Raw genomic sequence first — 230,686 nt, forward strand, 5'->3', positions numbered from 1 at the left:
CACCACCGAACCGGGCGTTCGCTTGTTGGCGTTCTTCGCGATACGTGGAACGTTGCGCGTTTCACGTCGGGTCCAAGTTGGCTCGAGGTGGGACTTGTCGCTGCGCTAGTAGTCGCCATCCAGGTGATCATGTTCTCGGGCTACTACCGAGGCACCACTTCGCCGAGTGGCGACTTCCTCGCGTCTTACAATACCGAGGCGTTCGCCTGGTGGCGTGACGGTGGGATTTTCAATCCGCCGAGCTGGATGCCATACACCTGGGGCGGGTTCCCCGCATCTGCCCAGGTGCAGAACAGCTCGTGGTACCTACCGACCGGCCTCACCGCATGGCTGACGCCCTACGACATCCACGCCGCCGCGACGCTGCAGGCACTGCACGTAGCCTTCGGAGGCGTCGGAGTCTATGTCCTCGGTAGACGGGCGGGCTTCGGACGTCTGGTTGCGTCGTTCGGCCTGGTCGCGTATTCATTTACCTCAGGGTTCTTTGTTGAGGCGCCATATGTCGATATCGTCCGGGGATTCGCACTTGCGCCCTGGATCTTCTTGTGCCTGTCCCCTCTGTGGCCGTGGCGTCGCCGCTGGTCAGTCCCCATTGCTGCGCTCCTGCTTTGGCAGGCGGCCGTGGGGGTCTATCCGGGCGCACTCGTAGCGATCGGATACTGCGGCATCGCGTGGCTGGCGGTCTGGCTGATAGTGAGCAAGCGCGCATCGATGACCTTTTTAGTTCCTCTCGCGCTCGCTGGGGTCATTGCCCTGCTGCTCACCATGCCGAAATTCCTTCCGCAGCTCGGCCTGGGCACTATCGCGCGAGGACGAGTGCAGGACCTCACGGTGCTCACCCCCTCCACACTTGCCACGCTCGTTCTTCCCGGGTACCCAGGACTGGCAGGCGTGTTCTCCTTGAATATCTTGTTCGTGCCCGCCGCTGTGATCCTGTTGGCCTCACTTGTGTCACTTAGGCGCCCGATCGTCCGTGCAGCAGTGATCACGCTGGCAGTCGCTCTGGTTCTCGCCGTCCCGCAGAGTCCAGTTCGGGCACTTGATAGCCTTCTGCCGGGGATTGCGTCAAGTCGGTTCCGGCTGAACGACTATCTTCCGGTCTTGTTCTTGGCGGCCGTCATCGGCGCCATGTCGGGTCTCGAACGCATCCACGGAGCTCGCAGACGCGATGCGGGGACCCGTCGCACGCTCGCCAGAGTCGGCATTCTGTGGATTCCTCTCGCCCTGGCGATAGCAATGCTGAAGCGCGGTCGATTCACAACCGGCGATTGGGTGCACACGTTTGTCGTCCTTGCTGTGACGACAGTCTGCATCACGATTCTCGCGGTCGCGGCTCACCGTCTCGCCGGGACACACGTCTGGCGCGTGACCGTCTCCGTCGTGGTGATAGCTCTCTCGGCCGCCTCGGGGTATGCGTATGCGAGCACGGTGCGGGACCTCTGGAGCGTCGACACCATGACCGCGCAGCGGAGTCTCTGGGGTGTGACGTCAGGGGAACTGATTGCTCAACGGGGGCCGACCTCCACCGTTGAACGCCCAGCTCGGGTTGGTTTGGCAGGCGGGGGGGCCGATGACTACGGCTCTCGGCGGTACCTTGCGGGCTTCTACACGGGGCGCTCAGCGGTCGGTGGCTACTTCAGCGTGCATCAGTCGGCTTCGTACGTCGCTGCGAGCCAGTCGTTCTCCAGCCCTACCTCGGCGCCTGACGCGATCGCCTTCTGGTCGGCTCCGGGCATAGTGATTCCCACACCGGACCTCGCTGGTTCCCGGCTCCCGAGCTCTGGCCTCGTTGCGTCGTGCGTCGCGTCTCGGCGGTGTGGGGACATCAGTGTCACCCCTGTCGCGTACTCGGCCGGGCATCTCGTCTACTCCGTCGTAGCCGAACGGGCGAGCACTATCGTCGCCAACGAGGCGTACTACCGGGGCTGGAGGATCCTGCTGACAGGTTCGGACGCCGTGTCACGTACCGTTGCCGCTCGGCTGGGACCTTCCGGAGCGATCGAGTTCGATCTGCCTGCGGGGTCTTGGCAGCTCTCGATGACCTACGTGACTCCGCTCGAGGCGCCGTCCAGGGGCGCGTTCACGCTCGGCCTGCTTGGACTCATGGCATCTGTCGCACCCTATAAGCGCTTACGGATTGCCCAGCGTCGCGTACATCACACGCATTAACGTCGGACGCTGTTCGCGCATTTCTTCGGGCGGGAGTCCCATGACCAGCTGTCGGCAGCAACCGATGCACGTGCCGCGCTGTTCGGAGTGCGGCTGCGGTCCGGTGTCTCTGCGCGGCTCGCAGCGACGCGTTTTCGTGACGCTCTCGCGATGCGGCGCGCAGGGCGCCTCGGGCTCGGCGGGAGCGACGGTCAAGTCCTCGGGAGTGGTGTAGCGGTTCGGCGTGACCCTTGTGTTGTTCAGGCGGTCAGTGCCAGGGGCGTGTTGGTCACCTCCTGGTCGTCGGGGACCAGGGCCAGGCGGGCCTTGGCGAGGAGCTCGAGGCCGAGGTAGCGGCGGCCTTCGGCCCATTCGTCGTGCTGCTCGGCGAGCACGGCGCCGACCAGGCGGATGACTGAGTTGCGGTCGGGGAAGATGCCCACGACGTCGGTGCGCCGGCGGATCTCGCGGTTCAGGCGCTCGTTTAACCGGCTCTCGTGGGCGGGGCAAGGGCTGGGGGGTTCTCGGTGCGTGGGCGGAGCCGGTCGAGGTGGTGCTCGATGGCGGTCGCGGCGCGGTCGTGGCGGGCTGCTTCGGAGGCCCATCCTCGGGCTTCGGCGTCGGTCTGCAGGGCGCGGATGTCGGCGACCTGGTCGGTCAACGCTGCGGTGAACTCGGCGGCTGGGGTGAAGTGGTCGCAGGTCTCGCAGATGTTGGCGTAGGGGCAGGCGCCCTGGGCCTGGTGGCGCGAGCAGTACCCGTTCCCGAGCCGGGTCTTGAGCATCTCGGTGCCGAGCCAGGCGATCTTGTCGGGCACGATCGGGCGTCCGACGGGGGTCAAGGTGAGCTGGCGTCGGAGCTTGCCGATCGACTCGTCGTAGGCGGCGCGCAGGGTCGGGGAGGCCAGGGTGGCGTAGCGGATCGTCATCTCGGGGGTCACGTGCCCGAGCAGCGCCATGAGGGCTTGCAGCGACATGCCGGCGTTGGCAAGGGCAGTCGCGTAGGTGTGGCGCAGCTGGTGGGGGGTCACGACCAGCACCTGTGCGCCGGGGCCGTGCAACTGGGCGTCGCGGGCGGCGGTCAGCAGCCCGTTGCGCAGCCTCGTGGCGCCGAGCCGGTGGCCGTGCTCGGTGAAGAAGAAGTCGGTCGGTGCGCCGGTCCGCGGATGGGGCACGGGTCGGTGCTGCCCGCGGGTCGCGGCCCATTGGTCCAGAGCGGTGAGCGTGTCGTGGTCCAGGGGGACCATGCGTTCGGTGGCGAGCTTGCCGAGCGGGACACGCAGCCAGGTCCCGGCAGCGGCGTAGTCGACGACGGCGTCGAGCTCGAGGTCGAGCAGTTCCCCGATGCGCAGGCCCGCGCCGCGCAGCACGGTCAGCCCGGTGCGGGCGAACGGGTCGTCCAGTTGGGCAACGGCGCTCATCAGTGCGGCGTCGATGTCGGGTGCGAGGGCGCGGGGCAGGGGACGGTCGAGCTTGGGGATGTCGGCGGCGAAGACGAGTCGGCGGGCCGGTGCCTGGTCCCAGCCCCAGGCGGTGATGTCGTCCAGGAGGTTGCGTAGGGTCAGGACGGTGGAGGCGGCCACGGACCGGGAGATGGTGCGTCCGGTGCCGGCGGCGGCTCGTTGCCCTCGCCAGCCTCGGGTCTGGTTCCAGGCCAGGAAACCCTCGACGTGCTCACGGCGCAGGTCGGCGAAGGTTCGCAGGTCGCGGTGGTGGGTGGTGAGGTATTCCGCGACCGGCAGGAGGTCGTTGACCAGGGACTCGACTGACTTCGGGCGTAGCACGGTGGCGCGCGTGCGCACGTAGCGCCCGATCACCTCGCGGATCGGTTCGGCCATGGCGACGGCGTCCAGACGCTGCTCGAGGCTGCGGGCCCAGGGCCGTCGTCTGGGTGGGTCGTTCACGATGTGGGCCTGGAACAGGATCTGACGCAGGCTGGCCAGTCGGCACCGGTAGGCCTTCTTCGTCGAGGCTGGGATCGTCACGCTCGAGTGGAGTGCAGCGTCGAAGTCGTCGATCACCGCGCTCGTGACCTGGCTGACGGCGCCCCCGTGCCAGGCGAGGATCACCGCGAGGCACTCACCCAGCACGGTCTGGACCCATGTCTGGGTCCAGCCCAGTGTCGCGCCGCCCGTCCGGGCGGCGGTGAAGCCGCCCGGGTCTCGGGCTTCGATCGTGGCAGCGAGGCCGGTGAGGTTCTTCGCCCCGGCCAGGTCCAGGTCCAGGCGCACGAGCCCAGCGCCGATGGCGTGGACGAGGAAAGGCCATGCCCCGGTCCGGCGCAGGTCCTGCACCCGGACGCCGGTAGGCAGATCCATCCAGGCGGTCAGGTCGCCCGCGGTGGTCAGGAACGTGCGGGCGGCGCGCAGCCGGTCGCGTCGGGCCCGGTCGGACAGCTCGAGGGTATCCAGGTGATCGACGTAGTCCCCGAGAAGATCGTGGTCGCCAGCGGTCGCGATGCGCGCGACGGCGGCGCTCATGACCGTGCCCCGCTCATCACGGCCCGGGCGGCGGCGTACTCGGCCGCCAGGTGCTCGATCGACAGGTGCACGTAGGCGGCGGTGGTCTGCGGGCTGACGTGGCCCATCAGGTCCCGCAGCGCGAGCAGGTCGATCCCCGCTGCGGCGAGCTCGGTGCCGTAGGTGTGCCGCAACCTGTGGGGGCGAACCCGGATCGCACCGGAGGACGCCCGGTGGCGGCGGAACAGACTTCGCAGCGCCGCCTCACCCATCGGGCGCCCGGCGCCCGGGCCCCGCAGGACGACGAAGGCTTCCGGGGTGGCCAGACCGAGGGGCCGCTCGGGACTGCCCCGGGTCTGGTTGACACCTGATCTGTGAGGATCTGGTCCTCGCTGGAAGGATGTCCCCGTGGCAAAGCCCTATCCTCAGGAGTTCCGCAACGACGTCGTGGCCGTGGCCCGCAAGGGCCAGGCACCGCTGTCTCAGATCGCGAAGGACTTCGGCGTCTCCGAAGGCTCGCTGGCGAACTGGATGAAGCAGGCCGATGTCGAGGACGGCAAGCGTCCCGGTCTGAGCGAAGACGAGCGCAAGCAGTTGCGTGAGGCGAACAAGAGGATCCGCCTGCTCGAGCAGGAGAACGAGGTCCTACGGCGCGCTGCTGCCTACCTGTCGCAGGCCAACTTGCCGGGAAAATAGTCTTCCCTCTCGTCCGTGAGATGGCCGCGGCCGGCGCCCGCATCAGGGTGCCGGTCGCGGTGGCGTGCAGGGTCCTGGGTCTGACGACGCAGGGGTACTACAAGTGGCTCAAGAACCCCGTGTCCCAACGGGACTGGGACGACGCCCACCTCATCGACGTCCTTTACGAGATCCATCAGGACGATGCGACGCTGGGCTACAGGTTCCTCACCGACGAGCTGGCCGACGAGCACGGCATCGTCGTGGGCGAGAACCGCGTGCACCGGCTGTGTGGCATCGCCGGCATCTACGCCTCTCATGCGAAGAAGAAGACCAGCAAGCCAGGTGCCACCGGCCCCGCTCCGCATGACGACCTCCTCGCGGTGGTTGACGAGCACGGCGTGGTCCGTCACGAGTTCGTCGCCGAGGCTCCCAACAAGGTCTGGTTGTGGGATATCTCCGAGCACCCCACGCGCGAGGGCAAGCTCTACATCTGCGCGATCAAGGACCTGTACTCCAACAAGATCGTGGGCTACTCCATCGACTCGCGGATGAAGGCGTCGCTGGCGGTCTCAGCGATGCGGAACGCGATCGCCCTGCGCTCACCGGTGAGAACGATCTGTCACTCGGACAGGGGCGGTCAATTTCGCGCCAAGAAGACCCAGCGCCTGCTCGCGAACAACGGCCTGGTCGGTTCGATGGGCCGCTCATACGGAGCCGGCGACAACGCCAGCATGGAGAGCTTCTTCTCCCTGCTCCAGAAGAACGTCCTGGACACCCGCCGCTGGGACACCCGCCAGGAGCTCCGGCTGGCGATGGTGACCTGGATCGAGACCAAGTACAACCGTCGCCGCCGACAGCGCGCCCTGGGCAAGCTCACCCCCGTCGAGTTTGAGATGATCTACGCAGCCGCAGACGCGGCCTGAGAACCATCAACCCCGAGTGTCAACCAGACCGGGGGCAGTCCCCTCCAGGCGAAGATAGGCGCCGAACTCGGTGAAGAAAGCCGCATCGATAGGGACGACGCGTTCCTTGGCGCCCTTGCCGACCACCCGCAGGCGCCGTCGGCCAGTATCGATGCTTTCCAGGAGCAGCCCGCGGACCTCGGCCGAACGCAGTCCGCCGAGCAGCATCGCGAGCACCATCGCCCGGTCCCGGTGAGTGCGCAAGCTCCCCAGGAACTCCTGGACCTGATCCATCGGCAGGGACTCAGGCAACTGGCGCGGTTGACGCACCAAGCGACCACCACCACGGGCACGTCCAGACCCGAGATGGCCGAGCAAACCCCCAGGTGCTGGCCTGGCTCCGGCGCCCCGCCGCGGCGTCGGGACCGGGTTCTGCGCCCGGGCCCCCGTCATCACCTGATACTCGAAGAACGCGCGGACCGCTGCGACACGCCGGTTCACCGAGGACGGCGCCGCGCCCGGGCGCCGCAACGCCACGACGCCGCCGGCCTGGCCCGGTCGGCGCACCCCTTGGACGTCGATCCACTCGAAGATGTCCGTCGGGCCCACGTCCGCCACCAACAGGTCCCGCCCACCGATGAACCGAGCGAAGTTCAACAGGTCGTAGGCGTAGGCCCGCACCGTCGCAGGCGAGAAGCCCCTGCCGGCCAGGTGCCCCAGGAACGCGTTCACCTCCCCGACGCCAACCCAGCCACCGCTCAACTCGTGCCCGCCGTCAGTACGTCGCACCCGCAATTCCATGACCCCTCCCCTCGCCAGCTCCCCGCAGGATCCGCCCGCCCCGACCCGAGCCCGGGCAGCCTCACGCCGCCAGCGCCAACGTGTCGCCCGAGAACCGGTTAACAGATATGGGGTTGTTGGACCAGACCTGACGCCACAGGTCCTTGGGGAACGCGGTGAAGGCCAGGACGTCGGCCCGGGCGGCATCCAGGTGCTCAGCGACCGCGGGGAGCTTGTCGGTGACGGCGTCCAGGAGCTTGTCGAACTGGGCGGCCACGTCCTTGGCAGTCGGCTGGTCATAGACCGAGTGCAGCATCGCCTTGACCGCCGGCCAGGAGCTCTTCGGGCAGGTGGACATCAAGTTCGCCGCGTAGTGGGTGCGGCAGCGTTGCCAGGTCGCTCCGGGCAGGGTCGCCCCGATCGCCGCGACCAGCCCGGCGTGCGCGTCAGAGGTCACCAGCTTGACGCCGTTCAGGCCGCGGGCGACCAGGTCCTGGAAGAACGTGAGCCACGCCGGGCCGGTCTCCGAGGTGGTGACCTGGACCCCGAGGATCTCGCGGTGCCCGTCGGCGTTGACGCCGGTCGCGACCAGGACCGCGGCGTTGACCACTCGCCCGGCCTCACGGACCTTCATCGTCAACGCGTCGGCGGCGACGAACGTGTAGGGCCCGGCGTCCAACGGGCGGGTGCGGAACGCCGCGACCTGGGCGTCCAGGTCCTTGGACATCTCCGAGACCTGCGACCGAGACAGGCCCGTGATGCCCAACGACTGCACGAGCTTGTCCATCCGCCGGGTGCTCACCCCGAGCAGGTAGCAGGTCGCGACCACCGACGTCAGGGCCGCCTCTGCCCGCCGGCGCCGGGTGAGCAACCACTCCGGGAAGTACGAGCCCGAGCGCAGCTTGGGGACCGCGACGTCGATCGTGCCAACTCGGGTGTCCAGGTCGCGGTGGCGGTAGCCGTTGCGCCGGTTGACCCGCTCGGGGCTGGCCTGGCCCCACCCGGCGCCGCAGACCGCGTCCGCCTCGGCCGACAACAACGCGTCGATGAACGTGGACAACAGGTCGCGCATCAGGTCCGGAGAGGCCTGGTCCAGCTGCTCGTGCAGGAACCGGGCAGGGTCGATACTCGTGGGTGCGGTCATCGTGGGGCTCCACTTCGAGGGTGCTGTGAGAGGTTCACTCGAAGGGTCACGCGGTGACCGCGCCGCCGTCTACGACGACACGATCACCGAGCTACCGATACACCACCTTGGCGGACTCCACTGGAGCGACGAGAGTGTGCTCGGTAGGCTAGTCAGATCCGTCTGTGAAGGGTGAGGTCTTGCTGCAGCTCGCGTTGGTGACCGCATCCGGCGTCATGGTCAAGGCGCGCGAAACCGTACGATCGGCCCACAGACACGCCACTGGCTGCTCAGTCGTTGTGCTCGATCTCGACGGGACCTACGTGAACGTTGCGGGTGAGCAGGTGGTCACGCCAGCCGATCTTGGCGTCGACCTCCGCGAGCTGCACGTCCGGGCAGCACTGCTGGAGCCTGGCGACTTGGTGCGTTGGGCGCAACCGATACTCCTTCGTCATATCCTTCGTCTGGCGCCAGTCGCACTCGCCGTCGACGCAGGTGTGATTCTTCTCGCCGATCCAACCTGGCTGGTACCGCACGCAACCGCAGGGGGAGCATGCTTCTTCGCCCGTAGCGCGGCAGATCTCCCCGATGATGGCCTCTGGCCGACCAGCCTCGACTTGCTGACCGTCGGTTCGTACTCGCCGCGCATCATTGCGATCAGTCGTGACGCACCGTTGATCCTTGACTTCTGGGAGCAGTGGGCAGCAGATCCGCAGACAGCATCCGATCGGTGGCTCGACGTAGCCGCAAGCAGGTTCCCTCACCACGTCCTGCGTCCGGCCAATCTACTCATCTCGGCATGGACAGACCCGGGTGCCCGCATACACGAGACTGCAGACGCGGCCCTTGAGGTGGATGGCTCACCGGCCATCGGCGTCGACCTGACGGGCCTTGACCTGGACGCCCCCTGGCTGCTTGACGCAGCAGCGCTTCGTCCGCCACGGGTGCGCCTCAGCGACCATCCGCCGCTTGCCCGACTGTGCCAGCGCTGCGCGGAGGGTGTGAGCGACGACGACATCCCGCCTCTACACATGGACCCATTTGCGGTGACCGCAGTGCGGGTGCCCATCCACGATCAGCTCCGTATCGTGTTCCGTTCAGCACTGGACGAGATCCCCTCACGATCCGTCGACTCGCTGCCGGATCCGTTCGACCCTGATCGTGCTGACGAGTTCGGGGCCTGGCTCGTCGAACCAGCATCTGACGGCGCCGATCTCGGCCTGGGACGGTACCTCGCCAGCATCTACCGCTCGCGTCCCGACCTCCGGCTGATGTTCCCCGGCGTTCCCGGCGCTCATGTCGATGCTCTGCTCGAGTGGGCCGACAAGCACGGCCGCCATGAGGACGCATACTCGGCGATAGCGATCGACCTGACACTCGGGGCCCAGCGCTGGGGGGCCACGCGGCCGGCCACGCGAGCCGTCGGCCGGAGTCGTCCCGGAGTCAACGTCGTCGGCCACCTACGCGCCGAGCTCGGAGTGGGCGAGTCCGCGCGCCTCATGATCGATGCGTTGACCGCAGGAGACATCCCACACGCCACCGCCTCGGTGGACAAGCACATGCAGAGCCGCCAAGGTGCCACATTCTCGGCCTCGAGCTCCACCGCACCGTTCGACACGACCCTGCTCTGCGTCAATGCCGACATGACCGCGACGGTATCCGCGACCATCCCGGCGTTGCTCTCCCGGAGCTATCGGATCGGGATGTGGTACTGGGAGGTCGAGGACTTCCCGATCGCCCAGCACGATGCGTTCAACTATGTGGACGAGGTGTGGGTGGCCACCGACTTCATCAGGAAGGCGATCGAACCGCACTCCCCCGTGCCTGTCCGCACGATCACTCCCCCACTGCCCAAGCCGAGGACCTCGGCGCGCACACGAACGCAGATCGGGCTGCCGGAACGGCCGTACTTCCTCTTCTCCTTCGACTTCCTGAGCACCGCCGAACGCAAGAATCCTTGGGGGCTCGTCGACGCGTTCGAGGAAGCATTCGCACCGGACGAGGGTCCTCTCCTGGTGATCAAGTCGATCAACGCCGACCGGCGTCCGAGCGACGCCGAACGGCTCCGGCTTCGCGTCGCCGGCCGCCCCGACGTCATCCTGCTGGAGGACTACCTGGACGCCGAGGACCGCGACGCCCTGGTGGGGCTCTGCACCTGCTACGTGTCGCTGCACCGCGCGGAGGGACTCGGGCTGACCATGGCTGAGGCGATGGCGCTCGGCAAACCCGTCATCGCGACCGGCTACAGCGGGAATCTGGAGTTCATGACGCAGGCCAACAGCTTCCTCGTCCCGTGGAACCCGACCGCCATCCCCACGGGCTGCGAGCCGTATCCTCCGGGGGGCACCTGGGCCGAACCCGACACGACGGCCGCGGCCGCGCTCATGCGCACCGTGTACACCGATCCGGAGCTCGCCCAGGAGCGCGGTCGACAAGCGGCTGAGGACATCCGGAGACTCCACTCACCCGAGGTCACCGCGCGTCAGATCGCAGCGCGGCTGCACGAGCTGAGACCAGCTCGTCGGGCACGACGACGCGCGGTGGCGCGGGACGAGCTCCTCGCGATGGCACGGCGCGCGATCCGTCGCTGACGGCCTAGCCCTCGGGTGGGGTCCCCGACCGAACCAAGCGACGAACCCGGCCGACTGCGCGACGACCCACCTCACGCACTCCCCCCGCGCGCAGGTAGTCGCGCGCCAGCGCCAGGTCCGCGCGTACGCTCGGCCGTCGCGCACCCGGCGATCTCCTCCGACTCGCCGGCTGCGGTGCGGCTGTCGCCAGATCCGGCGCACGACGCGGCGTCCGGCAGAACTCGACGAGGGGCCGCAACGCACGGGACCAGATGTACCCGGCGGAGAAGGCCCGCACGTTCTCGCGCACCGCCGCCACGGCGTCCTCGTCGAAGAGCATCTCCTCGAGAGCGCTGACCAGAGCATCGACGTCCTGGGGAGGCACCACGCGGCCCAGCCCGTGCGACCGGATCAGGGCTCCGAAGGTGTCACCGTCGGTCGCGACGATCGGGAGTGAGGCCCACAGGTAGTCGAGGATGCGCGTGCGGAAGCTGAAGGCGGTCTCGACATGCTGGAAGTGGGTCGACACCCCGAGGTCCGCATCCAGCAGGTAGTCGGACCGCTGGTCGTAGGGCACCCAACCCTCGTTGAAGAACACGTGGTGGTCCGTCAGGCCGAGCTCCCGGGACAGCTCGCGCGTGTCCCAGGCGACCTGCATGTCGGGAACTCCCGGGTTCGGGTGCTTGAGCCCCAGGAAGAAGAGGCGGATCTCCGGGTGGTCGTCCTTGAGTCGATCCACCGCGCGGATCAACGTGAGTGGATCGAACCAGTTGTAGATCCCACCCCCCCAGATGATCACCTTGTCGTGCGGCCCGATCCCAGGCACCGTCCCCTTGATCGCGTGACGACGTTGGACGGGAGGCGTGTCGTCGATACCGAAGGGCACGACCGCGATCAGGTTGTCGAGATTCGCGTCCTCGTCGTACACCGCCGGGTTGATCCGGCCCTGACCGGCGAGCTGCCCCAACCAGAAGTCGCGCTGCTTGTCCGAGGCGCAGAGCAGGAAGTCGGCGCGGCGCAGCTGCTCGTTGAGCGCGTGCGTGGTGACCGTGAGCGCGTTCTGGCGGCCCTCTGGTCCGAGGTCCTTGGCCTGCTCGAGCTGTTCAAGGTGCATCGGGTCGTAGATGTCGGCGACGATGATCGCCGAGCTGGTCTTGACCCACGGGGCGGTCTCCAGGAGGAAGCCCTGGAAGATGATGACATCGGCCCAACCAGTAGGCTCGCGCAGCCCGGTCCCGGCGGCGTACTCGACCGAGAATCCGATCCCCGCACGCTTCGCACCGGCCGTCGAGACGAGGCGCACGTCGTGCTCCGGGGCGAGCGCCTTCGCGATCTCCCACGCACGGATGGCGGGACCGGCCAGGCGGTCCGTGATCGGTTCACCGGTGACGATCAGGATCCGGTGACGAGCAGTGAAGTGGTCGACGATCCCGAACGCCTCGAGGAGGACCTCGTGCGCCGCCAGGTAGCTGGGAATGCCGTAGGCAGGTTCGATCGACTCACGGAAGAGTGGGAACAGGTCCCGATCGCTTCGTCGCCGGGTGGCCTGGAGCTCGCGTCTGCTCTCCAAGAGGCTCGGGAGCTGCTCGACGAAGTAGTCGATCGCAAGCGGCCCGGTGAGTGCCATCTTCGGGACCTCGACGCTCCCGACGTCGTCCCCCCCGGGTGAGCGCTGCAGGTCCAGCAGCGTGGCGTCCAGACCGGTCCGTGCCACCGAGCGTCGGACGGCGAGCGCCATCGCCGCAGGCAGCGCCCGCGCGAGCGACGCGTCGTCGTAGTTCTTGTACATGGCCAGGAGCGCATTGCGCTCGAGCAGGTAGCTCTCGCGGAAGTTCCCGAACTTCTTCATCGTCACGTGGTGCTTGTGGTACGCCACTGACGTCGGCACATACCGCACGCGATGCCCGAGCAGGTTCAGTCGCCACCCGAGGTCCACATCCTCGTAGAACATGAAGAACCGCTCGTCGAAACCGCCGACCTCGCGGTAGAGCGCGGTGCGCACGAACATCGCCGCGCCCGTACCGAAGAGGACGTCCTTGGGCACGTCGAACGCCGGCGAGTCGGGCTTCTCGACCTCACGCTTGTACCCCATGCCGAACCATGTCAACGAGCCGTCGACGTAGTCGATCAGCTTCCCGTCCCAATCGAGCACCTTCGAGGCGACCGATCCGACGGAGCGGTCCGCCACGAAGGCATCGACAGCTGCAGAGATCCACAGCGGGTGGGGCCGCGCGTCGTTGTTGATGAAGCCGACGTACTCGCCGGTCGAGTGCGCGACGCCCAGGTTGCAGCCCGCCGCGAAGCCACCGTTCGTCCCGGCATCGATCACGACGGCCGACGGCACCGCCGCGCGGATCCTCTCGACGCTCCCGTCGCCCGAGTCGTTGTCGATCACGATGAGCTCGAGCTGATCGAGCGGCCAGTCGATGTCGTCGAAGGCCCGGAGGCAGGTGATCGTGTCCTCCGCGCCCCGGTAGTTGACGAGCACGACCGAGACACGGCCCGGACGGGTCTCCGGGGGGCGCGCGGGGCCCGGCCGTCCGCTCACTGTGGTCCCAGCTGCAGGAGCTCTCGATCGTGATCGACCATCCGCCCGACGATCTCCGCGAACCGAACGCTCGGCTCCCATCCGAGCTCACGACGCGCCTTGCTCGCGTCCCCGACCATCGTCGGCGTCTCGACCGGTCTCATGAGCTCGGGATCGATGACGACATGATCGCGCCACGCGTCCCCCAAACCCACCCTCCGAAGTGCTACCTCCGCGAACTCGGCCACGGTATGGGTCTCACCCGTCGCCACGATGTAGTCGTCCGCAACCGAGTGCCGAGCGGCTCGCACCATCGCGTCGACGTAGTCGGGTGCCCAGCCCCAGTCGCGTCGAACGTCGAGGTCGCCGAGGGTGATGACCCCGGCACCCTCGAGTCCGATCCGCGCGGCGGCGCTCGTGATCTTGCGGGTGACGAACGTCAAGGGACGCCGGGGGGACTCGTGGTTGAACAGGATGCACGCCGCCACGTGCAGGCCTCGGCCTCGGTAGACGTTCGCCATCTGGTGCGCGTACGCCTTCGCCGCACCGTAGGGCGACACCGGTCGCACCGGCGTCGCCTCGTCCTGCGGCGCGTGAGCGGCATGCCCGAAGATCTCCGAACTGGACGCCTGCACGCACCTGACGGGCCGTCCGACCTGCTCTTGGAGCCTCCATGCGGCCTCCAGCACAACGGCTGCCGCCACCCCGCTCAGCTGCGCCGTGAGAATCGGCTCGTGCCACGAGTATGCGACGGAACTGATGCCGGCGAGGTTGTAGATCTCGTCGGGCTGCACCTCAGCGATGAGCCCGGCCAGGAGATCTGTGTCGCCAAGGTCACCCACGTGCAGGATCGCACCTGGCACCCGCGCGCGAAGCTCACCGGCCGCGGCCTCGTCGCCGGCACGGACCAACCCGTGCACCTCGAGACCCTCATCCAGCAACCTCTCGGCGAGATAGCCACCGTCCTGTCCCGTGATTCCCGTGACGAACGCCAGGGTCACCGGCTACCGACTCCCCTGTGCGCGCTGCAACTCGAGGTCGTTGTCGACCATCATCTCGACCAGCTCCGCGAAGCCCACCTTCGGCTCCCAACCCAGCTTGTCCTTCGCCTTGGTTGAGTCGCCGATGAGGAGCTCGACCTCCGCCGGACGCATGAACCGCGGGTCCTGCGTGACGAATCGCTCCCAGTCGTCGATGCCGACCCGGGCGAACGCCACCTCGAGCAGGTCCCGGATCGAGTGCGTCACCCCCGTGGAGATCACGTAGTCGTCGGCCTCGTCCTGCTGCAGCATGAGCCACATCGCCTCGACGTAGTCACCGGCGAAGCCCCAGTCACGCTTGGCATCGAGGTTGCCCATCGTGATGCCGTCCTGCAGGCCGAGCGAGATGCGGGCCACGGCGTTGCTGACCTTGCGGGTCACGAACTCGAACCCGCGACGCGGTGACTCGTGGTTGAACAAGATGCCCGAAGAGGCGTGCATCCCGTACGACTCGCGGTAGTTGATCGTCATGTAGTGCCCGAACACCTTGGCGACCCCGTACGGCGATCGCGGCCACAGCAGCGTGCTCTCGCGCTGAGGAACCTCCTGCACCTTGCCGAACATCTCCGAGCTCGATGCCTGGTAGAACCGCACCCGGCTCGGGTCGTCCCCCGAGTACAGGCGAACAGCCTCGAGGATGTTCAGCACACCCTTGCCCGTCACGTCGGACGTCAGCATGGCGTTCTCCCACGAGTACGCCACGAACGAGATCGCACCCAGGTTGTACACCTCATCCGGCTGAGCGACCTCAAGCGCACGGATCAGGCTCGAGAGGTCCGTGAGGTCGCCGGTCAAGAGCTTCACACCCGGCACGGTCTCCCGGACCAGGTCGAACTTCGGGTTGTTCTGGCCGCGGATCAGGCCGAACACCTCGTAGCCCTTCGACAGCAGCAGTTCAGAGAGGTAGAGGCCGTCCTGGCCTGTGATTCCGGTGATGAGTGCGCGCGGCATGATCTCAGTTCTGGGGTCGGGAGCGGGACAGGTGCGATGACCGCCGCCAGCATAGACCTCACGGGCATCTCCGATCGAGGCGACGGGGCCGACCACTATGCTCGATCGGTGACTTCCACACCCTTCGTGTCGTACGGCCAGAACGCGGAAGACGTCGTGCTCTACCGAGCGCTCGGCGACCTGCCGACGGGGAGATACCTCGAGATCGGGGCCAACGACCCGACAGAGGACTCGATCTCACGCCCGTTCTACGACCGCGGATGGGCCGGCATCACAGTCGAGCCCGTCCGGAGCCTGATCGATGCCCACCGCCGTGAGCGCCCGAGGGACACCCAGGTACACGCGGTTGCCGGACGACCGGGCGTGGACCACGCGACCCTGCACGAGATCCCGGGGACCGGCTTGTCCACGACGATCGACCATCTCCGGGATGCACACCGCGCGGCCGGCCTCACGGCGATGGATGTCGACGTCCGCTCGCTCACGGTGGACCAGATCCTCGAAGAGCAGGGCCCCGGCGAGCTGCATTTCGCGGTGATCGACACCGAGGGGGCTGAGGCGGACGTCCTCGCAGGCTTCGACCTGCGGCGTTGGCGCCCGTGGGTGCTCGTGGTCGAGGCGACCGTGCCGAACAGCAGTACTCCGTCGCACGGTGAGTGGGAGTCGCGCGTGATCGACAGCGGCTACCGGTTCTGCCTGTTCGATGGGCTCTCGCGGTTCTACGTGGCCGAGGAGCACGCCGATGATCTTCAGGAGCTGCTCTCGACCCCCGCCAACGCCGTCGACAACTTCGTCCGATTCCGCGAGGTCGAGGCGCGAGAGCTCGCCAACACACTGACCGACGACGTCGTGCGTTGGCGAGCGGCAGCACTCTCCCGCTGGGCGGAGGTGGTGAGCGAGGGCGACCAGGAGCGAGAGACCGCGAAGACGCTCGCCCTCCGGGAGGAGCTCGACCGGACCCATCGGACACTGTCGTGGCGCGTGACGGCCCCCCTTCGCGCCTTCCGTCGGATGGTCGCTCGGTGAAGAACCCGCGGCGCCCGAAGGCCACCCTCCCCACCCGAGAGCAGATCGAGCACGCGACCGCACTTCGGATCCTCGCCACCGCGACAGCTGTGCTCGGCTACACCCGAGCCGACAAGGGTGACATCCTGCCCGACGCATCAGTTCAGCTCGACCTCCTGGTCAAGCAGCTGATCGGCACGGCCGACCCGGCCCTCGCGTGGTTGCTGCTCACCGCGGTGGCGGGCGCCTACCCGCACAGCGCCGATGTCCGCTCGCTCCTCCGGTTCGCCCGACTGGGATCGCCACGTGAGGTCACGCTCGATCTCCTTGACCGCGCACTCCCGATCGCGGCGAAGCACGGCACGGCCGACCGACCGATGAGGATCGTCCCCGGCGTGATGGTGGACCTCGACGCCAGCGCGCGCTCGGACTTCCACAACGGGATCCAGCGCGTCGCACGCGAGACGGTGAAGATCTGGGGAGTCGAGCACGACCTCACACTCGTCGCCTGGACCGATACCGCCGGGATCACCCGGTCCCTCTCCCCGAGCGAGGAGCTCCGTGCCGCGCACTGGGGTCGCTCGCAGTCGGAGATCGAACCCCTGATCGAGCGCTCCGGCGGTCGGCTCGGCAGCCAGGACGCGTCGCACGACATCACCCTGGTGGTGCCGTGGCAAGCGACCGTCGTCCTCGTCGAGGTGCCGCTGGCTGACCGTTGCCCTCCACTTGCAGCACTTGCGGAGTTCTCGGGGAACACCGTGGTCGCGATCGGCTACGACGCCATCCCGGTCGTGAGCGCAGACCTGCGCCCTGCGGGCGAGGCCAACGCCTTCACGAGCTACCTCACGGTCATCAAGCACAGTGCTCGGGTTGCTGGGATCAGCACGTCGGCCGCGGTCGAGTTCGCCGGATTCGCTCACGCGCTGTCAAGCCAGGGCCTCGCGGGGCCATCCGTGAGCGAGGTGCTGCTGCCGTCCGACGTGCCCCCGGTGCCGCCCGACTACCATCGGAGAGCACCCGCGCGCCCCCGCGTGCTCTCCGTCGGGCGGATCGAACCCCACAAGAACCACGCCGCCCTGCTCCACGCATCGGAGGTCCTCTGGCGCGAGGGCCTCGACTTCGAGCTCGAGCTCATCGGCCTGCCCGGTTGGTCGACGCGCGTGGTCGACGCACAGCTCGACGCGCTGCGGCGCGCGCGCCGACCGATCCGGTATCGCGGAGCGGTCTCAGATGCCGATCTGTGGCGAGCCATCCGTGATGCCAGCTTCACGGTCTTCGTCTCCCTGCACGAGGGCTTCGGCCTCCCCGTGTCGGAGTCTCTCGCATGCGGTACCCCCGTCATCACGACGCGGTACGGGAGCCAGGGCCAGATCGCCGAACAAGGGGGCTGCCTCACGGTTGATCCCCGGTCGGACGAGGAGCTGATCAGCGCGATGCGCACCATGCTGGCCGATCCGGAAACGGAACGCAGGCTACGGGCAGAGGCCGCCGCGCGCCCGCCCCGATCCTGGAGGGACTACGCGGACGAGCTGTGGTCCGTCCTGGTGACCGGAGAGGCAGCATGAGAACGCGCACCGCGCCGACGTCCCGCGCGACCAAGACGCTCCGCCGCGTCCAGCGGCGTACCCACGCGGACATCCCGGGTCGGCTGGGTCTGCTCCTCGCCACCCTCGACGCACCCCAGCCCTCGGGACCAGTCGCACTACCGGAACTCGTCGAGGCTGCGGTCGCCGCCCTGGGAGACGCCACCACCGACGTCATCTGGTTGGCGCTCGCAGTCGTCTCTGGTGCGCTTCCCGACTCCGATGCGGTCACGAGCGCGCGACGGGCAGTGGCGCTCGACGGACCATCCGAGGTCTTGACCGCAGCGGCCCGGATGATCACAACCGAGTCAGCAGGTCGAACAGTCCGCGTACTGCGTGACACGACTCTCGTAGACCTCGGCGATCTGCTGACGTCCCCGCTAGGAACCGGGATCCAGCGTGTCGCCCGCGAGGTCTCCATCGAGTGGGTGTCTCGGTACGACGCCACCGTCCTCGGATGGACGGACGACTTCGGTGCGCTGCGGGTCGCCGGCCACTCGGAGGTCCAGGCAGCACTCGATGGTTCACGGTCCGCGCCCGAGAGCTCGGAGCCACTGACGACACGGTCGACCCCGCCCGGCGACGTGGTCGTCCCATGGGGCTGCACCTACGTCGTGCCCGAGCTGGCGATCCAGCCGGCACGTTGCGCGGCGATGAAGGCCCTCGCCCAGTACAGCCGGAACCACTCTGGTGTGATCGGGTTCGACTGCGTGCCGATCACAAGCTCCGAGACCTCGGCACAAGGGTTCGCCGGTGTGTTCGCACTCAATCTCGCCGCGGTCGCCCACTTCGACGTCGTGGCTGCGATCTCGCGCGCCGCCGCGGTCGAGTACGAGGGGTGGCGCATGATGCTCGAGGGCGCCGGCCTCGCAGGCCCCTCGATCACCACCGTCGGGCTGCCAGGCCACGCACCGGAGCCCGAGGCGGACGCATTGCGCGAGGCGGAGGCCCGGCTCGTGATCCCCGGGGTGCCACTGGTCCTCGTCGTCGGTAGTCACGAACCGCGCAAGAACCACCTCGCCGTCCTGCATGCAGCTGAGGTCCTGTGGCGCCGCGGGCACCGCTTCAGTCTGACGTTCATCGGCGGGAACTCGTGGGGCGGCGGCGAGTTCACCGCCCGCCTGATGGCGCTGCGCGGTGCGGGCCGTCCGGTCGAGTCCATCAGCAAGTTCCCTGACCGCTTGCTCTGGGCCGCCTACAGGCTGGCCCGGTGCACCGTCTTCCCATCGGTCAATGAGGGCTTCGGCCTACCGGTGGCAGAGTCCCTCTCTGCGGGGACCCCCGCCATCACGTCGGGGTTCGGGAGCATGCGGGAGATCGCCCAGGCCGGCGGCGCGGTGATGATCGATCCGCGCAACGACGACGAGCTCGCCACGGCACTCGAGCAGTTGCTCACTGACGACGGTCTCGTCGCCACGCTGAGCGGCGAGGCGCTCTCGCGCCCTCGCACCACCTGGGTCCAGTATGCCGACCAGCTCTGGGAGGCCTTCCACCGCTGAGGGCCGCGACCGCACGCGGCCCTCAGCGGTGTACGGATCAGGTGGGGGGGAAGCGGGTCTGGGCCCGGTTCCAGTACTCCAGGCTCCCGACCAGCTGACCGCGCAGCTCACCCTCACCACGCGCCAGCAGCACCGGCGCCCACGTCGACAACCCACCGGGATCAGCCGAACGCCCCAGATACACCTGGTACGCCGCGTTCACCCGCTGCAGCGCCGACTCCCACGATCTCCAGAACCCCAACGTCACCGAGAACGTGCCCTGAGACGTCACCGTCCCCGACCACCACGAGACCTCCGACGGACCCGGATCACGCCCCAGCACCCCCCGGTACAACGCCGTCACGAACGACTCGGCCGTCCCCCCCCGACTTCGCGACGAACTCCGGGCTGGAGAACAGCATCACCTTCAGGTCCTCCGAACGGACCGCGCCATTCATCAGCGCCGCCGTCCACGTACTCATCCCACCAGGATCCGGCGCACGCCCCAGCACCTGCTGGTAGTCACGCACCACCGTCTCCTGCGCGTACTCACGACTCGTCGCCAGCACGGTCGCCAGCTGCGGCGTACTCATCCCCCCCGCGAGCGTCGAGGTCCACGTCGACAGACCACCCGGATCCACCCCACGACCCAGCACATCCTGGTACAACGCCTTCACCACGGCTTCGAGCTTGATCGAGGTCGGCATCGGTGCGGCGCCCGTGCGTTGGCTGTTCGCCTTGAACGTCGGCCACGGTGCCGCTCCGAGCGCGGAGTTCGAGCGCCACACCGTGACGACGAGCTGATCGGCGCCGCTCGAGCTGATCCCGCGAACGGGCTGGATGATCCAGGTCTGACCGCCGATCTGCGCGATCGTCGGGGTGTTGCCCGGGGCCAGGATCGTGCCCGAGTACGAGGACCGCAGCGTCTGCTTGAGCGTGCCCGTCGCGGCGTCGTAGATCCGCAGGTGCTGCTCACCCTGGGTGATGGCCTCGATCCGACCGTCGCCATCGACATCCGCGAGGGCGACCCCGGACTTGGTGCCGATCGCCGGATTGGTGCAGCCGCCGCTGTCCGTCAGGCACTTCGCCGGCCACAGCTGCGAGCCGTTCGAGCCGTCGAAGCCCATGAGATACCCGCCGTACGTCACCACGAAGACGTCGGGCCGACCGTCACCGGTCACGTCCGCCAGAGACGGGGAGCCCACGACCCGGCCAGGTGTCGGGGCGGTCCACAGCGCCTTCCCGGTGCGTCCGTTGATCGCCGTCACCACGCGCCCGGCCGGCTCCGGCCAGTACCCGCCACTGCCGACGACGACGTCCTGCGCTCCGTCACCGTTCAGGTCGTCGAGCGCGGGTGACGACCAGATCGTCTGGCCCGGCAGGAAGTAGCGCCACTTCTCGCTGCCATCGGTGTTGAAGGCCCAGACGAACCCGCCACCCTGCGTGCCGCACGGCTGCGTGCCGATGGTGTTCCCCTCGCAGTCGGCGCCGACAACGACGTCGTTCACGCCGTTGCCGTCGATGTCACCGATCGCAGGGGATGACCAGATCGTGTCCATCAGCCACTTGGGCCAACCCTGAAGCTCGCCCCCGCCCGCACCGGAACGCGCGTCCAGCAGCTGGCCCAGGCTCGCGGTCACCACGTCAGGGGTCGCGTCGCCATTGAGGTTGCCGAGCGCCGGCGTGGCGATCATCCCGACCGGGCCGGGCGAGACACGCGGCGGATCCTGCCACTTGAGCAGCTGCGTCACCGCCCCGCCCTTGAACGAGTATGCGGCGACGGTGTTCGACGTCGTCGCGACCGTCACGTCGAGCACTCCGTCGCCATTGATGTCGGCGAGTGCCGGTGACGCCTCGATCTCCCCGGACCCGTAGGCCGTGCTCGGGCTGTCGACGTCCACCTGGGCCTCGAGCGCACCGCTCGTGCTGTAGACGCGGAGCGTCTTGCTCAGCCCGCCACCGATGATGATGTCCGGGTTGCCGTCCCCGGTGACGTCGCCGACCGCAGCGGACGACCACACCTCGCCGTTGGGGAGGGGAAGCCCGGGGGTGAACAGTGGGGCCACCGCAAACGGGGAGCCTACCTCCGTGAACCCGGAGGTCACCGCTTGCACCGGTGCTGCCGTCCCGACAGCGGCCACCATCGGCGCCGCCAGACCGAGGACCGCGACGAGACCGATCCGTGAACGTCGTGCGTGCCGACTCGGCGGTCGAACTCTCATGTCCTGACTCCCTGCTCCACACGTGTCAGATGGGTTCCCCTGTCCACCCCGGTTATCGACACAATGGAAACACGTCTTGACCACCGATCATCTGGCGCCGACGCCCACATCCACGGAGAAACTGGGCAATACCCCAGAAATGGGACGGCACAATCCACCGCGCGATTTCTCTCGAGGATTCTCGACCCGGCGGCGATCGAGGTGTCCGTCAGGGGAAGCGGGTCTGGGCCCGGTTCCAGTACTCCAGGCTCCCGACCAGCGCGCTACGCAGCTGACCCTCACCCTGCGCCAGCAGCACCGGCGCCCACGACGACAACCCACTGGGATCAGCCGAACGCCCCAGATACACCTGATACGCCGCATTCACCCGCTGCAACGCCGACTCCCACGACCTCCAGAACCCCAACGTCACCGAGAACGTGCCCTGAGACGTCACCGTCCCCGACCACCACGAGACCTCCGACGGACCCGGATCACGCCCCAGCACCCCCCGGTACAACGCCGTCACGAACGACTCGGCCGTCCCCCCCCGACTTCGCGACGAACTCCGGGCTGGAGAACAACATCACCTTCAGATCCTCCGAACGCACCGCACCATTCATGATCGCCGCCGTCCACGTACTCATCCCACCAGGATCCGGCGCACGCCCCAACACCTGCTGGTAGTCACGCACCACCGTCGCATCCGCGTACTCACGACTCGTCGCCAGCACCGTCGCCAGCTGCGACACCGTCATCCCCCCGACGATCGCCTCCGACCACGTCGACAGACCACCCGGATCCACCCCACGACCCAGCACATCCTGATACAACGACTTCACGATCGACTGGGCCTCACCGAGCGTCGTACCCGAGGTGATGAACCAGTCGCTCTTGAGCCCGAGCGCTGCCCGAACGGCGTTGCCGGTGAAGGTCGAGGTCTGCCCAGCGAGGGTCGTCACGGCGACCGAGGTTGCCCGTCCGCCATCGGCTCCGAGCCCGTTACGAGCTGTGACGATGACCGACTTGACCGGTCCGGTCCCGAGCGCCGACGCGATGGTCGTGAGCGGGATGGTCACGGTCCAGGTGTGGTTCGGGTTCAGCGAGACCGCGTCGCCTGCGTCCTCGACCGCCGGGAACGCTCCACCCGCCGTGTAGCCGCCTGTCGACGAGCTGAACTCGGTGCGGACGACGTTCTGGGTTCCTGCCTGCCACCGCACGATGCCCGCGGTGGCGCTGATGGCGGCGTCGGTCAGCGAGTTCTCCAGCACGGTCCAGGACGAGGTCCAGATGCCGGCTCCGCCGTAGACCTGGCAGGACGTCGTGTCGCACGTGTGCGCGCCGCTCGGGCGCGTGCTCGCCAGCGCGTAGCTGCGCGCAGCGACGGCCTGGGCCTTCAGCGCCTCCATCCCCCTCCCGTTGCCGAGCAAGCCCCACGAGGCCGGGGACTCGCGCGGCACGACCCCCGCAGGTACGACTCGGTCGGGAGGTGGTTGATCGTCATCTGCGTGCCGCCGCTGTCGACCACCGAGAGCTCACCGCGGTAGGCGCGCTCATCGGTCGCCTCGCACACGCGCAGCAGGTCGCCAAGAGACGACGAGTCGGGCGAAGGCGTCTGCACCCGGGTGTTGTTGGCCGGGAACGTCCCGATCGGTGTCCATCCCCCGGGCGAGGCGCACCCGGTCCCCGTTTCCGCGAGCACGTTCGTCGTACCGGCCTGGAGTGTCAGCCTGACTGCGGGCGCGTTGATCGCCTGCCCGTTCACGGTGATGCTCGGTCCGGTCACCACGAGCGGCTTGCCCGTCAATCCGAGGAGCTCGACCGTCATCTCGGGGTTGCCGACGTTCCCCGCGACCGTCCCGCCGTAGTAGTGGTCGAGGATCTGCGCTGAGGTCCAGCCCTGGTCCACCGCGTAACCGAGCGCCCCGTACTGCCCCATCCCGCGACCGTGGCCCCATCCGTGACCGAGGAAGGTCACGGAGTCACCTGCGGCCTGCGCGGGGGCGGACGGGAGGACCACCCCGACACTCGTCACGAGCAGGAGGGTCGCCGCGAGCACAGGTCTACTCGCATACCGACGGAAGAGCGTTGACATCAGTCCCACCTTCAGATCTCGCGCAGTGCGGTGTCGCCAGTGTCTCACCCTCGGTATCGGCGACGATGGGCCTCGCATGAGGACAAGCGCGTAGTCTTACGGCGCCGATTGTGCTCGGCGTGCCGACGATCCGCCGAGAACGGGAGAACGATGGACCACCAGCGCGAGGTGCGTACCCGCGAGCTTGCCGCGGAGCCCATGCGCCCCGCAGGCCCGAGACAAGGGTTCTTCGTCGGGTCGCTCGAGTCGATCCGCGATGTCTGGGCCCGGCGCGAGCTGCTCGGACAGCTGACCCGCCGGGAGATCAAGGCCCGCTACAAGGACAGTGCGCTCGGATTCTTCTGGAGTCTCGCGAAGCCGCTGACGATGCTCCTGGTGTACTACGTCGCCATCGGCAAGTTCCTCGGCGCAGCGCGTTCCGTGCCGGACTTCGCGATCTTCATCTTCGCGGGCCTGACGGCGTGGCAGCTCTTCAGCGACATCGTCATCATCGGCACCGGGTCGATCGTCGGGAACGCCGGCCTCATCAAGAAGGTCTACGTGCCACGGGAGTTGTTCCCGCTCTCCGTCATCGGCTCGGCGCTCTTCAACTTCGCGATCCAGCTCGGCGTCCTCATCGGCGCGACCGCGGTGCTGGGACGCTTCCCGACCGGCGAGCGATGGCTGTTCTTCGTCCTCTCGATGGCCGTCGTGCTGCCCTTCGCCGCGGCCCTCGCGCTCCTGCTCTCTGCCCTGAACGTCTACCTCCGGGACATCGCCTACCTCGTCGAGATCATGCTCATGATCCTCATGTGGGCGTCACCGATCGTCTACTCGTGGGCGCAGGTGTCCAAGCAGATCGGCGGCACCTGGCTCGAGACCGTCTACCTCGCCAATCCGATGACCCAGGTGAGCCTGGGGTTCCAGAAGGCGTTCTGGGTATCCGGTGACGGGCAGCCGTTCCCCGCGGATCTCGGGAGAACCCTGGCCCTCACCTTCGTCGTCTCGATCGTCCTGCTCTGGTTCAGCCAGCGAGTGTTCGCGCGACTGCAGAGCAACTTCGCCCAGGAGCTGTGATGAGCACGCCCGTCGTCGAGGTCGCCGACCTCTCCAAGCGCTTCGTCATCCGCAAGGACAAGTCGCTCAAGGAGCGGATCGTCAACGCACGGCGTTCTGCGCTGCACAAGGACGAGTTCTGGGCCCTCCGCGACGTCAACATCACGATCGACGCCGGAAGCACGATCGGCCTCATCGGTCCCAACGGGTCCGGCAAGAGCACACTGCTCAAGATGATCGGGGGAATCCTCCAGCCGACCTCCGGCTCCGTGCGACTGCGTGGCCGCGTCGCCGCGCTTCTCGAGCTGGGCGCAGGCTTCCACCCGGACCTCACCGGCCGCGAGAACGTCTACCTGAACGCCTCGCTCCAAGGCCTGACGCGGAAGCAGACAGACTCGTTCTTCGATGCGATCGTCGACTTCTCCGGTATCGAGCGGTTCATCGACACACAGGTCAAGTTCTACTCGTCCGGCATGTATGTGAGGCTGGCGTTCGCCGTCGCGGTGCACGTCGACCCCGACATCCTGCTCGTCGACGAGGTCCTCGCCGTCGGAGACGAGCCGTTCCAGCGCAAGTGCATGGACCGCATCCGTGGCTTCCAGGATGAAGGGCGCACGATCGTCCTCGTCACCCATGCGCTGGACACCGTCGCCGAGATCTGCGACCGCGCCGTCGTGCTCGAGAGCGGCCGGGTGATCGCGGACGGCTCACCGCGGGATGCCCTGCGCGTCCTTCGGTCCGAGTTCGAGCATTCACGCCACGAGGAGATCGAGCGCCAGCAGGCGGCCGAGGTGAGCTCCCTGCCAGAGGTTCCTCGCGCCCAGATCGAGGGTATCGAGGTGCTGAGTGACGGCACGGCGGTCCGGGAGCTCGCGGTCGGCTCTCCGATGTCCGTTCGCGTCCATGTACGAGCCGACCAGACGCTCGACGACTGGATCCTCGGCTTCGGGATCGAGAACTCCGCCGGCCAGACCATCTACGGCACCAACAGCAAGCTGCTGAATACTCCCCTGCCGACCTTGCGCGGCAGCGCCACCTACGACTTCGCGATCCCTGCGATCAACGTAGGAGAGGGCTCCTACACGTTCCACGGTGCTGTCGCGACCCGAACGGGGGCCGAGGTTCACCGACTCCTCGAGGGTGCAACCCTGACCCTGACCGGCGACGGTCAGGAGACCGGCTTCGTGCACCTGCGGACGAGCCTGACACCGTCAGATAGATGACTGGCTCGCGTGTCACGGCCCGTGCCATCCACCGGGCCGCGCGAGTCACCTCGACCGAGGGCTTCGGTACAGCGAGTCGAAGAGCGCCACATGGCGCTCGATGATGGCAGGCGCCCAGTAGCGTTCCCTCGCCACCCGAGCGCACTCTGCCTGGTCGAAGCTCTCGTCTGAGAGTTCAAGGAGCGCAGCCGTGATCGCCGCCGGGTCTCGAGGGGGCACGATCCGGCCGAAACCGGTGTCCAGCACCGGCATCCGAACCCCCGGGAGATCGGAGGACAACGCCGGAACGCCCTGCATCATCGCCTCAACCTGCACGATGCCGTAGGCCTCGAGCGAGTTGACCGACGGAAGCGCGAACACGTCGAGCGACGCGTAGAAGTCCGGGAGGTCCTCGGTCGCAAGGAATCCCAGCATCGAGATCCTCGAGTCATCACCGATCCGGGCCCGAACCTTGTCCACGACGCTTCCCCCGGCGACCGACGTGTAGTCGCCGCCGATGAGCAGCCGCGCTTCGGGATCGGGGATCGCCCTGAAGCCGTCGACCAGGTACTCGAGCCCTTTCTCCTCGACGATCCGGCCGAGAAAACCGACGTGCAGTCCGCTCCCCCGACGGAAGGACGGTGTGCCGCCGGCACGGTCGACAGCCGGAGCGGGAACGGAGTGGACCCGACCTGCCATCGCCTTCCAGAGCCGACTGGACCGCGCATAGTCCTCGCTCGTCACGACTACGGCATCTGCGCGGCGGAGTGCGACCGCGTGCGAGCGGTCCAGGGTCCAGGTCTGCACTGCGTTGAAGGCCCCCGACGGAAGCGTGACATCGCACTGGTAGGTGACGACGATCGGGGTGCGCCGGACCGCCGCCGCGATGAGCCCGGCCTCCAGCATGGGCAGGTGCAGGTGCAGCAATCGGGCGCGGCGCGCGTGCGCAACGACCGTCGGGACGAATCCTGGGCTGACGATCCCCTTTCCGATCCTGAGCGCAACTGGCGTCCGTAGGACGTCGACACCGTTGAGGTGCTCGCGACGGGGAGTCGACGGGTCGTGGTGCCCGGCGATGACCAGGACGCGCTTGCCGGTCGCAGCGAGACCCTCAGCCGTCACGCGCGCGGCCTCGGTCACTCCCGAGACATAGGGCGCGTAGTAGTTCAGGGCGACGACGACGTCGTACTCGGGATCACGCGGCATGTGAGACTCCGATCAGAGAGAGCGGGTACGACTGCGGGTCGAGCGAGACCGTGAGGGTCGCCGTACGACTCGCAGGAAGAGTCACCATGACCGGCGCCGCGCCGGGGCCCGCATCGCCGGTGAACTCCTGGCCTGTCTCCTTCACGACCACGTGCACCGGCACCGGCCCTGTGGCACCTCGTGCCGAGAACGTGAACCCCACACGCGTGCCGGCGGACGGGGAGCGCTCCACGCTGAAGTGCGCGACCGAGGGCCCGGTCAGAACACCCTGGCTGTCCGTGTGCGGACCCCACTCCGCGAGGTCGAGCGGGCTGACGGCGATCACCGATCCAGCCTGGGTGTCCAGCAGCTTGAGGGTCGCGTTGGAGTCCACCACGGTTCGCGGAGCCGCGTCGATCACCGCACCAGGGCCGACGAGCAGGTACCGGTCGGCTTCCCCGGCCCAGTAGCTCGTCAGTCCCGAGTAGTCAGGGCGCAGGCTCACGTACGAGACGAGCTCGTCATTCCGGAGCGCGTACGTCGTCCAGAGCTGGGCGAACATCTCCGGCACCATGACGGTGACGTCCGTCCCTTCGCGACCGCCCAGCGCGTTGACCCACTTGTCGGCCTGCGCGTAGTCGGCGGTCACGTGCCGCCGTTCGATCAGCGCCGGGTCGAGCCCGCCGACGGCGGAACGGATGTTGAGCCCTGCCCACATCGCCACCATCGCGAGACCTGCACCCACCAGTCCGAGACGGACGATCGGGGCCCGGGGAGGCAGCCGCCGCAAGAGCGAACGGACCAGAGCGCTCCAACCGACGACCGAGGTGAGCAGCACGAGCGGCATGAGGAGCATGACGGCGCGGAACTGCGTGTAGCCACGCCCCTCCACGGTGAGGAAGACCACGTACCCGACCCCGACCCCGAGAAGAGCCAGCCATCCGCCGCGATGCCGGTCGAGAATCACGGCAGACAGACAGCCGAGCGCGATGAGCGCAGCGAACAGCAACGTGGCACGGCCCGCGCCGGGCGGTCCCTGGATGGGCGCCGTCCCGACCACCCGTGCCAACGCCGTGTAGTTCCCGTCGCTGAAGAACGGTGAACCCCACGAGTCCCCGCTGCGGTTGACGAGGAGCGCACCGACCCCGCGGTACCAGATCGTCGGGGAGAGGAGCACCGCGAGCCCCATCACCTTCAGAGCGCGCAGTCCGGCCGCGCGGTACGCGCCTCGCCGTCGGACGACCACACCCATCAGGATGAGAGGGGCGACGTAGAGCGCGTACTCGGTGTACACGCCGGCCAGCCCGACGAGGAGGAGCGCCGCCGGCCAGATCGGGATCCTCGCCTCGACGGCCGCAAGACACGCCGCTCCTGCGAGGAGGGCCAGGGACACACCCAGCAGCGAGTCCATGTTCTGCTGGAACGCCTGCTGGATCAGTACCGCCGAGGTCGTCGAGACCGCCGCGAAGCCGAGGCTCATCGCCAGCGGCACGCGGAGGAGCCGCGCGGCGACGAAGGCCGCGGCAGCGACCGCCGCCACCCACAGCCCCATCACCGGCATCGTCGAATGCAGCTCGTCGACCCGCAAGATGGTGCCGAGTGCGGCGTGGACGAGGGGTTGGCCGATCCGCAGCGGGCTGCTCAGTGCGGAGAGCATCGGACCGAAGGCCGGACCTCCGATGCCGGCACCGGGAACCGCACCGGGGGTCGGCACCGGTGAGAACGGGTGTCCGGTGAGCCACGACGCCTCGGAGAGGTAGAAGAACGCATCGTTGTTCTCGTTGGGCAGGACCACACTGGCGTCCCCGACCCACCGGTTCGGTGTCAGCGCCACGAACGCGCCGATGGCTCCGATCCCCGCGACGGCAGCGCTCAACGCGAGCGCACGGACCGAGACGTCCCACGGGCGCCGACCGCGCCGGACCGACACGGCCACCAGCACGATCGAGAGGACGGCCACGACCGCCAGCCCCTGGGGCACGTCGAGCCGCCACGAGGTGGTGGACAGGACGACCACCAGAAGCGCAGCGCCGAGCACCGGGGCTGCAGGCAGCAGAACGTCTCGGTGCACGCGCCGCAGCGGAGCGAGCACCACGAGGCCGATGACCCAGAGGACCAGCCAGGCAGCGACGACGACCAGCACGAGTTGGGTCAAGGCTCTACCTTCCAGCGGACGCTGCGGATGACAGGCGACGCGAGAACGGCCCCGGCAACCGCTGCACCCACTACCAGCGGCAGTGTCGAGCGCAGGAGCAGGTCATCCACGCTCGCGACCACGACAGCGGCGGCCGCTACCCCGGCGAACCACGCGCCACGCACGTGCGAGTGCGCGCCGATGGCCACGGCCACGTCATTGGCGACCGCTGCAGCAAGATATACGCAGACACCGAGCGCAACCAAGACCACCCCGACGCGACTGAACTCGTACGACGGGCCGTAGATCAGCCGGATCACCTGCGGGCCCACTGCTGCGGCGCCGACGATCGTCAGGACTGTGATACCGCCCACTGCGGTCGCCAGAGCGAGAAGCACGCGACGGAGTCCGGCGATGTCTCGCCGGTGCGAGCGGAGCGCGATCTTGCTCAGGTACGACGCCTGCACCGACTGGAACACGAAGACCGGCACGCGTGCGATCGTCAGCACCGCAACCAGATGGCCGGCGAATGCCGACTCGCTCGCCGTGCTCACGGAGACCGCAATCAGCACACCGCTGTTGAGAAGGAGCTGCATGGACACGGCCGCGGAGATCAGTCGCCCGGCCTCGCGGCCGAGTCCGACGGGGTCCTCCACCACAGGGGCGCGTCCCAGCGACCGGCTCCCGAGCACGCGCGCGAGGACGCCGCACGTGAGCGCCGACAGTCCGACGGCGGCGGCGAACGGCGCTGCCGACCGTACGCCGGCGCCCCAGAGAAGCATCACGATCACCAGTCGCAGACCGGCATCGACAGAGACCACAGCTGCGTACCCTCGGAAGTTCGAGGATGCGGCGAGCGCCCCGCGCCCCGGGAACTGGATGACGAAGCCGATGACACCGAGTCCGAGTGCGCCGAGAAGAAGGAGCTCGCTGGAGGACCACCCTCGCTGGCTGACCCAGAACACCGATACGACCGCGCTGCTCACGACCGCGACGACGAGAGCCGTACGCACGCCTCGGTTCAGGATCGGTCGCCCCCCGACGCCAGGTGCGTCCAACCGCGACAACCGCCGGGCAACGACCTGCTCGATCGGGAGGAAGAGTCCGAGCGACACGACCACGATCACGGCCCAGAAGTACGAGAAGTCCCCGTACCGAGCGGGACCGAGCGCGCGAGCCGTCATCACCAACAGCACATAAGATGCCGCACCGGAGAACGCGGTCCCGATCGCCACCCAGAGCGGTGACGATCGCGGCGGCGTGGCGACTCTCAACCGACGACGACGCTGGCGGTGAATGTCAACAGCCACAAGGCTCCCAGGACCTGAAGAACACGATCGCCGAGGACGATCGACTCGGGCTCCCCTGCGCCCCCCCTGTCGATGTCCACCGCGTACCTCATCAGGGCAATCACGAACGGCGCAATCGACACCTGAGGGATGAACTCGACCGTCCGGACCAGGCTGAACGCCCACAGAGAGTAGAAGACGATCGTCGCGGAGCCGGCCATTCCCCAGACGAAGCGCAGGTAGCTCGCAGAGTAGGCCTCGAGACTCTTCCGCGTCAGGCTCTGCCCCTCCCCCAGCAACTTGATCTCCGAGTAGCGCTTGCCCGCCACCATGAAGAGCGAGCCGAAAGCCGCGACGAGCATGAACCACATGGAGAGCGGCACGCCGACAGCGACGCCACCGGCGACTGCCCGCAGGAGGAACCCTGACGAGACGACGGCGAGATCGATCACGGCCTGGTGCTTGAGCCAGAGGCAGTAGCTCAGCTGGAGCAGCGAGTACACGCCGAGGACGACTCCGAGCGTCCCGTGCCCCAGGAGGACGGCGAGCAAGGGCGACACGATCAGCAGGGCAGTTCCGACGCCCAGGGCGACGGGCACGCTCACCGCACCGGAGGCGATGGGGCGGTTCCGCTTCACCGGATGGAGACGATCAGCCTCTCGATCGATCACATCGTTGATCAGGTAGATCCCCGCGCTCGCAAGACAGAACGTCACGAAGGCGAGAAGGATCGCCGTCCACGTGCTCGCCATGCCGAGCATCCCACCAGCGAGGGGACCGGCGAGCACGAGGACGTTCTTGACCCACTGGCGCGGACGCATCGCCTTGATCAAGGCTCGAGGAGAGTTCATCGTGCCGCTACCACTCTCGTCCGCGCAGGTGTCTGCGCACCCGCACGGTGATCAGTCCCAGCGCAGCGCCTGCGACGACGTCCGTCGGGTAGTGGACGCCCAGGAGAACCCTCGCGAGGCCCATCGTCGCCGCCGTCGCCACCGCAGCCGGGCGCCCGACCAGAGGGACGAGGGCGAGAGCCGCCGCGGTGGTCGATGCTGCGTGGGCGGACGGAAAGCTCAGATCGGACGGGGTCGGCGTCAGCACCTGGACCCGCGGGTCGCTCGGACGCCGACGTCTGACGACTCTCTTGAGCACGACCGCACTCGCGTGCGCTCCGAACGCCGAGATGCCCACGTCGACCCACGTCGTGCGGTGTCGGCGGTCGACGATCGCGCCGACGACCCCGAGAGCGACCCATCCCAGGGAGTGCTCGCCGAACGCCGACAACCCGCGGGCGACCTGAGGCCATGGGGCTCGGCCCGCAACGCGCTGCCACCGAACCATCGCGCTCGTCTCCGCGTGCGTCACAGCCACCTGCTCGTGCTCCTCACGATCGCCGACGCCCAGGTCCGGGCGCGCTAGAGCACCCTATCTGTGAAACCCGGTCCGGCTGCGGTGGTCGGGGGGCGTTCGGGTCAGGGGAAGCGGGTCTGGGCCCGGTTCCAGTACTCCAGGCTCCCGACCAGCGCGCTACGCAGCTGACCCTCACCCTGCGCCAGCAGCACCGGCGCCCACGACGACAACCCACTGGGATCAGCCGAACGCCCCAGATACACCTGATACGCCGCATTCACCCGCTGCAACGCCGACTCCCACGATCTCCAGAACCCCAACGTCACCGAGAACGTGCCCTGAGACGTCACCGTCCCCGACCACCACGAGACCTCCGACGGACCCGGATCACGCCCCAGCACCCCCCCGGTACAACGCCGTCACGAACGACTGCGCCGTCCCCCCCGACTTCGCGACGAACTCCGGGCTGGAGAACAACATCACCTTCAGATCCTCCGAACGGACCGCACCATTCATCAGCGCCGCCGTCCACGTACTCATCCCACCAGGATCCGGCGCACGCCCCAGCACCTGCTGGTAGTCACGCACCACCGTCTCATCCGCGTACTCACGACTCGTCGCCAGCACCGTCGCCAGCTGCGGCACCGTCATCCCCCCGGCAAGCGCCGACGTCCACGTCGACAGACCACCCGGATCCACCCCACGACCCAGCACGTCCTGGTACAACGACTTCACCACAGCCTGAGACTCGACGTAGCGCTGGGCGTAGGCGAAGCCCTTCGCCGCCAAGGTCCTGATGGTCGGCAGGACCGCGTACCCGGCATCCCCGGGGCACGCCGTGCGGTAGACGTCTCGGTGCCCCGAGATGACCTGCAACGTCACGGTCGTCCCCGCCGCGTACTTGTCGCTGCCACCGGCTGTCGTATAGCTCATCGACCCGGACGGGTCGACGCCGTACGCCGCGAGCCGCCACGCGATCACCTCAGCGACCGCAGCCTGGGTCGCAGTGCTGGGCGTCAGCGTCGAGTAGTTCCCGAGCATCGCCACCCCGACGGTGCCGGTGTTGAACCCGGCGGCATGTGCACCGACGACAGGCTCCACCATGCTGTTCGCACGGCCCTCGTAGATGTTTCCCCATTTGTCGACGAGGAAGTTGTAGCCGATGTCGCACCACCCCAACGTATTGATGTGGTACGCCTGGTCGTTGCGAATCTGCTGCTCCGCCTGTGCGACCGTCGAGTAATTGTTGGAGTCCGCTGTGTGATGCACCACAGCGCCGACCAACCGTGTCGCCACGTCGGGGGTGCAGGCCTGAGGGGCAGCACCCCACTCGGCGCGGGTGATGATCGTCGGCGCGAGCGCGGTGGCCGGTGAGGTCGCCGGCACGGGCGTGGTCACCGCCGTCGGAGGCGTCGTGATGGGTGTGGTGGTCGGCGAGGCCGTCGGTTGCGGCGTGACCACCGCCGTCGGCGCGGTGGACGTGGAGTACACGGCGTTGCTGAACGACGCGGGTCCACTTGCCGCCGCCGTCTGAGTGGTGCTGACCTCGGGCGAGCTGACGAGTGCCAGCTTCAGTCCCGAGGGTCCACCCTGTGCCGCGTCCGCGAAGGAGAGCTGGACGGCGTCCGCTTCTCCGACCCACACCGGATCGGTGCCGGAGCGGGCGTGCGCGCGTTCCGCTGTCCCGGAATCAGGTTCGGAGTCTGCCGGTGCGAGGGCCTGCCAGCCGGACCAGACACCACCGGCTCTGGTCCGTACCTCGGCGTCGAGATGCGCCACCGATTCTCCGGCGGGCCAGGTCAGACCGATCGTCTGGAAGGCGCCGGTCTCCACGACGGCGCTCTCCACCCGGCCGGTGCCACCCTCCTCGTCGGTCACGATCCGGCCGTCGTCGGCTTGCGCGGCGACGTCGCCTGGCGTCGCAGCCGCGCTCGCCGCGGGGATGACGACGTCCCGCTCGTCGATCGTCGGCTTGAGGGTGGCTGCGGTGGACGAGTCGACGACCGCGCGCGTCGAGACGCCCGAGGTAGCGACGACTCCGGTACCGACTCGCGGGGGGATCGCGGCGTCGACGCCGCCGCTGGCGGGAAGTCCCGCGAACAGCACCGCGATCGCGACAACGAGCCTAAACAACATGAGAATTTCCAGACCCTGGAGGAAGACGTTTCATTTGAGTCTCGGTTGGAGATCTGCGGCGGTCAAGTTCTTGGGGGCGAGTCAAGTCGATTACCTCGACGGCTGTACCTTTTGTTCCGGTTCATCCCGCTGTCTCCGGTGCGACGATCCGGGCCGGACGACTACGCTCGTCCGCGACACGTCCCCAGCCCAGGAGGCCTCCCGTGCGTCTGCTCGTCACCGGCGGAGCCGGTTTCATCGGCTCGAACTTCGTCCAGCTGACGGTGCGCGAGCGCCCCGACGTCCAGGTCACCGTGCTCGACGCGCTGACCTACGCCGGCGACCGCGCCTCGCTGGCCCCGGTGGCCGACGCGATCACGTTCGTCGAGGGCGACGTGACCGACGCCCCGCTCGTCGACAGGTTGGTCGGGGCCGCGGACGTCGTCGTGCACTTCGCCGCCGAGTCGCACAACGACAACTCCCTGCACGACCCCTGGCCGTTCGTGCGGACGAACGTCATCGGGACGTACACGCTGCTCGAGGCCGTGCGCAAGCACGGGGTCCGGTACCACCACATCTCCACCGACGAGGTGTACGGCGACCTCGAGCTCGACGACCCGGAGCGGTTCACCGCGTCGACCCCGTACAACCCGTCGAGCCCGTACTCGTCGACCAAGGCGTCGAGCGACCTCCTCGTCCGTGCCTGGGCCAGGTCCTTCGGCATCCAGGCGACGATCTCCAACTGCTCGAACAACTACGGCCCGTACCAGCACGTCGAGAAGTTCATCCCGCGCCAGGTCACGAACGTGATAGACGGTGTCCGGCCCAAGCTCTACGGACAGGGTCTCAACGTCCGTGACTGGATCCACGTCGAGGACCACAACACCGCCGTCTGGGCGATCATCGACCGGGGTCGTGCCGGCGAGACCTACCTCATCGGCGCCGACGGGGAGATGAACAACCGCGACGTCGTCGAGCTCATCCTCGAGCTCTCGGGGCTCCCGACGGACGCGTACGACCTCGTCGCCGACCGACCGGGCCACGACATGCGCTACGCGATCGACTCGAGCATGCTGCGCACCGAGCTCGGCTGGGAGCCGCGCTACCGCAGCTTCCGTGACGGGCTGGCGGCGACGGTCGCGTGGTACCGCGACAACGAGGCGTGGTGGCGGCCGCGCAAGGAGGCCACCGAGGCGAAGTACGCGCAGCTGGGCCGCTGACCCGCTCGCCGTTCTCCACACGTCCTCCACGGCTTCATCGACGTGGCACCGTCTTTCCTGTGTGCCGCCGACATAAGATCCCGAGGTGCCCACCCGTCATGCGACAGCAGCCGGCCGGAGCACGGTGCGTCACGCAAGGAACCTTCGCGGTCACCACGTGCTGAGGTCGGTCGCACTGACACTCACCGCCGTGCTCGCGTTCGGTGCGGGCGGATTCGCGACCGCGTACTCGCGGTTCCAGGGGAACATCGACTCGGCGGACGTGACCGGCCTCCTCGGCGCCGACCGGCCGACGTCGAGCGCGGCGCCGGACCCGAACGACCCGAGCAGCGGCTCGCCGGTCACGCTCCTGCTGATGGGGTCGGACGAGCGCGACGGCGCGAACGGCGCGATCGGTGGCTCGGTCGAGGGCATGCGCAGCGACACGACGATCGTGCTGCACATCTCCGCCAACCGGAAGCGGGTCGAGGCGGTGTCGATCCCCCGGGACTCGCACGTGCAGATCCCCGCGTGCACCATGACGAACGGCAAGACCAGCAAGCCCCAGAGCGCGCGGTTCAACGCAGCGTTCGCCATCGGTGCCGACACCGGTGGAGACACCGCATCGGCTGCTGCGTGCGCGATCAAGACCGTCGAGTCGCTGACCGGCGTGCGCATCGACGGGTTCGTGGTCGTCGACTTCGTCGGGTTCATCCGCATGGTGGATGCCCTGGGCGGCGTCCCGATCTGCATCCCGAACGCGATGGACTCTCCCAAGGCCGGCCTGAAGCTGAGCGCCGGCTACCAGACCCTCGACGGGAAGACGGCGCTCGCGTACGCCCGCGCCCGCACCGGGACGGGCGTCGGTGACGGCTCTGACACCAATCGCATCGGGCGCCAGCAGCAGCTCCTGGCCGCGACGGCCCGCGAGGTCTTCTCGAAGAACCTCCTCACGGACGTCGGCCAGCTCCTCCGGTTCCTCGACGCAGCGACCAGCTCGGTCACCGCCAACCCGGAGCTCGCGTCGATCACGAACATGGCCGGCCTCGCGTTCAGCCTCAAGGACATCCCGAGCGGGAACATCACGTTCATGACCGTGCCGTTCACGAGCTACCGGCCGGACCCGAACCAGGTCGTCTGGACGTCTGCCGCAGCGACCATCTGGGCCAACATGGCGTCGGACCGGTCGATCGTCACCGCCGCCGCACAGACCGACTCGACGAGTTCCGGGACCGCAGCGGACGCGCCCGAAGGCACGTCCGCGGGCACGGTCAGCGACACCCCGACTACCGCGGAGACCAAGGTTGCCGGCAAAGAAGCGTTCACCCCTGACGACGTCACCGCCGTGTGCGGCTGAGCCACGATGAGCGACAGCCCTCGTCCGGACGGCACATCCGGGAGCCACGCCCGACCGGGCGGGTCGGCACAGCCGGCCCCGAGACGTGCCGGCTCGCCGCAGCCGGACCCCCGATCCGGTCCTCGTCCAGCCGGCCATCCGTGCCACGCCCGGACGGCAGCCGGTCGACCCCACCACCGAGCTTCTCCCCCCAGGCGTCCCCTGCCGCGCGGCCCGTCCCCGGTGAGGACGCGATCGTGGTGGGGCGGCCCACCCGTCCGGCTCCGCCGGCCCGCCAGACCGCCACGCCGCCCGCGGTCCGCGCACGCGACGGCGAACCGGCTGCGACATCAGCGCGGCCGGCGACGCGGGTCCCTCCGGGGAGGTCCTCGGGCGCCCGCCAGGGTCTCGGCACACCTCCGACCGGGACCCGGTCAGGGGCATCGGGCCCGGTTCGAGGCGCGTCACGCAGCCGGCGACGCCGCCGGATCGTGCTCGTCGCCGCGGTCGTGCTCGTCCTCCTCCTGGCCTGGCCGATCGGGCTGACCGCCTGGGCGAACGGCAAGATCCAGCACATCGACGCCCTCTCGGGCGCCGGTCCGACGCCCGGGACGACCTACCTGCTGGCAGGCTCGGACTCGCGCGCCGACGGGACGATCGGGAACGACGGCACCGTCGGAGCCCGGACCGACACGATCATGCTGCTCCAGGTCCCGGCGAGCGGGCCGGCAGCGCTCATCAGCCTGCCGCGGGACTCCTACGTCGACATCCCCGGCAAGGGGAAGAACAAGCTCAACGCCGCGTTCGCCTGGGGCGGTGCCCCGCTGCTCGTCAAGACGGTCGAGAAGCTCACCGGGATCACGATCGACCACTACGTCGAGGTCGGCTTCGCGGGGATCGAGAAGGTGGTCGACGCCGTCGACGGCGTTCCCCTCTGCCTGGACTACGACGTCGCCGACAAGAACAGCGGACTCATGTGGACCGCCGGGTGCCACGTCGCGAACGGGGTCACGGCACTCGCGTTCGTCCGGATGCGGTACGCCGACCCTCGCGGTGACATCGGCCGTGCCGACCGGCAGCGACAGCTGATCGCCGCGATCACCCACAAGGTCGAGTCGCCGGCGCTGCTCTTCCAGCCCGGCAAGCAGGTCGCTCTGATCTCGGCCGGTACCGGGGCACTCGCCGTCGACCGGAGCACCGGGATCGTCGACCTGGCGCGTCTCGCTCTCGACTTCCGGCGAGCCACCGGACCGTCCGGCATCACCGGGACGCCCTGGATCAAGAACATGGACTACCGCCCTGGCAACGTCGGGTCGACCGTCGAGCTCGACGCGGAGAGGAACGCGACGTTGTTCAGCGCGATCCTCGACGGAACCCAACCGGCAGGCCCCGTCGGCGGCGTCCCCACGTCATGAGGGCTGCGTGACCGCCCCGAGCGCGGCACGGGGCCGGGCGGACACCCTGACCCGTCAGGCTCTGCTCTCGTCCGTCAGACGCTGAACCCCGTCGTCTGCGCACGGTGGCCGACGCCGGTCTGTGCCTGCAAGCGCTCCCCCTTGGCAGCGGCCTGGTCCCGCAACCCGTCCTGGAAGTCCGCCATCGCGGATCGCAGGCGCGCGGACTCCGGGTCGGTGCCGGAGGCCAGGATCCGCACCGCGAGCAGGCCGGCGTTCCGCGCGCCGCCGACGGACACGGTCGCGACCGGCACTCCGGCGGGCATCTGCACGATCGACAGCAGCGAGTCCATCCCGTCGAGGTAGGCGAGCGGAACCGGGACCCCGATCACCGGGAGCGTGGTCACGGACGCGAGCATCCCGGGCAGGTGCGCCGCCCCGCCCGCGCCCGCGATGACGACCCGCAGGCCCCGCGAGGCGGCGGAGCGCCCGTACGCGATCATCTTGTCCGGCTGCCGGTGCGCGGAGACCACGTCGACCTCGACCGGGACGTCGAACTCCGCGAGCGCCTCGGCGGCTGCCCGCATGACGGGCCAGTCCGAGTCCGAGCCCATCACGATGCCGACGACCGGCTGTCCTGGCTGCACATCCGTCATGAGTCTTCCCCCTCGGTGTCGGTGACCGTCGAGTCTGGCACGGTCGACGTCTCGCCCTGGATGATCGCGGCGGCTGCCTCGGCCCGTCGCCGGACGTCGGTGAGGTCGTCGCCCGTGGCCGTGGCGTGGCCGAGCTTGCGGCCCGGCCGCACGCCCTTGCCGTACAGGTGGACCTTGACCGACGGGTCCGCGAGGCTCACCTCGGCGAGCGCATCCGTCAGCTCGGACCTCGTGGAACCGAGCACGTTCGCCATCACGGTCCAGCGCGCCCGCGCCGACGTGTCCCCGAGCGGGAGGTCGAGCACCGACCGCAGGTGCTGCTCGAACTGGCTGGTCACCGAGCCGTCGATCGTCCAGTGACCGGAGTTGTGCGGGCGCATCGCCAGCTCGTTGACGACGACCGAGCCCTCGCCCCCTCCCGCCCCGGGGACCTCGAAGAGCTCGACCGCCAGCACGCCGGTGACGCCGAGCCCCTCGGCGACGGCGGTCGCGACCTGCCTCGCCTGCTCCTCGACCGCCGGGTGGAGGTCCGGGGCCGGCGCGACGACCACGGAGCACACGCCGTCCTCCTGGATCGACTCGACGACCGGCCAGGTGCGGATCTCCCCGGACGGGGACCGGGCGACGAGCACCGCGAGCTCCCTGCTGAACGCCACCTTCTCCTCGGCGAGGAGCGCCGGCCCGTCCAACGCCGCCTCGAACCAGTCGGCGACGTCCTCGACCGAGTGCACGACGCGCACACCCTTGCCGTCGTAGCCACCGCGTGAGGTCTTGACGACGGCCGTGCCGCCGACCTCGACGAGGAAGTGGTCGAGGGACGCGGCATCGGGGATCTCGGCCCAGCGCGGGCACGGCAGGCCGAGCTCCGTGAGCCGTCGGCGCATGACGATCTTGTCCTGCGCGTGCACGAGCGCCTCCGGGCCGGGGTGTACCGGGATCCCGTGCCCCCGCAGGTCCAGGAGCAGGGCGTTCGGGACGTGCTCGTGCTCGAAGGTGAGGACGTCCGCTCCCTCGACCAGCGAGCGGATGGCCACGTCGTCGCTCGCGGCGCCGACCGGGGAGTCCGGGACGACCTGTGCCGCGGACGAGTCGGTCGCCTCGACGAGCACGCGCAGGTGCACTCCCAGGGCCACCGCCGCGGGTGCCATCATCCTGGCGAGCTGACCGCCGCCCACCACCGCCACCACCGGAGCCGCCACAACCTGTGAGCGTAGTCGAGTCGGAGCACAGGTCCTGGCGCTACCCTGAATCGGTGACGACGATCGAGCCGCCCAGCCCTGCGCCGACCTCACCGGAGGCCACCCTCACGATGGAGCCCCTCGTGCGGCCCGGTCTGCGAGCACGGTTGCTGACGGGAAAGTACGGGGCGCTCACCGCGCGGATCATCGAGCTGGCCCGGTTCGGCTCGGTCGGTGCCGTGGCCTACGTGGTCGACCTCGGGGTGTTCAACCTGCTGCGCTTCGGGCCGGGCGGGCTCATGGCGGACAAGCCGCTGACCGCCAAGGTGGTCTCGGTGTCGCTCGCGACGATCGTCGCCTGGATCGGCAACCGGTACTGGACGTTCCAGGGCCGTCGCACCGACACCAAGACGCGGGAGCTGATGGGCTTCGCCGTGGTCAACATCGGCGGCCTGCTGATCGGCGTCGGCTGCCTGGCCTTCTCGCACTACGTCCTGGACCTGCGCTCGGCCCTGGCGGACAACATCTCGGCGAACGGTGTCGGTCTCCTGCTCGGGACGGCGTTCCGCTACGTCGCCTACCGACGGTTCGTGTTCGTCGGCGGGTCCTCCACCAGCGCACCCGTCTGAGCTGACGGCAGCCTGCGCCTGCTCGTCGGCACGGGCCTCGACCGGTCGCCTCAGTCCGTCGCCTCAGTCCGTCAACGCGCGGAGGTCCCGGACACCCTCAGCCATGCCGACGCCGGCCGAACAGCCCTCGCCGGCGCCGCGGCTCGCCGTCCTCGGGCACGGCGTCGTCGTCCGTCACGGTGCGCGGGGCGACGAGCTCCGGATCGAGCAGGTGGGGCGCACCCGCCAGGAACACCGCGAACACAGCCGGTCTGCGCTGGGCGAGCTCGAGGCGCCCTCCGTCGGCCGCGACGAGGTCCCGGGCGAGAGAAAGCCCGAGCCCGGTGCCCTTGCCCGAGGTGACCTCGCGCTCGAAGATCCGCGGAGCGAGCTCGTCGGGCACGCCCGCGCCCTGGTCCCCGACCTCCAGGACGAGACCACCGCCGGGCCCGCTGGGCCGCGAACGCACCGTCGTGACCCCGTCGCCGTGCACCAGGGAGTTCTCGAGCAGCGTCGCGAGCACCTGCGCGAGGGCGCCCGGTGTCGCGAGCACCTGGGCCTGAGGGTCCACGTCGATCTGCAGGTCGCGACCCGCCGCGACGAACGACGGCGTCCACTCCTCCTGCTGCTGGTGGACGACGTCCAGGACGTACAGCGGCTCCGTGGTCCCACCCTGGGCACGACGGGATCTCATCAGGAGGTCGTCGACGACGGTCACCAGTCGCTCGACCTGCTCGAGGGAGATCCGCGCCTCGTCGCGGACGAGCTCGTTGTCGCTCGCGGCCGAGATCTCCTCGAGCCGCATCGACAGGGCCGTCAGGGGCGTCCGGAGCTGGTGCGACGCGTCCGACGCGAACTGCCGCTCGGCGGACAGCCGCTCCGCCATGCGGTCCGAGCTCCGTCCGAGCTCGGCCGCGACGAGGTCGATCTCCTCGACCCCGGAGGCCTCGAGATGAGGTCGTACCTGCCCCGAGCCGAGCTGCTCGGCGGACGCGGCCAGGTACACGAGCGGCGCGGTGAGCCGGTTGGCCTGCCAGATCGCCATCGCGATGCCGGCCGCGAACGCGACGATCGCGGCCGCGACGACCAGGGCGACCACGCGCGAGCTCAACCAGAACAGGTCCCACCACGGCACGGTGAGGATGACGATCGCGCCCGAGTCGGAGGTGTAGCTGGCGGACACCGTCCGGCCGGAGAAGTTCGGACCCGCGTCGAGGATCGTTCCCTGGGCCACGACCCGGACGTGGGCCACGAGGGACCCGCCACCACCGACGTACGGCTTGAGCCACGAGTCGCGCGGGTCGATGCCCTGCTCCAGCCGGAAGTCCACGATGCTCGCGACCGTCTGGGCACGCGCGTCGAGCTCCTGGAGGTCGTTCTCCCGCACGAACTGCGCGCCGAAGAACGCGAGCGGGAAGCCGAGCAGGATGACCGCGACCGTGACGGCCGCGATCGTCGCCTGAAGGATGCGGCGACGCACCCGTCAGCTCCCTTCGTGCTCGCCGGTCTCGAAGCGGAAGCCCATGCCGCGGACGGTGCTGACGTAGCGAGGCGCGTTCGCGTCGTCGCCGAGCTTGCGACGCAGCCACGAGACGTGCATGTCGAGGGTCTTGGTCGACCCGTTCGGGTCCGACCCCCAGACCTCGCGCATGAGGGTCTCGCGGGCGACGACCGTGCCGGCTGCTGCGACGAGGACACGCAGCAGCTCGAACTCCTTGGCGGTGAGGTGGAGCTCGCGGTCCGCCTGGAACGCGCGGTGCGCGGCGACGTCGACGCGGACGTCCTGGGCCTCGACCTCGTCCTCGTCGTCCAGCTCGCTGGCCGTGCGGCGGAGGAGCGCACGCACGCGCGCCAGCAGCTCGGCCAGGCGGAACGGCTTGGTCACGTAGTCGTCGGCGCCGGCGTCGAGCCCGACGACGAGGTCGACCTCGTCGGCGCGCGCCGTCAGGACGAGCACCGGAGTGGTCAGCCCCTGGCTCCGGATCGCCCGCGCGACGTCGAGCCCGTCCATGTCCGGCAGCCCGAGGTCGAGGACGATGAGGTCGGCGTGCCCCGCGTGGTCGATCGCGCCTTGACCCGTTCCTTGCACCTGCACGTCATATCCTTCACGCCCGAAGGCGCGCGCCAAAGGTTCGGCAATGGCTGGATCATCTTCGGCCAGCAGCACGTGGGTCATTTGCTCATGCTAGGTCACGAACTGCCCTGAGACACGCCCGGAGACCCGGAGAGTTGCGTGGTGTGCGCCACGGACGCGCCACGTCGTCCCCCTCAGGTCGCACCCACCTGTGCGACCAGGGCCCGATGCCGGCGCCGTCTCCGGTCCCTAGGCTGGTGCGATGCAGTGGTGGGAGCGGGCGAGCCGGTGGGGCGAGGCGCACCGCTTCCCGATCGACGCCGTCGGTACCGCCGCGCTGCTCCTGCTGATGCTCCCCGTCGCCAGCGCGATCCAGGGCGATTCGCGATCGGTCGCCCGGTTGTGGACGATCGCGATCGTCGTCCCCCTCGCGTGGCGTCGTTCGCGCCCCGTCGCGTCGGTCGTCGCCGTGTACGCGGTCGGTCTCCTCCACCTCCTCCTCGGCATCCCGCTCATCCTCCCGACCGACCTCGTGGTGCTCGTCGCGCTGTACTCGGTGACCGTGCACGGACCGCGCTGGGCGCACCGCACCGCGATCGGGTCGGCGCTTCTCGGCGCCTGGGTGCTCGGGCTCGCTCTCGTCGTGGACTCGACCATGAGCGGCCTGGCGGCCGCGGCGTTCACCGCGGTGCTCACCGGGACCGCGGCTCTCGCCGCCTGGGCGTTCGGCCTCGTCCGTCGCTCGAGACGCGAGATGATCGGCGCCCTGAGGGACCGCGCCGAGCGCCTCGAGGTCGAGCGCGACCAGCAGGGCCGGATCGCCACGGCGGCCGAGCGCAGCCGGATCGCCCGCGAGATGCACGACATCGTCGCGCACTCGCTCTCGGTGATCATCGCCCAGTCCGACGGGGGCAGGTACGCCGCCGAGACGGACCCCGGTGCCGCGGTCCGCTCCCTCACGACGATCGGCGAGACCGGACGGGCCGCCCTCGCGGACATGCGCCGCCTGCTGGGCGTCCTGCGCAGCGACGACGCCCCCCACCGCCGTCGGGGTCGGCTCCCCCGGACCGCAACCCGCCGTCGAGGACCTCGACGCGCTCGTTGACCAGGTGCGTGCCAGCGGCCTGCGAGTCTCCGTCGTGAAGATGGGCTCGCCCCGGATCCTGCCCCCGGGCGCCGGGCTGAGCGCGTACCGCATCTGCCAGGAGGCCCTCACGAACGTGCTCAAGCACGCCGGTCCCGACCCGCAGGTGACGGTCCTGGTCCAGTGGCTGCCCACCACCCTCGTCCTCGACGTGAGCGACGACGGGCGAGGAGCTGCGGTCGAGTCCGACGGAGCCGGCAAGGGGCTGCTCGGCATGCGCGAGCGCGCGGCGATGTTCCGCGGCACCCTGACGGCGGGGCCGCGTCCTGGCGGCGGGTTCCGCGTCCACGCCGAGCTCCCGCTCCCTCCGTCCCCCACCACGGTCGGCAGCGACCGACCCGATCACCCAGATGAGGCACCATGACCGCCGAGCACACCGCCCCGGGACCGATCCGCGTCGCCCTCGTGGACGATCAGCAGCTGGTCCGCGCGGGCTTCCGGATGGTGATCGACTCCCAGCCCGACCTCACCGTCGTCCTCGAGGCCGGTGACGGGGCCGAGGCCGTCCGTGCCCTCACCCGCCCCCTGACCACCGATCCGGCCGGGATGGCGGACGTCGTCCTCATGGACGTCCGGATGCCGACGATGGACGGACTGAGCGCGACCGCGGCGATCACCGAGGCGTTCGGCAGCCGGGATGCCGGGCATCCCGGACCGCGCATCATCGTCCTGACGACCTTCGACCTCGACGAGTACGTGCTCGAGGCGATCCGCGCCGGTGCGAGCGGGTTCCTCCTGAAGGATGCGCCACCGGAGGAGATGCTCGCCGCGATCCGGACGGTGCACGCCGGCGACGCCGTGATCGCGCCGTCGAGCACCCGACGGCTCCTCGAGCACCTCGTGACGGTCCTTCCCGCGGTGCCGGAGCCCGCCGCCTCCGGCTCCATGGCGGCGCTCGCCACCCTGACCGACCGCGAGCGCGAGGTCCTCGTCCTCATGGCCCGGGGGCGCTCGAACACGGAGATCGGTCAGGACCTGTTCGTCGCCGAGGCGACCGTCAAGACGCACGTCGGCCGCATCCTCGCGAAGCTCGGGGCACGCGACCGGGTCCAGGCCGTGGTCGTCGCCTACGAGACGGGTCTCGTCCGACCGGGGACGTGAGACGCCGCCGCCAGGTCAGACCACGGGATGACGCGGGCGCGCGACGGACCCCCCTCCGGCGCGATGCCCCTCTCCACAGCGGACGCCTAGCGTCGAGGTGACACCGCGGGGGGCTCGTCCGCCCCTCGCGCACGACCCGCCACCGACTCCCGGGAGACCTCCGTGGACACGACCGTGTACCAACCGCTCACGACCCGCACTGCCGCGCATCCGACCGAGGCCGTGCGCGCCCACGCCTTGAGCAAGGTCTACGGGACCGGCGCAGCAGCGGTGCGCGCGGTGGACGCCGTCGACGTCACGTTCGCCGCGGGCGCGTTCACCGCGATCATGGGGCCGTCCGGATCGGGTAAGTCGACGCTCATGCACCTGCTCGCAGGTCTCGACACCGCGACGTCGGGGCAGGCGTTCCTCGGCGAGACCGAGATCACGTCCCTCGGCGACAAGGAGCTCACCCAGCTCCGCCGGGACCGCATCGGATTCGTCTTCCAGTCGTTCAACCTGCTGCCGATGTTCACCGCCGAGCAGAACATCGTGCTGCCGCTCGAGCTCGCCGGCACCCGGCTGGACGCGGACACCCGCGCCTGGAAGGACACGCTGGTCGCGACCCTCGCCCTCGGCGACCGACTCGAGCACCGGCCCAGCGAGCTCTCGGGTGGCCAGCAGCAGCGCGTCGCGATCGCACGGGCGCTGATCGCCCGGCCCGACGTCGTCTTCGCCGACGAGCCGACCGGGAACCTCGACTCACGGTCCGGGGCCGAGGTGCTGAGCTTCCTCCGTCGCTCGGTCCGGGAGCTCGGTCGCACGATCATCATGGTCACGCACGACCCGGCGGCCGCGGCGTACGCGGATCGCGTGGTCCTCCTCGCCGACGGGCGGATCGCCGGCGACATCGCCGACCCCACACCCGAGTCGGTCCTCGCGGGGCTGGACGCGCTCCGCTCCCTCGAGGTCGAACCGGGGCTCGACGCGCACGCGAACCAGACCGCCACGGCGGTGCGCGACTGATGCTGCGCCTCACTCTCGCCCAGATGCGCCGCAGCATCGGGCGTCTCGTCTCTGCCGGGATCGCGATCGCGATCGGCACCGCCTTCGTCGCCGCGACGTTGATCGTGGGCGACGTCATCACCCGCACGACCTACGACGCGATCGCCGCGGCCTACGCCCAGTCGGACCTCGTCGTCACGGGGCGGGTGTCACCTGAGGTCGTGGCCACGGTGCGTTCCGCCGCGGGCGTGGCAGCCGTGAACGTCCAGCCGCAGGTGGGTCTTCAGCTGTCGGCCGGGAGCCACCGGGCGTACGTGCTCGTGACGGAGGCGACGAGCGAGCCCCGCCTCGAAGCCCAGAAGCTGACCACGGGGACCTTCCCGTCAGCCGCCGGGGAGATCGCTCTGCCTCGGAAGGTTGCCGAGCGACTCGGCCTCCGGGTCGGGGACCAGGTCGATGCCTCGCACTCCATCGGCACACCATCGAGCGAGCCCAGCACCTCGACCGCGGCACCGTCCGGCACCCCGGCTGCGGCAGGCACCGCGACGGCAGCCAGCACCGACGGCGCCACGGGGGCTGCCGGATCGACCGACACCACTCCACCGACCGCCGTCACCTGGACCGAGAAGCATGATCGTCTGACCGTCGTCGGCCTGGTCGACGATCCCGCCGGCGCGTTCTCCGTCTCAGGTGGAGCGGCTGTCCTCTCACCGTCCCAGGCAGAACAGTTCGCCCGTGACCAGGCGGGCCCCGATCCGGTGGCCTACAACGACGTGACCCTCACCGTCCACGGTCCTGCGGAGGTCGCCACCGTCCAGCACCAGCTCGTCTCGGCGCTGCCCGACAACGTCCATGTCCGCACCAAGGACGAGCAGGCGCAGGCGAGCGTCAAGAGCGCGTCAGGTGACACGCAGTCGGTCCTGTACGTCGTGCTCGGATTCGCCGCCGTCGCGCTGGTCGTCGCTGCACTCGTGATCTCGAACACGTTCCAGGTGATCGTCGCGCAGCGGACCCGCACTCTCGCGCTGCTCCGATGCGTCGGCGCCGACAAGGGCCAGCTGCGGCGATCGGTCATGACCGAGGCGACGATTCTCGGCTTCGCCTCCTCGGTCGTCGGAGTCCTGACCGGGGTCACGGTCGTCCAGCTGACACTCCAGATCCTCCAACGGACCAGCGCCGACGCCCACCTGCCGTCGTCGGCGCCACTGAGCGCGACCGCCCTCGTGCTCCCGGTCGTGATCGGGATCGTCGTCACTCTCGGCGCAGGCCTCGCCCCGGCCCGCGCGGCGACCCGCGTCGCACCGCTGGCCGCACTCAGGCCGGCCGAGGCACCGAACCTCACCGGCCGGCCCGGGCGTGCCCGACTCGTCCTGGCCGGCTTGCTGACGGTGGGCGGCGCCCTCCTGCTCACCGCCGCCGTGGTGCTCGCGGCTCACACGGATCCGCTCGCGGTGCTCGGACTCGGTGTCCTGGGCGGGGCGGCCTCGTTCGTCGGAGTGCTGGTCGGTGCGGTGCTGTGGATACCTCAGGTCGTTGCCGTCGCCGGACGCCTGGTGGCGCGCACAGGCACGAGCGCACGGCTGGCAGTGGCGAACACCGTGCGCAACCCGCGTCGGACTGCCGCGACGAGCACGGCGCTGCTGATCGGCGTCACGCTCGTGACGATGATGAGCGCAGGGGCCGTGAGCGCGCAGGCGACGCTCGTCTCGAAGCTCGACGCGACCTACCCGGTGGATGTCGAGGTTCGTGCAGCCCCGAGCGCCAACGGACGGACCGCGGGACTATCTCCGGGGGTGGCGTCGACCGTGGCACGCGTCGACGGTGTCCGCACGGTCGTCGCTCTGACCGAGGCGATCGTCCTGATCACGCCCGAGACCGGAACCAACGCCCCTGCCACGATGGAGACACTGCACGGGATCAGCGCCACGGACGCCGCGACGGTCGTCCGGGACCGTGCGTTGATCGCCCCGCTCGACGACCACGCCCTGGTGCTGTCCTCGTCGCTCGCGGAGTCGCTCGCGGTGCGAACCGGCGACGTCGTCACCGTGGCGGCGACGGACGCGACGGGTGGTGCACGCACAGATGTCCCGCCGGTGACGCTGACCGTGGCCGTGACGGCACTGCGCGGTTGGGAGGCGCTCGTCACACCGACCACCATGACAGCCGTGGAACCTGGCGCCGCGTCGCCGCTGCTGTGGGCAGAGCTCACCGCGACCGACAGCGCACCCGACGTCGTGCCGTCGATCCAGGACGCCCTCACCGACCAGGAGGTCGATGTCTCCGGAGGTGCCGTCGAGCGCGCCTCGCTCCAGCGCGTGATCGACACCCTCCTCGCCGTCGTGGTCGGACTGCTCGGTGTGGCGGTCGTGATCGCCTTGGTGGGCGTCGCGAACACGCTCTCGCTCTCGGTGATCGAACGGAGACGGGAGTCGGCGACCCTGCGGGCCATCGGCCTCGCGCGAGGCCAGCTCCGGGTGATGCTCGCGATCGAGGGGATGCTCATCGCCGGTGTCGGCGCTGTCCTCGGGATCGGGCTCGGTCTCGTCTACGGGTGGGCAGGCGCGGCGACGATGCTCGGTTCGATCGGTGACGTGCAGCTCGCCGTGCCGTGGCGCGATCTTGCGCTCGTCCTGCTCGTGGCGCTGATCGCCGGCCTCGTCGCCTCGGTCGTCCCCGGTCGGGCCGCCGCACGGACGTCGCCGGTCGCGGCCTTGGCGGTCGACTGAGCGTCGCCTGCGACTCGGGAGTCGACCGGGCGGCCCTCCGCGCCGCCCGGTCGGCCCCGGACGAGGACCCAGACGAGGACGACGTGCCCTGCTGGGAACCGGGTCCTCGCCGTCGAGCCGACGACACACCCTGTGGACCCGGCACGGCCCCCCAACCTGCGTCCCGTGCGCCGGGGCAGCGTCCCGGCCACCGGCGACGCTGTCCCGGTGCGGATCACGGTCGAGTGGCGTCCCGGCGGAGACCAGTGCCCGGGTGCGGTCGTCGGCGTGGTGCCCGAGCTGTCGCCCGGTCCGGCGCCGTGCCGGGTCGACGTCGACGTCTCCGAGGGGAGCCGGCTCGGAGTCCTGCGCGCGTCGCTGGCCGCGCTCACCGGGATCGGCGAGATCGCGGCGCCAGGAGCACGGTTCTCCGTCGGTGCCCGGGCCGTCGGCGACGACCAGCTCTGCGGCCTGGCACCGCTCGAGGCCGGGAGCGTCCTCACCGTCGGCCCGCCGAGGCCGGACCCGGCGGCCGACGCCCTGCGCTCCGTCTGGCACCTCGCCGTCCTCTCCGGCCCCGATGCGGGTGGCCTCCGCGGGGTCGATGACGCCACCGTCGTGGGGCGCGGTCCGGGCGTGGATCTCCAGGTCGACGACCCGCAGGTCTCCCGGCGCCACCTCACGGTGCGACGGCGTGGCGACCGACTCCAGGTACGCGACGACGGCTCGCACAACGGCACCGTGCGACGGCGTCGTGGGCGCACCCGTCCATTGTCCCGGCAGGTCGGGAGCCTGCGCGCGGTGGGACGCTGGCACCGCCTGCGCGACGGCGATCGGCTGGTCCTCGGCTCGACGTCGATCGAGGTGCGGCACCGTGACGGTACCTCCGCCCGAGCGTCCGCTCCCGGAGCGGCGGGCGCGTCCGCGCCACCCGGGCCGCACACCACCACGGTCACGTCGCCGGTGGCGCTCTCGACGTGGTTCACACCCGTCGTGTCCGCCGTCGTGCTGGCGATGGGCACGGGCAACCCGCGGATGCTCCTGCTCGCGGCGACCGGGCCGGTGCTGGCTCTCGTCCAGCTCGTCGCCGGGCTCCGATCACGACGGCGCGTCCGACACGCGTCGCCGTCCTCCGACCGCGGGGCGCCACATCCGGCAGCACCGTCGGGACGCGTCGCCGACGTCGCGGCGCGTGACGCCGTCGTCGTGCCGAGCCCTGCTGACGTGGTGACCGGCACGCTCCGGCTCCACGAACGACACCCGGGCGCTCCCGGGATCCGCCCGCTGCACCTCGCGGACCTCACCCCCGATGCCTGCCTCGCCGTGGTCGGCCCTCGAGAGCACGCCCTCGCCGTCGCACGGGGCCTGGTGACCGCAGCGACCGCATCGGGGGGCGCCGACGACGCGCCACCCGTGGTCGTCCGCCATCCCCCGGGTGCCTCACCGCAGTGGTCGTGGTGCCGTTGGATCGGCACGGCCGCGCTCCTGGCGGCCGACGACGCCGCCGGTACCGCGGCGACCCGGGCCCCACGCCCCAGCGTCCCGGTCGCGGGACACGGTCCGCACGCCGCTGCGCTGACGGTGATCGATCCGTCAGGTGGCCCCTGGCCGGCCTCGGCGTCGTCGCTGTGGCGAGATGCGCCTGCCGGGAGTCAGCTGATCCTCGTCGGCGGCAGCCTCGCCGACGTCCCGCCGTGGTGCCACACCGTCCTGGAGGTCGAGGCGGGTCGCGCCGACGCGCTGTTGCGCTGCTCGGACGGACGCACCTACCCGGTGCCCCTGCCGGCCGTCTCGATCCGCACCGCGGAGCACCAGTCGCGTCGCGCGGCCGCGCTGCGGGCCCGCACGCGCGGCACGAACGAGCCGGACGGGCTTCCCGCGAGCGTCCCGTGGAACCGGCTCCCCGGTACTCCTGATCTCCGGGACGGTCCCGCGTCGGACGAGATCACCGCGCGGTGGTCGGGCTCGTCGACCGATCCCGGCCTGGCGGTGCCGATCGGGATCGGCGTCGGTGGCGCGGTCGTCTCGCTCGACCTCGTGGCCGACGGTCCGCACGCGCTCGTCGCCGGGACCACCGGGGCCGGGAAGTCGGCGCTGCTGCAGACCCTCGTGCTCGGCCTCGCGTCGACGAGGTCGCCCGCCGACCTCGCGATCGCCCTGATCGACTACAAGGGTGGCGCGAGCCTGGGCGACTGCGCCCGGCTCCCCCACGTCGTCGGGCAGGTCACCGACCTCGACCCGGCCCTTGCGATGCGCGCGCTCGCCGGGTTGCGTCACGAGCTGCGCCTGCGCGAGCGGCTCGTCGCCGCGCACGGAGTCAGCGATCTCGACCAGCTCCGCAGTGCCTGGGCGGCACGCGCGTCCGGTCCCGCACCGTCACCGACCGAGCTCGTGGAACCGCCGCCCCGCCTGCTCGTGGTCGTCGACGAGTTCCGCGCACTGGCCGACGACCTCCCGGGTTTCCTCCCCGACCTGCTGCGGATCGCCGCGCAAGGGCGGTCGCTCGGCATGCACCTGGTCCTCGCGACCCAACGCCCCGGCGGGGCGGTGAGCGCCGACATGCGCGCCAACATCTCCCTGCGGATCGCCCTTCGTGTCACCGACGAGGCAGACTCCCTGGACATCGTCGGTGTGCCGGACGCCGCGCGGACCCCGGCAGGCGTGCCGGGTCGCGCCGTCGTGCGGCGCGGCACGGCACCCGCAGAGCTGGTCCAGGTGGCGCACGCCGACGTGCGGGGCGACGGGTCAGGCGGGGACGTCGGTGTGCGTCCCGCTGCCGCGTGGGGCGACCTCGGCCCGGCCGCGGGAACCACACCCTCCCCCTCCAGGGACGCGGCGGAGGACGCCCGCGCCGTCGTCGGCCTCTCCCGACATGTCGACGCCGTCGTCGCGGCAGCCGTCGCGGCCGGCGCCCGTGCGCCCCGCGCGCCGTGGCTCCCGGAGCTCCCCACATCCCTGCCGCTCGACGCCCTCGCGGACGACGGCTCCCCTGGCCTCCCGTTCGCCCTCGCGGACGTCCCCGAGTCGCAGGCCCGGGCTGTTGCGCGTCTCGCCGTCGGGCAACACCTGCTGGTCGTCGGCGGCGCCGGCTCCGGTCGCACCACCACGCTCCGCACACTGGCCGTGTCGGGACTCTCCGCCGGCTGGCACGTCCACGCGGTCGGCCTCGACGGCCAGCTCGCCGACCTCCGCGCGCATCCGGGCCTGGGGACGGTGGTCGGTCACGGTGACGGTCGCCTGCTCGGTCGTCTCCTCGACCTCCTGGTGCGACGCGACAGCGGCGGTGTCCCGGCCCTGCTGGTCATCGACGGTCTCGAACCGCTGCTGGACGTGCTCGACCAGCTCGACAGGTCCGGAGCGGCCCGTGGACGCACGACGCTCGCGAGTCTGCTGCGCGACGCGCGGTCGCGCGAGGTCTCGGTGGCGGTCACCGCCGCACCGGCGACCGGGATCCGCAGCGAGTTCCCGGAGATCGTCGTGCTCCCGGGCACCGACCCGGTGACACGGACGATGCTCGGCGTTCCTGCCTCCCTCGGGGAGCCGACCGCGTCGGGACGTGCGATCCATCTCGGGGGTGCCGGGACGGATTCCGCCCGGGTGTGCCAGATCGCCGTCGCCGAGCAGCCTCCGGGCACCACACAGCTGCGCACCACTCCGCCGGGCACCACACCAACGGGCACCACACCACCGGGCACCACACCAACGGGCACCACACCACCGGGCAGCGACCCTCTCCGCCTGGCCCCGATCCCGCTCGAGGCCCCGGTCGTCTCGCCGCGGACGCGCAGCCGCGCGGCCACCTGGGTCGATGTCGGCCTCGGTGGCGACGACGCGACCGAGACGGGTCTCGACCTGTCGCGCGGTGCGCTCGTCGTCGGCCCGCCCGGCTCGGGCCGGTCCACGACGCTCGGTGTGCTCGCCGGGCAGCTCGGGTGCACGACGGCCCTCCACGTCGTCACCGCCGACGGTCGACCGCTCCCGGGCCTCCCTGACACTGCACTCACGACGGCGACCTGGTCGTTCGATGCGGCAGCGCTCCGCCGGCTCGTGGGCGCGATCGCGGCGGCCGAACGTCCTCTCGTCGTCGTGGTGGACGACCTCGACGACCTCGAGCGCCTGCGCCCGCAGGAGTGCGGGGAGCTCGTCGACGTGCTCACCGTGCCCTCCACCGGCAGCGGCCCGCGGGCACTGGTGGCCTCGGCACGCACCGCACGTGTCTGCGTCGCGTACCGCGAGCCCTGGACGAGTCTGCGGGCGACGCGGCGCGGGATCGTCCTGTCGCCCGGTGAGTCCGGTTCCGACGAGGTGTTCGGCACACCGCTCGACCGGTACCGCGACCACGATCACCCTCACCTCCCGGGTCGAGGTGTCGTCCAGGCCGGGTCTGTCGTCACCCCGGTCCAGGTCTATCGCGGCGTCGAGCCGCCCGGGCTCCCGGAGGCGTGAGCAGAGCCGGTCGTGAACGCGACGACCGGGGGAGGAGGAGAGCAGCAGTCACCGCCACGGCCACCACCAGCGCCGCGGTCGCAGCGGCCGTGACCTCGACGCCGAGCCAGCCGACGGCCATGACGCCGAGGAGGACCTGCCAGGTGATCACCGGTGACCTGGCCCAGCGTCGGCCGGCCAGCAGGGCGCGCGCCGCCTGGAGGAGCACCGCGGCGACAAGGAGGCAGAACACCGCGAAGAACACCATCGCTCCCGGGAGCGCTGCGTCGCCCCGGACGAGCGAGACCACCGAGACTCCCGTCACCACGACCAGGGCCACGGCCTCCAGCAGGATCAGGCCGACCGCCACGATCAACGCCGCCGGCCGGTGCGACCACGTGGCGTCACGGCCCGTCGAGCCCGTGCGACCGCTCCCGTCCCGGGAGGCGCCCCGACCAGGGGCGGCAGCTCCTCGGCGGGCGCGCGGATCGAGGTCTCGGACCGGGTCGTCGGAAGGCACGCCACGACTCTAGGGGCTGCCTGCGCCGCACCGCGTGCGGGGCCGGGGTCCGTCCCGACGGTGCTGCGCCCTCGCGGCGATGACGGCGATCGGCACACGGACCCAACAACCGTCGCACACAATCGCGCCGGAATGTGATGAAGGCCTCATCTGTTATACGGCTGAAACCTTCTCGTAACCCCTTGTGTGTTGCCCGGACAGGTGTGACGCTTGTCCTTAGCAGATTCCCCCTTCCGAACCAAACCGCCTCTGATCGAGGCTGCCCTGTCATGGGCTGCGGTTCGCCTTGCGCCTAGGAGAAGTCATGGACTGGCGTCACAACGCTGCCTGCCTCGAAGAGGACCCGGAGCTCTTCTTCCCGATCGGGAACACGGGCCCGGCCCTCCTCCAGATCGAGGAGGCGAAGGCTGTGTGCCGTCGCTGCCCGGTGATGGACACGTGCCTCAAGTGGGCCCTCGAGTCGGGTCAGGACGCCGGCGTCTGGGGCGGCCTGTCCGAGGACGAGCGTCGCGCGCTCAAGCGCCGCACCGCTCGTCAGCGCCGCGCCAGCTGAGCACTGCACCAGCTGAGCACCGCGCCGACTGAGGACCCCCTCAGCTGAGCACCGCGCCCCTGGGCGACCGCGCCGACGTCGCACGCGACCGGCGCACGGTGTCGTCGGTCGTGCTCAGGCCGTCAACGGTCTGAGCACGACCTCGACCGCTACCTCGGTCCCGCCACCCTCGCGGGACCGCCACTCGATCGTCCCGCGCAGCTCGTTCGTCACGAGCGTCGACACGATCTGCGTGCCCAGACCTGACATCGCCCCGCCGGTGTCAGGCAGCCCGACCCCGTCGTCGGCGACCACGACGCTGAGCTTGTCGCCGTCCCGGACCGCCGTGATCTCGACGGTCCCTCCCTCGGCTGCGGAGAGCCCGTGCTCGACCGCGTTCGTGACGAGCTCCGTCAGCACGAGGGCCAGCGCCGTCGCGTCCTGCGCGGGCACCAGACCGAACGTCCCTGACGTCACCGTCCGCACCTGACGACCTGCCGACGCGACGTCGGCGGCCAGCCGCAGGCTCCTCCCGACGAGGACGTCGAACGGCACGGTCTCGTCGAGGGTCTGGGACAGCGTCTCGTGCACGAGGGCGATCGTGGACACCCGCCGCATCGCCTCTCCGAGCGCCTCACGCGCCTCGGGCGAGCTCATCCGACGGGACTGCAGGCGCAGCAGTGCCGCGACGGTCTGCAGGTTGTTCTTGACGCGATGATGGATCTCCCGGATCGTCGCGTCCTTCGTGATCAGCTCCCGCTCACGGCGACGCACCTCGGAGACGTCGCGGCAGAGCAGCACGGCGCCGTCCCGGTGCCCGTTCTCGGTCAACGGGATCGCGCGGAGCGACAGCGCCACTCCCCTGGCCTCGATGTCCGTCCGCCACGGGGCGCGACCCATGATGACCAGCGGCATCGACTCGTCGACGGGTGAGTTCTGCTCGATCAGGTCGGTCGTCACCTCGACCAGGGAACGACCCACCAGGTCGCCCATCACGCCGAGCCGGTGGAAGCAGCTCAGGGCGTTCGGGCTCGCGTAGAGGACCTCGCCCTCGGAGTTCATCCGGATCAGGCCGTCGACCACGCGCGGCGCACCCCGGCGCGGCCCCGTCGGCGCGTTCGGCGCCGGGAACTCCCCACGGCTCACCATGCCCATGAGCTCGTCGGCGGCCTCGACGTAGTTGAGCTCGAGCCTGCTCGGTGTGCGCGCACCACCCAGGTTCGTCTGCCGGGCCAGGACCGCGATCGCGCGTCCACCCCGCACGACGGGGATCGCCTCCTCGCGGACGGCGTACGACCCGAACCACCGTGGCTCGCGCGACCGTTGGGCGCGAAGCTCGGTGAGAGCGGTCTGGAGCTGGACACGCTGTCCCTCGGGGGCATGGGTGCCGACGATGTCGTCGTAGTGGACGGTCGCGCCCGTGCTCGGTCGGCACTGCGCGATCGCCACGAAGTCGCCGTCGTCGGTGGGCAGCCACAGCACGAGATCCGCGAACGCCAGGTCCGAGATCAGCTGCCAGTCGCCGACGAGGAGGTGCAGCCACTCCACGTCCACCGGGGCGAGGTCGGAGTGCCGGAGAACGAGATCGTTGAGGGTGGGCACGTGACCAGCGTAGAGCGAAGACCGTGCGGGCCCGCGTCTGCCCATCCGCGCCGCGTGCCTGCTACGCGTCTGCCAGGTGCTCGCTCATGCGCGCCCGGCGCGCAGCCACGCGCGCTAGCCTCCTGGTAGTGGCCGGGCGGATCCCGCGGAGCCCGTGAAACGTCCTCAGGAGGTCAACGATGCGCCTGCACGTCCGGATCCCGTTCCCGGCGGACGTCTCGGCCGCCGCGGCGATGCTCGCCGATCCCGAGTACATCCACGCCAAGATCCGGGCGACCGGAGCGCTCGACCATCAGGTCACGGTGTCCTCCGACCCCGGTGGCGCGTTCACGGTGACGACCCGTCGGTCGATGCCGACGTCGGACATCCCGGCGAACCTCCGTGGCTTCATCGGGTCGAGCCTCGACGTCCGCCAGGTCGAGGCCTGGGAGCCCGAGCGCGCCGGTGCTCGTCGCGGGACCGTCGTGGTCGAGATCGCCGGTGCTCCTGTCCGGCTGACCGGGACCGCGCTGCTCGCACCCACGCCGGGCGGTTGCGAGCTCGCCTACGAGGGAGAGGTCAAGGCCGCCATCCCGTTGTTCGGGAACGCGGTGGAGGGCGCCGCAGCGCAGGCCATCCGGTCGGCGCTCGCCGCCGAGGAGGACGTCGCCCGACGCTGGATCGCGGACTCGGGGGCTGCCCCCGCGGTGTGACGGCGGGCATGGGCGACGACGCCGGCAGCCGCCGTCAGGTCGAGTCGCGCTCGACGAGCGACGGGGTCAGGATCACCGGCTCGCCGGGAACGACGTCGCCCGACATCCGGCCGAGGAGAAGGGTCCCGGCGGCCCGCGCCATCGCGACCACGGGGCTCGCGACCGTCGTGAGCGCGGGTGCCGTCGACGCGGCCACGCCGAGGTCGTCGTAGCCGACGACCGCCACCTGTCCGGGAACGGCGATCCCACGCGCAGCCAGGTACCCGAGCGCGCCCGACGCCATGAGGTCCGAGGCGACGAAGATCGCGTCGACGTCCGGGTGCACCGCGAGCAGACGCTCGACCGCGGCAGCGCCACCCGCCGGGGTGAAGTCCCCCTGCTCGACCGCGTCGTCCGCCACCCCGGCGGCAGCGAGCGCCTGCCGCCACCCCCGGAGCCGGTCGACGCCCGCGGACATGTCGGCGGGCCCGGCGAGGGTACCGATACGACGATGCCCGCGCGCGAGCAGGTGGGCGGCGGCGAGCCGCCCGCCCTCGACGTTGTCGACGTCCACGTACTGCACCCCGGCGACGCCGGCCGCCGGCCTCCCGATGAAGACCAGCGGCAGCTGCGACGCGAGCATCGGGTTGTCGACGACGTCGCGACGGCGGTGCGACGCCACCACAGCGCCGTCCACGTGCCCGCCACGCACGTAGTCCACCGCCCGACGGGCCGCCTCGCCCGGTCGCACCAGCATGAGGACGAGCTGGACGTCGGTGTCGGCGAGTGCTGCGCTCAGGCCGCGCAGGGTCCCGGCGAAGAACGGGTCGCTGAGCACGCGCTCGTCGGGCTCAGGGACGATCAGCGCCACCGAGTCCGTCCGGCCGGTCGCGAGGGCGCGCGCGGCGCGGTTGGGACGGTAGCCGAGCCTGGACACCGCACGCTCGACCACGGAGCGCGTCGCCGCGCTCACGTGCGCCTCGCCGTTGACCACGCGCGACACCGTGGCGCGCGAGACACCCGCGGCGCGGGCGACCTGGTCGAGGGTCGGCGTGTCCCGGCCCGCCGTCCTGCCGGGAGGTCCCGGATCGATCGACATCTGGGAGGCTCCTTCCCCGGCGACGTCGGCGCGGATGGTGATCGGACGGCGGATCGGGTGGCGCACGCGGACGTGCGCCACCCACGGGTGCGCCGCGGACGGCGCCCCGCCTCGGTACGCGGCCGGCGTCAGCCCTTGACCGCCCCCCTGCATGATCCCGCCGACGATCTGACGACCGAGGAACAGGAAGATCACGATCAGCGGGAGGGTGCACAGCAGGGTCCCGGCCATGATGATCGAGTGGTCCGGGACGTAGCCACCGCCGAGGTTGTTCAGCGCGACCTGGACGGTGGGGTTGTTCGAGGTCAGGGCGATGATCGGCCAGAAGAAGTCGTTCCACGACGTCATGAACGTGAGCATCGCGAGCACCGCCATCGCCGGTCGTGCGATCGGCAGGACGATCGACCAGAAGATCCGGAACGCCGACGCGCCGTCGACCCGCCCGGCCTCGACCAGCTCGTCCGGCAGCGCCTCCACCAGGGCCTGTCGCATGAAGAACACACCGAATGCGGTAACCACGGTCGGAAGGATCACCGACTGCAGCTGGTCGGTCCAGTGCAGGTTGGCCATCAGGATGTAGAGCGGAATGACCCCGAGGGTCGGCGGAATCATCATCGTGCCGATCGTGAACCCGAAGAGAGCATTCCGCCCGGTGAATCGGAGCTTGGCGAACGCAAACCCGGCCAGGGTCCCGAAGAACACCGTCCCGACCGTCACCGTCGTCGAGACCAGGAGCGAGTTCACCAAGGCCTTCGGGATGTTCGCCTGCGGTGTGTTCCAGGCCGCGGTGACGTTGTTCCAGAGGTCTCCACCAGGAAACAACGGCGGCGGCACCTGGTTCATCTGGGCATTGCTTCTGCTGGCGATCACGACCGTGTAGTAGAACGGCGCAATGAAGGCGATCGCCGTCAGGATCAGCACGACGTAGGACGGCCAGCGTGCTGCGAGCTGGCTGCCTGCGCCGGACTTCTTCCTCGGCTCCCGGTTGCCGCGCGTCGCGTGCTGCGCGGACGTTCCGGTGCGGACGGTGGACGTGGTCATCGGGAGGTCCCCTCGACGTCGGCGGTGCTCGGGAGCTTCGGCGTGCGATCGCGCATCCGGGCGATCGTGAGGTTGAGCACGACGAAGATGACGACGAGGAGCAACGTCGCCCATGCGACGGCCGCCGCACGACCGAGCTGCAGGTACTGCCACCCCTGCTGGTACATGTACAGGCTGAGGGTCTGGTACTGGTGCGAGGCGCCGCCGTTGTACGCCTGCTGCCCTCCGCCGCTGAACAGGTACGGCTCGCCGAAGAGCTGCGTCGCACCGATCGTGGAGACCACGATCGTGAAGAGGATGGTGGGCCGGAGGCCGGGCAACGTCACGTTGGTGAACTGCCGCCACCTGCTCGCGCCGTCGATCGCCGCGGCCTCGTAGAGGTCCTTCGAGATCGACTGCATCCCGGCCAGGTAGATGAGCGCGTTGTAGCCGGTCCAGCGCCACGTGACGATGACCGCGATGGCCACCTGACCGGACCAGGACCCGTTCTGCCAGTCGATGTGCTCGACGCCGAAGAGCCCGAGCATCCAGTTGATCAGCCCGTAGTCACGGCCGAAGAGCTGGGAGAACACCAGCGTCGCTGCCGCCACCGACGTGGCGTACGGCATGAGCATCGTCACCCGGTAGAAGTTGCGGGCCCGGAGCTGGTAGTTGAGCACGTGCGCGAGGCCCAGTGCGATCAGCAGCTGCGGGACGGTCGAGATCACCCCGAGGGTCACGGTGTTCTTCAGGGCGTTCCAGAAGAACTTGTCCTGGAACAGCCAGGTGAAGTTCCCGAGACCCGCCCAGGTCTTGGTCCCGCCGAGCCGGTAGTTGTACAGGCTCATGTAGGCGGTGTAGACGAGCGGGAAGATCCCGAAACCCACGAAGAGCAGCAGGAACGGCGAGACGAACGCGTACGGCGAGGCCTTGGTGTCCCAGCGGGACAGCCGTTGACGCCAGGCGCTTCGCTCCGGTCGAGCGGCTGGGCCCAACCGGTCGGACGGCGGCTGCTGTGCGAGTCGGTGGGTGGACGAAGACGTGGTCACGGGTGCCCGCTCCCCTTGAGTCGATGACGGTGACGGTGATGCGAACCCGGGGGCGGCCGATGTGACGGCCGCCCCCGACTTCGCGCTGACGTGGTGTTGCAGGTCAGCCGACCTGCGACTTCACCGCCGCCTGGACGTCCGACCACGCGGTGGCCGGGGCGACGCCCTGTGCCTCGACCTGGGTGAGGCCGTTGGTGATCTGGGTCTTGACGTCACCGTCGTGCAGGCCGAGCGTCTGCACCGGTGCCGACTTCGCGGCGTCGCCGAAGATCTTGCCGATCGGCGCGTCGCTGAAGTACGGGTCCGTGACCGTCGCGACAGCAGCGATCGCCTCGGTGTTCGACGGGAAGTTGCCGACCTTCTGGAACACCTTCTGCTGCTGGGCCGACGCGGTCAGCCACGCGATGAGGTCAGCGGCCTCGGCCTGGTGCTTCGACGCCTTGGGGATCGCGAGGTACGAGCCGCCCCAGTTGCCACCCTCGCCGCCCGGGAGCGCTGCCACGTCCCACTTGCCGCTGCCGGAGTCGCCGGCCTGACCCTTGATGTAGCCGATCATCCACGACGGGCACGCGAGCGTCGCGAACGATCCGGTCGAGAACGCCTGGTTCCACTGGTCGCTGAACTGGGCGAGCTTGGCGGTCAAGCCGTCCTGCGCAGCCTTCACCGAGAGGTCCCAGGCGTTCTTGATCGCGGGGTTGGTGTCGTAGATGAGCTTGCCGCTCGCGTCGTAGTACTGCTCCTTCGACTGCGAGAGGATCGCGTTGTAGAGCCCACCGGTGGAGTCGGTCCAGGCGCTGTTCGCCGGGGCCTTCGCCTTGTACTGCTCACCCAGGGCCAGGTAGTCCTTCCAGGTGCTCATCTTGGCCGCGAGCTCGGTGGGGTCGGTCGGCAGGCCCGCCTCCTTGAGGAGGTCGGTCCGGTAGCAGATCGCCATCGGGCCGATGTCGGTGCCGAGGCCGATGACCGCGCCGGAGGAGGTCGTTGCCGCCTTCTCCTTCCAGTCCACGAACTTGCTGATGCCGTCCTTGGCGGACGTCGTCTTCAGGTCGACGAACTTGTCGCCGAGCTCGCTGGTCGCCTGGGCGATGCGCCCGACCTCGATGCCCTGCACGTCGCCGACGCCGCTGCCGGCGTTGAGGTGCGTCAGGAATGCGGGCCAGTAGTCGCCCTCCTGCTCGACGGAGGTGTAATTGATCGTGATGTTCGGGTGCAGCTTCTGGTACTCGTCGAAGAGGCCGGCCTCCTTGTACCCGAATGTACCGAAGAGGTTCACGTCGAGCGTGACCTTCGCTCCATCCCCCCCTGCCGTGGTAGCGCTCCCACCGCTACCGCTCGACGAGCACGCGGTCATGAGAAGTGCGCTCGCGCTCAGCACAGCGGTCAGCGCGATTGCCCTGCTTCTTGTCTTGCGCATGAATTCCTCCTGTGGCCTCAGCATTGAGGCCCTCGGGCCCGGGAGACCGCCCTGGTCGCCGGGAGAGACAGAAAGCGCGCCGCGTTGTGTGGGAGCGCTCTCACTTCGTCGTCACGATTATGTGTGCGGCCCACGGATGCGTCAACTCCCCGTGATCCAATCGTTACCGGCACTGCGCTTCTTCGGCGGTTCGCGACGCCGTTCCACGCCCCTGGCCCGCAGGCTTCTCGCCCCGGTACGCGCGCTGCTCGGGGTCAGCACCGCCCGAGTGGGGCATCATGCTGAGGGGGGACGGGCCAGTGCCGGCCCGCTACGCACCAACGCTTGGAGGAACGACCATGACGGTCGGAACGTCCGCCGCCCGGTCCCAGTCCCGCCCGGCCCCCACGCTGGAAGAGGTCGCCGAGCGCGCCGGCGTGTCCCGGTCGACCGCGTCGCGCGCGATCAACGGGGGCCTGCGCGTCTCACCGGAGGCGCTCGCCTCCGTCGAGGCCGCCGTCAGCGAGCTGGGCTACACGCCGAACCGCGCGGCACGGTCCCTGGTGACCAGGCGGACGGACTCGATCGCACTCGTCATCCCCGAACCCGACGAGCGTGTCCTGTCCGACCCGTTCTTCGCCGGCACGCTCAGTGGCCTCAGCGCAGCCCTCCAGTCCTCGGACCTCCAGCTGGTCCTCCTGATCGCTCGTCCCGGCGACAACGCCCGGACGCTGCGGTACCTGCGCAACGGGCACGTGGACGGCGCCGTCGTCGTCTCCCACCACCGGGACGACTCGGTCGCCACCGCCCTCCTCGAGGCGCGTGTCCCGTACGTGTTCATCGGCCGTCCGCTCTCGGGTGACCACACGATCCAGTACGTCGACGTCGACAACGTCCGAGGTGCCCGGATCGCGACCGAGCACCTGATCGCACGTGGACGTCGACGGATCGCCACGATCGCCGGCCCCGAGGACATGGCCGCCGGGATCGACCGCCTCGAGGGCTGGCGCACCGCGATGACCACCGCCGGGCTCGCCGACGACGCGGTCACGTATGGCGACTTCACGCTCGAGGGAGGTGCTGCTGCCGTCCGCCCGCTCCTCGCCGAGCACCCCGACCTCGACGCGATCTTCGTGGCCTCGGACCTCATGGCCGTCGGGGCGATGCGCCACCTCGCCGAGCTCGGCATCCGGGTCCCTGACGACGTGGCGATCGTCGGCTACGACAACCTCGCGCTCGCCTCGACGATGCGGCCTCCGCTCACGACCGTCGTCAACCCCGTGGTCGCGATGGCCAAGGCCGCAGGCACGTTCCTGCTCGACCAGCTCTCGGGGCCCAGCACGGTCGCCCGCACGACGATCTTCTCCCCGGAGCTGATCGTCCGCGCGTCCTCCTGACCCCACGGCGGGTGTGGAGCGCAGCCGCATCCGCCGACGACCACGACACCACGGCACGCCCGCGCGCTCTGCACAGTCCTGCGTGGCAGTCTGTGTCTCCGAGAGCAGCCTCGACGACCGGCAGCGTGGCCGGTGCAGGCGCCCCGACGAGGCCAGGAGGCTGAACAGCATGACCCAGTCCGAACCGGATCTCTCCGCACCGCTCGCGACCGCCAAGGCGCAGCTCGCCACAGCGGTCGGCATCCTCGGGTACGACGACGGACTGCACGCGATGCTCGCGACGCCGCGGCGGGAGATCAACGTCGCGATCCCGCTCCGCCGTGACGACGGCTCGACGACGCTCTTCACGGGCTACCGCGTGCAGCACAACATCTCCCGGGGTCCGGGCAAGGGTGGCGTCCGGTACGCACCGTCCGTGGACATCGACGAGGTGCGTGCCCTCGCGATGCTCATGACGTGGAAGTGTGCCGTCGTCGAGCTGCCCTACGGCGGCGCCAAGGGCGGGATCGCGATCGACCCGCGCGAGTTCTCCAGCCGCGAGCTCGAGCGCGTCACCCGGCGGTACACGAGCGAGATCATGCCGATGATCGGCCCCGAGCGCGACATCCTCGCACCGGACATCGGCACGAACGAGCAGACGATGGCCTGGGTCATGGACACGTACTCGGTCAACCGCGGCTTCACAATCCCGGGCGTCGCGACGGGCAAACCACTCGCCGTCGGCGGGTCCCTGGGCCGCGCCACCGCGACGTCCCGCGGCGTCGTGCACGCGACCCGCGCCGCCCTCGCCGATGCCGGTGCGACGCTCGCCGAGGTGAGCGTCGCCATCCAGGGGTTCGGCAAGGTCGGGTCGCACGCCGCACGCTTCTTCGCGGAGGCAGGTGCGACGGTCCGGGCGGTGACGGACCAGTACGGCGGCGTCCAGGCGGACGGTGGCCTCGACATGCCGGCGCTGCTCGACCACGTCGCCACCACCGGTTCCGTCGTCGACTTCCCCGGCGGCGACCCGATCACCAACGAGGCCCTGCTGGCCCTCGACGTCGACGTCCTCGTCCCGGCCGCAGTCGAAGGCGTCCTCGATGCCGACACGGCCGCACAGGTCAAGGCCCGCTGGGTGGTCGAGGGCGCCAACGGCCCGACGACGATCGAGGGCGACCGTGTGCTCGCGGAACGGGGGATCGTCGTCGTCCCGGACATCCTCGCGAACGCCGGTGGCGTCGTCGTCTCGTACTTCGAATGGGTCCAGGCGAACCAGGCGTACTGGTGGACCGAGCAGGAGATCGAGGAGCGGCTCGAGCACCGGATGATGACGTCCTACGCGAGCGTCGCGGAGGTGGCCCGTGCGGACGGCCTGTCGCTCCGCGACGCCGCGCTGGTGATCAGCGTCCGCCGCGTCGCCCAGGCGCACCAGATCCGCGGGCTGTACCCCTGACGGGTACCGCACCGTCCGTCACCCCGGGATCGTCCGTCCTCCCGGGGTGACGGACGGGGAAGCATCGCGCGACGTCGTGCGTTGACCCGCCGTGACCACACCACGCGTACCGCTGTCCGTCCTGGACCTCTCCACCGTCAGCGACGGCGGCACGAGTCGAGACGCGCTCGCGGCGACGACCGCCCTCGCCCGACGTGCGGACGAGCTCGGCTACACGCGGTTCTGGGTCGCGGAGCACCACTCGATGCCCGCGGTGGCGTCGACGGCACCCGCGGTCCTGATCGCGCACCTGGCGGCGCACACGGGGCGGATCCGCATCGGATCCGGCGGCGTGATGCTCCCGAACCACCCGGCACTCGTGGTCGGCGAGCAGTTCGCGATGCTCGAGGCCCTGTACCCGGACCGCATCGACCTCGGCATCGGCCGTGCACCCGGCGCCGACCCGGTGACCGCCGCCGCCCTGCGCCGGAGCGCCAACGGCGACCCGGTCGAGCAGTTCCCCGTGGACCTCGCCGACACCCTCGCGCTGCTCGGTCGGCCCGCACCCGGTCGTGCGCTCTCCGCCGTCGCGCAGCGCCTGCGCGCGACACCGGCAGCGATCTCGAGCCCGCCGGTCTGGCTGCTCGGGTCGAGCACCTACAGCGCGCGGCTCGCCGGTGAGCTCGGGCTGCCCTTCGCCTACGCGCACCACTTCTCGACGGGGCAGACCGACGCCGCCGTCGCGACGTACCGCGAGTCGTTCCGCCCGTCGGAGGCTCTCGCCTCGTCGCGCCTGGTCCTCACGACGTCGGTGCTCGTCGCGCCGACCGTGGCCGAGGCCCGGTTTCTCGCCGGTCCGAGCCGCGTGATGGCGCTCAGCCTGCGCACCGGACGGCTCGGCCCGGTCGTCTCCCCCGACGACGCGGCCGCCGCCCTCGCCGAGCTCGAGCGGACCGCACCCGCCCAGCTCAGCGCCCTCCTCGCGGAGCTTCCCGGCACCCAGGTCGTCGGCACCGTCACGGATGCGGTCGCCGCGCTCGAGGCCCTCGTCGACCGCACCGGGGCGGACGAGCTGATGATCACCGGGACGGCCTACGACGTGCAGACCCGGATCGAGACCCTCGAGCACCTCGCGGCGGGCTGGGGACTGCACGCACCCGACGCGGGCGAACGAGGGTCCGCGGCCGGCTCCGCTCAGGTCAGCGGCTGACGGTCCGCCCACTCGGCGAGCGCGACGCGCGGGCCCGTGAAGAACGGGATCTCCTCACGGACGTGGCGCCGCGCCTCGGTGGCCCGCAGGTCGCGCATGAGGTCCACGATCCGGTGCAGCTCGTCTGCCTCGAACGCGAGCAGCCACTCGTAGTCGCCGAGAGCGAACGCCGACACCGTGTTCGCCCGGACGTCCGCGTACCCCCGTGCCGCGCGACCGTGCTCGGCGAGCATCTCGCGACGCTCGGCATCCGGCAGCACGTACCACTCGTAGGACCGCACGAACGGGTACAGGCACAGGTAGGCCCGCGGCTCCTCCCCGGCCAGGAACGCCGGGATGTGCCCCTTGTTGAACTCGGCCGGCCGGTGCAGCCCGACGTTCGACCACACGGGCTCGAGGAACGCGCCGAGCTCGCTGGCGCGGAGACGGTGGTAGGCGCCCTGGACCTCCTCGATCGTCTCGGCGTGCCACCACACCATGAGGTCGGCGTCGGCCCGCAGGCCGCCGACGTCGTACCAGCCCCGGACGACGAGCCCGTCGGACGCGACCGCCTCCTCGGCGAGGGCGACGATCTCGGCCCGTGCCTCTGGATCGGCCGGCAGCGCGGAGGACGTCATGAAGACCGACCACATCGTGTACCGGATCGTCGCGTTGACGACGTCAGCGGAGACGGTCTCGGCCGGTCCCGAGGTGTCACGGTCGGCAGCGGTGCTCATGAGCGGGTTCCTCCTGGTGCTGGGTGGTACGGGATGAGTGACGTGGGACGGGTGGACGCGGTGCGAGTCAGTCCCGACCGCACAACGCGGGGACGCCGGAGTCCACACCGGCGCGCTGCCGGCAGCACCCAGGCAGGCAGACGTCGGCGACCGCGCCGAGCCGACCGACCACCGCGCGCTCCGGGGTCTCGCCCCGCTCGGCGGCGGCACGCTCGAGGACGAGGTCGACGATCCCGGCGACGAACGCCGGGTGGGTGCCCACCGTCGCGGCACGCACGGCGGTGAGGCCGAGCTCGCGCGCGGTCTCCAGCGCCTCGGTGTCGAGGTCGTAGACGACCTCCATGTGGTCGGAGACGAAGCCGATCGGGGCCAGGACGACCCCGGAGGTCCCCGCGACCGACAGCTCCCGCAACGCGTCGTTGACGTCGGGCTCGAGCCACGGCTGGCTCGGCGGGCCCGACCGCGAGCAGTAGGCGAGCGACCAGGTGAGCTCGACGCCGAGCCGCGCCCCCGCCTGCTCCGCGACCACAGCCGCGACGTCCAGGTGCTGCTCCCGGTACGACGGCCGTGCGGCGCCGGAGGCCTCCTCCATCGTGTCCGGGATCGAGTGCGTGACGAACACGAGCGGGGTGGCCGAGAGATCGGCGCCCGAGGCGCGCAGCTGCTCGAACGCCGCGACGACCGCGTCGGTGTTCCCCTCGACGAACCCCGGGTGGTTGAAGTACGACCGGACCTTGTCGAACCGGATCCCGAGCTCGCGGTCGAGCTCCTCTTCGAGCGCGCCGACCGTCAGAGCGAGGTCCTCGCGGTACTGCCGGCAGCCCGAGTAGGACGAGTAGGCGCTCGTGACGACGGCGAGCACGCGAGTCGCGCCCAGCTCGCCGAGCTCGACCAGCGCGTCGCGCGTGTACGGCGCCCAGTTGCGGTTGCCCCAGACGACCGGCAGGTCGATGCCTCGGCGGGCAAGCTCTGCGCGCAGGGCGGCCAGGAGTGCCAGGTTCTGCCCGTTGATCGGGCTCCGCCCGCCGACGTGCTCGTAGTGCTCGGCGACCTGAGCGAGCCGCGCGTCCGGGATCCCCTTGCCCGCGGTGACGTTGCGGAGGAACGGCATGATGTCGTCGGGCTCGTCGGGTCCACCGAACGAGAAGAGCAGGAGCGCGTCGTAGGGCGCGGCACCGGCCGCGACGGGCGAGGCCGATCCGGTCGTCGGAGAAGTCACCCGTGCATCTTCGCACCGTCACCTTGGTGCAGGGGACCTGACGGGCGTGCTCCGATCCTTGCCGGGGCAGTCGCTAGAACGATGCGTGGGCTGCGACCTCGGCACCGAGCTCCTGAGCGATCGACTCACCCCACGCGCGAACCGCCACGAGATCGCGATGATCGCCCTCGCGCCCCCGTGCGGCCGCAATGATCGTCCGCTCGGCGAAGGACAGGACACTGCGGTCCAGTCGACCGGCAAAGCTCCGGTGCGCCCGCGCGGCGACCCGTTCACGGAGGTCTCGCATCTCGGTCGGTGAGTTCGCCATCGATGCGGGCTGGGTCGCGAGGCCGGACGAGAAGAGCCAGACCGGTCGGTGCGAGAGTGGTGTCGCGGCACGCTCGGCGAGCTCACGGGCCTCGGGCAGCCACCGTCCGTTGTAGACCGCGGAGCCGAGCACGACGGCGTCGTACGGGTCGATCAGTGCGACGTCCGCCGGGTCGAGCTCGTCGACGTCGTGACCCGCGTCCGCGAGCGCCGCCGCGATGACAGAACCGATCTCACGCGTCCCTCCGTGGCGCGAAGCCACGGCCACAAGAACTCGCATGCTGCCGCCCCTTCTCGTCGCGCTCTGGATTGCCGATCAGCTTCTATCGTTGCCCGGCCTGCCATCGGCCGCGTGGGCCGGAGGTCCCTGCGCGCGGCATGCTGGTGCCTGCCCGGACGTACCGACCTCGAGGAGTACCGTGCGCCGACCTGCTGCCGTCCTCGTCGGGACGTTCGTCGCCGTCCTGACCTTCGCCGGCTGCACGCTGACCTCCACAGGTGACCTCGCGACGCCGCGCCCGTCGGGGGACGCCACCCTGCCCGAGGTGATCGGTGCACCCGGCACCGCACCCACGCTGAGGTTCCCGTCCACCCCTCCCCCGTCCTCGCTCGCGAGCGAGGTGCTCGTCGAGGGCGACGGCCCGACAGTCCAGGCCAACGACCTCATCGTGGCCGACTACCTCGGACAGGTCTGGGACGGGCCGGTGTTCGACAGCTCGTACGCGCGCGGGCAGGTGCTCGTCGAGCGTCTGCGCTCTCTGGTGCCCGGTTGGGCGGACGGCCTCACCGGCAGGACCGTCGGCAGCCGCGTCCTGCTGTCGGTGCCTCCGTCGGAGGGCTACGGGACGGTCGGCAAGCCGGGCACGGCGATCGGCGGCGGCGACACGATCGTCTTCGTCGTGGACCTCATCGGCTCGTTCGGCACCACGGCGTGCGGCGACCCGCACGCGACCGCGGCCGGGTCCCCGCCCGACGGCGTCGTCGTCTCCGGGCTCCCCGGCGCACCGCCGTCGATCCGCGTCGTAGCGGGCACCCCGGCACCGACGGCGGCGAGCGCGACGGTCCTCGCCCGAGGGACGGGCGAGCGGCTGGTCGCCGGTACCGCCCTGGTGCAGATCGCCGCGACGGACTGGGCGGGCAAGGACCCGGGGTCGACCTGGGACGACTCCGGACCGATCCAGGTGTCGACCCGTGACGGCGCCCCGTACGCCGGACTCGCCGCGGTGCCGGTCGGCAGCCGGGTGCTGGTGATCCTGCCGTCGTCCGGTGACGTCCCCGCAGTCGCCAGCGTGGTGGACGTCCTCGCACAGACCTGACCGCGTCGGTGGTCCGCGCGATCGGCCCGGTCACTGCCGGCGCCCCGGGCGTCAGCGACCGGTACCGCGGGCCCGTGCCGTCAGTCGGTGCCGACGCCGCCGGCCGGCCCGTCCCCCTCCTGGTCCGGGAGGTCGGCCTGCGCCAGCCGCAGCGTCTCGGTCAGCCGGGTCAGCGTCTCCAGGTCGCTCGCGCTCAGCGCACCCGCCACGTAGCGGTGGATGGTCCGGACGTGTCGACGCCCCAGCTCGCGCTGCCGGGCCGCGCCTGCGTCCGTCAGCTGGACCGTGATGCCGCGGGCGTCGTCGGCCGAGGCTCGTCGCTCGACCAGCCCGGCGCGCTCCAGACGGTCGACCAGCCGGCTCAGGCTGGGCTGGCTGAGGAGGATGCTCCGGTTGAGGTCTCGCAGGCGCAGCCGCCCGCCGGGTGCACGCGAGAGCGTGAAGAGGACGTCGTACTCCCGCATCGAGAGGTCCTCCCAGATGTGGTCGGCCTGCAGCCGCCGCATGACCGCGACCTGGGCGCGGAACAGCGACTCCCATGCCTCGCTCGCGGTGCGCGCATCCGCTCGGTCCCGCTCCGGTATCGCCACCACCGCCGCCTCCTGGTCTTCGGCATCGCCGCCCACGTCCATGCATCTGCATGATCCTCCTGGAGAACCCCGTCGGCGCGCGTGCCACTCCGTGCCTGCCGCGTCGGGGTGCCGTCCGCACCGCCGTGCACGGACAATGGCGCGATGACGACCGTCATCGTGCTGCTGCGTGGCATCAACGTCTCGACCGGCACCCGGGTCCCGATGGCCGAGCTGAGACGGATCGCGACGGCCGCGGGCTACGCGGGCGTGGCCACGCTCCTGAACAGCGGGAACCTCGTGCTCGACACCACCGAGGACGCCGCGACCGTCGCCGCCCGGGTCCGGGCCGGGCTGCACACCTCCCTCGGGCGCGACGTCGACACGATCGCGATCACCGCGGACGAGCTCGACGTGGCGACAGTCGCCAACCCGTTCCCCGACGAGGCCGCCGACGACCCGGCGCACCTTCTCGTCACGTGGTACCTCGAGCCGCCCGACGCCGACCGGGTCGCCGCGTTCGACCCCTCCCGGTACGGCCCCGAGCGCATGCGGTGGCACGACGGCGTCAGCTACACCTGGTACCCGGCCGGCATCGGTCGCTCGGCGCTGACGCCGGCGGTCCTCACCCGCGCCCTCGGACCGGGGACGGCGCGGAACTGGTCCACGGTCCTCAAGCTCGCCGCATCCGTCCGGGCGCGTCGGTGACCGGTTCACCCAGTGGTTAACTGGCACCGTGCAGACCACTGAGCAGGCCTCCGACGCGAGGACGACCTACGTCCTCGTCGACGGCGAGAACATCGACGCCACCCTGGGCTCGTCGATCCTCAACGGTCGCCCGTCGCCCGAGCAGCGACCCCGCTGGGAACGTGTGCTCGACTTCGCCGCGCGCGCCTGGGACCAGCCGGTCAAGGGCCTGTTCTTCCTCAACGCGTCGTCCGGGACGATGCCCATGGCGTTCGTCCAGGCGCTGATCGCGATCGGGTTCCAGCCGATCCCGCTCGCCGGCGAGTCGTACGAGAAGGTCGTCGACATCGGCATCAAGCGGATGCTGACCGCCCTCGTGGACCACCCGGGTGACGTCCTGCTCGCGAGTCACGACGGCGACTTCGTCCCCGAGATGGAGCAGCTGCTCGAGAGCGACGACCGCCGCGTCGGGCTCCTCGCGTTCCGCGAGTTCACGAGCTCGGCCCTCAACCAGCTCACCGCGAACGGTCTGCAGACGTTCGACCTCGAGCACGACGTCCAGGCGTTCAACGTCCAGCTCCCCCGGCTGCGGATCATCCCGCTGGCCGAGTTCGACCCGTTGCGGTACCTGTAGGGACCCGTCGGGGCCTGTCGGGACGCGTCAGAACCGGTCGCACGCACGGTCGCTGCCGGCGGTACGGCTCACGCCCCGGCGCCGCCGCGGTGCCGGTCGTGCACCGGGGTGGCCGCTGTCGCGCGGCCTGCCTCGTCGTCGCTCGTGCGTGCCAGGTGCAGCACGCAGTGGCGAGGACCGACGAACGCGTCGAGCTGGGCCGCGGTGAGCGGGCCACCGACGTGCGCGAGCACCCCGCGGGACACCCCGAGGAGGACGCTGCACACGACCTCGGGGCTCTCCTGCGCGAGCTCGTAGAACGGGCAGCCGTGCATGTGCACCTCGAGCGTCTCCGGGTCGGCCTCCGGCTCGAAACCGAGCGCGTCGAGCCGGGCCTCGAGAGCGGCGAGCTGCGCGAGCGACGACGGGTCGGCGGCGTCGGCCGGTGCGCGGGCAGGCGTCCGGCTCGGTGGCGGCGCGGTGGAGTCGTCGGCCTCGGACGAGAGCCGATCCCCCCATGCGAACCCGGCGTGCTCGGCCGCGACCGTCGGCGACTCCACCGCCTGCCCGTAGCCCGCGACGAGGATCCGCGCCATCTCCTCGCGCACCCGGTTGCTGCTCGTCTCGGCGTCGACGCGCTCGACCGCGCTGTAGAGCATCCGCGGGCGACCGCGCGTGCACCGGACCTCAGGGTGCCGTGCGACGAGACCCGCACCGATCAAGCAGTCCAGGTGCTCCCGGGTCGTGTTGACGTGGAGGTCGATCGCCTCCGCGAGCGCATCGACGCTCATCGGCGCGCCCTCCTGCTGAAGCAGGCGCAGCAGGGTGACCCTGCTCTCGGACGCGAGGGCACGGTATGCGCTGACTCGGCGGGCCGCCATGACTCCAGCATTCATGGATTTACACGCCCGCACCTAGGACCTTCGAACGCACTTTGATCGGTAGCGTGACCGGATGAGCAGACCCCGGGCCTTCGTCCTCACGGTGTCGGACCGGTGCGCCCGCGGCGAGACCGTGGACCGGTCCGGCCCCCGCGCGGTCGCCCTGCTGGCCGCGGCAGGATTCGAGACAGGCCCTGCTCACGTGGTCGCGGACGGCGAGGACTCCGTGTCCGTCGCGCTGCACGCGGCGGTGCATGACGGCGCGCGCGTCGTCGTGACGACCGGGGGGACGGGGGTCGGCCCGCGTGACCGGACGCCCGAGGGGACGCGCGGGATCCTGGTGCGCGAGCTCCCGGGTCTCGCCGAGGCGCTGCGGCGCGAGGGGGCTCGTCACGTGGCGACGGCCGTGCTGTCGCGCGGGCTCGCCGGGATCACCGCCGAGGGCGCGGTCGTGGTCAACCTCCCCGGCTCGACGGCCGCGGTCGAGCAGGGGCTCGCGGTCCTGCTCCCGGTGCTCGGGCACCTCCTCGACCAGCTCGCCGGCGGAGACCACTCGTGAGCGCCGGGACCACGGCCGGGCTCGTCGGTCTCGGCCCGGCGCCGCTCGACGTCGGCGCGCACCTCGCCGCGGTCGAGGACCCGGGGGCCGGCGCGGTGTCGGTGTTCGTCGGGCAGGTGCGTGACCACGACCCCGCGGTGACCGGGCCGGTCGTCGCCCTCGAGTACACCGCACACCCGGACGCCCTGTCCGTCCTGCGCGGGATCGCCGACAGGTGCGCGGCCCGGACCGGCGTCCTCGGTGTCGCGATCAGTCACCGGACGGGTCTGCTGGAGGTCGGGGAGGCCGCCCTGGTCGCCGTGGTCGCCACCGCGCACCGAGGGACGGCGTTCGACGTCTGCGCGCAGCTGGTCGACGAGGTCAAGGCCGAGCTGCCGGTGTGGAAGCGCGAGGTGCTCGCCGACGGCTCGCACGTCTGGGTGGGCGCGGAGTGAGCGCGGAGCCCCAGGCCCTCGCGTCGCACCGCGACCTCGACCGGCACGCCCGGCCGCAGGACGACGTGCCGCCGGCGGCCGACGCCCCACTGCTCGTCGACCGGCACGGCCGTGTGCACCGTGACCTGCGCATCTCCCTGACCGACCGGTGCTCGCTGCGGTGCACGTACTGCATGCCCGCCGCCGGGGTCCCGTGGATCCCCGCGCACGACGCACTCACCACGGACGAGCTCGTGCGGATCGCCGCGGTCGCCGTGGCCCAGGGCATCACCGAGATCCGCCTGACCGGGGGCGAGCCGCTCCTGCGGACCGACGTCGTGGACGTCGTCTCCCGGCTGGCGGCCCTGACGGGGCCGTCCGGACGTCCGGAGGTCTCCCTGACGACGAACGGCCTCCGCCTCCCCGAGCTCGCCGGACCGTTGGCCGCCGCCGGGCTGGCCCGCGTGAACATCAGCATCGACACCCTGAGGCGTGACAGGTTCCGGACGCTCACGCGCCGTGACCGCCTCGACGACGTGCTGGCGGGCATCGCCGCGGCACGCGCCGTCGGACTCTCACCGATCAAGCTCAACGTCGTCGCGATGCGCGGGGTGAACGACGACGAGATCGTCGACCTCGTGCGCTTCGCCGTCGAGGGGGGCTACGAGGTGCGGTTCATCGAGCAGATGCCCCTCGACGCCGGCCACGTGTGGTCCCGCGTCCAGATGGTCACGGGGGCGGAGGTCCTGGCCGCGCTGCGGAGCGCCTTCGACCTGGTCGAGGCTCCCGGCCGCGGTTCCGCCCCCGCCGAGCGCTGGGTCGTCGACGGCGGTCCGGCGACCGTCGGCGTGATCGCGTCCGTCACCGCCCCGTTCTGCGGCGCGTGCGACCGCGTGCGGCTGACCGCGGACGGTCAGCTCCGCTCGTGCCTCTTCGCACGGACCGAGACCGACCTGCGCACCGTGCTGCGGACCGGCGGCGACGACGCCGCAGTCGCCCACGCGATCCGCCGCTGCCTCGCCGGGAAGCGGCCGGGGCACGACATCGACGCCCCGGGCTTCCTGCAGCCGGACCGACCGATGAACGCGATCGGCGGGTAGCCGGGTCAGCCGCCGGCGAACGGCGGCAGGACGTCGACCAGGGCGTCGGGCGCGAGGAGGTCGTCGTCGGAGTCCAGCCGGGCACCGTCCGACAGCACGGCGCAGCGGGCGAGGACGCGCTCGAGGGCGGGCCCGTGGCGCTCGACCATCACGGCGTGGAGCTCACCCGCGGTCGAGGCCACGACCGACTCCGCCGTCGTCCCGGCCGCCTCCGCCGCAGCGGCGAAGTAGCGGATCGTCACCATGCGCACCGCCTCCCGTGAACCGACCACGCCCGTCGACGTGCCCGGTCATGGTGCCATGCCCCGGGGCGGGTCGCCGCCCGCCGGTCAGCGGTTGACGAGCATGACCGGGACGGTGTCGCCGGGAACGACCTCGACGACGTCGGCGGGTACCACCGCGAGAGCCTGGGCGCCGCCGAGGCTGGCGACGAGGTGCGAGCCCGATCCCCCACGGACGACCCGGTGGACCGTCCAGCCGTCCCCGAACCAGGCCGGGGCGAACCAGCCGTCGTCGGCGCGGGCGTCGTCGGCACGGCCGAGCACGACCGGCATGTACTGCGCACGTCCCGCCGGTGACCGCCAGCCGTCCACCACGACGGCCGTCAGCCGCGGGCGCCGGACGGACGCGAACCCGCGCATCTTCAGGATCGCCGGTCGCACGAACACCTCGAACGACACGAACGCGCTCACCGGGTTCCCCGGCAGGCAGAACACCGGGGTGCCGTCGTCGAGCGTGCCGAGCCCCTGCGGCTTGCCGGGCTGCATCGCCACGGTGACGAACTCCATGCCGGGCTCGTCGCGCAGGACCTCCTTCACGACGTCGAACGCCCCCACGCTCACGCCCCCGGACGTCACGACGACGTCCACCTGGCCGCGCAACCCCGCGACGACCTCACGGAACGTCGTCGGGTCGTCGGCCACGGCAGCGTGTCGGGTCGGCACCCCACCGGCCTCGCGGACCGCGGCCGCCAGCAGGTGGGCGTTGGAGTCCGGGACCTGACCGCGCCGGAGCGGGGCCCCGGTCGCGACGAGCTCGCTCCCGGTCGAGACGACGGCGACCCGTGGGCGCGGGCGGACGTGCACGCGCCCGGCACCGATCGCCGCCGCGGCACCGATCTGCTGCGCGTTGAGCTGGGTTCCCGCCGCGAGCACCACGTCGCCGGCGCGGGTGTCCTCGCCGGTCCGCCGGATGAAGTCGCCGGCCGTCGCGGTGGCGTGCACGCGGACCACGTCGACCCCGGCGTCGGTGGACTCGACGGGGACGACCGCATCGGCCTCGCGGGGCAGCGGCGCCCCGGTCATGATGCGCGCAGCCGTCCCGGGGGCGACGACCGGGTCGTCCTCCGCGCCGGCGGCGAGGTCGGCCACGACCGTCAACGCACGGGGTGTCTCGGCCGAGGCCCCGACGGTGTCCGCGGCGCGGACCGCGTAGCCGTCCATCGACGAGCTGTCCCACCTCGGCAAGGGGTCCGGCGCCACCAGCGACCGGGTCAGGACGCATCCCAGGGCGTCGTCGAGGGCGACCTCGACCTCGGGCAGGGGTCCGACGAGGGCGAGCGCCGCGGCGAGGTGCTCCTCGGTGGTGCGCATGGGACGTCCTCTCCGTCGGTCCGGGGCGACGCCGGGGCACGCCGGCCCGGCGTCAGTAGCGGGTCAACGTCGGGTCGACGTCGTCCACCCAGGCCAGGATGCCACCGTCGAGGTGGGCGACATCGGTGAATCCCGCCTCGAGAACGGCACGGAGCGCCTGGGCGGAGCGCGCACCGGTGCGGCAGTGCAGGACGATCTGCCGGTCGCGCGGGAACGCCTCGAACGCGCTGCCGTCGAGGATCTGGCCGAGCGGGACGAGCCGGGAGCCGGGGATCGCCACGATCGCGTGCTCGGTCGGTTCCCGGACGTCCACGACGAACGGCCGTCCGGCCGGTGGTCCGGCGAGCAGCGCGGCGAGCTCACGGGCAGTCACGGTCGACGACGCCCGCGCAGGAGCCGGTCCTACCTCGCGCGTCGAGCCGGCCGCCTGCGCGAACGTGACCTCGGTCCACCGGGACGCGAGCGCGTCGATCACGAGCACCCGACCGAGCAGGGGCTCACCGGCGCCGGTGACGAGCTTGACGACCTCCGTCGCCATCACCGACCCGGCCTGCCCGCACAGTGCGCCGAGCACGCCGGCCTCGGCGCACGACGGCACCTCGTCCGCGGCGGGGGGCTCGGGGAAGAGATCCCTCAGCTGCACCGCAGCGACGCCGGGCGCGGTCGGTCGGCCCCAGAAGACGGAGACCTGGGCGTCGAAGCGCAGCACCGACCCCCACACCTCCGGCAGCCCGAGGGCGACGCACGCATCGTTGACCAGGTACCGGGTCGGGAAGTTGTCGCTGGCGTCCACGACGACGTCGTAGCCGGAGAGGACGTCCTCGACGTCCTGCTCCGTCAGCGTCCCTCGGTGCACGACCACGGCGACGTCGGGATCGAGGGCGAGCACGGCCTCGCGGGCGCTGTCGACCTTCGGGCGTCCGACGTCGCCCCGGCCGTGCACCACCTGGCGTTGCAGGTTGGTCTCGTCGACGTCGTCCTGGTCGACGATGCCGAGGGTCCCGACGCCGGCGGCGGCGAGGTAGAGCAGCACCGGTGAGCCCAGTCCCCCGGCGCCGACCACGCAGACCCGGGCGTTCCTGAGGCGGCGCTGCCCGTCGGGGCCGATGCCGGGCAGGAGCAGGTGGCGGTCGTACCGACGCCGCTGCTCGGCGGTGAGAGCCGGACCCGGCTCGACCACGGGAGGGATCGGCATGCGGGTCACCTTAGCGCCGTCCTGGCGCGGCACCGCGGTGCGCTGCCGGACGACCACCGACAGAAACGCACGACCGTGCTATTTTCGCCCGGTGACGACAGCGACCGCCTCACCGCACACCAAGGGCGAACGGACCCGCCAGACGATCGTCGACCACGGCGTCGCGACCGCCTACCGGATCGGGCTCGGTCGACTGACGATCGGTGAGCTGGCGACGAGCACCGGGCTCTCGAAGAGCGGCCTCTACGCCCACTTCGGGTCCAAGGAGACGCTCCAGCTCGCAGTGCTCGACGAGGCGGCGACCCGGTTCACGGACGCCGTGATCCGCCCGGCGCTGCAGGCCCCCCGTGGCGAACCTCGGCTCCGCGCCCTGTTCGACCGGTGGGTCCGGAGCGGCACCGCCCGCGAGCCCGGCGTCTGCCTCTTCGTGAAGGCCGCCACCGAGCTCGACGAGCAGCCCGGTCCGGTCCGCGACCGGCTCGCCGCGCACCACCGCGCGCTGATCGCGACCATCGAGACCGTCGTGCGCACCAGCGACGGCGGGTTCCGCGCCGACGCGGACGGCCGCCAGGTCGCCGCCGACCTCTACGGCGTCATGCTGTCGTTCTACCTCTCCCACCGGCTCCTGCGGGACTCCGCCGCCGAGCACCACGCCCGGACCACGTTCGAGGCCCTGCTCGCAGCCCTCGCCCCTGCCCCGTCGCCCACCTGTCCCGACCACGCCACCGGGAACCGCCCATGACGATGCCGACCACCCTCGCCCAGCACCCCGTCGCGCGCCTGCGCGCCCGGGCGCAGCTCCTGGCGCTGCGCGCCTCGTTCGCCGTGCAGGACCTCGTCTCCCCCGCCCGCGCCAGCGCCCGGGCCCTCGACCTGTGGTGCACCGTGCCCAGCGGCGCCGGTCGCCGGAAGGACTACCGACCGTTCCCCGGCGAGGTCGCCTCGACCAGGACGAGCGCCGGGCACGAGGTCGTCACGGAGTCGTGGGGCTCAGGACCCGTCGTGTACCTCGTGCACGGCTGGGGCGGGTGGCGCGGCCAGCTCGGGGCGTTCGTCGAGCCGCTCGTCGCCGCCGGGCACCGGGTGGTGGGCTTCGACGCCCCCGGTCACGGTGAGTCCGCCCCCGGGGAGCTCGGGGCGGGCAAGGGCCACATCATGGAGCTGCTGGCGGCGTTCGAGGCCGTCTCGACCGAGCACGGCCCGGCGGCCGGAGTGGTCGCCCACTCCCTCGGCTGCACGATCGCCTCCCTCGTCGTCCACGACCGCCTCGCCGCACGACGCCTCGTGCTCGTCGGACCGCCGGCCGACTTCAGCGCGAGGACCCACGAGTTCGCCGAGGCCGTCGGCTTCACCGAGCGCACCCGCAGCCGGCTCGAGACCACGATGGAGCAGGAGTGCGGACGCCCGCTCTCCGCGTTCGACCTCGCCCCGCTCGCCGTTGGCGACCGGTTGCCCGCGACCCTCCTGATCCACGACCAGTTCGACAAGGAGGCTCCCTACCGCGTCAGCGAGGAGCTCGCCGCGGTGTGGCCGACCGCGACGTTGCTGACGACGCTCGGGCTCGGCCACCAGCGCATCCTCACCGACCCCGAGGTCGTCGCCGCAGCCGTCGGTCACCTGACGTCGACGACGGGCGCCTGACCGTCACCGCGTGCGCGACAAGGCGTCGAGGGCAGCGGAGCGCAGCAGGGTCAGGTCCGTGACCGCGGTGAGCATCCGCACACCCCGACCCGCCCACTCGACGGCCATCTCGGGCGAGTTCGTGCAGTGCAGCCCGCTCACGACGCCCGCCTGCCGGCACGCGTCCACGACCGAGGCCAACAGGGCGTCGACCCCCGGGTCCTCGCGGTAGGTGCGTTGGCCGAACCCGCAGCTCAGCGCGAGGTCGTACGGCCCGATGTACACTGCATCGACCCCCGGGACGGCCAGGATCTCGTCGAGGGAGTCGAGCGCGCGCCGGGTCTCCACCATCACGACGCAGAGCACGTCCTCGTTGGCGCCGTCCGGCGTCCAGGCCGCCTGCGGTCGCGTGTCCGCCCACGTCGGGCCCCAGCTCCGCTCGCCGAGCGGCGCGTAGCGGCATGCCGCCACGGCACGCTCCGCATCCGCCGCGCTGTTCACCATCGGCACGATCACCCCGGCCGCCCCCAGGTCCAGCGCACGCATGATCGCCGCCGGCTCGTTCCAGGGCACGCGCACCAACGGGGCGGCGCCACCCTGCCGTAGGCCGCCGAGCACACCAGGCAGGTCCACGGCGGTCGCGAACCCGTGCTGCAGGTCCACGCACACGTAGTCGAAGCCGATCGACCCGAGGAGCTCGTTGACGACCGGGTCGGCCGTGTTGCTCCAGACCCCGTAGGCCGGCGAGTCTGCGCCCCACAGCTCGCGCAGGTGGCGTGATCCGCGGCTGATGCGTTCGTCCATGGTGGTGCTCCCTCCGGTCCTGGCGGCCGTCGTCGGGCGCCATCGCGCCATCGTCTCAGCACGTCGCACGCCGACGACGCACGTAGGCTCGTCCCGAGGAGCGGTGCCCTCCCGAGGCGGGGCCCGCGCAGGACGTCGGAGCGGGCCACGGGTCCGTCGAGCACCCGGAGGTGGGCACGTGGACGGCCACCAGCACGGCGCTGTCGGTGCTGTCGGCACAATCGGCGCAGTCGACACCCACCGGACCCGGCTCGCGATCGCCCTCGCCATCTCCATGACGATCCTCGTCGCCCAGGTCGTCGGGGCGATCTGGACGGGCAGCCTCGCCCTGCTCGTCGACACCGCCCACGTGCTGACCGACACCGGTGGTCTGGCGATCGCCCTCCTGGCGGCCCGGCTGGCAGCCCGTCCCGCCACCCCGCGTCGGACCTGGGGACTGCGCCGCACCGAGGTGCTCGCCGCGACCGCCCAGGCGAGCGTGCTGCTCGCCGTCGGGCTCTACGTGCTGGTCGAAGGCGTCCACCGGCTCGTCCAGCCGCCCGAGGTGGCCTCGGCCGAGATGGTCGTCTTCGGGGTGATCGGCCTGACCGGGAACATCGCCGCCGTCGCGGTGCTCGCAGGCAGCCGTGGCGCCACGTTCACCACCCGCGCCGCGTTCCTCGAGGTCGTCAACGACGCCCTCGGCTCCCTCGCGGTGATCGTCGCCGCGGTCGTGATGACCCTCACCGGCTGGGCGCGCGCCGATGCGGTCGTCGCGCTCCTCATCGGGGCGCTCATCCTGCCGCGCACCGTGAGCCTGCTCCGGGACACCGTGAACGTGCTGCTCGAGTCCACGCCACGAGGCCTCGACCTCGACGCGGTGCGCGGGCACATCCTCGCCCTGCCGCACGTGCGGGCCGTGCACGACCTGCACGCGAGCCAGATCGCGACCGGGCTGCCCGTCCTGACGGCCCACGTCGTGCTCGACGACGACTGCTTCCGCGACGGCCACGCCCTCGACCTGCTCGACCAGCTCCAGGCGTGCGTGGCGAAGCACTTCGACGTGAGCGTCGAGCACTCGACCTTCCAGCTCGAGCCCCGCAAGCACCGCGACCACGAGTACTCACCCCACGACTGACCCGTCCGGCGCGCGCCGTCGCCGACGTCGCCCTAGAGTCGAGAGTGGTGGCGTCGGTTGCAGGGTCGCGACCGGGCGCCGTTGCCCTCGACGAGGAGGTCAGCCATGCAGCGCACAGCCGAGTTCGACGCCTTCGGTCCCTGGGTGGACGAGGTCACCGACGCCGAGGGCGTCCCCCGGCTCTTCCGCAGCTACCCGATCGACGTCACGACCGCGCTGATGGCGGTCAAGGTCCCCCGCAACATCTCACGACGTGACGCCGACCCGTCGATGGACCTCTACGACCACCTCGTCGTCGTGGACGAGGCCGGCCTGACGGTCCTGAGCCGGATCGAGACCCCTCGGGTCGGCGCGAGCGCGATCACGGCACCGCCCTACACGACGCGGGTGCTGCCGTGGGCCGAGCTCACCGGGGTCACGGTCAGCAACGAGTTCGTCGACGGGCGGCTCACCCTGCTCACCGCAGGGCCCTCTGTGACGGTGGCCTTCAACGGGTCGTCCCTCCCGGTCGTCGAGCGCCTCGTGACCCTGGTGCGGTCCCACTACGGCGCAGGAGCCGGTGCCGAGCGGGTCGACGGTAACCGTCACGACGGGGCGACCGACGAGGTGCCCGACGTCGAACGCGAGCTGCAGGGCGTGCACCGGCGTCTCCTCGCCGACGAGCCGCGGATGCGGCACCTCACGACGCAGCAACGGACGCCCGTGCGCTGGACGCACCCGCGGGCCCTGGTGCGACTGGTCAAGAACCTGTGGCCGACGACGGTCCAGACGTCGATGACGTACACGGACGGCCGCGAGCTCCTCGTGATCCACCGCCGCCAGGCGGTCGTGCGCGGCTACAAGCCCGTCTACTCGATCGCGCGGACCGCGCTGCGCCTCGACGCCATCACCGGCACGGACATCACCGACAGCCCCGACCTCGTCGGTGTCCGGGTGCTCGCCATCCACCTCGGTGACACGAGGGTCGAGCTCCTGTTCCCGGCAGGCTCCGTCTCTCCCGAGCGGCTCGCCGCCCTGCTCGACCGCCCGGCGCACGCGATCTGACGGCTCCGCAGGTCACACCGGACGGCGCGACCGGACCAGTCACGCCCCGGACGCACCACGGTGCACCGACCTCGCCCTGAGGCGGGGGAGAATGGTGCCCTGTGACGCGCCCCTCGGACTCCGGCCCCATCGACCGGGTGTCCCCCCGAGCGCTCGCCGTGTGGGGTGTGGCGCTGGTCGCGTACGTCGTCGCCGTCTTCGCGCGGACGTCGTTGTCGGCGACCGGGGTCGAGGCCGCGGTGCGGTTCCACGCCAGCTCGGCGGTGCTGTCCCTGTTCACCGTGCTCCAGCTCGCGGTGTACGCCGCGATGCAGATCCCCGCCGGGGCGACGGTCGACCGCATCGGCCCGCGCAAGGCCATCGCGATCGGCACCGGTCTGATCGGGCTCGGCCAGCTCGCGATCGCGTTCGCGTCCGCCGTGCCCACCGCGATCGCGGCGCGCGTCCTCGTCGGCTCGGGCGACGCCTTCATCTTCCTGAGCGTCGTGCGGCTCCTTCCGGCGTGGTTCCCCGGGCGGCACGTCGCCCTCGTCACCCAGCTGACGGGCATGGTCGGCCAGCTCGGACAGCTGCTGAGCCTCGGGCCCCTCGTCGGCGTCCTCGCCGTCCGGGGCTGGCAGGCCGCCTTCGTCGCCGCCGGGTCGATGACGCTGCTCGTCGGCGCGCTGGTGATGGTCGCGGTCCGGGACGGGCGTCCGCACCAGACCCGCGCGGTCAGCACCGGCTCCGCCGTCGCCGCGTCGTCCGCGATCTCCACGACGGAGGCGACGGCCCTGCCACCGGCCGGGTCCGAACCGCTCACGTTCGACGAAGGCGGTGGCGCCCTGCGCAGGACGTGGCGGAACCCGGGTACGCGCGCGGGATTCTGGGTGCACTTCACGACGCCGTTCTCGGCGAACGCATTCGTCCTGCTCTGGGGCTTCGCGTACATGACCAAGGCCGAGCACGTGAGCGACCCCGTCGCCCTCGCGGTGCTGAGCACGTACGTCGCCGGGACACTCATGTTCAGCCCGTTGCTCGGCGTGCTCACGAGCCGCCTCCCCACGCACCGCGTCCACATCGTGGCCGTGATCGTGATGTCCCAGGTCATCGCCTGGACCGTCGTGCTCGCGTGGCCGGGCGACGCCCCGCCCGCGACGCTGTTCCTCCTCGCCGTCACGCTCGCCTCCGGAGGACCGGGTTCGCTGATCGGGTTCGACTTCTCCCGGACCACGAACCCGCTGGCGACGCTCGGGCTGGCCACCGGGATGGTCAACGCCGCCGGGTTCATCTCCTCGCTGACCGCCGTGCTGGCCGTGGGGGTCGTGCTCGACCTCCTCGGCGAGGGGACGCCCGGACGGTTCACCGATCACGGCTTCCTCGTGGCCTGGTTGGTCCAGGTGCCGATCTGGGTCCTCGGCCTGACGATGCTGCGGCGCAGCAACCGCGCCTTCCGCGCGCACCTCGCCGCTCGTCCGTCCTGACGTCCCCGCCCTGCCGCGCGGACGCCGTGCAGGCGGTCAGGCGATCAGGCGATCAGGCGATCCGCTGCACGGTCCCGGTCTGGGCGGACGTGCGCGCGGCCGCGAGCACGTCGAGAACGGCCGCGGTGTCCGCCACACGCACCGGCATCTCGCTCCCGGTGCGCACCGCACGCTCGACCGCGGCGTAGAAAGCCGGGTAGTCGCCCGGGAGCAACGGGATGTCCTCGACCGTCTCCCCTCGCGTGAGCCGACCGACCCGCGGGGGCTCCGCCAGGCCCCACGGCCGGCCGTCACCCGGTGCGCGGCCGGCGACCAGCGCGTCCTCCTGCGGGTCGAGACCGTCGCTCGTGTAGGCACCGGCGCTCCCGAGCACCCGGAACCGGTGCCCCTGGTCGGCGGCGACCGCGCTCATCCACAGGTGCGAGCGCACCCCGGAGGCGTGCTGGAGCGCGACGAACGCGTCGTCCTCCGCACCGGTCCCCGCACGGCGGACGTCGGTCTCGGCCCGGACCTCGGCGACCGGCCCGAACAGCTCGACGGCCTGGTCGACGAGGTGGGCCCCGAGGTCGTAGAGCACGCCCCCGAGGGCCGCCGGGTCGCCCGACTCGCGCCAGTTGCCGGTAGCGACCGGGCGCCAGAACTCGAACCGCGACTCGAAGCGGTGCACCTCGCCGATCGCGCCCGAACCCAGGAGGGTCCGCAGCGTGAGGAAGTCCCCGTCCCAGCGCCTGTTCTGGAACACGGTCAGCGGCACTCCCCGGTCCTCGGCGAGCGCAGCCAGGTCGCGCGCCTCGCGAGCAGTCGGGGCGACCGGCTTGTCGACGACCACGGCGAGGCCGACCTCGATCGCCCGGCGCGCGAGCGGGACGTGCGAGTCGTTGGTCGTCGCGACCACGACGACGTCGAGGCCACCGGTCGCGAACAGCTCGTCGACGGTCGGGGCGACCGACGTGCCCGGGTACCGCCGCACCACCTCCGCGGCGGCGTCGGCGCGGCTCGTCACGACGGTCGCGAGGTCCAGACCGGGGGTCGTCGCGATGATCGGCGCGTGGAACGCCGCTCCTGCCAACCCGTAGCCGATCAGCCCCACCCGCAGCGGCCGGTCCTCACCCAGGGACGTCGTCTCGGTCATCGTGCGGTCCTCTCGTCAGCGAGTCGTCGCCCGGCAGCAGCAGCCGGCGCCGTCGTCGCGCTGCGGCAGCATCCCCTGGGGCAGCGTCGCGCACCATTCTGCCCGCTCCGCCCCGGCCCGGGCGGCAGCGCCCCTGGGACCAAGGTCACTGGGTGTCCCGCGAGCATCCGGAAGCCTGGGAGGAGACCCCAGGTCCGGCCCCGCCGCGACGCAGCCGGCAGCCCGAGGCCCCGCGGCACGGGTCGTGACCGACGAGGAGCGAGACATGGTCACCAGGATGGTGTTCAACCAGACCGTCCACTTCGGCCGCGGCGCGATCCGGGAGCTCCCGGCGGAGATCGTCGACCGCGACCTCCACCACGCGCTCGTCGTGACCGATGCCGGCCTCGTGTCCGCCGGGGTCGTCGCCCCGGTGACGAACCTCCTGGTCGCGGCCGGCGTGACCTGCACGGTGTTCGACGACGTCCGCCCGAACCCCACGACCGACGTCGTGACGTCCGGGGTCGAGGCCTTCCGGGCGAGCGGCGCCGACTGCCTCGTCGCGATCGGCGGCGGATCCTCGCAGGACACCGCGAAGGCCATCGGTCTCGTCCTCGCCGCGCCTGGGCACACCGACCTCCGCGCCGTCGCGAGTGCGCCCGTGACGGGTCTCGTCTCCGTCCCCGTCTTCGCCGTCCCGACCACGGGTGGCGCCGGCGCGGAGGCCAGCACGTCGTCGGTCCTGCTCGATCCCCGGAGCCAGCGCGTGGTCGTGTGCACCCACCCGCGCGACATCCCGCTCGTCGCGATCGTCGACGCCGACCTCATGCGCGGCATGCCGCCCGCCCTCAAGGTCACCACGGGCATCGACGCACTCGCGCACGCGATCGAGGGCTACACGACGCGTGCGGCCTGGGAGGTCTCGGACCTCGTGAACCTGCGGGCGATCGAGATCATCGGGAGGAACCTCGCCGGCTCGGTCGCCGGGGACGAGGCCGCGTGCGAACAGGTCGCGCTCGGTCAGTACCTCGCGGGCCTCGGCGCCTCGAACGTCGGCCTCGGCCTGGCGCACGCGATGACGCACCCGTTGAGCGCCCGGTACGACACGCCCCACGGACTGGCGGCGGGCGTCCTGCTCCCGCACGTGATGGCGTTCAACGCTCCGAGCATCGACCAGAAGCTGCGCGACGTCGCCGGCGCGCTGGGCGTCCCGGACGCGGGCACCCTGGGACGCGAGGAGGCGAGCGAGGCGGCCGTCGTCGCCGTCGTCCAGCTCGCGACGGACCTCGGGGTACCTGCTCGGCTGCGGACGATCGGCGTCCTGGAACGGGATCTCCCCGAGCTCGCGTCGGCGGCCCTCGACGACGCGTGCGCCGCGCAGAACCCGCGCGACGTCGGGTTCGACGACGTCCTCGGCCTGTACATCGCCGTCTTCTGACGACGGCGCACGGCGTCGGCGTGCTCCTAGCGGGTCACCCACATCGTCGCGACACCGAGGGCCGCCGCGGCGACCGCGAGGACCAGGGAGCCGACCGCGTTCACGACGGCACGCCGCACCTGCCCCGACTGGATCATGCGCACCGTCTCGACCATCGCGGTGGAGAACGTCGTGTACCCCCCGCAGAAACCGGTCGCTGCCGCGGCGTGCAGGTCCGACCCGAGGCCGTGGTAGAGACCTGCCCCCGCGAGCAGGCCGATCGCGAGCGACCCGGTGACGTTGATGAGGACCGTCGCGACGGGGAACGTGTGGCTCCAGCGGCCCCGGATGAGCCCGTCCACGACGAACCGTGTCGCCGCACCGAGGCCTCCGAAGGCGGCGATGACGAGGATCATGACTGCTCCTCGCCCACGCGTGCGCCTGCGTCGGCGCCGTCCGGGTCACGCGGCAGCCACTCGTGCCGCCACCGGTGCTGCCGGGCCGCGACGACGACGCCGAGGAGGCAGGCCCCCAGCCCGAGGACGAGCGTCGCGACCGCGTACGCGAGCGCGACGGCGACCGAGCCATGGGCGAGGAGCCGCTCGATGTCGAGGGCCAGGCTGCTGAACGTCGTGAACCCGCCGAGCAGGCCGGTACCCAGCGCCAGCCGGAGACGCCGACCGCCGGGGCTCTCGTTCCCCCGACGGAGGAGCGCCTCGAGCAGGGCTCCGAGGAGGAACGAGCCGACGAGGTTCGCCGTGAAGGTGCCCGTGGGCCACCCCCCGTCCGACGGGAGGGCACGGCCGAGCAGGTAGCGCCCGGTGGTCCCGACCATGCCGCCGGCGAAGACGAGCCCGACGAGTGCCGGCTCGAGGTGGTGCGGCCTGCTCACACCTGCTCCTGTCGCTCGGTCGGCACGATCACGGTGGCGTCGTGGTCGGTGGCGACGACGGACGTTGACGGACGACGACGACCGACCGGCGCTGCCGATGACGTCGCAGATCGACCTGCGGGCATGGTTCTCCTGTCCTTCGGGACAGGAACCATCAGCCGTCGTGGCGGTTCGGGCCAGCAGGCCCCGGCGGGATCCATCGCCCGACCGACCCTACCGTGTCGGCCCGGCCCACCCCAGCCGCGAGCGGCCGTGTGCCGGTGCGACGGTCAGGAACGCACCTCGCCGCCGAGCTCGATCGGCAGCCTCCCGGGCGTGTGCGGTCCGCGCTGGACGGGCACGACCGGTCCGTCCAGGGCCGGCCACCTCGCGGCGATGTCCAGCACGAGGGCAGGGAGGTCGTCCGCCGGCACCGGCTTGCCGAGCCCGAACCCTTGCAGCGCGAAGCAGGCCATCTGCTGGAGGACCACCATCGTGGCGTGGTCCTCGACGCCCTCGGCGATCACGTCGAGGCCCAGGTTGCGGGCGAGGTCGATGGTCGACCGCACGATCACCGCGCTCGCGTCGTTGCGGACCACGTCGGTGACGAACGACCGGTCGATCTTGAGCCGCCCGACCGGGAGCTGCTGCAGGTAGGCGAGGGACGAGTGCCCGGTGCCGTAGTCGTCGACGGAGAGCTGGACACCGAGCTCGGCGAGACCGGACAGCACCTCGATCGAGCTCACCGGGTCCACCATCGCGATCGTCTCGGTGACCTCGAGCTCGAGGCGCCCCGCGGCGACTCCGTGCCGCTCGAGCGCGGTGCGGACGTCGTCCACCAGGTTCGTGTCGAGGAGGTCCCGCACCGACAGGTTCACCGAGACGTTCAGCTCGAGACCCTCGCGCTCCCACCGGGCGCACTGGTCGAGGCTGCGGTCGAGGACGAACAGCGTGACCGATCGGATGAGCCCGGTGCTCTCCGCGGCGGGGATGAATGCCGCCGGCCCGAGGAGCCCGTGCTCCGGGTGCTGCCACCGCACGAGCGCCTCGACACCGATCACACGGCCCGTCGTCGCCTCCACCTGAGGCTGGTAGTGCACCACCAGCTCGCCGTCGTCCAGGGCTTGTGGGAGCGCGGCCATGAGGACGGGGGCGAGCGCACCCTCGCTCTCCATCGACGACGCGTACCGCGCCACCCGACCGGGACGCGTGCGCGCGAACGTCAGTGCGAGGTCCGCACGGCGCAGCACGTCCGCGACGGTCGCCCCGTCCTCCCCCACGACCACGAACCCGACGCTGCAGTCGATCGTCAGGAGCACGTCGGACACCCGGAACGACTGGTCGACGAGCTGACGCAGCTCGACCGCGAGCGCCGACGGGACGACGCCCGCCTCTCCCGGGACCAGCACGCCGAAGACGTCTCCGCCGAGCCGCGCGACGCAGCCACCGGACGCGACCGCGTCGCCGAGGCGGGTCGCGACCGCGCGGAGGAGCTCGTCACCGGTCCGGTGCCCGAGGGTGTCGTTGAGCTCGCCGAACCGCTCGATCCCGACGTACAGGACCACCGGCTGAGCTGCGTCCGCGGGGTCGAGGTCGTCGACCACGTCCGTGAGCCGCCCGACGAAGTGGTGGGAGTTGTCGGCCCCGGTGAGGAAGTCGGTCGACGCCAGCCGCGCGAGGCGGACGGACTGGCTCCGCATGGTGCTGAGGAGCCCGCCTGCGCGAATGGCCACGAGCGCCGTGAGGGTGACCCGGAACGGTGCGATGCGCTCGAGGTGCAGGCTGAGGTGGAGCACGTCGGCGAGCGCGCTGCTCAGGGGCAGCACGAGGATCGCCGCGCCGACCGCCATGACCCGCGTGTACGGGATCGCGGACACCGGGCCGGCAGCAGGCGTCCGGATCCTCGCCATCGACGGGTGCAGTGCTGCGGCGGCCAGCAGCGCGTGACCGACGATCCACACCCCGTCGAGCAGCTGCTCCCGCGCGGCGATCTCCATGAGGTACGGCGCAGCAGGCACGGCGAGGTCGGCGACCAGGAACATCGCGCCGGCCGCGATCAGCAGCCGGGTGGCCGCGTTGCGCACCCGCACCGCCCGGCTCACCCGGAGCAGCTGGAGGACGAGCACGAGGTCCCCGACGGGGTAGGCGGTGCTGACGAGTCGCGCGGCCATCGTCCCGTGGGGCACGGTCCAGGTCGGGTCGATCACGAACACCCACAGCACCATCGAGGCCGCGGTGCCGACGATCAGGGCGTCGAGGACGGCATCGATCCGGGGCCGCCACCGGCCACCGGAGACCGCCAGGAAGAGTGCCGCGAAGAGCAGCGGATAGGCCGAGAGGAAGAAGACGTCACCGATCGACGGGTACGTGTCGGTTCCGCGCGACGAGGCCGCGAGGACCAGCTGACCGGTGGCGCTCAGGCTGAGCCCGGCGGCCAGCAGGTACCACGCCGCCGGCACCGGGGGCTTGTTGACCCGCACCCCGACCACCGTCGCGGCGGCCGACCCTGCGACGAGCACGATCACCGCGACGGCACGCCAGACCCCGTCCAGGGCGACGGCGACCAGGGTCGCCGCTGCCACGGACGCGATCAGGTACGTACGCCACGGCGTCGTCACGCTCTCTCCACCGTGGACGTATCGGCGCCGACACCGCATGCCTTGAGCAGCCACGCATCTCGCGCTGCGTCCTGAACCGGAACGGAGCCGCAGGTCAGCAGCGCCGCGACGGGCACGAGGGCCCAGACGAACCGGCCGGGACCGGTCGGGGCAGGTTCTGACCGGTTCTGACCGGTCAGGAGCGGGCAGGCTCCGCGAACCGGCTCCGCCACACCACGACCGAGCCGAGCCACGTCAGCACGAACACGCCGACGGTGACCAACCCGATCCGGTTCATGTCCAGCGACCCCAGCGCCGCCCACGGCTCCCGGTCGCCCCAACCGATCCTGTCGGCGACCATCTGGACGATCTCGACCGTCGCGATCACCCCGGCGAGCAGCACCGAGAGCCCCGTCAGGGTGATGTTGTAGAAGATGCGACGCAACGGGTTCTCCGTCGCCCACCCGTACGCGCGGGTCATCACGATCCCGTCCGTCGTGTCCCACAGGGTCATGCCCGCGGCGAACATCAGCGGCAGGGCCAGGATCGCCCACGGCGAGAGCCCTCCACCGGCGGCCGACCCGGCGGCGAGCCCGATCGCGCCGATCTGCGTCGCGGTGTCGAAGCCGAGCCCGAACAGCAGACCGACGGCATACACCTGCCACGGGTGCGCGATCATGCGGTCGTAGCGACCGCGGAAGAGCCGGTTGAGCAGCCCGCGACGCGCGAGCAGCTCGGCGAGCTCGGCCTCGTCGTGGGCTCCGGCGCGCGCGGACCGCCAGGTGCGCACGAGCCCGACCAGCACGGCCCCGTTGAGCGCCGCGAGCACGTACAGGAACGTCGCCGACACCACGACGCCGATCACCCCGCCGAGGTCGGCGAAGCCCGCCTGGATGCGGACCGCGGCCTGGGCCGCGAACGCCACGACGAGGGACAGCGCGAGCACGACGGTCGAGTGCCCGAGGGAGAACGCGAGACCGACCCCGTGGGAGTGACGGCCCTTCTGCATGAGGTAGCGGGTCGTGTCGTCGATGGCCGCGACGTGGTCCGCGTCGAACGCGTGCCGGACCCCGAGCAGGTACGCGGTCAGTCCCGCACCGGCGTAGATGGCCGTGGTCCCGGCCGACGAGCCGAGCTGCAGGCGCCCGCCGTAGTGGAAGAAGAGTCCGAACCCGACGACGTGCAGCACGAGGACGACGCCGTACAGGGGCACCAGCCGGGCGACACCCGCGCCCCGACCGACCAGTGTCCCTGTGCCGGTACTCGCCACCGCGTGGTCCTCCTCGTTCTCGTCATGACAGCACGCTCGCGGGCGCCGGGTACGCCTGCGCGTTGACGGCGGCGAGCTGACGGGCCGACCGGCTCCGCAGCTCCGCGACCCGTCGGGCGTCCAAGCGCTCGCACACCCAGTCCCAGTGCATCGAACACCACGACCCTGGCCGCAGATTCCCGGCGAGCCCGAGCCCGCCCGCCGCGGTGACCACCTGCTCCACCCTCGGTGCGCCCTCGCGGAGCACCCGACCGTCCCACTCGAGCGGCCGTGACAGCACGAGCGCGTGGTCGTCCATGACCTCGACGACCTTCCCCCATCGCACCCGGCACCGGTCGAGCACGCGCAGCGGCTCGTCGTGGCGCCCCTCGCGCAGCAGCCCGAGCCACGGGTAGACGCCGAACACGTGGAAGCTGTGGTGCGGCTGGGCGTCGGGGACCTCCGCCGCCAGCCGCGACCACGACGCCCCGGCACGTCGACGGAACCGCTCGTCGAGCGACCGGCCCGTCATGCCCATCGGCACCCGGTCGAGCAGGGCGTTGCCCACCCAGTACGCCTCGACGACGCGCGCGTCGAGCGGGTCACCGATCCCGTTCGCCTCGGCGATCAGCTCGAGATACGGCCACGCACCCTCGAACCCGCGCGCCAGCCGACGCAGGTCGCCGTCGTCCCGGCCGGCGCTGGCCTGCTCGAGCAGCTGCTGCGGGGCGTCCGGCCCGCAGTACCCCAGGGCGTTGGGCGGGTACGCGTACCGGGCGAACAGCAGGGCCCCACCGACCGCCGGATCCGTTCGCACGGCACGACACCTACGCCGACGTGGCGCCCGTGACGAGGTCGCGCGACCGCCACACGTGCCACGAGAGCACCGCCCCGCCGGCCACCAGCAGGGTCAGCCACCCCAGCTGCGGCCCGAGCGCTGCTCCCTTGACCGTCGCGCCGAGAACAGCCGTCACGATCGCCCCGAGCACGAGCACGGCGGTGACGTCGACCGCCTGCGCACGGGCCAGCGCCGAGAACCATGTCCCGACGTACGCGGCGAGGATCACCCCGGTCAGCAGCACCCACGCCCACTGCGTCCCGGTCATCGACACGAGGGCACCGGCCTGCCCGCGGAGCGCGGCCCAGGCCAGCAGGACCACCGACCCGACCGACATCCGGGCGACCCCGACCGTCCAGGACGAGACCCCGCGCAGCAGCCGCTTGGCGATCACGACCTCGACGGCCCACATCAGCGTGGCACCGAGGATCATGAGCTCTCCCGAGCCCAGAGCCGTCGTGACGCCACCGACGAGGCCGACCTGGCCCACCACGAGGAGCACGATCGCGGCCACGTGCGCCGCCGAGAGCCGCTCCCCGAGCAGCGGGACCGCGAGGGCGGCGACCCAGACCACGAGGGTCTTGTGGATGAACGCCGACTGCCCGGACGACGCACGGGCCAGCCCCTCGAAGAAGAGCAGGAAGGGCACGCTGCCGCCGATCACGCCGATCAGTCCGAGCGTGAGCCACTGCCGTGCACCTTCGGGTCGGGTCAACCGGGCACCGGCGCGGCTGCCGAGGCCGACGACCGTGAGCAGCACGACGGCCGCGACGACGTTCTTGGCGGTGGTGTACACGGAGGCGTTGCCGAAGGCCCGCACGCCGTAGCTGTTGAGGAACACCGCGAAACCGCTGATCACGGCGGTGCTGAGCGCCAGGAGGAGTCCTGTGCGGCGGTTGCTGGTCATGCGGATCCCTTCATCGGTGGGTCAGCGGCGACGCTCGACGACGCGTCGCGCAGCTCGAGGGCCTCGCGGGCCTCCTCGGGGTCGAGCCGGGACAGGGCGAAACCGGAGTGGACGACGACCCAGTCCCCGGGGCGCACGGGTTCGTCGAGCGCGATCAGCGAGAGCTCCAGCACCCGGGTGGTCCCCCGGGCGACGGCCTCGCGACCGGGCCCGACCGTCACGAGCTGCGCGATCTCACCCAGGCACATCGACCGTCACCTCCGACTCCTCTGCCGTCTCGAACGGGCCGGCGACCGCACCGACCACCGCGCCCACGGCCGCGTCCAGCACACGGTGGACGGCGGGTGAGAGCGGTGCTCCGTGCTCGAAGGCCGAGGCCTCGACCCCGACCAGGACGAGCCGGGCCGGAAGCCGGCCGAGCGCCCGGCCGAGCTCGACCGCAGCCGCGAGACCGAACGCGTGCGTGCCACCCCGACCGGTCCGCGCCCAGGCCTGGTCGGCGAGCGGCTCGGCACCGGCTCCGGTCTCGATCACCAGGAGCTCGCCGGGCTCGCCGCCCGAGCACACCGCGTCGACGACCACGGCGACGTCGGCGTCCGCCCACAGGTCGATCAGCCCGGTCGGGTCCTCGTGCTCGAGGACGGCGACGTCCTCGAGCCCCAGGCGGGCGACCCGGCGCGCGACGACCGGGCCGACGGCGTCGTCCCCGCGGTCGGGGCTGCCGAGGCCGATCACGAGCCGGGTCCCGGTCACGAGCGCTCCACCGTCAGGTCGAGGAAGTGCGTCGCGCACGAGATGCACGGGTCGTAGTTGCGGATGGCCTCCTCGCACCGGTGCGAGAGGTCGTGGTCGGAGAGCTGCACCCAGCTCTCGGTGAGCGTGCGCAGGTCGGCCTCGATGCTCGGCTGGTTCTGCGAGGTCGGCGGGACGATCTGCGCGTCGAGGATCGTCCCGTCCTCGGCGAGCCGGTACCGGTGGAACAGCACACCGCGCGGCGCCTCGGTGGCCCCGAAGCCCTCACCGGCACGAGCGGGCACCGGCACGGACGGTGCGACGCCGTCGTGCCACGCGTCGATGATCCGCAGCGCCTCGACGAACACCTCGACGAGCTCGACCGCCCGCACGATGATCGACCGGAACGGGTTGCGGCAGGTCGTGCCGAGGCCCGCCTCGCGTGCCGCAGCCTGGGCGAGCGGCGACAACCGGTCGTGGTTGAGCGTGTACCGCGCGAGCGGACCGACCACGTACGGCAGGTCCTCGCCGTCGAGGCTCGCGTGCAGCGCGTTCGAGTGCGCGACGTGGAACTCGGTGATGTGCGACGGGAAGTCCCGGACGTCGAACGCGGCGCCGGACGACGTCACGACGCTCCCGGTGTCGATCGGGTACCCGTGCTCGGGCCGCAGCGAGAGGTACGTGTACGGCTGCTCCATGTCGGGGAAGTCGAACGTCGACACCAGCCGCACGGTCGCCAGGGCGTCCTCGAGCCCGCGGGCGAGCACCGGCCGCAACGCCTTGAGCTCGGCGACGCTCGGCATCCGGTAGAAGCCGCCGAGCCGGACGTTCACCGGGTGCACCGAGCGGCCGCCGACGACGGTCATGAGGTCGTTGCCGGCCTTCTTGAGCCGCAGCCCCCGTTCGACCGCCGCACCGTGGTCCTTGGCCATCTCGATCGCGCCCGGGTAGCCCAGGAAGTCCGGCGCGTGCAGCAGGTAGATGTGCAGCGCGTGGCTCTCGATCCACTCGCCGCAGTACAGCAGCCGGCGCATCGCCTGGATGGTCTCCGGCACCGTCACGCCGCAGGCGTCCTCGATGGCCATGCACGAGCTGAACTGGTACGCGACGGGGCAGATCCCGCAGATCCGTGCGGTGATGTCCGGCGGCTCGGTCCACGCGCGCCCGCGCAGGAACGCCTCGTAGAAGCGCGGCGGCTCGAAGATGCGCAGCTGCACCTCGGTGACCTTGCCGTCCTCGATCTCGATGTGCATCGCGCCTTCGCCCTCGACCCGGGCGAGGGTCCCGACATGCAGGACCTGGCCGCCGTCGGTCAGCTTGTGGCTCATGAGCGCACCTCCTCCTGGAGCGCCGGTTCGTGGCGCTCGCTCTCGCGTCGGAACGGTTCGGATGCGGCGTTGAACGTCCGGTAGATGCGCATGACCTGGTCCTCCGCCATGCCGAGCGCCAGGAGCCGGTCGGCGAGCGACGACGTGTTCGGGGTGTCCTGCGGTCCGAAGCACCCGTAGCAGCCCCGCGAGAACGCCGGGCAGATCGCGCCGCACCCCGCCTGGGTGACCGGGCCGAGGCACGGGGTCCCGTGCGCGACCGCGACACAGACCGCACCCCGACGCTTGCACTCGACGCACACGCTGGAGGTGGGGATCCGCGGCCGTCGGCGCTGGATGTAGGCCGCCAGGACCTCGAGGAGCTGGTGCTTGTCGATCGGGCACCCCCGCAGCTCGAAGTCGACGCTCACGTGCGCCGAGATCGGTGTCGAGCGCGACAACGTCGACAGGTACTCCGGGTGCGCGTACACGATCGACCGGAACTCGGCGACGTCACCGAAGTTCCGCAGCGCCTGGATGCCGCCGCTCGTCGCGCACGCCCCGATCGTCACGAGCGTCTTCGAGATCTCGCGGATGTGGCCGATGCGCTCGATCTCCTCGGGTGACGTGACGGAGCCCTCGACGAGGGAGACGTCGTACGGGCCCTCGATCACGGCCCGGGTGGCCTCCGGGAAGTAGGCGATGTTGACCTGTCCCGCGAGCGCCATCAGCTCGTCCTCGCAGTTGAGCAGGGTCAGCTGGCACCCGTCGCACGACGCGAACTTCCACACGGCCAGGGTGGGCAGGGCGGTCTGGGTCGTCGGTGTACTCATCTCACAGCTCCCGGGAGGACAACAACGGAGCGAGCCGGCTGTAGGGAAGGACGGGTCCGTCGACGCACACGAACAGCTCGCGGAGCTGACAGTGGCCGCACAGCCCGACCCCGCACTTCATGTTGCGTTCCATCGAGAGCCGGACCTGGTGCTCGGGGACGCCGCGGTCGGTGAGCGCCGAGGCGACGTACCGCATCATCGTCTCCGGGCCGCAGACCAGCGCGAGGGTGTTGCGCGGGTCGAACCCCGCGCGAGGCACGAGCGCCGTGACCAGCCCGACGCGGCCGCGCCACGCGTGCTGGCCGTTGTCGACCGTGACCTCGACGACCACGCCGTGGTCCTTCGCCCAGGTCCGCAGCTCGTCACCGAACAGGATGTCCTCGGGGGTGCGCGCACCGTAGAGGAGCACGACCCGGTTGTAGCGGTCACGGTGGGCGATCAGCTCCAGCAGGGCCGGTCGCAGCGGCGCGAGCCCGATCCCGCCGGCGACGAAGACGACGTCCTTGCCCTCCCCCGCCGTCACGTCCCACGACGTGCCGAACGGTCCGCGGACGCCGACCACCGCACCGGCCGGTGCGGTGATGAGCGCATGCGTCACGACGCCGACGTCGCGGATCGTGTGCTCGAGCGGCCCGGGTGCGGTCGGGTCACCGCTGATCGAGATCGGCACCTCGCCGACCCCGAACGCGTCGAGCATCGTGAACTGGCCCGCCTGGTACCGCAGCAGCGGCCCGTCGATGGGTTCCAGCTCGAGGGTGAACGTGTCGCGGGTGTCCTGCCGCGTCCGGGAGATCCGGTGCGGTCGCGGCACCATCGGGTCCAGGTGCGCGTCGTCGGTCGCCCCGGTGCGACCCGGGTGCTGGTTGTCGATGAGACTGGTCATCTGCCACTCCGGTCCGTCGTCGGGACTCAGCTGCCGGCGGCAGCGGGTTGCGGGGTCCAGCGCAGTGCCGCTGCCTCCGCCGTGATGTCGATCGCCGCCGGGCACCAGGTGATGCACCGACCGCAGCCGACGCACCCGGAGGTGCCGAACTGGTCCTCCCAGGCGGCGAGCTTGTGCGTGATCCACTGGCGGTAGCGCGAGCGGGTCTCGGACCGGATGCTGCCGCCGTGGATGTACGAGAAGTCCTCGTTGAAGCACGAGTCCCACACGCGCCGCCGCTCGGCGACGTCGCCGGTGAGGTCGGCGACGTCCTCGACCGAGGTGCAGAAGCACGTCGGGCAGACCAGCGTGCAGTTGGTGCAGGCCAGGCACCCCGAGGCGACGTCGTCCCAGCGCGGGCTCTCCGCGTTGGCGTACAGCACGTCCTTCAGACCGACGGTGTCGAGCGTGCGGCCCATCCGGCCCGCGGCCTCGACGGCCACCGCGTCCGCCTCGACGACGTCCGACTCGGGTGCCGGTGGCGCCACGACGTCCGCGAGCACCTCGGCCCCGCGCGGCGTGCCGATCTCGACCAGGAACCGGTGCGGGCCGTCGTCCAGCAGCTCCGTGAGGGCCAGGTCGAACCCCGAGTCCGGACGGGGCCCGGTGCCCATCGACGCGCAGAAGCACGTCCCGGCCGGGTCCGTGCAGGTCACCGCGACGATGAACGACTCGGCGCGACGCTCGGCGTAGCGCGTGTCCGTGTAGGCGCGGCCGAGCAGCACGGTGTCGTGGATCGCGAGCGCGTGCAGGTCGCACGACTTCACGCCGAGGAGCGCGTACGGCGGCGCCGGTCCGGCGAGCGGCCCGTCCACCTCCCGCTCGTTGACCGTGAACTCGGTGCCGGTGCGTCGCCCGCGCCAGATCAGCTCGTGGGCCGGGAACACGACCGGCTTCGCAGACTGCGCTCCGGCCGCGAACCCGAACACCGCGTCGTCGTCGCGTCGTCGGAGCCGGTAGTGCGCCGCGTCCTGCTCGTCACCCCACCCTCGCGGCAGGTCGTCGACGCCGTGCACCGGCGCGTTGACGATGGCCCCGTCACGAACGGTGGGACCGATGATGGTGTACCCGCGCGCACTCAGGGCGTCGATGAGTCCCTGCAGTCCGTCGAGATCGATCAACCGAGCTTCGCCCGCCATTGGACGCCTCCCCCGTCGAGTACCTCTCACCGTGGCCGCGTCCGCCCGGGAGCGCCAGGGACCTTGGTCGTGCTGACGCGATGTGTCCCACCGCAGGTGACGGCGCCACCAGACACGCACCAGACACGCACCTGACACGCACCTGACACGCACCTGACACGCACCGTGGTGCCGGGCACGGGTGCACGCGCCGCCCGCCGTTAGGGTGGCGAGGTGACCGGTACCGCACCCGACCTCGACGAGCCGCCGGAGGTCCGGCGGGGACCGGGACGCCCGCGCGACCCCGACCTCGAGGAGCGCGCTCTCGAGGCGACGCTCGCGGTCTTCGGCGAGAAGGGGTGGACCGGCCTCACCATCGAGGAGGTCTCGTCGCGCGCGAGGGTCGGCAAGTCCTCGATCTACCTGCGGTGGAAGGACAAGGAGACCCTTCTCGCGGCGGCGCTGCGCCACTCGCAGCAGGAGCCCGAGGTGGACGAGGCCGCGCCGGACGAGGACACCGACGGCACGCCTGCCGAGCCCGCCGAGCCCGCCGAGCAGACGCTGCGCGAGTACCTGGTCGCGCACGCGACGCGACGCGCGAACCTGTACCTCGGTCCGCACGGCCTGGCGATGCTGCGCCTGTACGTCGAGGCGCGCGCGCATCCCGACGTGTTCGCCGAGATCCGCCGCGAGGCGATCACCGAGTTCGTGCTCGAGGAGCGCCACCGGGTCGCCGCCGCCATCCGTGCAGGGGACCTGGCTGCGGACGCCTCACCGGTGCTGATCCTCGACGCCGTCGAGGGGGCGATCTTCATGCACATCCTGGTCACGCCACCGCACCTGGTCGACCGGGTGCGCCGCAACCTGCCCGACTACATCGAGACCATGGTCGACAACCAGCTGCGGGCGGCGAGCCCGGTCAGCCCTCGCGGAACGTGACCCCGAACCCGCCGCGCGGGTAGTGCCAGGTCAACGCGCCCGGCGCCGCGACCGCGCGGCACGTGCCGCACTCGAGGCACGCGGCGTAGTCGACGAGGATCTCGCCGTCGCGTTCGCTGTACACGCCGGCCGGGCACACCGCGATGATCGCCCTGCCGGTGCCCGTGCTGCGGCACAGCTCCTGGTCGACGTGGATGTGGGACTCCTCCTCGTCGAGCTCGAACCTGTTCGCCGCAAGCCTCTCGGAGACCGTCGTCGTCCTCACAGTGCACGCACCCCCGCCCATCCGTCGCTCATCAGCTGGCGCACCGTGACCGGTGACCTCTTCAACGCCTGGCGGGCGACCGCCAGCAGGTGTCGGCGCGGCGTCGTGTCGAGCCCGAACACCCCGTGGAACACGTCCGCGGCGAGCTCGCCGTACGCGCCGTACATGCCGGTCCGCTCCAGGAACTTCGGCGCCCGCGCATAGGTCGCCATGTCCTGGAGCACGAAGCTCTCCTCCAGGCGCCGCCGGTAGCCGGCGAGTCCCGTCGCCGTGACGTCTCCCGCCGCGACGGCCTCCACGATCGCGTCGGCCGCAGCGATCGCGGACCCGATCGCGAGATCCATCCCCCGGACCGTCAGGCCGCTGTTGATCGTGAGCCCCGCGGCCTCACCGACCACGACCAGCCCATGCGTCGCGACCGTCCCGACCATGTCCGCGCCGCCCTCGGCGACGAGGTGCGAGCCGTACTCGAGCACCTCGGCGTCGCGTACATACGGCGCGAGCCCCGGGTGCTCGAGGAAGTGCTCGAACACCTCGATCGCGGTGTGCCCGGAGCGGACGAGGTCGTCGAGGCGGAGCACGACGCCCAGGGACAGCGACTCGGCGTTCGTGTACAGGAACCCGCCACCGCCGATGCCCAGCGTGCAGTCCCCGACCACGGCGTGCGCCGCGCCCTGGTCGCCCGTGAGCCCGAACCGGTCCTCGATCGCGGTGCGCGGGAGCCTGAGGACCGTCTTGACCCCGACGGCCAGGTGGTTCGTCGGCTCGGTCCGGCGCAGGCCGAGGTCGCGGGCGAGGAACGAGTTCACGCCGTCGGCGGCGACGACCACGCGGGCGCGGAGCTCGTCGTCACCGGCGCGCACCCCCACGACGCGCGGCGCACCGTCGGGTCCCTGTTCGGTCAGCAGCGCGTCGACGCGCACGCCCGCCATGAGGAAGACGCCTGCCTCCTCGGCCTTGGACGCGAGCCACGGGTCGAACCGGGCGCGCAGCACGGTGACCGCGTTGACCGGTTCCGCGAGCCGCTGCGAGCTGTAGTCGAGGCTGACCGCGGAGTCGGCCGTGAGGAACGTCGTGACGTGCCGCGTGATGCGCCGCTCGACCGGCGCCTCGTCGGCGAACCCGGGGAACACCTGGTCCAGCACCCGTCCGTAGAGCACGCCGCCGCTCAGGTTCTTGGCCCCGGGCGCCTCGCCCCGCTCGATCAGGACGACCGACAGCCCCTGCTGGGCGAGCCGGTACGCGGTGACCGAGCCGGCCGGCCCGGCGCCCACGACGATGACGTCGAAGTCGGGCTCGACGGCGTCGGTCATGATCGCGCCGCCCGGAACGCGTCGGCGAGCAGCGGCACGACCGTGTAGAGGTCGCCGACGATCCCGAAGTCGCACTCGCGGAACACCGGGGCGTTCGCGTCCGCGTTCACCGCGACGATGGTCTTGGCCTCGCGGACTCCGACCATGTGCTGGATCTGCCCGGAGATGCCGACCGCGACGTACAGGTCGGGGCTGATCGTCTGGCCCGAGATCCCCAGGTAGCGCTCCTTGGCGACCCAGTCGACCCCCTCGGCGAGCGGGCGCGAGCACGCGAGCTCGCCTCCGGCCGCCGCGGCGAGGTCCTCGATGAGCGCGAGGTCCTCGCGCGCCTTCAGACCACGACCGACACCGACGACGGTCTTCGCCGAGCCGAGGTCGACTCCGGCGTGCTCGGCGACGCGCCGGGCGGTGACCCGCAACGGCAGCAGCGCACCCGGGTCCACCTCCTCGACCGCGACGGGCACGGCACCGGAGACCGCACTCCCCGGCGCGAGCGCGACGACGGCCGGCCCGGCGACCACGCGGTCCCGGCGCAGCGCGATGCCACCGTTGACGGCCCGCTCGACGACCACCTGGTCGCCGTCGAGCGACAGCTCCGCCACGCCGGCGAGCACGACGGACCCGGTCGCCGCCGCGACGGCACCGAGCAGCACCCGACCGGCGTCGGTGGCCGGTCCGACGACGACGCGCGGCGATGCCTCGGCGACGACGCGTCCGACCGCAGGACCGTAGGCCTCGACCGGGGTGCCGTCACCGGGCTCGCCGAGCCACACGACGCGGTCCACGCCAGCGACCGCGACCGCGTCGGCGACGGTGCGCCGACCGGCGACCAGAGCGACCAGCGACGTGCCGAGCGGACGTGCGGCCTCGAGGAGCCCACCGATGCTCGCGTCGTCTGCGACGACGACCCATGCCTGGGAGGAGACGTTCATGTCGGGATACCTCTTCTTCGTCTACAGGACGCCGGACTGGCGCAGGGCTGCGGTGAGCTGGGCGGCGGCGGCCGGCAGGTCGGAGGCGTCGAGCATGACGCGCTGCCGGTTGCCGGTGTCCGGCCGTGCGGTGGACACCGGCGCGAGCGTGACGGCCGGTGCTGCGACGTCGAGCGCCGCGAGGTCGAGCAGCTGCGTGGGCTTCTTCGCGGCCCCGAGGATCTCCTTCATGCCGGGGACCCGCGGCAGCGCGGCGTCGGCGGTCGCCGCGAGGACGACCGGCCCCTCGACGGCAACGGTCTCGACGCCGCCGGCGACCTCCCGCTCGACGACGACGGAAGCACCGTCGGCCGTCACGGTGCGGACCGAGTTCAGGCCGGGCCAGCCGAGCTGCGCCGCCAGGGTCATCGCGACCTGACGGTCGCCGACGTCGACCGAGGACTCGCCCGCGAGGACGACGTCGACACCGTCGATCGCACGCACCGCCCCGGCGAGGACGGCCGCGAGCGTGGTGCCGTCCGCGCCGCTGAGCGCGTCGTCGGCGACCATCACGAGGGAGTCGAGACCACGCGACAGCGCGGCCTTGCGAGCGAGCGGCGAGTCGATGGCGGCCGCGCCGACGGTCAGCCCGACCACCTCGCCCCCGCAGGTGTCCGCGAGCGTGCGGGCGAGCTCGAAGGCGACCGGGTCGTACTCGCTGACCGCGCCCTTCGCGCGGTTCCAGTCGACGGTGCCGTCGGGGCCGACCTCGGCGTCCTGGGGGTTCGCTGCCCACTTGTAGGCGACGACGATCTTCATGGGTGTCTCTCCTTCACCGTGCCGATGCCGAGGCCTCAGCTGTGGTCCTTGACGATCTGGCGGCCGGCGATGTGCACCATGATCTCGTCGGTGCCGCCGCCGAACCGGTGTCCGCGCAGGTCACGCCACAGGCGCGAGACGCGGGTGCCGACCGTGACGCCGACCCCGCCGAAGATCTGCATCGCCTCGTCCGCGACCTCGAAGGCCGCCATCGCGCAGTACCGCTTGCACAGTGCGCCCTGGCTCTTGAGGGGCAGTCCCTGGTCGACCATCCACGCGGTGCGGTACACGAAGTTCCGCATGTTCTCGAGCTTGATGGCCATGTCGGTGAGCTTCAGCTGGATGAGCTGGAAGGACCCGATCGGCTTGCCGAACTGGACCCGCTGCGCCGCGTAGGACGCGGCGTCGTCGAACGCGCACTGCGCCTGGCCCAGGCAGTTGGCGGCGATCACGAGGCGCTCGAGCTCGAAGTTGCGCATGAGCTGCTTGAAGCCCGCGCCCTTGACCCCGACGAGGCAGCTCTCGGGCAGCGTGACGTCGTCCATGAAGATCTCGCACGAGTCGCTGATGTGCCAGACGATCTTGTCCAGGCGGTTGGTCGTCAGCCCGGGCAAGTCCATCGGCACCAGGTACATCGAGATCGCCTCGCGCGGGTTCTCCACCGCGGGGTCCTTGGCCATGACGAGCAGGTTCTTCGACGCGAGGGCGCTCGTGATGAGCGTCTTCGTCCCGTTGAAGGTCACCATGCCGTCGTGGTGGACGGCCGTCGTCGCCATCGCCGAGTTGTCGGAGCCGGCACCCGGCTCGGTGAAGCCGAGCGCGAACGGCACCTCACCCGCGGCGAGGTAGCCGAGGATCTCGCGCTTCTGGTCCTCGTTGCCGAACTCGAGGATGTCGGTGGCCTGGAGGAGCTCGAGGCCGTAACCGTTGTTGAGGCCCTGTCGCGCGACGCGCTCGGCGAGCAGCACGAGCGTGACCGCGTCGCAGGGCGTCCCGCCGTACTCCTCGGGGAACCCGAGAGACCCGAACCCGGCATCGTTCATCGCCTTGCGGAACGACGTGGGCTGCTGGTGGTTCAGGTCGAGATCCGCGATGTACGACTCGGGGCACTCGCGCTCGAGCAGGTCGCCGAGGCTCTCGAGCAGGAGCTCTTGTTCGTCGGTCAGGCCGAAGTCCATGGTCGTGCGCCTTTCGCTGTCGAGGTGTGCGCCGTCCTGCTGCGCTCCGGGCCACCGTGGACGGCGCCGTGACCTCATCGTGGGGGCCGCCCACGGGGTCGTTCGCAGGACGATCGTCCTAATTACCGACGCATTCCGTCCGGAATCAGAAATCGACCGCCCAGACCGGGACGTTCGGCCCGTGACGCCACGGACGAACTCCCGAACGCTGTGCCGCGAGCAGGTGCGGCGAGGCTCGCCGACGCCCACCGCCCATCCGGACGTTCGACCCCTGCACGACCCTCCACGAAGGAGCACCGAGAGTGGCACACGTGATCACCGCGGCCCAGGCCGCCGAGCTCATCCATGACGGGGACACGGTCGCTCTCAGCGGCTTCGGTCTCGCCTGCGTCAACGAAGAGGTGATCGCCGCGGTCGAGAAGAGGTTCGTCGAGACCGGCGCACCGCTGAACCTCACCGCGATCCATGCGAGCGCCGTCGGTGACCGCCGCACCAAGGGCATGAGCCACTGGGGCCACGAGGGCCTGCTCAAGCGATGGATCGGCGGCATCGCGATCGCCTCGCCCGCCCTCGCGAAGCTGATCGAGGCCGACGGGTGCGAGGCGTACAACCTGCCCCAGGGCGTGATCACCCAGCTCTACCGCGAGATCGCGGCGAAGCGCCCCGGGATCATCACCAAGGTCGGGCTCGGCACGTTCGTCGACCCCCGCGTCGAAGGTGCACGGATGTCCCCCCGCTCGGTCGAGGACGTCGTGCACGTCATCGAGCTGGCCGGCGAGGAGTGGCTCTTCTACCCGTCCTTCCCGATCAACGTCGGGCTGATCCGCGGCACGGTGGCCGACGAGAACGGCAACCTCACCCTCACCAAGGAGGGCCTCAAGATGGAGGTCCTGCCGATCGCCCAGGCCGCGCACAACTCCGGCGGCATCGTCATCGCCCAGGTCGAGTCGCTCGCCCAGGTCGGGTCGCTCGACCCCAACGACATCAAGGTCCCCGGCGTCCTGGTGGACTACATCGTCGTCTCGGAGCCGGAGAACCACTTCCAGACCGAGAACACCCACTACAACCCCTCGTACTCCGGACAGGTCCGCACACCGCTGTCGGGCGTCGTGCCGATCCCGCTCAGCGAGCGCAAGATCATCGCGCGCCGCTGCGCGATGGAGCTGACCGAGGGTGCTGTCCTCAACCTCGGCGTCGGGATCCCTGCGGACGTCGGGACCGTCGTCGCCGAGGAGGGCGCAAGCGCCTCGGTGGTCATGACGACCGAGGCCGGTGCGATCGGCGGCGTCCCGGCGGGCCTCAAGGACTTCGGCCACGCCTACAACCCCGAGGCCTTGGTCGACATGCACGCGCAGTTCGACTTCTACGACGGCGGCGGCCTCGACCTGTGCGTCCTCGGACTGGCGCAGACCGACCAGCACGGCAACGTCAACGTCTCGAAGTTCGGCAGCCGGGTGGCCGGCTGCGGCGGGTTCATCAACATCTCGCAGGCCGCCAAGACCCTGCTGTTCGCCGGGACGTTCACCGCGGGCGGGCTCGAGGTCGAGGTCGTCGACGGCGCGCTCGCGATCCGCACCGAGGGCCGGGCCCGGAAGTTCCTCGACCACGTCGAGCAGATCACCTTCAGCGGCCAGTACGCCGCCGGCACCGACCAGCGCGTGCTCTACGTGACCGAACGCGCGGTGTTCCAGCTGATCGACGGCGCGATGACCCTCATCGAGATCGCGCCGGGCGTGGACCTCGAGACCGACGTCCTGGCGCACATGGACTTCACCCCCCAGATCTCCCCGGAGCTCGCCCTGATGCCCGCGGGCATCTTCCGCGAGACCTGGGGCGAGCTCGCCGCACAGATCACCTCCGCGCCGGCATCGGTGCCGTCGCCCACCGGAAAGGCCTGACCCATGCCCACCTCGTCCCCCACCATCAACCGGTGGTCGGTGCTCTGGGGATCCGTCGCGATCCTGATGTGCACCGGAGCCATCTACGCGTTCTCGGTGTTCGCCGGGCCGCTCGGTGCCGCGCACCACTGGTCGACGCCCCAGGTCATGCTGGCGTTCACGATCAACGGCGCCGTCGGCCCGATCCCGATGATCCTCGGCGGCTTCATCATCGACCGCGGCGGCTCGCGTCTCCTCGTGCTGGTCGGCGGCCTCATGTTCGCCGCCGGCTTCATCCTCACCGGTCTGGCCACCACGACCACCGCGCTGTACCTGTCCTACGGCCTGCTTGCGGGCCTCGGCCAGGGCTTCGCGTACTCGGCCTGCCTGAACAACACCCTCAAGCTCTTCCCGGACCGTCGTGGTCAGGCCGCCGGCATCATCACCGGCGGCATGGGTGCGGCGACCGTGATCGCCGCCCCGGTCGCCAACGCGCTGATCAGCAACTACAGCGTGACGACCGCCTTCGTGGCGATGGGGTCCGTGTACGCGGTGGTCGTCGTCCTGGGCTCGCTCTTCATCCGTCAGGCCCCGGTCGGCTACGCGCCCGAGGGCTGGGTCCGCCCCGCCTCCGACGGACGCGCGGTCAACCTCGACTGGACCGCGATGCTCAAGACCCCCGTCTTCTACATGATCTTCCTGATGATGGGCGTCGGGGCGTTCTCCGGTCTGATGATCGCCGCCAACGCCTCGGGGATCGGCAAGGGGATGTTCGCGCTCTCGGCCGCGACCGCGGCGGTGTACGTCAGCATCTACTCGGCCTGCAACGCTCTGGGTCGTGTGGCCTGGGGTGCGGTCTCCGACCGGATCGGCTACACGAACGCGCTCCTGCTGATCTTCGGCGTCGTCGCGGCCTCGATGCTCGTGCTCGTCACGGTCTCCTCCACGGTCGGGTTCGCGGTCGGCATCATCGGCCTCGGCCTGTGCTTCGGCGGAGTCATGGGCGTGTTCCCCGCGCTCACGATGAAGAACTTCGGTCCCAGGTTCCAGGGCATCAACTACGGGATCATGTTCACGGCGTACTCGGTCGCGGCGTACTTCGCCCCGAAGCTCGCTGCCGACATGGGCAGGGCGCACAACGGCGACTTCACGATCGCGTTCGAGATCGCGATCGCCCTGGCCGTCGTCGGTGCCCTCCTGACAGCGGTGTTCACCCGGGTCCAGAAGGCACACCAGGACGCGCTCGTCGCGCCCGCCCGAGAGTCCGTCGCCGTCTCCTGACGACGTCGGTACCAGACGCGCCGCCGGTGCCGGACCCACCACCGCGCACCGGCGGCGCAACCACTGCTCGTGACTGTCTGCTCGTGACCGGCCGCTCGCGCGTCCGCCCCCGCTCACCCCGCACGACTCCGATCCCCAGGAGCACCGATGACCCCGGCCGACGTGGGAGCCGCCGCCGCCCTCGAGCACGTGGCCCGCTGCGCGCCCCGCACCCGCTCGATCGTGTACGACGGCGCCGTCACGACGGCCGCTGACCTGCACGCGCACACCGGAGCGCTGGCCGCTGCCCTTGCCGCCGGCGGGGTCGGTGCCGGTGACCGGGTCGCCTACGTCGGACGCAACAGCCCCACGCTGGTCATGACGCTCCTCGCGTGCAGCCATCTCGGAGCGGTCTTCGTCCCGGTCAACTTCCGACTCGCCCCTCAGGAGGTCGCCGGCGTGCTGGCGGACTGCGACCCGCACACCGTCGTCGCCGAGCCTGCGCACCGGGTCACCGTCGAACGTGCCGCGACCGGCCTCCGCGTCGCTCGCTGGCTGCTCGGGGACACCGACCCGCTCGCGCTGACCGAGGCCCTCGACGCCGATCTCCCGGAGACCGCGGACCTGCCGGAGCCGTTGCCATGGGTCCCGCTGTCGCACGCGCTCCGCCACGGCGGTCCCGTCCCGCGCCGTGTCCGGTGCCACGAGGAGGACCTCGCCCTGCTCGTGTACACGTCCGGATCCTCCGGTCTGCCCAAGGGGGTCGCCCTCACCCACGGGAACCTGTGGTGGAGCGCCGCCAACATGGATCTCGCGACCGACTGCCGCAACGGCGACGTGCACCTGGCCGTCGCCCCGATGTTCCACATCGGCGGCCTCAACGCCTTCTCGCTGCGCACCCTCGCGCACGCCGGGACCCTGGTGATCCGGCGCGGCTTCGACGCTGCGCAGGTGCTGGCCGACATCCGCGACCACCACGTCACCACGTTGTTCGGCGTCCCGGCGATGTACGCGGCCGTCGCCCGCGCGGGCGACTTCGCCGGCACCGACCTCTCCGGCATCCGCGTCGCCCTCATCGCGGGGGCTCCTGTACCGAGGCGGATCGTCGAGACGTACCTCGAGCACGGGCTCCTCCTGCAGCAGTCGTGGGGCATGACCGAGACGGCACCCGCGGCGACCTGCCTCCCGATCGGTGAGGTCCGGTCTCGCCCGTGCTCGGCCGGTCGACCGCTCCCGTTCACGCAGCTCCGGCTCGTCGACCCGCGCACCGGGGCCGACGTCGAGGACGCCGACGTCCCGGGCGAGATCTGGGTCAGCGGCCCGAACGTCTGCATCGGCTACTGGCGGAACCCGCAGGAGACGGCCGAGGCCTTCGCCGAGCCCGGGTGGCTGAGGACCGGCGACATCGCGCGGCGGGACGCCGACGGGTACTACACGGTGTGCGGTCGCCTCAAGGACATGGTCAACAGCGGCGGTGAGAACATCTTCCCGGCCGAGGTCGAGCGTGCCCTTGCCGACGTCCCCGGCGTGCAGGAGGTCGCCGTCATCGGCGTCCCCGACCCCGTGTGGGGCGAGACGATCCTGGCGGCTGTCGCGTGCGTCGACGGGGCCGACCTCACTCTCGACGCGCTCCGTGCGCACGCCGCCCAGCGACTTGCCCGGTACAAGCTCCCGACCCGGCTCGTCGTGCTCGACGAGCTCCCGCTCAACGGTGCCGGGAAGGTCGACAAGCGCGCGCTGCGCGCCCGCGTCGGCGCCGAGGCCGTGGAGTGCACGGCCCGAACCTGACTCCTGGTACACCTGACCGCATGGTGCCCTCCCCTCCCCGCGCCGTCGGGTCCCCCGCTGCCGGGTCGTCGCACGCCGGTCCGCGCAGCGCGGGTCTGCGCAGAACCGTGTGGCGCAGCGCGGGTCTGCGCAACGCCCGGCTGCGCGACGCCCGGCTCCACGACGGCGCGGACGTCGGCCTGGGGATCGTCCTTGCGGTCGGTGCCGCGACGCGGGCCACGGTCGACGGAGCACCCTGGCTGCTCGCCACCGGCGCCGCGGTCGCGTGCGTCGCCCTCGTGGCCCGGCGTCGGTGGCCCGTGCCGGTGCTGGTCCTCCTGGTCGTCACCGCTGGGGGCGCCGCGCTGATCGGGCACCCGCTCGCGGCGCTGTTCGTCGCGGCGGAGATCGGCCTGTACACCGTGGCCGTCCGCACGCCCCGTACCGGGACCCTGCTCGCCGCGGCACTCACCGGTGCGGCGCTCTTCCTGTCCCTGCGCGCTGTCACGGCCGGCTCGCCGACCGAACCCGCGTCGCTCATCGTCGTCGTCTGGACGGCTCTCGCCGCCGCCGTGGGCGATGCGGTCCGCAACCATCGCGCGTACGTGACGGCCCTCGCGGAACGCGCCCACCGTGCGGAGGAGACCCGTGACGCCGTCGCGCGTGCGCGGGTCACCGAGGAGCGCGTCCGGATCGCGCGCGAGCTGCACGACGTCGTCGCGCACCAGCTCGCCGTCATCAGCGTGCACGCGGGCCTCGCCGCACGGAGCGTGCGCACCTCCCCCGACCAGGCCGAGGGGTCCCTCGCCCACGTGCAGGACGCCGCACGGACCGCCCTCGACGAGCTGGGCGCCGTCCTGCGGGTCCTGCGGACCGGCCCCTCGGGAGACGACCTCAGCGGCGACCCGGGCGGCGAGCCACCCGCGCCGGGGATGGCGGACGTCGACTCCCTGCTCCGGTCGTTCACCGAGATCGGGCTGGCGGTGCGGACCAGCGTGACCGGTCGACCGGTCGCTCTCGACGCGGCCTGCGACCTCACCGCGTATCGCGTGCTGCAGGAGGCGCTGACGAACGCGCACAAGCACGGCGCGGACGGCACCACGCTCGTACGGATCGATCATCGGGCCGACGGGCTCGACCTCGTCGTCTCGAACCCCTCCACCTGGCCGACGACCGCGCCCCTCCCCGGGATCCCCGGGACCGGCAACGGGCTCCTCGGCATGCGGGAGCGGGTGGAGTCGCTCGGCGGCCGACTCACGACGCAGTCGGACCGCGACGGGACGTTCCGGCTCGAGGCGCACATCCCGACGACACCGACGGCCGGACCAGCTCCGGAACCGACACCGACACCGGCACACGGCACGACCACCGGGCCCGCAGCCGTCGATCCGAGCCCGGACCTGCCCAGGTCCCTTCCGGGCGGTACCGCTCCCGATGGCGCTGCCGGGTCGACCGGGGCCGACCGATGATCCGCGTCGTGGTCGCGGACGACCAGGCGCTCATCCGGGCGGGGCTGCGCGGCATCCTCGAGGGCGAGGCCGACGTCGAGGTCGTCGCCGAGGCCGCCGACGGCCGCGAGGCGGTCGAGGCCGCTCGCCGCACCGGCGCGGACGTCGTGCTGATGGACCTCCGGATGCCCGGCGTCGACGGCATCGACGCGACGCGCCTGATCCGCGCCGATGCCGCTCTCGCGCACGTCCGGGTCCTGGTGCTCACGACCTTCGAGACCGACGACTACGTCGACCGCGCCCTGACGGCCGGGGCCGACGGCTTCCTCGGGAAGGGGGCCGAGCCCCGCGAGCTCGTCGACGCCGTCCGGGTCGTGGCGCAGGGCGGCTCGTCGCTCTCGTCGCGTGCGGCCCGCGGACTGATCGACCGGCTCCGGGCCTCGGCACCTCCTTCCCGCGGGGCGGACGACACGGCCGCGCGTGCCCTGGTCGCACGGCTCACCGACCGCGAGCGCGACGTGCTCCGGCGGGTCGCGTCGGGTGCGTCGAACGAGGAGATCGCCGCCGCGCTCGTCCTGTCCCCGCTGACCGTCAAGACCCACGTCAACCGGGCCATGACGAAGGTCGGTGCCCACGATCGGGCACAGCTCGTGGTCCTCGCGTACGAGGCCGGGCTACTGCCGCTGCAGTAGCCGACCCGGGCACGTTCCTGCAGCAGCACGACGACACGACGGGGCGTCCCCGGCGAGGGTGGTCCCATGACTCCTTCGCAGCACCGGGGTCGGCGGACGTCATGATCGTCGTCGACCAGGTCACCAAGTCCTACGGCGCCACTCGCGCCGTCAACGCGCTCTCGTTCACCGTCCGGCCCGGCGTCGTCACCGGGTTCCTCGGGCCGAACGGCGCCGGCAAGTCCACCACGATGCGCATGATGATGGGGCTCGACAAGCCCGACTCCGGGAGCGTGACGATCGCCGGCAAGGCCTACGTCGACCACACCGCTCCGCTGCACGAGGTCGGGGCGCTGCTCGAGGCCAAGGCGATCCACCCCGGACGCTCGGCCTACGACCACCTGCTCGCCCTCGCGCTCACGAACGGGATCCCCCGCCGACGGATCGCCGAGGTGCTCGACCTCGTCGGCCTGACGAGCGTCGCCCGCAAGCGCGCCGGGGCGTTCTCCCTCGGGATGGGGCAACGCCTCGGCATCGCCGCCGCTCTCCTCGGCGACCCCGACGTGATCCTGCTCGACGAGCCCGTCAACGGCCTCGACCCCGAGGGGATCCTCTGGATCCGCACGCTCCTGCAGGACCTCGCCGCGGAGGGGCGGACGGTGTTCGTGTCCTCGCACCTCATCTCCGAGATGGCCCTCACCGCCGAGCACCTCGTCGTCGTCGGCCGCGGGCGGCTCATCGCCGACACCTCGGTCGACGAGCTCCGCCGCACCGTCGCCGGGGCCAGCGTCCACGTCCGCGCCCCAGAGGCCGCCCGGCTCGGCCACCTGCTCGTCGACGACGGCGTCACCGTGACCTCCGGCCCCGACCCCCAGGAGCTCGACGTCACGGGGCTCGACGCCGCGACGATCGGCGACCGCGCCTTCGCCGCCGGCATCGCCGTGCACGCTCTCGTGCCCCGTGAGGTCTCGCTCGAGGAGGCGTTCATGCAGCTCACCCACGACTCCGTCGAGTACCAGCCGACCTCGCTCGCCGTGTCCGAGGGCCTCGCCGTGTCCGAGGGCCCTGCCGTGTCCGAGGGCCTTGCCGTGTCCGAGGGCATCGTCACCACCGAAGGGAAGGCCGCCTGATGGCCACCACCACCGTGCTCGACCGACCGGTGCCCACGGACCCCGTCCGGACCGGCGGCCTGCGCGACCCGCAGGACGTCGCACCCCTGCGCGTGACCGCGTGGCGCGTCATCGCCTCCGAGTGGGTCAAGTTCCGCAGCCTCCGCTCGACCGTCGTGACCATCGCCGTCGCCCTTGTCATCATCATCGGGTTCGGTGCGCTCGCGGCCGGGGTGGTGTCCGGCGACCTCACCCGGCCCACGGGCCCGGGCGGCGGCGGTGGCGGTGGCGGCGCGTTCGCCTCGAACCCGACCGCGGTCAGCCTCGCCGGGATGACGCTCGCCCAGATCATCGTCGGGATCCTCGGCGTCCTCGCGATCACCAGCGAGTACTCGTCGGGCATGATCCGCGCGACGCTCGCCGCCGTCCCCCGGCGCCTCCCGGTGCTGTGGGCGAAGGTGCTCGTGATCGGGGTGTCGACGTTCGTCGTCGCGGTGCCCGCGTCGTTCGGCGCGTTCGCCCTCGGCCAGGCGATCCTCGGGTCGGGGCACAACGTCACGCTGTCCGACCCGGGCGTGCTCCGCGCAGTGCTCGGCTCAGCCGCCTACCTTGCCGCGATCGCCCTGCTCGGCCTCGGCCTCGGCGCACTGCTGCGGCACACGGCTGGCGCGATCGGCGCCCTGTTCGGCATCCTCATGGTCGCCCCGGGCCTGCTGCCGCTGGTGCTGCCGAGCGGCTGGGTCGACTCGATCGTGCCGTACCTGCCGTCGAACGCCGGCGACTCGTTCACGGCGGTCGTCCCGAAGAGCGGGATGCTCTCGGCGGGGAACGGGGCGTGGGTGCTCGCCGCCTGGCTGGTGGTGCTGCTCGGGACCTCGGCAGTCCTGCTGCGTCGACGGGACGCCTGACCGCGGGCCGTCGCCGCAGCGGGCAGCAGCGGGCAGCACCGACCAGCGGGACCATCGACCCGGTTCACCTCAACTTCACCCTCGTGGCCTCTCGGCGGGGACACGATCGACGGACAGCCCACGCACAGCAGGGCAAACCACCTGGTAGAACGGTTTCCATGCCTTCGTCCGCCCCGCCGGCCCGCTCGCGCGCCGGTCGCGCCGTGCAGCGGGTGCGGTGGGTGCGACCAGGTCGACGGAGCACCGACGGCCGTCCCGCGTGGTGGTACGAGCTCGGCTTCCTCGGCGGGCTGTACCTGCTGTACTCGCTGATCCGCAACGCCGCCCCGACCAGGACGGCCCTGGCCGAGCAGAACGCGGCCTCGGTGATGCACCTGGAGCGGATCCTCTCGCTGGACATCGAGCAGCGCGCGAACGCCTTCGCCGCCTCGGTGCACCCGCTCGTCGTGGGGGCGAACTACTACTACTCGACGCTGCACTTCATCGTGACCGGCACGGTGCTCGTCTGGGTCTACGTGGCGCGGCCGCGACAGTACCGCCGGGTGCGCAGCGTGCTGCTCGGCATGACCCTCCTCGCCCTCGCGGGGTACTGGCTGTTCCCGCTCGCACCACCTCGCCTGACGACCGGGTACGGGTTCATCGACACCGTCCGGGTGTTCGGGGTGTGGGGCGCGACGGGGTCGGAACCGGTCGTGAGCGTCTCGAACCAGTACGCGGCGATGCCATCGATGCACGTCGGGTGGGCGCTGTGGGCCGGTCTCACCCTCGCCGTCCTGGCCCGACGACGCCTCGTCCGGGTGCTGGGTGCGTTGTACCCGGTGCTGACGTTCGTCGTCGTCGTGCTGACCGCGAACCACTTCGTGCTCGATGCGGTCGGCGCCGTGCTCGTGTTCGCGGTCGCCGCCGGTGCGGTGCAGCTCGCGTCACCGGAACGTGCGGGTCTCTCACGGGCCGTACACCCCGACGACGCCCTCGCCACCGACGACGGCCTCGCCACCGGGACGGACCGATCGGTCGACCAGCGCGCCTGACCTGACCAGCGCACCTGATACGACCGGCGCACCCGGTGCGACCGCCGCGACTGCTGCGACGTGCCCGCGGCGCGCGGCCGCGCTCAGGCCACGTGGCCGAACCGGTGGCGCGTCCGGCTGACCGCCTGCTCCCGCAGGACGGTGAGGAGCTCGCGCCGCCCGCTCGCGAGGACGGGCTGGTCGAGCACCGTCACCTCGCCGGTGCGCTCGCGCGCCGCCTCTCGCAGCCCGGGTGCATCGCCGACCACCCGGACACGACCGGTGACGTGCCCGGCGCGCACGCGTGCAGCGAACGCCGCGTCGTCCTCGTCCGTCACCCGACTGACCGTCACAGGGACACCGGCACGTCGCGCGGCCGCGAGCACCCGGGCCTCGTCGCGCGGCCGTGCACCGGCACCGACCCGGAGGGTGAGGTGCGGGACCGGACGGTAGCGGAAGACGTTCGACTCGACCGCCAGCGCGCTCGGGTCGTGCTCGATCCCGAGCTCGTCGGACCAGCAGCGGGCGTCGTCCGCCTCCGCCCAGGCGAGCCACGCGTCGTCGTCCTCGGGGACGTCCGGGGCGTCGGACCACGAACCGAGCTCGGCGACGTAGTTCGGGCCACCCGCCTTGGCACCGGGTCCGACGCTCGAGGCCTTCCAGCCGCCGAACGGCTGCCGGTTCACGATCGCCCCGGTGATGTGACGGTTCACGTAGGCGTTGCCGACCTCGACGTGCTCGAGCCAGTAGTCGATCTCCGTCTCGTCGAGCGCATGGATCCCACCGGTGAGCCCGAACGCGACGGCGTTCTGCAGCGCGACGGCCTGCGCGAGCGTCGTCGCACGCATCACGCCGAGCACCGGGCCGAACACCTCGGTCAGGTGGAGGAACGAGCCCGGTGCGATCCCGTCCTTCACCCCCGGGGTCCACAGCCGGCCGGCGTCGTCGAGCCGACGCGGCCGGACCCACCACGTCTCACCGGGCTCGAGGGTCGTGAGGGCGCGCAGCAGCTTGCCGGTCGCCGGTTCGGTCAGCGGGCCCATCGCCGTCGCGAGGTCCGTCGCCGGCCCGACGTGCAGCGACTCGACCGCGTCGACCAGCTGGCGCCGGAGGCGGTCCGAGCTCCCGGCGGATCCGACGAGGATCAGCAGCGAGGCGGCGGAGCACTTCTGCCCCGCGTGCCCGAACGCGGAGCGCACGACGTCCGCGACCGCGAGGTCGACGTCCGCGGACGGGGTGACGATCACGGCGTTCTTGCCCGACGTCTCCGCGAGCACCTCGAGGTCCGCCCGCCATGAGGAGAACAGCGCAGCGGTCTCGATCGACCCGGTCAGCACGACGCGGGCGACGTCCGGGTGGGTTACCAGGCGACGGCCCACCTCCCCCTCCGGAGAGAGCAGCACCTGGAGCACATCACGGGGGATCCCCAGGTCGTCGAGCGCCCGGTGGATCGCACCGGCGGCCACCTGCATGCACCGAGGCGTGGGCGGGGCAGGCTTGACCAGCACCGGCGAGCCCGCGACCAGGGCGGAGAGCACCGAACCGACCGGGATCGCGACCGGGAAGTTCCACGGTGGCGTGACGACGGTGACCCCGTCCGGCCGGTAGCGCGCGCCGGGGACGGCACCGTCCGCGAGCAGCTCCGCGCGGTCCGCGTAGTAGTGCGCGAAGTCGACGGCCTCGCTGACCTCGGGGTCCGCCTCGGCGATCGTCTTGCCGGCCTCCTGGACCATCGTCGCGACGAGGTCGCCCCGCGCGTTCTCGAGGTGGAACGCCGCGCGGCGGAGCACCTGCGCGCGGAGCGCGGGCGTCGCACCGGACCAGGTCGCCCGCTGCGCCACTGCGCGCGCCATCGCAGCGTCGACGTCCGCCGTCGTCACGATCCGCACGGCCTCCGGCGTCGGGACGTCCCGCACCAGCAGCCCCGCCGCCCATTCCCGGGAGGCCGCGACGGCGGGATCGGTGTCGACGGCGTTGCGGAACGGCTCGCCGGCGTGCACGGCGACCGGCTCCGGGCGGGGACCGCGCTGCGGGGGCGTCGTGGGGTCGAGGCTGTCACGCACCGAGTCGAGGAAGGCGCGGCGCTGCCCGGCCAGGCCGGTCGGCCCCGCCTGCGCCGCCAGACCGGCCGATGCGCTCGCGTCGTGGGACGCGAACATGGCGTGCAGGTAGTTCTGCGGCGCCGCGTTCTCCTCGAGCCGCCGGATCAGGTAGGAGATCGCGACGTCGAAGTCGGTGCGGGCCACCACGGGCGTGTAGAGCAGCACGCGCCCGACGACGTCGCGCACCGCGCGGGCCTGCGCCGGCGCCATGCCCTGCAGCATCTCGATGTCGAGGGCGTCGGTCACCCCCGCTCGGCCGCGAGCAGGTGCGCGTACGCGACGTGGAACAGGTTGTGGCTCGCGACGCCGACCCGGACGTCGGACGTGCGCTCGGGACGGAGCGCACGGTCCACGAGCCGCACGAAGTTCGCATCCACCTCGGGCTTGGTCCGGTACGGCGCCTGCTCCCAGCCGTGCAGCTCCGCCTCGACCTTCTCCATCGCGAGGTTCGCCCCCTTGACGAGGCGGACCTTGATCCGTGCGCCACCGGCGGCGCGTCGCCGGGCCGCGATCTCGGTCAGCTCGTCGAGGGCGGCCACGGCGTCGGGCAGGTACGCCTGCAGCACGATCCCCGCCTCGACGTGCAGCAGCTCCGGGTCCATCAGCAGCTGCTCGAAGACCTGCACCGTGAGCGCCAGGTCGCGGTACTCCTCCATGTCGAGGTTGAGGAACGTGCCGTGGTGGGCGGCTGCCACGTACAACGGTCGCAGCCGGGCGACCACGCGCTCCCGGCTGCCTGCGGTGTCCCACGTCGACAGCTGGCTGGCGACGGCCGAGACCTTGATCGACACGTAGTCGACGTCGGGGCGCTCGACGAGGGCGCGGACGCGCGCGAGCCGGCTCCCGGCCTCCGTCTCACCGAGGACGGCCTCACCCAGCAGGTTGAGGTTGAGCCGGAAGCCCTCGGCCCGCGCCTTCGCGATGTGCGCACCCAACCCCGCGCCGGCGTCAGCCACCAGGTGACCCACGAGCTGACGCAGCCGGATGCGGGCGGCCGGGACCACGAGGCGCGGCAGGGCCGGGGCGAACGCCGCTCCGAGCGTGAGCAGCGCCCGGTCGAGCGGCCCGAGGAAGCTCCCGGCCGCCCCCGTGTACCGCGTCAGCCCGGCGAGCTCACGCGCGGCGACGTGCACGTCCTCGGGCCGGGCGACCCGGTCGACGAACCTGACCGCGAGCGCGAGCCCGTCGGGGTCGGAGACGAGCGCGGCGAGCCGCCCGGTGGTCCGCTTCTCCTGGGGCGTCTCCCCCGCGGTCGTGGCCTCGACCCAACGGTCGGCCAGGTCGAGCGCGGACTCGGTCAGGGTGCGGGTGCTGGTCGACATGGGATCATCGTGGCCACGCACCCGCCCCGCCGTCTTGTACGAAAAGGCGTCCGATCCCGACGTGGAACCGCCTTGTGTACCCTGCGCACTGACATGACGCCGATTCCCGGACCCGGGCCGGTGACCGCCTCCTGGCCGGAGGCCGTCACCCTCCTGGGCGCGCTCGACGCGTCGATGCTCCGGCTGATGGACGAGCTCTCGACGACGATGTTCTGCGCCAAGGACGTGACCGGGCGGTACGTCGCGGTGAACCAGGTGTTCGTGAACCGGACCAGCGAGCGCTCGCGGCGGACCGTGATCGGGCGCCGCGCGGAGGACCTCTTCGTCCCCGAGCTCGCGGAGCACTACACCGTGCAGGACGACGAGATCCTCGCGACCGGTCGCCCGCTGCTCCGTGAGCTCGAGCTGATCCGGCGGCCCGGTGGTGTCCCCGGCTGGTACCTGACGTCCAAGGTCCCGGTGCGCGCGGACGGCGTCGTCGTCGGGCTCGTGAGCGTCTCGGAGGACCTGCGCACGTACGACGCCGCCGACACCACGGTCAGCTCGCTGTCCCGGGTCGTCGCGCTCCTCCACGACCAGGTGCACCGGCAGGTCTCGGTCGCCGACATGGCCGCGGTCGCCGGGTGCTCCCCCTCGACGCTCGACCGGCGTATCCGCAAGGTGTTCGGGCTCTCACCGCGCCAGCTCGTGCTCCGCACGAGGATCGACCAGGCCACGTCGCTGCTGACGACGACCGAGCTCCCGATCGCCGAGATCGCACACCGCACCGGCTTCTACGACCAGGCGGTGTTCACCCGGACCTTCGGTCGGCTGACCGGCGGCACACCTGCGCAGTACCGGCGACGGTCGGGCTGACCGTCACGCCGCCGGCGGCAGTGCCACGTGAGGAGGGACGGCGGACCTGAGCTGGAAGGAGAGGATCGCCGGGTTGATGATCCGGCCGTCCCGGATCTCGATCGCGCGGCTGATCGTCTCGTCGGCGGCCCAGGACTCCGGCCCCTCGAGCACGGTGCGCACGAACGGCAGCAGGGCCTCGCTGATCTCCCAGGTCGCGGAGTTCCAGAGGTACGACGGGCTGTGGTCGACCGCGTAGTAGTCGACGTGGTTGCCGAGCTCGATCAGCGGCTCCGCGAACGTGGTCGAGCGCGCCCAGCTGAAGCCCATGCCCTCGTCGCACGAGACGTCCACGATCAGGCTGCCGGGACGGAACCCGTCGAGGTCCCCGGTGCGCAGGTACGTGAGCGGGGCGTCGGTGTCCTGGAGCGTGCAGTTCACGACGATGTCCGCCTCGGCGAGGAACGGTGCGAGCGGCACCCGACCCCGGTGGGTGATCACATGACTGCGTTGGGGCGCGGCGTCGTCGTGCTCGAACTGCACGATCTTGACCGAGTGGATGGGCGAGCCGACCGCCGCGACGCCCCGGTTGGTCAGCACCTGGACGTCGTGGATCCCGTGCGCGTTGAGCGCGGTGACGGCGCCACGGGCCGTCGCCCCGAACCCGATCACGACCGCGGTGAGCCGACGGCCGTAGTCGCCGGTCGACCCCGTGAGCGCGAGCGCGTGCAGCACGGAGCAGTAGCCGGCGAGCTCGTTGTTCTGGTGGAACACGTGCAGGCCGAACCCGCCGTCCTGCGCCCAGTGGTTCATCGCCTCGAACGCGATCAGCGTCAGCCCCCGGTCGATCGCGACCTGCGTCATCTCGCGGTCCTGGACGCAGTGCGGCCACCCCCAGAGCACCTGCCCCTCGCGCAGCTCACGGAGATCATCGGCCTGGGGCTTGGGCAGGAGCACGACGTCGGACGAGGCGACGATCTCCTCGCGCGACGCGATCCGGCCGACCAGCGGCGCGAGGCGGGCGTCGTCGAACCCGAACCGCTCGCCGTAGCCGGTCTCGAGGATCAGGTGCGCACGGAGGTCGGCGTCGAGCCTCTCCAGATGGGCGGGGTGGATCGGGAGCCGTCGCTCGTCCGGCTTGCGGGACGTCGCCATGACACCGAGCGTGAGAAGGTCCACGGCGATCACCGCCGCCCGAGCGGTGCGACGATCGACGGTGTCCGGCGGTACTGCTGGACGGGTCGGGGTGGAGGCCTGGTGGCCATCTCTGCTCCCTCATGGGGGCCTCGCTGACCCCGTGGTGTCGACGATACGGCATCCGATCACCGATAGGTTGTCGCCCATGACGACGTCCGACTCGCGCCGCGACCTCGCCGCACTGCTCGCGAGCCGGGTGCCGATGATCGTCGTCGAGACACGCGACGAGGCGCTGATCCTCGACCTGATCACGTCCGTGGCGGCAGGTCCCGACGCGTTCGTCCGGCTCCCGGTGTTCCGCTGGACCATCACCGAGGGGATGCGCAGGCTCGATGTCGACCTCCAGAGCGTGCAGGCGCACAACGCACAGCCGGGCGACGTGCTCCGCACGATCCGCGACACCACCGTCCCCGGCGTCTACGTGCTGCTCGACCTGCACCCGTTCCTCGACGACCCCGTCAACGTCCGGCTCCTGAAGGACATCTGCCAGGGTTACGGCCGGGTCGCCCGCACCGTCGTGCTCGTCAGCCACGGGCTGACCCTCCCGGCCGAGCTCGAGCACCTGGCCGCGCAGTTCGACGTCGGGTTCCCGGACCGTGCCGAGCGCCGGGCCCTCGTGGACGCGGCCGCGGCCGAGTGGAGCGCCACGCACGGCCGGCGGGTGTCGGCCGACCCCCGCGCTGTCGACCTCCTGGTGGAGAACCTCGCCGGGTTGTCGCGCGGGGACGCGACCCGGCTCGCCAGGTCGGCCATCTTCAACGACGGTGCGCTGATGCCCGCCGACCTCCCGGCGGTGATGAAGGCCAAGCACGAGATCCTCAGCCGAGGAGGGATCCTCAACTACGAGCTCGAGACCGTCGAGCTCGCCGACCTCGGCGGCATGGCGCACCTGAAGACCTGGCTCGACCGGCGGCGCCCGGCGCTCGACGGCTCGGCCCCGGGCCTCGAGCCGCCCAAGGGTGTGCTCCTGCTCGGCGTGCAGGGGTGCGGCAAGAGTGTCGCCGCCAAGGCCGCCGCACGGGTGTTCGGCATCCCGCTGCTGCGTCTCGACATGTCCGCGGTGCACGACAAGTATGTCGGCGAGTCCGAGCGCAACCTGCGCGAGACGCTCGCGACCGCCGAGCTGCTCGCCCCGTGCGTCGTGTGGGTCGACGAGATCGAGAAGGCCGTGGCGACCTCGTCGGGAGACTCGGGACCGTCGCCACGACTGCTCGGCACGTTCCTCACCTGGTTGGCGGAGAAGACGGCCGCGGTGTTCGTCGTCGCGACCGCGAACGACATCACCGCCCTCCCGCCGGAGCTGATCCGCAAGGGGAGGTTCGACGAGATCTTCTTCGTCGACCTGCCGACCGAGGCGGTGCGCGCGGACATCCTGCGGATCCACGCCGGGAAGCGCGGCCTGACGTTCTCCGACGCTGAGGTGGGCTCGCTGGCCGGCGCGACCGCCGGGTTCTCCGGTGCGGAGATCGAGCAGGCGGTCGTGTCGGCCACCTACACGGCTCACGGCCTGCGCGAGCCGCTTCTCGCCTCGCACGTCATGGCCGAGGTGCTCGCGACGCGCCCGCTCTCGGTCGTCATGACCGAACCAGTCGCCGCGCTCCGTGCGTGGGCGACGACCCGCACCGTCCCGGCCGGCTGACCGGGCTCGGCCGGGTCAGCCGACCAGCGGGGCGAGGGTCAGCCGACCAGCGGGGCGAGGAGCTCGCGGACCTGGTTCGTCGTCGGGACGCGGCCGGCCAGGACGACCGCCTCGTCGACCACGAGGCCGGGGGTGCGCATCACGCCGTAGGACGCGATCGCGCCGTAGTCGGTGACCTTCTCGAACTCGGCGTCGATGCCGAGAGCGCTGACGGCCTCACGCGTGACGCGCTCGAGGGCGACGCAGTTGGCGCAACCGGAACCGAGAATCTTGATGATCATCGTGCAGTCTCCTTCAGATGTACGGACAGGTGAGCAAGCCGTGGGAACGAGCGGGTCGGGGTCGGCGGGAGCAGATCCCCACCGGACCGGGGCGGGTGGGTCACAGGGGGATGACGGCGTTGAAGAGGTAGCCGACGGCGATGATGCCGGCGGCGGTGACGGCGATGAAGGTGGCGATGAGCTGGGGTTTGAGGACGCGGCGCAGCAGGATCATCTCGGGCAGGCTCAGGGCGACCACGGCCATCATGAACGCCAACAGGGTGCCCATCGGTAGGCCGTTGTCGTGCAGGGCCTGGACCAGTGGCATGACCCCGGCGGCGTTGGAGTACAACGGGATGCCCAGCAGGACCGCGACCAGCACCGCGAACGGGTTACCGGCCCCGGCGAACCGGGTGAAGAAGTCCTGCGGTGCCCACCCGTGGATCCCGGCGCCCAACGCGATCCCGACCAGCAGGTAGGGCCAGATCTTGCGCAGGATCGACGCGACCTCCTCGATGCCCATCTGGATCCGGTCATCCCACGTCAGCCCGAACGTGGAGTCGATGACCTTGCCCCCCAGACGGGTCTCGAACACGAACGGCTCGACCCACTTCTCCACGCGCAGGCGGCCCAACGTGAACCCCGCCACCACCGCGATCACCAACCCCGCCCCCACGTACAACGCGGTCGGGCCGATGCCGAACATCCCGAACAGCAACGCGATCGCCACCTCGTTGACCAACGGGCTCGCGATCAGAAAGCTCAACGTCACCCCGATCGGGACCCCCGCCGCCACGAACCCGATGAACGCCGGCACCGCACTGCACGAACAGAACGGGGTGATGACCCCCAACCCGGCGGCCATCACGTTGCCCACACCCTCACGGCGCCCACCCAACAACGCCCGCGTGCGCTCCACACTCATGAACGACCGCAGCACCGTGACCACGAAGATGATCCCCACCAGCAACAACACGATCTTGGTCGAGTCATACACGAAGAACTGCACACCCGACCCCAGGCGGCTCGCCGGGTCCAACCCCAGACGGTCGTACACCACCCAGTTCCAGAACGGCAGATTCACCTCATACAGCACGGCCCACACCACCACCGCCGCACCCAGACCCACCCACCGGCGCGTCGGGGTCCGCGTCGAGGCACGCACCCGCTCCGCCAGACTCACGACGCCACCCCCACGCCTGAGCCCGAACCCGTCGCTGCGGCCGCCGCCGCGACCCGGGTCGCAGTACCCGACACCACGACCCGGGTCGCGGGTGCGGCGACGGCGGCGGCGGCGGGGGGCGCCTGCCGCAGAGGCATCGAGGCCAGGGAGCGCCGCGCGCATCCGGTCGGGGGCATCCTCCGCCAGGGCGTAGTCGATCCAGCGTCCGCGGCGGCTCGCGGTGACGAGGCCCAGGTCGCGGAGCACCTTGAGGTGGTAGCTGAGGAGGTTGCCGGCGACCGGCACCTGCTCCTGCAGGTCGCACACGCAGCGCGGCGCCTCGGCCAGCGCGGTCACGACGGTCCAGCGCACGGGGTCGGCCACGGCCTGGAGGACGGCTACCGCGTCGGTCCCCCGATCTGCCGGTGCGTCAACCCCTGCCATCACTTCAACACCCGTTGATTCAGTCACTCCTGAAGTGTACGACGAGGAACGACCCCCGTGGCACGGGACGATCGTCCTGCGTCACGGGGGTCGTCGGCCGAGCAACCTCGCCCGTGGGCTACGCGTCGACCACCACGGCGATCACGACGGGTTCACGCCGGTAGGCACGCTGGATGTAGCGACCGACAGCCGACGCGATGACCTCCTCGATCGCGTCGAGATCGGTCACCCCCTGCTGCGCGGAGCGTTCGAGCGCCTTGGTGACCTCCGCGGCCGCACCGTCGAACGTCCGGTCGTCGTGGACGAACCCGCGGGTGAGGAACTCCAGCGGCTCTGCGAGCACGTTCGTCGCCGGGTCGACCAGCGCGAGGACCGTGACGACCCCGCCCTCGCGGAGCAGTCGGCGCTCCTTGAGCGTGTCCTCGGTCGCCCGGCCGACCGTCTGCCCGTCGACGTACACCATGCCGGCCTGCACCTGTCCGGAGATCGTCGCCCGTCCGTCGATCAGGTCGATCGTCACCCCGTCGCGGCCGATGATGACGCGCTCCGGGTCGACGCCGGTCCGCACCGCGATCTCGGCGTTCGCGTGCAGGTGCTTCGACTCGCCGTGGATCGGCAGGACGTTGCCCGGCTTGATGAGGTTGTAGCAGTAGACGAGCTCGCCCTCGCTCGCGTGACCGGAGACGTGCACCTTGGCGTTGCCCTTGTGCACGACCTTCGCCCCGAGGTCGGTGAGCTTGTTGATGACCCCGTAGATCGCGTTCTCGTTCCCCGGGATCAGCGAGCTCGCGAGCAGGACCGTGTCACCCTCGCCGATCTTGATCTGGTGGTTCCCGTTCGCCATCCGCGAGATCGCCGCCATCGGCTCGCCCTGCGATCCGGTGCAGACGAGCGTGATCTTGTCGTCCGGCATCGTCTCGAGCTTCTTGACGTCCACGACCAGGCCGCGCGGGATCTTCAGGTAGCCGAGGTCGCGCGCGATCCCCATGTTGCGCACCATCGAGCGGCCCACGAACGCGACCTTGCGCCCGTTCGCGTGCGCGGCGTCGAGGACCTGCTGGATCCGGTGCACGTGGCTCGCGAAGCTCGACACGATGATGCGCCGCGGCGCGGTCGCGAACACGTGGTCGATCGCCGGGGCGAGCTCGCGCTCGGAGGTCGTGAAGCCGGGGACCTCGGCGTTCGTGGAGTCGACCATGAAGACGTCGACCCCCTCCTCGCCGAGCCGCGCGAAGGCACGCAGGTCGGTGATGCGGTCGTCGAGCGGGAACTGGTCCATCTTGAAGTCGCCGGTGTTGAGCACCATCCCGGCACCGGTCCGGATGGCCACCGCGAGGCCGTCGGGGATCGAGTGGTTGACCGCGACGAACTCGAGGTCGAAGCCGCCGGTGAGGTGACGGTCACCGGCCTCGACGTGCACCGTCACGGGTGTGATGCGGTGCTCCTTGAGCTTCGCCTCGATGAAGGCCAGCGTGAGCTCGGACCCGATCACCGGGATGTCCGCGCGCTCCTTGAGCAGGTACGGGACTCCCCCGATGTGGTCCTCGTGACCGTGCGTGAGGACGATCGCGACGATGTCGTCGAGCCGGTCGCGGATCGAGGTGAAGTCCGGCAGGATCACGTCGATCCCCGGCTGGCTCTCCTCGGGGAAGAGGACGCCGCAGTCGACGACGAGCAGCTGCCCGTCGTACTCGAAGACCGTCATGTTGCGGCCGATCTCACCGAGACCGCCGAGCGGGGTGATACGGAGTGCGCCGCGGGCGAGTGCGGGCGGCGGCGCGAGTTCGCGCGAGTGAGCAGATTGCACGGGTTCAAGCTCCCATGTGGAGTGACGGCGCATTCGCCGTGAGAAGAATGCGGAGCGGCACAGTCCACGGCGCGATCGCGCGAGCTCGAGGGCCCGCGCGATGGTCCTGGTGGGTCCGGCGCATGGACATGACGTACCGCCTCAGGGTCCACGGTACCCGCAGGTCACCCCACTCGGCGTGCAGCACCCGCGCCATCGGCCCGCCGCCGACGGCCAACCGGCCGGCTACAGGCACGCAGCAGGCATGCGGCGGGCATGCAGCAGGCCCTGCGGGGGGTCTCCTCCCACCCGCAGGGCCCGCTGTGCTCGACGGTCGAGGTGCCTCAGCGCGAGTCGCTCGACGCCCCCTCGACGGTGGCCCGACCGGCCTCGAGCCGTGCCACCGGGACACGGAACGGAGAGCACGAGACGTAGTCGAGACCGACCTCGTGGAAGAAGTGCACCGACTCCGGGTCGCCACCGTGCTCACCGCACACACCGAGCGTGAGATCCGGACGAGCGGCCCGGCCCTCCTCGACGGCGATCCGCACGAGCCGCCCGACGCCGCTGCGGTCGATCGTCTCGAACGGCGACACGCTGATCACGCCACGATCCGTGTACTCCGAGAAGAACGCACCCTCGACGTCGTCCCGCGAGAAGCCCCACGTCGTCTGCGTGAGGTCGTTGGTGCCGAAGGAGAAGAACTCCGCGACGCCGGCCATGCGGTCCGCCGTGAGCGCGGCCCGCGGCAGCTCGATCATCGCGCCGATCGGGATGTGCAGCTCGACGCCCTCCGCGGCCGCGACCTCGGCGAGGATCGCCTCGGCCTCGTCACGGATGAGGTGCAGCTCCATGACCGACGCGGCGAGCGGGATCATGATCTCCGCGTGCGGGTGCCCGCCGTCGCGGATCCGCTGCGCGGCCGCCTCGGCCACCGCACGGATCTGCAGGGCGAACAGGCCCGGCACGACGATCCCCAGCCGCACGCCGCGCAGCCCGAGCATCGGGTTCGCCTCGTGCATGCGCTGGACGGCGGCGAGCAGCACCGTGTCCCGCTCGAACTCCTCCGCGGTCTCCTCCTCGACACCGCGGCTGCGGCGCTCGCCCGCCAGGGCGACCTTGACCGAGAGGTCCGTGAGGTCCGGGAGGAACTCGTGCAGCGGCGGGTCGATGAGGCGGATCGTCGTCGGCAGCCCGTCCATCTGCTCGAGGATGTCGACGAAGTCGGCACGCTGGAGCGGCAGCAGGGCGTCGAGGGCCGCCTGGTGCTCGACCGGGTCACGGGCCAGGATGACCCGCTCGATCAGGACGCGCCGCTCTCCGAGGAACATGTGCTCGGTGCGGCACAGGCCGATCCCCTGCGCACCCCAGACCCGGGCCCGGTGCGCGTCCTCGGCGGTGTCCGCGTTGGCGTGCACCCGCAGCCGGCGGACCGCGTCCGCATGCGTGAGGATCCGATCCACCGCCTTGACGAGCTCAGCGGTCTCCTCGGCGTCTGCGCCGTGCACGTTGGCGAGCGCGACCTCGAGCCCCTCCTCGAGGTACTGGACGACGGGCGACGGGACGACGGGGACGTCGCCGAGGAAGATCTCCCCGGTCGACCCGTCGATCGCGATCGTCTCGCCCTCGCTGATCACACGGTCGCCGACGGTGACCGTGCGCGCCGTCGCGTCGACGTCGAGCTGCTCGGCGCCGACGACGCACGTGGTCCCCATGCCCCGCGCGACCACGGCCGCGTGGGACGTCTTGCCACCGCGTGACGTCACGACGCCGACGGCGGCGATCATGCCGCCGAGGTCGTCCGGGTTCGTCTCGCGGCGGACCAGGATGACGTCCTTGCCGGCCGCAGCCCACTCCTGGGCGGTGACCGAGTCGAAGACGACCTGCCCGACGGCGGCACCCGGCGACGCGGCCATCCCGGTGGCCAGCAGCGTGCGCACGGCGTCGGAGTCGAACTGCGGGAACATCAGCTTGCTGAGCTGGGCACCCGTCACCCGCTCGAGCGCCTCGTCGAGCGTGATGAGGTGCTCGTCGACGAGCTGGGTCGCGATCCGGAACGCGGCCGCGGCGGTGCGCTTGCCGACTCGGGTCTGGAGCATCCAGAGCTTGCCGCGCTCGACCGTGAACTCGATGTCGCACAGGTCGCGGTAGTGGGTCTCGAGGCGACGCATCGCGAGGCGGAGCTCTCCGTGCGAGACGGGGTCGAGCTGCTCGAAGTCGGCGAGGCTCAGCGTGTTGCGGATTCCCGCGACGACGTCCTCACCCTGCGCGTTGGGCAGGTAGTCGCCGTAGTCGCCGGGCTTGCCGGTGGAGGGGTCACGCGTGAAGCAGACGCCGGTGCCCGAGTCGGGGCCGAGGTTGCCGAACACCATGCTCACGACGTTGACCGCGGTGCCGAGGTCGTCGGAGATGCGCTCGCGCCGGCGGTAGAGGCGGGCCCGGTCGGTGTTCCACGAGTCGAAGACCGACGTGATCGCGAGGTCGAGCTGCTCGCGCGGGTGCTGGGGGAACTCGCGCCCGGACTGCTCACGGACGATCCCCTTGAAGGTCTCGACGAGCTCCTGCAGGTCGCCCGCGGTGAGGTCGGTGTCGACCGTGACGCCGCGCGAGGCCTTCATGGCGTCGAGCGCGTGCGCGAACAGGTCGCCGTTGATCTCGAACACCGTCTTGCCGAACATCTGGATCAGCCGACGGTACGAGTCCCACGCGAACCGCTCGTCGTCGGAGAACTTGGCGAGCCCGACGACCGACGCGTCGTTCAGACCGACGTTCAGGACGGTCTCCATCATCCCGGGCATCGAGAACTTGGCGCCCGAGCGGACCGACACGAGCAGCGGGTCGTGGAAGTCGCCGAGCGAGCGACCGAGCGAGTCCTCGAGACGCCGGATCGCCATCGTCACCTCGACGCGGAGCTCCGGTGGGAGCACACCCGTCGTCATGTAGGTGCGGCATGCCTCTGTCGTGATCGTGAATCCTGGCGGGACGGGGAGACCTAGTCGCGTCATCTCGGCGAGGTTGGCCCCCTTGCCGCCGAGGAGGTCCTTCTGGTCCTTGTTGCCCTCGCTGAAGTCATAGACGTACTTGGCCACGCTGCGCCTCCCCACGCCGGACACCGGCCCCATTGCCGATGTCACGGTTCCCAGGGTGCCCCCCGAAGCACAACCGTGGCAGGGGACCTTCGGCCCGCTTCACCAGGCCAATCGCGCGCCAAGCCCGCACCATGGATGCCTCAGGTGCGCACCATCCGCGCACCACGCAGGTCAGAGCGCGCGGACCATCCGGTCCACAGCCTCACGGATGACCTCCGGCGAGGTCCCGAGGTTGAGGCGCACCCGTCCCTCGCCACCCGCGCCGAAGGGCACGCCCGAGCTCAGCGCGACCCGGCCACGCTCCAGGAAGACCGCCGCGGGGTCGTCGCCCAGCCCGAGCGACCGGCAGTCGAGCCAGGCCAGGTAGGTGCCCTCCGGGGGCGGTAGCCGACCGTCGGGAGCCGCTCCGCCACGAGGTCGGCCAGCAGCACCCGGTTGGCGGCGATGTCGCGCAGGACCGCGTCGAGCCAGTCCCCACCGTCCCGGAACGCCGCAGCGTGGGCGATCATCGCGAGATGGCTCACCGGGGTGTGGGCGAGATCGGGGAGACGACGGAGGTCGTCGAGACCTTCCGGCCCCGAGACGGCGATCGCGGCCTTCAGCCCGGCGAGGTTCCACGCCTTGGCGGCGGAGAACAGCGCGATCGCGTCACCGGCGCCGGGGACCGACAGGTACGGCACGTGCACGGCACCCGTCGGCACGAGCGGCGCGTGGATCTCGTCGGCCACGACACGCACGCCGTGCCGTGCGGCGAGCTCCGCGACCGCGGTCAGCTCGGCGAGCGTGGGAACGGTGCCGGTCGGGTTGTGCGGGCTGCACAGCAGGTAGGCGGGCCGGCCACCGCCCGCCGCCGCGACCGCGAACGCGCTGTCGAGGACGTCCAGGTCGATCCGGCCGTCGTCACCGAGCGGCGCCGCGACGAGCCGACGCCCCGTGCGCTCGACCGAGCCGAAGAACGGCGGGTACACGGGCGGGTTGACCACCACGGCGTCACCAGGACCGGTGACGATCTCGAGCACCTGACGGAGGCCGGTCATGACGTCGGGCACGACGACGGTACGAGCCGGGTCGTGCGCCCAGCCCCACCGCTCGGCGGCGAACGCGGCGAACGGCTCGGCGCACGCGGCGCTCGACACCGGGTACCCGGTGTCACCGTCCGTGAGCGCCTGCGTGATCGCGTCGACGACCGCCGGCGCCGGGGTCGTGTCCATCTCGGCAACCCACAGCGGGAGGACGTCCTCGGGGTAGGCGCGCCACTTGATGCTGGTGCGGCGGCGGAGCGTGCTGGTGTCGACGTCGTGGAGAGGCCTGGTCACATCCCGATCATCGCAGCCGACAGCCGACCCGAGACAGCAGCGACCCGCAGGCCCGGGCGGCGGCGCCGCGGGGCCCGGTCCGGTCAGACCCTCGCGCGGGGCCGCCGCGGCGCGGTCGACGCGAAGCGACGCCACGCCGTGCCCCGGTGCAGCGGTGCCGCGAGGAACTCCCCGAGAGTCACGCCCGCTGCGAGCCCGAGCCCGATCATGGCGGCACCGACGAGCCCGGCGGCCCCCGGGCCGACGGCCGAGGACGGTGTGCTGACGAGCTGGAACATCGCCCGGTAGATCGCGAGCCCCGGCAGCAGCGGGAGGATCCCGCAGACCGAGATCACGAGCGGAGGCACCTGCAGCCGTGGGCCCAACCACTCGGCCAGGAAGCCGATCACCAGGGCGGCGGCGGTGCTGGCGACCGCCGGTCCGAGACCACGCTCTCCCGCGACCGCGTAGACGAGCCACCCGAGCCCGCCCGCCACGGCGACGACCGCAGCGGTGCGAGGCCGTGCGTACGACGCCACCGCCCACGTGCCCGCGATGACCGCGGAGGCGACGACCTGCACGAGCACCGGCGCCGACGTCTGCGGCGTGTCGACGAGCTCGAGCGGCACCCCGCTGCGGCGCGCGACGTCGAGGACGGCGCCGATGCCGACGACGATGCCGAGGGTCAGCACGACCACCTCGAACGTCCGCCCGCCGGCAGTCACGGGGAACCCGCTGATCGCGTCCTCCGCCGCACCGACCAGCGACAGCCCGGCGAGCAGCACCACGATCCCCGAGGCCACGACCAGCGACGGCGGGAGGTCGGCGAGCTCGACCGGCAGGTGCGGGACCGCGAGGAACAGCCCGACGGCGACGAGGGTGGCGATCGCCGCCCCGATGGACTGCAGGAAGAACGGCGGCAGGCCCCAGCGCCCCAGACCCCACACGACGCGGTCGATGAGCGCGGTCGTGGCCCCGGCGACGGCGGCGACGGCGGCATCCCCTCCGAGCAGCACCGCGACCGCGGCGGCGAGGATCGCGAGCATCAGGGTCACGAACCAGCGCGGGTACGGGTGGTGCGCGTGGACGATCGCGTCCAGGGCGGAATGGTGCTCCTCGATCGCCGCGGCCATCTGGTCCACCGCGACCTGCTCGGCGCCGGCCTCGCGGCCCAGACGCATGACCCGTGCGAGACGCCCGTAGTCGGCGGTGCGCGTCCGCACGACCCGCATCAACGTGGTCGGCGGCAACCCGCCGCCACGCGCGTACGAAACGGTGATCGACGTGAAGGTCACGTCGACCTGGCAGCCCCGCAGGCCGTACGCGCGGACGATGCGCTGGATCGCGGCGGTCACGTCGGCGGCACCGGCGCCGAGGGACAGCATCGACTCACCGATCCGCAGCGCGAGCTCCAGGGCCCCTTGGACGACCGCCTCGTCGAGGCCGGCGTCCGTCGCGCGGAGGCCCACCTCGATCGCCGGGGTCTCGCCGAGGATCCTGCGGACGAGACGTCGCGCGTGCGCGGTGCCCAGCATGGCTCGAGCGTAGCCGTCCGGGCCGCCCCTCCCGACGCCGCGCCGGTACGGCCGACCGGTCACGACGTCACAGGTCGTTGCCTGCGTACGAGAGGTTGAAGCTCTTGTTGGCCACGGGGAAGTCCGGGACGATCGTGTCGACCATCGCGATCGGCAGCCCCGGCCAGTTGAACCACGACGGGTCCACGACCTTCGCCCGGGTGAGAAGACCCGCGTCGTCGACCTCGACGCGGTGCACGACGGTCCCCCGCCAGCCCTCGACGATGCCGACGCCGCTGCGGACCTGCGCCGAGGGAACCGCGGCACCGGCGCCGTCGAGGTCCCGTGGACGGGCAGCCTCGGCCGCACGGTCGACCGCTCGCGCGTCGTCGGCGTCCCGGTGCGGGCCGCCGGACACGTCGAAGGACAGGCACTCCCCCGCGGAGCGGATCAGTGCGGTGGCCAGCCGGGTCGACGCCACGACCTCGTCGCGCCGCACCAGGAACCGTGACAGCACGTCGCCGTCGGGGTGACCGACCACCGTGACGGGGAGCGTCGTCGTCGGGTGCTCGAGGCGCGCGTCGGTGCCGACCCCGCTGGCCCGTGCGACGTAGCCGAGGCACCCGAGGTCGCGCGCCTGCGCGCGGGTGAGCACTGCCGTGCCGGTGAAGCGGTCCCGGATCACCGTGTTGGCGAGAGCCAGATCGGCGATCTCGGTGAGGTCCGCGGCGATCCGCTCGAGCTGCGCCGGGTCGGGGAGGGATCGCAGCGTGACCCGCCCCGGTCCGATGGCTCCCCGGAGCAGACGGTGACCGGTGGTCGCAGCGCTGAGCCTCAGCAGCTCCTCACGCAGGCGCTGCGTGTGCGCGAGCGCGAGCGAGAACCCGACGTCGTTGGCGAGCGCCCCGATGTCGGCGACGTGGTTCACGAGCCGCTCGAGCTCGACCACGAGGGCGCGGAGGCGGTGGGCCTCGTCGGGCAGCGTCCACCCGAGCGCGTCCTCGACGGCGAGGCTGTGCGCGAGCCCGTGCGCGGCGGCGGAGTCCCCGCTGATGCGCTCGGCCAGGTGCACCGCGTCCCGTGCGTCGAGCCCGACGAACAGCGTCTCGACCCCACGGTGGGTGAACCACAGCCGCGCCTTGAGCTTGAGGATGCTCTCCCCGACCACCGAGAACCGGAAGTGGCCGGGCTCGATCACCCCGGCGTGGACCGGGCCGACCGGGATCTCGTACACACCGGCGCCCTCGACGGGGACGAACGGGTACGGCTCGGTCTCGGTGAAGGGCGGCGGCTCGCCGGCGTCGCGCCTCATCGGGTACCACCCGGCGGGCCAGTGCGCGTGGCGGATCAGCCGACGCGGGAGCGGGTGCCCCTCGGGGACGATCCCGAAGAGGTCGTGCAGCTCCCGCTCGAACCGCGACGCCGGGAAGGACAACGCGGCCAGCGTCGGCACCCGGGGGTCCTCGACGGGGACGGTCACCACGAGCTCGACGCGCCGGTCCGGTGCGCCGGCGAGGAAGAGGTAGACGACTCGCAGCGTCGGGCCGTCGTCGTGCGCGGCCACCAGCCCGAGGCGGAAGCCGGCGTCCAGGAGACCGGCCACCTCGGTGGCGAGCGCGTCGGGCGCCACGTGCTGCGCCACCCGGTGCGCGCCGACCGGAACCGCGCGGGGCGTGTCGGAGGTGGTCATCGGCTGCTCACCTGCGTGGTCGTCGGCGTGGTCGCCGGCGTGGTCGCCGGGGTGGTCACCCGTGCGGTCGTCTGCCTGCTCATCTGCTGGCTCCGAGCTGGGTCGCGGCGGTCTGGAACAGGTCGGCCAGGGGCCCTGCGGTCACCCCGAGGACCAGGCTGATCGCGACACCGGTGACGAGCGCAGCCCCGAGCGTCCACGGGACCGAGATCGCCGGTGCCCCCGGCGCGGCAGGGCCGAGGAGCATCCGACTGCCGTTGCGGACGAGCGCGGCGAAGGCGACCGCCACGAGGACGAGCGCCGTCCCGAGCACCCACCCGAGGTGCGCGTCCGCCAGGGCCCGCGAGATCGACAGCTCGCTCGCGAACATCGCGAACGGTGGCAGGCCGAGCAGGACGGCGAGGCCGACGAGGAACCCCCCGCCGACGAGCCGCGACCTGCTCAGGACCCCGGTGATGTCCCGGATCGACGTCGAGCCGTGAGCGGCCTGCACCTGCCCGGCCGCGAGGAAGACCAGCGTCTTGCCGACACCGTGCGCGAGCACGTGCAGCAGCAGCGCGGCGATCGCGAGCCGGGTGCCGGCGGCGGCCGCGATCGCGACGAGGCCCATGTTCTCCATCGAGGAGTAGGCGAGCATGCGCTTGACGTCCGTCTGGACGAACAGCAGCGCGGCGGCGACCGCGAGCGTGAGCAGACCGACGACGAGCAGCCCGACCCGCAGGAACCCGGTGCCGAGGGCGAGGTCGACGACCGACTTCACCCGGAGCAGCGCGGACATCGCGACCGACAGGAGGACGCCACTCATCAGTGCCGAGACCGGCGCGGGTGCCTGGCTGTGCGCGTCGGCGAGCCAGGTGTGGAACGGCACGAGCCCGGCCTTCGCGCCGTACCCGAGCAGCAGGAGCCCGGCAGCGAGCCGGGTGACCGCCGGGTCGAGGGATCGGGCGTGGGCCAGCAGCACGTCGATGTCGAGCGTGCTCCCCGCGGACGCCCCGGCATGGAGCGACACGAAGTGCAGCAGGACCGTCCCGAGCAGGGCGAGGGCGATCCCGACCGAGCAGATGATCACGTACTTCCAGGTCGCCTCGAGCGCGGCGCGCGTGCGACGGTGCGCCACCAGGAACGCCGTGGCGACCGTGGTCGCCTCGATCGCGACCCACATGACGCCGATGCTGGTGGCCAGCACGGCGAGCGCCATCGCGGCGAGGAACAGCGGCAGGAGGACCCCGTACAGCCGGGCCGCCCGCAGGTCGGTGTGCCCGTGCGCGAGCTCGGCGTCGACGTAGCCGATGCTCGCCCAGGTGGCGAGCGACCCGACGGTGCCGATGACGATCAGCATCGTCACGCTCAGGGCGTCGGCACGCAGCAGGTGACCGACGCCGTACCGCGCGCCCGCGCCGACCTGGGTCACGAGCACGGCCCCGACGACCAGCACGGACAGCGCGGCGCCGACCGTCACGAGCGCGGAGGCGCGACGCCAGCCGAGCGCGCCTGCGGTGATCGCGGCGACGAGCGGGGCGAGGACGGGGATCAGGAGGAGGATGCTCATCAGTCGCGCAGCTCCCGGAGCTGGTCGAGGTCGGTGCCCCCGAAGGTCTGCTGCATGTGGCCCGCGAGCAGCCCGAGCACGATCACCGCGAACAGCACGTCGAGGGACGCGCCGAGCTCGACGATCAGCGGGACACCCGCGGCGATCAGGAACGCGGTGGCCGTGATCCCGTTGTCCAGCATCAGGAAGCCGACCGCCTGGGACAACGCCCGACGCCTGCTGACCAGGAGGAACACCGCGATGAGGATCACGGCGAACGCGGCCGGCACCGCGCGCGTCGTCGGGGTCGGGCTGAGCGCGATGATCGGTCGGGTCACGGCGTAGGCGAGGACCGTCAGGGCTGCCACGATGAGCAGCGACGCGGTGGTGTTGACGAGCGGCGCGCTCTCGCGGCGTTCGCGAGGCTCGGTGCTCACCGCACGTCCGAGCAGGACGGGCAGGACACCGCCGCGCAGCACGAGGATCGCGAGTCCCACGACGACCGGGGCGGCCTCGTGCCGCAGCACCCCCTCGGAGATCGGGAGGACGGCGAGCGCTGCCCCCTGCCAGGCGAGCAGCCGCACGGTCGCCCGGAGGTCGCGGCGCCACACGATCAGCACCGCGACGAGCAGGAACGCGCCCGCGGCGAGGTCGAGCACACCGGTGTACGTCGTGTCGGTCATCGGACCGGCTCCGATCCGTGGGTCGTCGGCGCGGTCATCGGGCGGACGCCAGGAACGAGGACGCGGTGACCGCGAGCAGGGCCAGCAGGAACGAGCCGGCCAGGAGCTCCGGGACCCGGAACAGCCGGAGCTTGGCGATGAAGACCTCCGCGGCCGCCAGCGCGAGCGCCAGCACGACGATCTTCACGGCGATCGCCGCGGTCCCGACCAGCAGACCGAGCAGCGACGGCTCGGCGCCGGAGATCCCCCACGGCAGGAACAGGTTCGCCAGCAGCCCGAGGAGGACCGTCAGCCGCATGCCACTCGCCCACTCGACCAGCGCGAGCCGTGGTCCCGAGTACTCCAGGATCATCGCCTCGTGGATCATCGTGAGCTCGAGGTGCGTGGACGGGTTGTCGACCGGCAGCCGCCCGGTCTCCGCGACGATCACGATGACCAGCGCGACGAACGCCAGGACGCTGCCGAGCGCGAGGGCCTGCGCCGGGTCCGCGCTCGTCGCGGACACGATCGCGGCGAGGTTCGCCGAGTGACCCGGGAGGGACAGCGCGAACACCGCGAGCAGGATCGTGGGCTCGACAAGCGCCGCGATCGTGATCTCCCGGCTCGAGCCCATCCCGCCGAAGGCCGTCCCGGTGTCGAGACCGGCGAGCGTCAGCGCGACCGTGCCGAGGAACAGCAGCCCGACGACGCCGAACAGGTCGGCGGACGAGTCGAGCGGCGACCCGAGGGTCACCAGCGGGATGATCGCCGCGATCAGCAGCGCGCTGCCTGCAGCCACGGCCGGTGCGACGCGGAACACCACCGTCGTCCCCGTCGGGCGGAGCTGCTGCTTGCGGAGCTGCTTGCGCAGGTCGCGCCACGGCTGGCCGATGCCGCCACCGCTGCGGCCCTCGAGACGTGCCCGGACCTGCTTCATGCCGCCGACCACGAACGGCGCACCCACCAGCACCCCGGCGACCTGCACGACGGCGCCGAGCGCCGCGAGGGCGGTCACCGGACCACCAGGAGCACGACGAGCAGCCCGAGGGCGCCGTAGGCGACGTAGAGGTGGACGCTGCCGTTGTGCGCCCGACGCACCCGCTCGGCGGCAGCGGCGACCCCGCGCACGACCGGTGCGTACAGACCGCGCTCGATGGGGTCCTCCACACGGTTGCGGTAGGTGACCTTCTCGACCAGGTACTGCGACTCGGCGAAGTGGCTCACCTCGATGTCGGTGTCCGGTCGCAGCACGTCGTCGAAGACCCGCTGCAGGGGCTCGGCGAACGACGTCGCGGTGTACTGCATCCGCGAGCTGAGCTCGTCGGCGCCACAGGCCCAGAGCGGCACGTCGGCCGGGGCCGGGCGCCGTCGGCGGTCCCAGCGGCCGAGGCCGACCGCGACGAGCACCGCGACCACGAGGGCGGCGGCGATCGCCCCCGGGGACATCGAACCGGGGATGCCGGGCAGCCGGAGCATCGCCCCCAGGTGCGGTCCGACGGTGTCACCGCCGAGAGTGGGCAGCGTCAGGAGCACCCGGCGCACCAGCGGGCCGAGCACCCCAGGGGCGACCGCCAGAACCACGGCGGCCGTTGCGGCGAGCCCCATCCCGACGACCATGCTCGTCGACGCCGCGCGCGCACGTGCGGCCTGCGGCGAACGCGGACGCGCGAGGAACCCGACACCGAAGGCCTTGACCATGGTCGCGATGCCGATGCCCGTCGTGAGCGCCACCGCGCCGACGGCGAGGGGCATCGCGAGCGCGACCATCGGGTCGCCCTGCGTCGGCGCGTGGATCAGGCTCTGCAGCAGCAGCCACTCCCCGACGAACCCGGCACCGAGGGGTAGCCCGGACGCGCCGAGCGCGCTGATCCCGAACATGACCGTCGTGACGGGCATCGTGCGCACGAGGCCGCCGAGCCGGTCGAGGTCGCGCAGCCCCGTCGAGGCGAGCACCGCACCGGCGGAGAGGAAGCCGAGGGCCTTGAAGGCCGCGTGCCCGACGAGGTGCACGAGCGCCGCGGTCACCGCGATCGCCGCCACCTCCGGCGCGCCGGAGGCGCTGAGCAGCGCGGCGGCGCCGAGGGCCACCGTCACGAGGCCCATGTTCTCCGTCGTCGAGTAGGCGAGGAGCCGCTTGAGGTCCGTCGCGACGGAGGCCTGCAGGACGCCGAAGACGGCCGACACCGCGCCGACGGCCATCAGGGTCAGTCCCCACCAGGTGGGGCCGGGGCCGAGGATCTGCAGGTCGATGCGGATGATCCCGTAGATGCCCATCGTGACCATCGAGGCGCTCATCAGCGCGGACACGGGGCTCGGTGCCTCCGGGTGGGCGCGCGGCAGCCACGCGTGCAGCGGCAGGAGGCCGGCCTTCGAGCCGAAGCCGAGCACGGTCAGCAGGAACACCGCGGTGCGCGTTCCGGAGGGGATCGCGTCCGCGCGCGTGGCGAGGGTCGCGAGGTCGTCGGTGCCGCCCGCCGCCGCGAGCACGACGAGCGCGACGAGGATCGCCACGAACCCGAGCTGGGTCATGACCGCGTACATGATCCCGGCGGACCGCACCTCGGCGCGACGGTGGTCGGCCAGCACCAGGGCGAGCGACGCGGCGGCCATCAGCTCCCAGCAGAGCAGGAACGTGGTGACGGTGCCGGCCGCCGGGACCAGGACCATGCCGGCGACGAACGTCGGGAGCATCGCGAGCGTGAGCGTCGACCAGTGCTCGTGGCGCGCGTACCCGACGGCGTAGACGCCGACGACCGCGGCGACCGCGCCGGTCAGGGCGATCAGCAGGCCGCCGAGCGCATCGATGTCGAGCTGCACCCCGACGAGGGGCAGCAGCCAGCCGATCCGCAGGTGGCGCGCACCGCCGAAGACCGCCGAGAGTCCGAGGACCAGCCCCGCGACCCCGATCACGGTCGTGACGGCACCCGACACGAGGGCGCCGCGGCGTGACGACGGCGTGCTCATCGACCGGTCACCGACCGCAGTGCGGCGACGATCTGCGCCGGGGTGGGTGGGCAGCCCGGGACCTCGACGTCGACCGGGACGACGTCCGCGACCGAGCCGACGACGCCGTAGCCGTCCCGGAACACCCCGCCGTCGATGGCGCAGTCACCGACGGCGATCACCACGCGCGGTTCGGGAACCGCCGCGAGGGTGTGGAGCAGGGGCCCGTGCATGTTCCTGGTCACGACTCCCGTCGCGAGGATGCCGTCCGCGTGGCGGGGCGACGCGACCAGCCGGGCGCCGAAGCGCTCGGCGTCGTAGACCGCGGAGAACGCACCGCCGATCTCGATCTCGCAGCCGTTGCACGATCCGCAGTCGACGTGCCGCAGCTGGAGCGAGCCGGTCGTCCCGGTGGGCGGCGGCGTCGTGACGTCCGGGGCCTCCGGGGCGGTCTCGACGATGCGGCCGGCGCGTCTGATCGCCCCGATCCAGCTCATCGGGGCCTCCGGGGCCGCATCGGCCCGGTGCTGCTCGTCACGCCCGTGCCTCGCTGTCGAGCTCGTCCTCGGCCTGCAGGTCCCGGAGCAGGTCCACCTGGTCCGTGAGCAGCCCCGCGAGCACCTTCCGGGCGACGAGCAGCAGCTCGGCCATGTCCTCGGACGCCATGGCGTAGATGACGTTGCTCCCCTGCTTGCGCGCGATCACGACGCCGGCGCGACGCAGCACCGCGAGCTGCTGGGACAGGTGGGACGCCTCGAGGCCGATCTCCGGCATGAGGTCTGCCACCGAGCGCTCCCCCCTCGGCGAGCAGCTCGAGGATCCGGATCCGCGCGGGGTGGCCGAGGGTCTTGAAGAACTCGGCCTTCAGCTTGTTGATCGGCTCCGGCGCGGCACGGCGGCGCTGTTCACGATCATCGGGGGCCGTCATATGACGAAAGTATCATATGTTCAGTTGACTCAACTGGCACACCTCGCTACCTGGCTGTCGCCAGGCAGACTCGTCGCAGCACGGATCGTCCGTCGCGTCGACCCACCGCTCAGCACGGCCGCGCGGACACCGCCGGGCTCGCGAGGACAGCGACGGTGCGTCACGCCCCTCAGCCGAGGACGATGCGGTCACGCCCGCGGTGCTTCGCGTCGAGCAGGAGCTGGTCGGCGCGACGGAGCAGCGTGGCGAGGTCGTCGTCGGCGCGCACGAGCGTCGCTCCGATGGACACCGTGATCCGCAACCCCTCGCGACCGGGGCCGAACCGGGCATCCGCCAGCAGCACCCGGATCCGGTCCGCGACGACGCCGAGGTCTCCGGCGCCGATGGGGCCGGTGACGACGAGGAACTCCTCACCGCCGAACCTGACGACCGCGTCGTCGGGTCGCACCGCGGCGGTCAGCGTCGCGCCGACCATCCGGAGCACGTCGTCGCCGATGTCGTGGCCGTAGTCGTCGTTGACGCGCTTGAACTGGTCGAGGTCGGCGAGCAGCACCCCGAACGGCTGCTGCGCGCGCTGCCACCCGGAGAACCGTTGGGCGAGGCTCGCATCCATCAGGCGGCGGTTGCCGATGCCGGTGAGCGGGTCGAGGGTCAGCAGGTGCTCGAGCTCGGTCACCCGCTGGGTCGACGCGAGGTGGTCGGAGTCGTCGCGGAAGGACTCGACCGCGCCGATGATCCGACCGGTCTCGTCGCGGAGCGGTGCGGACAGGATCTTCACCGGGACCAGGTGGCCCTCACGGTGATGCAGGAACGCTCGGGTGTCCCGCGGGACACCGTCGATCATCGTGGCCCGCAGCGGGCACCGGCTGCCGCACAGCCCCTCGCCGTTCTCGTCGACGTGGTTGAGGATCCCGCTGCCGCACAGCCTCCCGATCACCTCGTCGGGCCCGAATCCCGCGATCTGGCTGGCACCGCCGTTCCACACCGTGATGCGTCGGTCCCGGTCGACGACGTAGACCCCCTCGCGCATCGCCTCGATCACCTCGGAAGCGAGACTGCCGTCGGTCACGAGAGTCCTCACGATGGTGGGGTACGAGCAGATCGCGCCAATTCTCCCGCTTATTGCCGGTTCAACCAGGGACCATGGGCCCTGATGTGCGCCGCGAGCGCACCGACCGGCGCACAGTGCCGATGCCCGACGCAGGCACTCACCGCACGCGCCGTCGCGGTGCAGGCGACGCCCCGCCGACCGCCCGGCACCGGTTCCGGGACCTGCGCCCGATCGAGGACCGACGCCCGATCGGACCGGATGTTCATGAGATAGGTGGTAGACGCATCAACTATTCAGACATATCGTGCAAATCGCGTCCGGCTCGTGCGGGGCGCGGGCGAGGCGATGAAGCCCTCGGCGAGTGCGGTCGCCGGTGCCGGGGGGCGAGCCAGTGGCGAGACCGACGCTCTCGGGCACGATCGTGAGGGGAAGATTGTGAACAAGCTCAAAGCAGCACGTTTCGGTGGGTTCATCGGCACGGCAGGCCTGACGGCAGCTCTCGTCGGCGTCGCCGTGTCCGGCACAGGTGCGTACTTCACGGACAGCGCCGCCGGCGCGATCCACGCATCGTCGGGCCACCTGACCCTGAGCACGACCAGCACCTCGTTGTCGTTCGCCGACCTGGTACCCGGCACGTACAAGACGGACGACGTCACGTACCACGTCGACACCTCGGGCCCCGCGGACGTCTGGCTCGTCTTCGACCCGACCACACCCGGGTTCGCCGCCTTCACCGGCCCCAAGGACTCGCCGTTCTTCAGTGGCGGCGGGCTCGGCCGCTACGGGCACTTCGCCGTCTCCGTCAACAGCGGCGGCGCCCTGTTCCAGTCCTACAACCTCGCATCGGCCCCCTCCGGGGAGTCGGGCGGCTGCACGGTCGACACCTACGGTCACGGCGGGAGCGCCCAGCAGGCGACCAGCCCGACGGACACCCCGCCCTACTGCGGCGTGCCCACCGCGATCAAGCTCTCCTCCGGTCTGACCACGGGCCAGGGCGCGACCGTCCACCTCACGTTCGGCGTCACCGGCAAGTGGACGGCGCAGAACACCACGGTCGCCAACGTCCCGTACAAGATCGTCGCGACCCAGGCCGGTGTGCGCCCCGACGCGCAGAACTTCTGACCGGTGACCTGGCGGCGGGCAGCACGCACGGACCCGCCGCCAGGCCACGATCCCGACCCGACGCGGAGGGTGCGACCGTGAAGACCGTCACGAAGGTGCTCGTGAGCACGCTCGTCGCCGTGGTCCTGGGCCTCGCCGTCGGCGCCGCGGTGGCGTGGCACGACGGGTACCGCATCTACGCGGTGCGCACCGGCTCGATGACCCCGACCTACCCCACCGGCGCACTCGTGCTCGACGCGCCGGCGTCCAGCGGGGCCCCTGCCGTCGGGGACGTGATCACGTTCCGCGTCGGAAGCGGCCTCGTCACCCACCGCGTGCAGGCGGTCTCTGCCGCGGGGTACACCACCAAGGGCGATGCCAACCCGACCCCCGACGCCTGGACGATCACCCGCTCGCACGTCGTCGGGCGGGTCGTCGCCGGAACCCCGGACCTCGGCTACGTGCTCGTGTTCTTCCACCAGCCCACCGGGGCGCTCACCGTGATCACCTCGCTGCTCGCGGTCTCTCTGCTCTGGGGACTCTTCTTCCCGCCGGACCCGACGGTCACGTCACCGCTGCCCACGCACCGGCCGTCGGCACGCGAGGCGGGATAATGCCGTCCTGACACCGATCAGGCGTCGCACCCGCACCGACACGAGGCGAGCACCACCATGAAGCCCCTGGGCACCCCCGGTACACCGTCCGCGACGCGCGTCATGCTCCTCGGCGCCGGCGAGCTCGGCAAGGAGGTCGTGATTGCACTCCAGCGGCTCGGCGTCGAGACGATCGCGGTCGACCGCTACGCCCACGCCCCTGGGCAGCAGGTCGCCCACCATGCGCGCACGATCGACATGACCGACCCCGAGGCGCTCCGCGCCCTGATCCTCGCCGAACGGCCGGACCTCGTCGTCCCCGAGATCGAGGCCATCGCGACGGCCGCGCTCGAGGAGCTCGAGGCCGAGGGCGTCGTCACGGTCATCCCGACCGCGCGGGCCACCCGGCTGACCATGGATCGCGAGGGGATCCGCCGACTCGCCGCCGAGACGCTCGGGCTCCCGACGAGCCCGTACCGGTTCTGCGACTCGGTCGACGAGCTGCGCGCCGCGATCGACGGCACGAGCGGTGCGGACGGCATCGGCTACCCGTGCGTCGTCAAACCCGTGATGAGCAGCTCCGGGAAGGGGCAGAGCCGCATCGACGGCCCGGACGACGTCACCCCGGCGTGGGAGCACGCGATGGCCGCCGGCCGGGTCCACGGCGGGCGCGTGATCGTCGAGGCGTTCATCGACTTCGAGTACGAGATCACCCAGCTCACCGTGCGCGCACGGGACGCCGACGGCGAGACGCTCACCCACTTCTGCGAGCCGATCGGCCACCGCCAGGTCGGCGGTGACTACGTCGAGAGCTGGCAGCCGCACCCGATGCACCCGACGGCCCGCCGTCGCGCCCAGGAGATCGCCGGGATCGTGACCGCGAACCTCGACGGGCTCGGGGTGTTCGGCGTCGAGCTGTTCGTCTCGGGCGAGCAGGTCTGGTTCAGCGAGGTCAGCCCGCGACCGCACGACACCGGCATGGTCACGATGGTCACCCAGTGGCAGAACGAGTTCGAGCTCCACGCGCGGGCGATCCTCGGTCTCCCGGTCGACACGGGCCTTGCGAGCCCCGGTGCGAGCGCGGTGATCTACGGCGGCGTCGAGGGGACCGGGATCGTCTACGACGGGGTCGACGAGGCGCTCCGCATCCCCCACAGCGACATCAGGATCTTCGGCAAGGGTGACAGCCACGTCTCCCGACGGATGGGGGTGGCGCTCGTCCGGGACCACGACGTCGAGGTCGCCCGGCGACAGGCGACGCATGCGGCGTCGCTCGTCCGACCGCGCCTGGCCTGAGGCGACCGTCCGCCCCTACGCGCTGCGACGATCGGCCCGGCGCTCCGCCGCGACGACCGTGACCACCGCCGGGACGGCGTCGATCGGCCCGGGCCGCGCGAGCAGGTAGCCCTGCCCGTAGCGACACTCGGCCGCCCTCAGCTCGGCGAGCTGGGATCTGGTCTCGATCCCCTCACCGATCGTGTCCACGTGCAACGTCGCTGCGAGCCGCACGATCGCGCTGAGGAACTCCGGCGCATCGATGCCGTCCTCGACCGGCTGCAGGAACGACTGGTCGATCTTGACCATGTCCACCGGGAGCTGCCGGAGGTACCCGAGGGACGAGAACCCGGTCCCGAAGTCGTCGATCGCCACCCGGACCCCGGCGGCACGCAGCTCCCGCAGCACCTCACGTGTGCGCTCCACGAGCAGGATCCCCTCGGTCACCTCGACGACCAGGGCCGACGGCGCGAGACCGTTGGCCCGGAGCGCACCCTCGACGACACGCCGGAAGTCGATGGAGTCGAGCTGCACCGGCGACACGTTGACGCTCACGTACGCGTCGGCCCCGGTCGTCGCCCGCCACCGGGCAAGGTCCGCGCAGGCGCGCTCGACCACCTGGCGACCGAGCTCATGGATCAGTCCGGTCTGCTCCGCGACAGGGATGAACACACCCGGTGACACGGAGCCGAGCTCGAGGTCGCGCCACCGGGCGAGAGCCTCGAGCCCGACCACGGCACCGGTCTGCAGGTCCACGATCGGCTGATAGGCGACCGTGACCGCGGCGGCCGCGACGGCCGCCTGCAGCCTGGACTCGAGCCGGAACCGTGCGACGACCGTCGCGTGCATCCCCGGGTCGTAGCGGACCGATCGGCCGCGACCGCGATGCTTCGCCTGGTACATCGCCAGGTCCGCGTTGCGGAGGAGCACGTCGGCGCTGTCCGTCGGCGCGGCCACGGCGATGCCGATGCTCGCCCCGAGCGTGACTCCTCGCCCGTTGAGCACGACCGGCTCCCCATGCAGCGCGTCGAGGATGCGGTCGGCCAGGGCCGCGACCCCGACCTCGTCGACGTCCTCGACGAGCAGGGCGAACTCGTCACCCCCGAGACGCGCCGCGGTGTCCGACGTGCGCGCGCACGCCTCGAGCCGCCGGCCCGCCTCGATGGTGACCTCGTCGCCCGACGCGTGACCGAACGTGTCGTTGATCGTCTTGAAGTTGTCGAGGTCGATGAACATCACGGCGACGCCGTCGTCGCGGCGCTGCGACCGTGCCAGCGCGCGCCCGACCCGATCGTGGAAGAGCTTGCGGTTCGGAAGACCGGTGAGCGGATCGTGGAAGGCCTGGTGGCCGAGGCGGTCCTCGAGCTGCTTCTCCTGGGTGACGTCGACGAGCACACCGTGGAACATCGCGCGGTCGTCCTGGTCCCGCAGCACCATCGCGTCGTCCCGGACCCACACCGTGTGCCCGTCCCGGTGCCGCAGCCGGTAGGTGTCCGAGGTCGTCCGCCCCTCGGCGTCGTGGCTCATCATGCTCGTCTTGTCGGCCAGCGCCGTCCGACGGTCGTCCGGGTGGATCTGCTGCGACCACAGCGCCGGGTCGTCCGCCCACTCCTGCGCCGTGAACCCCAGCATGCGCTCGATCTGCGGGCTCACGTAGGACCAGCGACCGAGCACGCCGGGCTCGGCGACGTAGACCACCGCAGGCACCCGCTCCACCAGGAGCCGGTACCGCTCTTCCGCCGCGCGCAGCTCGCTCTCGAGGCGCTTGCGCTCGGTGATGTCCTGCGTCATGCCGATCGCGTACTCGGGCCTCCCGGCACCGTCCCGGACCAGCGACACCGTGAGCTCCGCCCACAGGGTCCGGCCGTCCTTGCGGATGAACCGCTTGATCATGTCGAAGTGGTCGAGCTCCCCGGCGGCCATCCGGCCGAACAGCTCGAGGTTGCGCGCGATGTCGTCCGGGTGGGTGAACTCGGCGAACGGAACCGCCGCGAACTCCTCCGGCGTGTAGCCCAGGAGCTGCCGGAGCACCTGGTTGGTCATCGTCGTCCGACCCTCGAAGTCGACGAGCCCGATGCCGATCGGTGCGAGCTCGTAGATCGTCTCGAGGCGGTCGAGCTGCGCCTGCATGTCCGCGACGGGCCCGGCGGCGCCGCCCGGGGGTGGCTCGTCCGGGGCCGGGTGCGTCGAGGACTGCATACCGTCCACCGTTCCACCTCCGACGACCCCGTCCACGGCGCACGCACGAGCTGCGGGCTGCGGCACATATCGGTGCCGCCTCCTCGTTCATCGGCACGGGCGGTTCCGGACTCAACCTCCGCCCCGCACCCGCGGCCGCGCGCAGCCCCGACCGGAACGACCCGGACCACTCCCCGGAAGGAGGATGCTGGTACCGGACCGGCTGACCCGAGCGGCCCGGACGAACGACAAGGAGACCCCGCTCATGATCGTGTGCATCCCCGTGGTCGGAGACGGCCAGACCGGCGGCGGCTGGGGCAAGGCCCACCGCGTCGCGCTCGCCACCGTGACCGACGGCGCCGTGACCGACTGGCAGGAGATCGAGGTCGGCTGGGACGTGGCCCACGACTCCGGGCCCGAGGGGACGCACCACGCACGGATCGCACGGTTCCTCATCGACCAGCACGTCGACGTCGTCGTCGCCGGTCACATGGGCGAGCCGATGGTCCGGATGCTGGGCAAGCTCAAGATCCGCACCGTGCTCGGCGCCGAGGGCGACGCACGCGCCGCGGTGCTCGCCGCTGCCGCACAGCTCGCCTGACACCGAACCGGCGGGCACCCGCCTGAGCGTCGGATGCCCGCCGGTTCGAGCACCTGCGCCGGGTCAGTCCGTCGGGCCGGCCCAGCGCAGGTGCTCGAACCGGCCCAGGAGCTCCAGCCGCCGCCACAGGACGCTCGACGGCACCGCCTGGCTCGCGTGCGCCCGCACGGCGACGAGCTGGCGCGTCCTGTCGACCTCGAGCACGACGTCCACCTCCTCCGGCCGATGCCCGGAGAACGCTCCGGAGTAGTCGGAGTTGAGCTGTGCGGCGACCTCCACGGGCAGGGTCCAGGCCAGCACCGGGACACCCACGACCTGAGCCGCGGCCACCGCGGCCCGGCCGGCCGCGGCGTGGTCCGGATGCCCGGTCACCCCGGAGGGGTCGAACACCAGGAGCGCCTCGCTCCCCCGGTCACGCGCCACGGCCACGACGTCGTCGACCAGCACGGCTGCCGGGACCTCGCCGAGCGCACCGTCGGGATGGTCGCGCAGGATCGTCGCCGAGCACCCGAGGGCCGCGGCGGCCGCGACGAGCTCGGACTCCCGCAACGTCGCGAGATCACCCGGTGACCCGTGCAGCGTCGACGCCTCACCGTGGGTGAAGCACAGCACCGCCACCTGCGCGCCACGCGAGACGAGCGCGTCGATCACGGCACCCAGACCGAAGGACTCGTCGTCGGGATGGGCGACCACGACGAGCACCTCACGCCAGTCCGGCAACGCGTGCGACGCGGTCATCGTGCTCCTCCCCGGCAGGGTCGCGCGGTGTCGGTCCGACGGCTCAGCGCCCGGCGGCGCCGTTCTCGAGCCACGCGCCGAACTCGCCGGCGGCCGCCGGCTCGAGGTAAAGGTAACCCTGGAGCCCGTCCGCACCGAGCTCGCTCAGCAGCTGCTCGTGGTCACGTGTCTCGACCCCCTCGGCGATCGTGCGCACGCCCATCTGGTGCGCCATCGTGATGATCGCCTCGGTGACGGCTCTGTCCTCCCGGTTCGTCGTCGCCCCCAGGACGAACGACTTGTCGATCTTGACGATCTGGACCGGGAGTGCGCGGAGTGTCGTCAGGGACGAGTACCCCGTGCCGAAGTCGTCGATCGCGATCGTCACACCGTGACCGGAGATCGCGAAGAGCCGCTCGATCGCGGCCGGCGACGAGATCATCACCGTCTCGGTGAACTCGAGCACGAGCTTCTCGGGCGGCCACGCGAACACCTGGAGGCACCGGACGACCTCGTCGATGAACACGTCGTCGTCGAGCTGCAGGGCCGACACGTTGACGTGCACGGCCAGGACACGGGACGGGTCGACCGCCCGCCAACGTGCGGCATCCGCGCACGCCTGCCAGAGCACGAACGTGCCGATCGCCGCGATCGCACCGATCCGCTCCGCCGCCGGGATGAACGAGTCCGGGGACTGCAGGCCACGCTCCGGGTGCCGCCATCGGACGAGCGCCTCGACCGCGGTGCACTCCCCGCCGTCCGGCTCGACGACCGGTTGGTAGTGCACCTCGAGCTGACCGGTGTGCACCGCCTGCGCGAGCTCCTGCTCGAAAGCGAGCCGGGCGACGTGCCCGGCCTCGAACGTGTCGTCGAAGACGTGCACGCTCGAGGTGTGATCGGCCTTGGCGCCGTACATCGCGACGTCGGCCCGATGGACCAGCTCCTCGATGTCGAGGCCGGCGGAGGCGGTCGCGACCCCGACGCTGATCCCGAGCTGCACGACCCGGCCGTTCAGGCTCGCCGGGCGGGCGATCTCGGCCACGACCCGGTCGGCGACCGCCTTCGCGGTCGCGACGTCGGCGCCGGGCAGCACGACCGCGAACTCGTCACCGCCGATGCGGGCGCACACGTCGTCCGGCCGCGTCGCGCTCTCCAGGCGGGCCGCGACCTCGCGCAGCAGCGTGTCGCCGTCCCGGTGCCCGAAGAGGTCGTTGACGTCCTTGAAGTCGTCGAGATCGACGAACAGCACGGCGACCGGCTCCGCCTTCTCGTTGTCGAGCGCGGCGGCGAGCACGGCGTGGAACGTCGCGCGGTTCGCGAGCCCCGTCAGCCCGTCGCGCGCTGCCTGCACGCTCAGGTCGTGGTGCACGACGCTGTTCCGGTAGCCGAGGGCGATCTGGTTCGAGAGCCCGTCCAGCGCGAGCGCCACATCGTCGGGGACGCCGTCGGGCGAGCCGAAGACCAGCCAGGCGGTCCCCAGGCGACGCGGGATCTTCGGCGCCGCGAAGCCCGCCCAGGCGCACCGCTCGCCGGCACCGGCGTCCAGCTCGCGGTGACCCCAGGTGCCCGGACCCGTCGCGGAGTCGGGCAGGGCAGCGAGGACGTGGGGAGGGAGCGAGTCGGGCAGGTCGTCGAGCCCGGTGGAACGCCCCTCGACCACGACCACGTCACCGAGGTCGCGCACCTTCATCACGCGGAGGCCAGGGGTCCACCGGCAGATCTGCTCGATGGCCTCCCAGCCCAGCGCACGGATCTCCGCCGCGTCCGTGGTCCTCAGGAGCTGGGCCCCGAGCCAGATGTGCAGCGCGTCGAAGCTCGTCGCCCGGGAGCGGTGCCGGATCGCCTCGGCGAGACGGTGGCCGACGGTCCCGGTGATGACGATCGTCGGCACGATCGCGACGAGCGCCACGAGCGGGGAGGTCCAGGCGCCGTGGTCCCGGTGCGGCCACATGGCGACGATCGTCGCCATCGCCGCGACGTACAGCGCGACCCGTAGCGCCACCCGACGACCGTTCCCGTACAGCGACCGGAACCACAGGGCGGCGAAGACGAGCGCCACGACAGGTTCCGGATCCGGGTTGGCCACACCGATCGCGACGATCGCGAGCGCGTCGACGAGGTCCATCTGCACCAGGACGCGTCGCCGCCGGTACCCGAGCGCCCAGGAGAGCCCGAGCGCGACCCCGCCGGCCAGTGCGCCGACGAGCGGGAGACCCCGATCGGTCGTGACGGGCCCGAGGAGCGACAGCGGCAGCGAGATCAGGGCGAGCGCCACGAAGAGCCGCCGCGTGACGTCGAGGATCTCGTCACCACCGCCCCGAGTGGGCCGCCAGCGAGCCACCAGCCGTGAACCCCGAGGATGCCGGACCGGTCGGGGGACGCGGAGCGGGATGCTCGTTCCCGCGCGGGCACCGACCGGCGCGGTCGCGGACACCGGGAGGACGTGCGGGAGGTCGGGAACGGTACGGTCGTCGACCCGGAGCGTCGGCATCTCGCCGTCCTGCGCCCGCAGCTGGGACACCCCCCCCCCTTCCCGTCGTGCAGCCCCTGTCGGCAACCGCACGGGCACCGTCGGGCACCGAGGCACCCGGGGGCCGACGCGCCACGCAGGCACCGTCCTCGACGGTTGTCGGCACGTCGGTCCATCGACTGGAGTGCGACACGCTGCTCCGCCTCAGGTTCACCCGCTCGGCGCCGCCCCACGGCTCGGCAGCCGAACCGCGCCGGAGCCACGACGCCCGATGCGGGCGGCAGGAGTCGGTGCGAGGCTGGGGCACGAGCGGCGAGGCGCGACCCGCGGGCCCCGAGCGTGTCATCGAGAGGACCTCCCATGCTGGAGCGCTCACCGGCGTTCAGCGGCTTCGCCGTCGACGACCTCCCCGCCGCGCTGCGGTTCTACCGCGACGTCCTCGGGCTGCGTGTGTCCGAGCAGGACGGCATGCTGCGCCTGCACCTGCACACGGGGGCCGAGGTCCTCGTCTACCCGAGACCGACGCACACGCCGGCCACGTTCACGATCCTCAACTTCCCCGTGCCCGACATCGAGGAGGCCGTGGCTGCCCTCACCGCGCGCGGTGTGGTGCTCGAGCACTACGTGGGGACGCCTGTCGAGACGGACGCGGCCGGGATCTTCCGGCGTGGCGGACCGCTGATCGCATGGTTCACCGATCCGGCGGGGAACGTGCTGTCGGTGATCCAGGAGTGAGAACGCCGTGGCGCGTGGAGCCCTCCCGAGCTCAGCGCGATCGCTGAGCTCGCTGCGGGGGTGGCGCGGTCGAGGTGCGGATCACCAGGCGGGGTGGTTCGGGTGCGCTGACCGCGTGGGTGCGCTGGGGGTCGATGACGTCCAGCAGCGAGGTGACGGCGTGGTGTCCGTAGCCGCGGAAGTCCAGTCGCACGGTGGTCAGGGGCGGCAGGAAGTAGCCGGACTCGGGGATGTCGTCGATGCCGATCACGGAGATCTGCTCCGGGACGGCGATCGCGCGCTCGCTCAGGGCGCGGAGAACACCGAGGGCCATCTGGTCGTTCGCGGCGAGGAGCGCGGTGGTCGTTGTCGGGTCGATCGTCTGGCCGGCGACGTAGCCCGAGCGAGCGGTCCAGTCGCCGGTGATCACCGGCAGCGGCACGAGGTGATGGGCGGTCATCGTCTCCAGGTAGGTGCGCGTCCGGGCGGCGGCGGAGGCCCAGTGCGGCGGTCCCCCGACCAGGGCGATGCGGGTGTGGCCGAGGCCCACGAGGTGATCGAGGGCCAGGCGGGTCGCGATGGCGTTGCCGGTGTGCGCGCCGGGATCGGTGGGGTCGCCCTCGAGGGGTGCAGCCACCAGGACCGGCATGCGGGGCCGCCAGGCAGTCAAGGCCGCGCGGACCTGGTCGGAGGGACCCAGGACCACGACACCGGCCAGGTCGTGCTGGTCGAGCAGGTCGGTGGCATGGACGGCGTCGCGACCGGCGTGCTCCAAGGACACGATGTCCAGCACGTACCCGGCCTGACGGGCTGCCGTCGCGGCGCCGGCGATGAACGTGCTCGGCCCGGACTCGAGCATGCCGGTGACCAGGGCACCCAGGTGCATCGAGCGACGCGAGGCCAACGCGGCCGCGGCCGCGTTGCGTCGGAACCCCAGGGCCACGATCGCGCTCTGGACCCGCTCCCGGGTCGCCGCACGCGTCCCGGGCTCACCGTTGACCACCCGCGAGACCGTCTGGTGCGACACCCCCGCGGCCCGGGCCACGTCGTAGATCGTCGCCGCTCGCGTCACGGGAGCCGTCACCTGGCACCCCCCTTCCCTGACAGCTTCCTCGTGACCTGGCGCACTGCCGCGTCCTTCCGCCTACCCGAGCGAGAGTGCCGTCCACGAGACCGGCGGCAGCGTGATCGTCACCTCGGATCCCGACACGACGGCGGTCGGGTTCGGTCGCAGACCCACCCGATCCCGGTGCTCGAGCGTGTTCTTCGCCGTGACGTCGTCGTCGCTGAGCGTCTCCGCACCGAGGACCCGGACCTCGCCGAGGGCCCGCACGTCGATCGTCACCTCGGCCGACTCGTGCAGATGGCGATTGACCAGGAAGACCGCCGTGCTCCCGTCGGCTGCGTCGTACGTGGCGACGGCATCGACGAGGCCGACCTCGCCGTACGCGTCGGTCCGGTACGTCTCGGTCTCGAGCCGTACCTCCAGCGCCTCTCCCGTGGCAAGACGTGACGTCACGGCGAAAGGGAAGTACGTCGTCTGCTTCCAGGCGGGACCACCCGGCTCCGTCATGATCGGCGCGATCACGTTGACGAGCTGCGCAAGCGACGCGGAGGTCACCCGGTCCGCGTGCCGCAGCAGCGAGATCAGGAGGTTGCCGAACACGACCGCGTCGGCGACCGAGTAGGCGTCCTCGAGCAGACGCGGCGCGACCGGCCAGTTGTCGATCCCCTCGATCCGGTCGACGTTCTGGTACCGGTCGATGTACCAGACGTTCCACTCGTCGAACGAGATGTTGATCGTCTTCTCGGAGCGGTTGACCGCCTTGACGTGGTCTGCGGTGGCGACGACCGACTCGATGAAGTGGTCCATGTCCACCGCGGACGCCAAGAAGCTCGCCAGGTCGCCGTTCTTCTCCTCGTAGTAGGCGTGGCACGAGATGTAGTCGACGTCCTCGTAGCTGTGGGTCAGGACGGTCCGCTCCCACTCGCCGAACGTCGGCATGTGCGCGCCGGACGAGCCGCACACGACAAGCTCGACCGAGGGATCGAGCTGTCGCATCGCCTTGGCGGTCTGCGAGGCGAGCTTGCCGTAGTCGTCGGCCGAGCGGTGCCCGAGCTGCCACGGCCCGTCCATCTCGTTGCCGAGGCACCACATGCCGACACCGAAGGCCTGCTCCCGGCCGTTCGCGATCCGCCGGTCGGACCATGCGGTGCCGGAGGCGATGTTGGTGTACTCGAGGAGATCGAGGGCCTCGAGCGTGCCGCGAGTGCCCAGGTTCACGGCGAGCATGAGGTCGCTGCCCACCTTCTCGAGCCACGACGCGAACTCGTGCAGGCCGATCTCGTTGGTCTCGGTGGAGTGCCAGGCGAGGTCGAGCCGGCGGGGCCGCTGGTCACGGGGCCCGACGCTGTCCTCCCACCGGAAGCCGGAGACGAAGTTGCCACCGGGATAGCGGATCGTCGAGACCCCCAGCTCCTTGACCAGGTCGATCACGTCGGTACGGAAGCCCTCGGCGTCCGCGGCCGGATGCCCGGGCTCGTACAGGCCGTCGTAGACGCAGCGCCCGAGGTGCTCGACGAACGCGCCGAAGAGACGACGGTTGACCCCCCCGATGGTGAAGGCGGGATCGATGGTGAGACGTGCGGAGGGCATGAGGATCCTTAGGAGACGGGTGGGACGAGGAACCGGGACCAGGTGGGACGACGGACGCGGCGTGCGGCACGAGCGCCGTCAGCGCGGCACTACTTCAGGGCACCGACGGCAAGACCACCGCGCCAGTACCGCTGCATCGAGAGGAACGCGATCACCAGCGGGATGACCGAGACCAAGGAGCCGACGATGATCAAGCCCCACAGCGAGTGCCCGCCGCCGTTGTTCCCGGAGGCCAGGCCCTGCCACAGCCCGATCCCGACCGTGATCGGGAAGAGGCGGGAGTTGGAGAGCATCGCGAGCGGCAGGAAGTAGTTGTTCCACGACGCGACGACGGACAGCAGCAGCACCGTGATGAAGGCCGGCCGAAGCTGGGGCAGCGCGACCGTGAAGAACGTCCGGAACTCTCCGGCGCCGTCCACGCGGGCCGCGTCGAGCAGCTCGTCCGGCACCGCGTCCGCCGTGTACACCTGCATGAGGTAGACACCGAACGGGTTCAGCAGGGACGGCAGGATCACGGCCCAGATCGTGTCGGTGAGGTTGAGGCGGGAGAACAGGACGAAGGTCGGGATCACCAGAGCCGTGAGCGGCACCATCACCGACCCGAGCAGCAGGGCGAAGAAGAAGTTCCGCCCCCAGATCCGGTACTTGGCGAAGCCGTAGCCCGCCAGGACCGCCAGGGTCGTGGCTCCGACCCCGCCGGCGACGGCGTAGAACATCGAGTTGCCCAGCCACCGCAGATAGATCCCGCCGTCGTAGGTGAACAGGTCGTGGAGGTTCGCGCCCAGCGCGAAGGTCTTGTCGAACCACAGCGCCCCCGCAGTCCCGTTGAACAACCCGGTCACGTTCTTGGTGCTCGCCACGAAGAGCCACCAGATCGGCGTCAGGAAGTAGACGACGAGCGTGCCGAGGAACAGGTACGGGATGATCCGCCGGGCGGGGCGCATCGGTACGCGCCGCTGCGCGGGCCGTGCGCTCGGTGAGCGACGCGTGGCAATGCGTGCAGTGGTCATGAGAGGAAGCTCCCGCGCTTGCGAGTGAAGAAGAGGAACACATACACCGCGATGAACACGACGATGCCGAGCGCGAAGGAGATCGCCGACGCGTAGTTGAAGTTCGCGTAGGAGAACGCCTGCGTGTACGCGTAGATGTTCGGCGTGAAGTCCGGTGTGATCGTTCCGTTGGAGACGAGCCGCAGGATCTGTGGCTCGGTGAAGAACTGGAGCGTACCGATCAATGCGAACACCAAGATGAGGACGAGCGCCGAGCTGACCAACGGGATCTTGATCCTGAACGCGAGCTGCCACGCGTTGGCACCATCGATCCGCGCGGCCTCGTAGATGGAGGTGTCGATTCCCTGGAGAGCCGCGTAGATGATGATCATGTAGTAGCCGGCCCACTGCCATACCACGACATTCATGAGACCGCCGAAGACGTGGGACTGACTCAGGAGGAATGGCGCGTGCGCTCCAAAGACGTTGAAGATCTGCTGCAGCGGCCCGAAGGTCGGGCTGTAGAGGAATCCCCACATCAACGCACCGATGACCGCCGGTATCGCGTAGGGCAAGAACACCATGAGCCGTGCGAACCGCGCGAACCTCGTCGTGATCGCGTCGAGCACGAGGGCCACCGCGAGCGAGATGGCCATCTGCACAGGAATCAGGACGACAGCGAACTTCAGCACGAACCACACGCCGTTCAGGAACGACGGGTCGGTGAAGGCCTGGGTGTAGTTGCTCAGACCCGCGAAGATCGTCCCGGTCGCCAGCCCTTTGCTGAACAGACTCAGATAGAACGCGTAGACGAGCGGGGCGACGAGGAAGAGCAGGTAGATGATGGCGAACGGCGCGATGAAGAGCCACCCGATCGTCGACCGTCTCCGCAGGCCCGACCCGCGCCCGGAACGGTCGCTGGGCACCCGTGCCGTACGGCCGCGCGGCGACGAGGTCGCCGCGATCACTGATGCGTCTGACATCCGCCACTCCTTCGTGTCTCGGTGGGGGGGGACCTGGTCCCGGGGGTCGCTCCCCCGGGACCAGGTCGTGATCGCTCTGAGGTCGGGCCGGGTGCTACCCGGTGACCGTGAAGCCCTGTCCCTTCGCGTACTTCACGATGTTCGCCTGGAGCTCGGTGGCGGCATCGGCTCCACTGATCTGGCCGGCGTTGATCTTGACCAGCTCGGCCTGCAGCTGGGCGTAGTAGTAGACCTGGATCGGGGAGTACACCATGCCCTTGTACGCGTTCTCAGCCGGGATGTAGACGTCCTTGTTGGCCGTCTCCCCGTTGAAGAACTCCGACTTGTTGTTGATGAAGGCGTCCGACTTCAGCACCGACTGGTTGAGCGGGAAGATCGTCTGCGACTTCCAGCCGTCCTCGAGCGAGGCCGGGTCGGCGTACAGCCCCAGGGCGACCTCAGCGGCGAGCTTCTTGTCCGTCGCCTGCGTCGTGACGGCGAAGGCCGACCCGCCCCAGTTGACAGAGACCGGGTTGGACGTGTCCCACTGCGGAAGTGGCGCGACCGCCCAGACACCCTTCGAGGCGCCCTTGCCGACGCCGGCACCGGTCAGGTACCCCGGCGCCCAGGCGGCGGACACGTAGGTCGCGTAGTCGCCGTTGACCACCCCGGAGATGTAGTCGGTGGTGAACTGGTCCTTGGTACCGACGAGTCCCTTCTTGACAAGACCGGCCCAGTAGTCCAGGACGTCCTTCGACCCCTGGTCGTCGAGCTTCACCGTGAGCTTCTTCGGGTTGCTCAGGTCGTAGCCGAACGGCACGGCGCCCTTCTGGATCTGGAGCGCCATCACCTCGGCGGGCACGTTGGACCCGAGGTCACCGAACACCGGACCGCCGGCATCCTTGACCTTCTGGGCGTCGGCCTCGTACTCGGCCCAGGTGGTCGGCGGTGTCGTGATGCCGTACTTGGTGAACACGTCGGTGCGGTAGATGAGCGCCATCGGACCGCCGTCGATCGGGGCCGCATACACCGCGCTGCCCTGCGAGACGTCCTTCCACGCCCCGGCGGAGAAGTTGCTCTTGACCTTGTCCGCCCCGTACTTGCTGATGTCCACGAGGGCGTTCTGGATCTCGTAGCTCGCGAGGTGGTCGGCCTCGAGCATCACGACGTCCGGGAGCCCCTTGCCGGCGGAGATGGCCGTCTGGACCTTCGTGTACTCGTCGTTGCCCTGACCGGCGTTGGTCCAGCACACCTGGACGTCGGTATGGGCCTTGTTGAAGTTGTCGACGACCGTCGCCATGTTCGGGTACCAGGCCCAGACGGAGACCTGGGGCGCGTCGTTCATCATCTTGTTGGTGCAGTTCGTCAGCTTCGGGCTCGTTCCCGCGGCCTCGGTGCCCGACGTGGACCCTCCGCCGCCGCTGCATGCGGCGAGCCCAGCTGCGATCGCGACAGCGGAGAAAGCCGCTGCGACACGTGACTTCTTCACAGTGATCCCTTCGATCGGACTTCATTGTCTGAACGTCGTGCAATCGACCGTGCGACTCGCGAGCATCTCGGCACGACGGCACGGCAGCATCGCGCGCCGTCGTGGCGCGCATTCTGCGCACATAGAACCCGCGCCGACCACAATGGCTGGCGCGCGCGACTCATCCCTTCTCGGATCAGGTCGACGAACGATCAGGTCCCGGTCAGGGACTCATTTCTCGTTCGCGTCTACATCGTTGTAAATGACGATACCCAGACGGTTTCTGAGATGTCAAGAGCGGAACCCCTCGGCGCGCAGGAGAATGTGTTACGGAACAGTAACGGTCGTCGACTCTCGCTGAATCAGACGGAATTCGGCCTTGATCTCGCGCGGTGGAATGCTCTCCTCCGCACCGTTGATGCGTTCCACGAGAAGTCGCACGGCCGTCTCCGCGATCTCCTCGCGCCCGGGGTCGATCGTCGACAACGTCGGGAGCGAGTACCGAGTCTCCTCGATGTTGTCGAACCCGATCACCGCGACGTCGTCAGGTATTCGCAGACCGGCTTCCTGCATCACGCGCATCGCACCGAGCGCGATCGCGTCGTTGAACGCCACGACCGCGTCGAACTCGACACCGGACGCCAGCACCCTGCGCATCGCCTCGGCGCCGTCGCGTCGATGCCAGGAACCGACGTTCACGACGAGCGCAGGGTCGTGGCGAAGCCCGGCAGCGTCGAACGCCTGCCGGAACCCGGTCAGCCGCAACCCGGCCGAGCCGATGACCTCGTTGTCATGGGCGCCGAACGCGAGGATCCGCTTGCGTCCGATCGAGAGCATGTGCTCGGCCGCCGCACGCGCGGCTGCGACGTTCTTCATGGTGACGTGGTCCGCCGGCCCACCGAAGATCCGTTCACCCAGGAGAACGAGTGGCGTCGGGATGTCCAGGAGGTCGGCGTCCTCCTGCCCGAGAGCGAGGACGCTGTAGAGGATCCCGTCCACCATCCGCATCCGCGGCCCTCGGACGATCTCGAGCTCCCGCTCACGATCCCCGTCGCTCTGAACGATCATCACGACCAGGTCACGCTTCGCCGCGGCCGTCATGACCGAGTCCGCCAGCTCGGCGAAGTAGACGTTCCGGAGGTCCGGGATGATGAGGCTGATGGCGCCCGTGCGACCGGACCGGAGCCCGCGCGCCGAGAGGTTCGGCTGATAGCCGAGGGTCTCGATCGCCTCGAGCACGCGCCGGCGAGTGTCCTCGCGGATGTGCGGGTAGTCGTTGATGACGTTGGAGACGGTCTTGATCGAGACACCGGCGGCTTGCGCGACGGTGCGCATCGTGGCGGCCACAGCACCTCGCTCTCGACTCGTCGATGCTCGTGCGACGCAGGCTCCTGTGCCGCGACGCCGCACTTTACAACGATGGAGAAGCAGAGAGCAAGGGTGACCTCACCGACGATGCCCGGGCCGCATCGATGCGGTCCGGGCGTCGTCGGCCGGGTCAGCGCGGACGCGCGGTCATCCGCGGTCCGCGAGCCCGAACGGCAGCGGGTAGCCCGCTGCGATCTCGAGGAGTCGGTTGTACTTCGCGACCCGCTCGCCACGCGCCGGCGCACCGGACTTCAGCTGACCGCAACCGGTCGCGACCGTGAGGTCGGCGATGAAGCTGTCGGACGTCTCGCCCGAGCGGTGCGAGACCATCTGCGTGTAGCCGGCCTCACGGCACAGCCGCATCGCCTCGAGGGTCTCGGACACCGAGCCGATCTGGTTCAGCTTGATGAGGGCCGAGTTCCCCACGTGGCGGGAGATGGCCTCGGTGATGATCGCCGGGTTGGTCACGAAGATGTCGTCGCCGACGATCTGCGTCGTCCCGCCGAGGCGCGCGGTCAGGGCCTCCCACCCGCCCCAGTCCCCCTCGGCGAGACCGTCCTCGATCGACCAGACCGGGTAGTCGCGCACCATCGCGGCGTAGCGCTCGATCATGTCGCTGCTGGTGAGGGTCTCGCCGGCGACGTGGTAGGCGCCGTCGCGGTAGAACTCGCTCGCGGCGGGGTCGAGGGCGATCGCGACACCCGTCGGCCCCGGGGTGTACCCGGCGCCCTCGATGGCCTGGACGAGGAGGGCGAGGACGTCCTCGGGTCGGGTGATGTTAGGCGCGAAGCCGCCCTCGTCGCCGAGCCCGGTGGCGAAGCCGGCCGCCTGAAGCAGTCCGCGCAGCGTGGCGTACACGGCAGCGCCGGCACGCACGGCCTCCGGCAGGGACGGCGCACCGATCGGCGCGATCATGAACTCCTGGAAGTCCAGCGAGTTCGGCGCGTGCGCCCCACCGTTGAGCACGTTGAAGTGCGGGACCGGCAGGCGCGGCGCGACGCCGTCCGGCGTCAGGTACGTGAACAGCTCTCCGCCGACGGACAGCGCCCGGGCGAGCGCCATCGAGACGCCGACGATCGCGTTCGCGCCGAGCCTCGCCTTGGTGGCCGTCCCGTCGGCCTCGATCATCGCCTGGTCGACCTCCGCGAGGCTGCTCCACGCGCGCGAGCGGAGCAGCTCGCTCAGCTCGCCGTTGACGTGGCCGACCGCGCCGGTGACCCCCTTGCCGCCGTACCGCGAGAGGTCGCCGTCCCGGAGCTCGACGGCCTCGCGGCTGCCGGTCGACGCGCCGGAGGGGACGCCCGCACGCCCCGTCGCACCGGAGTCGAGGCCGAGGTCGACCTGCAGGGTGGGGTTGCCGCGCGAGTCGAGGATCTCGAGCGCGGTCAGGTGGGTGAGGGTGAAGGTCGAACCGTTCGTCGCCATGAGGCGTCCCTTCTCGTCAGGCCATCCGCCCTGGATGGCGCTGGACCACGAGACGTCCAGACGGCTGGACATGGGGACTGCCCCGGCATCACGGCAGTCTCCACCCTCGTGGAGAACCAGGGACTGTTGGCGGCTTCGATGCCGCGGTTGAAGGCGAGCCCCACCGCCGTGATGGCCTCACTCTAGCCACGCACGCCGCACCGGCGCCGGGCCGGAGGTCCTCCGGCCTACCGCGGCCGACCTGCGACGACGAGCACAGCCGCCAGTCCCGACCGGCGGGCGTTCACCACGCCGTCCGCTGGTCGTCGCCTGCCGTTGGTGGTACCTGCATGGCACACATGGCACGGTCGTCGAGTCTGGGACTTTGGTCCCAGTTCCGTGTCTACCAGCTGAGGAGCTCCTTGTGACGCGCACCCGCCATCGACTGGCACCCGCCCTCGTCGCCGCCGCGACCGTCGTGATCGCCGCCTCGTCCGTCGCCTCCGCCTCCGCGTCGGAGCACCGCGACGACCACCGGCCCCCGACGACGTCCAGCACCGCGACGCCGATCAAGCACCTGGTCGTCATCTACCAGGAGAACGTCTCGTTCGACCACTACTTCGCGACCTACCCGACCGCCGCCAACCCGGCCGGCGAGCCCCGGTTCACTGCCGCGCCGAACACCCCGACCGTCAACGGGCTGACCGCGTCGCTGCTCGGCTCGTCGAACCCGAACTCCGTCGCCCCGTTCCGCCTCGGCCGCGACCAGGCGCAGACCTGCGACCAGGACCACTCCTACACGGACGAGCAGAAGGCCTTCGACTCCGGCCTGATGGACAAGTTCGTCGAGACGGTCGGACGCGGGTCCGCCGCGTGCGCCGACTACGGCAAGGGCAAGGGTCTGGTCATGGGCTACTACGACGGCAACACCGTCACCGCCATGTGGAACTACGCCCAGCACTTCGCGATGAGCGACAACTCGTACGGCACGACCTTCGGCCCGTCCACCCCGGGCGCCCTCAACCTCGTCTCGGGCCAGACCCACGGGTTCGCCCAGACCTCCCCCGCGGTGACGACCAACGGCTCGATCATCGGCGACCCGCAGCCGGCCGGCGACGTGTGCGACTCGCGTGACGTCACGACGTCGACCGACACGAAGAACAAGAACGTCGGCGACCTCCTCAACGCGAAGAACGTGAGCTGGGGCTGGTTCCAGGGCGGGTTCGCCGACTGCACCTCGAAGCACACCGACGTCGGCGGGGTGACGAGCACCGACTACATCGCGCACCACGAGCCGTTCCAGTACTTCCCGAGCACCGCCAACCTGACCCACACGCGCCCCGCCTCGGTCGCTGAGATCGGCCACGCCGGACCGGCGAACCACCAGTACGACCTCACCGACTTCTGGGCGGCCGTCGACGCGAAGTCCATGCCGGCCGTCAGCTTCCTCAAGGCCGCCGCGTACCAGGACGGCCACGCCGGCTACTCGACGCCGCTCGACGAGCAGACGTTCCTCGTCGACACGATCAACCGCCTGCAGAAGTCGCCCGACTGGAGGAGCACGGCCGTCGTCATCGCGTACGACGACAGCGACGGCTGGTACGACCACCAGATGAGCCCGATCGTCGACCAGTCCACGGACACCGCTCACGACGCCCTCATGGCCGGTGGGACCTGCGGCACGAGCACCGACCACGTGGCCGGTGGCTACCTCGACCGGTGCGGCTACGGCCCGCGCCTGCCGCTCATGGTCATCTCGCCCTACGCCAAGGCGAACTTCGTGGACCACACCGTGACCGACCAGTCGTCGATCCTGAAGTTCATCGAGGACAACTGGAAGACGGGGCGCATCGGCAACTTCTCGTTCGACGAGAAGGCGGGCTCGCTCGACTCGATGTTCTCGTTCTCCGACGAGGGCCGGAACGACGGCCGGCACGCCCGGACGCTCATCCTGAACCCCACGACCGGTCAGCCGGCGAAGGCCTGACCCCTCGCGGGCTCGGGTGCGGGAGGTCGCCCCGAGCCCGCGAGGACCGTGACGGCATGCGGCAGGCACGACGCCCGCCGCATGCCGTCACGTCGTCCGTCGGACCACGTCGTTCCGTCGGGCCACGGACCCCGTCGGCCGGCGACGGCCCGGGTCAGACGTCGTCGCTGAGCCTGTCGACGCTGAGCCTGTCGACCAGCCGGTTGAGCGCCGGCAGCGCTGCCACCACGCGCTCCTGGTCCTCGACCGTCAGACCGCCCAGCGCACTCCCGAGCCGCCGCTCGTGGGCGAGCTCCCAGTCGGAGAGCTGGGCGCGGCCCGCCGTCGTGAGCTCCACCACGGCCACCCGGCGGTCCGACGGGTCCGGACCACGGGTGACGAGACCGGTCTCCACGAGGACCTGGACCAGCCCGCTGACGGTGTTCGGCGCGAGCCTCAGACGTCGGGCGAGCTCGCCGACCCGAGCAGGCTCGTCCTCGTCGAGCGCCAGGAGCAGCTCGATGCGCGCCATCGGCAGCGACTCCCACGGGTAGTCGGTGCGGATGCTGGTGCGGAGCGCACGGCGCAGGCGCGTCACGACCTCGGTGAGGCTTCCCGCGTCCGACGGCATCGCGGAGGCCCTCGCGTGGTTCCCCGTGCCGGCCGACATGGCGTCAGGGTACGCCGGTCAGGTCGGTGTGCGACCATGTCGCTGTCCGATACGACCGGGCCGGTGGCGGTGACCCCGAACGAACGAGGAACGATGATCTTCGCATCCATCCCCAGCCCGTCCCAAGGTGTCTGGAACATCGGCCCGATCCCGATCCGCGCGTATGCGCTGTGCATCCTCGCGGGGATCGCCGTCGCGACCTGGTGGACGCAGCGCCGCTGGGCGGCCCGCGGCGGCAACCCGGACGACGTGCTCGACATCGTGTTCTGGGCCGTGCCGTTCGGCATCCTCGGCGGCCGGCTCTACCACCTCATCACCGACCCCGAGCTCTACTTCGCCCCCGGCAAGCAGCCCATCAGGGCGCTCTACATCTGGGACGGCGGCCTGGGCATCTGGGGCGCGGTCGCGCTCGGCGCCGTCGGGGCGCTCATCGGCTGCCGCCGCCGGGGCATCCGCCTCGCCGACTTCGCCGACGCGGTCGCCCCCGGCCTCGTCCTCGCGCAGGCCATCGGCCGCTGGGGCAACTACTTCAACCAGGAGCTCTACGGCGGGCCGACGACGCTCCCCTGGGCCCTCGAGATCGACCCGGCGCACCGCCCGCTCGCGACACCGGACATCGGCCTGTACCAGCCGACGTTCCTGTACGAGTCGCTGTGGGACATCGGCGTCGCGATCCTGCTCGTCTGGGCCGGCAAGCGGTTCGCGCTGCGCGGCGGACGCCTGTTCGCGCTGTACGTCGCGGCATACACGGTCGGGCGGTCCTGGGTCGAGGCCCTGCGGATCGACCACGCGAACCACTTCCTCGGCCTGCGGCTGAACGACTGGACCAGCCTGATCGTGTTCCTCGCCGCGGTCGCGTTCCTGGTGCTCCGCCGACCACGACCCGGTGACCCGATCGAGCCCGAGCTCCTCCCGGTGGGCAGGGGCCGTGCCGTCACGGCCGACACCGAGCCGACTGACACCGCGCCGACGGATGCCGCGCCGTCCGACACCGCGCAGACCGACACGGACCAGCTGGACGTCCACCCGCCTGCCGGCCCACGGGACCACGGGTCTGCCGGGGCCACGCCCTCGTCCTGACAGGAGCCTGTCGTGTCCGTGCTCGTCGCGTCCTGGCGGGTCCTCACCCAGGAGCGTGCCCGTCCGGCACGGTTGCGCGCGTGGCCGCACGCGTGGTGGCTCGCCGTGGCGACCGTGTGCTTCGGCGCGTTCATGGGACAGCTCGACGCGAGCATCGTCACGCTGACCTACCGTCCGCTGCGCACCGGCTTCGACACCTCGCTCGCTGCGGTGCAGTGGGTCTCGCTCGCGTACCTGCTCACGCTCGCGGCGTTCCTCATCCCCGTCGGTCGCCTCGCCGACGCGCGCGGGCGCAAGCTGCTCTACCTGTACGGCTTCGTCGTCTTCACGGCGTCCTCCGCGGCGTGCGGGCTCGCGCCGACCCTCGGCATGCTGATCGCCTTCCGGGTCGTGCAGGGCATCGGCGCCGCCATGCTCCAGGCCAACAGCGTCGCGCTCGTGGTCACGAGCGCACCCGAGGGCAAGACCCGTACCGCGCTCGGGGTCCAGGCGGCAGCCCAGGCGGTGGGACTGGCCCTCGGCCCGACCGTCGGCGGCCTGCTCGTCTCGACCTGGGGGTGGCGCTGGGTCTTCGGCATCAACGTCCCGGTCGGGGTGATCGCCGTCGTCGCCGGGGTGTTCCTGCTGCCCCGTACCCGAACGTTCACCCCCACCTCCGGGCGCGACGGATCGGGGCTCGCGCTGCTCGCCGTCGCGACGACGTCGGGACTGCTCGGGCTGTCGGCCGCCTCCGGTCTGGGCCTGCCGGGCTGGGCGCCGGTGGCGCTGCTGTGCGTCGCGGCCGGGGCCGCGGTGGGCTTCGTCGTGCGCGAGCGTCGAGCGTCGGCGCCGATGCTCGACCTCGCACTGCTGCGCGCCCGCACCGTCAGCACCGGCCTGGCCGGCGCCCTCGCGGGGTATCTCGTGCTCTTCGGGCCGCTGGTCCTCGTCCCGATCGTCCTCACCGGCGCCGGGCTCACCGAGCTGCACGCCGGTCTCGTCCTGACCGCGCTGCCGGCCGGGTTCGCCCTCGCCGCGACGTCGGGCGAACGCCTCCTCCCCCGGTCCTGGACCGATCGCCCGCGTGCGATGGTCGGCGCGCTGCTGTGCGTCGTGGCCCTGGCCGCGATGGCCGTCGCCCCGCTCACCCCCGGCTGGCTCGTCGCCTCGCTCGCGGCGCTCGGGGTCGCCCTCGGGCTCTTCACCCCGGCGAACAACAGCCTCGTCATGCGGGCGATCCCCACCCGGACCGCCGGGACGGGCGGCGGTCTCCTCAACATGACGCGCGGTCTGGGCACCGCCCTCGGGGTGGCTCTCGTCACGCTCGCCCTGCACGTGCGCCCTGCCGGGACCGGCCTGCTCGACGGGCCCCGGACCGCGGTGCTGGTGCTCCTCGCGGCGGCCGTCGCCCTGCTCGCCTCGGCCCGCATGACGCCGCGCACGGACGACGTCGCGCACGAGCCTGCGCCGGTCGCCGACCACCTCGTCTGAGCGCGCGCCGGGTGACTCACGCTCCCCTGGCCGCGTGGCGACCACGTCGACCGGCCGGCGGCGGCGTTCTCGCAGGCTGGGACAACGCCGGACCGGCAGCGCCGTCGCGGGCCCGCCGTGCTGAAATAGGCCCATGCCACCGTTGAGATCACGCACCGTCACCCACGGCAGGAACATGGCCGGCGCCCGCGCGCTGCTCCGGGCGGCCGGGGTCGCGCGTGAGGACATCGGCAAGCCGATCATCGCCGTGGCGAACAGCTTCACCGAGTTCGTCCCCGGCCACACCCACCTGCAGCCCGTCGGGCGGATCGTCTCCGAGGCGATCTCCGCGGCCGGCGCGGTGCCGCGCGAGTTCAACACGATCGCCGTCGACGACGGCATCGCGATGGGCCACGACGGGATGCTCTACTCCCTGCCGTCGCGCGACCTGATCGCCGACTCCGTCGAGTACATGGTCCAGGCCCACCGTGCCGACGCCCTGGTCTGCATCTCGAACTGCGACAAGATCACGCCCGGGATGCTCATGGCCGCGATGCGCCTGAACATCCCGACGGTGTTCGTCTCCGGCGGTCCGATGGAGGGCGGCACCGCCGTCCTGACCGACGGCAGCACGCGCACCCGGCTCAACCTGGTGACCGCGATCTCCGACGCGGTGGCCGACACCGTGTCGGACGCGGACATCGACCTCATCGAGGAGGCGGCGTGCCCCACGTGCGGGTCGTGCTCCGGCATGTTCACCGCCAACTCGATGAACTGCCTCGTCGAGGCCCTCGGCCTGGCCCTGCCCGGCAACGGGTCGACGCTCGCGACGCACACCGCGCGCCGGGCGCTGTACGAGGAGGCCGGCCGCACCGCCGTCGAGATCACCCGCCGGTTCTACGAGCAGGACGACGCGAGCGTGCTGCCGCGGTCGATCGCGACCCGCGCGGCCTTCGACAACGCGATGTCGCTCGACATCGCGATGGGCGGGTCGACCAACACGATCCTGCACCTGCTCGCCGTCGCGCACGAGGCCGAGCTCGACTACACGCTCACGGACATCGAGGCGCGATCGCGTGCGGTGCCGTGCATCTGCAAGGTCGCGCCGAACGGCAGCTACCTCATGGAGGACGTGCACCGGGCCGGTGGGATCCCTGCGATCCTCGGTGAGCTGCACCGCGCGGGGCTGCTCCACGAGGACGTCCACAGCGTGCATGCGGACTCGCTCTCGGGCTGGCTCGACGCCTGGGACGTGCGGGGCGGATCCGCGTCCGACGAGGCGATCGAGCTCTTCCACGCCGCGCCGGGACGCAAGCGCTCGGCGACCGCCGGCTCGCAGTCGGCGCGCTGGGAGACGCTCGACCTCGACGCCGCCGGCGGGTGCATCCGCGACGTCGCGCACGCCTACACGGTCGACGGCGGGCTCGCGATCCTCCGCGGCAACCTCTCCGAGGACGGCTGCGTCGTCAAGACCGCCGGCGTGGACGAGTCGTGCTTCACGTTCTCCGGGCCGGCCCTGGTCGTCGAGTCCCAGGACGACGCCGTCGAGGCCATCCTCGGGGGCCGGGTGAAGCCCGGGGACGTCGTCGTGATCCGCTACGAGGGCCCGCGCGGCGGCCCCGGCATGCAGGAGATGCTGTACCCGACGTCCTACCTCAAGGGCCTCGGTCTCGGAGCCTCGTGCGCGCTCGTGACCGACGGCCGGTTCTCCGGCGGCACCTCCGGCCTGTCGATCGGGCACGTGTCCCCGGAGGCGGCAGCCGGCGGCACGATCGCGCTCGTCGAGGACGGCGACATCATCCGCATCGACATCCCGACCCGGTTGATCCACCTCGACGTCTCCGACGGCGAGCTCGCGGACCGGCGTCGTCGCCTCGAGGCCGCGGGCGGCTACCGTCCTCGGTCGCGCGACCGGGTCGTCTCGACCGCGCTGCGCGCGTACGCCGCGATGGCGCTCTCGGCCGACAAGGGCGCCGTGCGCGACGTGAGCATCCTCGAGGACCGGGCCACCTCGGTGTCGACCTCCGCACGATGACGGGCGTCGCACGATGACGGCCCCCGCGTACGACGCGCGGCCAGGCCTCGTCGTCCGCCCGATCGCGGCAGGCGACGAGGAGCGGTGGCGCGCCCTGTTCACCGCGTACGGCGCGTTCTACGAGACGGTGTTCTCCGCGACGGTGCTCGACGGCGTGTGGGCGTGGCTGATGGATCCGGCGCACCCCGAGCACGCCCTGGTCGCCGAGAAGGATGGCGAGGTGATCGGGTTCGCGCACGTGCGTGACCAGCCCGACACGTTCACCGCCGGTCCGAGCTGGTACCTAGACGACCTCTTCACGGACCCGGCGCACCGGGGCGAGGGAGCGGCGACGGCCCTGCTCGCCGCGCTCGACGAGAAAGCCCGGACGCACGGCGGTGGGACCGTCCGGTGGATCACCGCGGCGGACAACACCACGGCGCAACGGCTCTACGACCAGGTGGCGACGCGCACGACCTGGGTGACGTACGAGCGAGAGGTCAGCGCGGACTGACCCCCGGCGGTGGCCCGCTGCTCTCCCGGATGACGAGCCGGGGCATCTCGTGCGAGACGCGAGGTGCGGTGCCGGTCCGCATCAGCGCGTCCAGCTGGGCGAAGGCCCGCCGCCCGAGGCGGTCGAAGTCCTGGACGACGGTCGTGAGCGACGGCGTCCACATCGCTGCGAAGGGCTGGTCGTCGAAGCCGACGACGCTCACGTCGCCCGGGACGGACCGCCCGGCCTCGCTGAGGGCCCGCATGAGACCGATCGCCAGCTCGTCGTTGCCGCACAGCACTGCCGTCACCTCGGGGTCCCCGGCCAGGACCTTGCCGACCTCGTACCCGGAGGCCGGGTCGTAGGCCGCGTCGACCCGCGGAGGGACCGGCGCGCCCGCCGCGGCGAGCGCCCGTTGCCAGCCGATGGCCCGGCCCACCCGACCGGTGGTCAGCGGGATCGCGAGGTGGTGGACCGTGCGATGGCCGAGGTCCAGCAGGTACCGCGTCGCGACGGTCGCGGCGGCCTGGTCGTCGAGGTAGGACCGCGGGTGCCGGCTCGACCGCCGGCGCGCGGTCCCGACGGCGACGGCGGGCGTGGTCATCGGGAACGCGTCGGCCACCGCGACGCCGACCGGGTCGAACTCGATGATGATGACCCCGGCGACGGCCTGACCGAGCAGCATGTCGATGGCTGCTTCCTGGTCGCGCGGGTCGGTCGAGTCCACGACGACGATCACGACGACGTACCCGGCGTCCCGGGCGGCCGCCTCGATGCCGCGGAGCGTCTGCGAGTAGCCGTACCGCGTGGTGTCGATCGCCACGACGCCGATCATCGAGGGGTTCCCGCTGACGAGCGCCCGAGCGGCGGCGTTCGGGCGGTAGCGCAACTCCTCGATCGCGGCATGGACGAGCGCGCGCTTCTCCTCGCTCACCGGGACCGACCCGGTCAGGACACGCGAGACGGTCGGGACGGACACGCCTGCGACCCGCGCGACGTCGGCGATGACGGGTCGACGCTGGGAGGCGTTGTTCACAGGAAAACCCTACTTTCGCGTGAGCCGGGCGAGCGACCGTTGCGCGCACGGCCCCCGACGGACATCGGTGTCCGCCGGTCGGACATGACGAGAACCGGGACCGGCATCGACCCGACCCGTCGTGAAAGCGTTATCAACTGAGGCGAGGCTACCCCTTGCACTCTCGGATGATCAACGGTTTCATGTACCGAGTCGCAACGAGGCGCACCACTCACACCCTCCGCGACACGCTCTGCGCACCACCGTCCGTCCCCCGTCAATGTCGACGTGCATGGGTTCCCAGGAGGAGTCGTGTCCCAAGTGAATTCCGAGCCGAGCTCGAGCTCTGTCCCGTCCGCCTTCCTCTCGTCGTTCATGTCGAGCCCGATGAGCAGACGCACGATGCTGAAGGGGACGATGGGCGCCGCCGCCCTCGCCGCCCTCGCCGCGTGCGGATCGGGTTCCACCTCCACCTCGACCGGCGGGGCCACCGCAGGGTCCAAGGCGAGCGGCGTCGTGACGTTCGGCTCCAACCAGTCGGACGCCGTCCCGAAGGCGGCCTACGCCGCGTTCGTCAAGGCCTACGAGGCGCAGAGCGGCGGCGTCACGATCCAGACGAACACCGTCGACCACAACACGTTCCAGGAGAACATCAACAACTACCTCCAGGGCTCGCCGGACGACGTGTTCACCTGGTTCGCCGGCTACCGGATGCGGTTCTTCGCCGAGCAGGGCCTCGCCGGTGACATCAGCGACGTCTGGAAGAACGTCACCGGGATGAGCGACGGCTTCAAGGCCGCGTCCACCGGCACCGACGGCAAGCAGTACTTCATCCCGTTCGACACGTACCCGTGGGCCGTCTTCTACCGCCCGAGCGTCTTCAAGGCGAAGGGCTACACCGTCCCGAAGACCATGGACGACTTCTACACGCTCTCCGCCCAGATCAAGAAGGACGGGATGGTCCCGCTCGCGTTCGCGGACAAGGACGGCTGGCCCGCGATGGGCACGTTCGACCAGCTCAACCTCCGGCTCAACGGCTACGACTTCCACATCAGCCTGATGGCCGGCAAGGAGTCGTGGACCGACCAGAAGGTCAAGAACGTCTTCGACGCGTGGCGCAAGCTCCTCGAGGTCTCGCAGCCCGACTCGCTCGGCCGCACCTGGCAGGAGGCCGCCCAGTCGCTGCAGAAGAACGAGGCCGCGACCTACGTCCTCGGCATGTTCGTCGGCCAGCAGTTCAGCGCCGGCGCCGACCGCGAGGACCTCGACTTCTTCACCTTCCCGGAGATGGACTCGACCATCGGGACCGACGCGATCGAGGCCCCGATCGACGGCTTCATGATGTCCAAGAAGCCGAAGAACGAGGCCGGCGCCAAGGACTTCCTCACGTACCTCTCCACCGCCGCCGCGCAGGAGGTCTACGTCAAGAGCGACCCGACCGTGATCGCGGCCAACAGCAAGGCCGACACCTCCGGGTACACCGCCCTGCAGAAGAAGGCCGTCGAGTTCATCGGCAACGCCAAGCACATCTCCCAGTTCATGGACCGCGACACGCGCCCCGACTTCGCCTCGACGGTCATGATCCCCGCGATCCAGACCTTCATCGGCAACCCGAAGGACGTCGACGGCCTGGTGAACAGCATCGAGAGCCAGAAGAAGTCCATCTTCGCCTCCTGACCCCGCAGAGACGAGGGTGAGCATGTCCTCCGTGCCCGTTGAGATCCCCTCCTCCCCTGCCGAACCGCGTCGTGCGGGCAGACCTGATCTGCCCGCACGGCGGGGGGCCGCAAGCGGAGGCGCAGCCGAGCGGATCGGCTCACCATCACGTTGATGGTCGCCATCCCGAGCATCGTCGTGGTCGGCCTGATCTGGCTTCCCGCCCTCTCGTCCGTGGTGCTCTCGTTCACCCGGTGGAACGGGATCGGGAACCTGTCCGCGCACGACTTCGTCGGCCTGACGAACTACCGGAACATCGCCACGAACTACCCGCCGTTCTGGCCGGCGATGACGCACAACCTCATCTGGTTGCTCGTCATGTTCTTCGTCGCCACACCGGCAGGGATGTTCCTGGCGGTGCTCCTCGACAAGGAGATCCGTGGCACGCGGGTCTACCAGATGGCGCTGTACATGCCGGTGGTGCTCTCGCTCGCCCTCATCGGCTTCATCTGGCAGCTGATCTTCTCGCAGCAGAACGGTCTGCTGAATGCCGTCACCGGCAGCACCATCGACTGGTTCGGCGACCAGCGGTACAACCTGTGGGCCGCCCTGGTGGCGACCTCGTGGCGTCAGGTCGGCTACATCATGCTGCTCTACCTGGCGGGCCTGAAGGCCGTCGACCACTCGCTCCGCGAGGCCGCCGCGATCGACGGCTGCACCGAGTCGAAGGCGTTCTTCCGGGTGATCTTCCCGGTCATGCGGCCGATCAACGTCATCATCCTCGTGGTGACGTTCATCGAGTCGCTCCGTGCGTTCGACCTCGTCTGGATCATCAACCGCGGGCGCAACGGCCTGGAGCTGATCGCGACCCTCGTGACGCAGAACGTCGTCGGCGAGGCGAGCCGGATCGGGTTCGGCTCGGCGCTGGCGACGGTGATGCTGCTGATCAGCTCGGGCTTCATCGTCATCTACCTGCGCGTCGTCATGAAGGGGGACCGATGACCACCGTCGCGCTCGATCAGTCCAGGACCGTCGGTTCTGCACCGATGGTGCGGAAGAAGCGGACCACCCCCGCCCGCAGGCTCCTGCACGTCTTCCTCATCGTGGTCGCGGCGACCTGGATCTTCCCGCTCCTGTGGGCGCTGTACAACAGCTTCCGCAACTACAGCTACACCGCGATCCACGGCTATGCGTCGTTCGGCGGGTTCACCGTCTCAAACTTCACGAACGCCTGGAAGCAGGGCGACTTCACGCGGCACTTCCTCAACTCGGCGATCATCACCATCCCGGCGGTGGTCCTCACCCTTCTCCTGTCATCGATGGTTGCGTTCGTGGTGTCCCGGTTCACCTACAAGTTCAACCTGGCGCTGCTCGGGATGTTCACCGCGGCGAACCTGCTCCCGCCGCAAGCACTGCTCATCCCGATCTACCGGATGTTCCGTGCCATTCCAGTGCCCCTGTGGATCAATGACTCAGGCACCCTCCTCAACAGCCTGTGGGGTCTGATCGCGATCAACACCGCGTTCCAGACGGGGTTCTGCGCGTTCGTCCTGAGCAACTACATGAAGACGATCCCGATGGAGCTCTACGAGGCCGCGGACGTCGACGGTGCCAGCGTGTTCCGGCAGTGGTGGCAGCTCACGCTTCCCCTGTGCCGGCCCCCGTTGGCAGCTCTCGCCACCCTCGAGGTCACCTGGATCTACAACGAGTTCTTCTGGGCGACGGTCCTGCTCCAGAGCGGCGACAAGTTCCCGATCACGAGCTCGCTGAACAACCTCCAGGGGCAGTTCTTCACCGACTTCAACCTGCTCTCGGCCGGATCGATCATCGTGGCGCTGCCGACGCTGATCGTGTTCTTCCTGCTGCAGAAGCAGTTCGTCTCCGGGCTGACCATGGGGTCGACGAAGGGGTGACCCCGCGCGACTTCCCAGCCCCGTTCACCCAGCGCCGTTCACCCAGCGCCGTTCACCCAGCGCAGTCCACCCAGCGCCGTTCACCCACCGTCCCCCCGCTCCTCTCCCCCTCCCGCACCGTGTGCCCGGCCTCCCCGGACGGGCAGACGACGGACCATCTCGCACCCCAGGAGGACCCCTGCCGTGACGGCTCACCCTGACCTCGTGAACCTCCGCGCCGCCGGCGTCGCGGTCGTGCTCGACGTCTCCGGACCGCTCCTCCCCCGCGTCCTGCACTGGGGCGGCGACCTCGGCGATGACGTCGACGCGCTCCGGCGCACCACCGGCGCCCCGGTCCCGCACAGCACGCTGGACGCCCCGTTCCCGCTGACGCTCCTGCCCTCCGAGTCCGACGGCTGGGCGGGGACGCCCGGGCTCCAGATCGCCCGCGCCGGGACGAGCCGCCCGCCGCGTCTGCAGCTCTCCACGCCCGTCGTCGTCGACGCGGGCCGTGTCACGGTGCATGCCCGTGACGACGCCGCCGCCGTCGAGGTCGCCCTCGTCCTCGCGCTGGACGAGCACGGCGTGCTCAGCGAGCAGGTGACCGTCACGAACGTCGGCGACGGCGTGCTGGAGCTCGTGTCGCTGCAGCACCTGCTGCCGATCCCCGAGCGCGCGGTGCAAGGCCTCGATCTGACGGGTCGCTGGACCCGCGAGCGCGCACCGCAGCGCTTCGAGGTGCAGCACGGCACGCACCTCCGGGCGAGCCGTCGCGGCCGCACCGGTCACGACGCGACCCTCCTGATGAGTGCCGGCACGCCCGGGTTCGGCTTCCGGCACGGCGAGGTCTGGAGCACGCACGTCGCCTGGAGCGGCAACCACACGCACCTGGTCGAGCAGCTTCCCGGCGGTGCGGGCGCGCACGGGAGCGTGCTCGGCGGCGGTGAGCTGCTCGAGGCGGCCGAGGTCCGGCTGGCACCGGGAGAGGCCCACACCTCCCCGACCGTGCTGTTCATCCACTCGGCCGACGGGCTGGACGGCATCTCCGCCCGGCTGCACCGCCGGCTGCGTGCGCGGCCCCAGCACCCGTCGTCACCCCGGCCGGTCGTCCTCAACACGTGGGAGGCCGTGTACTTCGACCACGACCTCGGGAAGCTGCTCGAGCTCGCCGAGACCGCGGCATCGATCGGCGTCGAGAGGTTCGTGCTCGACGACGGCTGGTTCGGTGGGCGACGGGACGACTCCCGGGGCCTCGGCGACTGGGTCGTCAGCGACGAGGCCTGGCCCGACGGTCTCCTCCCCCTGGTCGACCGGGTGCACGCGCTCGGCATGGAGGCCGGTCTCTGGGTCGAGCCCGAGATGGTGAACCTCGACTCGGACCTCGCCCGTGCGCACCCGGACTGGGTCCTCGGCCCGGCGGACGGGCGACCGTGGCGGCGGCAGCACGTGCTCGACCTCACGAACCCGCTGGCCTGGTCGCACCTCCTCGAGCGGTTGGACGCGATCGTCACCGAGAACCGCATCGACTTCCTCAAGTGGGACCACAACCGGGACCTGCTCGAGGCCGTCAGCTCCGGGCGGCCCGCGGTGCACCGGCAGACGGTCGCGGTGTACGCGCTTCTCGACGCGCTGCTCGCCCGGCACCCCGGTCTGGAGATCGAGAGCTGTGCGAGCGGTGGCGCGCGCGTCGACCTCGGCATCCTCGAGCGGACGCACCGGGTGTGGACCTCCGACTGCAACGACGCGGTCGAACGGGTCGACATCCAGCTCTGGACCTCACTCCTGCTGCCACCGGAGCTGATCGGTGCCCATGTCGGCCCGCCCGTGGCCCACACGACCCACCGTCATGTCGACCTCGGGATGCGGTGCGCGACGGCCCTGTTCGGCCACGCCGGTCTCGAGTGGGACATCACCACGTGCCCGCCCGCCGAGCTCGACCAGCTCCGCGACTGGATCACGCTGTACAAGGAGCTCCGACCGCTCCTGCACGGCGGCGACGTGGTCCGTGCGGACGGCCTCGAGCCGGGTGAGCGCCTCCACGGCGTCGTGGCGCGCGACGCGAGTGCCGGGGTGTTCACGTTCGCCGAGCTGCAGAGCGGACGGTCGGCACGGCCGGGCCTGCGCACGCTCCCGGGCCTCGACCCGGATCGTCGGTACCGGGTGACCGTGCCGACGGGGATCCCCGCGCCGGCCACGGTGCAGCGGGCCGAGCCGGCGTGGCTCGCCGCCGCACGCGCCGGCGACCTGGTGGTCACCGGGGCGATCCTGACACGCTCGGGCCTCTCGATGCCGGTGCTCGATCCTGCGCAGGCGATCGTCGTGGTGGTGACGGCCGTGCCCTGACCGGACGTCGCGGTGCCGGCCGACCCTGTACGGCACCGCCCCGAGAGCCCGTACGACCCGATCTCCTGCCCGCGCACCGGCCGCGTGCACCCGCCCAGCCCACGTCGAGGTGACATCCCGTGAGTACACCCCCGCTCCTGCTGACCAGCATGGCCCCCGGCGAAGGGCGCCGTGCGCCCCGCGCCCATGTGACGTCCGACGCCGCGCGCCTCGTGCTCGACGGCACCTGGTCGTTCCACCTGGTCCCTCGCGCCGACGACGCGACGGACGGGTTCGAGGCACCCGGGTTCGACGACACCACCTGGGGGACGATCGAGGTCCCCGGGCACTGGCAGCTCCAGGGCCACGGCAACCCCGCGTACACCAACGTCCGGTACCCGTTCCCGGTGGACCCGCCGTTCGTCCCGGACGAGAACCCGACCGGCGAGTACCGGCGGGTCTTCGAGCTCCCCGAGGAGTGGCCCGACGGCGACGCCGTGCTGCGGTTCCTCGGCGTCGACTCCGCGTTCACGGTCTGGCTCAACGGGGTCGTGCTCGGCTGGTCGACGGGCAGCCGTCTGACGACCGAGTTCGACGTCGGGCCGCACCTGCGGGCGGGCGCGAACGTCCTGGCGATCCGCGTGCACCAGTGGTCCCCGGCGAGCTACCTCGAGGACCAGGACATGTGGTGGATGTCGGGGATCTTCCGCTCCGTGAGCGTGATCTCCCGGCCGGCAGGGGCCGTCGACGACGTGTTCGTGCACGCCGACTACGACCACCTGACCGGGAGCGGCACGCTGCGCGTCGAGACCGACGTCCCCGCGCTGCTCACGGTCCCGGAGCTCGGCCTCGACCAGGTCCCCGCCGCGGGACCGCACATCCTCCCGGAGGTCGAGCCCTGGTCGGCGGAGCAACCCCGCCTGTACATCGCGACGCTCACCGCCGGGGGCGAGACGATCAGCCTGCGGATCGGTTTCCGCACGGTGGCCGTGACCGGTGGCCTCCTCACCGTCAACGGACGACGCATCCTCATCCGGGGCGTGAACCGCCACGAGTGGGATCCCGACCGCGGCCGGGCCGTCACCGCGGCGGACCTGCTCGCGGACGTGCGGCTCATGAAGCAGCACAACGTCAACGCCGTGCGGACCAGCCACTACCCGCCGCACCCCGACTTCCTCGACCTGTGCGACGAGTACGGCCTGTACGTGATCGACGAGTGCGACTACGAGACGCACGGCTTCTTCTTCACCGACTGGATGGGCAACCCGAGCGACGACCTCCGGTGGCGCCCGGCGCTGCTGGACCGGATCCGCCGCACCGTCGAACGGGACAAGAACCACCCCAGCGTCATCATGTGGTCGCTGGGCAACGAGGCCGGCTCGGGCCAGAACCTCCCGGCCATGTCCGCCGTCGCGCACGAGCGGGACCCGGGGCGCCCGGTGCACTACGAGGGCGACTGGGAGTCGGGCTACGTCGACGTGTTCAGCCGGATGTACGCGACGCACGCCGAGGTCGACGAGATCGGCCGGCACGCCGAGCCGATCACCATCGACCCGGAGCTCGACGCCCATCGACGGAGCCTGCCGTTCCTCCTGTGCGAGTACGGGCACGCGATGGGCACCGGCCCTGGCGGCCTGCTCGAGTACCAGCAGCTCTTCGAGCGGTACCCCCGGTGCCAGGGCGGCTTCATCTGGGAGTGGATCGACCACGGGATCCGCCAGCGCACCGACGACGGCCGCGAGTTCTTCGCGTACGGCGGCGACTTCGGAGAACCGCTGCACGACGGCAACTTCGTCGCCGACGGGCTCCTGTTCCCCGACCGCACGCCGTCGCCCGGGCTGATCGAGTACAAGGCGGTGATCGCCCCCGTGCGGGTGACGGTCGAGCGTGGGCGCGTCACGATCGCCAACCTGCAGGACTTCGCCGACACGTCGGCGCTGCGGTTCACCTGGGCCCACGAGGTCGAGGGGGTCGCGAGCGAGCGCGGCGAGCTGACCGTCCCTCCGGTCCCGGCGCAGGGCACCGTCACGGTCCCGCTGCCCACTCCGGCCGCGGTCGCCCACGAGTCGTGGCTGACCGTGCGGGCGGTCCTCGCCCAGGACGCGACGTGGGCGCCGGCCGGCCACGAGGTCGCCGTCGGGCAGTTCCAGGTCGGTGCGGGAAAGCACCGGCCGAGCACCAAGAAGAAGGCAGGCGGTGCCCGGACGGCGAAGGCCACAGCCACCGGCACCCTGAGCCGGAGCCTCTTCGACGAGCACACCGGTGTCCTGACCCGCCTGGGCGGTCTCGAGGTCGACGGCCCGCGCCTCGACCTGTGGCGCGCCCCGACGGACAACGACCTCGGCATGCACGGGACCCCGGTGGCCCCGCGGTGGCGCGAGCTCGGGCTCGACCGCCTCCTGCACCGGGTCGTCGAGCGCCGCTGGGATGCCGACGGGTTCACGTTGCGCACCCGGGTGGCCCCCGCCGCGACCGACCTCGGCATGCTCACGACGTACCACTGGGCAGCGGACGGCGACGCCCTGGTGCTGACCGTGGACGTCGTCCCCGAGGGTCCGTGGACCGATCCGATCCCCCGCCTGGGGCTCCGCATGGCGTTGCCGGCCGGCATCGAGGAGGTCGAGTGGTTCGGGGGCGGTCCCGGGGAGGCCTACGCCGACAGCTCGCGGTCGGCGGTCGTCGGCCGCTACCGCAGCACCGTCGACGACCTCCAGACCCCCTACCTCCGCCCGCAGGAGAACGGCAACCGGACCGGCGTGAGGTGGGCCGAGCTCCGGGGCGCAGACGGCGGGGTGCGCATCGAGGGCAAGCCGTCGGTCGAGCTCACGGTGCGCCGTTGGACCAGCGAGGACCTCGACGCCGCGAGCCACACGATCGACCTCGTGCCACGTGACCGGGTCTACGTGAACCTCGACCTGGCGCAGACCGGGCTGGGCAGCGCGTCGTGCGGACCGGGGGTGCTCCCCGCGTACGAGCTGTACGCGACTCCGGCTACCTGGACCGTCCGGCTGGCGCCGTTGGCCTCCGGTGACCAGGCGTGACCGACACGCCATGTTGACCAGTTACTCTCACGTCATCACCCCCACGGAGGTTCGTCATGTTCCGCAACGGTCTCGAGCCCATCCATCTGCTCATCGTGCTGATCGTCCTGGTGCTGCTGTTCGGCGCCAAGCGGCTGCCTGACATGGCCAAGAGCGTCGGTCAGTCGATGAAGATCTTCAAGAACGAGGTCAAGGACCTGCGCGAGGACTCCTCCTCGACGCCCGCGCCGCCGACCGTGCCGCCGACCGAGCCCTCACCCACCGACAAGGTCTGAGGCGCACGCCCGCGCCGGGTCGTCGCGCACCCGAGCCGTCGTGTGCGCACGCCCGTCGCGCACGCCCGTCAGACCATGGCGCGCACGTGCCGTACGGCCGTCGGTAGCTCGGCCGCGAGCGTGCTGGCGTACCGGGGGTCATGGAACAGCTTGGCCGTGACCGTGCCCGTGGTGCGGAGCATCGCCAGCACACCCACCGCGAGGACCGCGCCTGCGAGCGGTCCGACGAGGTACACCCACAGGTGGGCGAGCTCGGGAGCGAGGACAGCCGGGGCGAGGCTCCGCGCCGGGTTGAGGCTCGCCCCGGTGTATGGCGCGCCCTGCCACACCAACGTCGCCACCACGAGCCAGTTGCCGAGCGGGGTCCACCGGGCCGTCCGTGCGCTCGACGTCATGAGCAGGATCATCAGGACCAGGATCGCGGTCATCCCCGTCTCGACGGCAGCTGCGGCCAGGTCGCTCAGCCCGTGCCCGGGCTGCGTCGCACCGAGGTGCAGAGCCTGCGCGGTGCGACCCCACGTGAGCTCGAGGAGCATCGTCGCCGCGAACGCACCGAGCAGCTGCGCGACGACGTAGCCGACGAGGTCGTGCGGGTGGACCGAGCGGCGCAGCCAGAACGCGAGCGTCACCGCAGGGTTCAGGTGAGCGCCGCTCACCCGCCCGATCGGGCTGAGCGCGACGAGGCTGCCGGTCCCGGCGAAGAGCAGGCCCGTCAGCAGCAGCCGGGCGGAGGCGGACGGCAGTACCGACGCGACCGGGTTCCCCGGACCGAAGTCGAGGAACACCGCGGACAGTCCACCGGCGATGAGGATCGCCGTGCCGACGAGCTCGCAGACCCACGGCACCCAGTGCCACCCGCCGTCGGGTCCCTTCCGGGCCACGGTCGGCGACGCCCGGTCGGCGAGCCGTGGCACCCGGGTCACAGCCCGACGCTGCCCTGCATGATGCCGCCGTCGACCACGACCGTCGTCGCCGTCATGTAGCCCGCCCGGCCCGACGCGAGGAACACCACGACGTCCGCGATCTCCGCCGGCTCGGCCATCCGACCCAGCGGGATGGCGGCGTCGAGCGCCTTCATCTTGACCGGGTCGCTCTCGGTCGAGGCGTTGATCGGGGTCGAGACCGCGCCCGGTGCGATGTTGACCACCCGGATGCCGTGCGCGCCGAGCTCGACGCCCGCCGTGCGGGTGAGCATCCGGACGCCACCCTTCGAGACGCAGTACGCGGCGTTGCCCGGCATCGGCCAGTCCTCGTGGACGGACGAGATCGTCAGGACGAGACCGCCGCCGCCCTGCGCGATGAACTGCTGCGCGGCGGCCTGCGTGCCGAAGAACGCGCTCTTCAGGTTGACCGCCATGACCTTGTCGAAGTCGTCCTCGGTGGTCTCGAGCACCGAGGTGCGGGTCTCGATCCCGGCGTTGTTGACGAGCACGTCGAGCCGTCCGTAGGTCTCCACCGCGGTGCGGACCATGGCCTGGACGTCCGCGACCTTCGAGACGTCCGCACGCACCCCGACCGCGTGCCCGCCGGCCGCCTCGACCCGCGCGACGAGCGCGGTCGTCTCCTCCGGGTGGGCGACGTAGTCGATCACGACGTTCGCGCCCTCCGCCGCGGCGGCGAGCACGATCGCCTCGCCTATGCCGCTGTTGCCTCCGGTGACGACGATCGTCTTTCCTGTCAGCAGCACGGGACGCTCCTTCGATCGGTGACGGTCGGCCGCTCCCGAGTCCCGGCACCTGCGGGTACGTGCAGGGACGTGCACGCACGTGCCGGACGGGTCGCGCGCCGCCCACGCTAACCCCGCCACCTGGGTGCCACGGTCGGCGGGTCCAGGTCACGTCCAGCGATGACTGACAGGATCAGGAGATGGCTCGCATCGAGGACTACGCCCTGCTCGGAGACCTCCAGACCGGTGCGCTGGTCGCGACGAACGGCTCGATCGACTGGCTCTGTCTCCCCCGGTTCGACTCCCCTGCGTGCTTCGCGGCACTGCTCGACACCCCCGAGTCGGGACACTGGCAGATCGCCCCGGAGTCCGGCGGAACGTGCACCCGCCGGCGGTACGTCGAGGACACGCTCGTGCTCGAGACGGAGTGGAACACCCCGGAGGGGACGATCCGGGTGATCGACTTCATGCCGCCGCGCGGCCACGCCCCCGACGTCGTGCGGATCGTCGAGGGCGTCAGCGGTGCGGTCCCGGTCCGGTCGACGCTGCGGCTCCGCTTCGACTACGGGCGCGTCGTCCCGTGGGTGCGCCACCAGCCCGGCCAGATGATCGCGGTGGCCGGGCCCGACGCCGTCCGGCTGCGCACCCCTGCGCCGACGCGCGGGCAGGACTGGGCGACGGTCTCGGAGATCACCGTGCGCGCCGGCGACCGGGTCCCGTTCGTCCTCACGTGGCACCACAGCTACGAGCACGCACCCGCGGTCGTCGACCCCGAGGTCGCGCTGCGCGAGACGCTCGCGTTCTGGACGGACTGGTCGCGCAGCGGCACGAGGATCACCGGCCCGTACCGCGACGCGATCACCCGGTCGCTCCTCACGCTCAAGGCGCTGACCTACCAGCCGACCGGCGGGATCGTCGCCGCGCTCACGACCTCGCTGCCCGAGCAGCTCGGCGGCCCGCGCAACTGGGACTACCGCTACTGCTGGCTGCGCGACTCGACGTACACGCTGCAGGCCCTGCTCTCCGCCGGGTACCTCGCCGAGGCCAAGGCGTGGCGCGAGTGGCTGCTCCGCGCCGTGGCGGGCAACCCCGCCGAGCTGCAGATCATGTACGCGCTCGACGGCACCCGGCGGCTGCCCGAGGCCGAGCTGCCCTGGCTCGCCGGCTACGAGGGGTCCCGACCGGTCCGCACCGGCAACGCGGCCTCCGACCAGCTCCAGCTCGACGTCTGGGGAGAGACGCTGGACGGCCTGTGCCTCGCACGAGAGTCCGGCCTCGGTGCCCGCGACGACGCGTGGGACGTCCAGACCGCACTGATGGAGCACCTCGAGGGCGCCTGGAACCAGCCAGACAACGGCCTGTGGGAGGTCCGCGGCGCGCGGCGGCACTTCACGCACTCGAAGGTCATGGCCTGGGTCGCGGCCGACCGGATGTCACGCGCGGTCCGGACCCACCCGCAGCTGCACGGCCCCGCCGACCGTTGGGAGGCGCTGCGCGACACGATCCACGCAGACGTCCTCGCGCACGGCTACGACGAGACCCTCGGCACGTTCACGCAGTCGTACGGTGCGCCGTCGCTGGACGCGAGCCTGCTCATGATCCCCCGCGTCGGGTTCCTGCCCGCGACGGACCCGCGCGTCCTCGGGACGATCACCGCGATCCAGCGCGACCTCACGCAGGACGGGTTCGTCCGGCGCTACCAGACCTCCGAGTCGGACGACGGCCTGCCCGGCGGCGAGGGCCTGTTCCTGGCCTGCTCGTTCTGGCTCGTCGACGCGCTCCACCTGGCCGGCCGCCAGCGCGAGGCGGTCGAGCTGTTCGAGCGCCTGCTGACGCTGCGCAACGACGTCGGGCTGCTCAGCGAGGAGTGGGACCCCGTCGCCGGCCGTCAGCTCGGCAACACCCCGCAGGCGTTCAGCCACTTCCCGCTCGTGACCAGCGGCCTCCAGCTCCACGCCGGGCGTGCGCACCGCAGCGACGAGACGATCCGTCACACCCGCGACTGAGGTCCGCCGGCGCGCGCGGTGCGCGGCTCGTCAGGTGCGCGGCTCGTCAGGTGCGCGCGGTGCGCGGCTCGTCAGGCTAGAGCCAGTCGCGGCGCTTGAAGGACACGTAGAGCCCGAGAGCCAGCACGACGATCACCGCGACACTCAGCACGAACCCCGAGTGCTGCGCGAAACCCGGGTACGGCACGTTCTGACCGAAGTACCCGGTCACCGCGGTCGGCACCGCGATGATCGCGGCCCACGCCGTGAGCTTCTTCATCACGGTGTTCAGCCGGGCGTCCTGCAGGGAGAGGCTCGTCTCGAAGATCGTCGTGATCATGTCGCGCAACGACTCCGTCCACTCCGACGCGCGCAGGACGTGGTCGTAGAGGTCGTCGTACCAGGCGTCGAGCTCAGCGGGGGCGTCGATGTCCTTGCGGTGACGGAGCACCGCGTTCACGACCTCGCGCATCGGGAGGACCACCCGGCGCAGGTCGACCAGGTCGCGGCGGATCCGGTACGTCTGGCGCTGCAGCTCGTTCGTCGACGCGTGCTCGTCGAAGAGCCGGTCCTCGAGACCTTCCATCTCGTCGTCGAGGATCTCCACGGCCTCGAAGTGGCCGTCGACGACGACGTCGAGCAGCCCGTGCACGAGGGCACCGACCCCGTACCTGAGCATGTCCCCGTTGTCGTCCCAGCGGCGCACCACCTCGTCGATGTCGAAGTCGCGGCCCTGGCGGACGGTCACGATGCCCCGGGGCAGGATGAACACGGAGATCCGGGCGACCTTCAGACCGGCCTCACGCAGGGTCGGCGCGGCCGTCCCGTCGGCGAGCGAGGTCGCGTAGACGGTGAGGAACGTGTGGGTCGCGTACCTGATCGACTTGACCCGCTCCTGGCGGGCGAGAGCGTCCTCGACCGCGAGCGGGTCGAGGCCGAGCTCCTCGGCCAGCTCGCTCAGGTGCGCCGGGTCCGGGGCGCACAGGTCGACCCAGACGAGGCAGCCGTCCTGGTTCAGGTAGTCCGAGGTCCGCTCGAACGGGAAGTCCTCCTCCGCCAGGTTCCCGTCGCGCCACAGGCGGCTCCGCACGATCCCGTCGTCACTGGTCATGGGCTCAGTCTGCCCTCGTGGCGACGCACGTGTGGCGCCACGCAGAACGTCCACCGCGATCCGGGCGGATACCTCCGGGGGCATAGGGTTCCTCCGTGGCATCGACGACGGACGGCACGCCAGGTGCCACGGACGCGGATCCGGAGGCCGCCTGGCTGGACCTCCCCGAGGTCGCGGTCGCGCGCCGCCGGACGCTCCGGGTGCTGCTGGTCGCGCAGGTGCTCGGCTCCCTCGGCATCGGTGCGGCGCCGTCGATCGGCGTCCTGCTCGCCGAGGAGATCACCCGGTCCGAGGCCTGGGCCGGGATCGCACGAGCCTCGGTCACGATCGGCGCCGCACTCCTCGCCCTGCCGCTCGGCGTGCTCGCGGCGCGAGAGGGGCGTCGCCGGTCCCTCACCCTGGCGTGGGGATCCGCAGCGGTCGGCGCGGCCCTGCTCGTGGTCGCGGCCTCCACGTCGTCCGTGGCGGTGATGGTCGTCGGGATGATGGCGCTCGGGGCCGGGTCCGCTGCGGGGCTCCAGTCACGCTTCGCGGCGACGGACCTCGCGGTCCCTGCGCACCGCGCGCGCAGCCTGTCCCTCGTGGTGTGGGTCGGCACCCTGGGAGCCGTCCTCGGCCCGAACCTCGGGATCCCGGGCAAGGTCGTCGAGTCGTGGCTGGGGCTCCCCCGCTGTCCGGCGCCTTCGTCATCGGTGCCGTGCTGCTCACGGCGACGGCGGTGACCGTGTCGCTCCTCATGCGACCCGACCCGCTGGCGGTCGCCGCGCAGCACCGCCGAGCCCCGTCCGCCGGGGCCCCCGCGAGCGCAGGGGCGGCCCGCTCCCCCGTGAACCTGCGGCGCGCGCTGGGCGAGATCCGGCAGGTGCCTGCCGCGCGGTTCGCGCTGACGGCACTCGTCCTCGCGCACGTGGCGATGGTCTCGGTGATGACCATGACGCCCGTCAGCCTGGCGAAGCACGGTCACTCGATCACGATCGTCGGCATCACGATCAGCGTGCACGTGCTCGGGATGTACGCGTTCGCACCGCTGGTCGGGTCGGCCGCCGACCGGTTCGGCCGCCTGCCGGTGATCCTGGCGGGGCAGGGCGTCCTCGTGGTCTCGGCGGCGCTCAACATGATCGCCCCGTCCTCGGCCGGTGCCGTCGTCGTCGGGCTGTTCCTGCTCGGGCTCGGGTGGTCGATCGTCACGGTCCCGGCCTCGGCGCTGCTGTCGCAGTCCGTCCCGGCCGGCTCGCGCCCGCTCGTCCAGGGGGCCGGGGACTCAGCGATGAACGCCGCCGCGGCGATCGGGGCGATCGGTTCGGGTGCGCTCATGGTGACGGTCGGCTTCGCGGGGCTCGCGGGGATCGCCGGTGCCCTCGTCCTGCCCGTGCTGTGGCTCGCGCGACGGCAGTCCCGCGCCGCGGCGCGCCCGGTCGGTGCCGCGTAGCGGTCGGTCGGGACCTCGCAGCGGTCTATCGGCACCTCGCAGCGGCACGCGCGGCGTCCACCTCGTGCCGACACCCTTGCGCCGGCGCGGGCGGTGAGGTCTCCTGGGCCCATGCCACTTGTCGGAGAGTACGAGCCGGGCACCGCCGCGTGGGCCCGCGACCAGGTCGAGCTGTACGAGGCGTCCGGCGGCACCGAGGGGGTGACGCTGCGCGGGATGCCGGTGGTGATCCTGACATCGGTCGGGGCACGGTCGGGCAAGCTCCGCAAGACGGCGCTCATGCGCGTCGAGCACGACGGCACCTACGCGATCGTCGCGTCCTTGGGTGGCGCCCCGAAGAACCCCGCGTGGTACGCGAACGTCGTGCACCACCCCGAGGTCGAGCTGCAGGACGGCCCGCAGAAGTGGGACATGGTGGCGCGCGAGGTGCACGGCGACGAGAAGGCGCTGTGGTGGGCCCGCGCGGTTGAGGCGTATCCCGACTATGCGGACTACCAGCGGCGGACGACGCGCGAGATCCCGGTGTTCGTGCTCGAGCGGCCGGCCCGCTGACCTGACCCTGGTCTGCGCTGCGCCGACCGGTCGGTCGACCTCGACTGCACCGTGCTGACGGGGCGGTGACCAGGTCCGATCCTCCCGACGGCCGCGGGTAGATTGCCTCGGTGACCGGGATCGCGGACGAGACGCTGCACGAGCCGGACCCGCAGCGCTGGAAGGCGCTCACGGTCTGCCTCACCGCGGGGTTCATGACCCTGCTCGACGTGAGCATCGTCAACGTCGCGCTCCCGTCGATCCGCGCGGGGCTCGGGGCGAGCGACGGCCAGCTGCAGTGGATCGTCTCGGGCTATGCGCTGAGCTTCGGTCTCGTGCTCGTCGCGGCCGGGCGGCTCGGCGACGCCCGCGGACGCCGAACGGTGTTCGTCGTGGGCGTGGTCGTCTTCACGGTCGGCAGCATGCTGGCCGGTCTCGCCCCCGGTCCGACGTGGCTCGTGCTCGCGCGCCTCTTCCAGGGAGTCGGCGGCGGGATCATCAACCCGCAGGTCTCCGGGCTCATCCAGCAGCTCTTCCGCGGGGACGAGCGCGGGCGCGCCTTCGGTCGACTCGGCACCGTCATCGGCATCTCGACCGCGATCGGCCCGGTTCTGGGCGGTGCCCTGATCGCCGTGTTCGGCGTCGACGTCGGCTGGCGCTGGATCTTCTTCGTCAACGTCCCGATCGGTGCGCTCGCCATCGTCCTCGCGTTCCGCTACCTGCCGCCGTCACGGCAACCGACCGCCGCGGCCGACCGCGACCTCGACCCGATCGGGGCCCTGATGCTCGGCGCCGGAGTCGTCGCGATCCTGTGGCCTCTCGTGAGCGGTCAGAGCTGGCGGACGTCGGACGTGGTCTGGATCGCTGCCGGGCTCGCGATGCTCGGGGTCTTCGGCGCCTGGGAGCGGCGGTACCTCGCGCGCGGGAGGGCGCCGATGGTCGACGTCTCGTTGTTCCGGCTCGCCAGCTACACGGCCGGGTCGACGCTCGCCCTGGTGTACTTCGCCGGGTTCACGGGGATCTTCTTCGTCCTCACGCTGTACTTCCAGAACGGGCTCGGCTACTCGCCGCTGCTCGCCGGGCTGGCGGTCACGACCTTCGCCCTCGGCTCCGCGGTGGCGGCCCTCGTCGGCGGGCGCATCGTGAGCAGGTTCGGACGGCGCCTCGTCGTCGCCGGTCTCGTGCTGTTCATCGTCGGGATCGTCGCGACCGACCTCGTGATCGACCGGCACGGTGCGGCCTCGGACCTCGGCTGGTGGACCGCGCTCCCGCTGCTGCTCGCCGGGCTCGGCAGCGGACTCGTGATCTCCCCGAACCAGACCCTGACGCTCGCGCAGGTACCTGTTCGCCGGGCCGGCGCGGCAGGCGGCGTGCTCCAGACCGGGCAACGCCTCGGCACGGCCACCGGGATCGCGGCGATCGGCTCCCTCTACTTCGCGGGCCTGCGCACGACGGGGGACGCCGCGCTCGCCGTGAGCCACGGACTCCGCGCGTGCGTCGCCATCGCCGCCCTCGCACTCGTGATCGGCCTGATCGACCTGGCCCGCCGCACCCGCTGACCCCTCTCGTCAAGTGGAGCGATGTGCGCGCGACACGCCCGCGTGTCGCGCGCACATCGCTCCACTTGACGAGAGGACGGGGCGGGGCGGGGGCGACACGCCGTACGCCGGCACGGCCGTACCCGGCCCGTTGCGGCGCACCATGAGGCGGTGACCTCGTCGATCTCCGATCCCCTGCTCGTCGACCTGCTCGCACGCGAGCCCCTCCCGGCGGTCCCGATCCGGACCATGGACGTGCGCTACGACCATGACGGCACCACCCTGCTCGGTCACCTGGCGATGCCGGGCGGCGACGGTCCCTTCCCCGGGGTCCTGGTGGTGCACGACTGGTTCGGCGTCGGCGACCACGTCCGCGTCCGCTGCGAGCTGCTCGCACGGCTGGGCTACGCGGCCTTCGCGGCCGACATCTACGGCGAGGGGGTCCGCCCGGCCACGGGGCCCGAGGCCTCCGAGGTCGCCCGCGGCTTCTACGCCGACCTGCCCCTGCTCCGTGCGCGGGCCGCGGCAGGGCTCGCACGGCTCGCCGCCGAGCCGGCCGTCGACGCCTCACGACTCGCGGCGATCGGGTACTGCTTCGGCGGCTCGACGGTGCTCCAGCTCGCCCGGTCCGGCGCCGACCTGGCCGGCGTCGTGTCGTTCCACGGCGGGCTGCAGGTCGGACCGCCCGGAGAGGCTGCCGCGATCACGGCCTCCGTGCTGGTCCTCACCGGCGCCGCCGACCCCGTCGTCCCGGACTCCGCGATCGTCGCGTTCCAGGACGAGCTGCGCCAGGCGCCCGGCGTCGAGTGGCAGATCGTCACCTACTCCGGTGCGATGCACGCCTTCTCGGTCCCGGGGACCGACGCCCCCGCGCACGGCGCGCAGTTCCAGGCGACGGCCGAGCGCCGGAGCTGGGTCGCGATGAAGGACCTCCTCGCCGAGGTGCTCGGGTAGGTCGTCCGCAGCGGGCTCCGGGCAGCGCTCACGTTCGTCGGGAAGAATCTGCGGACGACTCCTGCTGCGCTGCACGCCGATCGAGCCGCACGCAGCAACTCCTGCGCGCGTCAGGCGAGACCGCCAGAATTTGCTGTGTTCTAATCAGATGTGCCAGATCGCCGCAAGATTGCGTCGCCAGTTCTTTCGGAGAATCTCCGCGACGAGGTCCGCGGACGCCTCGAGACAGCGATCATGCAGATCAGAGCACATCTTGGTGGCCTCCCGACCACCACCGAGACTCCAGCTGGGTGGGACGCGCTGCGACTCCAGGAGGCGCACTCCTCGACCTCGTTCGCCGGGAACGCGCTCTCTCGGCACGATGTCGAGGAACTTCTGAACAACCGTCGAGCGGTCGGCAACCACCTGCTGGCCGACTACCTCGAGGTCACCGGCTACGCCGACGCCGTCCGATGGGTCCACGCACAGGCGCACCGACCGAGCGACGAGCAAGCGGCTCGACCGGTCACCCTGACCGAGATCCGCAACCTCCACCGCCTCGCGCTCCGACCCGCATGGCACGCCGGCCCTCCCGACACCGCCCTCGACACCGTGCCCGGGACGCTGCGCGCACGCAACCTCCGGCCGTTCGCCGGCTGGCTGCGCACCCCCGCCGCCGCCACGGTCGAACCCCGCCTGCGGGACTGGCTCGACGAGGTCAACGACGCCCCGTCCTCGACGCCCGAGCTCGTGGAGCAGGTCGCGATCGCCCACACCCGGTTCGAGCAGCTCCACCCGTTCGTCGACGGGAACGGACGCGTCGGTCGGCTCCTCGTCAACCTGCTCCTGGTCAGGCGTGGGCACGCACCCGTGCGCCTCGCCGCACGCGATCACGCCCGGTACGTGCACGCCCTGCACCGTTCCGACACCGGGGACCACGCGCCGCTCGCCCTGATGTTCGCCCGGAGCATCCTCGACGGCTTCTCGCAGCTCGAGGCCGCGGCGCAGGGGGCACCGGCACCACTCGTCCGGTTGTCCTCGCTCGAACGACCGGGCACCAGCCGCGTCGCGCTCCGCAACGCCGCCCAGCGTGGGCGGCTACGGGCCGAGCGCGGGGACGACGGCCACTGGCGCAGCTGCGCGACCTGGGTCGACGACTACCTCGCCGACAAGTACGTCCGCGACCCTGCCGACCAGCAGGATCAGGGAAGGAGGCGGCGGACCGCGGTCTCGATGCCGCGAAGCTCCGCGAGTCCCTTGAGCCGGCCGATCAGCGAGTAGCCCGGGTTGGACCGGCGGCCCTGGTCGTCGAGCAGCTGGTGACCGTGATCGGGGCGGAGCGGGAGGCGGGGCCCACCCTCACGCGCGCGGCGACGCTCCTCGGTGACGAGCACCGAGATGACGCCGACCATGTCGACATCCCCACCCGCATGGGTCGCCTCGTGGAAGCTGAGCGGGTTCGCCTCGCGCTCGGTCGACCGCAGGTGTGCGAAGTAGATCCGTGGCGCGAACCTGGTCGCCATCGCCACCAGGTCGTTGTCGGGCCGGACGCCGAACGAGCCCGTGCAGAACGTCAGCCCGTTCGCGGCGCTCGGGGCGGCGTCGAGCAGCCACTGGGTGTCGGCCTCGGTCGAGACGACGCGCGGGAGGCCGAGCAGCGAGCGGGGTGGGTCGTCGGGGTGGATGGCCAGGCGCACGCCGACCTCCTCGGCCACCGGGACGACAGCGCGCAGGAAGTACCCGAGGTTCTCCCGCAGCCGGTCCTCGTCGACGTCGCGGTACAGCGCCAGCCGTTCGCGGAGCGTGTCGAGCGTGTACGCCTCTTCCGACCCCGGGAGCCCGGCGATGATCGTGCGGACGAGCTGATCGCGTTCTGCCGCTGTCAGTCGCGCGGCGAACGCACGCGCGGCGTCGACCTCGTCGGGCGTGTACTCGGCGGCCGCGTCGTGGCGCGCGAGGATCACCAGGTCGAACGCGGCGAATGCCTCCTGGTCGAACCTCAGTGCCCAGCTGCCGTCGGGGAGCACGTACCGCAGATCGGTGCGCGTCCAGTCGAGCACCGGCATGAAGTTGTAGCACACGGTGTCGATGCCCTGAGCGGCCAGGTTCCGGATGGTCTGCTGGTACGCCTCGATCCACCGGTCGCGCTCCGGGGAGCCTCGCTTGACGTCCTCGTGCACCGGGACGCTCTCGACGACGGACCAGGTCAGGCCCGCATCCTCGATCATGCGCCGGCGCTCGGCGATCGCCTCCTCGGGCCACACCTGACCGTTGGGGATCTCGTGCAGCGCGGTGACGACACCTGTCGCACCCGTCTGGCGGATGTCCGTCAGGGTGATCAGGTCGGCCGGTCCGAACCATCGCCAGGTGTGCTCCACCGCGCTCTCCTTCGTTCCGTAGGTCCTGCGGGTCCGGGACGCGCGCCCCGACGGGTCGGCAGCACGCCCGCGCCGAGCTGTCCGGCCCGGACGGTGGTCGATCAAGGCGTCGGGACGACCGACCGTACCGCGACCGATCTCTCGAGCTCGCTGGCCTGGTCGAGGATCGCAGCCACCAGCTCACGGTGCGCGGCCAGTGCCGGGTCCAGCGCGTCGAGCACGCGGGGGACGGCCTGCGTGAGCCGGCCGGTCGCGAGCGGCACGAAGGTCGTGGCGCGCGCATCGGTCACCTGGGCCCCGAGCCCGCGCAGGTGGCAGACCCATGCCGCGACGGGCCGCGTCGCACCGGGCGGCACCCGACCGGCCTCGAGCTCGCGGCGCAGCGTCGGCAGCGTCCGGATCGGCAGCTTCTGCGAGCCGTCGAACGCGATCTGGTCCAGCCGGTGCCGCATGCGCGGGTTCGCGAACCGCTCGGTCAGCGCCGCCCGGTAGGCCGCGATCTCACGTGCGGGGAGCGTCACGTGCGCCGCGGCCGCGTCCCACCACTCGTCGAGCCAGGCGCGGCAGGTCTCGTCGCGCATCGCCTCCGCGACGGTCGTGTGGCCGCGTAGCGATCCCGCGTACGCGAGCAGCGAGTGCGCGCCGTTGAGCAGCCAGAGCTTGCGGTCCTCGAACGGTGCGACGTCGTCCGTGAAGGTGGCGCCGGCGTCCTCCCACCGTGGTCGCCCGGCCGCGAACCGACCGCTGATCACCCACTCGCTGAAAGGCTCGGTGACGACGGGGGCGCCGTCGCGCACACCTGTCTGCGCCGCGACGGTCGCCAGATCCTCGGCCGTCGGCTCGGGAGTGATGCGATCGACCATCGTCGTGGCGTACGTGATCGTGTCGTCGATCCAGGCCGCCAGCCCCGGGTCGACCAGCTCGGCGAGCTCATGGAGCAGGCGGGCGACGGCCGGGCCGTTCGCCGGGAGGTTGTCGCACGGCACCACCGTGAGCGGACCGGCATCGGCCCGGCGGCGAGCAGCGAGACCCGCGACGAGCTTGGCGGGGGCGGTGCGGACGAACGCGGTCGGGTCGGCACGCAACGCCTCGACGTCGGCGACCACCTCCGGGCGTGCGGCGTCGAGCCCTCCCGAGGCGGTCCGCACGTAGCCGGCCTCGGTGACGGTGGTGGTGATCACCTGCACGTCGGCCGAGGCGAGGTGGTGGAGCCACGCGTCGTGGTCCCCGGCGGCGTGGGCTCGCGCGATGCTGGGCACGACCTCGAACCGGTCGCCGTCGCTCGCTCGTGTCACGAGCGTGTAGAGCCCGTCCTGCGCCGCGAGCACGCGTGCGAGGTCCGGCGAGCGCCCGGTGAAGGCCGCAATCCCCCATTCCGTACCATCCACGGCATGCGCGGTGTACCACGCCTGATGAGCCCGGAAGAAGTTGCCGAGGCCGAGGTGGACGTGGCGGACCGGAGGGGTGGTGCCGACCCGCACGAGAGCGGTCACAGCTGGAACACCTCCGTCGTGCGACCGGCGACGAGGTCGACGGCGGTCTCCAGGGCCTCCTCCTCGTCGAGGCGATGCTCCGCGACCAGCTGGGCGAGGAACCCGCTGTCGAGCCGGCGGGACATGTCGTGGCGCGCGGGGATCGAGCAGAACGCGCGGGTGTCGTCCACGAACCCGGCCGTCCGCGAGAAGCCGACGGTCTCGGTGACGGCGGACCGCCACCGCCGGATCGACTCGGGTGCGTCGAGGAACCACCACGGGACACCGAGGTACACCGCCGGGTAGAAGCCCGCGAGCGGTGCGAGCTCGCGCGAGAAGGCGCTCTCGTCCAGCGTGAACAGGACCAGCCGGAGGTTCGGGTGGGTGCCGTATCGATCCAGCAGCGGCCGCAGCGGTTCCGTGAAGCTGTCCCGCAGCGGGATGTCGTGGCCGGTGTCCGGGCCGAACCGCTCGGCCGACGGACGGTGGTGCCCGCGCAGGACGCCCGTGTGGAGCGTCATCGTCAACCCGTCCTCGGTGGACATCCGCGCCATCTCGAGCAGCATGTGCCGACGGAGCGCCACGGCCTCGATCGGGGTGACGCCGCTGGTCAGAGCCTGGCGATAGAGCCGTCCGGCCTCCGCCGGCGCGAGCGGCTGGGTGCCGGCGTCCTGGTGGCCGTGGTCCGCCGAGCGAGCACCGTGCTCGATGAAGTACCGGCGCCGGTTCTCCATCGCTGCGACCCAGCCCGCGTACGTCCCGGTGTCCGTGTCGGCCACCTCACCGAGCCGCGTGACCGCGTCGGCCCAGCCCGGCTCGACGACCTCGAGGTACCGGTCCGGCCGGAAGGTCGGGATCACGCGCCCGCTCCACGTCGGGTCGGCAGCCAGCGCCGCATGCGCGGACAGGTCGTCACAGGGGTCGTCGGTCGTGGCGAGCACGGAGATCCGGAACCGGTCGAACAACGCCCGCGGACGGTACGCGTCCTGCGCCAACCGCTCCGCGATGTGGTCGTACAGCAGGTCGGCGGTGGCCGCCGACGGGCGTACCGCGACGTCGAAGATCTCGACGAGCTCGGACTCGAGCCAGTACCGCACCGGCGTGCCCCGGTAGATCTCCCAGTGCGCGCACAGCAGGCGCCACGCCTCACGCGCCGACTCGTCCGACAGCGGTCCTTGCCCGACGCCCAGGGACTCGAGCGGGACGCCCGACGCGTGCAGCAGGCGCGTGACGTAGTGGTCAGGGGTCACGAACAGGTGCGCCGGGTCCCGGAACGGGACGTCGTCGAGCAGCATCCGGGGATCGACGTGCCCGTGCGGCGAGATGATCGGCAGGTCGCGCACGGCGTCGTACAGACGGCGTGCAACCTTCCGTACACCCGTGTCGATCGGGAGCAGTCGGTCGGGGTGGAGGGTCAGCGGCGCTGGTTGGCTCGACATGGTTCCTGTCTTCTGGCGAGATCGGTCAGGGGCTCGGGGCCGCGTGCGGCCGGTCGTGCGGTCAGGTGACGGTGCCGAGCTGCCAGGGCACGAACTCCTCCTGACCGATGTCGAGGCCCTCGCTCACGGTCTGCTCGCCGGAGGCCACGGCGATGATCCGCTCGAAGATCTCGTCGCCGACCTCGTCGAGGCTCGCGGTGCCGTCGACGACCCGGCCGCAGTCGAGGTCCATGTCCTCGGACATCCGCTCGAACATCTCGGTGTTCGTGGCGAGCTTGATCGACGGGGTCGGGCGGCACCCGAACACCGAGCCCCGGCCCGTCGTGAAGCACACGACCGTCGCTCCCCCGGCGACGATGCCCGTCACCGAGACCGGGTCGTAGCCCGGGGTGTCCATGAAGACCAGCCCGCGCTCGGTGACCGGCTCGGCGTACTCGACGACGGCCGAGAGGTCCGCCTGACCGGCCTTCGCCACCGCACCGAGGGACTTCTCGAGGATCGTGGTCAGCCCACCCGCCTTGTTGCCCGGCGACGGGTTGTTGTCGAGAGTCCCGCCACCGGCCGCGGCGTACTCCTGCCACCAGTCGAGCCGGTCGAGCAGACGCCGGCCGACGGCCTCCGAGGCTGCGCGTCGCGTGAGCAGGTGCTCGGCGCCGAAGACCTCGGGGGTCTCGGCCAGCACCGACGTCCCGCCGGCCGCGACGAGCAGGTCCGACGCGCGACCGAGTGCCGGGTTCGCGGTGATCCCCGAGTAGCCGTCCGAACCTCCGCAGTTCAGTCCGAGCACGATCTCGCTGATCGGCGCGGGTTCGCGACGCCGCGCGTCGAGCACCGGGAGCATCTCCGTGATCAGGTCGACGCCGGCCCGCACCGTCGCCCGCACGCCGCCGTTGTCCTGGATGGTGAGGGTCTGCACCAGGGTGTCCGCCGGCAGGTCCAGCCCGTCGACGAGCGACTGCACCGGCACCATCTCGCACCCGAGGCCGAGGACCAGCAGGCCACCGACGTTGGGATGTTGCGCATACCCACGCAGAGTCCTGACCAGCGTGTTCGCACCGTCACTCCCGGGCACGAGCCCGCAGCCGCTCTGGTGCGTGAGGGCGATCACCCCGTCCACGTGGGGATAGGCGTCGAGGGCCGCACCGCGGAACTGGTCGGCGATCATCTTGGCGGTCGAGGCCGAGCAGTTCACCGAGGTGAGCACCGCGACGAAGTTGCGCGTGCCCACGCGGCCGTTCGCGCGGTGGTAGCCCTGGAACGTCCGCACCGGACCCGTCGGGACCGGGAGCACCGTGCGCGCCGTCCCGAACTCGTGCACCCGGGCGGTCCCGTCCATGCCCAGGTTGTGCGAGTGGACGTGGTCTCCGGCCGAGATGTCCGCGGTGGCGCGGCCGATCGACTGCCCGTACTTGTGGACCGTCTGCCCGGCCGGGACGTCGTGCAGCGCGAGCTTGTGGCCACGCGGCACATCGCCGCGCAGCACCAGCACCGCAGTGGGTGTGCGCAGGGTCGTGCCGGCGTCCAGGTCCCTCGTCGCGATCGCGACGTCGTCGTCGGGGCGCAGGACGAGGGCGACGTCGGAGACGTCCACGACCCCCACGGCGTCGTCGGGCAGGTCCGCGGCGTCGTGCACGGGGCGGGTCTCGCTGGTCATCCGGGCCGCCTCACCAGTCGTGGATCGTGCCGTCGCGCAGCCGGTTCACCGGCAGGTACGCGGGGGTGTAGGGGAACGCTCCGGCGGCCTCGAGGTCGAGCTCGACGCCGAGGCCAGGTGCCTCCCCCGGATCGAGCAGCCCGTCGATGAAGCTGTAGCCGGTACGGAAGACCTCGAGCGTCTCCGCGTTGTGCGGCATGTACTCCTGGATCCCGAAGTTGTGGATCGCGACGTCCAGGTGCAGTGCGGCTGCCATCCCCACCGGCGAGACGTCGGTCGGTCCGTGGAAGCCCGACCGGATCTGGTAGATCGCGGCGAAGTCCATGAGCTTGCGCACCGCCGTGATCCCACCGGCGTGCGTCACGGAGGAGCGCACGTAGTCGATCAGCTGCTCGGTGATGAGCGTCTGGTAGTCCTGCACGGAGTTGAAGACCTCGCCGATCGCCAGCGGAGTCGTGGTCTGCGACCGCACGCGCCGCAGCGCCTCCTGGTTCTCGGCAGGCGTGCAGTCCTCGAGCCAGAAGAGCTCGTACGGTTCGAGCGAACGTCCGAGCCGCGCAGCCTCGTTCGGGGTGAGGCGGTGGTGGGCGTCGTGCAGCAATGGCAGCTCGGGACCGAACTCCGCTCGCACCGCCTCGAAGACACCCGGCACGTGCCGCAGGTACGCCGCCGTGTCCCAGGTCTCCACGGCCGGGACCGCAGCCCGCCCGGCAGGTTCGTAGTCGTACTTCTGCCCACGTGCCTGGTCGTGGCCGACGCCGTAGACCTTGCCCAGACCCGGGACCCCGGTCTGGACCCGGATGGCCCGGAAGCCCTCGTCGAGGTGGTTGTAGATCGAGGTCACGAGCGCCTCGACGGTCGTCCCCGAGGCGTGCCCGTACGCGAGCGCCCCACGCCGGCTGCGCCCGCCGAGCAGCTGATAGACCGGCAGCCCGGCGACCTTGCCCTTGATGTCCCACAGCGCCATGTCGACCGCGGCGATCGCGGCCATCGTGACTGGGCCGCGACGCCAGTAGGCGCCGCGGTGGAGGTACTGCCAGGTGTCCTCGATCGCGTGCGGGTCACGCCCGATCAGCAACGGCGCGACGTGGTCGCGGAGGTACGAGGCCGCGGCGAGCTCACGACCGTTGAGCGTGGCGTCCCCGAGACCGACGACGCCGTCGCTCGTCGTCAGTCTGAGCGTGACGAAGTTGCGGCCCGGACTGGTGACCACGACCTCGGCGGAGTCGATGGTCGTCATGCGACCACCCGGGTGAACGCCGCCCTCGGGCAGGCGTGCCGATCGACAGACATCGCGTCTCCTCGTTGAAACAGCCGGAGTCCCTGAAACAGCATGAACGTCTCTGAAACAGCAGTCAGAGGCTATCACCGCTCATGTCGACTCGATCAAAGTGGCCTTTGACCTGCATATTCGATGGCTCTTCCACGATCAGGGACGCCTCTGCGGAGTAGGTTCTGGTGAGTGCTTGACGATTTGCTGCATCCGTTTGCATACTGAGCCGGTGCCACGCCGACGTGGCCAGTGACCGCACCGACGGGGGTGAGCGCGTGGTGGTGAGTGCGCGTGATGTTGCTCGGGTGGCGGGGGTGTCGGTCTCGACGGTGTCGCGGGCGTTGTCGCGTCCGGGTGAGGTGGCGCCGGGGACGTTGGCGAAGGTGCTCGATACGGCGCGGGGGATGGGGTATCGGCCGAACCTGGTGGCGCGGGGGTTGACCACGGGGCGTACGGGGTTGATCGGGTTGGTGGTGCCGGACATCGAGAACCCGTTCTTCGCGTCGGTGACCAAGGGGGTCCAGGACCGGGCGCGGGCGGCGGGGTTGGCGGTGGTGATCGCGGACTGTGACGAGGATCCGTCGCGGGAGGCGGATCTGGTGCGGGACATGGCCCGTCAGGTCGATGGGATCGTGGTGTGCTCCCCGCGGTCCCCGGACGAGGTGATCGAGGACCTGGCGCGGGAGTCGACGATCGTGCTGGTCAACCGCCGGTGCGGGCAGATCCCGGCGGTGCTGATCGACAACCTGGCCGGGGTGGGGTTGGCGTTGGAGCACCTGCGGGCGTTGGGGCATCGGCGGATCGCCTATGCGGGGGGCCCGGCCACGTCGTGGTCCACGCGGGCCCGGTGGGCTGCGGCGCAGGCGTTCGCGACCGCGCACCCGGACACCGACCTGGTGGACCTGGGGTCCTTCGCGCCGTACGTGTCGGGGGGTGTGGCGGCCGGGGACCTGCTGATCGCCTCGGGGGCCAGTGCGGTCCTGGCCTACAACGACCTGGTCGCGTTCGGGCTGCTGGACCGGTTGGCCCACCGCGGGGTCAACGTCCCCGGCGACATCTCGGTCGTCGGGGTCGACAACATCCCCATGTCCGCCCTGGTCTCCCCCGCCCTGACCAGCGTCGGCATCCCCCTGGTCAACTGCGGACGCGCCGGCGTCGACCTCCTCGTCGCCCGCCTACGCGACCCCCAGACCCCCCCGACCCACCACCACGACCTGTCCTTCCAGCTCGTCGTACGCGACTCCACCGCCCCCCACCACACCACCCTGCGCCACACCGCCTGACCCACCCCACCACCCGGCCACCACACCGACGGACCGAACGCACCACCAGCACCACCACCGGCCGACGACCCGGGCAACGATGCCCGGGCGTACTCAGAGAGAAGGCTGTCCATGAGAAGCGTTAAGCCGCTCCACCTCGTCGCAGGCGTCGCCGTACTCAGCCTCGCCCTCGCGGCGTGCAGCGCACCGAACTCCGGAGCTGCCGCCAACACCCCGGCCGCGGCGGCGTCCGCCGGTGCCGTCCCGGACAAGCCGTCCGCCCCGGTCTCGCTGCACATCCTCGACGTCGCCGGGAACCAGAAGCTGACCGGGCCGATGGTGGACGCGTTCGTGAAGGCCCACCCGGACATCATCTCGTCGGTGAGCTGGGAGAGCGCCGGGGCGCCCGACCTCGTCGGGACGATCAAGCCGCAGGTCGACAGCGGCAACCTGTCGGTGGACCTCGTGATGACCGGGACCGACGGGCTGTCCGCCGGCATCGAGCAGAACCTGTGGGTGCCGATCGTCAAGGACTACGGCTCGCGGATCTCCAACATGGCGAACTACCTCGACCCGGCAGCGAAGATGGAGGCCCTGGCCGACGGCTACGGCGTCGTCACCACCTACTACCCGTCCGGGCCGCTGCTGCAGTACGACCCGAAGGTCGTCACGAACGTCCCCAAGACCCCGGAGGAGCTGCTCGCCTGGGCCAAGGCCCACCCCGGCAAGTTCGGCTACGCCCGTCCCGCGAACTCGGGCTCCGGCCGGACCTTCCTCATGGGCCTGCCGTACATGCTCGGTGACAAGGACCCGTCCGACCCCGTGAACGGCTGGGCCAAGACCTGGGCCTACCTCAAGGACCTCGGCCAGTACATCAACAACTACCCGACCGGCACCGGCGCCCTGATCTCGCAGATGGCCGACGGCACCGTCGCCATGGTGCCGACGACAACCGGGTGGGACATCAACCCGCGCGCGCTCGGCCAGGAGCCCGCATCGATCGAGGCCGCGGCCTTCAGCAGCTTCACCTGGGTGACGGACGCGCACTACGCCGTCGTCCCGAAGGGGCAGTCGGCGGACAAGATGGCCGCGATCCTCGACCTCCTGCAGTACATGCTCACGCCCGACGTCAACGCGATGGCCTACGACAGCGGCTACTTCTACCCGGGCCCGGCGGTCAAGGGCGCCACGCTCGACAAGGCCCCCGCGGCGAGCCAGGAGGTCATCAAGAAGTACGGGCGTGACTGGTACGACGCCCTGATCGCGAAGGAGCCGAAGGCCGTCCCGCTGACCCCCGCGAACATGGTCAAGGCCTTCGACATGTGGGACCGCGAGGTCGGGACCGGAAAGTACACGGCGAAGTAACCATGACCATCGCTGCCAGCACGTTCGAGTCACTGGAGCTCGTCGGCCTCGGCCGGAGCTTCGGCGGGGTCGACGCCTTGGTGGACCTCAACCTGACGGTCCGGGCGGGCGAGTTCATCGCCCTGCTCGGGCCGTCGGGCTGCGGCAAGTCCACCGCGTTGAACTGCCTCGCCGGGCTGCTCCCCCTCACCCACGGCCAGATCCTCATCGACGGCAAGCGGATCGACACCGTCGCGGCGGAGAACCGCGGGTTCGGCATGGTGTTCCAGAACTATGCGCTCTTCCCGCACCTGACGGTCGAGAAGAACATCGCGTTCGGGCTCCAGATGCGCAAGGTCCCGAAGGACGAGCTCAAGCGGCGCGTCGCCGAGGCGATCGCGCTCGTCAAGCTCGAGCAGCACGCCAAGAAGCTCCCCGGCCAGCTCTCGGGCGGCCAGCAGCAGCGCGTCGCGATCGCGCGTGCCGTCGTCCTCGAGCCACGGCTCGTGCTGATGGACGAGCCGCTGTCGAACCTCGACGCCAAGCTGCGGCTCGAGATGCGCACGGAGATCCGGCGCCTGCACCAGTCGCTCGGGCTGACGACCATCTACGTCACCCACGACCAGGAGGAGGCGCTGTCCATGGCGGACCGCCTCGTCGTCCTGCGCGAGGGGCGCGTCCAGCAGGTCGGCACCCCCGAGCAGCTCCACAACAGCCCGGAGAACTGGCACGTCGCGGACTTCATGGGCTACCGCAACCTGATCGACCTGGACGTCACCGCGGTCGACGGCAACGCCGTGACCGTCGCGGACCAGGGCTTCACGCTGCGCGGGACCGCCGTCCACACCCCCCACGTCGGGGACAAGGTGCGGGCCGCGATCCGCCCGGAGGACCTCGTGGTCGTCTCCCCCACCGTCCCCGTGATCGGCGGCAACACGACGACCGCCACGGTCTCGGTGGTCGAGTACCACGGCCGGGAGTTCGCCGTCGGTGTCACGACACCCGGTGGCCGCGGGCTGCACGTGCGGTCGGACCACGCCCCGGTCGTCGGCTCGGTCGTCGAGCTCACGGCCGACCCGGCCCGCGTCCTCGTGTTCCCCGCAGACCTCGTCGACCCGGAGACGCTCTCGGTCGAGGAACGCGAGCTGGCCGAGGTCCGGAGGTGACGGCGCCGGCGGTCGCCCGGCGCAAGCCGACGAGGTCGACCGCGAGTCTGCGGCACCGCCTCGCCGAGCGGGGCATCGACCTCTCCCTGCTCATGCTCGTGCCCGCCCTGGTCTTCGCGCTCGTGCTGTTCGTCTACCCGTTCTCCTACGGGATCGGTCTGACGTTCCAGCCCACCGCGGCGATCCAGAAGCAGTGGGGCGGGGGCGTGCTCTCCAACTACCTGGCCTTCTTCAAGGACCCGTTCGTGCTGAACTCGGTCTGGCTGACGATGAAGCTCGCGATGCCCGCGGCGCTGTTCAACGTCCTGGCGTCGATCCCGATGGCGTTCAAGCTGCGCCGCCGGTTCCGCGGGAAGAAGTTCCTCACGACGCTCCTCGTGCTGCCGATCGCCCTCGGCACCGTGCTGACGGCCCAGGGGCTGCTGATCTTCGCCGGCCGGCAGGGCTGGCTCAACCGGTTCCTCATCCAGATCGGCGTGATCGACCAGCCGCTCGCCCTGGTGAACAACTACCTCGGCGTGTTCTTCTCGCTGGTCATCTCCGGGTTCCCGTTCGCGTTCCTGCTCATCTCGTCGTACCTGTCGGGCATCGACCCGTCGATCGAGGCCGCGGCGAAGACCATGGGAGCCGGCTGGGCGCAGCGCTTCCGACGGGTGATCCTCCCGCTGCTGGCCCCTGGGCTCGCGACGACGTTCATCCTCACGTTCGTGCTCGCGTTCAGCGTCTTCCCGTCGGCCCGGCTCGTCGGTGACGCGATGGGCTCGACCCGCGTGATGGCCCTCATGGCGTATCGCGCGTTCGGGGAGCAGACGGACTACGGGATGGCCTCGACGATCGCGATCATGATGGGGCTCGTCGAGCTGGTCGTCATCGCCGTCGTCCTGATGTGGCGCTCGTTCCTCTACAAGGGATCGACAGGAGGGAAAGGCTGATGACCGCCCAGACCGCTCCACCGCGGACGGACGTCCCCGCGCCGACCGGCCGGGCCGCGACGAAGGCTGCCAACCGGGTCCCCGGTGAACGCTCGCTCGCCGCAGCACCCTCGACCTGGTTCGTGTGGGCCGGGACGGCCGCGTTCTTCGTCTTCCTGATCGGGATCCTCATCAGCGTGATCGTGGACTCGCTCGGCACGTCCTGGTTCACCAACTGGCTCCCGGAGGGCTTCACCACCACGTGGTACGCGAGCGCGTGGGACACCTTCGGCATGGCGCACATCATCGGGGTCACCCTCGTCGTCGCCCTGGCCGTGATCGTCGTCTCCGTCGTGGTCGGGGTGCCCGCCGCATACATGCTCGCGAGGCGCGACTTCCCGTTCAAGAAGGTCGTGACGTTGCTGTTCCTGCTGCCCGTGCTGATGCCGCCGATCACCTACGGCATCCCGCTGGCCACCGTGATGTACAACCTCGGGCTCGGACGCACGCTCACTGCGGTGATCCTCGTGAACCTGGTCCCGTCGATCCCGTTCGTCATCATGACCATGACGCCGTTCATCGAGCAGATCAACCCGGCGATCGAGAACGCGGCCCGGATGTCCGGGGCGAACATGCGGAAGGTGTTCACCAAGATCCTCTTCCCGCTGCTGGTGCCCGGTGTTCTCGCGGCGTCGATCCTCGTCCTGGTCCGCACGGTCGGGATGTTCGACCTCACGTTCCTGGTGTCCGGCCCCGACTCGGACACGCTCGTCGTGGCGATCTACCGGGCGATGACCGCGGCGGGAGGCGGGCAGATCCGTCAGCTCGTGTCCTCGATGGCCGTCGTCTACACGGTGACGATGATGGTCATCCTCATCGTGGCGCTCCGGTACGTGAGCCCGACCCAGCTCGTCGCGCGGGTCAAGGAGTCCCGGGAGGACTGACTGGTCTGAGTGGACTGACGGGTCCGAGCGGACCACGTGGTCTGACAGGAGCAAGACACGCCGGCCGGCAGGGGGCTGCTGGCGTCGTCGGCCCGCAGGCAGACTGGGGGCTGCATGCAGGCCAGGGGTCTGCCGTCACGGACAGACCACCACCCGGCTGGGGCGGGGCGAGCATCTCGCCCCGCCCCGGTCGCGACCACCCGGGAGACACCTGTGGGAGCCGTCGTCACCGCCCTCGGCACGATGGCGGCCGTGATCGGTGTCGGGTGGCTGCTGGGGCGCCGCGGCACCCTCGGCAGCGGTGCGCGGACCGTCCTCGCGCGCACGTGCTTCAGCGTCGCAACCCCGAGCCTGCTGCTCGTGACCGTCGCGCACGCCGACCTGCACGCGCTGCTCTCCCGGTCTGCGCTGGTCACCGCACTCAGCACGGCGACGGTGGCCGTCGTCGCGATCGTCGTGCTCGCCGTCGTGTGGCGCCGCCCTGCCCCTGACGTCGTCATCGGCACGCTCGCGTCCTCCTACGTCAACGCCGGGAACCTCGGGCTCCCGCTCGCCGTGTACCTCCTCGGTGACGCCGTCGCGGTGGTGCCGTCGCTGCTGTTCCAGCTCCTGGTCATCGCCCCGGTCGCGTTCACCGTCCTCGACGGGCACGCCGGGGCCGCGGCGCCGGGGAACCCGGGGGCGCGGGGGCTCCGGGGGTGGTGCGCCGCACCTCCGGCAACCCGATCATCGTCGGGTCCGTCACGGGGTTGGTGCTCGCCGTCCTCCCGTGGAAGCTGCCGGCGGTCGTGTTCGGTCCGTTCGCCATGATCGGCGAGGCGGCGGCGCCACTCGCGCTGGTGCTGTTCGGCATGTCGATCGCGGTGCCGCGCGCCGACGGCGAGCGCACCAGCCCCCGGGAGCTCGTCCTCGTCGCCGTGCTGCGCAGCGTCGTGAGCCCCGTCCTGGCGCTGGCCCTCGGGCGCGCGCTCGGCCTCGAACCCCAGGCTCTCCTCGCCGTGGTCGCGATGGCGGCGCTCCCGACCGCCCAGAACGTCCTCGTCTACGCCACGCAGTACGGTCGCGGGCAGCCGTTGGCGCGTGACGCGGGGATGCTCACGACGGCACTCGCCGTCCCGGTGATGCTCGTCATCGCCGCAGCGCTCGGGTGAGACCGGCTGCCGGGTGAGGACGACGTCGCGTCACCGACCTGGAGTCGACGTCCCCGGGTCGGTGCGGGCTCCGCCGGCCGCTTCGATCTCGTCGTGCACGCCGTCGAGCACCGCACCGTCCAGCTCCGCACCGTCCAGCTCCTCGCCGTCGCGCACCTCGCCGTCCAGCTCCTCGCCGACCACGGCCTCCGCCGCGGCGACCGCGTGCGCGATCCCCCGGGGGCGGCCGGAGCGCACCCACGCGATGTACAGGCCACCGGCGACGAGGATCGTGGCGGCCAGCGAGCCGATCGCCGCCGGGCGGGTCATGTTGACCACGAGGGTGAAGGCGACGACGACCGCGGCGGCGACGTTGAGCACCAGCCACCCGCGCCGCCCCTCGCGCCGGGCGAAGGTCGCCATCGCGACGAGCCCGACCAGGAAGCTCACGAAGACCGACACCGCGTAGAAGAGCACGAGCTCCTGGTCGCGCGCGCCGGCCGCGGTGACGACCGCGGCCGCGAGGACGAGGAACACCCCGACACCGACGATCGGCACGTGGTGGCGGTTGGCGCGACCCAACGGCGACGGCAGGACGCCGACCGTGCCGCCGTCCGCGAGACGGCGACGGGCGAGCGCCTTGAGCAGGCCTGGGCCGGCCTGGAAGGACGAGCTCGCAGCAGAGAGCAGCAGCAGGGCGGTCGTCGCCTGGAACGCGGTGAAGAGGCCGTCCGAACCGCTGCGGCGGGCGATCTCGGAGATCTGCGTCGACTCCGCCGGAGGGAGCCCGACGCCCAGCCGCACCGCGGTGGCGGTCAGTGCCAGCGTCAGCACGCCGACGATGCCGAGAGTCAGCCACAGGGCCCACCGCCCGAACCGCCGGCGCTCGTCGGCGTCCAGCTGCGCGAGCTGCGCGATCGCCGAGGACGGTGCCTCGACGCCCGTCGAGAGGGCCATCGCCACCGGGAACGCGAGGACGACGGCGAGCGGTGGCGAGTGCGGGGCGACGACGACGGGCTGTGCCTCGGGGTGGGCTCCTGCGGTCAGGACGAGCACCCCGATCGCCACGACGATGAACCCGATCGTGAGTGCCGCGAACACCGCGCGCCCCAGGTGCCCGAACCACATCAGCCCCGCGACGGCGACCACGAGGATCAGCGCGAGCGGGAGCCGCATCGGGGCGAGGGACGGCGCGTACGAGATCACGGCCGACGCCCCGGCCGAGACCGAGATCGAGATCGTCAGGACGAAGTCGACGATCAGCGCGCCCATCGGGAGGAAGGCGAACGCCTCGCCGAAGGCCGAGCCGGCCGCCGCCGCAGAGCCGCCGCCGCCCGGGAACCGTGCCACGAGCTGGTGGTAGCTCGCGACGACGAGCGCGACGACCCCGACCACGAGGGCCATCGTCGGGAGCAGCAGGGCGAGGTCGCCGTGCAGCGCGCGCAGCGCGGCCTCGATGGCGTACGCCACCGAGGAGACCGGGTCGGCCATGACGGAGAACGCGAAGGCCAGCAGCAGCGCGGTGCGCCGGTGGATCCAGCGAGGTCGGGCGGCCGATCCGGTGGCAGGCGCAGCAGATCGGGGCGACAACTTGCTCATGACGACGGCTCCTTCGGGGCCCGGCGGTGGGTGCACGACAGCAACTCCGACCAGGCTTCCCGGAACACCGCAGGCCAGCCTACGACCTCGGCCCGTACGCGCCCCATGACTTTGTGCGCGGGTTCACGGACCGGCGCGCACCGGCCCGTCACTCCGACGGGCTCTCGGCCACCCGCTGGAACAGGACGTGGTCCTGCCACTCGCCGGCGATGCGCAGGTAGGCCGGCGCGACACCGAACGGCACGAAGCCGTTGCGGCGGAGCACCCCCTGCGACCGGACGTTGTGCAGCAACGTGCCGGCCTGGATGCGGTGCAGCCCGAGCTCGTCGAACGCCAGGTGCACCATGCGACCGACCGCCGCGGTCGCACGACCGCGGCCGTTCGCGTCCGCGCTCACGAAGTAGCCGAGGTTCCCCGACTGGAACGGACCGCGCACGATGCCGCTGAGCGTGATGCGTCCGACCAGCCGACCGTCCTCGTCGAGGATGACGTGCGGCAGGCACGTCCCGCGGTCGTGCTCCAGCAGGAGGGCCCGGATCCCGTCCCGCTGGCGCTCGGTCGTGAACCAGTCGTCGTCGCGGGCAGGTTCCCACGGGGCCAGGAACTCGCGGTTGGCCCGCACCATCGCGGCGATCTCGTCGGCGTCACCGAGGGTGACCAGGCGGGTGGTTCTCACCCGGTCATGCTGCCACAGGCGCACGGACCGGCCCGAGGTCGCAGACCGACGAACTTCGCTCAGCCGCGATCACCTGTCAAGATGGGTGCGTCCGCGCTGAGCGGACCGTCTCGCACCGTTGTCCCACCGGGGACCCGACGTCCGGGCCCGGGTCCATCTGCAGGAGGCTCCCCTGTCCCGCGCACCCCGTCTCGTCGCGTTCGACCTCGACGACACCCTCGCCCCGTCGAAGTCGCCGCTCGACCCGCGCATGGCGGATCTCCTCGTCCGGCTGCTCGACACCGTGGAGGTCTGCGTGATCTCCGGCGGGCAGTTCGGCCAGTTCCAGATGCAGGTCGTCGAGCGCCTGACCGAGGCGACGCCCGCTCAGCTCGCACGGCTGCACCTCATGCCGACGTGCGGCACGCAGTACTTCCGTCACTCCGGCGAGGCCTGGGACCAGCTCTACGCCCAGAACCTCACCGATGACGAGAAGGCGCGTGCGCTCGACGCCGTCACGACGTCGGCGAAGGCCCTCGGCCTGTGGGAGAGCGAGACCTGGGGCCCGATCCTCGAGGACCGCGGCAGCCAGATCACCTTCTCCGCCCTGGGGCAGTCCGCCCCGGTGTCCGCGAAGACCGCCTGGGACCCGACCGGCGAGAAGAAGACCGCGCTGCGCGAGGCCGTCGCCGCGCTGCTGCCGGATCTTGAGGTGCGTTCCGGCGGCTCCACGTCGGTCGACATCACTCGCAAGGGCATCGACAAGGCCTACGGGATGTCGCGCCTCGCCGAGATGACCGGGATCGACCTGCAGGAGATGCTGTTCGTCGGCGACCGGCTGGACGAGGTCGGCAACGACTACCCGGTCAAGGCCCTCGGCGTCCCGTGCCACGCGGTGACCGACTGGGAGGACACCGCGCGCTACCTGGAGACGTTGATCCCGGAGCTCGCCGCCGCCGCCCGCGTCTGACGGCGGTACGACGGCGGCGCTCCGGCGACATTCCGGCGATGCTCCGGCCCGGTCAGATCGCCGACCACCCGCCGTCGCACGGCATGACGACACCGTTGACGTTGCTCGCGTCGTCACTCAGCAGCCACGTGATCGCGGCGGCGAGCTGGTCGGCGTTCGCCACCGGGGGGATGGTCGCGAAGTACGGGCCGAGCGCCTCGGCCGCGTAGGCGGACCTGAACGGCGCCTCGATGTTGGTCGCGACCGCGCCGGGGGCGACCGCGTTGGCGCGGATCCCCTTGCCCTTGTAGAACACGGCGATGCTCTTGGTGAGCCCGTTCACCGCGTGCTTCGACGCGGTGTACGCGACACCGGCGGCGGACGCGCGCAGGCCTGCCTCCGAGGACACGTTGACGATCGCGCCGCCGCCCGCCTCGATCATCAACGGGATGACGGCGCGCGAGGTCCGCATGACCGCCGTGAGGTTCACCCCGAGCACGCGGTCCCACGTGGCGTCGTCGACCTCGGCCGGCGGAAGGAACGCGTCCATGATCCCGGCGACGTTCGCGAGCGCGTCCACCCGACCACCGGCGGCGGCGACGAGCTCCTGCACCGCGGACTCGGTCGAGATGTCGCCGGTCACCGTGACCAGGTCCAGGTCGGGGTTCTCGGAGACGAGCTCGGCCAGGCGGTCGGCGGAGATGTCGCTCGCCACGACCTTCGCGCCCTCGCGGGCGAGGCGGAGGGCCGTCGCGCGGCCGATCCCCGACCCGGCTCCCGTCACGATCGCGGTCCGACCGGCGAACCGGCCCTCGATGACATCCGTGGCACCAGACATGGCGTGTCCTCTCTGACACAGTGGTTCGTCGAGCCCCGAGTTACGGGACTCAGTCCACAAACTAGGCTGGTCAATCGTGAAAAACAACGACACGCCGAGGGTCGGGCGCCCACCGACGACGTCGTCGACCCAGATCGCGACGGTCGCCCTCGAGCTGTTCCTCGAGCGCGGCTACGACGCGACGAGCCTCACCGACATCGCCCGACGGGCCGGCATCGCCCGGTCGACGCTGTTCCGTCACGTCGACAGCAAGGGCGCCATCGTCTGGCACGGACAGGAGGCGGCCGAGGCGGCCTTCCGCGAGAGCCTCGCCACCGCCGCCGTCGGGCCGCGATGGAGGTCGGCCGTCACGCGGTCCCTGATCGACTCGCTGCGCTTCCCGGGCGACGACCTCCACGCCCTGCGGCTGCGCATGGCCCTGATCGACGCCACCCCGTCCCTGCGTGCGCACCTGCACGTGACGTCCCGCCCGAGCGTGTCGTTGCTCGCGGACTTCATCGCCCGGTGCACCGGGGCACCGCCCGAGGCCCTCGAGCCGGAGATCCTCGCGAGCACTGCATGGTGGGTCGCGATCGAGGCGCTGTTCTGGTGGGCCCGGGAAGGCACCGGTTCCCCCGACGCAGCCGTCCGACGCGCACTCGGGCTCGTCGGCTTCCCCGACGACGCGCTTCCCTGACGACGGGCCTCCCGCACGGCGTGGGCTTCCGTCAGAACCGGGCCCGACCGCCGAGGTCACGGCCTCCGTCGCGCCGGCTCGCCGCCGTCCTCGCCGTCGTCCGCGATGAGGGTCAGGAGCTGCGCGAGAGCCGCCGCGCCAAGTGCGCGCGGCTCGGTGGACGGCGCTCCACGCCCGACGTCCGCCGGTCGCCCCAGGGCATCCCGCGGTTGCGGCAGGGCGACCGCGACCACCGGCAGGTAGCCGGGGATCGCCTCCTGGCCCGACGCGAGGAGGATCGCGCCGTCGATCAGGGTCTCGCCCAGCATCGTCAGCGCCCGGTGCTCCCAGCCCGACGCACCCGGTCCGCGGCCCCCGGAGAACGCCAGGAGGCCGTACCCGGAACCCTCCGCAGCCGACGACACGCCCTTGAGCACCTCGCCGGCCCACGCGTCCAGCTCGGCGAACAGCACCCCCACCACACGGGTCTGTCCGCCACGCAGCCGGCGCGCTGCCAGGCTCGGCTCGTACCCCATGCCCTCGATGGCCCGCCGCACCCGCAGCGCCGTCGACTCGGCGACCCCGTGCCGGGCGTTGATCACCTTGGACACCGTCGCCGTCGAGACGCCCGCACGCGCCGCCACGTCCGAGATCGTCGGGGCGCGGCGGTGGGCCGGAGCGACGGTCATGTCACGACGACCTCGGCGACGGTCGTGGTGGCGCCTGCGGAGCCGATCGTGAGCTGGCCGGTGCGGTCCCCCGCCGTGACGCGGTACTCCCCGAGGAACCCCTCGATGCCGAGGCGACCGTCGGCGTCGGTCCGCACCGTGGTCGGTGCGAGCCACCACTGGTCCTTGATCAGACCCTGCAGCACCCTGTAGGCGGGCTTCGGGGTCCCGTCGGCACGCACCAGTCCACCCGGCGCACCGAGCCAGGCGCCGTCGTCGGTCAGGCCCCAGTAGGTGATCGCCTGCACCGCCGGGTGCGCGACGAGGGTCGTGTAGTGCCGGGCCACCTCGTCGGCCTGACGCTCCTCCCCCTCCGGCGTCGAGGGCCAGTCGGGGATCTGGTAGTCGTTGAGGTCGACGATCTCGCGTGGCATGAGGTGGCCGGACAGCAGGGTGGTCTCGGTCATGTGCAGCGGCAGGCCGAACCGGGAGAACCGTTCGAGGATCGCGAGCGTCTTCTCCTCGCCCCAGTAGCCCTGGTGCATGTGGCTCTGCAGGCCGAGGGCGTCGATCCGGATACCGGCGTCCAGGCAGTCCTCGATCAGGTGCTCGTAGTCGGGCGACATGTCGAAGTCGTTGAGGAGCAGCGTCGCGTCGGGGTTGGCCGCGCGCGCGGTGTCGACGGCCAGCCGGACCGTCTCGACCCGTCCGAGCTTCTGGCACAGCCGGGTCAGACCGTTCTCCTCCTTGTCGAACACCGGCATGATGACGACCTCGTTGATCGCATCCCACACGTCGACCACACCGCGGAAGTCGGTGACGTCACGCACGATCCGGGCGCGCACGGCGGCCTCGACCTCGTCGACGGAAAGATCGCGCAACCAGTGCGGCGCCAGCGTGTGCCACGCCAACGGGTGCCCCTTGACGACGCAGCCGTGGTCGACGAACCACTGTGCCGTGCGCAGCAGCCGTGCCGTGTCCGGGTGCCCACGCTCCGGCTCGAACGCGCCCCAGTAGAACGGCAGCGTCGCGGTGTTGAACAGCTCGAACCACAGCTCGGCCAGGTGTGCACCCTCCGACGGCGCGGCGCCACCGAACGGGCTGTCCGACCGCGCGTCGGTCTCGCCGTTGGCGAACCCGATGAAGTCGAACCCGATGTTCGCGAACGCGAACGCGTGCCGTGTCTGCTCGACCACGACCTCGGTGTCCGCGACCGGGTCCCCGGCCGCGGTGCGCACCACCACGGTCGACCGGCCGACCCGATGGTTCATGACCTCCGGGGTGCTGCGCGATGCCACCTGCATGTGACGGCTCCTCTCGTGCTCTGCCCCGCTCGTGGGGTCCCTGTGGGCCCTGCGCCCCGTTCGGTTGCTGAACCGGCCGGTTCAGACCTGACTCATGCCGCCGTCGACCACCAGCTCGGCACCGGCGACGAAGCTGCTCTCGGACGACGCGAGGAACAGCGCGGCCGCGGCGATCTCGTCCGGGCGACCCACGCGGCCGACCGGCACGGCGTCCTCGATACGTCGCAGCACCGTTCCATCCTCGCCGTCCGCACCGACGAACGCCGAGAAACCGACGGACATCGTCGGCCCCGGGCTGAGGGCGTTGACGCGGATCCTCCGGTCGCGGAGCTCGGAGGTCAGTGTCCGGGCCAGCGACCGCACGGCGGCCTTGCTCGCGTTGTACACCCCGTGCCCGGGATCCCCGTTGCTGCCGGAGATCGAGGAGATCAGCACCACGGTCGCACCGTCCCGGAGCAGCGGCAGCGCCCGCTGGACGGTGAAGAACGTCCCCCGCACGTTGAGGTCGGCCACCCGGTCGAACAGGGCGCCGGTCATCTCGCCGAGCGGCGCCTCGCTCCCGCCACCGGCGTTCGCGACCAGCACGTCCAGCCGACGACCGGTCGCGCCGATCGTCTGCATCACCCGGTCGAGGTCGTCGAGCGACGCGGCGTCGCCGGCCACCCCGGTCGCATGCGGCCCGAGCTCCGCCAGCGCGGCGTCGAGGGTCGCCCGCGTGCGGCCGGTCACGACGACGTCCGCACCTTCCGCGACGAAGCGCCGGGCGATCGCCAAGCCGATCCCCGCCGTCCCGCCGGTCACGAGGGCCAGCATCCCGTCCAGTCGTCCCATCTCCGGTCACCCTCTCGTCTCGGCCGCGGTGACCGCAGGCGGTCGGTCCGCGGGTACGACCTCGACCGTGACGTCGACCCAGCGGGCGTCGGCGACGGTGATCGGGTGCCGGTCACCGACGAGGTCGACGGTCGCCTCGACCGTCCTCTCGGCGCACGACGTCCCGACCCACAGCTCGACGATCCCCGGCTCGACCGCACGCACCAGGTCCCGGCCGCTGAAGCCCAGCCGGGTGGTCGGCACCGCGAACCGCACCGTCGCCGCGGCCCCCGGCTCGAGCTCGACGCGAGCGAAGGCGAGCAGCTGCGCCACCGGCCGCGTGATCGACGCGACGGGGTCGTGGGCGTACAGCTGCACGACGTCGGCGCCGGACCGGTCACCGGTGTTCGTGACCCTGACCGTCGCCTCGATCGTCCCGTCGGTCGGCACGGTCGACGGGACCTGCAGCCGGTCGTGGGAGAACGACGTGTAGGACAGCCCGAACCCGAACGGGCGGACCGGCTGCGGGTCGAGGTTCGACACCGACGACGCCCCGCCGAGGGCCGGGTGCAGGTAGGAGTACGGCTGCGCACCCCCGGAGCCCGGCATGCTGACCGGGAGTCGGCCCGACGGGTTGACCCGTCCGCCGATCACGCCGGCGATCGCCCGCGCACCCTCCTCGCCCGGGAAGAACGCCTGCACGACGGCCGCGCACGCGTCGAGGGCCCACGCGACTGCGTAGGGGCGCCCGGTCACGAGCACGAGCACGACGGGTGTGCCGGTGGCGAGCACGGCCTCGACCAGCTCGCGCTGCACCCCGGGCAGCTCGAGGTCGTCGACGTCGCACCCCTCGCCGGACGTGCCACGACCGAACAGCCCGGCGCGGTCCCCGACCACGACGACCGCGAGGTCCGCCCCGGTCGCGGCTGTCACGGCGTCGGCGATGCCGGCACGGTCCTCGCCGTCGACCCCGCACCCCTCGACGTAGGTGAGCTCGGTTCCGGTCAGCTCGTCACGCAACGCGTCGAGCACGCTGGGCACGTCGAGACCGAGCGGCACGTCCGGATGGAAGTCGAGGACGTGGTTGGCGAACGAGTAGCAGCCGAACAACGCGGTCGGACGGTGCGCGTTCGGCCCGACGAGGGCCACCCGCGACGGTCCGGACAGCGGCAGCGTCCCGTCGTTCGACAGGAGCACGATCGCCTCCTCGGCGACCCGCGCGGCGAGCGCCCGGTGCTCGGCGGGATCGAGGTCGATCGCGTCGACCTGGGGTGCGTCCGCGAGCCCGTCGAGGAGCCCGAGCTCCGCCTTCTGCCGGAGCACCCTGGTGACCGCGCGGTCCACGAGACTCTCGGGCACCGTCCCGGCACGCACCGCGTCGGCCAGCGGGCGCCGGTAGGCGTTGCCGGTCGGCAGCTCGACGTCCACGCCGGCGGCCAGGGCCTGGGCAGCGGCGTCACCGAGATCGGCGGCCACACCGTGCAGCGACGCGAGGAATGCCACCCCGAAGTAGTCGGCGACGACCACGCCGTCGAACCCCCAGCGGTCCCGCAGGACCCCCGTCAGCAGCGACGCGTCCGCCGCTGCCGGCAGGCCGTCGACCTCGGCGTACGAGTGCATCACCGAGCGCGCGCCGCCGTCGAGCACGGCCATCTCGAACGGGATCAGCAGGACGTCGGCGATCTCGCGGGGCCCTGCGTGCACCGGGGCGAGGTTCCGACCGGCCCGCGACGCCGAGTACCCGACGAAGTGCTTGAGGGTCGCGACGATCCCGGCCTCCTGCAACCCGCGCACGTAGCTCGTCGCGACGGTGCCGACGACGTACGGGTCCTCCGCGATGCACTCCTCGACGCGCCCCCAACGCGCGTCCCGCACCACGTCGAGCACCGGCGCGAGGCCCTGGTGGATGCCCAGGGACCGCATCGTCGTGCCGATCGCCCGCCCCATCTCCTGGACCAGCTGCGGGTCGAACGACGCACCCCAGGAGAGTGGGGCCGGGAAGGTCGTCGCCTGCCAGGCCGCCAGCCCGGTCAGGCACTCCTCGTGCACGACGGCCTGGATCCCGGTGCGTGTGTGCTCGACCAGCCAGCGCTGCCGCTCGCGCAGCGACCTCGCCGCGCTCGCCGGATCCACCGGTGCCGTGCCGTAGAACCGCGTGATCTGACCGATGCCGTCCCGCGCGAACTCCTCGAACGCCGGCTCCTCGTCGAGCATCGCGTCCTGCAGCGGCGCGACGGCGGCCCCCGAGCCGGCGTCCACCCAGACGCCGACGAGCTGCGCCAGCTTCTCCTCGAGCGTCATGCCCGCGAGCACCGCCTCGACGCGCTGCGCGACGTCGGGGACCTGCGCTGTCATCGCAGCCCTCGGGCGCCGGGGTACCAGTCCTCGAGGGTGTTCTCGTTGACGGCGATGAACACGTCGTCGGGTCGGACGCCCTCGGCCTCGAGCCGCCGCGCGACCGCGTCGAACATGCGTGCCTTCGTCGCCGCGTCGTACATGCGCACCATGAGGATCCGCACGTAGACCACGTCGCGACGATCCCCACCCAGGTAGTGCGGGTCGGCGATCAGGTGGTCCGCCGGCAGCGGGTGGATCACCTGGAACCTGTCCTCCGCGTCCATGCCGAGACCCTCGACGAGCCCCGCGTTGACGGCGTCGGCGTAGGCGAGACGGGTGGCGGCCGGGACGGTGTCCGCGACCTCGATCGTGACCAGTGGCATCAGACCCAGACCTCCTTGGTGACGCGCACGTCGGCGCGGGTACGTGCGGACTCCTCGATGGCCAGGCCGAGCGCGTGGTCCTGGCAGCCTTGCGCGAGCGGGTACGGCGCCGGCCCCTCGTCACGGACCCACCGGCCCATGGCGGCGAGGTGGGCGGCGACCGCGATGTCGTCCTCGGACAGCCGCGTCCCCACCCAGGGGTTGCGGTAGACGATCCGGCCGTCGAACGACGTGTGGACGACCTCGTTGCCCTCGAGGTTCATGTCCACCCCGGTGCGTCGGTACACGACCGGCGAGGTGACGACGCCGTCCGCGGTCAGCCGCGTGACCTCGTCGTCGACGATCTCCCCGAGCGAGCCGCGGATCACGATCCGTCGTGCACGCAGCGGGTTCCACCACTGGTTCTCGACGAAGTCGTACAGCCCCGTGCGCCCGTCGCCGAAGTCGAGCGTGGCGATCGTCGTCGTGCGCGGGCCCGGCTGCGGGTCGTCGACCCAGCCGTCGAACGTGAGCGGGTCGGCCAACGGTGCGACGAAGGCCCGGGCGCTGACCACTGCGTCGTCCAGGTCGACACCGAGGAAGCCGCGCACCAGTGACACCGCGTGATACAGGTGCGTCGAGGCGATCTCGACGGAGGTCGGCGTGCCGATCACCCCGTCGCGCACCACGGCGAGCCGTGACGCGTGCCCGGGCATCAGCATGTACTGCTCGCCGACCTGCACACGGCCCGAGCCGCCGACGTCGTGCCACAGCGCGCGCAGACCGTCGAGGTCCGGCGCCGGTGGCGTCTCGGCCAGGACCTGGGCCCCGGCGGCGACGAGCTCCCGCACGACGTCCGGCATCGCCGGCCACGAGACCGCCGCCACCACGAACTCGGGGGCGAGGGCGAGGACCTCGTCGATCGTGCGAACCGCACGCACGCCCCAACGGGCGGTGATGCGCTCGGCCTCGGCCTCGGTCTGGGTGACGACCCCGACCACCTGCAGGCGGTCCGGGGCCGCTTGGGCCATGCGGAGGTGGAACTCGGAGCGCCAACCGCTCCCGATGACTGCGAATCTCACGGGACCCGACACCAGACGTACTTCCTCTCGACTGTCCTGACGCACCACCGGTTCCCGGCGGTGCCCGTTCCCGATCGACGACCGGTCAAACCTGACTCATGCCCCCGTCGACGACCAGCTCGGCGCCGGCGACGAAGCTCGACTCGTCCGAGGCGAGGAACAGCACGGCGGCGGCGACCTCGTCCGGGCGCCCGACGCGTCCCACCGGGATCGCGGCCACGACCTGCTGCTCGACCGCGTCGTCGCCGCCGGTGAACGCCGCGAACCCGGCGGTCGCCGTCGGGCCGGGGCTCACGGCGTTCGCACGGATGCGGCGTCCGCGCAGCTCGGCCGTCAGCGTGCGTGCCAGCGAGCGCACCGCGGCCTTGGTCGCGTTGTAGACCGCGTGCCCCGGTCCCCCGTTGCTCCCCGCGATGGACGACGTGAGCACGATCGTCGCGCCGTCCCGCATGAGCGGCACCACCCGCTGCACCGTGAAGAACGTGCCGCGGAAGTTCAGGTCCGAGACCAGGTCGAACGCCTCCGGCCGGGTGTCGGCGACCGCTGTCGCGGCGACGTCCCTGCCGGCGTTCGCGACGAGCACGTCGACCGGGCGGCCACGCTCGCGGAGCGCGTCCGCCAGCCGGTCCAGGTCGGCGAGGTCGCTCGCGTCGCCGAGGACCCCCGTGACGTGCGGTCCGAGCTCGGCGAGGGTGTCGTCGATCTCGGCCTGGTGCGGCGAGGTCACGACGACGTCGGCCCCCTCCGCCACGAACCGGGTGGCGATGGCTCGCCCGATGCCCGCGGTGCCCGCCGTGACCACCGCGAGCCGTCCGTCCAGCTGTCCCATCAGTCCTCCCCGTTCGTGTCGGTCACCGGTCGGACGCCGGCCTGGTAGCGGCGGCTCATTTGAGCGCCCCGGCCGCGAGACCGCGCTCGAAGTACTTCTGCAGCGACAGGTACGCGATGATCTCCGGCACCGCGGTGATGACCGCTGCCGCGAGCACCCCGGTCTGGTCGTTCGTGTACTGGCTCGTGAAGAACGACGGCAGGAGCGTCACGACCTGCTTGCTCGGGTCGTTGAGCATGAGCATCGGGAGCAGGAACGCGTTCCAGGAGTTGATCAGCGTCAGCACCACGATCGCCGCGGCGATCGGTCGCGTGAGCGGCAGGACGATGTTCCAGAAGACCTGCACGATGTTCGCGCCGTCGACCCGTCCGGCCTCCATGAGCTCGGTCGGGATGCCCGCGAAGTAGTTCCGTGCGAGCAGCACCGTGAACGGCACCTGCAGGGCCGCGAGCGGCAGGATCACCGCGATGAGCTCGTTGTACATGTCGAAGGTCGACGCGGTGACGAACAGCGGTGTCAGCAGCACCGCCTCCGGCATGGTGAGCGCGGCGATGAGGATCCAGAACCAGATCTCCTTGCCGGCGATGCGCAGCTTGGCGAAGCCGAAGGCCGCGAGCATCGTGCAGACGTAGACGATCGCGATCGTCGAGACCGAGATGAGGATGCTGTTGCGGAAGTAGGTACCGACCACCCCGGTGTCGAAGACCTTCTGGTAGTTGCCCACGCCACGCCCGGCGAGGGAGCCCTGCACCATGGCGATCAGGGGCGCGAGGTACGGCAGCGCGATGACCGTGACCAGGATCTGCAGGCCGATGCGGGACGTGCGACTTCGTGACTCGAACACCCGTCTACCTCCCTTCGGCTCTGCGGTTGCGCACGCTCATGAGCACGCCTCCGGCGATGGCCAGCATCAGCAGGGCGACCGAGATGGCGGCCGCGTAGCCGAAGTGCTTCTGCTGCACCATCGTTTGATAGATGTAGGTGCCCAAGAACTCGGTCCCGTGGTTGGGCCCACCCTTGGTGACCAGGTACGGGATGTCGAAGGTCTTCAGCGCTCCGATCAGGCCGAGCATCGCCAGCGCGGATGTCGTCCCGCGGCACATCGGCCAGACGATCGACCACAGGGTGCGGACGCTCCCGGCCCCGTCGATGCGGGCCGCCTCGAGGATCTCCGGCTCGATCTGGCTCATCGCGGCGTAGAAGAGGATGAACGTCAGCCCCGTCCACTGCCAGATCGTGATCGCCATGACCACGCCCATCGCAGTGGACGACTCCGCGAGCCAGGGTCGTGTCAGCGCATCGAGGCCGACGTGGCTGAGCAACCAGTTGAACTGCCCGTCCACGTCGAAGATCTGGCGGAACACCGGGGCCATCGTGGCCGGGGCAAGCACCGTCGGCACGAAGATGATGACCTTGTAGATCGCTCCGAGCCGGACCCGCGAGTGCATGATCGCGGCGAACACGAACCCGATCGCGGTCTGGACCGTGAACGTGATGACGTAGAAGTAGGCCGTGTGCCAGATCGCGTTCCAGAAGACGGTGTCGCCGACCATCTTCGTGAAGTTGGCGGTGCCGACATGCGTGGGGCTCGACAGGATGAACCCGTTCCAGTCGAGCGTGGCGACGTACCCCGTGAACCCGATCGAGAAGTAGATCAGGCCCACGATCAGCACCACGGCGGGGAGGATCCACGGAAGTCCCGCACCCTGCAGGTGGCTGCGTCGCCGTCCGCGCCGGGCCCCGCCGGGGCGGCCGGTCGAGATGACCGGCCGTCCCGTCGGGTGTGGCGCCGTTGTCGCTGCGCTCACCGCTCGGCCCTCGTTCCGGAGGACCAGGCGGAAGGCACGGACGTCAGAGCGACACTCGGGCGGTGCTGCGTCACTTCTGTGCCTTCTGGACTGCCTCGAGCCCCTCGAGCGCCTGCATCGACGTCTTGTCTCCCGAGGCGACCCCGATGAGGGCATCACGGAACGCGGTGTTGAGGTCGGCGCTCACCGTGGCGAACCGCGGCTCCGTCGCCGCGCCTGCACCCTCGGTGTAGGTCTGCAGCGCGGCCTTCTGCTTGTCCGAGTTCACCAGGTCGATCTGGTCCCACTGCGGGGTGACGCCCTTGAGCGCGGGGATGTCGTTCAACGTGTTCGCGACCGCCTGCTGGCCGGCCGTGCTCGTCGTCAGCCACAGGGCGAAGGTGGTCGCCGCCGCCTGCTTGGTCGACTTCGCGCTGACCGCGAGCCCGTAGTCGGCGTCACCGAACATCGATCCGGTGTTGCCCGTCCCCGCGAGGTCGGGGAACGGGATCGGCGTGATCGTGATCGGCGTCGGGCTGCCGACTCCGGCCGCCTCCATCGCGGCCACCATGCTGTCCTTGACGGCGTACTGGGTGTACCAGGTGCCCATCATGACCATGGCGTACTTGCCCGACATGAAGGCGTTGTTCGCGTCCGGGTACTGCTGCAGACCGACGGCGCCCTCCTGCATGATCCCGTCGGTGAACAGCGACTTCCACAGGTCCATCGCCGTGACGAACTTCGGGTCGGTCCAGGGGACCTCACCCTTCGACGCCTTGACGTACAGACCCGGCTCGACGTTGTCGGCGATGGCCTCGAACGTGTCCATGTCGAACGCCCACTGCCCGGCGCCCTGCACGAAGCAGCCCTGGCCGTCCGCGGTGAGCGTCGCGCAGACGCTCTTCCACTCGGCCATCGTCGTCGGCGCCTTCAGGTTGTACTTGTCGAAGATGTCCTGGTTGATCCACAGGCCGCCGGAGTAGACCGCACCGGCTGACAGCCCGACCAGCTTGTCGCCGACGGAGAGGCCGTCGACACCGGCGGGGGCGAGCTTGGACTTCCAGTCGCTGCCGAGCGCGCCCTCGACCGCGGAGGTGAGGTCGATCGCGCCGGCCTCGAAGGTCTGGACCCCGCCGTTCGCCGAGCCGGGGGCGACGTTGAACACGTCCGGACCTTGGCTCGAGGTGATGGCCGGGCTCAGGACCGAGTCGTACGAGTCGATCGGCTTCGACACGAACTCGACCTTGATGTCGGGGTACTCCTTGTTGAACGCGGCAATGAGCTTGCTCGCGTTGGTGGCGTCGGGCGTCCAGCCCCACCAGGTGATGTCGCCCGACGTGGCCGAGCCCGGGGTCCCCGTTGTCGCGCCAGAGCCGCCCGAGCAGGCGGTCAGGGCCAACAGCGCGAGACCTGTGACGGCGGCGACCGCACCAAGTCGGCGGCCGCGCAGCGTCCTCATCGACGTCCGCATCTGTGCTTCTCCTGTTCTGCTCGCTCTGCTGTGAACGAGCTCGATACATCCCGTCGGGGTGCCCGGTGGTCCGGGTGCCCGCTCTCCGGTCGGCGGCGCCGTCCGGTCGTGCACGTCATGTCCGCGCTGCAGTCCGGTCGACCGGGCCGACCGGCACGGAGCGACGGTCGGGGTCTTCGCACGCCATGTCGTCCTCGCCATCTCGTACCCGATAACGAAAGTTGCGTAGAAACTTTCGTTATCGGGTACGATAGACGTGCCGTCGGGTGCCCGTCAACATCAAGCGCAGGAGGAATGCGGATGTCTGGTCGAACCGTGACCATCGCGGACATCGCTCACGCAGCGGGCGTCTCGGTGCCCACCGTGTCGAAGGTCCTCAACGGGCGACGCGGGGTGTCCGCGGCGACGCGACGGCACATCGAGCAGCTCTTGGTCGAGCACGGCTACGAGCGACGCGGACGCACCGGGCAGGGCGCCGGGCTGGTCGACCTCGTCATCAGCGACCTCGACACCCAGTGGGCCACCGCGCTGCTGCGCGGGGCACAGGCCGAAGCGGCACGTCTCGGGGCCGACCTCGTCATCACGACCACCCACGGCAGCCCGGTCGGCACCCCGGACTGGCTCGACCACCTCGCCGAGCGGGGCTCCGACGGCGTCGTGCTGATCGTCTCCGAGCTCCTCCCTGCCGGCCGCGAGGAGCTCGCCCGCCTCCGCATGCCCGTCGTGCTCGTCGACCCGGTCGGCAGCAGCGACCAGGCGCTGCCCACCGTCGCCGCGACCGACTGGGCCGGCGGCCGCGACGCCACCGACCACCTCATCCGCCTGGGGCACCGCCGGATCGGCTTCATCACCGGGCCGATCGAGCAGATCTGCCACCGCGACCGGCTCGACGGCTACCGTGCGGCCCTGCGACGTGCCGGCATCGAGTTCGACCCGGAGCTCGTCCGCCACGGCGACTCCCTCGTCAGCGGCGGCCGGACCAGGGGTGCGGAGCTCCTCGGCATCGCGCAGCGGCCGACGGCGATCATCAGCGGCTCCGACGAACAGGCCTACGGGGTGTACCAGGCGGCGCGCGACCGCGGGCTGCGCATCCCCGAGGACCTGTCCGTCGTCGGCTTCGACGACGTCGAGCTCTGCCAGTGGGTCTCTCCGCAGCTCACCACGGTGCGGCAGCCGCTCGCCGAGATGGCACGTGAGGCGACCCGCATGGTGATCGAGCTGGCGCGCGACGGCGCCCGCGCCACCCCACGCGTCGAGCTCGCCACCACCGTGATCGAGCGCGAGTCGACCGCTCCGCCTGCGAGGTCATGACCTCCGCAGGGGCCCACACGAGGGACCCTCGATGACAGGGACGGCCGACCCGCGCATCCCTCACCCCACGATGTGCAGGTGGTGCGCCTCCGGGTCGTGCGCGTGCGCGCCGACCTCGAGGACGACGGCGTCCGCCGCGGGGGTGTCCAGCGCACGGACCTCCGGCACCCACGCACCCAGGGCGCCCAGGTGCACCGGGACCGTGATCTCGACCGTCTCCCCGGCCGCCACCGGCACGCTCCGGAACCCGACCAGGAGGGTCTCGCCGGCGCGACGACCGTCGGTGCGCCGCCCGTACACCTGGACGACGTGGCGGCCGTCGCGGTCGCCCGAGTTGCGGACCTGGGCACGGACCGCGAGCGCGCCGTCCACCGACCGGTCGACGCCCGCTCCGACGATCGAGAACGTCGTGTACGACATCCCGAACCCGTGCGGGAAAGCCGCGGGCGCCCCGAGGCGGTCGAGCAGCCGTTGCCCGTGCCACCGGTCGTACGTGACCGCGTGCGCGTCCTTGTCGAACGAGGGCAGGTGCTCCTCGCTCGTCGGGATCGAGTAGGGCAACCGGCCCGCAGGGTTCTGGACGCCCGTGAGGACGTCGGCCAGGGCGTGACCGCCCTCCATGCCCGCGTACCACATCATCACCAGGGCCGGGACGTCGTGCCGCCACTCCTCGCACACGACCGCGCCGGCCGCCACGACGCTGACGACGGTCCGCGGGTTCGCCGCCGCGACCGCACGGATGATCTCGACGTCGACGGGGCGCAGCCGCAGGGAGTCCCGGTCGCCGCCGAACCCGGCGGTCATGATCGACTCGCCGAGCTGCGGCACACCCGCCCCTGCCGGCGCCGGCGGGAACAGCGCCAGCAACGTGGGGTCGGCGAAGGTGTCCCCGCCGACGTACTCGCCCTCGTCCCGCCCGTCGAACCCGGCGACGACCAGGGCGACGTCGGCCTCGGCCGCAGCCTGCGCGGCGGCCTGCGGGTCGTCCTGGTCGACGAGCACGACCTCGGCGCCCGGGAAGGCCGCCCGGATGCCGTCGAGCGGTGAGACGTGGCTCGGCGCGTGCACCCACGACGACCCGAGGTCGCCTTCGTTGGGCGTGACGGCCAGGCGACCGATCACCGCGATACGTCGGATCAGTCCCGGGTCCAGCGGGAGCACCGGTGCGCCGTCGACCGGGTCGTTCTGGAGCAGGACCATGGCACGCGCGGCGACCTCGCGTGCGAGCGCGCGGTGCTCCTCGCACGCCATCACCGCGGGGGCCGGGTCCTCGACCTCCCGGTCCGCGAACGACCGGAGCTGTGCGGCGACCAGGCGCACGCCGGCACGCTCGGCCAGGGCCCAGGACGTCTCACCGGCCGTGAGCTGCGCCGGCAGGTCCCGGGCGCGGAGCTGCCGGAAGGGTTCCTCCAGGTCGAGCCCCGCGTTGAGGGACGCCGCGGCGTCGCGCAGACCCCAGATGAAGTCGCTGACCGTGACGCCGTCCCAGCCCCACTGGTCGCGGAGCACCTCCGTGAGCAGGTAGCGGTTCTGGCCGGCCCACTCGCCGTTCACCGAGTTGTACGCGGACATGATCGCTGCCACGCCCTCGTCGACGACGCGGCGGAAGTGCGGCAGGTAGACCTCGTGCAGCGTCGCCTCGTCGATGGTCACGTCGACGTGGAAGCGTGCGTTCTCCATCGAGTTCAGCGCGAAGTGCTTCGCGCAGGCCATCGCGTAGCGCTGCACGCCGCGGGTCAGCGCCGCACCGAGCTCGCCGAGGTGGAACGGGTCGTCGCCGTACGTCTCCTGGATGCGCCCCCAGGCCGGGTGCCGCGGCAGGTTGACGCAGACCCCGCCGAAGAAGTTGCCCCCCTGCGCGCGCACCTCGCGTCCGATCGCCGCGCCGACGCGTTCCTCGAGCTCGACGTCCCAGGTGGCGCCTCTCGCCATGGAGACGGGGAAGGCCGTTCCCTCACCGGCGACGCACCCGCGCGGTCCGTCGACGAACCTGGTTCCCGGGATGCCCAGCCGTGCCACCTCGCCGTGCACGTACGGCCGGGCGTTGTAGATCCGGCCCATCTCGTCCAGCCCCGGCCAGAACGGGGTGTCGCCGTCCAGCAGCCCGAGCATCTCCTCCGGGCCCAGCCGGCGGACGAGCGCCGTCGCCTCGGCGAACGGGTCGGCGCCCGCCCGTACCGCGTCGACCGCCCGGGTGTACGCGTTGACGTCGTCGTCCATCGTCCTCACCTCGTCGAAGAGCCCACTGCATCTGTGCCGTCCGGCATCAGGACCGCGGCCTACCGGCGGCGGAAGAACTCCGCACTCGGGCGCTGAGCGAGCAGCACGATGATGGCCGCGGCGAGGCCGACGTCGATCACACCCATGACCAGGCTGAGAACGCCGGAGGGTCGCAGGAGCGAGATCAGCCCGAAGAGCAGGGTCAGCCCGGCGAAGACCCAGATGACGATGCGCGCCCAGTTCTTCCCCTTGACGATCAGCCAGGCGAGCACGCCCCACAGGATCGCGAAGACGATGGCGGACACCACGCTGACGGTGACCGCCACGCGCGTCGCGGTGTCGAGAGTGTTCTGGTCCATCGTCGGCGAGGCCTTCGCCAGGGCGGACCTGACAGAGTCCTGGGTCGTCAGCGTCACGATCACGCCGAGCAGCGCCAGGACGATGCGCACAACGATCAGCCTCGCAGCGTTGACCACGGACGCCGGGGCCGGGCCCTGGACGGTCGGTCCACCCCAGGCCGCCTCCGGCATCGACGGGTAGTTGCCGGGGGGCTGGATCGGGTTGCTCATGGAGTCCTCGCGTGCGGTTGCGTGGTCCGGACGGTGCGGTGCTGCCGGGAACCACGCCGTTCAGCACCGTCGCCAGGGTAACGAGGCGACGACGCCACCGGGGCCGTTTCGGGACAGCCGACGTGGCAGAGTGCAAGCCGTGCGCACGGTCCTCCTCTCGATGCTCGACCGCGTCAACGCCGCGCACCCCTGGAGCCACAACGACGCCTACCACCGCTGGATCCTCCGGCAGGTGCCCAACCATGCGACGACGTCGCTCGACGTCGGCTGCGGCACGGGGAACCTGGTGCGTGCGCTGGCGGGGCGCGTCGATCGCGCGACCGGCATCGACACCGACCGTGCGGTCGTCGACCTCGCGCGGAGCAGGTCGACCGCCCTCCCGACCGTCACCTTCGAGGTGCGCGACCTGCGCGACCCACCGGACGGGAGCGTGTTCGACGTCGTGACGGCGGTTGCCGTCGTCCACCACCTGCCGCTGCCCACCGCCCTGGCCCGGCTCCGTTCTCTGGTCGCGCCCGGTGGACGGGTCGTGGTCGTCGGCTGCTACCGGGCGGCGACCCGCGGAGACCGGCTCCTCGACCTCGTGGCCGTCCCTGCGAACCTGGTCATGGGTCTGCTCCTGTCGGCCCGCTCGTCCGAGGCGCGCGTCGCCATGAGCGCGCCGACCGCGCCCCCGACGACGACGCTGGCCGAGGTCAGGGCCGTGGCGGCGCAGCTCCTGCCCGGTGCGCGCGTGCGACGGCGACTGTTCTGGCGGTACTCGCTCGTCTACTCGGCCCCGGAACGCCTCGCCCCCGGTCAGAAGCCGAACGTCACGATCGGGTCGAGGTGACCGGAGCGCAGCGCCTCGAAGACGGCGCGCTCGTGGGGGACCACCGGGTCCGGCAGCCGGTCCAGGTCGTACCACCGCAGGTCGACGGCCTTGTCGGGCTCGACCAGTCGCGGGTCGCCGACCCACCGTCGGCACTCGAAGAAGAAGTCGACCCGCTGGTCCACCGGCGCCTCGCCCGACGTGCGGTGCATCGCGACGACCGGTGTGAGGTCCGCCGGGTCCACCGTGATGCCGAGCTCCTCGCGGGCCTCCCGGCACGCCGTCGCACGCACCGACTCGCCCGGCTCGACGTGCCCGGCCGCGGCGCAGGCCCAGTGCCCGTCCATGTAGCCGGTGCCTTCCCGCAGCTGGAGGAGCACCTGCTCACCGTCGCCGGTCGTGCCGGACGTGCCGGTCGTGCGACGGAACACCACATAGGCGGCCGGGACCACGCGGAATCGTTCGCTCACGCCCCGTGACTCTGCCACAGCCGGGCAGAGCAGGGAGATGACCGTCGATAGGCTCGCGCCATGGAGCCGACGACGGACACGAACGCCGCGATCTGGAAGTCCGAGGAGCACGTGCGGAGCCGTGCGGCGCGCGCCGCCGAGCGTGAGCGCGAGAACGCGGCGCGGTGGCGGCTCCTCGGCGAGCTCCTTCCGTTCGACGAGCAGGACGCCTTCACGTTCCTCGACCTCGGTGCAGGGACGGGCTCGGCCGCGCGCACCATCCTCGACCTGTACCCGCGGAGCACCGCGATCCTCAGCGACTTCTCGCCGCAGATGATCGCGGTCGGCGAGGAGGAGATGGCCGCGTACGCCGGGCGTTACCGCTACGTCGAGTTCGACATGTCGACGAGCGCGTGGCCGGACGAGATCCCGGCCGTCCTCGACGCCGTCGTGAGCTCGATGTGCATCCACCACATGCCGGACCACCGCAAGGCGGGTCTGTTCGCGGAGATCTTCGCGCGGCTGGCCCCGGGTGGCTGGTACCTCAACTACGACGCGGTGAGCTCGGCGGATGCCGTCGTCGCGGCGGCGTGGGAGCGGACCGCCGACCGGCAGGACCCGGACGCGGCCGACAAGCGCCGGCATCGCACGCCGGAGGAGCAGGCCCGCCACGAGAACCACGTGCGCTACCTGATCCCGCTCCCCCAGCAGCTCGAGTACCTGGCAGCGGCGGGCTTCGCCGGGATCGACGTCTACTGGAAGCACCTCGACGACGTCATCTACGGCGGGCAGCGGCCGGAAGAGCCGTCCTCTACGCTCGCACCGTGACGATCCTCGAGCATCCGGCCGTCGCCCGGGTCCGCGCCGCGCTCTCCGCAGCCGGTGCCCGCGGAGAGGTCGTCGTGCTCGACGACCACGCCCGCACGGCCGTCGCCGCGGCGGAGCAGCTCGGGGTGTCGGTCGCCCAGATCGCGAACTCGCTGGTGTTCGCGATCCCGGACCGCCCGATCCCGGGCGAGCGGGACGTCGTGCTCGTGATGACCTCGGGCGCCCATCGGGTGGACACCCAGCAGGTCGCGACCTTCCTGGGGGTCGACCGCCTGGAGCGTGCCGACGCGGACCTGGTCCGCGAGCGCACCGGGTTCGCGATCGGCGGTGTCGCTCCCGTGGGTCATGTCACGACGCTCACGACCCTGGTCGACGTCGCGCTCGCGGACCACGACGTGGTCTGGGCGGCTGCCGGCCATCCGCGGACGGTCTTCCCGGCGACGTTCGACGAGCTCGTCCGGATCACCGGAGGACGGGCCGCCTCGGTCGCCTGACGCGCGCGACGACACCGACGCCCGAGCCGGTCGGGGCGCCCAGGCCGGCCGACTCACCGGGATCAGTCGACATGCTCAGGTCGGTCGGGACGCCCAGGTCGGGCACGGTGGCGAGCACGGAGTGGTGGTCGTGCTCGGGGGCGCGCACCGAGACGACGGCATCCATGACCGCCGACCCCTCGGCCGGGCCCTCGATCACGACGAGGTCGGGGTCCAGGTCGACCGGGAGGTCCGACACGTCCGCGAGGCGGCGTCGCGCCCGGCGGTACGCCGGGACGAGCACCGCGACCGCGCCGATCCAGGCGAGCGGGTTCCCCCAGACGACACCCGTGAAGCCGAACGCCGCACCGAGGACCACGGCTGCGCCGACGCGCATGATGAGCTCGATGGTGCCGGTGAGGGTCGGGACGAACGTGTACCCGAGGCCCTGCAACGCCCCGCGGGTCACGAAGAGCACGCCGAGGACGGCGTAGAGGGACCCGTTGACGTGCAGCAGGTACGCCGCCATGGTGGCGACCTGCTCCTCTCCGGGGCCGACGAACAGCTCGACGATCGACCGCCCGGCGGTGATGAGCACGGCGCCGAGGAGCACCGCACCGCCGATGGACATCCACACGCCCTGGACGACGCCGAGCCTGATGCGGTCGGGTCGCCGCGCGCCGTAGTTCTGCGCGACGAAGGTCGACACGGAGAGCCCGAGCGACTGGAGCAGGGCGACCGCGAGCCCGTCGACACGCGCGGCGGTCGTGTAGGCGGCGACGGCCTCGGCGCCGAGGCTGTTGAGCCGCACCTGCACCGCGAGCGCGCCGATCGCGATGATCGACATCTGGAACCCCATCGGCAGGCCCAGTCGGAGGTGCCGGGCGAGGTCGTCGCGGCCGACCCGCCAGTCGCCGCGGTGCAGGTGGAGCACGGGGACCCGGCGCCGGACGTACACCAGGCAGAGCGCGACGGACGTGGCCTGCGAGCAGACGGTCGCGAGCGCCGCACCGGCGACCCCGAGGCCGAGGACCGCGACGAACGTCACGACGAGCCCGATGTTGAGCAGGCAGCTGATGGTGAGGAAGACGAGCGGCGTGCGGGAGTCGCCGATCGCGCGGATGATCGCCGCGAGGAAGTTGAAGGCCATCACCGTGCTCGCCCCGAGGAAGCTGACGACCGCGAAGGTCGTCGCCTGGGGCAGCAGCTCGGCCGGGGTGCGCAGCAGGCGCAGGGCCGGGCCGGCGAGCAGCGGCGCGCCGACGGTGAGCAGGATGCTTGTCGCCCCGGTGAGCATCGCACCGGTCGCCACGGAGCGGCGCACGGCGGCGGCGTCGCGTGCGCCGTACGCCTGCGCGGTCGGGATCGCGAACCCGGACGTCATGCCCCACGCGAAGCCGAGGAGGAGGAAGAGCAGGCTCCCGGTCGTCCCGACGGCGGCGAGCGCGTCGACGCCGAGCACACGCCCGACGACGATCGCGTCGGCGAACTGGTAGAGCTGCTGGACGACGTTGCCGATGAGGAGCGGGACGGCGAACGCGAGGATGACGCGCCAGGGAGGACCGGCGGTCAGAACCTTGGACATGGAGGTGCAGGTCCTCAGGACGAGACGGGTGAGAGGAGCGGTGACGCGTGGAACGGGCTCCCGCCGATCGTATCGTTACGATCGCCTCTGACCAGAGAATATGTCCGCGGGTTGAGCACGTCGGCCCTGCCGTGCGGACACCCCTCGACGGACCGGTGTCCGGTCAGGAGCGGCGGTCCACCACGACGAACGCGGCCGCCATCGTGAGGACCAGCACGAACGGCATCGTGCGCACCATCGCGGTGGCGTCGACGTCGAGGAAGGTGGCGGCGCTCGCGAGCCCGCTGACGCCGAGAGCGACCTTGCCGACGACCGCGAGCGCACCCTGACGCACCCGGAGGTCACGCTCGTCGGCGCGACCGGCGGCGAGCCGCGCGGCGGGTCCGGCGGCGTCGGCCGCGCGGGCGCTGCGCCAGCGGCCGACCGCGGCGAGCGCCACGACCACCATGCCGCCGACGGCGACGCCCGCCGCGGCGTCCGGGTGCCCGGCGGAGTCGACCACCAGGGCCAGCCCGAGGTCGACGACCACGGCGGCGGCGATCCGGAGGTACCAGGTCGCGGTGGTCTTGGGTGCGGCGATGGGGCGGTCAGGCGTCGACATGGAAGATCTCCTCGATGCTCAGCCCGAAGTACCGGGCGACGGTGAAGGCCAACGGGAGGGACGGGTCGTACTTCCCGGTCTCCAGGGAGTTGACGGTCTGCCGGGAGACGCCGAGCTCGGCACCGAGTGCGGCCTGCGAGAGGCTGCGCTCCTCGCGGAGCCGTCGGATCTCGTTCCTCATGTGTCAAGGATGCTTGTCATCCCTTGCGGTGTCAAGGACCCTTGACACTCGCCCGTCGCGCCACCGGCGCGCGCCGCACTCCGGGCTCAGTCGGCCGTGGTGAGCCGCAGCGTCTGCAGCCGCCGCACGGCCAGCACGATCGCCCCCACCGTCGTCACCGCGAGCAGCACGAGGCCCGCGGTGAGGCCGACGGCCGAGGTCACACCCATCGCGGACGCCCGGTCGCCGAGCAGGTGCTCCGCCGCCGACAACGCCCACTGCCGCACGCTCACGTCGCGGACCCCGGGCACGTACCCGCCCAGCACCGTCTCCCACAGCAGCGCGTAGAGCAGGCCGACGATCACCGCGTTCCGCGTGACGACCGACAACGCGACGAACAGCGCCGTGTACGCGCCGGCCGCCAGCGCCGCCGCAGCGGCGAACGCCCAGCCCAGGCGCCCCGCCTCGTCGCCCGCGATCTCGACCGTGGCGACGACCGGCAGGACCGCGAAGACCAGGGCCGCGCCCCACGCGACGAGCAGCTTCGACCACACGATGGTGCGCCGCGGCACGGGCTTCGCCAGCAGGTAGACGATCGACCCGTCGTCGATCTCGGTCCCGATCACGCCGGTGCCGATCAGCAGGCACATGAGCGGCAGGAACGTCCCCAGTGCGAACCCGTTCGCCAGGTTCACCGTGTACTGCACGTCCCCGCCCGACCCCCATCGGACGAGGCCCGCCAGGGCGAGCAGGATGACGGGGATGAGCACGAGCAGGACGGCCCGACGCCGGCCGAGCAGCCCCCGCCGGGTCAGCTGCATGACGACGGTGCTCATCGGGCCACCAGGTAGGCGAACACGCTCTCGAGGGACTCGTCCGCCGGCGAGACGTCGAGCAGGCGGATCCCGTGGTCACGGGCCAGTCGGGGCAGCGCGTGCACGAACACTCCCAGGTCCGGGGCCTGCACGGCGAGCGTCCCCGAGGTCAGGTCGACGGTGTCGGCTGACCCGTCGGCGATGATGGCGGCCGCGAGGCGACGGTCGTCGCTCGAGCTGATCGAGTACTGGTGCGGCCGCTCGGTCATGAGCCGACGGATCCGGCGGAAGTCCCCGGAGGCGGCGTGCCGCCCGGCCACGATCACCTCGATCGTGCCGGCGATCTCCTCGACCTCCTCGAGGATGTGGCTGCTGAACAGCACCGTGCGGCCCTCGTCGCCGAGCCGGCGGAGCAGGTCCATCAGGTGCAGCCGCTGACGCGGGTCCATCCCGTTGAACGGCTCGTCGAGCAGGAGCACCGACGGGTCGTGCACCAGGGCGGTCGCCATCTTCACCCGCTGCTTCATGCCCTTGGAGTACGTGCTGATGTCGCGGTCCTTCGCGTCCATCATCTCCACGGCCTCCAACGCCGCCCGGGCCGCCCCCTCGGCGTCGGGCAGGCGGTGCAGCCGCGCGTTGGCGAGCACGAACTGCCAGCCGGTGACCATGTCGTACATGGCCTCGGCCTCCGGCACCAGGCCGATCGTGCGGTAGATCTCGGGGTGACGCCACACCGAGGTCCCGTCGAGGGTGACCGTGCCGGCCGAGGGCGCCAGGAACCCGCCCATCATCGCAATGAGGGTCGACTTCCCCGCGCCGTTCGGGCCGAGCAGCCCGGTGACGCCCGGGCCGATCGTCATCGTGACGTCGTTGGCGGCGACGACGTTCCCGTACCAGCGCGAGACGCCGTCCAGGACCAGGGTGCTCACACGCCACCGCCCTTCCGGTACCGCCTGGCCAGGATCGCGACGCTCGCCCCGATCGTGGCGATCGCGATCGCGGAGTACACGACGAGCCCCGCTGCGCCGTCGGGATACGCCGTGCCGTTGGTCGGGGCGACGCCGAGCACCCGCACGGCGATCCCGTCGACGAGGGTGAACGGGTCGAGCACGGGCAGGTACGAGGCGACCGTCGGGTAGCCCTTCTCCGTCGTGACCGCGATCAGCAGCTGCACGATCCCGCTGACCATCAGCAGACCGGTGACGATCGCCGCGACACCCAGGCCACGGCGCGGGGTGAACGCCGCGATCACCAGGCTGATCCCGCTGAGCACGAGTGCCAGGACGGCCGCCACGAGGAGGCCACCCGCCCAGCCGGCGAGCTGGTGGCCGACCGACAGCTTCGTCAGCAGCGCGCCCACGAGGAGCAGCGTGTCGGCCAGGGCGAGCACGCCGAACAGCGCGATCGCGAGACCGCCGAACTTCGCGAGCACGTAGTCGCTGCGGTTCAGCGGCCGCGACAGGTACAGCGGCATCACGCCGTGCCGCAGGTCGCGGGAGACGCAGTACGGCGCGGCGCCGGCCACGAACAGCACGATCACCAGCTGCATCGTCCCGGGGTACTGGGTGTAGGAGATCGGCAGCTCGGTGCTGTGGGTCAGCAGGAGCGAGAGCGCGATGATCACCGGCGGGACCAGCAGGATGCCGATCAGCGTCCAGGGCATGACCTTCGACCGGGCCGGGCGACCGAGCCCGAACACCCCGCGCACCGTCTCGACCAGGAGCGACCGCACGATCCAGCCGCGGCCGAACCGGGGCCCGTCGTAGTGCCGGAAGCCGATGTCGTGGATGACGTCGTCGGTCCGGGCAGGCCCGCCGGGAGCGGCCGCTCCCCCGGGCGCGGCGGCCCCCACCGGTGCGCCGGCGCCGGGGCCGTGCTCAGTGCCGGGCATGCGCGCCCTCCTGCTCGGGTCGGAAGATCTCGGTCAGGTGATGACGACGACGCTGCATGCGGACCAGCCCGACGCCGAGGTCGGCCGCGCCGTCCTGGATCGCGTCGAGCACCCACTCGCCGGCCAGCTCGACCGAGAAGACCTGCGCACCGCTGCCGTCGGCCACCTGGGCGCCGGCCGCACGCAGCCGCGCGGCGAGCTCCGGACCGCCGTCGGTGAGCTCGACGAGCACCACCCCGCTGAGCTGCGTGGCGTCCGCCGTGGACGTCGACCGCTGCAGCACGCCCTCCTCGATCACGACGAGGTGGTCGGAGATCCGTTCGAGCTCGCCGAGCAGGTGCGACGTCACGAGGACCGAGATCGAGAAGTCCGCGCTGATCCGCTGGATCAGGCCGAGCATCTCGTCGCGCCCTGCCGGGTCGAGCCCGTTGGTGGGCTCGTCGAGCAGCACGAGCCGCGGGTCGTGGACGATCGCCTGGGCGAGCTTCACCCGCTGCTTCATCCCGGTGGAGTACCCGCCGATCGGCCGGTACCGCTCCTCGTACAGCCCGACGTGCCGGAGCGTGTCCGCCGTGCGCTCGCGCGCGACGGCGGACGGCAACCCGGACATCCGCGCCAGGTGCACGACGAGCTCGGTCGCCGACACGTCCGGAGGCAGGCACTCGCTCTCCGGCATGTACCCGACGACCTGGCGGATCGCCAGACCCTCCGTGGCACAGTCCAGGCCGAGCACCTGCGCGCGACCCGACGTCGGCGGCAGCAGGCCGAGCAGGATCTTGATCAGCGTCGACTTGCCCGCACCGTTCGCGCCCACCAGGCCGACGACGCCGTGGGGCATCTCGACGCTGAGCTGCGACAGCGCCGTGACCGGCCCGAACGTGCGGGTCAGCCCTTCGGCCACGACGGCGGGACCGGTCGACGGCACGTCATCCCTGACGCGGGCGAGGAGGTCCATGCCTGCGATCGTGCCGTGCCGACCGCCCGGGTGCCATCCGGTACCCCCCTGAGACGACCCTGAGTCGGTGCCGGACCCGCTCCACCGGGAGGTGGACGTGGGATCCACCTCCCGGCGCGTCGACCGCGGTGGTCACCCCGGCTGGACGTCCCGACGGGCGAAGCGGTCGAGACCGACCCAGACCAGCGCGGCCGCGACGAGCGTCATCACGACGAGCGGCGTCCAGGTCAGCGACGCGAGCGGCAGATGCGGCGTCGCGGAGAACGGCAGCAGGTTGAGCAACCAGTCCGGCAGGTGGAGAGCGTCGCCGATGATCACGACGAAGAACATCGCCGACAGCACACCCCAGGTCAGCGGGATCGCGAGGCGCGGCAGCCAGCCGAACAGCGCCACCGCGACGCCGACGAGCACCATCGTGGCCGGCCAGTACGCGAGGCCCGCGAGCGCGAGCCGGCCCGTCTGGCCCGGGTCGTGGACGAGGGAGCCGTAGCTCGCACCGATGCCGGCGCCTCCGACGAGGAGCAGCACCGCGGCCCCGACGGCCGGGATCAGCAGCCGCTGGAGGGCCCAGGACCTCCGCGACACGGCTCCGGCGAGCTGGGGCTCGAGGATCCCGCCGGCCTCGTCGGACCGCAGGGAGACTGCCGACTGGAGCGCGAAGACCGCCGCGACCAGGGAGATCATCATCGCGAGCATCGACAGGAGGGCGTCCACGCTCGTCCCGCCGATGATCGCCGTCATCGGCGAGCCGGAGTCGGTCAGCAGGTTGGTCATCGCCTGGACGACCGATCCGAACATCAGGGCGCTCAGCACGATCGTGATGCTCCAGCCGATGATGGGTCCGCGCTGGAGCCGCAGCGCGAGACCGAGCGGCGCACCGTACCGCGACGGCGCACCGGCGGGACCCGGACGGTCCGGCATGAGGCCGGCGCCGAGGTCGCGCCGGGCCTCGAGCCGCGCGGCCACCGCGAGGAGCACGGCGGCGAGTGCGACGAGCAGCACGAGCGGCCACCACCGGTTCGCTCCCCACGGCTGCATCTGCTCGCCCCACCCGACGGGCGAGACCCAGCTCAGGCGACCGTCGCCGAGGTCGCCGATCATCCGCAGCAGGTAGAACGCCCCGAGGACCGCCGACCCGAGCGCGTTCGCACCGCGTGACGTGGCCGTCACCTGACCGGCGAGCGCACCGACCCCGAGCGCGACCAGCCCGATCCCGGCGACCGACGCGCCGACGACGAGCGACCCGGTGACCCCGGTGCCGTCAGGGTCCAGCCCGACGGCGGCCGAGGCGGCCGCGACACCGATGCCGATGGCGACGCACAGGGCCGCGTCCACCAGCCACGACGCCGCGGAGTAGGCGTGGCGCCCGAGGACCCGGGAGCGGAGCAGCTCGGTGCGTCCGAGCTCCTCGTCGGCACGCCCGCTGCGGGTGACGAGGAACACGACGCCGAACGCGAGCGAGAGCGCGCACGTCATCCAGATCTTGGTCCAGACCGCCCCGCCGAGCGTGTTCGGGTTCGCCGCCAGACCGGTCAGCGCCTTGATGGACGGGGTGTTGCTCAGGGCAGCGAAGTCGTCCAGGGCGGCCTGGGTCGTGAAGAGACCCTTGTAGAAGGCACCGACGTACGCGAACAGGCCGGCGACCACGACCCACCACACGACCAGGCGGACCCGGTTGCGGCGGAGCACGAGGTGCAGCATCGACCCGAGGCCGACGAACGAGTCGGCGGACGACAGCCGGACGTCCGGCACGGGGCGCGTCACGGTCGCGGTCATCGCTCGGCCCCGTTCAGCGTCGCGAGCTCGTCGCCGTAGTGGCGGAGGAACAGCTCCTCGAGCGAGGGCGGGTTCGCGACGATCGACCGCGGCTGCAGCCGGGCGACCGCGGCAAGGACAGCCGGCAGCTCGGCCTCGTCGACCGCGAAGGTCACGTGCCCGTCGAGCTTCCGGAGGTCGTGCACGCCCGGCAGCGCGGCGAGGCCGTCGGCGCCCCCGTCGAGCGCGACGGTCATCTGCGACCGGGTGAGGTGACGGAGCTGGGCGATCGTGCCGGCCTCGACGGTCGCGCCGTCGCGGATGATCGTCACGCGGTCGGCCAGCTTCTCGACCTCGGCGAAGATGTGGCTCGACAGCAGCACCGAGCGTCCGGCGGCCTTGACCTCGCGGATGGACTCGGTGAACGCCGCCTCCATCAGCGGGTCGAGCCCCGACGTCGGCTCGTCGAGCAGCAGCAGCTCGGCGTCCGAGGCGAGTGCGGCGACCAGGGCGACCTTCTGCCGGTTGCCCTTCGAGTACGTCCGGGCCTTCTTGGTCGGGTCGAGCTCGAACCGGTCGAGCATGAGCTTCCGGCGCGCCGGGTCGAGGGGGCTGGACAGCCGGGACAGGATGTCGATCGCCTCACCTCCGGTGAGGTTGGGCCACAGCGAGACGTCGCCGGGCACGTAGGCGATCGACCGGTGCAGCCGGACCGCGTCGGACCACGGGTCGCCGCCGAGGACGGTCGCCCGGCCGCCGTCGGCGCGCAGCAGGCCGAGCAGGACCCGGATCGTGGTGGACTTCCCCGAGCCGTTCGGCCCGAGGAACCCGGTGACCTGCCCCGTGGGGACGGTCAGATCAAGACCTCGCAGGGCGTGGACGTTGCCGAAGCTCTTCGTGAGTCCCTCGACCTGGATGGCCATCTCGTGTGCGGGCATGGCGGGTCCCTTCGTGTGCATCGGTGGATCGACAAGGGTGGTGGAGCCGTCGCGCGGTCGACGGTGTCGACGCGCGCGGTCCGGTGGGACCGGCGACGGGTCCGGGTGACGATCAGCGTTCGGGTTCGAGATCGGGTTCGGAGGTCGATCCCGGTGCGGGATCGCGGGCGGACCCAGGTGCGGATCCGGGATCGGACCCGGTGCTCGGCGGTTCCCACAGGTACCTCACGTAGTCGTCGAGCATCGTGCGGCTCGTGAGCAGGCCCTCGGTGTAGAGCTCGAGCGCGGGCAGGACGGCGTCGTTGCGGCTGTCCCGCAGCGACGCGACGAACTCCTCGGGGGTGAGGTCGGGCGTCGTGAGGAACCGCACGAGGAGCGCCCCCATCGCCTGGTAGGTGAGGTAGCGCAGGCGTCCCTCCTCGTCGCGCGACGGACGGATCAGCCCACTGGCGATCCCCTCGGCCATCACGGCTCGGGCCTCGTCCATGAGGCTCTCGAGGAACGTCTGCGCCGGCCGACCGCCGGCGTGGATCGCGCGGAGGATGTAGACGAGGATCGACTGGGCGGTGCCCGGTGCCGTCAATCTCGCGAGCAGGTACCCGCTCGGATCGGCGATCGCCTCGGACTTCAGCGCGTGGTAGCGGCGCAGGACCTCGGCGTCGCACTCGGAGCGCAGCGCGGACTTCGAGCCGAAGTGGTGCGTGATGAGCCCGAGCGAGACGTCGGCGCGTGCGGCGATCGTCCGCATCGAGACTCCGAACCCGTCCTCCGCGAAGCAGTCGATCGCAACCTCACGGATCCTCGCCCGGGCGGTGAGGTCGGAGGGCGAGGGTCCGCCGACGTCCGCGACTGTACGCATGTACGGGATGCTATACACGCGACCAGTGGTTCGCAAGAGGTGCGACGACGGAGTCCCGCGTCGCCCCGACGGGCACGCGCGGCGTCCGCGCCCACACACCGCACGGCACGGCACGACACGGCACGGCACGTCACGGCACGGCACGGCACGTCACGGCACGGCACGGCACGGCACGGCACGGGGAGAATGGCACCGCACCAGCCACGCCACCGACGTCCGAGCCGCACCCACCCGGAGGACCCCGCATGCCGATCTCGACGCCCCGCCCCGGAACACCGGCCTGGACCCGACCGCTGGGCGCGACCGGCATCGACGTCACCGCGGTCTGCGCCGGCGGGAGCCCGCTGGGCAGCATGCCGCTGCTGTACGGGCGCGACGTGAGCCGTGACGAGGGGGTCGCGACGGTCGCCGCCCTGCTCGACAGCCCGATCAGGACGATCGACACCTCGAACGGGTACAGCGACGGCGAGAGCGAGCGCCGCATCGGGGCTGCCCTCGCGGCGGCAGGCGGCAAGCCGGACGACGTCGTCGTCATCACCAAGGTCGACGCGCGTGGTCGTGACTACTCCGGTGACCGCGTGCGCGCGTCGGTGCTCGAGAGCAAGGAGAGGCTCGGGCTGGACCAGCTCCCCCTGGTCCACCTGCACGACCCCGAGGCCTTCGACTTCACCGAGCTGACGGCTCCCGGCGGGGCGGTCGACGCCCTCGTCGCGCTCAAGGAGTCCGGCGCCGTCGGGTCGATCGGCCTCGCCGGTGGCCGGGTGCAGGAGATCGCGCGCTACCTCGCCCTCGACGTGTTCGACGTCCTGCTCGTGCACAACCGCTGGACGCTGCTGGACCGCAGCGCCGGCGACCTCCTCGCCGACGCCGCCGAGCGTGGCCTGGGCCTGATCAACGCCGCGGTCTACGGCGGCGGGATCCTGGCCGGCGACGGCACGAGCGGTGGCACCGCCCGCTACGGGTACCGTCCCGCACCCCCGGAGGTGCTCCAGGCCGTCGACCGCATGCGCCAGGTCTGCACGGCGCACGGCACGGACCTGCGGACGGCCGCGCTGCAGTTCTCGCTGCGCGACCCCCGCTTCGCGACGACCGTGGTGGGGATGAGTCGCCCGTCGCGCATCGCCGCAACAGTCGAGGCAGCCGCACAGGAGCTGCCCGACGGGCTGTGGGACGAGCTCGCGGAGCTGCTGCCGCCCGCACGCGTCTGGCTCGACGCTCCCCTCTGACCCCGGCCGCGCCGCCCAGTCGAACGGCGCCGGTCAGCCGTCCCACCTCGGAGACGACTGCTAGGCCGTCCGGGCCCGCCCGGCCGGCCGGACCTCGGCCCACAACCGCTCGTAGCAGAGGGCGGCACGGCTGGAGGGCGCAGAAGCCGTCACGGGTGCCCGCTCCTCGGCCATCTGCTCGATGATCGACAGCGCCGGGATCTCGGTCGCCGCGATCCGGGTGCCGTCGCGCGGGAGGTTCTCGATGACCTCGCGGTGCAGACGCTTGCGCCGGTCGACCATCGAGAAGAACGCGACGAGCTCCGGGCGCGGCTTGTCGGATCCGGCGACGAACTGCCGGAGCTGGTCGAACGTGCGCAGCGACAGGGTGGCGGGGATCACGGGCACCAGCAGGGTGTCGGCCGCGTGCAGCACGTTCTCCGACGTCAGGGAGATGCCCGGTGGGCAGTCCAGGAAGACGACGTCGTAGTCGTGCTTCAGGCCGTCGAGCAGCCGACCCAGGCGTCGCGTCCGCTGCTTGCCGTCGTCGAGGTCGAGGTCCAGGTTGCGGTAGCTGAAGTCCGCGGGCAGCAGGTCCAGGTCGGCGAACTCGGTCGCCTTGACGGCGTCCTCGAGCGGGCGCCGCCCGGTCACGAGCCCGCGTCCGCCGCCCTTGACCCGCGAGCGCACCTGGTAGATGTACGTCGCCGCGCCCTGCGGGTCCAGGTCCCACAGCAGGGTCCGGTTCCCGTCGCGTGCGCACAGGTGGGCGAGGTTCACCGCGGCGGA

At 71.3% G+C, this 230,686-nt stretch carries 202 protein-coding genes, 4 pseudogenes and 1 riboswitch (2 of these 207 running past the window's edge); of the genes and pseudogenes, 83 read left to right on the forward strand and 123 right to left on the reverse strand.

What is annotated here, in order from left to right; all coding sequences use genetic code 11:
• Nucleotides 1-2,169 carry the 3' portion of a hypothetical protein gene (locus tag LJB74_RS04625; protein ID WP_259307423.1) on the forward strand. 93 nt of this gene lie to the left of the window's left edge, so 2,169 of the gene's 2,262 nt are visible here — the last part of the coding sequence; its start codon lies off the left edge, out of view; its stop codon occupies nt 2,167-2,169.
• Nucleotides 2,170-2,408: 239 nt separating this feature from the next.
• Here the strand turns inward: LJB74_RS04625 and LJB74_RS04630 are convergent.
• From LJB74_RS04630 to LJB74_RS04640, 3 genes and pseudogenes are all read right to left on the reverse strand, one after another.
• A pseudogene (locus LJB74_RS04630) lies at nt 2,409-2,630 on the reverse strand (transposase); the annotation flags it as partial.
• Between the two features lie 2 nt (nt 2,631-2,632).
• Nucleotides 2,633-4,627, reverse strand: a complete 1,995-nt coding sequence (locus LJB74_RS04635) for a tyrosine-type recombinase/integrase (protein WP_259307424.1) — start codon at nt 4,625-4,627, stop codon at nt 2,633-2,635.
• On the reverse strand, nt 4,624-4,878 hold the full coding sequence (locus LJB74_RS04640) for a site-specific integrase (protein WP_259307425.1): 255 nt from the start codon (nt 4,876-4,878) through the stop codon (nt 4,624-4,626). The genes LJB74_RS04635 and LJB74_RS04640 overlap by 4 nt, the downstream gene beginning before the upstream one ends.
• 136 nt (nt 4,879-5,014) lie before the next feature.
• On the opposite strand from LJB74_RS04640, the gene LJB74_RS04645 reads away from it, so the two are divergent.
• Nucleotides 5,015-6,207 (forward strand): IS3 family transposase gene (locus tag LJB74_RS04645; protein WP_259306689.1). Its coding sequence is split into 2 segments (ribosomal slippage): nt 5,015-5,293 and nt 5,296-6,207, totalling 1,191 coding nucleotides; the frame shifts between segments, so codons are not numbered across the junction.
• Nucleotides 6,208-6,213: 6 nt separating this feature from the next.
• Here LJB74_RS04645 and xerC read toward each other — a convergent pair.
• The 3 genes and pseudogenes from xerC to LJB74_RS04660 form a co-directional block, all read right to left on the reverse strand.
• The gene (gene xerC, locus LJB74_RS04650) at nt 6,214-6,987 is read right to left on the reverse strand and encodes a tyrosine recombinase XerC (RefSeq protein WP_259307426.1); all 774 of its coding nucleotides are present in this window, start codon (nt 6,985-6,987) and stop codon (nt 6,214-6,216) included.
• A 109-nt stretch (nt 6,988-7,096) separates the two neighbouring features.
• A pseudogene (locus tag LJB74_RS04655) lies at nt 7,097-8,110 on the reverse strand (IS256 family transposase); the annotation flags it as partial.
• Between the two features lie 269 nt (nt 8,111-8,379).
• Entirely contained in the window at nt 8,380-8,544 is a 165-nt protein-coding gene (locus LJB74_RS04660) for a hypothetical protein (RefSeq protein WP_259307427.1), read from the reverse strand.
• Nucleotides 8,545-9,177: 633 nt separating this feature from the next.
• On the opposite strand from LJB74_RS04660, the gene LJB74_RS04665 reads away from it, so the two are divergent.
• Nucleotides 9,178-10,680 (forward strand): glycosyltransferase family 4 protein, encoded by a 1,503-nt coding sequence (locus LJB74_RS04665; protein WP_259307428.1) that lies wholly within the window; start codon nt 9,178-9,180, stop codon nt 10,678-10,680.
• Between the two features lie 4 nt (nt 10,681-10,684).
• Here LJB74_RS04665 and LJB74_RS04670 read toward each other — a convergent pair whose 3' ends face one another.
• From LJB74_RS04670 to LJB74_RS04680, 3 genes are read right to left on the reverse strand one after another with little or no spacing between them, the layout of a single operon-like run.
• Entirely contained in the window at nt 10,685-13,207 is a 2,523-nt protein-coding gene (locus tag LJB74_RS04670) for a glycosyltransferase (protein WP_259307429.1), read from the reverse strand.
• Nucleotides 13,204-14,187, reverse strand: a complete 984-nt coding sequence (locus LJB74_RS04675; protein ID WP_259307430.1) for a GDP-mannose 4,6-dehydratase — start codon at nt 14,185-14,187, stop codon at nt 13,204-13,206. Before LJB74_RS04675 ends, LJB74_RS04670 begins: the two co-directional genes overlap by 4 nt.
• Before the next feature lie 3 nt (nt 14,188-14,190).
• Nucleotides 14,191-15,177, reverse strand: coding sequence for a GDP-mannose 4,6-dehydratase (locus LJB74_RS04680; RefSeq protein WP_259307431.1), 987 nt, complete (start codon nt 15,175-15,177; stop codon nt 14,191-14,193).
• Nucleotides 15,178-15,285: 108 nt separating this feature from the next.
• On the opposite strand from LJB74_RS04680, the gene LJB74_RS04685 reads away from it, so the two are divergent.
• From LJB74_RS04685 to LJB74_RS04695, 3 genes are read left to right on the forward strand one after another with little or no spacing between them, the layout of a single operon-like run.
• Nucleotides 15,286-16,203, forward strand: coding sequence for an FkbM family methyltransferase (locus tag LJB74_RS04685; protein ID WP_259307432.1), 918 nt, complete (start codon nt 15,286-15,288; stop codon nt 16,201-16,203).
• Nucleotides 16,200-17,747 carry a glycosyltransferase gene (locus tag LJB74_RS04690; protein WP_259307433.1) on the forward strand — a complete coding sequence of 516 codons (1,548 nt, stop codon included), beginning with the start codon at nt 16,200-16,202 and terminating at the stop codon, nt 17,745-17,747. Before LJB74_RS04685 ends, LJB74_RS04690 begins: the two co-directional genes overlap by 4 nt.
• Entirely contained in the window at nt 17,744-19,264 is a 1,521-nt protein-coding gene (locus tag LJB74_RS04695; protein WP_259307434.1) for a glycosyltransferase, read from the forward strand. The genes LJB74_RS04690 and LJB74_RS04695 overlap by 4 nt, the downstream gene beginning before the upstream one ends.
• 37 nt (nt 19,265-19,301) lie before the next feature.
• On the opposite strand, the gene LJB74_RS04700 is transcribed toward LJB74_RS04695, so the two are convergent.
• From LJB74_RS04700 to LJB74_RS04720, 7 genes and pseudogenes are all read right to left on the reverse strand, one after another.
• On the reverse strand, nt 19,302-19,535 hold the full coding sequence (locus LJB74_RS04700; RefSeq protein WP_259307435.1) for a DUF4214 domain-containing protein: 234 nt from the start codon (nt 19,533-19,535) through the stop codon (nt 19,302-19,304).
• A gap of 3 nt (nt 19,536-19,538) precedes the next feature.
• Nucleotides 19,539-19,586, reverse strand: a pseudogene (locus LJB74_RS20805) (hypothetical protein); the annotation flags it as partial.
• The gene (locus tag LJB74_RS04705; protein ID WP_259307436.1) at nt 19,573-21,465 is read right to left on the reverse strand and encodes an FG-GAP-like repeat-containing protein; all 1,893 of its coding nucleotides are present in this window, start codon (nt 21,463-21,465) and stop codon (nt 19,573-19,575) included. The pseudogene LJB74_RS20805 and the gene LJB74_RS04705, both read right to left, overlap by 14 nt.
• A gap of 208 nt (nt 21,466-21,673) precedes the next feature.
• Nucleotides 21,674-21,901: a hypothetical protein gene (locus tag LJB74_RS04710; protein ID WP_259307437.1), complete on the reverse strand. Its 228-nt coding sequence runs from the start codon at nt 21,899-21,901 to the stop codon at nt 21,674-21,676.
• Between the two features lie 3 nt (nt 21,902-21,904).
• Nucleotides 21,905-21,952: pseudogene (locus LJB74_RS20810) on the reverse strand (hypothetical protein); the annotation flags it as partial.
• Nucleotides 21,939-22,853: a DUF4214 domain-containing protein gene (locus LJB74_RS04715; protein WP_259307438.1), complete on the reverse strand. Its 915-nt coding sequence runs from the start codon at nt 22,851-22,853 to the stop codon at nt 21,939-21,941. The gene LJB74_RS04715 and the pseudogene LJB74_RS20810, both read right to left, overlap by 14 nt.
• A complete protein-coding gene (locus LJB74_RS04720) occupies nt 22,841-23,539 on the reverse strand; it encodes a hypothetical protein (RefSeq protein ID WP_259307439.1) in 699 nt (232 codons plus the stop codon). Before LJB74_RS04720 ends, LJB74_RS04715 begins: the two co-directional genes overlap by 13 nt.
• A gap of 150 nt (nt 23,540-23,689) precedes the next feature.
• Here LJB74_RS04720 and LJB74_RS04725 point away from each other — a divergent pair, with 150 nt between their 5' ends.
• Together LJB74_RS04725 and LJB74_RS04730 are read left to right on the forward strand one after the other, a co-directional pair.
• Complete coding sequence (locus LJB74_RS04725) at nt 23,690-24,595, forward strand: ABC transporter permease (protein ID WP_259307440.1); 906 nt, start codon at nt 23,690-23,692, stop codon at nt 24,593-24,595.
• Complete coding sequence (locus tag LJB74_RS04730; RefSeq protein ID WP_259307441.1) at nt 24,595-25,797, forward strand: ABC transporter ATP-binding protein; 1,203 nt, start codon at nt 24,595-24,597, stop codon at nt 25,795-25,797. Before LJB74_RS04725 ends, LJB74_RS04730 begins: the two co-directional genes overlap by 1 nt.
• Nucleotides 25,798-25,842: 45 nt before the next feature.
• Here LJB74_RS04730 and LJB74_RS04735 read toward each other — a convergent pair whose 3' ends face one another.
• From LJB74_RS04735 to LJB74_RS04765, 7 genes are all read right to left on the reverse strand, one after another.
• Complete coding sequence (locus LJB74_RS04735; protein ID WP_259307442.1) at nt 25,843-26,982, reverse strand: glycosyltransferase family 4 protein; 1,140 nt, start codon at nt 26,980-26,982, stop codon at nt 25,843-25,845.
• Nucleotides 26,972-29,116, reverse strand: coding sequence for a hypothetical protein (locus LJB74_RS04740; protein WP_259307443.1), 2,145 nt, complete (start codon nt 29,114-29,116; stop codon nt 26,972-26,974). The genes LJB74_RS04735 and LJB74_RS04740 overlap by 11 nt, the downstream gene beginning before the upstream one ends.
• Nucleotides 29,113-30,330: a lipopolysaccharide biosynthesis protein gene (locus LJB74_RS04745; RefSeq protein WP_259307444.1), complete on the reverse strand. Its 1,218-nt coding sequence runs from the start codon at nt 30,328-30,330 to the stop codon at nt 29,113-29,115. The genes LJB74_RS04740 and LJB74_RS04745 overlap by 4 nt, the downstream gene beginning before the upstream one ends.
• A gap of 35 nt (nt 30,331-30,365) precedes the next feature.
• Nucleotides 30,366-31,235, reverse strand: coding sequence for a decaprenyl-phosphate phosphoribosyltransferase (locus LJB74_RS04750; RefSeq protein ID WP_259307445.1), 870 nt, complete (start codon nt 31,233-31,235; stop codon nt 30,366-30,368).
• A 7-nt stretch (nt 31,236-31,242) separates the two neighbouring features.
• On the reverse strand, nt 31,243-31,752 hold the full coding sequence (locus LJB74_RS04755) for a phosphatase PAP2 family protein (protein ID WP_259307446.1): 510 nt from the start codon (nt 31,750-31,752) through the stop codon (nt 31,243-31,245).
• Nucleotides 31,753-31,853: 101 nt separating this feature from the next.
• Nucleotides 31,854-32,081, reverse strand: a complete 228-nt coding sequence (locus LJB74_RS04760) for a hypothetical protein (RefSeq protein WP_259307437.1) — start codon at nt 32,079-32,081, stop codon at nt 31,854-31,856.
• A gap of 37 nt (nt 32,082-32,118) precedes the next feature.
• Nucleotides 32,119-33,867, reverse strand: coding sequence for an N-acetylmuramoyl-L-alanine amidase (locus LJB74_RS04765; protein WP_259307447.1), 1,749 nt, complete (start codon nt 33,865-33,867; stop codon nt 32,119-32,121).
• 203 nt (nt 33,868-34,070) lie between these two features.
• Between LJB74_RS04765 and rfbB the strand changes: the two genes are divergently transcribed.
• The 3 genes from rfbB (at nt 34,071) to LJB74_RS04780 (ending at nt 37,796) form a co-directional block, all read left to right on the forward strand.
• Entirely contained in the window at nt 34,071-35,066 is a 996-nt protein-coding gene (gene rfbB, locus LJB74_RS04770; RefSeq protein ID WP_259307448.1) for a dTDP-glucose 4,6-dehydratase, read from the forward strand.
• Between the two features lie 157 nt (nt 35,067-35,223).
• Entirely contained in the window at nt 35,224-36,402 is a 1,179-nt protein-coding gene (locus LJB74_RS04775; protein WP_259307449.1) for an LCP family protein, read from the forward strand.
• 470 nt (nt 36,403-36,872) lie between these two features.
• Complete coding sequence (locus LJB74_RS04780) at nt 36,873-37,796, forward strand: LCP family protein (RefSeq protein WP_259307450.1); 924 nt, start codon at nt 36,873-36,875, stop codon at nt 37,794-37,796.
• Nucleotides 37,797-37,870: 74 nt separating this feature from the next.
• Here the strand turns inward: LJB74_RS04780 and purE are convergent, their stop codons facing one another.
• Both purE and LJB74_RS04790 read right to left on the reverse strand, forming a co-directional pair.
• Nucleotides 37,871-38,431 carry a 5-(carboxyamino)imidazole ribonucleotide mutase gene (purE, locus tag LJB74_RS04785; protein ID WP_259307451.1) on the reverse strand — a complete coding sequence of 187 codons (561 nt, stop codon included), beginning with the start codon at nt 38,429-38,431 and terminating at the stop codon, nt 37,871-37,873.
• Nucleotides 38,428-39,630: a 5-(carboxyamino)imidazole ribonucleotide synthase gene (locus LJB74_RS04790; protein WP_396125119.1), complete on the reverse strand. Its 1,203-nt coding sequence runs from the start codon at nt 39,628-39,630 to the stop codon at nt 38,428-38,430. Before LJB74_RS04790 ends, purE begins: the two co-directional genes overlap by 4 nt.
• 53 nt (nt 39,631-39,683) lie before the next feature.
• On the opposite strand from LJB74_RS04790, the gene LJB74_RS04795 reads away from it, so the two are divergent.
• Nucleotides 39,684-40,238 (forward strand): GtrA family protein, encoded by a 555-nt coding sequence (locus LJB74_RS04795; RefSeq protein ID WP_259307452.1) that lies wholly within the window; start codon nt 39,684-39,686, stop codon nt 40,236-40,238.
• A 97-nt stretch (nt 40,239-40,335) separates the two neighbouring features.
• Here LJB74_RS04795 and LJB74_RS04800 read toward each other — a convergent pair whose 3' ends face one another.
• Both LJB74_RS04800 and LJB74_RS04805 read right to left on the reverse strand, forming a co-directional pair.
• Nucleotides 40,336-41,697, reverse strand: a complete 1,362-nt coding sequence (locus LJB74_RS04800; protein ID WP_259307453.1) for an ATP-binding protein — start codon at nt 41,695-41,697, stop codon at nt 40,336-40,338.
• Between the two features lie 3 nt (nt 41,698-41,700).
• Nucleotides 41,701-42,393, reverse strand: a complete 693-nt coding sequence (locus LJB74_RS04805) for a response regulator transcription factor (protein ID WP_259307454.1) — start codon at nt 42,391-42,393, stop codon at nt 41,701-41,703.
• Between the two features lie 160 nt (nt 42,394-42,553).
• On the opposite strand from LJB74_RS04805, the gene LJB74_RS04810 reads away from it, so the two are divergent.
• From LJB74_RS04810 to LJB74_RS04830, 6 genes are all read left to right on the forward strand, one after another.
• Nucleotides 42,554-43,396, forward strand: coding sequence for a histidine kinase dimerization/phosphoacceptor domain-containing protein (locus LJB74_RS04810; protein ID WP_310650809.1), 843 nt, complete (start codon nt 42,554-42,556; stop codon nt 43,394-43,396).
• Nucleotides 43,397-43,436: 40 nt separating this feature from the next.
• Entirely contained in the window at nt 43,437-43,799 is a 363-nt protein-coding gene (locus LJB74_RS20590; RefSeq protein ID WP_396125217.1) for a sensor histidine kinase, read from the forward strand.
• Complete coding sequence (locus LJB74_RS04815) at nt 43,796-44,536, forward strand: response regulator transcription factor (RefSeq protein WP_259307455.1); 741 nt, start codon at nt 43,796-43,798, stop codon at nt 44,534-44,536. The genes LJB74_RS20590 and LJB74_RS04815 overlap by 4 nt, the downstream gene beginning before the upstream one ends.
• A gap of 162 nt (nt 44,537-44,698) precedes the next feature.
• On the forward strand, nt 44,699-45,541 hold the full coding sequence (locus tag LJB74_RS04820) for an ABC transporter ATP-binding protein (RefSeq protein WP_259307456.1): 843 nt from the start codon (nt 44,699-44,701) through the stop codon (nt 45,539-45,541).
• The gene (locus LJB74_RS04825; RefSeq protein WP_259307457.1) at nt 45,541-48,246 is read left to right on the forward strand and encodes an ABC transporter permease; all 2,706 of its coding nucleotides are present in this window, start codon (nt 45,541-45,543) and stop codon (nt 48,244-48,246) included. Before LJB74_RS04820 ends, LJB74_RS04825 begins: the two co-directional genes overlap by 1 nt.
• Nucleotides 48,247-48,411: 165 nt before the next feature.
• Nucleotides 48,412-52,671, forward strand: coding sequence for an FtsK/SpoIIIE domain-containing protein (locus LJB74_RS04830; RefSeq protein WP_259307458.1), 4,260 nt, complete (start codon nt 48,412-48,414; stop codon nt 52,669-52,671).
• Here the strand turns inward: LJB74_RS04830 and LJB74_RS04835 are convergent.
• Nucleotides 52,616-53,170 carry a hypothetical protein gene (locus LJB74_RS04835; RefSeq protein WP_259307459.1) on the reverse strand — a complete coding sequence of 185 codons (555 nt, stop codon included), beginning with the start codon at nt 53,168-53,170 and terminating at the stop codon, nt 52,616-52,618. The two genes, LJB74_RS04830 and LJB74_RS04835, sit on opposite strands and share 56 nt — an antisense overlap.
• A 304-nt stretch (nt 53,171-53,474) precedes the next feature.
• Here LJB74_RS04835 and LJB74_RS04840 point away from each other — a divergent pair, with 304 nt between their 5' ends.
• Nucleotides 53,475-53,723, forward strand: a complete 249-nt coding sequence (locus LJB74_RS04840; RefSeq protein WP_259307460.1) for a WhiB family transcriptional regulator — start codon at nt 53,475-53,477, stop codon at nt 53,721-53,723.
• A gap of 114 nt (nt 53,724-53,837) precedes the next feature.
• Here LJB74_RS04840 and LJB74_RS04845 read toward each other — a convergent pair whose 3' ends face one another.
• Nucleotides 53,838-55,304, reverse strand: a complete 1,467-nt coding sequence (locus LJB74_RS04845; protein WP_396125120.1) for a sensor histidine kinase — start codon at nt 55,302-55,304, stop codon at nt 53,838-53,840.
• A gap of 179 nt (nt 55,305-55,483) precedes the next feature.
• Here LJB74_RS04845 and LJB74_RS04850 point away from each other — a divergent pair, with 179 nt between their 5' ends.
• Nucleotides 55,484-55,996, forward strand: a complete 513-nt coding sequence (locus LJB74_RS04850; protein WP_259307462.1) for a DUF2505 domain-containing protein — start codon at nt 55,484-55,486, stop codon at nt 55,994-55,996.
• A gap of 34 nt (nt 55,997-56,030) precedes the next feature.
• Here LJB74_RS04850 and LJB74_RS20595 read toward each other — a convergent pair whose 3' ends face one another.
• The 3 genes from LJB74_RS20595 to LJB74_RS04870 form a co-directional block, all read right to left on the reverse strand.
• Nucleotides 56,031-58,115: a substrate-binding domain-containing protein gene (locus LJB74_RS20595; protein ID WP_310650811.1), complete on the reverse strand. Its 2,085-nt coding sequence runs from the start codon at nt 58,113-58,115 to the stop codon at nt 56,031-56,033.
• On the reverse strand, nt 58,112-59,143 hold the full coding sequence (locus LJB74_RS04865) for a carbohydrate ABC transporter permease (RefSeq protein ID WP_259307463.1): 1,032 nt from the start codon (nt 59,141-59,143) through the stop codon (nt 58,112-58,114). The genes LJB74_RS20595 and LJB74_RS04865 overlap by 4 nt, the downstream gene beginning before the upstream one ends.
• 103 nt (nt 59,144-59,246) lie before the next feature.
• Entirely contained in the window at nt 59,247-60,557 is a 1,311-nt protein-coding gene (locus tag LJB74_RS04870) for an ABC transporter substrate-binding protein (RefSeq protein ID WP_259307464.1), read from the reverse strand.
• A gap of 338 nt (nt 60,558-60,895) precedes the next feature.
• Between LJB74_RS04870 and LJB74_RS04875 the strand changes: the two genes are divergently transcribed.
• The 3 genes from LJB74_RS04875 to LJB74_RS04885 all read left to right on the forward strand — a co-directional run bounded on the left by LJB74_RS04875 (nt 60,896) and on the right by LJB74_RS04885 (nt 64,554).
• The gene (locus LJB74_RS04875; RefSeq protein WP_259307465.1) at nt 60,896-61,933 is read left to right on the forward strand and encodes a LacI family DNA-binding transcriptional regulator; all 1,038 of its coding nucleotides are present in this window, start codon (nt 60,896-60,898) and stop codon (nt 61,931-61,933) included.
• Between the two features lie 169 nt (nt 61,934-62,102).
• Nucleotides 62,103-63,365 carry a Glu/Leu/Phe/Val dehydrogenase gene (locus LJB74_RS04880; protein WP_259307466.1) on the forward strand — a complete coding sequence of 421 codons (1,263 nt, stop codon included), beginning with the start codon at nt 62,103-62,105 and terminating at the stop codon, nt 63,363-63,365.
• 91 nt (nt 63,366-63,456) lie between these two features.
• On the forward strand, nt 63,457-64,554 hold the full coding sequence (locus LJB74_RS04885; protein ID WP_259307467.1) for an LLM class flavin-dependent oxidoreductase: 1,098 nt from the start codon (nt 63,457-63,459) through the stop codon (nt 64,552-64,554).
• Here LJB74_RS04885 and hemQ read toward each other — a convergent pair.
• The 3 genes from hemQ to LJB74_RS04900 all read right to left on the reverse strand — a co-directional run bounded on the left by hemQ (nt 64,539) and on the right by LJB74_RS04900 (nt 67,075).
• On the reverse strand, nt 64,539-65,270 hold the full coding sequence (hemQ, locus tag LJB74_RS04890; protein WP_259307468.1) for a hydrogen peroxide-dependent heme synthase: 732 nt from the start codon (nt 65,268-65,270) through the stop codon (nt 64,539-64,541). The genes LJB74_RS04885 and hemQ overlap by 16 nt on opposite strands.
• A 67-nt stretch (nt 65,271-65,337) precedes the next feature.
• Nucleotides 65,338-66,489 (reverse strand): ferrochelatase, encoded by a 1,152-nt coding sequence (locus LJB74_RS04895; protein WP_259307469.1) that lies wholly within the window; start codon nt 66,487-66,489, stop codon nt 65,338-65,340.
• Nucleotides 66,490-66,562: 73 nt separating this feature from the next.
• Nucleotides 66,563-67,075: a flavodoxin domain-containing protein gene (locus tag LJB74_RS04900; RefSeq protein ID WP_259307470.1), complete on the reverse strand. Its 513-nt coding sequence runs from the start codon at nt 67,073-67,075 to the stop codon at nt 66,563-66,565.
• Between the two features lie 139 nt (nt 67,076-67,214).
• Here LJB74_RS04900 and LJB74_RS04905 point away from each other — a divergent pair, with 139 nt between their 5' ends.
• On the forward strand, nt 67,215-68,111 hold the full coding sequence (locus LJB74_RS04905) for an FKBP-type peptidyl-prolyl cis-trans isomerase (RefSeq protein WP_259307471.1): 897 nt from the start codon (nt 67,215-67,217) through the stop codon (nt 68,109-68,111).
• An 80-nt stretch (nt 68,112-68,191) separates the two neighbouring features.
• Here LJB74_RS04905 and LJB74_RS04910 read toward each other — a convergent pair whose 3' ends face one another.
• Nucleotides 68,192-68,743, reverse strand: a complete 552-nt coding sequence (locus LJB74_RS04910) for a MarR family winged helix-turn-helix transcriptional regulator (protein WP_259307472.1) — start codon at nt 68,741-68,743, stop codon at nt 68,192-68,194.
• Nucleotides 68,744-68,845: 102 nt separating this feature from the next.
• On the opposite strand from LJB74_RS04910, the gene LJB74_RS04915 reads away from it, so the two are divergent.
• On the forward strand, nt 68,846-69,388 hold the full coding sequence (locus LJB74_RS04915; RefSeq protein ID WP_259307473.1) for a DUF1697 domain-containing protein: 543 nt from the start codon (nt 68,846-68,848) through the stop codon (nt 69,386-69,388).
• A gap of 28 nt (nt 69,389-69,416) precedes the next feature.
• Nucleotides 69,417-70,001 carry an NYN domain-containing protein gene (locus LJB74_RS04920; protein ID WP_259307474.1) on the forward strand — a complete coding sequence of 195 codons (585 nt, stop codon included), beginning with the start codon at nt 69,417-69,419 and terminating at the stop codon, nt 69,999-70,001.
• A 68-nt stretch (nt 70,002-70,069) separates the two neighbouring features.
• On the opposite strand, the gene LJB74_RS04925 is transcribed toward LJB74_RS04920, so the two are convergent.
• Complete coding sequence (locus tag LJB74_RS04925) at nt 70,070-70,861, reverse strand: metalloregulator ArsR/SmtB family transcription factor (protein ID WP_259307475.1); 792 nt, start codon at nt 70,859-70,861, stop codon at nt 70,070-70,072.
• A gap of 73 nt (nt 70,862-70,934) precedes the next feature.
• On the opposite strand from LJB74_RS04925, the gene LJB74_RS04930 reads away from it, so the two are divergent.
• The 3 genes from LJB74_RS04930 (at nt 70,935) to moaA (ending at nt 72,933) form a co-directional block, all read left to right on the forward strand.
• Nucleotides 70,935-71,420 carry a molybdenum cofactor biosynthesis protein B gene (locus tag LJB74_RS04930; protein ID WP_259307476.1) on the forward strand — a complete coding sequence of 162 codons (486 nt, stop codon included), beginning with the start codon at nt 70,935-70,937 and terminating at the stop codon, nt 71,418-71,420.
• A complete protein-coding gene (locus LJB74_RS04935; protein WP_259307477.1) occupies nt 71,417-71,854 on the forward strand; it encodes a molybdenum cofactor biosynthesis protein MoaE in 438 nt (145 codons plus the stop codon). The genes LJB74_RS04930 and LJB74_RS04935 overlap by 4 nt, the downstream gene beginning before the upstream one ends.
• A gap of 65 nt (nt 71,855-71,919) precedes the next feature.
• Complete coding sequence (moaA, locus tag LJB74_RS04940; protein ID WP_259310285.1) at nt 71,920-72,933, forward strand: GTP 3',8-cyclase MoaA; 1,014 nt, start codon at nt 71,920-71,922, stop codon at nt 72,931-72,933.
• A 5-nt stretch (nt 72,934-72,938) separates the two neighbouring features.
• Here moaA and LJB74_RS04945 read toward each other — a convergent pair whose 3' ends face one another.
• The 3 genes from LJB74_RS04945 to LJB74_RS04955 form a co-directional block, all read right to left on the reverse strand.
• Nucleotides 72,939-73,178, reverse strand: coding sequence for a MoaD/ThiS family protein (locus tag LJB74_RS04945; protein ID WP_259307478.1), 240 nt, complete (start codon nt 73,176-73,178; stop codon nt 72,939-72,941).
• An 84-nt stretch (nt 73,179-73,262) separates the two neighbouring features.
• A complete protein-coding gene (glp, locus tag LJB74_RS04950) occupies nt 73,263-74,525 on the reverse strand; it encodes a gephyrin-like molybdotransferase Glp (RefSeq protein ID WP_259307479.1) in 1,263 nt (420 codons plus the stop codon).
• A 52-nt stretch (nt 74,526-74,577) separates the two neighbouring features.
• The gene (locus LJB74_RS04955; RefSeq protein WP_259307480.1) at nt 74,578-75,720 is read right to left on the reverse strand and encodes a ThiF family adenylyltransferase; all 1,143 of its coding nucleotides are present in this window, start codon (nt 75,718-75,720) and stop codon (nt 74,578-74,580) included.
• 91 nt (nt 75,721-75,811) lie between these two features.
• On the opposite strand from LJB74_RS04955, the gene LJB74_RS04960 reads away from it, so the two are divergent.
• Entirely contained in the window at nt 75,812-76,462 is a 651-nt protein-coding gene (locus LJB74_RS04960) for a TetR/AcrR family transcriptional regulator (protein ID WP_259307481.1), read from the forward strand.
• Complete coding sequence (locus LJB74_RS04965) at nt 76,459-77,361, forward strand: alpha/beta fold hydrolase (protein ID WP_310650812.1); 903 nt, start codon at nt 76,459-76,461, stop codon at nt 77,359-77,361. Before LJB74_RS04960 ends, LJB74_RS04965 begins: the two co-directional genes overlap by 4 nt.
• Nucleotides 77,362-77,364: 3 nt before the next feature.
• On the opposite strand, the gene LJB74_RS04970 is transcribed toward LJB74_RS04965, so the two are convergent.
• Nucleotides 77,365-78,144: an HpcH/HpaI aldolase/citrate lyase family protein gene (locus LJB74_RS04970; protein ID WP_259307482.1), complete on the reverse strand. Its 780-nt coding sequence runs from the start codon at nt 78,142-78,144 to the stop codon at nt 77,365-77,367.
• Between the two features lie 178 nt (nt 78,145-78,322).
• On the opposite strand from LJB74_RS04970, the gene LJB74_RS04975 reads away from it, so the two are divergent.
• From LJB74_RS04975 to LJB74_RS04985, 3 genes are all read left to right on the forward strand, one after another.
• Nucleotides 78,323-79,261, forward strand: a complete 939-nt coding sequence (locus LJB74_RS04975; protein ID WP_259307483.1) for a cation diffusion facilitator family transporter — start codon at nt 78,323-78,325, stop codon at nt 79,259-79,261.
• Between the two features lie 105 nt (nt 79,262-79,366).
• The gene (locus LJB74_RS04980; protein ID WP_259307484.1) at nt 79,367-80,305 is read left to right on the forward strand and encodes a hypothetical protein; all 939 of its coding nucleotides are present in this window, start codon (nt 79,367-79,369) and stop codon (nt 80,303-80,305) included.
• Nucleotides 80,306-80,406: 101 nt separating this feature from the next.
• Complete coding sequence (locus LJB74_RS04985) at nt 80,407-81,768, forward strand: nitrate/nitrite transporter (RefSeq protein WP_259307485.1); 1,362 nt, start codon at nt 80,407-80,409, stop codon at nt 81,766-81,768.
• Nucleotides 81,769-81,820: 52 nt separating this feature from the next.
• Here the strand turns inward: LJB74_RS04985 and LJB74_RS04990 are convergent, their stop codons facing one another.
• The gene (locus LJB74_RS04990) at nt 81,821-82,900 is read right to left on the reverse strand and encodes a Gfo/Idh/MocA family oxidoreductase (protein ID WP_259307486.1); all 1,080 of its coding nucleotides are present in this window, start codon (nt 82,898-82,900) and stop codon (nt 81,821-81,823) included.
• 265 nt (nt 82,901-83,165) lie between these two features.
• On the opposite strand from LJB74_RS04990, the gene LJB74_RS04995 reads away from it, so the two are divergent.
• Nucleotides 83,166-84,317 (forward strand): iron-containing alcohol dehydrogenase, encoded by a 1,152-nt coding sequence (locus LJB74_RS04995; RefSeq protein ID WP_259307487.1) that lies wholly within the window; start codon nt 83,166-83,168, stop codon nt 84,315-84,317.
• Between the two features lie 26 nt (nt 84,318-84,343).
• On the opposite strand, the gene LJB74_RS05000 is transcribed toward LJB74_RS04995, so the two are convergent.
• The 12 genes from LJB74_RS05000 to LJB74_RS05055 all read right to left on the reverse strand — a co-directional run bounded on the left by LJB74_RS05000 (nt 84,344) and on the right by LJB74_RS05055 (nt 95,691).
• Entirely contained in the window at nt 84,344-84,712 is a 369-nt protein-coding gene (locus LJB74_RS05000; protein ID WP_259307488.1) for a CrcB family protein, read from the reverse strand.
• Nucleotides 84,709-85,188, reverse strand: a complete 480-nt coding sequence (locus LJB74_RS05005; protein WP_259307489.1) for a CrcB family protein — start codon at nt 85,186-85,188, stop codon at nt 84,709-84,711. Before LJB74_RS05005 ends, LJB74_RS05000 begins: the two co-directional genes overlap by 4 nt.
• Nucleotides 85,189-85,326: 138 nt before the next feature.
• Nucleotides 85,327-85,401, reverse strand: a riboswitch (Fluoride riboswitch).
• 56 nt (nt 85,402-85,457) lie between these two features.
• Entirely contained in the window at nt 85,458-87,785 is a 2,328-nt protein-coding gene (locus tag LJB74_RS05010) for a bifunctional diguanylate cyclase/phosphodiesterase (RefSeq protein WP_259307490.1), read from the reverse strand.
• 175 nt (nt 87,786-87,960) lie between these two features.
• Nucleotides 87,961-89,034: a HoxN/HupN/NixA family nickel/cobalt transporter gene (locus LJB74_RS05015; protein ID WP_259307491.1), complete on the reverse strand. Its 1,074-nt coding sequence runs from the start codon at nt 89,032-89,034 to the stop codon at nt 87,961-87,963.
• A 22-nt stretch (nt 89,035-89,056) separates the two neighbouring features.
• Complete coding sequence (locus tag LJB74_RS05020) at nt 89,057-89,830, reverse strand: DUF6390 family protein (RefSeq protein ID WP_259307492.1); 774 nt, start codon at nt 89,828-89,830, stop codon at nt 89,057-89,059.
• Nucleotides 89,831-89,840: 10 nt separating this feature from the next.
• Nucleotides 89,841-90,758: a DMT family transporter gene (locus LJB74_RS05025; protein WP_259307493.1), complete on the reverse strand. Its 918-nt coding sequence runs from the start codon at nt 90,756-90,758 to the stop codon at nt 89,841-89,843.
• Nucleotides 90,755-91,006: a HypC/HybG/HupF family hydrogenase formation chaperone gene (locus LJB74_RS05030; RefSeq protein ID WP_259307494.1), complete on the reverse strand. Its 252-nt coding sequence runs from the start codon at nt 91,004-91,006 to the stop codon at nt 90,755-90,757. The genes LJB74_RS05025 and LJB74_RS05030 overlap by 4 nt, the downstream gene beginning before the upstream one ends.
• On the reverse strand, nt 90,993-91,511 hold the full coding sequence (locus LJB74_RS05035; protein WP_259307495.1) for a hydrogenase maturation protease: 519 nt from the start codon (nt 91,509-91,511) through the stop codon (nt 90,993-90,995). Before LJB74_RS05035 ends, LJB74_RS05030 begins: the two co-directional genes overlap by 14 nt.
• Nucleotides 91,508-92,818: a Ni/Fe hydrogenase subunit alpha gene (locus LJB74_RS05040; protein WP_259307496.1), complete on the reverse strand. Its 1,311-nt coding sequence runs from the start codon at nt 92,816-92,818 to the stop codon at nt 91,508-91,510. Before LJB74_RS05040 ends, LJB74_RS05035 begins: the two co-directional genes overlap by 4 nt.
• Complete coding sequence (locus LJB74_RS05045; RefSeq protein WP_259307497.1) at nt 92,815-93,630, reverse strand: hypothetical protein; 816 nt, start codon at nt 93,628-93,630, stop codon at nt 92,815-92,817. Before LJB74_RS05045 ends, LJB74_RS05040 begins: the two co-directional genes overlap by 4 nt.
• Nucleotide 93,631: 1 nt before the next feature.
• Nucleotides 93,632-94,513, reverse strand: a complete 882-nt coding sequence (locus tag LJB74_RS05050) for an FAD/NAD(P)-binding protein (protein WP_259307498.1) — start codon at nt 94,511-94,513, stop codon at nt 93,632-93,634.
• A 26-nt stretch (nt 94,514-94,539) separates the two neighbouring features.
• A complete protein-coding gene (locus LJB74_RS05055; protein ID WP_259307499.1) occupies nt 94,540-95,691 on the reverse strand; it encodes a 4Fe-4S dicluster domain-containing protein in 1,152 nt (383 codons plus the stop codon).
• A gap of 213 nt (nt 95,692-95,904) precedes the next feature.
• On the opposite strand from LJB74_RS05055, the gene LJB74_RS05060 reads away from it, so the two are divergent.
• Entirely contained in the window at nt 95,905-96,609 is a 705-nt protein-coding gene (locus LJB74_RS05060) for a TetR/AcrR family transcriptional regulator (RefSeq protein ID WP_259307500.1), read from the forward strand.
• Here the strand turns inward: LJB74_RS05060 and LJB74_RS05065 are convergent.
• From LJB74_RS05065 to LJB74_RS05085, 5 genes are read right to left on the reverse strand one after another with little or no spacing between them, the layout of a single operon-like run.
• On the reverse strand, nt 96,590-96,874 hold the full coding sequence (locus LJB74_RS05065) for a ferredoxin family protein (protein WP_259307501.1): 285 nt from the start codon (nt 96,872-96,874) through the stop codon (nt 96,590-96,592). The genes LJB74_RS05060 and LJB74_RS05065 overlap by 20 nt on opposite strands.
• Complete coding sequence (locus LJB74_RS05070; RefSeq protein WP_259307502.1) at nt 96,871-98,187, reverse strand: FAD-dependent oxidoreductase; 1,317 nt, start codon at nt 98,185-98,187, stop codon at nt 96,871-96,873. The genes LJB74_RS05065 and LJB74_RS05070 overlap by 4 nt, the downstream gene beginning before the upstream one ends.
• Complete coding sequence (locus LJB74_RS05075) at nt 98,184-99,119, reverse strand: electron transfer flavoprotein subunit alpha/FixB family protein (RefSeq protein WP_259307503.1); 936 nt, start codon at nt 99,117-99,119, stop codon at nt 98,184-98,186. The genes LJB74_RS05070 and LJB74_RS05075 overlap by 4 nt, the downstream gene beginning before the upstream one ends.
• A gap of 21 nt (nt 99,120-99,140) precedes the next feature.
• Nucleotides 99,141-99,917, reverse strand: coding sequence for a hypothetical protein (locus LJB74_RS05080; protein WP_259307504.1), 777 nt, complete (start codon nt 99,915-99,917; stop codon nt 99,141-99,143).
• Nucleotides 99,918-99,952: 35 nt separating this feature from the next.
• Nucleotides 99,953-101,095 carry an acyl-CoA dehydrogenase family protein gene (locus LJB74_RS05085; protein ID WP_259307505.1) on the reverse strand — a complete coding sequence of 381 codons (1,143 nt, stop codon included), beginning with the start codon at nt 101,093-101,095 and terminating at the stop codon, nt 99,953-99,955.
• A gap of 302 nt (nt 101,096-101,397) precedes the next feature.
• On the opposite strand from LJB74_RS05085, the gene LJB74_RS05090 reads away from it, so the two are divergent.
• The 8 genes from LJB74_RS05090 to LJB74_RS05125 all read left to right on the forward strand — a co-directional run bounded on the left by LJB74_RS05090 (nt 101,398) and on the right by LJB74_RS05125 (nt 111,166).
• The gene (locus LJB74_RS05090) at nt 101,398-102,993 is read left to right on the forward strand and encodes an acyl CoA:acetate/3-ketoacid CoA transferase (RefSeq protein WP_259307506.1); all 1,596 of its coding nucleotides are present in this window, start codon (nt 101,398-101,400) and stop codon (nt 102,991-102,993) included.
• A gap of 3 nt (nt 102,994-102,996) precedes the next feature.
• On the forward strand, nt 102,997-104,253 hold the full coding sequence (locus LJB74_RS05095) for an OFA family MFS transporter (protein WP_259307507.1): 1,257 nt from the start codon (nt 102,997-102,999) through the stop codon (nt 104,251-104,253).
• Nucleotides 104,254-104,400: 147 nt separating this feature from the next.
• Nucleotides 104,401-106,020, forward strand: coding sequence for a class I adenylate-forming enzyme family protein (locus tag LJB74_RS05100; protein ID WP_259307508.1), 1,620 nt, complete (start codon nt 104,401-104,403; stop codon nt 106,018-106,020).
• A gap of 20 nt (nt 106,021-106,040) precedes the next feature.
• Entirely contained in the window at nt 106,041-107,468 is a 1,428-nt protein-coding gene (locus LJB74_RS05105) for a sensor histidine kinase (protein ID WP_259307509.1), read from the forward strand.
• Nucleotides 107,465-108,139 carry a response regulator transcription factor gene (locus LJB74_RS05110; protein ID WP_259307510.1) on the forward strand — a complete coding sequence of 225 codons (675 nt, stop codon included), beginning with the start codon at nt 107,465-107,467 and terminating at the stop codon, nt 108,137-108,139. The genes LJB74_RS05105 and LJB74_RS05110 overlap by 4 nt, the downstream gene beginning before the upstream one ends.
• Nucleotides 108,140-108,240: 101 nt before the next feature.
• On the forward strand, nt 108,241-109,248 hold the full coding sequence (locus LJB74_RS05115) for an ATP-binding cassette domain-containing protein (RefSeq protein WP_259307511.1): 1,008 nt from the start codon (nt 108,241-108,243) through the stop codon (nt 109,246-109,248).
• Nucleotides 109,248-110,135, forward strand: coding sequence for an ABC transporter permease (locus tag LJB74_RS05120; RefSeq protein ID WP_259307512.1), 888 nt, complete (start codon nt 109,248-109,250; stop codon nt 110,133-110,135). Before LJB74_RS05115 ends, LJB74_RS05120 begins: the two co-directional genes overlap by 1 nt.
• 158 nt (nt 110,136-110,293) lie before the next feature.
• On the forward strand, nt 110,294-111,166 hold the full coding sequence (locus LJB74_RS05125) for a phosphatase PAP2 family protein (protein WP_259307513.1): 873 nt from the start codon (nt 110,294-110,296) through the stop codon (nt 111,164-111,166).
• Nucleotides 111,167-111,249: 83 nt separating this feature from the next.
• On the opposite strand, the gene LJB74_RS05130 is transcribed toward LJB74_RS05125, so the two are convergent.
• Complete coding sequence (locus tag LJB74_RS05130; protein WP_310650814.1) at nt 111,250-113,493, reverse strand: proline dehydrogenase family protein; 2,244 nt, start codon at nt 113,491-113,493, stop codon at nt 111,250-111,252.
• The gene (locus LJB74_RS20600) at nt 113,490-114,569 is read right to left on the reverse strand and encodes a proline dehydrogenase family protein (protein WP_310650815.1); all 1,080 of its coding nucleotides are present in this window, start codon (nt 114,567-114,569) and stop codon (nt 113,490-113,492) included. Before LJB74_RS20600 ends, LJB74_RS05130 begins: the two co-directional genes overlap by 4 nt.
• A gap of 93 nt (nt 114,570-114,662) precedes the next feature.
• Here LJB74_RS20600 and LJB74_RS05135 point away from each other — a divergent pair, with 93 nt between their 5' ends.
• Entirely contained in the window at nt 114,663-115,424 is a 762-nt protein-coding gene (locus tag LJB74_RS05135) for an AraC family transcriptional regulator (protein ID WP_259307514.1), read from the forward strand.
• A gap of 3 nt (nt 115,425-115,427) precedes the next feature.
• Here the strand turns inward: LJB74_RS05135 and LJB74_RS05140 are convergent, their stop codons facing one another.
• Nucleotides 115,428-116,558, reverse strand: a complete 1,131-nt coding sequence (locus LJB74_RS05140) for a N(5)-(carboxyethyl)ornithine synthase (protein WP_259310287.1) — start codon at nt 116,556-116,558, stop codon at nt 115,428-115,430.
• Nucleotides 116,559-116,745: 187 nt separating this feature from the next.
• Here LJB74_RS05140 and LJB74_RS05145 point away from each other — a divergent pair, with 187 nt between their 5' ends.
• A complete protein-coding gene (locus LJB74_RS05145) occupies nt 116,746-118,239 on the forward strand; it encodes an AAA family ATPase (RefSeq protein ID WP_259307515.1) in 1,494 nt (497 codons plus the stop codon).
• Nucleotides 118,240-118,277: 38 nt separating this feature from the next.
• On the opposite strand, the gene LJB74_RS05150 is transcribed toward LJB74_RS05145, so the two are convergent.
• The 14 genes from LJB74_RS05150 to LJB74_RS05215 form a co-directional block, all read right to left on the reverse strand.
• Complete coding sequence (locus LJB74_RS05150; RefSeq protein WP_259307516.1) at nt 118,278-118,520, reverse strand: thioredoxin family protein; 243 nt, start codon at nt 118,518-118,520, stop codon at nt 118,278-118,280.
• Between the two features lie 100 nt (nt 118,521-118,620).
• The gene (locus LJB74_RS05155) at nt 118,621-120,132 is read right to left on the reverse strand and encodes a metalloregulator ArsR/SmtB family transcription factor (RefSeq protein ID WP_259307517.1); all 1,512 of its coding nucleotides are present in this window, start codon (nt 120,130-120,132) and stop codon (nt 118,621-118,623) included.
• 91 nt (nt 120,133-120,223) lie between these two features.
• Complete coding sequence (locus LJB74_RS05160; RefSeq protein ID WP_396125123.1) at nt 120,224-121,945, reverse strand: ribonuclease J; 1,722 nt, start codon at nt 121,943-121,945, stop codon at nt 120,224-120,226.
• A 290-nt stretch (nt 121,946-122,235) separates the two neighbouring features.
• Nucleotides 122,236-124,980 carry a pyruvate, phosphate dikinase gene (ppdK, locus tag LJB74_RS05165; protein ID WP_259307519.1) on the reverse strand — a complete coding sequence of 915 codons (2,745 nt, stop codon included), beginning with the start codon at nt 124,978-124,980 and terminating at the stop codon, nt 122,236-122,238.
• 281 nt (nt 124,981-125,261) lie between these two features.
• Nucleotides 125,262-126,296, reverse strand: a complete 1,035-nt coding sequence (locus LJB74_RS05170; protein WP_310650816.1) for an aminotransferase class I/II-fold pyridoxal phosphate-dependent enzyme — start codon at nt 126,294-126,296, stop codon at nt 125,262-125,264.
• 83 nt (nt 126,297-126,379) lie between these two features.
• The gene (locus LJB74_RS05175; protein WP_259307520.1) at nt 126,380-127,810 is read right to left on the reverse strand and encodes a threonine/serine exporter ThrE family protein; all 1,431 of its coding nucleotides are present in this window, start codon (nt 127,808-127,810) and stop codon (nt 126,380-126,382) included.
• Between the two features lie 67 nt (nt 127,811-127,877).
• Nucleotides 127,878-129,479 (reverse strand): NADH-quinone oxidoreductase subunit C, encoded by a 1,602-nt coding sequence (locus tag LJB74_RS05180; protein ID WP_259307521.1) that lies wholly within the window; start codon nt 129,477-129,479, stop codon nt 127,878-127,880.
• 79 nt (nt 129,480-129,558) lie between these two features.
• Nucleotides 129,559-131,028, reverse strand: coding sequence for a proton-conducting transporter membrane subunit (locus tag LJB74_RS05185; protein ID WP_259307522.1), 1,470 nt, complete (start codon nt 131,026-131,028; stop codon nt 129,559-129,561).
• On the reverse strand, nt 131,028-131,690 hold the full coding sequence (locus tag LJB74_RS05190; RefSeq protein ID WP_259307523.1) for a hypothetical protein: 663 nt from the start codon (nt 131,688-131,690) through the stop codon (nt 131,028-131,030). Before LJB74_RS05190 ends, LJB74_RS05185 begins: the two co-directional genes overlap by 1 nt.
• A gap of 34 nt (nt 131,691-131,724) precedes the next feature.
• Nucleotides 131,725-132,684, reverse strand: coding sequence for a respiratory chain complex I subunit 1 family protein (locus tag LJB74_RS05195; RefSeq protein ID WP_259307524.1), 960 nt, complete (start codon nt 132,682-132,684; stop codon nt 131,725-131,727).
• The gene (locus LJB74_RS05200; protein WP_259307525.1) at nt 132,681-134,633 is read right to left on the reverse strand and encodes a proton-conducting transporter membrane subunit; all 1,953 of its coding nucleotides are present in this window, start codon (nt 134,631-134,633) and stop codon (nt 132,681-132,683) included. The genes LJB74_RS05195 and LJB74_RS05200 overlap by 4 nt, the downstream gene beginning before the upstream one ends.
• Nucleotides 134,630-135,109 carry an NADH-quinone oxidoreductase subunit B family protein gene (locus LJB74_RS05205; protein ID WP_259307526.1) on the reverse strand — a complete coding sequence of 160 codons (480 nt, stop codon included), beginning with the start codon at nt 135,107-135,109 and terminating at the stop codon, nt 134,630-134,632. The genes LJB74_RS05200 and LJB74_RS05205 overlap by 4 nt, the downstream gene beginning before the upstream one ends.
• Nucleotides 135,110-135,146: 37 nt before the next feature.
• Nucleotides 135,147-135,398 (reverse strand): helix-turn-helix transcriptional regulator, encoded by a 252-nt coding sequence (locus LJB74_RS05210; protein WP_259307527.1) that lies wholly within the window; start codon nt 135,396-135,398, stop codon nt 135,147-135,149.
• A gap of 311 nt (nt 135,399-135,709) precedes the next feature.
• Nucleotides 135,710-136,621, reverse strand: coding sequence for a diguanylate cyclase (locus tag LJB74_RS05215; RefSeq protein WP_259307528.1), 912 nt, complete (start codon nt 136,619-136,621; stop codon nt 135,710-135,712).
• Between the two features lie 315 nt (nt 136,622-136,936).
• Between LJB74_RS05215 and LJB74_RS05220 the strand changes: the two genes are divergently transcribed.
• The 3 genes from LJB74_RS05220 to purT all read left to right on the forward strand — a co-directional run bounded on the left by LJB74_RS05220 (nt 136,937) and on the right by purT (nt 139,581).
• Complete coding sequence (locus tag LJB74_RS05220) at nt 136,937-137,713, forward strand: hypothetical protein (RefSeq protein ID WP_259307529.1); 777 nt, start codon at nt 136,937-136,939, stop codon at nt 137,711-137,713.
• A 77-nt stretch (nt 137,714-137,790) separates the two neighbouring features.
• Nucleotides 137,791-138,306: a signal peptidase I gene (locus LJB74_RS05225; RefSeq protein ID WP_259307530.1), complete on the forward strand. Its 516-nt coding sequence runs from the start codon at nt 137,791-137,793 to the stop codon at nt 138,304-138,306.
• Nucleotides 138,307-138,363: 57 nt separating this feature from the next.
• Nucleotides 138,364-139,581 (forward strand): formate-dependent phosphoribosylglycinamide formyltransferase, encoded by a 1,218-nt coding sequence (purT, locus tag LJB74_RS05230; RefSeq protein ID WP_259307531.1) that lies wholly within the window; start codon nt 138,364-138,366, stop codon nt 139,579-139,581.
• Nucleotides 139,582-139,596: 15 nt separating this feature from the next.
• On the opposite strand, the gene LJB74_RS05235 is transcribed toward purT, so the two are convergent.
• Entirely contained in the window at nt 139,597-141,759 is a 2,163-nt protein-coding gene (locus tag LJB74_RS05235) for a bifunctional diguanylate cyclase/phosphodiesterase (RefSeq protein WP_259310288.1), read from the reverse strand.
• Nucleotides 141,760-141,943: 184 nt separating this feature from the next.
• Here LJB74_RS05235 and LJB74_RS05240 point away from each other — a divergent pair, with 184 nt between their 5' ends.
• Nucleotides 141,944-142,339: a NifB/NifX family molybdenum-iron cluster-binding protein gene (locus tag LJB74_RS05240; RefSeq protein WP_259307532.1), complete on the forward strand. Its 396-nt coding sequence runs from the start codon at nt 141,944-141,946 to the stop codon at nt 142,337-142,339.
• 63 nt (nt 142,340-142,402) lie between these two features.
• Here the strand turns inward: LJB74_RS05240 and LJB74_RS05245 are convergent, their stop codons facing one another.
• Both LJB74_RS05245 and LJB74_RS05250 read right to left on the reverse strand, forming a co-directional pair.
• On the reverse strand, nt 142,403-143,077 hold the full coding sequence (locus tag LJB74_RS05245; RefSeq protein ID WP_259307533.1) for a PIG-L family deacetylase: 675 nt from the start codon (nt 143,075-143,077) through the stop codon (nt 142,403-142,405).
• A 43-nt stretch (nt 143,078-143,120) separates the two neighbouring features.
• On the reverse strand, nt 143,121-145,577 hold the full coding sequence (locus LJB74_RS05250; protein ID WP_259307534.1) for a bifunctional diguanylate cyclase/phosphodiesterase: 2,457 nt from the start codon (nt 145,575-145,577) through the stop codon (nt 143,121-143,123).
• 309 nt (nt 145,578-145,886) lie between these two features.
• Between LJB74_RS05250 and LJB74_RS05255 the strand changes: the two genes are divergently transcribed.
• Nucleotides 145,887-146,261 carry a VOC family protein gene (locus LJB74_RS05255; RefSeq protein ID WP_259307535.1) on the forward strand — a complete coding sequence of 125 codons (375 nt, stop codon included), beginning with the start codon at nt 145,887-145,889 and terminating at the stop codon, nt 146,259-146,261.
• A 31-nt stretch (nt 146,262-146,292) separates the two neighbouring features.
• On the opposite strand, the gene LJB74_RS05260 is transcribed toward LJB74_RS05255, so the two are convergent.
• The 7 genes from LJB74_RS05260 to eno form a co-directional block, all read right to left on the reverse strand.
• On the reverse strand, nt 146,293-147,324 hold the full coding sequence (locus LJB74_RS05260; protein WP_259307536.1) for a LacI family DNA-binding transcriptional regulator: 1,032 nt from the start codon (nt 147,322-147,324) through the stop codon (nt 146,293-146,295).
• A 60-nt stretch (nt 147,325-147,384) separates the two neighbouring features.
• Nucleotides 147,385-148,896, reverse strand: coding sequence for an alpha-N-arabinofuranosidase (locus LJB74_RS05265; protein ID WP_259307537.1), 1,512 nt, complete (start codon nt 148,894-148,896; stop codon nt 147,385-147,387).
• Nucleotides 148,897-148,985: 89 nt separating this feature from the next.
• Nucleotides 148,986-149,906, reverse strand: coding sequence for a carbohydrate ABC transporter permease (locus LJB74_RS05270; RefSeq protein WP_259307538.1), 921 nt, complete (start codon nt 149,904-149,906; stop codon nt 148,986-148,988).
• Nucleotides 149,903-150,868, reverse strand: a complete 966-nt coding sequence (locus tag LJB74_RS05275; protein WP_259307539.1) for a carbohydrate ABC transporter permease — start codon at nt 150,866-150,868, stop codon at nt 149,903-149,905. Before LJB74_RS05275 ends, LJB74_RS05270 begins: the two co-directional genes overlap by 4 nt.
• Nucleotides 150,869-150,962: 94 nt before the next feature.
• Nucleotides 150,963-152,336 (reverse strand): extracellular solute-binding protein, encoded by a 1,374-nt coding sequence (locus tag LJB74_RS05280; RefSeq protein WP_259307540.1) that lies wholly within the window; start codon nt 152,334-152,336, stop codon nt 150,963-150,965.
• Nucleotides 152,337-152,642: 306 nt separating this feature from the next.
• On the reverse strand, nt 152,643-153,662 hold the full coding sequence (locus LJB74_RS05285) for a LacI family DNA-binding transcriptional regulator (protein ID WP_259307541.1): 1,020 nt from the start codon (nt 153,660-153,662) through the stop codon (nt 152,643-152,645).
• A 168-nt stretch (nt 153,663-153,830) separates the two neighbouring features.
• Nucleotides 153,831-155,180, reverse strand: a complete 1,350-nt coding sequence (eno, locus tag LJB74_RS05290) for a phosphopyruvate hydratase (protein ID WP_259307542.1) — start codon at nt 155,178-155,180, stop codon at nt 153,831-153,833.
• Between the two features lie 331 nt (nt 155,181-155,511).
• On the opposite strand from eno, the gene LJB74_RS05295 reads away from it, so the two are divergent.
• Entirely contained in the window at nt 155,512-157,074 is a 1,563-nt protein-coding gene (locus LJB74_RS05295; protein ID WP_259307543.1) for a phospholipase C, read from the forward strand.
• Nucleotides 157,075-157,228: 154 nt separating this feature from the next.
• Here LJB74_RS05295 and LJB74_RS05300 read toward each other — a convergent pair whose 3' ends face one another.
• Nucleotides 157,229-157,723 (reverse strand): MarR family winged helix-turn-helix transcriptional regulator, encoded by a 495-nt coding sequence (locus LJB74_RS05300; protein WP_259307544.1) that lies wholly within the window; start codon nt 157,721-157,723, stop codon nt 157,229-157,231.
• Nucleotides 157,724-157,816: 93 nt separating this feature from the next.
• Between LJB74_RS05300 and lgt the strand changes: the two genes are divergently transcribed.
• From lgt to LJB74_RS05320, 4 genes are all read left to right on the forward strand, one after another.
• On the forward strand, nt 157,817-158,803 hold the full coding sequence (gene lgt / locus LJB74_RS05305) for a prolipoprotein diacylglyceryl transferase (protein ID WP_259307545.1): 987 nt from the start codon (nt 157,817-157,819) through the stop codon (nt 158,801-158,803).
• A gap of 12 nt (nt 158,804-158,815) precedes the next feature.
• The gene (locus LJB74_RS05310; protein WP_259307546.1) at nt 158,816-160,273 is read left to right on the forward strand and encodes an MFS transporter; all 1,458 of its coding nucleotides are present in this window, start codon (nt 158,816-158,818) and stop codon (nt 160,271-160,273) included.
• Between the two features lie 133 nt (nt 160,274-160,406).
• A complete protein-coding gene (ilvD, locus tag LJB74_RS05315; RefSeq protein ID WP_259307547.1) occupies nt 160,407-162,287 on the forward strand; it encodes a dihydroxy-acid dehydratase in 1,881 nt (626 codons plus the stop codon).
• A 13-nt stretch (nt 162,288-162,300) separates the two neighbouring features.
• Nucleotides 162,301-162,780, forward strand: coding sequence for a GNAT family N-acetyltransferase (locus tag LJB74_RS05320; RefSeq protein ID WP_259307548.1), 480 nt, complete (start codon nt 162,301-162,303; stop codon nt 162,778-162,780).
• Here LJB74_RS05320 and LJB74_RS05325 read toward each other — a convergent pair.
• Nucleotides 162,767-163,795: a LacI family DNA-binding transcriptional regulator gene (locus tag LJB74_RS05325; RefSeq protein ID WP_259307549.1), complete on the reverse strand. Its 1,029-nt coding sequence runs from the start codon at nt 163,793-163,795 to the stop codon at nt 162,767-162,769. The two genes, LJB74_RS05320 and LJB74_RS05325, sit on opposite strands and share 14 nt — an antisense overlap.
• Nucleotides 163,796-164,161: 366 nt before the next feature.
• Between LJB74_RS05325 and LJB74_RS05330 the strand changes: the two genes are divergently transcribed.
• The 6 genes from LJB74_RS05330 to tatA all read left to right on the forward strand — a co-directional run bounded on the left by LJB74_RS05330 (nt 164,162) and on the right by tatA (nt 172,960).
• Nucleotides 164,162-165,451: an ABC transporter substrate-binding protein gene (locus LJB74_RS05330; RefSeq protein ID WP_259307550.1), complete on the forward strand. Its 1,290-nt coding sequence runs from the start codon at nt 164,162-164,164 to the stop codon at nt 165,449-165,451.
• Between the two features lie 153 nt (nt 165,452-165,604).
• Nucleotides 165,605-166,432 carry a carbohydrate ABC transporter permease gene (locus LJB74_RS05335; protein WP_259307551.1) on the forward strand — a complete coding sequence of 276 codons (828 nt, stop codon included), beginning with the start codon at nt 165,605-165,607 and terminating at the stop codon, nt 166,430-166,432.
• Nucleotides 166,429-167,343, forward strand: coding sequence for a carbohydrate ABC transporter permease (locus tag LJB74_RS05340; RefSeq protein ID WP_259307552.1), 915 nt, complete (start codon nt 166,429-166,431; stop codon nt 167,341-167,343). The genes LJB74_RS05335 and LJB74_RS05340 overlap by 4 nt, the downstream gene beginning before the upstream one ends.
• A gap of 183 nt (nt 167,344-167,526) precedes the next feature.
• Nucleotides 167,527-169,665 (forward strand): alpha-galactosidase, encoded by a 2,139-nt coding sequence (locus tag LJB74_RS05345; protein WP_259307553.1) that lies wholly within the window; start codon nt 167,527-167,529, stop codon nt 169,663-169,665.
• A gap of 119 nt (nt 169,666-169,784) precedes the next feature.
• Nucleotides 169,785-172,685: a glycoside hydrolase family 2 TIM barrel-domain containing protein gene (locus LJB74_RS05350; protein ID WP_310650817.1), complete on the forward strand. Its 2,901-nt coding sequence runs from the start codon at nt 169,785-169,787 to the stop codon at nt 172,683-172,685.
• A gap of 56 nt (nt 172,686-172,741) precedes the next feature.
• The gene (gene tatA / locus LJB74_RS05355) at nt 172,742-172,960 is read left to right on the forward strand and encodes a Sec-independent protein translocase subunit TatA (RefSeq protein WP_259307554.1); all 219 of its coding nucleotides are present in this window, start codon (nt 172,742-172,744) and stop codon (nt 172,958-172,960) included.
• Nucleotides 172,961-173,028: 68 nt separating this feature from the next.
• Here tatA and LJB74_RS05360 read toward each other — a convergent pair whose 3' ends face one another.
• The gene (locus LJB74_RS05360; protein ID WP_259307555.1) at nt 173,029-173,883 is read right to left on the reverse strand and encodes an MIP/aquaporin family protein; all 855 of its coding nucleotides are present in this window, start codon (nt 173,881-173,883) and stop codon (nt 173,029-173,031) included.
• A complete protein-coding gene (locus LJB74_RS05365) occupies nt 173,880-174,647 on the reverse strand; it encodes an SDR family NAD(P)-dependent oxidoreductase (protein WP_259307556.1) in 768 nt (255 codons plus the stop codon). Before LJB74_RS05365 ends, LJB74_RS05360 begins: the two co-directional genes overlap by 4 nt.
• A 179-nt stretch (nt 174,648-174,826) precedes the next feature.
• On the opposite strand from LJB74_RS05365, the gene LJB74_RS05370 reads away from it, so the two are divergent.
• The gene (locus LJB74_RS05370) at nt 174,827-176,632 is read left to right on the forward strand and encodes a glycoside hydrolase family 15 protein (protein WP_259307557.1); all 1,806 of its coding nucleotides are present in this window, start codon (nt 174,827-174,829) and stop codon (nt 176,630-176,632) included.
• Nucleotides 176,633-176,708: 76 nt separating this feature from the next.
• Here the strand turns inward: LJB74_RS05370 and LJB74_RS05375 are convergent, their stop codons facing one another.
• Nucleotides 176,709-177,722 carry a magnesium transporter CorA family protein gene (locus tag LJB74_RS05375; protein WP_259307558.1) on the reverse strand — a complete coding sequence of 338 codons (1,014 nt, stop codon included), beginning with the start codon at nt 177,720-177,722 and terminating at the stop codon, nt 176,709-176,711.
• A 95-nt stretch (nt 177,723-177,817) separates the two neighbouring features.
• Between LJB74_RS05375 and LJB74_RS05380 the strand changes: the two genes are divergently transcribed.
• The 6 genes from LJB74_RS05380 (at nt 177,818) to LJB74_RS05405 (ending at nt 183,434) form a co-directional block, all read left to right on the forward strand.
• Nucleotides 177,818-178,444, forward strand: coding sequence for an MFS transporter (locus LJB74_RS05380; protein WP_259307559.1), 627 nt, complete (start codon nt 177,818-177,820; stop codon nt 178,442-178,444).
• On the forward strand, nt 178,375-179,151 hold the full coding sequence (locus LJB74_RS05385) for an MFS transporter (RefSeq protein ID WP_259307560.1): 777 nt from the start codon (nt 178,375-178,377) through the stop codon (nt 179,149-179,151). Before LJB74_RS05380 ends, LJB74_RS05385 begins: the two co-directional genes overlap by 70 nt.
• A gap of 111 nt (nt 179,152-179,262) precedes the next feature.
• Entirely contained in the window at nt 179,263-179,703 is a 441-nt protein-coding gene (locus LJB74_RS05390; protein WP_259307561.1) for a nitroreductase family deazaflavin-dependent oxidoreductase, read from the forward strand.
• Nucleotides 179,704-179,813: 110 nt separating this feature from the next.
• Nucleotides 179,814-181,241, forward strand: a complete 1,428-nt coding sequence (locus tag LJB74_RS05395) for an MFS transporter (protein ID WP_259307562.1) — start codon at nt 179,814-179,816, stop codon at nt 181,239-181,241.
• A gap of 150 nt (nt 181,242-181,391) precedes the next feature.
• On the forward strand, nt 181,392-182,174 hold the full coding sequence (locus tag LJB74_RS05400) for a dienelactone hydrolase family protein (RefSeq protein WP_259307563.1): 783 nt from the start codon (nt 181,392-181,394) through the stop codon (nt 182,172-182,174).
• 234 nt (nt 182,175-182,408) lie between these two features.
• Complete coding sequence (locus LJB74_RS05405) at nt 182,409-183,434, forward strand: Fic family protein (RefSeq protein ID WP_259307564.1); 1,026 nt, start codon at nt 182,409-182,411, stop codon at nt 183,432-183,434.
• Here LJB74_RS05405 and uxuA read toward each other — a convergent pair.
• The 5 genes from uxuA to manD all read right to left on the reverse strand — a co-directional run bounded on the left by uxuA (nt 183,356) and on the right by manD (nt 190,336).
• On the reverse strand, nt 183,356-184,531 hold the full coding sequence (gene uxuA / locus LJB74_RS05410) for a mannonate dehydratase (protein WP_259307565.1): 1,176 nt from the start codon (nt 184,529-184,531) through the stop codon (nt 183,356-183,358). The genes LJB74_RS05405 and uxuA overlap by 79 nt on opposite strands.
• Nucleotides 184,532-184,632: 101 nt before the next feature.
• Nucleotides 184,633-186,024: a mannitol dehydrogenase family protein gene (locus tag LJB74_RS05415; protein WP_259307566.1), complete on the reverse strand. Its 1,392-nt coding sequence runs from the start codon at nt 186,022-186,024 to the stop codon at nt 184,633-184,635.
• Nucleotides 186,021-187,442 carry a glucuronate isomerase gene (uxaC, locus tag LJB74_RS05420; RefSeq protein ID WP_259307567.1) on the reverse strand — a complete coding sequence of 474 codons (1,422 nt, stop codon included), beginning with the start codon at nt 187,440-187,442 and terminating at the stop codon, nt 186,021-186,023. The genes LJB74_RS05415 and uxaC overlap by 4 nt, the downstream gene beginning before the upstream one ends.
• Nucleotides 187,443-187,503: 61 nt before the next feature.
• On the reverse strand, nt 187,504-189,096 hold the full coding sequence (locus LJB74_RS05425) for a UxaA family hydrolase (protein WP_259307568.1): 1,593 nt from the start codon (nt 189,094-189,096) through the stop codon (nt 187,504-187,506).
• A gap of 10 nt (nt 189,097-189,106) precedes the next feature.
• Complete coding sequence (gene manD, locus LJB74_RS05430) at nt 189,107-190,336, reverse strand: D-mannonate dehydratase ManD (RefSeq protein WP_259307569.1); 1,230 nt, start codon at nt 190,334-190,336, stop codon at nt 189,107-189,109.
• 314 nt (nt 190,337-190,650) lie between these two features.
• Here manD and LJB74_RS05435 point away from each other — a divergent pair, with 314 nt between their 5' ends.
• From LJB74_RS05435 to LJB74_RS05465, 7 genes are all read left to right on the forward strand, one after another.
• Complete coding sequence (locus LJB74_RS05435; protein WP_396125153.1) at nt 190,651-191,652, forward strand: LacI family DNA-binding transcriptional regulator; 1,002 nt, start codon at nt 190,651-190,653, stop codon at nt 191,650-191,652.
• A gap of 111 nt (nt 191,653-191,763) precedes the next feature.
• Nucleotides 191,764-192,996, forward strand: coding sequence for an ABC transporter substrate-binding protein (locus tag LJB74_RS05440; RefSeq protein ID WP_259307571.1), 1,233 nt, complete (start codon nt 191,764-191,766; stop codon nt 192,994-192,996).
• Nucleotides 192,997-192,998: 2 nt separating this feature from the next.
• The gene (locus tag LJB74_RS05445; RefSeq protein ID WP_259307572.1) at nt 192,999-194,141 is read left to right on the forward strand and encodes an ABC transporter ATP-binding protein; all 1,143 of its coding nucleotides are present in this window, start codon (nt 192,999-193,001) and stop codon (nt 194,139-194,141) included.
• On the forward strand, nt 194,138-195,073 hold the full coding sequence (locus tag LJB74_RS05450) for an ABC transporter permease (RefSeq protein ID WP_259307573.1): 936 nt from the start codon (nt 194,138-194,140) through the stop codon (nt 195,071-195,073). Before LJB74_RS05445 ends, LJB74_RS05450 begins: the two co-directional genes overlap by 4 nt.
• The gene (locus LJB74_RS05455; RefSeq protein ID WP_259307574.1) at nt 195,073-195,996 is read left to right on the forward strand and encodes an ABC transporter permease; all 924 of its coding nucleotides are present in this window, start codon (nt 195,073-195,075) and stop codon (nt 195,994-195,996) included. Before LJB74_RS05450 ends, LJB74_RS05455 begins: the two co-directional genes overlap by 1 nt.
• A gap of 213 nt (nt 195,997-196,209) precedes the next feature.
• Nucleotides 196,210-196,806, forward strand: coding sequence for an AEC family transporter (locus LJB74_RS05460; protein ID WP_259307575.1), 597 nt, complete (start codon nt 196,210-196,212; stop codon nt 196,804-196,806).
• Entirely contained in the window at nt 196,749-197,147 is a 399-nt protein-coding gene (locus LJB74_RS05465) for an AEC family transporter (RefSeq protein ID WP_259307576.1), read from the forward strand. The genes LJB74_RS05460 and LJB74_RS05465 overlap by 58 nt, the downstream gene beginning before the upstream one ends.
• 30 nt (nt 197,148-197,177) lie before the next feature.
• On the opposite strand, the gene LJB74_RS05470 is transcribed toward LJB74_RS05465, so the two are convergent.
• Together LJB74_RS05470 and LJB74_RS05475 are read right to left on the reverse strand one after the other, a co-directional pair.
• Nucleotides 197,178-198,725, reverse strand: a complete 1,548-nt coding sequence (locus LJB74_RS05470) for a hypothetical protein (protein WP_259307577.1) — start codon at nt 198,723-198,725, stop codon at nt 197,178-197,180.
• A gap of 148 nt (nt 198,726-198,873) precedes the next feature.
• Nucleotides 198,874-199,401 carry a GNAT family N-acetyltransferase gene (locus LJB74_RS05475; RefSeq protein WP_259307578.1) on the reverse strand — a complete coding sequence of 176 codons (528 nt, stop codon included), beginning with the start codon at nt 199,399-199,401 and terminating at the stop codon, nt 198,874-198,876.
• A 172-nt stretch (nt 199,402-199,573) separates the two neighbouring features.
• Here LJB74_RS05475 and LJB74_RS05480 point away from each other — a divergent pair, with 172 nt between their 5' ends.
• Nucleotides 199,574-200,350: an HAD-IIB family hydrolase gene (locus LJB74_RS05480; protein ID WP_259310290.1), complete on the forward strand. Its 777-nt coding sequence runs from the start codon at nt 199,574-199,576 to the stop codon at nt 200,348-200,350.
• A 52-nt stretch (nt 200,351-200,402) separates the two neighbouring features.
• On the opposite strand, the gene LJB74_RS05485 is transcribed toward LJB74_RS05480, so the two are convergent.
• Nucleotides 200,403-201,167 carry an SDR family NAD(P)-dependent oxidoreductase gene (locus LJB74_RS05485; RefSeq protein WP_259307579.1) on the reverse strand — a complete coding sequence of 255 codons (765 nt, stop codon included), beginning with the start codon at nt 201,165-201,167 and terminating at the stop codon, nt 200,403-200,405.
• Between the two features lie 76 nt (nt 201,168-201,243).
• Here LJB74_RS05485 and LJB74_RS05490 point away from each other — a divergent pair, with 76 nt between their 5' ends.
• A complete protein-coding gene (locus tag LJB74_RS05490; RefSeq protein WP_259307580.1) occupies nt 201,244-201,843 on the forward strand; it encodes a TetR/AcrR family transcriptional regulator in 600 nt (199 codons plus the stop codon).
• A 56-nt stretch (nt 201,844-201,899) separates the two neighbouring features.
• Here the strand turns inward: LJB74_RS05490 and LJB74_RS05495 are convergent, their stop codons facing one another.
• The 10 genes from LJB74_RS05495 to LJB74_RS05540 all read right to left on the reverse strand — a co-directional run bounded on the left by LJB74_RS05495 (nt 201,900) and on the right by LJB74_RS05540 (nt 212,472).
• Nucleotides 201,900-202,511, reverse strand: coding sequence for a LacI family DNA-binding transcriptional regulator (locus LJB74_RS05495; RefSeq protein WP_259307581.1), 612 nt, complete (start codon nt 202,509-202,511; stop codon nt 201,900-201,902).
• On the reverse strand, nt 202,508-203,794 hold the full coding sequence (locus tag LJB74_RS05500) for an endo-1,4-beta-xylanase (RefSeq protein WP_259307582.1): 1,287 nt from the start codon (nt 203,792-203,794) through the stop codon (nt 202,508-202,510). The genes LJB74_RS05495 and LJB74_RS05500 overlap by 4 nt, the downstream gene beginning before the upstream one ends.
• A gap of 81 nt (nt 203,795-203,875) precedes the next feature.
• On the reverse strand, nt 203,876-204,625 hold the full coding sequence (locus LJB74_RS05505; RefSeq protein ID WP_259307583.1) for an SDR family oxidoreductase: 750 nt from the start codon (nt 204,623-204,625) through the stop codon (nt 203,876-203,878).
• A 6-nt stretch (nt 204,626-204,631) separates the two neighbouring features.
• Nucleotides 204,632-206,959 (reverse strand): glycoside hydrolase family 3 N-terminal domain-containing protein, encoded by a 2,328-nt coding sequence (locus LJB74_RS05510; protein WP_259307584.1) that lies wholly within the window; start codon nt 206,957-206,959, stop codon nt 204,632-204,634.
• Nucleotides 206,956-207,324 (reverse strand): tautomerase family protein, encoded by a 369-nt coding sequence (locus tag LJB74_RS05515; protein ID WP_259307585.1) that lies wholly within the window; start codon nt 207,322-207,324, stop codon nt 206,956-206,958. The genes LJB74_RS05510 and LJB74_RS05515 overlap by 4 nt, the downstream gene beginning before the upstream one ends.
• A complete protein-coding gene (locus tag LJB74_RS05520; protein ID WP_259307586.1) occupies nt 207,324-208,385 on the reverse strand; it encodes a Gfo/Idh/MocA family protein in 1,062 nt (353 codons plus the stop codon). Before LJB74_RS05520 ends, LJB74_RS05515 begins: the two co-directional genes overlap by 1 nt.
• Before the next feature lie 85 nt (nt 208,386-208,470).
• On the reverse strand, nt 208,471-209,214 hold the full coding sequence (locus LJB74_RS05525) for an SDR family NAD(P)-dependent oxidoreductase (RefSeq protein WP_259307587.1): 744 nt from the start codon (nt 209,212-209,214) through the stop codon (nt 208,471-208,473).
• Nucleotides 209,215-209,269: 55 nt separating this feature from the next.
• Complete coding sequence (locus LJB74_RS05530) at nt 209,270-210,058, reverse strand: carbohydrate ABC transporter permease (protein ID WP_259307588.1); 789 nt, start codon at nt 210,056-210,058, stop codon at nt 209,270-209,272.
• A gap of 4 nt (nt 210,059-210,062) precedes the next feature.
• The gene (locus LJB74_RS05535; RefSeq protein ID WP_259307589.1) at nt 210,063-211,022 is read right to left on the reverse strand and encodes a carbohydrate ABC transporter permease; all 960 of its coding nucleotides are present in this window, start codon (nt 211,020-211,022) and stop codon (nt 210,063-210,065) included.
• A 70-nt stretch (nt 211,023-211,092) separates the two neighbouring features.
• Nucleotides 211,093-212,472: an ABC transporter substrate-binding protein gene (locus LJB74_RS05540; protein WP_259307590.1), complete on the reverse strand. Its 1,380-nt coding sequence runs from the start codon at nt 212,470-212,472 to the stop codon at nt 211,093-211,095.
• Nucleotides 212,473-212,772: 300 nt separating this feature from the next.
• On the opposite strand from LJB74_RS05540, the gene LJB74_RS05545 reads away from it, so the two are divergent.
• Nucleotides 212,773-213,783, forward strand: a complete 1,011-nt coding sequence (locus LJB74_RS05545; RefSeq protein WP_259307591.1) for a LacI family DNA-binding transcriptional regulator — start codon at nt 212,773-212,775, stop codon at nt 213,781-213,783.
• Between the two features lie 60 nt (nt 213,784-213,843).
• Here the strand turns inward: LJB74_RS05545 and LJB74_RS05550 are convergent, their stop codons facing one another.
• Together LJB74_RS05550 and LJB74_RS05555 are read right to left on the reverse strand one after the other, a co-directional pair.
• Nucleotides 213,844-216,003, reverse strand: coding sequence for a glycoside hydrolase family 3 C-terminal domain-containing protein (locus LJB74_RS05550; protein WP_259307592.1), 2,160 nt, complete (start codon nt 216,001-216,003; stop codon nt 213,844-213,846).
• Between the two features lie 59 nt (nt 216,004-216,062).
• On the reverse strand, nt 216,063-216,572 hold the full coding sequence (locus tag LJB74_RS05555) for a hypothetical protein (RefSeq protein WP_259307593.1): 510 nt from the start codon (nt 216,570-216,572) through the stop codon (nt 216,063-216,065).
• A 139-nt stretch (nt 216,573-216,711) separates the two neighbouring features.
• On the opposite strand from LJB74_RS05555, the gene LJB74_RS05560 reads away from it, so the two are divergent.
• Entirely contained in the window at nt 216,712-217,404 is a 693-nt protein-coding gene (locus tag LJB74_RS05560) for a trans-aconitate 2-methyltransferase (RefSeq protein WP_259307594.1), read from the forward strand.
• Here LJB74_RS05560 and LJB74_RS05565 read toward each other — a convergent pair.
• Nucleotides 217,371-217,853, reverse strand: a complete 483-nt coding sequence (locus LJB74_RS05565; RefSeq protein ID WP_259307595.1) for an NUDIX domain-containing protein — start codon at nt 217,851-217,853, stop codon at nt 217,371-217,373. The two genes, LJB74_RS05560 and LJB74_RS05565, sit on opposite strands and share 34 nt — an antisense overlap.
• A 60-nt stretch (nt 217,854-217,913) precedes the next feature.
• On the opposite strand from LJB74_RS05565, the gene LJB74_RS05570 reads away from it, so the two are divergent.
• Nucleotides 217,914-218,660, forward strand: a complete 747-nt coding sequence (locus LJB74_RS05570) for a class I SAM-dependent methyltransferase (protein ID WP_259307596.1) — start codon at nt 217,914-217,916, stop codon at nt 218,658-218,660.
• Nucleotides 218,657-219,154 (forward strand): YbaK/EbsC family protein, encoded by a 498-nt coding sequence (locus LJB74_RS05575; protein WP_259307597.1) that lies wholly within the window; start codon nt 218,657-218,659, stop codon nt 219,152-219,154. The genes LJB74_RS05570 and LJB74_RS05575 overlap by 4 nt, the downstream gene beginning before the upstream one ends.
• Here the strand turns inward: LJB74_RS05575 and LJB74_RS05580 are convergent.
• The 10 genes from LJB74_RS05580 to LJB74_RS05625 all read right to left on the reverse strand — a co-directional run bounded on the left by LJB74_RS05580 (nt 219,123) and on the right by LJB74_RS05625 (nt 228,692).
• Nucleotides 219,123-220,718, reverse strand: coding sequence for an MATE family efflux transporter (locus LJB74_RS05580; protein WP_259307598.1), 1,596 nt, complete (start codon nt 220,716-220,718; stop codon nt 219,123-219,125). The two genes, LJB74_RS05575 and LJB74_RS05580, sit on opposite strands and share 32 nt — an antisense overlap.
• Before the next feature lie 163 nt (nt 220,719-220,881).
• A complete protein-coding gene (locus tag LJB74_RS05585) occupies nt 220,882-221,319 on the reverse strand; it encodes a hypothetical protein (RefSeq protein ID WP_259307599.1) in 438 nt (145 codons plus the stop codon).
• Nucleotides 221,306-221,500: a helix-turn-helix transcriptional regulator gene (locus LJB74_RS05590; protein WP_259307600.1), complete on the reverse strand. Its 195-nt coding sequence runs from the start codon at nt 221,498-221,500 to the stop codon at nt 221,306-221,308. Before LJB74_RS05590 ends, LJB74_RS05585 begins: the two co-directional genes overlap by 14 nt.
• Before the next feature lie 86 nt (nt 221,501-221,586).
• On the reverse strand, nt 221,587-222,315 hold the full coding sequence (locus LJB74_RS05595; RefSeq protein ID WP_259307601.1) for an ABC transporter permease: 729 nt from the start codon (nt 222,313-222,315) through the stop codon (nt 221,587-221,589).
• On the reverse strand, nt 222,312-223,223 hold the full coding sequence (locus LJB74_RS05600) for an ABC transporter ATP-binding protein (protein ID WP_259307602.1): 912 nt from the start codon (nt 223,221-223,223) through the stop codon (nt 222,312-222,314). Before LJB74_RS05600 ends, LJB74_RS05595 begins: the two co-directional genes overlap by 4 nt.
• Nucleotides 223,220-224,185, reverse strand: a complete 966-nt coding sequence (locus tag LJB74_RS05605; protein WP_259307603.1) for an ABC transporter permease subunit — start codon at nt 224,183-224,185, stop codon at nt 223,220-223,222. Before LJB74_RS05605 ends, LJB74_RS05600 begins: the two co-directional genes overlap by 4 nt.
• Complete coding sequence (locus LJB74_RS05610; RefSeq protein ID WP_259307604.1) at nt 224,172-225,140, reverse strand: ABC transporter ATP-binding protein; 969 nt, start codon at nt 225,138-225,140, stop codon at nt 224,172-224,174. Before LJB74_RS05610 ends, LJB74_RS05605 begins: the two co-directional genes overlap by 14 nt.
• A 132-nt stretch (nt 225,141-225,272) precedes the next feature.
• Nucleotides 225,273-226,916 carry an ABC transporter permease gene (locus LJB74_RS05615; RefSeq protein WP_259307605.1) on the reverse strand — a complete coding sequence of 548 codons (1,644 nt, stop codon included), beginning with the start codon at nt 226,914-226,916 and terminating at the stop codon, nt 225,273-225,275.
• The gene (locus LJB74_RS05620; protein WP_259307606.1) at nt 226,913-227,833 is read right to left on the reverse strand and encodes an ABC transporter ATP-binding protein; all 921 of its coding nucleotides are present in this window, start codon (nt 227,831-227,833) and stop codon (nt 226,913-226,915) included. The genes LJB74_RS05615 and LJB74_RS05620 overlap by 4 nt, the downstream gene beginning before the upstream one ends.
• A 112-nt stretch (nt 227,834-227,945) precedes the next feature.
• Nucleotides 227,946-228,692 carry a TetR/AcrR family transcriptional regulator gene (locus tag LJB74_RS05625; protein ID WP_259307607.1) on the reverse strand — a complete coding sequence of 249 codons (747 nt, stop codon included), beginning with the start codon at nt 228,690-228,692 and terminating at the stop codon, nt 227,946-227,948.
• 245 nt (nt 228,693-228,937) lie between these two features.
• On the opposite strand from LJB74_RS05625, the gene LJB74_RS05630 reads away from it, so the two are divergent.
• Nucleotides 228,938-229,918: an aldo/keto reductase gene (locus tag LJB74_RS05630; RefSeq protein WP_259307608.1), complete on the forward strand. Its 981-nt coding sequence runs from the start codon at nt 228,938-228,940 to the stop codon at nt 229,916-229,918.
• Nucleotides 229,919-229,978: 60 nt separating this feature from the next.
• Here LJB74_RS05630 and LJB74_RS05635 read toward each other — a convergent pair whose 3' ends face one another.
• Nucleotides 229,979-230,686: the 3' portion of a ParA family protein gene (locus LJB74_RS05635; protein ID WP_259307609.1), read on the reverse strand. It continues 48 nt past the right edge of the window; the window shows 708 of its 756 coding nt (coding positions 49-756); the start codon falls outside the window, past its right edge; its stop codon occupies nt 229,979-229,981.

The sequence above is a fragment of the Cellulomonas sp. P24 genome, assembly GCF_024704385.1.
In the GTDB taxonomy this organism is placed as follows: Bacteria; Actinomycetota; Actinomycetes; order Actinomycetales; family Cellulomonadaceae; genus JAJDFX01.

What these genes read in the sequence shown, in the direction of transcription:
- LJB74_RS04635 (WP_259307424.1), bottom strand. Translation starts at nt 4,627, where the DNA reads ATGAGCGCCGCCGTCGCGCGCATCGCGACCGCTGGCGACCACGATCTT.
- LJB74_RS04640 (WP_259307425.1), bottom strand. Translation starts at nt 4,878, where the DNA reads ATGGGTGAGGCGGCGCTGCGAAGTCTGTTCCGCCGCCACCGGGCGTCC.
- xerC (WP_259307426.1), bottom strand. Translation starts at nt 6,987, where the DNA reads ATGGAATTGCGGGTGCGACGTACTGACGGCGGGCACGAGTTGAGCGGT.
- LJB74_RS04660 (WP_259307427.1), bottom strand. Translation starts at nt 8,544, where the DNA reads ATGACGAAGGAGTATCGGTTGCGCCCAACGCACCAAGTCGCCAGGCTC.
- LJB74_RS04680 (WP_259307431.1), bottom strand. Translation starts at nt 15,177, where the DNA reads ATGCCGCGCGCACTCATCACCGGAATCACAGGCCAGGACGGCCTCTAC.
- LJB74_RS04695 (WP_259307434.1), top strand. Translation starts at nt 17,744, where the DNA reads ATGAGAACGCGCACCGCGCCGACGTCCCGCGCGACCAAGACGCTCCGC.
- LJB74_RS04705 (WP_259307436.1), bottom strand. Translation starts at nt 21,465, where the DNA reads ATGAGAGTTCGACCGCCGAGTCGGCACGCACGACGTTCACGGATCGGT.
- LJB74_RS04715 (WP_259307438.1), bottom strand. Translation starts at nt 22,853, where the DNA reads ATGGAGGCGCTGAAGGCCCAGGCCGTCGCTGCGCGCAGCTACGCGCTG.
- LJB74_RS04720 (WP_259307439.1), bottom strand. Translation starts at nt 23,539, where the DNA reads ATGTCAACGCTCTTCCGTCGGTATGCGAGTAGACCTGTGCTCGCGGCG.
- LJB74_RS04725 (WP_259307440.1), top strand. Translation starts at nt 23,690, where the DNA reads ATGGACCACCAGCGCGAGGTGCGTACCCGCGAGCTTGCCGCGGAGCCC.
- LJB74_RS04730 (WP_259307441.1), top strand. Translation starts at nt 24,595, where the DNA reads ATGAGCACGCCCGTCGTCGAGGTCGCCGACCTCTCCAAGCGCTTCGTC.
- LJB74_RS04735 (WP_259307442.1), bottom strand. Translation starts at nt 26,982, where the DNA reads ATGCCGCGTGATCCCGAGTACGACGTCGTCGTCGCCCTGAACTACTAC.
- LJB74_RS04750 (WP_259307445.1), bottom strand. Translation starts at nt 31,235, where the DNA reads ATGAACTCTCCTCGAGCCTTGATCAAGGCGATGCGTCCGCGCCAGTGG.
- LJB74_RS04765 (WP_259307447.1), bottom strand. Translation starts at nt 33,867, where the DNA reads ATGTTGTTTAGGCTCGTTGTCGCGATCGCGGTGCTGTTCGCGGGACTT.
- purE (WP_259307451.1), bottom strand. Translation starts at nt 38,431, where the DNA reads ATGACGGATGTGCAGCCAGGACAGCCGGTCGTCGGCATCGTGATGGGC.
- LJB74_RS04805 (WP_259307454.1), bottom strand. Translation starts at nt 42,393, where the DNA reads ATGACCCACGTGCTGCTGGCCGAAGATGATCCAGCCATTGCCGAACCT.
- LJB74_RS04810 (WP_310650809.1), top strand. Translation starts at nt 42,554, where the DNA reads ATGCAGTGGTGGGAGCGGGCGAGCCGGTGGGGCGAGGCGCACCGCTTC.
- LJB74_RS20590 (WP_396125217.1), top strand. Translation starts at nt 43,437, where the DNA reads ATGGGCTCGCCCCGGATCCTGCCCCCGGGCGCCGGGCTGAGCGCGTAC.
- LJB74_RS04815 (WP_259307455.1), top strand. Translation starts at nt 43,796, where the DNA reads ATGACCGCCGAGCACACCGCCCCGGGACCGATCCGCGTCGCCCTCGTG.
- LJB74_RS04825 (WP_259307457.1), top strand. Translation starts at nt 45,541, where the DNA reads ATGCTGCGCCTCACTCTCGCCCAGATGCGCCGCAGCATCGGGCGTCTC.
- LJB74_RS04840 (WP_259307460.1), top strand. Translation starts at nt 53,475, where the DNA reads ATGGACTGGCGTCACAACGCTGCCTGCCTCGAAGAGGACCCGGAGCTC.
- LJB74_RS04850 (WP_259307462.1), top strand. Translation starts at nt 55,484, where the DNA reads ATGCGCCTGCACGTCCGGATCCCGTTCCCGGCGGACGTCTCGGCCGCC.
- LJB74_RS20595 (WP_310650811.1), bottom strand. Translation starts at nt 58,115, where the DNA reads ATGACCACGTCCACCGTCCGCACCGGAACGTCCGCGCAGCACGCGACG.
- LJB74_RS04870 (WP_259307464.1), bottom strand. Translation starts at nt 60,557, where the DNA reads ATGCGCAAGACAAGAAGCAGGGCAATCGCGCTGACCGCTGTGCTGAGC.
- LJB74_RS04875 (WP_259307465.1), top strand. Translation starts at nt 60,896, where the DNA reads ATGACGGTCGGAACGTCCGCCGCCCGGTCCCAGTCCCGCCCGGCCCCC.
- LJB74_RS04880 (WP_259307466.1), top strand. Translation starts at nt 62,103, where the DNA reads ATGACCCAGTCCGAACCGGATCTCTCCGCACCGCTCGCGACCGCCAAG.
- hemQ (WP_259307468.1), bottom strand. Translation starts at nt 65,270, where the DNA reads ATGAGCACCGCTGCCGACCGTGACACCTCGGGACCGGCCGAGACCGTC.
- LJB74_RS04900 (WP_259307470.1), bottom strand. Translation starts at nt 67,075, where the DNA reads ATGCGAGTTCTTGTGGCCGTGGCTTCGCGCCACGGAGGGACGCGTGAG.
- LJB74_RS04910 (WP_259307472.1), bottom strand. Translation starts at nt 68,743, where the DNA reads ATGGACGTGGGCGGCGATGCCGAAGACCAGGAGGCGGCGGTGGTGGCG.
- LJB74_RS04915 (WP_259307473.1), top strand. Translation starts at nt 68,846, where the DNA reads ATGACGACCGTCATCGTGCTGCTGCGTGGCATCAACGTCTCGACCGGC.
- LJB74_RS04925 (WP_259307475.1), bottom strand. Translation starts at nt 70,861, where the DNA reads ATGGCGGCCCGCCGAGTCAGCGCATACCGTGCCCTCGCGTCCGAGAGC.
- LJB74_RS04930 (WP_259307476.1), top strand. Translation starts at nt 70,935, where the DNA reads ATGAGCAGACCCCGGGCCTTCGTCCTCACGGTGTCGGACCGGTGCGCC.
- LJB74_RS04945 (WP_259307478.1), bottom strand. Translation starts at nt 73,178, where the DNA reads ATGGTGACGATCCGCTACTTCGCCGCTGCGGCGGAGGCGGCCGGGACG.
- glp (WP_259307479.1), bottom strand. Translation starts at nt 74,525, where the DNA reads ATGCGCACCACCGAGGAGCACCTCGCCGCGGCGCTCGCCCTCGTCGGA.
- LJB74_RS04955 (WP_259307480.1), bottom strand. Translation starts at nt 75,720, where the DNA reads ATGCCGATCCCTCCCGTGGTCGAGCCGGGTCCGGCTCTCACCGCCGAG.
- LJB74_RS04965 (WP_310650812.1), top strand. Translation starts at nt 76,459, where the DNA reads ATGACGATGCCGACCACCCTCGCCCAGCACCCCGTCGCGCGCCTGCGC.
- LJB74_RS04970 (WP_259307482.1), bottom strand. Translation starts at nt 78,144, where the DNA reads ATGGACGAACGCATCAGCCGCGGATCACGCCACCTGCGCGAGCTGTGG.
- LJB74_RS04980 (WP_259307484.1), top strand. Translation starts at nt 79,367, where the DNA reads ATGCAGCGCACAGCCGAGTTCGACGCCTTCGGTCCCTGGGTGGACGAG.
- LJB74_RS04990 (WP_259307486.1), bottom strand. Translation starts at nt 82,900, where the DNA reads ATGACCGAGACGACGTCCCTGGGTGAGGACCGGCCGCTGCGGGTGGGG.
- LJB74_RS04995 (WP_259307487.1), top strand. Translation starts at nt 83,166, where the DNA reads ATGGTCACCAGGATGGTGTTCAACCAGACCGTCCACTTCGGCCGCGGC.
- LJB74_RS05000 (WP_259307488.1), bottom strand. Translation starts at nt 84,712, where the DNA reads ATGATCCTCGTCATCGCCGCCTTCGGAGGCCTCGGTGCGGCGACACGG.
- LJB74_RS05025 (WP_259307493.1), bottom strand. Translation starts at nt 90,758, where the DNA reads ATGACCAGCAACCGCCGCACAGGACTCCTCCTGGCGCTCAGCACCGCC.
- LJB74_RS05030 (WP_259307494.1), bottom strand. Translation starts at nt 91,006, where the DNA reads ATGTGCCTGGGTGAGATCGCGCAGCTCGTGACGGTCGGGCCCGGTCGC.
- LJB74_RS05040 (WP_259307496.1), bottom strand. Translation starts at nt 92,818, where the DNA reads ATGAGCCACAAGCTGACCGACGGCGGCCAGGTCCTGCATGTCGGGACC.
- LJB74_RS05045 (WP_259307497.1), bottom strand. Translation starts at nt 93,630, where the DNA reads ATGAGTACACCGACGACCCAGACCGCCCTGCCCACCCTGGCCGTGTGG.
- LJB74_RS05050 (WP_259307498.1), bottom strand. Translation starts at nt 94,513, where the DNA reads ATGACCAGTCTCATCGACAACCAGCACCCGGGTCGCACCGGGGCGACC.
- LJB74_RS05055 (WP_259307499.1), bottom strand. Translation starts at nt 95,691, where the DNA reads ATGGCGGGCGAAGCTCGGTTGATCGATCTCGACGGACTGCAGGGACTC.
- LJB74_RS05070 (WP_259307502.1), bottom strand. Translation starts at nt 98,187, where the DNA reads ATGACCGACGCCGTCGAGCCCGACTTCGACGTCATCGTCGTGGGCGCC.
- LJB74_RS05075 (WP_259307503.1), bottom strand. Translation starts at nt 99,119, where the DNA reads ATGAACGTCTCCTCCCAGGCATGGGTCGTCGTCGCAGACGACGCGAGC.
- LJB74_RS05080 (WP_259307504.1), bottom strand. Translation starts at nt 99,917, where the DNA reads ATGAAGATCGTCGTCGCCTACAAGTGGGCAGCGAACCCCCAGGACGCC.
- LJB74_RS05085 (WP_259307505.1), bottom strand. Translation starts at nt 101,095, where the DNA reads ATGGACTTCGGCCTGACCGACGAACAAGAGCTCCTGCTCGAGAGCCTC.
- LJB74_RS05095 (WP_259307507.1), top strand. Translation starts at nt 102,997, where the DNA reads ATGCCCACCTCGTCCCCCACCATCAACCGGTGGTCGGTGCTCTGGGGA.
- LJB74_RS05100 (WP_259307508.1), top strand. Translation starts at nt 104,401, where the DNA reads ATGACCCCGGCCGACGTGGGAGCCGCCGCCGCCCTCGAGCACGTGGCC.
- LJB74_RS05105 (WP_259307509.1), top strand. Translation starts at nt 106,041, where the DNA reads ATGGTGCCCTCCCCTCCCCGCGCCGTCGGGTCCCCCGCTGCCGGGTCG.
- LJB74_RS05110 (WP_259307510.1), top strand. Translation starts at nt 107,465, where the DNA reads ATGATCCGCGTCGTGGTCGCGGACGACCAGGCGCTCATCCGGGCGGGG.
- LJB74_RS05115 (WP_259307511.1), top strand. Translation starts at nt 108,241, where the DNA reads ATGATCGTCGTCGACCAGGTCACCAAGTCCTACGGCGCCACTCGCGCC.
- LJB74_RS05120 (WP_259307512.1), top strand. Translation starts at nt 109,248, where the DNA reads ATGGCCACCACCACCGTGCTCGACCGACCGGTGCCCACGGACCCCGTC.
- LJB74_RS05125 (WP_259307513.1), top strand. Translation starts at nt 110,294, where the DNA reads ATGCCTTCGTCCGCCCCGCCGGCCCGCTCGCGCGCCGGTCGCGCCGTG.
- LJB74_RS20600 (WP_310650815.1), bottom strand. Translation starts at nt 114,569, where the DNA reads ATGTCGACCAGCACCCGCACCCTGACCGAGTCCGCGCTCGACCTGGCC.
- LJB74_RS05135 (WP_259307514.1), top strand. Translation starts at nt 114,663, where the DNA reads ATGACGCCGATTCCCGGACCCGGGCCGGTGACCGCCTCCTGGCCGGAG.
- LJB74_RS05140 (WP_259310287.1), bottom strand. Translation starts at nt 116,558, where the DNA reads ATGGCGACGTCCCGCAAGCCGGACGAGCGACGGCTCCCGATCCACCCC.
- LJB74_RS05145 (WP_259307515.1), top strand. Translation starts at nt 116,746, where the DNA reads ATGACGACGTCCGACTCGCGCCGCGACCTCGCCGCACTGCTCGCGAGC.
- LJB74_RS05150 (WP_259307516.1), bottom strand. Translation starts at nt 118,520, where the DNA reads ATGATCATCAAGATTCTCGGTTCCGGTTGCGCCAACTGCGTCGCCCTC.
- LJB74_RS05160 (WP_396125123.1), bottom strand. Translation starts at nt 121,945, where the DNA reads ATGCGCCGTCACTCCACATGGGAGCTTGAACCCGTGCAATCTGCTCAC.
- LJB74_RS05175 (WP_259307520.1), bottom strand. Translation starts at nt 127,810, where the DNA reads ATGCTGGGCACCGCGCACGCGCGACGTCTCGTCCGCAGGATCCTCGGC.
- LJB74_RS05180 (WP_259307521.1), bottom strand. Translation starts at nt 129,479, where the DNA reads ATGACCACCTCCGACACGCCCCGCGCGGTTCCGGTCGGCGCGCACCGG.
- LJB74_RS05185 (WP_259307522.1), bottom strand. Translation starts at nt 131,028, where the DNA reads ATGAGCATCCTCCTCCTGATCCCCGTCCTCGCCCCGCTCGTCGCCGCG.
- LJB74_RS05190 (WP_259307523.1), bottom strand. Translation starts at nt 131,690, where the DNA reads ATGACCGACACGACGTACACCGGTGTGCTCGACCTCGCCGCGGGCGCG.
- LJB74_RS05200 (WP_259307525.1), bottom strand. Translation starts at nt 134,633, where the DNA reads ATGAGCACGCCGTCGTCACGCCGCGGCGCCCTCGTGTCGGGTGCCGTC.
- LJB74_RS05205 (WP_259307526.1), bottom strand. Translation starts at nt 135,109, where the DNA reads ATGAGCTGGATCGGGGCGATCAGACGCGCCGGCCGCATCGTCGAGACC.
- LJB74_RS05220 (WP_259307529.1), top strand. Translation starts at nt 136,937, where the DNA reads ATGAAGCCCTCGGCGAGTGCGGTCGCCGGTGCCGGGGGGCGAGCCAGT.
- purT (WP_259307531.1), top strand. Translation starts at nt 138,364, where the DNA reads ATGAAGCCCCTGGGCACCCCCGGTACACCGTCCGCGACGCGCGTCATG.
- LJB74_RS05235 (WP_259310288.1), bottom strand. Translation starts at nt 141,759, where the DNA reads ATGCAGTCCTCGACGCACCCGGCCCCGGACGAGCCACCCCCGGGCGGC.
- LJB74_RS05240 (WP_259307532.1), top strand. Translation starts at nt 141,944, where the DNA reads ATGCTGGTACCGGACCGGCTGACCCGAGCGGCCCGGACGAACGACAAG.
- LJB74_RS05245 (WP_259307533.1), bottom strand. Translation starts at nt 143,077, where the DNA reads ATGACCGCGTCGCACGCGTTGCCGGACTGGCGTGAGGTGCTCGTCGTG.
- LJB74_RS05255 (WP_259307535.1), top strand. Translation starts at nt 145,887, where the DNA reads ATGCTGGAGCGCTCACCGGCGTTCAGCGGCTTCGCCGTCGACGACCTC.
- LJB74_RS05265 (WP_259307537.1), bottom strand. Translation starts at nt 148,896, where the DNA reads ATGCCCTCCGCACGTCTCACCATCGATCCCGCCTTCACCATCGGGGGG.
- LJB74_RS05270 (WP_259307538.1), bottom strand. Translation starts at nt 149,906, where the DNA reads ATGACCACTGCACGCATTGCCACGCGTCGCTCACCGAGCGCACGGCCC.
- LJB74_RS05275 (WP_259307539.1), bottom strand. Translation starts at nt 150,868, where the DNA reads ATGTCAGACGCATCAGTGATCGCGGCGACCTCGTCGCCGCGCGGCCGT.
- eno (WP_259307542.1), bottom strand. Translation starts at nt 155,180, where the DNA reads ATGTCCAGCCGTCTGGACGTCTCGTGGTCCAGCGCCATCCAGGGCGGA.
- LJB74_RS05300 (WP_259307544.1), bottom strand. Translation starts at nt 157,723, where the DNA reads ATGTCGGCCGGCACGGGGAACCACGCGAGGGCCTCCGCGATGCCGTCG.
- lgt (WP_259307545.1), top strand. Translation starts at nt 157,817, where the DNA reads ATGATCTTCGCATCCATCCCCAGCCCGTCCCAAGGTGTCTGGAACATC.
- ilvD (WP_259307547.1), top strand. Translation starts at nt 160,407, where the DNA reads ATGCCACCGTTGAGATCACGCACCGTCACCCACGGCAGGAACATGGCC.
- LJB74_RS05320 (WP_259307548.1), top strand. Translation starts at nt 162,301, where the DNA reads ATGACGGCCCCCGCGTACGACGCGCGGCCAGGCCTCGTCGTCCGCCCG.
- LJB74_RS05330 (WP_259307550.1), top strand. Translation starts at nt 164,162, where the DNA reads ATGAGCAGACGCACGATGCTGAAGGGGACGATGGGCGCCGCCGCCCTC.
- LJB74_RS05335 (WP_259307551.1), top strand. Translation starts at nt 165,605, where the DNA reads ATGGTCGCCATCCCGAGCATCGTCGTGGTCGGCCTGATCTGGCTTCCC.
- LJB74_RS05340 (WP_259307552.1), top strand. Translation starts at nt 166,429, where the DNA reads ATGACCACCGTCGCGCTCGATCAGTCCAGGACCGTCGGTTCTGCACCG.
- tatA (WP_259307554.1), top strand. Translation starts at nt 172,742, where the DNA reads ATGTTCCGCAACGGTCTCGAGCCCATCCATCTGCTCATCGTGCTGATC.
- LJB74_RS05370 (WP_259307557.1), top strand. Translation starts at nt 174,827, where the DNA reads ATGGCTCGCATCGAGGACTACGCCCTGCTCGGAGACCTCCAGACCGGT.
- LJB74_RS05375 (WP_259307558.1), bottom strand. Translation starts at nt 177,722, where the DNA reads ATGACCAGTGACGACGGGATCGTGCGGAGCCGCCTGTGGCGCGACGGG.
- LJB74_RS05390 (WP_259307561.1), top strand. Translation starts at nt 179,263, where the DNA reads ATGCCACTTGTCGGAGAGTACGAGCCGGGCACCGCCGCGTGGGCCCGC.
- LJB74_RS05405 (WP_259307564.1), top strand. Translation starts at nt 182,409, where the DNA reads ATGCAGATCAGAGCACATCTTGGTGGCCTCCCGACCACCACCGAGACT.
- uxaC (WP_259307567.1), bottom strand. Translation starts at nt 187,442, where the DNA reads ATGTCGAGCCAACCAGCGCCGCTGACCCTCCACCCCGACCGACTGCTC.
- LJB74_RS05425 (WP_259307568.1), bottom strand. Translation starts at nt 189,096, where the DNA reads ATGACCAGCGAGACCCGCCCCGTGCACGACGCCGCGGACCTGCCCGAC.
- manD (WP_259307569.1), bottom strand. Translation starts at nt 190,336, where the DNA reads ATGACGACCATCGACTCCGCCGAGGTCGTGGTCACCAGTCCGGGCCGC.
- LJB74_RS05440 (WP_259307571.1), top strand. Translation starts at nt 191,764, where the DNA reads ATGAGAAGCGTTAAGCCGCTCCACCTCGTCGCAGGCGTCGCCGTACTC.
- LJB74_RS05445 (WP_259307572.1), top strand. Translation starts at nt 192,999, where the DNA reads ATGACCATCGCTGCCAGCACGTTCGAGTCACTGGAGCTCGTCGGCCTC.
- LJB74_RS05455 (WP_259307574.1), top strand. Translation starts at nt 195,073, where the DNA reads ATGACCGCCCAGACCGCTCCACCGCGGACGGACGTCCCCGCGCCGACC.
- LJB74_RS05470 (WP_259307577.1), bottom strand. Translation starts at nt 198,725, where the DNA reads ATGAGCAAGTTGTCGCCCCGATCTGCTGCGCCTGCCACCGGATCGGCC.
- LJB74_RS05485 (WP_259307579.1), bottom strand. Translation starts at nt 201,167, where the DNA reads ATGTCTGGTGCCACGGATGTCATCGAGGGCCGGTTCGCCGGTCGGACC.
- LJB74_RS05495 (WP_259307581.1), bottom strand. Translation starts at nt 202,511, where the DNA reads ATGACCGTCGCTCCGGCCCACCGCCGCGCCCCGACGATCTCGGACGTG.
- LJB74_RS05500 (WP_259307582.1), bottom strand. Translation starts at nt 203,794, where the DNA reads ATGCAGGTGGCATCGCGCAGCACCCCGGAGGTCATGAACCATCGGGTC.
- LJB74_RS05505 (WP_259307583.1), bottom strand. Translation starts at nt 204,625, where the DNA reads ATGGGACGACTGGACGGGATGCTGGCCCTCGTGACCGGCGGGACGGCG.
- LJB74_RS05510 (WP_259307584.1), bottom strand. Translation starts at nt 206,959, where the DNA reads ATGACAGCGCAGGTCCCCGACGTCGCGCAGCGCGTCGAGGCGGTGCTC.
- LJB74_RS05515 (WP_259307585.1), bottom strand. Translation starts at nt 207,324, where the DNA reads ATGCCACTGGTCACGATCGAGGTCGCGGACACCGTCCCGGCCGCCACC.
- LJB74_RS05525 (WP_259307587.1), bottom strand. Translation starts at nt 209,214, where the DNA reads ATGGGACAGCTGGACGGACGGCTCGCGGTGGTCACGGCGGGCACCGCG.
- LJB74_RS05540 (WP_259307590.1), bottom strand. Translation starts at nt 212,472, where the DNA reads ATGCGGACGTCGATGAGGACGCTGCGCGGCCGCCGACTTGGTGCGGTC.
- LJB74_RS05545 (WP_259307591.1), top strand. Translation starts at nt 212,773, where the DNA reads ATGTCTGGTCGAACCGTGACCATCGCGGACATCGCTCACGCAGCGGGC.
- LJB74_RS05550 (WP_259307592.1), bottom strand. Translation starts at nt 216,003, where the DNA reads ATGGACGACGACGTCAACGCGTACACCCGGGCGGTCGACGCGGTACGG.
- LJB74_RS05555 (WP_259307593.1), bottom strand. Translation starts at nt 216,572, where the DNA reads ATGAGCAACCCGATCCAGCCCCCCGGCAACTACCCGTCGATGCCGGAG.
- LJB74_RS05570 (WP_259307596.1), top strand. Translation starts at nt 217,914, where the DNA reads ATGGAGCCGACGACGGACACGAACGCCGCGATCTGGAAGTCCGAGGAG.
- LJB74_RS05580 (WP_259307598.1), bottom strand. Translation starts at nt 220,718, where the DNA reads ATGTCCAAGGTTCTGACCGCCGGTCCTCCCTGGCGCGTCATCCTCGCG.
- LJB74_RS05585 (WP_259307599.1), bottom strand. Translation starts at nt 221,319, where the DNA reads ATGTCGACGCCTGACCGCCCCATCGCCGCACCCAAGACCACCGCGACC.
- LJB74_RS05590 (WP_259307600.1), bottom strand. Translation starts at nt 221,500, where the DNA reads ATGAGGAACGAGATCCGACGGCTCCGCGAGGAGCGCAGCCTCTCGCAG.
- LJB74_RS05595 (WP_259307601.1), bottom strand. Translation starts at nt 222,315, where the DNA reads ATGAGCACCGTCGTCATGCAGCTGACCCGGCGGGGGCTGCTCGGCCGG.
- LJB74_RS05605 (WP_259307603.1), bottom strand. Translation starts at nt 224,185, where the DNA reads ATGCCCGGCACTGAGCACGGCCCCGGCGCCGGCGCACCGGTGGGGGCC.
- LJB74_RS05610 (WP_259307604.1), bottom strand. Translation starts at nt 225,140, where the DNA reads ATGGACCTCCTCGCCCGCGTCAGGGATGACGTGCCGTCGACCGGTCCC.
- LJB74_RS05615 (WP_259307605.1), bottom strand. Translation starts at nt 226,916, where the DNA reads ATGACCGCGACCGTGACGCGCCCCGTGCCGGACGTCCGGCTGTCGTCC.
- LJB74_RS05620 (WP_259307606.1), bottom strand. Translation starts at nt 227,833, where the DNA reads ATGCCCGCACACGAGATGGCCATCCAGGTCGAGGGACTCACGAAGAGC.
- LJB74_RS05625 (WP_259307607.1), bottom strand. Translation starts at nt 228,692, where the DNA reads ATGCGTACAGTCGCGGACGTCGGCGGACCCTCGCCCTCCGACCTCACC.
- LJB74_RS05630 (WP_259307608.1), top strand. Translation starts at nt 228,938, where the DNA reads ATGCCGATCTCGACGCCCCGCCCCGGAACACCGGCCTGGACCCGACCG.